208 protein-coding genes, 1 tRNA gene, 1 other RNA gene and 4 pseudogenes are annotated in these 227211 nt (G+C 67.5%); 111 read left to right on the forward strand and 103 right to left on the reverse strand.

Annotated elements, in window-relative coordinates; translation table 11 throughout:
* Positions 1-292 (forward strand): transposase (locus tag D106_RS14230; RefSeq protein WP_038045665.1); only part of this gene is annotated, 292 nt, incomplete at its 5' end.
* 196 nt (positions 293-488) lie between these two features.
* Here D106_RS14230 and ispG read toward each other — a convergent pair.
* The 3 genes from ispG to D106_RS0105735 form a co-directional block, all read right to left on the reverse strand.
* Positions 489-1706 carry a flavodoxin-dependent (E)-4-hydroxy-3-methylbut-2-enyl-diphosphate synthase gene (ispG, locus tag D106_RS0105725; RefSeq protein WP_018879479.1) on the reverse strand — a complete coding sequence of 406 codons (1218 nt, stop codon included), beginning with the start codon at positions 1704-1706 and terminating at the stop codon, positions 489-491.
* A gap of 165 nt (positions 1707-1871) precedes the next feature.
* Positions 1872-3023 (reverse strand): hypothetical protein, encoded by a 1152-nt coding sequence (locus D106_RS0105730; protein WP_018879480.1) that lies wholly within the window; start codon positions 3021-3023, stop codon positions 1872-1874.
* A gap of 22 nt (positions 3024-3045) precedes the next feature.
* Complete coding sequence (locus tag D106_RS0105735; protein WP_369773051.1) at positions 3046-3843, reverse strand: hypothetical protein; 798 nt, start codon at positions 3841-3843, stop codon at positions 3046-3048.
* Between the two features lie 201 nt (positions 3844-4044).
* Here D106_RS0105735 and D106_RS0105740 point away from each other — a divergent pair, with 201 nt between their 5' ends.
* Entirely contained in the window at positions 4045-4713 is a 669-nt protein-coding gene (locus D106_RS0105740; protein ID WP_018876179.1) for a TIGR02281 family clan AA aspartic protease, read from the forward strand.
* A 70-nt stretch (positions 4714-4783) separates the two neighbouring features.
* Positions 4784-6115 (forward strand): MFS transporter, encoded by a 1332-nt coding sequence (locus tag D106_RS0105745; protein WP_018879483.1) that lies wholly within the window; start codon positions 4784-4786, stop codon positions 6113-6115.
* 314 nt (positions 6116-6429) lie between these two features.
* On the opposite strand, the gene D106_RS0105750 is transcribed toward D106_RS0105745, so the two are convergent.
* Positions 6430-9618, reverse strand: coding sequence for an efflux RND transporter permease subunit (locus D106_RS0105750; RefSeq protein WP_018879484.1), 3189 nt, complete (start codon positions 9616-9618; stop codon positions 6430-6432).
* Positions 9615-10871, reverse strand: a complete 1257-nt coding sequence (locus D106_RS0105755; protein WP_018879485.1) for an efflux RND transporter periplasmic adaptor subunit — start codon at positions 10869-10871, stop codon at positions 9615-9617. The genes D106_RS0105750 and D106_RS0105755 overlap by 4 nt, the downstream gene beginning before the upstream one ends.
* A gap of 456 nt (positions 10872-11327) precedes the next feature.
* Here D106_RS0105755 and D106_RS0105760 point away from each other — a divergent pair, with 456 nt between their 5' ends.
* Positions 11328-11882, forward strand: coding sequence for a copper chaperone PCu(A)C (locus D106_RS0105760; protein ID WP_038045669.1), 555 nt, complete (start codon positions 11328-11330; stop codon positions 11880-11882).
* Between the two features lie 18 nt (positions 11883-11900).
* On the opposite strand, the gene D106_RS0105765 is transcribed toward D106_RS0105760, so the two are convergent.
* Entirely contained in the window at positions 11901-12758 is an 858-nt protein-coding gene (locus tag D106_RS0105765) for a peptidylprolyl isomerase (RefSeq protein ID WP_018879487.1), read from the reverse strand.
* The gene (locus tag D106_RS0105770; RefSeq protein WP_018879488.1) at positions 12758-13054 is read right to left on the reverse strand and encodes a YciI family protein; all 297 of its coding nucleotides are present in this window, start codon (positions 13052-13054) and stop codon (positions 12758-12760) included. Before D106_RS0105770 ends, D106_RS0105765 begins: the two co-directional genes overlap by 1 nt.
* A gap of 181 nt (positions 13055-13235) precedes the next feature.
* Between D106_RS0105770 and D106_RS0105775 the strand changes: the two genes are divergently transcribed.
* Genes D106_RS0105775 through scpB form a run of 5 tightly spaced genes read left to right on the forward strand, consistent with a single transcriptional unit; the run spans position 13236 to position 18144 of the window.
* Positions 13236-13850, forward strand: a complete 615-nt coding sequence (locus D106_RS0105775; protein ID WP_018879489.1) for an L-threonylcarbamoyladenylate synthase — start codon at positions 13236-13238, stop codon at positions 13848-13850.
* 50 nt (positions 13851-13900) lie between these two features.
* Positions 13901-15268, forward strand: a complete 1368-nt coding sequence (locus tag D106_RS0105780) for a DUF945 family protein (RefSeq protein ID WP_018877940.1) — start codon at positions 13901-13903, stop codon at positions 15266-15268.
* 54 nt (positions 15269-15322) lie between these two features.
* The gene (locus tag D106_RS0105785) at positions 15323-16543 is read left to right on the forward strand and encodes a tryptophan--tRNA ligase (RefSeq protein WP_018879490.1); all 1221 of its coding nucleotides are present in this window, start codon (positions 15323-15325) and stop codon (positions 16541-16543) included.
* Between the two features lie 9 nt (positions 16544-16552).
* Positions 16553-17422, forward strand: a complete 870-nt coding sequence (locus D106_RS0105790) for a ScpA family protein (RefSeq protein WP_018879491.1) — start codon at positions 16553-16555, stop codon at positions 17420-17422.
* Between the two features lie 8 nt (positions 17423-17430).
* Positions 17431-18144 (forward strand): SMC-Scp complex subunit ScpB, encoded by a 714-nt coding sequence (gene scpB, locus D106_RS0105795; protein WP_018879492.1) that lies wholly within the window; start codon positions 17431-17433, stop codon positions 18142-18144.
* Here the strand turns inward: scpB and D106_RS0105800 are convergent.
* Positions 18141-18878, reverse strand: a complete 738-nt coding sequence (locus D106_RS0105800) for an FKBP-type peptidyl-prolyl cis-trans isomerase (RefSeq protein ID WP_196799911.1) — start codon at positions 18876-18878, stop codon at positions 18141-18143. The two genes, scpB and D106_RS0105800, sit on opposite strands and share 4 nt — an antisense overlap.
* A 330-nt stretch (positions 18879-19208) precedes the next feature.
* Between D106_RS0105800 and D106_RS0105805 the strand changes: the two genes are divergently transcribed.
* The gene (locus tag D106_RS0105805) at positions 19209-20540 is read left to right on the forward strand and encodes a sulfite oxidase (RefSeq protein WP_018879494.1); all 1332 of its coding nucleotides are present in this window, start codon (positions 19209-19211) and stop codon (positions 20538-20540) included.
* A 9-nt stretch (positions 20541-20549) separates the two neighbouring features.
* On the forward strand, positions 20550-20876 hold the full coding sequence (locus D106_RS0105810) for a hypothetical protein (protein WP_018879495.1): 327 nt from the start codon (positions 20550-20552) through the stop codon (positions 20874-20876).
* Between the two features lie 112 nt (positions 20877-20988).
* Here the strand turns inward: D106_RS0105810 and rlmKL are convergent, their stop codons facing one another.
* The 7 genes and pseudogenes from rlmKL to D106_RS14240 all read right to left on the reverse strand — a co-directional run.
* Positions 20989-23211, reverse strand: a complete 2223-nt coding sequence (rlmKL, locus tag D106_RS0105815) for a bifunctional 23S rRNA (guanine(2069)-N(7))-methyltransferase RlmK/23S rRNA (guanine(2445)-N(2))-methyltransferase RlmL (protein ID WP_018879496.1) — start codon at positions 23209-23211, stop codon at positions 20989-20991.
* 67 nt (positions 23212-23278) lie between these two features.
* Positions 23279-24067: an ABC transporter permease gene (locus D106_RS0105820; RefSeq protein ID WP_018879497.1), complete on the reverse strand. Its 789-nt coding sequence runs from the start codon at positions 24065-24067 to the stop codon at positions 23279-23281.
* Positions 24067-24972: an ABC transporter ATP-binding protein gene (locus tag D106_RS0105825; RefSeq protein ID WP_018879498.1), complete on the reverse strand. Its 906-nt coding sequence runs from the start codon at positions 24970-24972 to the stop codon at positions 24067-24069. Before D106_RS0105825 ends, D106_RS0105820 begins: the two co-directional genes overlap by 1 nt.
* A 132-nt stretch (positions 24973-25104) precedes the next feature.
* A complete protein-coding gene (locus D106_RS0105830) occupies positions 25105-25551 on the reverse strand; it encodes a DsrE family protein (protein ID WP_026280589.1) in 447 nt (148 codons plus the stop codon).
* 282 nt (positions 25552-25833) lie between these two features.
* Positions 25834-26283, reverse strand: coding sequence for a DsrE family protein (locus D106_RS0105835; protein ID WP_018866508.1), 450 nt, complete (start codon positions 26281-26283; stop codon positions 25834-25836).
* A gap of 197 nt (positions 26284-26480) precedes the next feature.
* Positions 26481-26813 (reverse strand): annotated as a pseudogene (locus tag D106_RS14235) (EamA/RhaT family transporter); the annotation flags it as partial.
* Between the two features lie 281 nt (positions 26814-27094).
* Positions 27095-27625 (reverse strand): annotated as a pseudogene (locus D106_RS14240) (EamA family transporter); the annotation flags it as partial.
* Between the two features lie 76 nt (positions 27626-27701).
* Between D106_RS14240 and D106_RS0105845 the strand changes: the two are divergent.
* Positions 27702-28610 (forward strand): NAD(P)-dependent oxidoreductase, encoded by a 909-nt coding sequence (locus D106_RS0105845; RefSeq protein ID WP_018877946.1) that lies wholly within the window; start codon positions 27702-27704, stop codon positions 28608-28610.
* Positions 28611-28614: 4 nt separating this feature from the next.
* On the opposite strand, the gene D106_RS0105850 is transcribed toward D106_RS0105845, so the two are convergent.
* The 3 genes from D106_RS0105850 to D106_RS0105860 all read right to left on the reverse strand — a co-directional run bounded on the left by D106_RS0105850 (position 28615) and on the right by D106_RS0105860 (position 32041).
* Complete coding sequence (locus tag D106_RS0105850; RefSeq protein WP_018866510.1) at positions 28615-29916, reverse strand: NRAMP family divalent metal transporter; 1302 nt, start codon at positions 29914-29916, stop codon at positions 28615-28617.
* Positions 29913-31448 (reverse strand): GGDEF domain-containing protein, encoded by a 1536-nt coding sequence (locus tag D106_RS0105855; RefSeq protein ID WP_018879500.1) that lies wholly within the window; start codon positions 31446-31448, stop codon positions 29913-29915. The genes D106_RS0105850 and D106_RS0105855 overlap by 4 nt, the downstream gene beginning before the upstream one ends.
* Before the next feature lie 359 nt (positions 31449-31807).
* The gene (locus tag D106_RS0105860) at positions 31808-32041 is read right to left on the reverse strand and encodes a hypothetical protein (RefSeq protein ID WP_018866512.1); all 234 of its coding nucleotides are present in this window, start codon (positions 32039-32041) and stop codon (positions 31808-31810) included.
* 138 nt (positions 32042-32179) lie between these two features.
* Between D106_RS0105860 and D106_RS0105865 the strand changes: the two genes are divergently transcribed.
* The 4 genes from D106_RS0105865 (at position 32180) to D106_RS0105880 (ending at position 35575) form a co-directional block, all read left to right on the forward strand.
* Positions 32180-33499 (forward strand): rhodanese-like domain-containing protein, encoded by a 1320-nt coding sequence (locus D106_RS0105865; RefSeq protein ID WP_018879501.1) that lies wholly within the window; start codon positions 32180-32182, stop codon positions 33497-33499.
* A gap of 370 nt (positions 33500-33869) precedes the next feature.
* Complete coding sequence (locus tag D106_RS0105870; RefSeq protein ID WP_018879502.1) at positions 33870-34481, forward strand: TetR/AcrR family transcriptional regulator; 612 nt, start codon at positions 33870-33872, stop codon at positions 34479-34481.
* Positions 34482-34510: 29 nt separating this feature from the next.
* Complete coding sequence (locus D106_RS0105875) at positions 34511-35002, forward strand: DsrE family protein (protein WP_018879503.1); 492 nt, start codon at positions 34511-34513, stop codon at positions 35000-35002.
* 72 nt (positions 35003-35074) lie between these two features.
* A complete protein-coding gene (locus D106_RS0105880) occupies positions 35075-35575 on the forward strand; it encodes a DsrE family protein (RefSeq protein ID WP_026280590.1) in 501 nt (166 codons plus the stop codon).
* Between the two features lie 81 nt (positions 35576-35656).
* Here D106_RS0105880 and D106_RS0105885 read toward each other — a convergent pair whose 3' ends face one another.
* From D106_RS0105885 to D106_RS0105905, 5 genes are all read right to left on the reverse strand, one after another.
* Entirely contained in the window at positions 35657-36424 is a 768-nt protein-coding gene (locus D106_RS0105885) for an ABC transporter permease (protein WP_018879505.1), read from the reverse strand.
* Positions 36421-37389: a daunorubicin resistance protein DrrA family ABC transporter ATP-binding protein gene (locus tag D106_RS0105890; RefSeq protein ID WP_018879506.1), complete on the reverse strand. Its 969-nt coding sequence runs from the start codon at positions 37387-37389 to the stop codon at positions 36421-36423. Before D106_RS0105890 ends, D106_RS0105885 begins: the two co-directional genes overlap by 4 nt.
* Positions 37390-37441: 52 nt before the next feature.
* Entirely contained in the window at positions 37442-37852 is a 411-nt protein-coding gene (mscL, locus tag D106_RS0105895; RefSeq protein WP_018879507.1) for a large-conductance mechanosensitive channel protein MscL, read from the reverse strand.
* Positions 37853-37932: 80 nt separating this feature from the next.
* Positions 37933-38280: an antibiotic biosynthesis monooxygenase gene (locus D106_RS0105900; RefSeq protein WP_018879508.1), complete on the reverse strand. Its 348-nt coding sequence runs from the start codon at positions 38278-38280 to the stop codon at positions 37933-37935.
* Positions 38281-38399: 119 nt separating this feature from the next.
* Positions 38400-38765: a rhodanese-like domain-containing protein gene (locus tag D106_RS0105905; RefSeq protein ID WP_018879509.1), complete on the reverse strand. Its 366-nt coding sequence runs from the start codon at positions 38763-38765 to the stop codon at positions 38400-38402.
* A gap of 177 nt (positions 38766-38942) precedes the next feature.
* Between D106_RS0105905 and D106_RS0105910 the strand changes: the two genes are divergently transcribed.
* Positions 38943-40274, forward strand: coding sequence for an ethylbenzene dehydrogenase-related protein (locus tag D106_RS0105910; protein WP_018866522.1), 1332 nt, complete (start codon positions 38943-38945; stop codon positions 40272-40274).
* A gap of 287 nt (positions 40275-40561) precedes the next feature.
* Here D106_RS0105910 and D106_RS0105915 read toward each other — a convergent pair whose 3' ends face one another.
* The 4 genes from D106_RS0105915 to D106_RS0105930 form a co-directional block, all read right to left on the reverse strand.
* Positions 40562-40864, reverse strand: a complete 303-nt coding sequence (locus D106_RS0105915) for a DUF3817 domain-containing protein (RefSeq protein ID WP_018866523.1) — start codon at positions 40862-40864, stop codon at positions 40562-40564.
* 87 nt (positions 40865-40951) lie between these two features.
* A complete protein-coding gene (locus tag D106_RS0105920) occupies positions 40952-41233 on the reverse strand; it encodes a hypothetical protein (protein ID WP_018876202.1) in 282 nt (93 codons plus the stop codon).
* Positions 41234-41399: 166 nt separating this feature from the next.
* The gene (locus D106_RS0105925) at positions 41400-41834 is read right to left on the reverse strand and encodes a DsrE family protein (protein ID WP_018876203.1); all 435 of its coding nucleotides are present in this window, start codon (positions 41832-41834) and stop codon (positions 41400-41402) included.
* Between the two features lie 318 nt (positions 41835-42152).
* Positions 42153-43817 (reverse strand): methyl-accepting chemotaxis protein, encoded by a 1665-nt coding sequence (locus D106_RS0105930; RefSeq protein ID WP_051077453.1) that lies wholly within the window; start codon positions 43815-43817, stop codon positions 42153-42155.
* A 229-nt stretch (positions 43818-44046) separates the two neighbouring features.
* On the opposite strand from D106_RS0105930, the gene D106_RS0105935 reads away from it, so the two are divergent.
* Positions 44047-44469, forward strand: coding sequence for a rhodanese-like domain-containing protein (locus D106_RS0105935; protein ID WP_018879511.1), 423 nt, complete (start codon positions 44047-44049; stop codon positions 44467-44469).
* 134 nt (positions 44470-44603) lie between these two features.
* Here the strand turns inward: D106_RS0105935 and D106_RS0105940 are convergent, their stop codons facing one another.
* From D106_RS0105940 to D106_RS0105955, 4 genes are all read right to left on the reverse strand, one after another.
* Entirely contained in the window at positions 44604-45083 is a 480-nt protein-coding gene (locus tag D106_RS0105940; protein WP_018879512.1) for a cupin domain-containing protein, read from the reverse strand.
* A 406-nt stretch (positions 45084-45489) separates the two neighbouring features.
* Positions 45490-46581 (reverse strand): tetratricopeptide repeat protein, encoded by a 1092-nt coding sequence (locus tag D106_RS0105945; RefSeq protein WP_018879513.1) that lies wholly within the window; start codon positions 46579-46581, stop codon positions 45490-45492.
* 302 nt (positions 46582-46883) lie between these two features.
* The gene (locus tag D106_RS0105950) at positions 46884-47201 is read right to left on the reverse strand and encodes a HigA family addiction module antitoxin (RefSeq protein ID WP_017940334.1); all 318 of its coding nucleotides are present in this window, start codon (positions 47199-47201) and stop codon (positions 46884-46886) included.
* Entirely contained in the window at positions 47201-47479 is a 279-nt protein-coding gene (locus tag D106_RS0105955; protein ID WP_026142854.1) for a type II toxin-antitoxin system RelE/ParE family toxin, read from the reverse strand. Before D106_RS0105955 ends, D106_RS0105950 begins: the two co-directional genes overlap by 1 nt.
* Before the next feature lie 80 nt (positions 47480-47559).
* Here D106_RS0105955 and D106_RS0105960 point away from each other — a divergent pair.
* Positions 47560-47784 (forward strand): annotated as a pseudogene (locus D106_RS0105960) (FCSD flavin-binding domain-containing protein); the annotation flags it as partial.
* Positions 47785-48035: 251 nt separating this feature from the next.
* Here the strand turns inward: D106_RS0105960 and D106_RS0105965 are convergent.
* Positions 48036-50081, reverse strand: coding sequence for a hypothetical protein (locus tag D106_RS0105965; RefSeq protein WP_018879514.1), 2046 nt, complete (start codon positions 50079-50081; stop codon positions 48036-48038).
* 103 nt (positions 50082-50184) lie between these two features.
* Between D106_RS0105965 and D106_RS0105970 the strand changes: the two genes are divergently transcribed.
* A complete protein-coding gene (locus tag D106_RS0105970) occupies positions 50185-50559 on the forward strand; it encodes a group 1 truncated hemoglobin (protein WP_018879515.1) in 375 nt (124 codons plus the stop codon).
* 350 nt (positions 50560-50909) lie between these two features.
* Here the strand turns inward: D106_RS0105970 and modC are convergent, their stop codons facing one another.
* The 11 genes from modC to D106_RS14685 form a co-directional block, all read right to left on the reverse strand.
* On the reverse strand, positions 50910-52016 hold the full coding sequence (gene modC, locus D106_RS0105975; protein ID WP_018879516.1) for a molybdenum ABC transporter ATP-binding protein: 1107 nt from the start codon (positions 52014-52016) through the stop codon (positions 50910-50912).
* Positions 52013-52705 carry a molybdate ABC transporter permease subunit gene (gene modB / locus D106_RS0105980; RefSeq protein ID WP_018866536.1) on the reverse strand — a complete coding sequence of 231 codons (693 nt, stop codon included), beginning with the start codon at positions 52703-52705 and terminating at the stop codon, positions 52013-52015. The genes modC and modB overlap by 4 nt, the downstream gene beginning before the upstream one ends.
* Before the next feature lie 6 nt (positions 52706-52711).
* Entirely contained in the window at positions 52712-53491 is a 780-nt protein-coding gene (modA, locus tag D106_RS0105985) for a molybdate ABC transporter substrate-binding protein (protein WP_018866537.1), read from the reverse strand.
* 251 nt (positions 53492-53742) lie between these two features.
* Positions 53743-54123, reverse strand: a complete 381-nt coding sequence (locus D106_RS0105990) for a winged helix-turn-helix domain-containing protein (protein ID WP_018879517.1) — start codon at positions 54121-54123, stop codon at positions 53743-53745.
* A 183-nt stretch (positions 54124-54306) separates the two neighbouring features.
* Complete coding sequence (acs, locus tag D106_RS0105995; RefSeq protein ID WP_018879518.1) at positions 54307-56265, reverse strand: acetate--CoA ligase; 1959 nt, start codon at positions 56263-56265, stop codon at positions 54307-54309.
* A gap of 112 nt (positions 56266-56377) precedes the next feature.
* A complete protein-coding gene (locus D106_RS0106000) occupies positions 56378-56989 on the reverse strand; it encodes a 3'-5' exonuclease (RefSeq protein ID WP_026279221.1) in 612 nt (203 codons plus the stop codon).
* Positions 56990-57152: 163 nt separating this feature from the next.
* Positions 57153-59003 carry a putative nucleotidyltransferase substrate binding domain-containing protein gene (locus tag D106_RS0106005; RefSeq protein ID WP_018879520.1) on the reverse strand — a complete coding sequence of 617 codons (1851 nt, stop codon included), beginning with the start codon at positions 59001-59003 and terminating at the stop codon, positions 57153-57155.
* Positions 59004-59252: 249 nt separating this feature from the next.
* Positions 59253-61022, reverse strand: coding sequence for a sodium:solute symporter family protein (locus tag D106_RS0106010; RefSeq protein WP_018866542.1), 1770 nt, complete (start codon positions 61020-61022; stop codon positions 59253-59255).
* Positions 61023-61029: 7 nt separating this feature from the next.
* Positions 61030-61293 (reverse strand): DUF4212 domain-containing protein, encoded by a 264-nt coding sequence (locus D106_RS0106015; RefSeq protein WP_017940517.1) that lies wholly within the window; start codon positions 61291-61293, stop codon positions 61030-61032.
* 43 nt (positions 61294-61336) lie between these two features.
* A complete protein-coding gene (locus tag D106_RS0106020; protein ID WP_018879521.1) occupies positions 61337-63214 on the reverse strand; it encodes a DUF294 nucleotidyltransferase-like domain-containing protein in 1878 nt (625 codons plus the stop codon).
* Positions 63215-63402: 188 nt separating this feature from the next.
* On the reverse strand, positions 63403-63567 hold the full coding sequence (locus D106_RS14685) for a DUF1328 domain-containing protein (RefSeq protein ID WP_018866545.1): 165 nt from the start codon (positions 63565-63567) through the stop codon (positions 63403-63405).
* A gap of 298 nt (positions 63568-63865) precedes the next feature.
* On the opposite strand from D106_RS14685, the gene D106_RS0106030 reads away from it, so the two are divergent.
* Both D106_RS0106030 and D106_RS0106035 read left to right on the forward strand, forming a co-directional pair.
* Positions 63866-64159 carry a hypothetical protein gene (locus D106_RS0106030; protein ID WP_231372863.1) on the forward strand — a complete coding sequence of 98 codons (294 nt, stop codon included), beginning with the start codon at positions 63866-63868 and terminating at the stop codon, positions 64157-64159.
* A gap of 243 nt (positions 64160-64402) precedes the next feature.
* Positions 64403-65011: a porin family protein gene (locus tag D106_RS0106035; protein WP_026280592.1), complete on the forward strand. Its 609-nt coding sequence runs from the start codon at positions 64403-64405 to the stop codon at positions 65009-65011.
* Between the two features lie 103 nt (positions 65012-65114).
* On the opposite strand, the gene gorA is transcribed toward D106_RS0106035, so the two are convergent.
* Positions 65115-66509, reverse strand: coding sequence for a glutathione-disulfide reductase (gene gorA / locus D106_RS0106040; protein ID WP_018879524.1), 1395 nt, complete (start codon positions 66507-66509; stop codon positions 65115-65117).
* A 180-nt stretch (positions 66510-66689) separates the two neighbouring features.
* Entirely contained in the window at positions 66690-67439 is a 750-nt protein-coding gene (locus D106_RS0106045) for a glutathione peroxidase (RefSeq protein WP_018879525.1), read from the reverse strand.
* A gap of 278 nt (positions 67440-67717) precedes the next feature.
* On the opposite strand from D106_RS0106045, the gene ffs reads away from it, so the two are divergent.
* The 6 genes from ffs to D106_RS0106070 all read left to right on the forward strand — a co-directional run bounded on the left by ffs (position 67718) and on the right by D106_RS0106070 (position 71931).
* An RNA gene (gene ffs / locus D106_RS14690) (signal recognition particle sRNA small type) lies at positions 67718-67814 on the forward strand.
* 85 nt (positions 67815-67899) lie between these two features.
* Positions 67900-69729 (forward strand): DNA polymerase III subunit gamma/tau, encoded by a 1830-nt coding sequence (dnaX, locus tag D106_RS0106050; protein WP_018879526.1) that lies wholly within the window; start codon positions 67900-67902, stop codon positions 69727-69729.
* A 43-nt stretch (positions 69730-69772) separates the two neighbouring features.
* Positions 69773-70099, forward strand: a complete 327-nt coding sequence (locus tag D106_RS0106055; protein ID WP_018866552.1) for a YbaB/EbfC family nucleoid-associated protein — start codon at positions 69773-69775, stop codon at positions 70097-70099.
* A 22-nt stretch (positions 70100-70121) separates the two neighbouring features.
* Positions 70122-70712, forward strand: coding sequence for a recombination mediator RecR (gene recR / locus D106_RS0106060; RefSeq protein ID WP_018876232.1), 591 nt, complete (start codon positions 70122-70124; stop codon positions 70710-70712).
* Positions 70713-70749: 37 nt separating this feature from the next.
* Complete coding sequence (locus D106_RS0106065; RefSeq protein ID WP_018866554.1) at positions 70750-71094, forward strand: histidine triad nucleotide-binding protein; 345 nt, start codon at positions 70750-70752, stop codon at positions 71092-71094.
* Between the two features lie 30 nt (positions 71095-71124).
* The gene (locus tag D106_RS0106070; protein WP_369772231.1) at positions 71125-71931 is read left to right on the forward strand and encodes a hypothetical protein; all 807 of its coding nucleotides are present in this window, start codon (positions 71125-71127) and stop codon (positions 71929-71931) included.
* Between the two features lie 375 nt (positions 71932-72306).
* Here the strand turns inward: D106_RS0106070 and rsgA are convergent, their stop codons facing one another.
* From rsgA to D106_RS0106085, 3 genes are read right to left on the reverse strand one after another with little or no spacing between them, the layout of a single operon-like run.
* Entirely contained in the window at positions 72307-73203 is an 897-nt protein-coding gene (gene rsgA / locus D106_RS0106075; RefSeq protein ID WP_018879527.1) for a ribosome small subunit-dependent GTPase A, read from the reverse strand.
* Between the two features lie 21 nt (positions 73204-73224).
* Positions 73225-73560 carry a 4a-hydroxytetrahydrobiopterin dehydratase gene (locus tag D106_RS0106080; RefSeq protein WP_018866557.1) on the reverse strand — a complete coding sequence of 112 codons (336 nt, stop codon included), beginning with the start codon at positions 73558-73560 and terminating at the stop codon, positions 73225-73227.
* The gene (locus tag D106_RS0106085) at positions 73553-73873 is read right to left on the reverse strand and encodes a cytochrome c (RefSeq protein ID WP_018879528.1); all 321 of its coding nucleotides are present in this window, start codon (positions 73871-73873) and stop codon (positions 73553-73555) included. The genes D106_RS0106080 and D106_RS0106085 overlap by 8 nt, the downstream gene beginning before the upstream one ends.
* Positions 73874-74000: 127 nt before the next feature.
* On the opposite strand from D106_RS0106085, the gene orn reads away from it, so the two are divergent.
* Positions 74001-74564 carry an oligoribonuclease gene (gene orn, locus D106_RS0106090; RefSeq protein WP_018879529.1) on the forward strand — a complete coding sequence of 188 codons (564 nt, stop codon included), beginning with the start codon at positions 74001-74003 and terminating at the stop codon, positions 74562-74564.
* Between the two features lie 245 nt (positions 74565-74809).
* Here the strand turns inward: orn and D106_RS15265 are convergent.
* The 3 genes and pseudogenes from D106_RS15265 to D106_RS0106105 all read right to left on the reverse strand — a co-directional run bounded on the left by D106_RS15265 (position 74810) and on the right by D106_RS0106105 (position 76842).
* Positions 74810-75018: pseudogene (locus D106_RS15265) on the reverse strand (hypothetical protein).
* Between the two features lie 412 nt (positions 75019-75430).
* On the reverse strand, positions 75431-75694 hold the full coding sequence (locus D106_RS0106100) for a hypothetical protein (RefSeq protein WP_018879530.1): 264 nt from the start codon (positions 75692-75694) through the stop codon (positions 75431-75433).
* Between the two features lie 59 nt (positions 75695-75753).
* Complete coding sequence (locus D106_RS0106105; protein ID WP_018879531.1) at positions 75754-76842, reverse strand: metal-dependent hydrolase; 1089 nt, start codon at positions 76840-76842, stop codon at positions 75754-75756.
* A 95-nt stretch (positions 76843-76937) separates the two neighbouring features.
* Between D106_RS0106105 and D106_RS0106110 the strand changes: the two genes are divergently transcribed.
* Positions 76938-80606 carry a hydantoinase B/oxoprolinase family protein gene (locus D106_RS0106110; protein ID WP_026280593.1) on the forward strand — a complete coding sequence of 1223 codons (3669 nt, stop codon included), beginning with the start codon at positions 76938-76940 and terminating at the stop codon, positions 80604-80606.
* A gap of 158 nt (positions 80607-80764) precedes the next feature.
* On the opposite strand, the gene D106_RS0106115 is transcribed toward D106_RS0106110, so the two are convergent.
* Together D106_RS0106115 and D106_RS0106120 are read right to left on the reverse strand one after the other, a co-directional pair.
* On the reverse strand, positions 80765-81295 hold the full coding sequence (locus D106_RS0106115; protein ID WP_018866564.1) for a lipocalin family protein: 531 nt from the start codon (positions 81293-81295) through the stop codon (positions 80765-80767).
* Positions 81296-81383: 88 nt separating this feature from the next.
* A complete protein-coding gene (locus D106_RS0106120; RefSeq protein WP_018879533.1) occupies positions 81384-83540 on the reverse strand; it encodes a DUF1631 family protein in 2157 nt (718 codons plus the stop codon).
* Between the two features lie 145 nt (positions 83541-83685).
* Between D106_RS0106120 and D106_RS0106125 the strand changes: the two genes are divergently transcribed.
* The 31 genes from D106_RS0106125 to D106_RS0106285 all read left to right on the forward strand — a co-directional run bounded on the left by D106_RS0106125 (position 83686) and on the right by D106_RS0106285 (position 116167).
* Complete coding sequence (locus tag D106_RS0106125) at positions 83686-84723, forward strand: cyclopropane-fatty-acyl-phospholipid synthase family protein (protein WP_018879534.1); 1038 nt, start codon at positions 83686-83688, stop codon at positions 84721-84723.
* A gap of 15 nt (positions 84724-84738) precedes the next feature.
* The gene (locus D106_RS0106130; RefSeq protein ID WP_018879535.1) at positions 84739-85500 is read left to right on the forward strand and encodes a DUF1295 domain-containing protein; all 762 of its coding nucleotides are present in this window, start codon (positions 84739-84741) and stop codon (positions 85498-85500) included.
* 138 nt (positions 85501-85638) lie between these two features.
* Positions 85639-86409 (forward strand): septum site-determining protein MinC, encoded by a 771-nt coding sequence (gene minC, locus D106_RS0106135; protein ID WP_018866568.1) that lies wholly within the window; start codon positions 85639-85641, stop codon positions 86407-86409.
* A 101-nt stretch (positions 86410-86510) separates the two neighbouring features.
* On the forward strand, positions 86511-87320 hold the full coding sequence (gene minD, locus D106_RS0106140; RefSeq protein WP_018876243.1) for a septum site-determining protein MinD: 810 nt from the start codon (positions 86511-86513) through the stop codon (positions 87318-87320).
* 2 nt (positions 87321-87322) lie between these two features.
* Complete coding sequence (minE, locus tag D106_RS0106145; RefSeq protein WP_026142882.1) at positions 87323-87580, forward strand: cell division topological specificity factor MinE; 258 nt, start codon at positions 87323-87325, stop codon at positions 87578-87580.
* Between the two features lie 4 nt (positions 87581-87584).
* Positions 87585-88592 (forward strand): NAD-dependent epimerase, encoded by a 1008-nt coding sequence (locus D106_RS0106150; protein WP_018876244.1) that lies wholly within the window; start codon positions 87585-87587, stop codon positions 88590-88592.
* 156 nt (positions 88593-88748) lie between these two features.
* Positions 88749-89423, forward strand: a complete 675-nt coding sequence (locus D106_RS0106155) for a type 1 glutamine amidotransferase domain-containing protein (RefSeq protein WP_026279176.1) — start codon at positions 88749-88751, stop codon at positions 89421-89423.
* 86 nt (positions 89424-89509) lie between these two features.
* Positions 89510-90283, forward strand: a complete 774-nt coding sequence (locus D106_RS0106160; RefSeq protein WP_018879536.1) for a TetR/AcrR family transcriptional regulator — start codon at positions 89510-89512, stop codon at positions 90281-90283.
* Between the two features lie 59 nt (positions 90284-90342).
* Positions 90343-91452: an efflux RND transporter periplasmic adaptor subunit gene (locus D106_RS0106165; protein WP_018879537.1), complete on the forward strand. Its 1110-nt coding sequence runs from the start codon at positions 90343-90345 to the stop codon at positions 91450-91452.
* Between the two features lie 13 nt (positions 91453-91465).
* Entirely contained in the window at positions 91466-94564 is a 3099-nt protein-coding gene (locus D106_RS0106170) for an efflux RND transporter permease subunit (RefSeq protein ID WP_018879538.1), read from the forward strand.
* A gap of 314 nt (positions 94565-94878) precedes the next feature.
* On the forward strand, positions 94879-96300 hold the full coding sequence (locus D106_RS0106175; protein WP_018865975.1) for a form I ribulose bisphosphate carboxylase large subunit: 1422 nt from the start codon (positions 94879-94881) through the stop codon (positions 96298-96300).
* A gap of 68 nt (positions 96301-96368) precedes the next feature.
* Entirely contained in the window at positions 96369-96701 is a 333-nt protein-coding gene (locus tag D106_RS0106180) for a ribulose bisphosphate carboxylase small subunit (protein ID WP_018865976.1), read from the forward strand.
* Positions 96702-96863: 162 nt separating this feature from the next.
* On the forward strand, positions 96864-99809 hold the full coding sequence (locus D106_RS0106185; RefSeq protein WP_018879539.1) for a CsoS2 family carboxysome shell protein: 2946 nt from the start codon (positions 96864-96866) through the stop codon (positions 99807-99809).
* Positions 99810-99833: 24 nt separating this feature from the next.
* Entirely contained in the window at positions 99834-101390 is a 1557-nt protein-coding gene (locus D106_RS0106190) for a carboxysome shell carbonic anhydrase (protein ID WP_051074737.1), read from the forward strand.
* A gap of 17 nt (positions 101391-101407) precedes the next feature.
* A complete protein-coding gene (locus tag D106_RS0106195; RefSeq protein WP_017940626.1) occupies positions 101408-101659 on the forward strand; it encodes a carboxysome peptide A in 252 nt (83 codons plus the stop codon).
* Positions 101660-101663: 4 nt separating this feature from the next.
* The gene (locus tag D106_RS0106200; protein WP_017940627.1) at positions 101664-101996 is read left to right on the forward strand and encodes a carboxysome peptide B; all 333 of its coding nucleotides are present in this window, start codon (positions 101664-101666) and stop codon (positions 101994-101996) included.
* Between the two features lie 41 nt (positions 101997-102037).
* Positions 102038-102337: a BMC domain-containing protein gene (locus tag D106_RS0106205; RefSeq protein ID WP_012982275.1), complete on the forward strand. Its 300-nt coding sequence runs from the start codon at positions 102038-102040 to the stop codon at positions 102335-102337.
* A 31-nt stretch (positions 102338-102368) separates the two neighbouring features.
* Positions 102369-102662, forward strand: a complete 294-nt coding sequence (locus D106_RS0106210; RefSeq protein ID WP_012982276.1) for a BMC domain-containing protein — start codon at positions 102369-102371, stop codon at positions 102660-102662.
* Positions 102663-102729: 67 nt separating this feature from the next.
* On the forward strand, positions 102730-103044 hold the full coding sequence (locus tag D106_RS0106215; RefSeq protein ID WP_026181393.1) for a BMC domain-containing protein: 315 nt from the start codon (positions 102730-102732) through the stop codon (positions 103042-103044).
* Positions 103045-103054: 10 nt separating this feature from the next.
* Entirely contained in the window at positions 103055-103477 is a 423-nt protein-coding gene (locus D106_RS0106220; RefSeq protein WP_018865979.1) for a bacterioferritin, read from the forward strand.
* Between the two features lie 35 nt (positions 103478-103512).
* Positions 103513-103794 (forward strand): 4a-hydroxytetrahydrobiopterin dehydratase, encoded by a 282-nt coding sequence (locus tag D106_RS0106225; protein ID WP_018865980.1) that lies wholly within the window; start codon positions 103513-103515, stop codon positions 103792-103794.
* Between the two features lie 59 nt (positions 103795-103853).
* Positions 103854-104489, forward strand: coding sequence for a ParA family partition ATPase (gene parA / locus D106_RS0106230; protein ID WP_018877705.1), 636 nt, complete (start codon positions 103854-103856; stop codon positions 104487-104489).
* Positions 104486-104875, forward strand: coding sequence for a hypothetical protein (locus tag D106_RS0106235; protein WP_018879541.1), 390 nt, complete (start codon positions 104486-104488; stop codon positions 104873-104875). The genes parA and D106_RS0106235 overlap by 4 nt, the downstream gene beginning before the upstream one ends.
* Before the next feature lie 58 nt (positions 104876-104933).
* Complete coding sequence (locus tag D106_RS0106240) at positions 104934-105737, forward strand: CbbQ/NirQ/NorQ/GpvN family protein (protein ID WP_018879542.1); 804 nt, start codon at positions 104934-104936, stop codon at positions 105735-105737.
* Between the two features lie 18 nt (positions 105738-105755).
* The gene (locus D106_RS0106245) at positions 105756-108077 is read left to right on the forward strand and encodes a nitric oxide reductase activation protein NorD (RefSeq protein WP_018877702.1); all 2322 of its coding nucleotides are present in this window, start codon (positions 105756-105758) and stop codon (positions 108075-108077) included.
* Positions 108078-108434: 357 nt separating this feature from the next.
* Positions 108435-109412 carry a LysR family transcriptional regulator gene (locus D106_RS0106250; protein ID WP_018865985.1) on the forward strand — a complete coding sequence of 326 codons (978 nt, stop codon included), beginning with the start codon at positions 108435-108437 and terminating at the stop codon, positions 109410-109412.
* Positions 109413-109509: 97 nt separating this feature from the next.
* The gene (locus tag D106_RS0106255; protein WP_018876253.1) at positions 109510-110076 is read left to right on the forward strand and encodes an SgcJ/EcaC family oxidoreductase; all 567 of its coding nucleotides are present in this window, start codon (positions 109510-109512) and stop codon (positions 110074-110076) included.
* Between the two features lie 227 nt (positions 110077-110303).
* Positions 110304-111728: a diguanylate cyclase domain-containing protein gene (locus D106_RS15185; RefSeq protein WP_051074661.1), complete on the forward strand. Its 1425-nt coding sequence runs from the start codon at positions 110304-110306 to the stop codon at positions 111726-111728.
* A 5-nt stretch (positions 111729-111733) separates the two neighbouring features.
* Entirely contained in the window at positions 111734-113062 is a 1329-nt protein-coding gene (locus D106_RS0106275) for a glycosyltransferase (protein ID WP_018876257.1), read from the forward strand.
* Positions 113062-115137, forward strand: coding sequence for a TolC family protein (locus tag D106_RS0106280; protein WP_018879543.1), 2076 nt, complete (start codon positions 113062-113064; stop codon positions 115135-115137). Before D106_RS0106275 ends, D106_RS0106280 begins: the two co-directional genes overlap by 1 nt.
* Positions 115121-116167 carry an HlyD family secretion protein gene (locus D106_RS0106285; RefSeq protein WP_026280595.1) on the forward strand — a complete coding sequence of 349 codons (1047 nt, stop codon included), beginning with the start codon at positions 115121-115123 and terminating at the stop codon, positions 116165-116167. The genes D106_RS0106280 and D106_RS0106285 overlap by 17 nt, the downstream gene beginning before the upstream one ends.
* Before the next feature lie 94 nt (positions 116168-116261).
* On the opposite strand, the gene D106_RS0106290 is transcribed toward D106_RS0106285, so the two are convergent.
* Genes D106_RS0106290 through treY form a run of 3 tightly spaced genes read right to left on the reverse strand, consistent with a single transcriptional unit; the run spans position 116262 to position 122585 of the window.
* Positions 116262-118076 (reverse strand): glycoside hydrolase family 15 protein, encoded by a 1815-nt coding sequence (locus D106_RS0106290; RefSeq protein ID WP_018879545.1) that lies wholly within the window; start codon positions 118074-118076, stop codon positions 116262-116264.
* Positions 118077-118080: 4 nt separating this feature from the next.
* Entirely contained in the window at positions 118081-119865 is a 1785-nt protein-coding gene (gene treZ / locus D106_RS0106295; protein WP_018879546.1) for a malto-oligosyltrehalose trehalohydrolase, read from the reverse strand.
* Positions 119862-122585, reverse strand: coding sequence for a malto-oligosyltrehalose synthase (gene treY, locus D106_RS0106300; protein WP_018879547.1), 2724 nt, complete (start codon positions 122583-122585; stop codon positions 119862-119864). Before treY ends, treZ begins: the two co-directional genes overlap by 4 nt.
* A 527-nt stretch (positions 122586-123112) precedes the next feature.
* Between treY and D106_RS0106305 the strand changes: the two genes are divergently transcribed.
* Positions 123113-123589 carry a hypothetical protein gene (locus D106_RS0106305; RefSeq protein ID WP_018879548.1) on the forward strand — a complete coding sequence of 159 codons (477 nt, stop codon included), beginning with the start codon at positions 123113-123115 and terminating at the stop codon, positions 123587-123589.
* A 97-nt stretch (positions 123590-123686) separates the two neighbouring features.
* Positions 123687-124001: a hypothetical protein gene (locus D106_RS0106310; protein ID WP_018865991.1), complete on the forward strand. Its 315-nt coding sequence runs from the start codon at positions 123687-123689 to the stop codon at positions 123999-124001.
* A 110-nt stretch (positions 124002-124111) separates the two neighbouring features.
* On the opposite strand, the gene ettA is transcribed toward D106_RS0106310, so the two are convergent.
* The 3 genes from ettA to D106_RS0106325 all read right to left on the reverse strand — a co-directional run bounded on the left by ettA (position 124112) and on the right by D106_RS0106325 (position 127577).
* The gene (gene ettA / locus D106_RS0106315; protein WP_018865992.1) at positions 124112-125779 is read right to left on the reverse strand and encodes an energy-dependent translational throttle protein EttA; all 1668 of its coding nucleotides are present in this window, start codon (positions 125777-125779) and stop codon (positions 124112-124114) included.
* A 228-nt stretch (positions 125780-126007) separates the two neighbouring features.
* Positions 126008-126634, reverse strand: coding sequence for an isochorismate family cysteine hydrolase YcaC (gene ycaC / locus D106_RS0106320; RefSeq protein WP_018879549.1), 627 nt, complete (start codon positions 126632-126634; stop codon positions 126008-126010).
* A gap of 70 nt (positions 126635-126704) precedes the next feature.
* Positions 126705-127577 (reverse strand): pirin family protein, encoded by an 873-nt coding sequence (locus D106_RS0106325; protein ID WP_018879550.1) that lies wholly within the window; start codon positions 127575-127577, stop codon positions 126705-126707.
* A gap of 109 nt (positions 127578-127686) precedes the next feature.
* Here D106_RS0106325 and D106_RS0106330 point away from each other — a divergent pair, with 109 nt between their 5' ends.
* The 3 genes from D106_RS0106330 (at position 127687) to D106_RS0106340 (ending at position 129633) form a co-directional block, all read left to right on the forward strand.
* The gene (locus tag D106_RS0106330; protein WP_026280596.1) at positions 127687-128598 is read left to right on the forward strand and encodes a LysR family transcriptional regulator; all 912 of its coding nucleotides are present in this window, start codon (positions 127687-127689) and stop codon (positions 128596-128598) included.
* Between the two features lie 223 nt (positions 128599-128821).
* The gene (crcB, locus tag D106_RS0106335; RefSeq protein WP_026280597.1) at positions 128822-129220 is read left to right on the forward strand and encodes a fluoride efflux transporter CrcB; all 399 of its coding nucleotides are present in this window, start codon (positions 128822-128824) and stop codon (positions 129218-129220) included.
* Positions 129217-129633 carry a CrcB family protein gene (locus D106_RS0106340; protein WP_018879553.1) on the forward strand — a complete coding sequence of 139 codons (417 nt, stop codon included), beginning with the start codon at positions 129217-129219 and terminating at the stop codon, positions 129631-129633. The genes crcB and D106_RS0106340 overlap by 4 nt, the downstream gene beginning before the upstream one ends.
* A gap of 77 nt (positions 129634-129710) precedes the next feature.
* Here D106_RS0106340 and D106_RS0106345 read toward each other — a convergent pair whose 3' ends face one another.
* The 3 genes from D106_RS0106345 to D106_RS0106355 are packed head-to-tail and all read right to left on the reverse strand — an operon-like array spanning position 129711 to position 134794.
* Positions 129711-130643: an isoaspartyl peptidase/L-asparaginase family protein gene (locus tag D106_RS0106345; protein WP_018879554.1), complete on the reverse strand. Its 933-nt coding sequence runs from the start codon at positions 130641-130643 to the stop codon at positions 129711-129713.
* Positions 130619-132064, reverse strand: coding sequence for a sialidase family protein (locus D106_RS0106350; protein WP_018879555.1), 1446 nt, complete (start codon positions 132062-132064; stop codon positions 130619-130621). Before D106_RS0106350 ends, D106_RS0106345 begins: the two co-directional genes overlap by 25 nt.
* A gap of 21 nt (positions 132065-132085) precedes the next feature.
* Positions 132086-134794 carry a cation-transporting P-type ATPase gene (locus D106_RS0106355; RefSeq protein WP_018879556.1) on the reverse strand — a complete coding sequence of 903 codons (2709 nt, stop codon included), beginning with the start codon at positions 134792-134794 and terminating at the stop codon, positions 132086-132088.
* 152 nt (positions 134795-134946) lie between these two features.
* Here D106_RS0106355 and D106_RS0106360 point away from each other — a divergent pair, with 152 nt between their 5' ends.
* On the forward strand, positions 134947-135852 hold the full coding sequence (locus tag D106_RS0106360; protein WP_018879557.1) for an alpha/beta hydrolase: 906 nt from the start codon (positions 134947-134949) through the stop codon (positions 135850-135852).
* A gap of 87 nt (positions 135853-135939) precedes the next feature.
* On the opposite strand, the gene D106_RS0106365 is transcribed toward D106_RS0106360, so the two are convergent.
* The 9 genes from D106_RS0106365 to D106_RS0106405 are packed head-to-tail and all read right to left on the reverse strand — an operon-like array spanning position 135940 to position 143844.
* A complete protein-coding gene (locus tag D106_RS0106365; protein WP_018879558.1) occupies positions 135940-137658 on the reverse strand; it encodes a complex I subunit 5 family protein in 1719 nt (572 codons plus the stop codon).
* A complete protein-coding gene (locus tag D106_RS0106370; protein ID WP_018879559.1) occupies positions 137655-139175 on the reverse strand; it encodes a complex I subunit 5 family protein in 1521 nt (506 codons plus the stop codon). Before D106_RS0106370 ends, D106_RS0106365 begins: the two co-directional genes overlap by 4 nt.
* The gene (locus tag D106_RS0106375; protein WP_018879560.1) at positions 139175-140659 is read right to left on the reverse strand and encodes a complex I subunit 5 family protein; all 1485 of its coding nucleotides are present in this window, start codon (positions 140657-140659) and stop codon (positions 139175-139177) included. Before D106_RS0106375 ends, D106_RS0106370 begins: the two co-directional genes overlap by 1 nt.
* The gene (locus D106_RS0106380; RefSeq protein WP_018866002.1) at positions 140656-141084 is read right to left on the reverse strand and encodes an NADH-quinone oxidoreductase subunit K; all 429 of its coding nucleotides are present in this window, start codon (positions 141082-141084) and stop codon (positions 140656-140658) included. Before D106_RS0106380 ends, D106_RS0106375 begins: the two co-directional genes overlap by 4 nt.
* The gene (locus tag D106_RS0106385) at positions 141081-142076 is read right to left on the reverse strand and encodes a hydrogenase subunit MbhD domain-containing protein (RefSeq protein WP_018866003.1); all 996 of its coding nucleotides are present in this window, start codon (positions 142074-142076) and stop codon (positions 141081-141083) included. Before D106_RS0106385 ends, D106_RS0106380 begins: the two co-directional genes overlap by 4 nt.
* On the reverse strand, positions 142073-142369 hold the full coding sequence (locus D106_RS0106390) for a monovalent cation/H(+) antiporter subunit G (protein ID WP_018866004.1): 297 nt from the start codon (positions 142367-142369) through the stop codon (positions 142073-142075). The genes D106_RS0106385 and D106_RS0106390 overlap by 4 nt, the downstream gene beginning before the upstream one ends.
* Positions 142359-142685 (reverse strand): monovalent cation/H+ antiporter complex subunit F, encoded by a 327-nt coding sequence (locus D106_RS0106395; protein WP_018879561.1) that lies wholly within the window; start codon positions 142683-142685, stop codon positions 142359-142361. Before D106_RS0106395 ends, D106_RS0106390 begins: the two co-directional genes overlap by 11 nt.
* Complete coding sequence (locus tag D106_RS0106400; protein ID WP_018879562.1) at positions 142682-143245, reverse strand: Na+/H+ antiporter subunit E; 564 nt, start codon at positions 143243-143245, stop codon at positions 142682-142684. Before D106_RS0106400 ends, D106_RS0106395 begins: the two co-directional genes overlap by 4 nt.
* A gap of 41 nt (positions 143246-143286) precedes the next feature.
* Positions 143287-143844, reverse strand: a complete 558-nt coding sequence (locus D106_RS0106405) for an invasion associated locus B family protein (RefSeq protein WP_026280598.1) — start codon at positions 143842-143844, stop codon at positions 143287-143289.
* Positions 143845-144112: 268 nt separating this feature from the next.
* Between D106_RS0106405 and D106_RS0106410 the strand changes: the two genes are divergently transcribed.
* From D106_RS0106410 to D106_RS0106425, 4 genes are all read left to right on the forward strand, one after another.
* Positions 144113-144832, forward strand: coding sequence for a methylamine utilization protein (locus D106_RS0106410; protein WP_231372864.1), 720 nt, complete (start codon positions 144113-144115; stop codon positions 144830-144832).
* Between the two features lie 9 nt (positions 144833-144841).
* Positions 144842-147208: a bifunctional diguanylate cyclase/phosphodiesterase gene (locus D106_RS0106415; protein ID WP_018879565.1), complete on the forward strand. Its 2367-nt coding sequence runs from the start codon at positions 144842-144844 to the stop codon at positions 147206-147208.
* Between the two features lie 88 nt (positions 147209-147296).
* Entirely contained in the window at positions 147297-148112 is an 816-nt protein-coding gene (locus tag D106_RS0106420) for a DUF3034 family protein (protein ID WP_018879566.1), read from the forward strand.
* 10 nt (positions 148113-148122) lie between these two features.
* A complete protein-coding gene (locus tag D106_RS0106425; RefSeq protein ID WP_018879567.1) occupies positions 148123-148569 on the forward strand; it encodes a group 1 truncated hemoglobin in 447 nt (148 codons plus the stop codon).
* Here the strand turns inward: D106_RS0106425 and D106_RS0106430 are convergent.
* The 4 genes from D106_RS0106430 to D106_RS0106445 all read right to left on the reverse strand — a co-directional run bounded on the left by D106_RS0106430 (position 148556) and on the right by D106_RS0106445 (position 153145).
* Positions 148556-150790, reverse strand: coding sequence for a bifunctional diguanylate cyclase/phosphodiesterase (locus tag D106_RS0106430; protein WP_231372865.1), 2235 nt, complete (start codon positions 150788-150790; stop codon positions 148556-148558). The two genes, D106_RS0106425 and D106_RS0106430, sit on opposite strands and share 14 nt — an antisense overlap.
* A 30-nt stretch (positions 150791-150820) precedes the next feature.
* Positions 150821-151372, reverse strand: coding sequence for a methanogen output domain 1-containing protein (locus tag D106_RS0106435; RefSeq protein WP_018879569.1), 552 nt, complete (start codon positions 151370-151372; stop codon positions 150821-150823).
* 149 nt (positions 151373-151521) lie between these two features.
* Entirely contained in the window at positions 151522-152817 is a 1296-nt protein-coding gene (locus D106_RS0106440) for an FCSD flavin-binding domain-containing protein (RefSeq protein WP_026280602.1), read from the reverse strand.
* A 13-nt stretch (positions 152818-152830) separates the two neighbouring features.
* Positions 152831-153145, reverse strand: coding sequence for a c-type cytochrome (locus D106_RS0106445; RefSeq protein ID WP_018879571.1), 315 nt, complete (start codon positions 153143-153145; stop codon positions 152831-152833).
* Positions 153146-153872: 727 nt separating this feature from the next.
* Here D106_RS0106445 and D106_RS0106450 point away from each other — a divergent pair.
* Positions 153873-155240 carry a sigma-54-dependent Fis family transcriptional regulator gene (locus tag D106_RS0106450; protein ID WP_018879572.1) on the forward strand — a complete coding sequence of 456 codons (1368 nt, stop codon included), beginning with the start codon at positions 153873-153875 and terminating at the stop codon, positions 155238-155240.
* A 27-nt stretch (positions 155241-155267) separates the two neighbouring features.
* Here D106_RS0106450 and D106_RS0106455 read toward each other — a convergent pair whose 3' ends face one another.
* The 6 genes from D106_RS0106455 to D106_RS0106480 all read right to left on the reverse strand — a co-directional run bounded on the left by D106_RS0106455 (position 155268) and on the right by D106_RS0106480 (position 161574).
* Positions 155268-156782, reverse strand: coding sequence for a glycosyltransferase family 39 protein (locus D106_RS0106455; protein ID WP_026280603.1), 1515 nt, complete (start codon positions 156780-156782; stop codon positions 155268-155270).
* Positions 156779-157447: an HAD-IB family hydrolase gene (locus D106_RS0106460; RefSeq protein WP_018879574.1), complete on the reverse strand. Its 669-nt coding sequence runs from the start codon at positions 157445-157447 to the stop codon at positions 156779-156781. The genes D106_RS0106455 and D106_RS0106460 overlap by 4 nt, the downstream gene beginning before the upstream one ends.
* Positions 157448-157463: 16 nt before the next feature.
* On the reverse strand, positions 157464-158216 hold the full coding sequence (locus D106_RS0106465) for an SDR family oxidoreductase (RefSeq protein WP_018879575.1): 753 nt from the start codon (positions 158214-158216) through the stop codon (positions 157464-157466).
* 5 nt (positions 158217-158221) lie between these two features.
* The gene (locus tag D106_RS0106470; RefSeq protein ID WP_018879576.1) at positions 158222-159523 is read right to left on the reverse strand and encodes an FAD-binding oxidoreductase; all 1302 of its coding nucleotides are present in this window, start codon (positions 159521-159523) and stop codon (positions 158222-158224) included.
* Between the two features lie 201 nt (positions 159524-159724).
* Positions 159725-160699, reverse strand: coding sequence for a lysylphosphatidylglycerol synthase transmembrane domain-containing protein (locus D106_RS0106475; protein ID WP_018879577.1), 975 nt, complete (start codon positions 160697-160699; stop codon positions 159725-159727).
* Positions 160696-161574 carry a decaprenyl-phosphate phosphoribosyltransferase gene (locus D106_RS0106480; protein WP_018866015.1) on the reverse strand — a complete coding sequence of 293 codons (879 nt, stop codon included), beginning with the start codon at positions 161572-161574 and terminating at the stop codon, positions 160696-160698. Before D106_RS0106480 ends, D106_RS0106475 begins: the two co-directional genes overlap by 4 nt.
* Positions 161575-161698: 124 nt before the next feature.
* On the opposite strand from D106_RS0106480, the gene D106_RS0106485 reads away from it, so the two are divergent.
* From D106_RS0106485 to D106_RS0106510, 6 genes are all read left to right on the forward strand, one after another.
* On the forward strand, positions 161699-162205 hold the full coding sequence (locus tag D106_RS0106485; RefSeq protein WP_018877676.1) for a hypothetical protein: 507 nt from the start codon (positions 161699-161701) through the stop codon (positions 162203-162205).
* 40 nt (positions 162206-162245) lie between these two features.
* The gene (locus D106_RS0106490) at positions 162246-163136 is read left to right on the forward strand and encodes an EamA family transporter (protein WP_018866017.1); all 891 of its coding nucleotides are present in this window, start codon (positions 162246-162248) and stop codon (positions 163134-163136) included.
* A gap of 55 nt (positions 163137-163191) precedes the next feature.
* On the forward strand, positions 163192-163581 hold the full coding sequence (locus D106_RS0106495) for a hypothetical protein (RefSeq protein WP_018866018.1): 390 nt from the start codon (positions 163192-163194) through the stop codon (positions 163579-163581).
* Between the two features lie 33 nt (positions 163582-163614).
* Entirely contained in the window at positions 163615-164583 is a 969-nt protein-coding gene (locus D106_RS0106500) for an arsenic resistance protein (RefSeq protein WP_018879578.1), read from the forward strand.
* Between the two features lie 368 nt (positions 164584-164951).
* Entirely contained in the window at positions 164952-166298 is a 1347-nt protein-coding gene (locus tag D106_RS0106505) for a sigma 54-interacting transcriptional regulator (RefSeq protein WP_018876286.1), read from the forward strand.
* Positions 166299-166418: 120 nt separating this feature from the next.
* Positions 166419-167465 carry a transporter gene (locus D106_RS0106510; RefSeq protein ID WP_018876287.1) on the forward strand — a complete coding sequence of 349 codons (1047 nt, stop codon included), beginning with the start codon at positions 166419-166421 and terminating at the stop codon, positions 167463-167465.
* A 29-nt stretch (positions 167466-167494) separates the two neighbouring features.
* On the opposite strand, the gene D106_RS0106515 is transcribed toward D106_RS0106510, so the two are convergent.
* From D106_RS0106515 to mutS, 6 genes are all read right to left on the reverse strand, one after another.
* A complete protein-coding gene (locus tag D106_RS0106515) occupies positions 167495-167974 on the reverse strand; it encodes a hypothetical protein (protein ID WP_028484600.1) in 480 nt (159 codons plus the stop codon).
* A gap of 80 nt (positions 167975-168054) precedes the next feature.
* The gene (locus D106_RS0106520) at positions 168055-168771 is read right to left on the reverse strand and encodes a C39 family peptidase (RefSeq protein ID WP_018877672.1); all 717 of its coding nucleotides are present in this window, start codon (positions 168769-168771) and stop codon (positions 168055-168057) included.
* Positions 168768-169121: a hypothetical protein gene (locus D106_RS0106525; RefSeq protein ID WP_018866024.1), complete on the reverse strand. Its 354-nt coding sequence runs from the start codon at positions 169119-169121 to the stop codon at positions 168768-168770. Before D106_RS0106525 ends, D106_RS0106520 begins: the two co-directional genes overlap by 4 nt.
* Before the next feature lie 119 nt (positions 169122-169240).
* Entirely contained in the window at positions 169241-170212 is a 972-nt protein-coding gene (locus D106_RS0106530) for a hypothetical protein (RefSeq protein WP_018879579.1), read from the reverse strand.
* Between the two features lie 582 nt (positions 170213-170794).
* On the reverse strand, positions 170795-171118 hold the full coding sequence (fdxA, locus tag D106_RS0106535; protein ID WP_018866026.1) for a ferredoxin FdxA: 324 nt from the start codon (positions 171116-171118) through the stop codon (positions 170795-170797).
* A gap of 408 nt (positions 171119-171526) precedes the next feature.
* On the reverse strand, positions 171527-174160 hold the full coding sequence (mutS, locus tag D106_RS0106540) for a DNA mismatch repair protein MutS (protein WP_018879580.1): 2634 nt from the start codon (positions 174158-174160) through the stop codon (positions 171527-171529).
* 134 nt (positions 174161-174294) lie between these two features.
* Here mutS and D106_RS0106545 point away from each other — a divergent pair, with 134 nt between their 5' ends.
* The 9 genes from D106_RS0106545 (at position 174295) to D106_RS0106585 (ending at position 182420) form a co-directional block, all read left to right on the forward strand.
* On the forward strand, positions 174295-174597 hold the full coding sequence (locus D106_RS0106545; RefSeq protein ID WP_018877671.1) for a PilZ domain-containing protein: 303 nt from the start codon (positions 174295-174297) through the stop codon (positions 174595-174597).
* A gap of 7 nt (positions 174598-174604) precedes the next feature.
* Positions 174605-175138, forward strand: coding sequence for a CinA family protein (locus D106_RS0106550; protein WP_018879581.1), 534 nt, complete (start codon positions 174605-174607; stop codon positions 175136-175138).
* 144 nt (positions 175139-175282) lie between these two features.
* Complete coding sequence (gene recA, locus D106_RS0106555; protein ID WP_018876294.1) at positions 175283-176329, forward strand: recombinase RecA; 1047 nt, start codon at positions 175283-175285, stop codon at positions 176327-176329.
* On the forward strand, positions 176304-176792 hold the full coding sequence (locus D106_RS0106560) for a regulatory protein RecX (protein ID WP_026280605.1): 489 nt from the start codon (positions 176304-176306) through the stop codon (positions 176790-176792). Before recA ends, D106_RS0106560 begins: the two co-directional genes overlap by 26 nt.
* 254 nt (positions 176793-177046) lie before the next feature.
* Positions 177047-177337 carry a GIY-YIG nuclease family protein gene (locus D106_RS0106565; RefSeq protein ID WP_018879583.1) on the forward strand — a complete coding sequence of 97 codons (291 nt, stop codon included), beginning with the start codon at positions 177047-177049 and terminating at the stop codon, positions 177335-177337.
* Between the two features lie 390 nt (positions 177338-177727).
* A complete protein-coding gene (alaS, locus tag D106_RS0106570; RefSeq protein ID WP_018879584.1) occupies positions 177728-180337 on the forward strand; it encodes an alanine--tRNA ligase in 2610 nt (869 codons plus the stop codon).
* 328 nt (positions 180338-180665) lie between these two features.
* Positions 180666-181910, forward strand: coding sequence for an aspartate kinase (locus D106_RS0106575; protein ID WP_018866033.1), 1245 nt, complete (start codon positions 180666-180668; stop codon positions 181908-181910).
* A 68-nt stretch (positions 181911-181978) separates the two neighbouring features.
* The gene (gene csrA / locus D106_RS0106580; RefSeq protein ID WP_026279180.1) at positions 181979-182236 is read left to right on the forward strand and encodes a carbon storage regulator CsrA; all 258 of its coding nucleotides are present in this window, start codon (positions 181979-181981) and stop codon (positions 182234-182236) included.
* A gap of 93 nt (positions 182237-182329) precedes the next feature.
* Positions 182330-182420, forward strand: a tRNA-Ser gene (locus tag D106_RS0106585).
* Positions 182421-182838: 418 nt separating this feature from the next.
* On the opposite strand, the gene cydC is transcribed toward D106_RS0106585, so the two are convergent.
* The 3 genes from cydC to D106_RS0106600 all read right to left on the reverse strand — a co-directional run bounded on the left by cydC (position 182839) and on the right by D106_RS0106600 (position 187612).
* Entirely contained in the window at positions 182839-184512 is a 1674-nt protein-coding gene (gene cydC, locus D106_RS0106590; protein ID WP_018879585.1) for a thiol reductant ABC exporter subunit CydC, read from the reverse strand.
* Complete coding sequence (gene cydD / locus D106_RS0106595; protein WP_026280606.1) at positions 184505-186124, reverse strand: thiol reductant ABC exporter subunit CydD; 1620 nt, start codon at positions 186122-186124, stop codon at positions 184505-184507. The genes cydC and cydD overlap by 8 nt, the downstream gene beginning before the upstream one ends.
* A gap of 102 nt (positions 186125-186226) precedes the next feature.
* Positions 186227-187612, reverse strand: coding sequence for an NAD(P)/FAD-dependent oxidoreductase (locus D106_RS0106600; protein WP_018877664.1), 1386 nt, complete (start codon positions 187610-187612; stop codon positions 186227-186229).
* A gap of 368 nt (positions 187613-187980) precedes the next feature.
* On the opposite strand from D106_RS0106600, the gene D106_RS0106605 reads away from it, so the two are divergent.
* From D106_RS0106605 to D106_RS0106625, 5 genes are all read left to right on the forward strand, one after another.
* Positions 187981-189387, forward strand: a complete 1407-nt coding sequence (locus tag D106_RS0106605) for a cytochrome ubiquinol oxidase subunit I (protein WP_018879587.1) — start codon at positions 187981-187983, stop codon at positions 189385-189387.
* 3 nt (positions 189388-189390) lie between these two features.
* Positions 189391-190395 (forward strand): cytochrome d ubiquinol oxidase subunit II, encoded by a 1005-nt coding sequence (gene cydB / locus D106_RS0106610; RefSeq protein ID WP_018144296.1) that lies wholly within the window; start codon positions 189391-189393, stop codon positions 190393-190395.
* 151 nt (positions 190396-190546) lie between these two features.
* Positions 190547-192052 carry a sigma-54-dependent Fis family transcriptional regulator gene (locus tag D106_RS0106615; protein WP_018879588.1) on the forward strand — a complete coding sequence of 502 codons (1506 nt, stop codon included), beginning with the start codon at positions 190547-190549 and terminating at the stop codon, positions 192050-192052.
* 173 nt (positions 192053-192225) lie between these two features.
* The gene (locus D106_RS0106620) at positions 192226-192882 is read left to right on the forward strand and encodes a hypothetical protein (RefSeq protein ID WP_018879589.1); all 657 of its coding nucleotides are present in this window, start codon (positions 192226-192228) and stop codon (positions 192880-192882) included.
* A 178-nt stretch (positions 192883-193060) separates the two neighbouring features.
* The gene (locus tag D106_RS0106625; RefSeq protein ID WP_018879590.1) at positions 193061-193687 is read left to right on the forward strand and encodes a peroxiredoxin; all 627 of its coding nucleotides are present in this window, start codon (positions 193061-193063) and stop codon (positions 193685-193687) included.
* Between the two features lie 237 nt (positions 193688-193924).
* Here the strand turns inward: D106_RS0106625 and gloA are convergent, their stop codons facing one another.
* The 3 genes from gloA to aat all read right to left on the reverse strand — a co-directional run bounded on the left by gloA (position 193925) and on the right by aat (position 196779).
* Positions 193925-194425, reverse strand: a complete 501-nt coding sequence (gloA, locus tag D106_RS0106630) for a lactoylglutathione lyase (RefSeq protein WP_018866043.1) — start codon at positions 194423-194425, stop codon at positions 193925-193927.
* 502 nt (positions 194426-194927) lie between these two features.
* Entirely contained in the window at positions 194928-195602 is a 675-nt protein-coding gene (locus D106_RS0106635; protein WP_018879591.1) for a hypothetical protein, read from the reverse strand.
* Positions 195603-196023: 421 nt separating this feature from the next.
* Complete coding sequence (gene aat / locus D106_RS0106640; protein ID WP_018879592.1) at positions 196024-196779, reverse strand: leucyl/phenylalanyl-tRNA--protein transferase; 756 nt, start codon at positions 196777-196779, stop codon at positions 196024-196026.
* A gap of 449 nt (positions 196780-197228) precedes the next feature.
* Between aat and D106_RS0106645 the strand changes: the two genes are divergently transcribed.
* Positions 197229-198170 (forward strand): IS110 family transposase, encoded by a 942-nt coding sequence (locus D106_RS0106645; protein WP_018879593.1) that lies wholly within the window; start codon positions 197229-197231, stop codon positions 198168-198170.
* 25 nt (positions 198171-198195) lie between these two features.
* Here D106_RS0106645 and D106_RS0106650 read toward each other — a convergent pair whose 3' ends face one another.
* From D106_RS0106650 to D106_RS0106680, 6 genes are all read right to left on the reverse strand, one after another.
* The gene (locus D106_RS0106650; RefSeq protein ID WP_018877899.1) at positions 198196-198693 is read right to left on the reverse strand and encodes a GNAT family N-acetyltransferase; all 498 of its coding nucleotides are present in this window, start codon (positions 198691-198693) and stop codon (positions 198196-198198) included.
* 368 nt (positions 198694-199061) lie between these two features.
* Positions 199062-199655 (reverse strand): chalcone isomerase family protein, encoded by a 594-nt coding sequence (locus D106_RS0106660; protein ID WP_018879595.1) that lies wholly within the window; start codon positions 199653-199655, stop codon positions 199062-199064.
* Complete coding sequence (locus D106_RS0106665) at positions 199652-201016, reverse strand: MFS transporter (RefSeq protein WP_018879596.1); 1365 nt, start codon at positions 201014-201016, stop codon at positions 199652-199654. Before D106_RS0106665 ends, D106_RS0106660 begins: the two co-directional genes overlap by 4 nt.
* Positions 200997-202256, reverse strand: coding sequence for a cyclopropane-fatty-acyl-phospholipid synthase family protein (locus D106_RS0106670; RefSeq protein WP_018879597.1), 1260 nt, complete (start codon positions 202254-202256; stop codon positions 200997-200999). Before D106_RS0106670 ends, D106_RS0106665 begins: the two co-directional genes overlap by 20 nt.
* The gene (locus tag D106_RS0106675; protein WP_018879598.1) at positions 202256-203026 is read right to left on the reverse strand and encodes a DUF1365 domain-containing protein; all 771 of its coding nucleotides are present in this window, start codon (positions 203024-203026) and stop codon (positions 202256-202258) included. Before D106_RS0106675 ends, D106_RS0106670 begins: the two co-directional genes overlap by 1 nt.
* Complete coding sequence (locus D106_RS0106680) at positions 203027-204409, reverse strand: NAD(P)/FAD-dependent oxidoreductase (protein WP_018879599.1); 1383 nt, start codon at positions 204407-204409, stop codon at positions 203027-203029.
* Between the two features lie 146 nt (positions 204410-204555).
* Here D106_RS0106680 and D106_RS0106685 point away from each other — a divergent pair, with 146 nt between their 5' ends.
* From D106_RS0106685 to D106_RS0106695, 3 genes are all read left to right on the forward strand, one after another.
* Positions 204556-205341, forward strand: a complete 786-nt coding sequence (locus D106_RS0106685; protein WP_018879600.1) for a DUF3429 domain-containing protein — start codon at positions 204556-204558, stop codon at positions 205339-205341.
* Between the two features lie 24 nt (positions 205342-205365).
* Positions 205366-206019 carry a GTP cyclohydrolase I FolE gene (gene folE, locus D106_RS0106690; RefSeq protein ID WP_018866448.1) on the forward strand — a complete coding sequence of 218 codons (654 nt, stop codon included), beginning with the start codon at positions 205366-205368 and terminating at the stop codon, positions 206017-206019.
* 248 nt (positions 206020-206267) lie between these two features.
* Positions 206268-206897, forward strand: a complete 630-nt coding sequence (locus D106_RS0106695) for a class I SAM-dependent methyltransferase (RefSeq protein WP_018866449.1) — start codon at positions 206268-206270, stop codon at positions 206895-206897.
* Positions 206898-207089: 192 nt separating this feature from the next.
* Here the strand turns inward: D106_RS0106695 and D106_RS0106700 are convergent, their stop codons facing one another.
* The 3 genes from D106_RS0106700 to D106_RS0106710 form a co-directional block, all read right to left on the reverse strand.
* Positions 207090-207302 carry a YjfB family protein gene (locus D106_RS0106700; RefSeq protein ID WP_018879601.1) on the reverse strand — a complete coding sequence of 71 codons (213 nt, stop codon included), beginning with the start codon at positions 207300-207302 and terminating at the stop codon, positions 207090-207092.
* 558 nt (positions 207303-207860) lie between these two features.
* Entirely contained in the window at positions 207861-208499 is a 639-nt protein-coding gene (locus D106_RS0106705; protein ID WP_018877906.1) for a YceI family protein, read from the reverse strand.
* Positions 208492-209268: a CDP-alcohol phosphatidyltransferase family protein gene (locus D106_RS0106710; protein ID WP_026280607.1), complete on the reverse strand. Its 777-nt coding sequence runs from the start codon at positions 209266-209268 to the stop codon at positions 208492-208494. Before D106_RS0106710 ends, D106_RS0106705 begins: the two co-directional genes overlap by 8 nt.
* Before the next feature lie 164 nt (positions 209269-209432).
* Between D106_RS0106710 and D106_RS0106715 the strand changes: the two genes are divergently transcribed.
* The 5 genes from D106_RS0106715 to D106_RS0106735 all read left to right on the forward strand — a co-directional run bounded on the left by D106_RS0106715 (position 209433) and on the right by D106_RS0106735 (position 213503).
* Positions 209433-210434, forward strand: a complete 1002-nt coding sequence (locus D106_RS0106715) for a zinc-binding alcohol dehydrogenase (protein WP_018879603.1) — start codon at positions 209433-209435, stop codon at positions 210432-210434.
* A gap of 29 nt (positions 210435-210463) precedes the next feature.
* Positions 210464-210862, forward strand: coding sequence for a 6-carboxytetrahydropterin synthase (locus tag D106_RS0106720; protein WP_018879604.1), 399 nt, complete (start codon positions 210464-210466; stop codon positions 210860-210862).
* Between the two features lie 5 nt (positions 210863-210867).
* Positions 210868-211920, forward strand: a complete 1053-nt coding sequence (locus D106_RS0106725; protein ID WP_018879605.1) for a glycosyltransferase family 4 protein — start codon at positions 210868-210870, stop codon at positions 211918-211920.
* Positions 211917-212738 (forward strand): hypothetical protein, encoded by an 822-nt coding sequence (locus D106_RS0106730; RefSeq protein WP_018866456.1) that lies wholly within the window; start codon positions 211917-211919, stop codon positions 212736-212738. The genes D106_RS0106725 and D106_RS0106730 overlap by 4 nt, the downstream gene beginning before the upstream one ends.
* Before the next feature lie 96 nt (positions 212739-212834).
* On the forward strand, positions 212835-213503 hold the full coding sequence (locus D106_RS0106735; RefSeq protein ID WP_018879606.1) for a hypothetical protein: 669 nt from the start codon (positions 212835-212837) through the stop codon (positions 213501-213503).
* Between the two features lie 98 nt (positions 213504-213601).
* On the opposite strand, the gene D106_RS0106740 is transcribed toward D106_RS0106735, so the two are convergent.
* A complete protein-coding gene (locus D106_RS0106740; protein ID WP_018879607.1) occupies positions 213602-214981 on the reverse strand; it encodes a sigma-54-dependent Fis family transcriptional regulator in 1380 nt (459 codons plus the stop codon).
* A 430-nt stretch (positions 214982-215411) separates the two neighbouring features.
* On the opposite strand from D106_RS0106740, the gene D106_RS0106745 reads away from it, so the two are divergent.
* The 10 genes from D106_RS0106745 (at position 215412) to D106_RS0106790 (ending at position 227162) form a co-directional block, all read left to right on the forward strand.
* Complete coding sequence (locus D106_RS0106745; RefSeq protein ID WP_018879608.1) at positions 215412-216620, forward strand: efflux RND transporter periplasmic adaptor subunit; 1209 nt, start codon at positions 215412-215414, stop codon at positions 216618-216620.
* A 128-nt stretch (positions 216621-216748) separates the two neighbouring features.
* Positions 216749-221023: an efflux RND transporter permease subunit gene (locus D106_RS0106750; protein ID WP_018866460.1), complete on the forward strand. Its 4275-nt coding sequence runs from the start codon at positions 216749-216751 to the stop codon at positions 221021-221023.
* Between the two features lie 31 nt (positions 221024-221054).
* Positions 221055-221762, forward strand: a complete 708-nt coding sequence (locus tag D106_RS0106755) for a sulfur globule family protein (protein WP_018866461.1) — start codon at positions 221055-221057, stop codon at positions 221760-221762.
* A 596-nt stretch (positions 221763-222358) separates the two neighbouring features.
* Positions 222359-222790 carry a sulfur globule family protein gene (locus D106_RS0106760; protein ID WP_018866462.1) on the forward strand — a complete coding sequence of 144 codons (432 nt, stop codon included), beginning with the start codon at positions 222359-222361 and terminating at the stop codon, positions 222788-222790.
* Between the two features lie 110 nt (positions 222791-222900).
* The gene (locus D106_RS0106765) at positions 222901-223545 is read left to right on the forward strand and encodes an AAA family ATPase (protein ID WP_018879609.1); all 645 of its coding nucleotides are present in this window, start codon (positions 222901-222903) and stop codon (positions 223543-223545) included.
* Between the two features lie 54 nt (positions 223546-223599).
* Positions 223600-224187, forward strand: a complete 588-nt coding sequence (locus D106_RS0106770) for a DUF302 domain-containing protein (RefSeq protein ID WP_018866464.1) — start codon at positions 223600-223602, stop codon at positions 224185-224187.
* Positions 224188-224229: 42 nt separating this feature from the next.
* Positions 224230-224751 carry a hypothetical protein gene (locus D106_RS0106775; protein WP_018866465.1) on the forward strand — a complete coding sequence of 174 codons (522 nt, stop codon included), beginning with the start codon at positions 224230-224232 and terminating at the stop codon, positions 224749-224751.
* 27 nt (positions 224752-224778) lie between these two features.
* A complete protein-coding gene (locus tag D106_RS0106780; protein ID WP_018879610.1) occupies positions 224779-226350 on the forward strand; it encodes a dynamin family protein in 1572 nt (523 codons plus the stop codon).
* 99 nt (positions 226351-226449) lie between these two features.
* On the forward strand, positions 226450-226596 hold the full coding sequence (locus D106_RS15190) for a hypothetical protein (protein ID WP_018866467.1): 147 nt from the start codon (positions 226450-226452) through the stop codon (positions 226594-226596).
* Positions 226597-226691: 95 nt separating this feature from the next.
* The gene (locus D106_RS0106790) at positions 226692-227162 is read left to right on the forward strand and encodes a DsrE/DsrF/DrsH-like family protein (protein WP_017941517.1); all 471 of its coding nucleotides are present in this window, start codon (positions 226692-226694) and stop codon (positions 227160-227162) included.
* The last annotated feature ends 49 nt before the right edge of the window (positions 227163-227211 follow it).

Here is a 227211-nt window from a genome sequence, read left to right on the forward strand (position 1 = left end):
CGCAAGGGCCGACTGCCGGCACCAGCCGACGGTCGTGGCCGGGCGCAAACCCCAGGATCTTCCCGAATTCCAATGGATCAACACCGTGCTCGGCAACCTCAAGACCAGCCTGAGCGGGAGCTACCATGCATTTGCGTTCGCCAAGTACGCGGCCCGTTACCTCGCGGCATTCGCCTACCGCTTCAACCGACGCTTTGATCTGGCGACGTTGCCGGCGCGACTGCTGGTCGCCGCCGCGCACTGCCGGCCCGTGCCCGAGCGGCTCCTGCGACTAGCTGACTCTCGTTGCTAATCAGGAGGGCTTTTGCACCACAGAGTGCACAGAGCGCACGGAGAAAGGTCGATAGGGGGTTGAACCGTTTCGCTGTGCTCGGCGGGTTTGAGCTCCATCGAAACCTTCTTTGAATTTCTCTGTGTTCTCTGTGCCCTCTGTGGTGCGATCGCTTTTCTTCGTGCCTTCGTGTGCTTCGTGGTGATTATGGATTTTTCTAGCCGTAGCGGCGTTCGATGTAGGCCTCGACGCGGGCCTGGAATTCTTCGGCAATATGCTCGCCCTTGAGCGTCACGGTCTTCTCGCCGTCCTCGTACACCGGGGCCACCGGCTGTTCGCCGGTGCCGGGCAGGGAGATGCCGATATTGGCGTGCTTGCTCTCGCCGGGGCCGTTGACGACACAGCCCATCACCGCGACGGTCATCTCTTCCACACCCGGGTACTGCTGCTTCCAGGTGGGCATCTGGTGGCGGATGTAGGTCTGGATGTCCTGCGCCAGGTGCTGGAAGTACTCGCTGGAGGTGCGACCGCAGCCGGGGCAGGCGACCACTGACGGCAGGAAGCTGCGCAGCCCCATGCTCTGCAGGATCTCCTGGGCGACCAGGACCTCCTGGGTGCGGTCGCCGCCGGGCTCCGGGGTCAGCGAGATGCGGATGGTGTCGCCGATGCCCTGCTGCAGCAGCACGGCCAGCGCGGCGGTGGAGGCGACGATGCCCTTCGCGCCCATGCCGGCCTCGGTCAGCCCGAGGTGCAGCGGGTAGTCGCAGCGCGCGGCCAGGTCCTGGTAGACGCTGATCAGCGGCTGCACACCACTGACCTTGGCCGAGAGGATGATGCGGTCATGCGGCAGGCCGATGCGTTCGGCCTCGGCGGCGCTCTCCAGCGCCGAGGCGATCAGCGCCTCCTGCATCACCGCCTCGGGCGCGGCCGGCTCGGCGCGCTGGCTGTTCTCGTCCATCATCCGCGCGAGCAGGGCCTGGTCCAGGCTGCCCCAGTTCACGCCAATGCGCACCGGCTTCTCAAAGCGGATCGCGGTCTCGATCATCGCGGCGTACTGGGCGTCGCGCTTCGAGCCGCGGCCGACATTCCCGGGATTGATGCGCAGCTTGGCCAGCGCCTCGGCACACTCGGGGTATTTGGTCAGCAGCTTGTGGCCGTTGAAGTGGAAGTCCCCGACCAGCGGCACCTCCAGTCCCATCGCATCCAGGCGTTCGCGGATCTCCGGCACGGCCCTGGCTGCGTCCTCCGAATTGACGGTGATGCGCACGACCTCGGAGCCGGCGCGCGCCAGCTCCGCCACCTGCACGGCGGTGCGCAGGGCATCGGCGGTGTCGGTGTTGGTCATCGACTGCACCATCACCGGGGAATTGCCACCGACGGTGACGTTGCCGACGCGGACAGGGACGGTCTTGTGGCGGGTGGGGATCGTGTTCATGTTGACCTACGCGGGCGCGTGGAAACGGTGCGTGGAGTGTAACGCAGGCGTGCGCGACTGCCGAGAAGCTGCAGGCCCCGTAATGTCCCCGCTGGACGGCGTCGGGGTGTCCACGGAGGTCGCCACGCGCCTGCGGCGCTCGCGATGACGGTGCTCACTTTCCTGTCATGGCGAGGCCCCGGAGGGGGCGTGGCCATTTCCGGACGCAACCCCCGACGTTGGTCCTGGTCCGCGCCAGGGCTGGAAGGTGTTCTCCACCGCGCTGCGACTGGCCGCGTGGCGGGCCTCCACGCGCTCGGCGATTGCCTGCTGCAGCGCCTGGCGGGTCTCGGTCTCCAGTACGTCCAGGGCCTCGTGCAGGGCCTTTTCCAGATCCTCGCGATGGCGGGCCTCGTCGAGTCGCAGCAACAGCCAGTCGACACCGATGATGGTGGCCCCGGCCGCCGTGATGCCGCAGCCCAGCGAGAACGGTCCGCTCCAGGCGCAGACCCCGGCGCCCAGGGCCCCGGCGCGTCCGGCGCGCCCCAGGCTGCGGGCCAGCCCCGCCTGGGTGGCGCGGGCGGCCAGCCGGGCCTGCACGGCGCGGGCGATCAGGGGCGTGGCCAGGCCGCTGCCGGCGGCGGCCGTCGCGGCCAGTCCGGTGCGCTGATCGAAGCGCTCCAGGTCGATGTCCAGGGCCGTATGCAGGGCGTGGCCGCGTTCGATCTCGGCGGCCGAGGTGGCCGTGGTGCGGGGTGGCAGGTTGGGGATACGGGCATCCGCCAGGCGGCTGGTCAGCTCCAGGCGCCAGGCATCGCGGACCTGGCGCTGCTGTTCGTCCAGCCCCCATTCGACGCGAGTCGCGAGTTCCCGCAGGGGTTCGTCCCAGAGGGCGTCCGGTAGCAGCTGTTCGCGCAGCATGCGGGCCCCGGCATCCGGTTCGGCGTCGCCCAGCCACTGTACGCCGCGCTGCCACAGCCGGGTGTATTCCGCGCCGAGGGAGTAGTACCCGTCCACGACCTCGGGGACACGGTCATGGAGGGCGGCGAAGCGGGCCTCGAGTTCCGCGTCCACGCGGGTCTGCCAGTGCTCGCGGGCGGCGGTGTCGCCGGCCTCCAGCCACTCCAGCGTGTAGCGCTCGAGCGCGGTGAGGCGCTGGTGGTCGAGCTGGTAGCGCTGCTCGCCGAGTTGCAGGGTCAGCGCGCCGTCCGCGTCCCAGTCGCGCGGCTCGTGCTGACTGGCGAGCCAGAGCAGGGCGAGACTCGCCAGCAGGGTCATGCAGAGCCACAGGCCGGCGCGGGCTGAGCTGGAGGTGGTGTGCGCTGCCGGCGTGGTCATGGGTCGGTGGCTCCGGACCCGACTACTCGATCACGGGCGCGTTGCGCGGATCGCCCAGGGTGTCGGTGGCCGGTCGCAGCGGCAGCAGGCCGTTGGCCAGCAGCAGGAACCCGGCCGCGAGGAAGGCCTGTTCCGCAAGCACCAGCAGCCAGCCGAGCAGGGCCGGCAGGGACTCCACTCCCTGCGGGAACCACTGCTGTCCCAGCCACAGGCGCAGGCCGTCCTGCGCCGCGGCGAGCTGCAGCCCGGCCTCCAGCAGGTGACTGCGCGCGGCCTCGTGATGCACCAGGAACCACACCGCCTGTTCCAGTGTGGCGCCGGTCAGGTCGGGATAGCGCGCCTGCAGGGCCAGGATCAGCAGGGCGACGATCAGCAGGAGCCCGGTGAGGCGCAGGGCCCCGCGGCGGGCCAGCTCCGGGGCGAACCGGGGGTGGGCATGTCCCCGCAGCAGTCGGGCGAACAGGGCCTCGCCGAGCACCAGCACGAAACCGGCGACGAGGAGCACGGCCCAGACCTCCTGTGTCGGGATGCGCGCGAGGGTGATCAGCAGCAGGCCGCCCAGCAGGGCACCGATGACCAGGTGGCGCAGGGCCATCAGCGGGCCGCCGCGCAACCGTCGGGGCCACTGGCTGGTGGGCTCCAGGTAGCCGCGCAGGAACGCCGCGCGCTGTACCCGATGACGGCGGAAGCCGCCATGGGCGATCAGCAGGGTCACGGCGATCCACAGCACCACCACGCCGGCCTCCGGCAGGACCCGCAGGTTCATGTGCATCAGCCACAGCCCGATCACCAGTACGGTTACGGTAAAGGCATGCCGCAGCGCGACATGGGTGGTCGGGCCGGGGCGGGCGGAATCGTCAGACGGTTGGTGGGACACGGCAGCTCCACGCGAAGGGGAATACCCCGATGGTAGCAGGCGCGCGGGCCCGGGCCGTGGTGTGTCCGTGGTGCCATTGCGGACGTTCGGGCTTCGTTCAGCCGAACCCGGTATAACCGGCCCATGGATCGTACAGCGCATGCAATGGTTTCGGCCTGGGCTTTGACGGGGCGCCGGTTCTGGCTCGTCGGGCTCCTGGCCCTCTGGCTGCCTCTGGGGGTTGCCGCGGAGGAGCTTCGGCTGCACGCGGTGTTCGGCGAACGTGCCGTGGTGTCCGTGGGCGACGAGCGAGCGGTGGTGTCGACCGGGGATACGGGGCCCGGTGGCATGCGGGTCCTGCGCACCGGCCCCGGGATGGCCCTGGTGGAGTATCGCGGCGAGCAGCGCGAGCTGCGGGTGCAGCCGCGGCCCGCGCCGGCACGCCCGGATCCCTCGGCGGGGGAGGCTGGAGCGGTTCGGGTGCACCGCGATTCGCGGGGGGATCACGCCGTTACTGCTGGCCTGAACGGCACGGCGGTGACCCTGGTGGTCGACCCGCAGGCCGACTCCGTGCTGCTGCGCGCTTCGGATGCCGGGCGCGTCGGGATTGATCCCGACCAGGGGCGCTCGGTGCGCTTTCGTGACGAGCTCGGCACACGGCATGGCCAGCGGGTGCGCATCGACCAGCTCCAGGTGGGGGGGCTGCGGCGTGCGGGGGTCAGCGCGATCGTGCTGCCGGACGGCGACCTGCCGCGCTCGCGTCTGGGGCGCAGCTTCCTCGAACACTTCGCGGTCGAGCGCGATGGCGACGCGCTGGTGATCCGGGATCGCTGAGGGCAGCATGGATCAGTGTTTCCCCGAGCTGCGTTAGCATGGCGGCCGTCACGCCCACCAGGATGCCTGCATGCCGCTGATTCGGCGCCACCCCGAGGACGCCCCCGCCCCGCGCCGCGAGATCTTCGGCTGGGCGATGTTCGACTTCGCCAACCAGGCCTACACGCTGCTGATCATCACGGTGATCTTCGGCGATCTGTTTACCCGCATCATCGTCGGGGATGCCCCGGACTACCGCCTGGGCAACCTGCTGTGGAGCCTGGCGCTGGCGATCAGCTACGCCATGGTGGTGATCGCGGCCCCGTTCGCCGGGGCGGTGATGGATGCAACGGCCTCGCGCAAGCGCTTCCTGATGGCCTCGTGGATCCTGACGGTGGTGACGACGGGGCTTTTGTATTTCGTCGAGCCGGGGCTGGTGCTGTTCGGCATGGCGCTGATCATCGCCTCCAACTTCGGCTATGCGATCGGCGAATCCTTCATCGCCAGCTTCCTGCCGAGCCTCGGGCCGCCGGAGAAGCTCGGCTGGATCTCGGGGCTGGGCTGGGGCATGGGCTATATCGGCGGGCTGATCGCCACCGCCTTTGCCCTGGGCCTGCTGGGCGAGGTCAGCGCCGAGAACTTCGAGCGTATTCGCTGGGTGGGGCCGTTTGCCGCGGTGTTTTTCCTGATCTCGGCGATCCCGACCTTCCTGTTCCTGAAGGAGCGCGGCACGCGTCGGCGGATGCGCCGGCGGATGCAGCTGGGGCTCGGCTGGCGGCGGGTGCGCGAGGCGCTGGTCACGCTGGGGCAGCGCCGTGAGCTGCGCGCGCTGTATGTGTCCATCTTCTTCATGATGGCCGGGATCTACATCATCATCTCCTTCACCTTTATCTACGGCTCGCAGGTGATCCAGTGGGACGAGCCGGTGCGCATCGCGATGTTCGTGATCACCCAGGTCACCGCGATCATCGGGGCGATCGGTTTCGGCTTCCTGCAGGACCGTGCCGGGCCGGTGCGGATCTATCGGCTGACCCTGGCGCTATGGGCGCTGGCGGTGCTGGCGATCTTCGGCACCACGACCATCGCGCAGTGGCTGAGCGCACTGCTGGGCCGGCCGGTGGAGGCGCAGATGGTGTTCCTCGGCGTGGGGATAGTCGCCGGGCTGTGCCTGGGGTCGGCGCAGTCGGCCGGGCGCGCGCTGGTCGGGATGATGGTGCCGGTGCGCGAGGCCGGGCGCTGGTTCGGGTTCTGGGCCCTGTCGGCGCGCGCGGCCGCGATCTTCGGACTGGCCGGGATCGGGCTGCTGCAGGCCTGGCTGGGGCTGGCCAATGCAATCCTGTTCTGCCTGTTCCTGTTCCTCGCCGCGCTGCTCGCCTCCATCCCCGTCCACCTCGCCGACCGCCGCCGCGCCAGGCCCGTTTGATTCACCACGAAGCACACGAAGGCACGAAGAAGGGCGATTGGACCACGGAGGACACTGAGAGCACAGAGAAGATCAAAGAAGGCTTCGGCCCGGCAGGAAACCGTTGACAAGAGAAACGCACGAATGCCCTGCCACTGGCCAGACTGGATCACTCACCGTCCTTCTCGCACCAGCGTTTGGCAGCCTCTCTTGACCGCCATCGCATTTCTCCGTGTCCTCCGTGTCCTCTGTGGTGCAACCCGCCTTTGACCTTGACCTGGCCCTTCTTCGTGCCTTCGTGTGCTTCGTGGTGAAAATATTGTGTCGGAAGCGCGTTAGTCGGTGGCGTGGTGGGTAAGGGTGGCGCCGCGGTCGAAGCGGCCTTCGTAGAGGCGCAGCAGGGCGGGGATCACGAACAGTACCAGCACGGTGGCGATGGCCAGGCCGAACACGATGGAGATGGCCATCGGGATCAGGAACTGGGCCTGGACCGAGCGCTCGAACAGCAGCGGGGTCAGGCCGGCGATGGTGGTGACCGAGGTCAGGATCACCGCGCGCAGGCGCTGGCAGGCGGCCTCGACGATCGCCTCCTGCAGGGCCAGGCCGGCCTCGCGCAGGCCCTGGTAGAAGCTCACCAGGATGATCGAGTTGTTGACCACGATCCCGGTCAGGCCGAACAGGCCGAACAGCGACAGGATGGTCAGCTCCACGTTAAGGATCCAGTGGCCCAGCAGGGCGCCGAGGATGCCGAACGGGATGATCGCCATCACGATCAACGGCCAGCCCCAGGACCCGAACACCCAGGCCAGGGTGATATACATTAGACCCAGCGCCAGGACCAGACCCGTGCGCATGTCGGCGAAGGTCTCGGCCTGGTCGGCCGCGCGCCCCTCGAACGAGTATTCGATGCCGTAGCGCGTCGCGAGGTCGTCCAGTGGGCCGTCTTCCAGCGCCGCACGGATGCGTGCGGCGTTGTTCACGCTGCGGTCGACCTCGGTGGAGACCTGGATCGCCAGACGGGTGTCGGCATGGCGCAGGGTCTCGAAGCCCTGACGCGAGCGCAGGTCCACCACGCTGCCCAACGGCACGAACTCGCCGCTGGGCAGGCGCAGATTCAGGCGCTCCAGGCTCTCGCTGGAATGGCGCTCGGCATCCGGCAGGCGCACGCGCACCTCCACCTCTTCCAGCCCGTCCTGGTAGAGCTGGGCGAGGTGGCCATCATAGGCATCGCGCAGCTGGGCGCCGACCGATTCGGTGGTCAGGCCCAGGGCGCGACCCTCCGGCTTGACCTGGAACACCAGTTGTTCGCGACCGAATGGCGTGTCGTCGTTGGTGGCGAAGGTGCCCGCAAAGTCATCGAAAATCTCCGCCAGATCCAGGGCGGCGTTCTTCAGGACGTGCGGGTCATCGCCGGTCAGGCGCACCTCCAGGTCGCGTCCGGGCGGCCCGGTCTGGCGTTCGTCGATGCTGAAGTTCTCGATCCCGGGGGCCTGGCGCACGCGGTCCTCCCAGGCCTGGATGAACTCGCGGTTACGCACTTCGCGCTGTTCGGGAGAGACCAGCTCCACCTGGATGTTGCCGAACTGGTCGCCGCGCGGGGCGTTGCCGTCTCCGGGATCGATGCCGCGGCCGAGCCGGGTGACGGAGGCGCGCACCAGGTCGCCGCCCAGGGCCTCCTCGGTCTCGGCCAGGGCCTCCTCGACGTGGATCAGGAAGGCCTCGACCCGCTCCGGCGGTGTGCCGGCGACAAAGTTGACCCCGGCGTTGACGATGGTGCCCTCGGGCGACGGGAAGAAGGTGAAGCCGATGCGTCCGCTGGCGGCCAGGCCGATGGCGAGGATCAGCGCGCCGACCGCCAGCGCCAGGGTGGTGCCCGAGTGGTTGACCGACACGGTCACCGCGCGGCGGAAGGCGCCGTTGCGGAAGGTCTCGAAGCCGTTGTCGAAGCGTTCGCGCAGGCTGCCGGCGCGCGGCGGCTTGAGCCGGTGCATCACGCCTTTCAGGTGCGCGGGCAGGATCAGGAAGGCGATCAGGAGCGTGGCGACGATCACGCAGATCACCACCAGCGGGATGTCGAACAGGATGTTGCCGATGATCCCGCCGATCAGCATCAGCGGCAGGAAGGCCGCCACCGTGGTCAGCGAGGCGGCGATCACCGGGCCGACCATGCGGCGGGCGCCGTCGCGCGCGGCACGGCTGGCCGAGAGCCCGCGCTGGTGCAGGCTGTAGGCGTGCTCGGAGACCACGATCGCGTTGTCGACGATGATCCCCAGCGACATGATGAAGCCGAACAGCGAGATCATGTTGATGGAGCCGCCGACCACCCACAGCACCACGAACGCGGCGGTAAAGGCGATCGGGATGCCCAGCGCCACGCGCAGGGCGATATGCCGATTGAGGAACAGGAAAAGGATCCCCAGCACCAGCAGCAGGCCGCCCAGGCCGTTCTTCAGCAGCAGGGTGATGCGCTCGGAGAGCAGCTCCCAGAAGGCGTCGGTCACCTGCAGATCGACACCCGGAGGCAGGGCGGGGCGTGTTTCTTCCAGCCAGTCCTCCAGCACCTGCGCGGCCTCCAGTGAGTCGCCCGTCTCCGAGCGCAGCAGCTGCATCTCGATCGCGCGCTGGCCGTTGGCGCGGGCGCGCACCTGGCCGTCGCGGTGGCGCAGGTCGAGGGTGGCAATGTCGCCCAGGGTCAGGCGTCCCAGTTCGCCGTCGCCGCGCAGGACCAGCCGCTCGAAGCTGACGATGTCGCGGGCCTGTTCCAGGCTGCGGATCTGGCGCGCGGTGTCGTCGCGGCCCACCGAGCCGGCCGGCAGGTCCTGAGCCATCGCGCGGATCTGCTCGGCGATGTCCGCCAGCGTCATGTCCAGGCGATAGAGTGTCGCCGAGGGCACCTGGACGGCCATCTCGTCTTCGGTCAGGCCGGTGAACTCGATGCGCGCGATGCCGGCATCCAGCAGCTCGCGCTCGAACTGACGCGCGAGGATGCGTAGCTGCTGGGGGTCTTCGGGGCCGGTCAGCAGCAGCCGTGCCACCGGCTCGTAGCGGATCACACGGGTGACCACCGGGGTCTCGGCCGCTTCCGGCAGGTTGCGCTGCTGGTTCACGCGGTCGTTGACCTGCTCCAGCGCCAGGGTCATGTCGGTTCCGGCCTCGAACTCCATGGTCACCACGCCGATGCCCAGTGCCGAGGTGGAGGTCATGTTGCGCAGGCCGTCCACCGTGCGCAGGTCCTGCTCCAGCGGGTCGACGATGGCGCGCTCGACATCCTCCGCGCTGGCCCCGGTCCAGGGCACCTCCACGGTGATGAAGTCGAGCTCGAAGTTGGGGAAGAACTGGGTGTTGAGCTTGGTCAGGGCAAAGGCCCCGGCCAGCAGCATCAGCGCGATCAGCAGATTGGCCGCGAGGCGGTGTTCCAGGAACAGCTGGATCGGCCCGCGCGGGGGCCGGTCAGGGTCCTGCGCGCCGCCCCCGGGCATCGGCTGCCCGGATGCCGGCGAGTTGCCGGGTTCCGCTTCGCTCATCGACCGGAATCCTGCTGTTCCACCTCGACCCGCAGGCCATCCACGGCATTCGGCAGGCGTGTGGCGATCAGGGTGTCGCCGGCGGCGATGGCGTCACTGCGGATCAGCGCGAGGGTATTGCCGTCCGCATCGATGAAATCGCCCAGGCGCTCGACCTGCAGCGACTCCAGGCGCCCGTCCACCACTCGGAACACGCGGTCACGCCCGAACAGGGACTCGAATGGCACCGCGAGGCTGTCGGGTTCCTCCGGCAGTTGCAGGCGCAGTTCGACAAAACGATTCAGCGGGAGTTGTTCGCCGCCGGAGCGCACCTCGAACACCCCGCGCATCCCGGCGTCGCCGGCACGGGTCTCGCCCTCCAGGCGAACCAGTTCGGTCTCGACCGTGTGGCCGGCGACCTGTGCGCGGGCGGGCAGGGGCGTGTCTCCCTGCAGCAGGCGTTCGACCCGGGCGATCAGGTGTTCCGGGAGGCTGGCGCGGATCTCCAGGTCATCCACCGCGAACAGTCGCAGTAACGGGTCTCCCGGTCGGGCGCGCTCGCCCGCGGCGGCGTCGACCTCCACGATACGTGCGTCGAAGGGCGCGCGAATGGTCGTGCGTTCCAGGTCGATCTCGGCCTGGGACTCGGCGGCGCGGGCACGTGCCAGGCGGGCCTCGGCCTGGGCCCTGCGCATCGGGGCGTCGGCCACGGCCTGCTCGCGGTTGTCCACGGTGATGCTGGCCTGCTGCAGCCGCTCGCGGGCGGCATCGAGATCCGATTCCGAGCCGAGGTTGCGCTCGCGCAGGTCGCGGGCGCGCTCCAGCCCGCGTTCGGCGATCGCCAGGAGTTCGCGCTCGCGTTGCAGGGCCTCGCGGTCGAAGCGGGCGCGCAGCTCCTCGCTTTCGACCGCGCCCTCCAGCTCGCGCCGCTCGGCCTCGCGCTGGTCCAGCAGCAGCCGGGCCTCGCGCGGGTCGATCTGCACCAGCGTGTCGCCGGCGGCCACGCGCTGGCCGGCGCGCGCCGGCACGGCTTCGATCTCGCCCTCCACCGCGGCGCGCAGCTGGGCATCGCGGGCGGAGCGGCTGCGCCCGTTGAGGATCACCCCCGGCCGGTGCGTCCCGGGCTCGGCGGTCACGCCCTGTACCGGCCAGGTGCGCTCGCTGGCCTCCGGCGGCGGCGCCTCGGGCCCGGTCGCGCGCAGGACCATGAAGCCCACCACGGCGACGGCGAGGATCAGGACGGGAAGAAGGGCTCGGCGGAGGGCGCGCGGCATGGGCGTCTCGTTTGTGGCTTGGCAGTTCGGTGGGGCGGGTGCGGCCCGTCGCTTGGAGGCACCTGCGGGCCGGAGGTTCCCTTCGCGGGCGTCATCGTACCACCGCGGTTTGTGGGGGAACCCCCGCGGTTGCGGTCGGTCCCCAGGGAAACGCTGATGAATGCACACGCTCGCGCTCGAGTCGCTTTTGCGTGCGAACAAGGCGCGGTGACTGCCGTGCAGTCATTCTGCACAAGGGAGCCGCAACGCCGTTCCCACGCAAAAGAGGCCGAGCCCCTCCGGGGTTGGCGCCCCAGGTTCCCCGATCCTGCGTTGCGCCGCTAGCAGGTAGAACCACTACCCGCTGCACGACGCGCCTGGTCTCGGAAAACCTGGGGTGCCAACGCGAGCGTGCACATTCATCAGTGTTTCCCTTGTGTGTCAATATTACGTTTTGCTTAAATGAGGTGAAAGGTCATGAAAGGATCCAGGCTGATTCCGGCAGTGTTGCTGACGACCACCCTTCTGGCGGGCGGCGCGGTCGCACCGGCGCTGGCCGGCGAACCCGAGGTCTGCGAGTGTCGGGCGGGCCTCGAGATGGAGGGGACGCCCTGGATTCGTCTGATGCCGGGCGACATGACCGGCGGATACTTCGTGCTGCGCAACCATGGCGAGCAGGACCTCCGGATCGTCGCCGCGCAGGCGCGGATCTCCGAGGTGGTGGAACTGCACGAACACGCCCACGTGGACGGGGTGATGCGCATGCGTCAGGTCGACGGGCTGGACCTCCCGGCGGGCGAGACCCTGGTGCTGGAGCCCGGTGGCCTGCACCTGATGTTCATCGGGCTGCACGAGCCGCTGACGGCGGGCGACTGGATCCCGGTGATCCTGGAGTTCGCGGATGGCGAGACCATGGAGATCCATGCCCGCGTCCAGCGTGGCGAGGGTGCCCCTGACGGCCATTCGGGTGGCCACATGATGGAGGGTGATGCCCCCGGCATGGGTGCCGAAGGCGGACACCACGGGCACTGAGGCCCGGGGCTTGCCCGACTACTGATTGGCGGGCCGGGCGGGGATCTGGATGTCGGCATCCGCGCGCAGCGTCTCCAGGAATTCCTGGATGGCGCGGCTTTCGAGGATCTCGACCAGTTCGGCGCGCACATCCTCGAATTCGGGGACCGGTGTGTCGCGGGTCTCCTCCAGACGGATGAGGTGCCAGCCAAAGCGGCTCTCCACCGGCTCCTCGGTGGTGGTGCCGGGTTCCAGGGCCACGGTGGCGTCGCTGAACGCGGGGACCATCTGCTCCGGGGAAAACCAGCCCAGCTCGCCGCCGCGGGCGGCCGAGCCGGGGTCGATGGAATGGGCCTCGGCCAGGTCGCCGAAGTCCGCGCCGTCGTCCAGCTCCGCGAGGAGTTCGCGGGCCCGCTGTTCCTCTTCGACCAGGATGTGGCGGGCGCGGTACTCGGTGCCGCGCATCTGCTCAACCTGGCGTTCGTACTCCGCCTCGAGGTCGTCGCGGGTGATCTCCAGCTCTGCGGTGATGCGTTCCATCAAAAGCGAGGCCAGCAGGTTGGTCTCCACCATGCGCAGGATACGCCGGGTCTCGGCATCGGTATCCAGGCCGCGGTTGACCGCCTCCTGGCGCAACAGCTCCAGGCTGATCAGCTCTTCCAGCGTGCCATCCCCCTCGGCCAGGCCCGGGTCCTCGTCCATGCCGGAGTAGGTAAACAGGTCGGCCCGGGTGATGGGCTTGCCGTTGACGAGGGCGACGGTGTCGACGTCGTCGGTATCGGTGGTGATCGCGTCCGTTTCGGCATCCGGTGCGGGCGCCTCCTGTGCGTCGCAGGCGACCAGCGCACCGGCGAAGGCCAGGGTGGCGAGCGTGGTGGCAAGGGGACGAAGTCGCATCAGAACACCTGCTTGAACGGGCGTACGTCGACCGCGGTATACACGCCGGCAGCCACATAAGGGTCGGCGTCGGCCCACGTACGGGCGGCTTCCAGGGACGGGAATTCCGCGACGATCAGGCTGCCGGTGAAGCCGGCCGGGCCCGGGTCGTTGCTGTCGATGGCGGGGCAGGGGCCGGCCAGGACCAGCCGGCCATCGTCGCGCAGGGCCTGCAGCCGGGCGACGTGTTCGGGCCGCGCGGCGAGACGGGCATCCAGCGAGTCGGGGGCGTCCTGGCCCTGGATCATGTACAGCATGGGGTGTTCTCCTTGATTTTGGGTGCATCGTAACCGATCACTGGCCGCGCCTCGCGCTCCGGGTTCGCAGTTTTCCCCTTTCCGCGCGGGCGGGCCGCGGGTGGCCGGCCCGTGCGCGTTCTTATGGGTGTGGCGGCGGATGCGCTACACTGCGCAGCCGATCCCCGCGTCGAATCGATCCATGATCTCGATCCACCCCGAAAACCCCCAGCCCAGGCTGATCCGGCAGGTCCTGGACCGGCTCCAGGACGGGGCCGTGATCGCCCTGCCGACGGATGCCTGCTATGCCCTGGCCTGCCTGCCGGGGGACAAGACCGGGGCGGACCGGATCCGCCGTATCCGCCAGGTGGACGAGACCCATCATCTGACCCTGCTGTGCCGCGATCTCTCCGAGCTGGGCGTGTACGCGAAGGTGGACAACAGCGCGTTTCGCCTGATGAAGGTACTTACGCCGGGGCCCTACACCTTTATCCTGCCTGCCACCCGCGAGGTGCCGCGGCGCCTGCAACACCCCAAGCGGCGCACCATCGGGCTGCGTGTGCCGGCTAGTCCGATCCTGTCGGCGTTGCTGGCGGAGCTCGGATCACCGCTGATGTCGGCGACCCTGCAGCTCCCCGGGGACGAGAACCCGCTGAGCGAACCCTGGGAGATCGAGGATCGGCTGGGCAAGGTGGTGGACCTGGTGGTCGATGGCGGGGCCGGGACCCTGGAGGCGACCAGTGTGCTGGACCTGACCGGCGATGTGCCCGAGGTGATCCGTCACGGGATGGGCGATGTGGGATTTCTGGGTGAATAGCCCCGGCCGCATACCGAGGCTACGGCGCGGCACGGCCGCAGGGAGGCGCAATGCGTAAGTGGGTGGTTCTGGCCGTGGTCGTGCTGGCGGTGGCCGCTGTGTGGCCGGTCGTGGTCGGCAAGCAGGTGGAGGGTACCGTTGCCGGAACGCACGAGGCCCAGCTGGGCGAGGTGCAGTTGCGCCACGAGATGCTTGAATACGAACGCGGCTACCTGGGCGCCAGCGGCCGCAGCCAGCTGATCCTGGAAGACCCCGACGGGCGCTTCGAGATCCCGCTGGTGCACGATATCCGTCACGGTCTGCTCGGGGCGCGCGGCGATTCGTTCGTGGATCTCGACACCCTGGCGGCGCCGGACGATTCCCTGCTCGGCCATCTGCTGCGCTCGCTGGATCTGCAGGTGCATTCGCGCTCGGGGATCGGCGGTGGCGTGACTACGCGCGTTGCGTTCGACGACCTGCGCATGGACCTGATGAGCGTGCCCGAGGTGGCCGAGCATGCCGCCACGGTGGGTGGCCCGCTGTGGCTGGATCTGGCGGCCGGCCAGGGTCGGTTCGCCTGGTCGGCCGAGCAGATCCTGGTGAGCCTGGATCTGCCGGAGCTGAGGCTGTCGGACGACACCTTCGTCTGGGAGGCGCAGGACGCCCGCTACGCCACGGTGTTCGAGGCCGACGCCGACGGGGTCTTCGGGCGCCTGCCGGACTACGAGGGCGGCCTGGCGGCGTCCGTGGTGGAGCTGCGCGAGGGCGAGGCGAGTCGGCTGCGGATCGAGCGCCCGCGTCTGGATGCCTTCCAGCAGACCAGCAACGACCGCATGGACTCGCGCCTGCGCCTGCAGGTCGAGCAGGCGCGCATGGACGACGGCGCCGGGGATGCGCTGACGCTGAGCGCCCTGGACCTGCAGGCGGGCATCCTGCGCTGGGACCGTCCCAGCCTGCTGCAGTTGCTCGGCGAACTGGAATCGATCGAGGCGCGTGGCATCGAGGGCGAGCAGCGCACTGCCCTGATCGGCGCGGCGATGATCGACGCCGTCGGCGGGATGATCGAGCACCGCCCGGTGGTCGAGCTCAAGGCCTCCCTGAACGAGGAGCCGGCGCGTCAGGTCGCGCTGGACACCGAACTGGGGCTGTACGGCACGCAACAGACCTTCGCTACCCGTCCGCTGGAGACGCTGCGGCTGGACAGCGAACTGCGTCTCGGGCTGGAATGGGTGGCCGAATTCGACGCCGCCTATCCCGATATCGACCTGGATGCACAGCTGCACGCCCTGGCGGCCGACGGCTGGCTCCGCCGCGATGCCGAGGCCGGGTACTGGCACAGCACGCTGGCCATGGCGGACGGCCGGGTGCATATCAACGACGTGGATCGCACGGCCATGCTGCTGGCGATGCTGTTCGCCTTTTCCGGCGGCATGTTCTGAGACGACTGACCGGGCGTGGATGCGCCCGTTTCCTGACAGGAAGGGATTGATTCCGTGAGCAGCAATCAGGGTAGCAACCAGCGTGTGCTCTCCGGCATGCGCCCCACCGGGCGCCTGCATCTGGGCCATTATCACGGTGTGCTGAAGAACTGGATCGAGTTGCAGCACAACTACGAGTGCTTCTTCTTCGTCGCCGACTGGCATGCGCTGACCACCCACTACGAGGACCCCGGTGACCTGCAGCAGCATGTGACCGAGATGGTCATCGACTGGCTGGCGGCAGGGGTCAGCCCCGGGTCCGCGACACTGTTCGTGCAGTCGCGCGTGCCCGAGCATGCCGAGCTGCATCTGCTGCTGTCGATGATCACGCCGCTGGGCTGGCTGGAGCGGGTACCGACCTGGAAAGACCAGCAGGAGCAGCTGCGCGAGAAGGATCTGGCGACCTACGGCTTCCTCGGCTACCCGGTGCTGCAAAGCGCGGACGTGCTGGCCTACCGCGCCGGCATGGTCCCGGTGGGCGAGGACCAGGTGTCGCACCTGGAGGTCACGCGCGAGATCGCGCGGCGCTTCAACCACCTCTACGGCCGCGAGCCGGGCTTCGCCGAGAAGGCGGAGGCCGCTGCCGATAAGATGGGCAAGAAGGCCGCCAAGCGTTACCGCGACCTGCGCAAGCGCTACCAGGAGCAGGGCGAGGACGAGGCCCTGGAGGTGGCGCGGGCGATGCTCGAGTCGCAGCAGAACATCTCGCTGGGCGACCGCGAGCGCCTGTTCGGCTACCTCGAGGGGGGCGGCAAGATCATCCTGCCGGAGCCGCAGGCGCGCCTGACTCCGGCCTCGAAGATGCCGGGGCTGGACGGGCGCAAGATGTCCAAGAGCTACGGCAATACCATCAGCCTGCGCACCGAGCCGGCCGAGGTGGAGAGCCTGATTCGCACCATGCCCACCGACCCTGCGCGGGTGCGGCGCACGGACCCCGGCGATCCGGCCAAGTGCCCGGTGTGGGACCTGCATAAGGTCTACACCAGCGAAAGCCAGCGCGAGGAACTCTACGCCGGATGCACCACGGCCGGCATCGGCTGTCTGGACTGCAAGCGGCCCCTGATCGAGGCGGTGCAGGCGGAGCTGGAGCCGATCCAGCAGCGCGCGAAGGAATACGCCGAGGACCCCGCGCTGGTCCGGTCCATCATCGTCGAGGGCTCCGAGGCGGCCCGCGAGGAGGCGCGCGAGACCCTGGAAGAGGTGCGCCGGGCCATGGGGCTGGACTACCTGCGATGAGCCCGGGGCATGGATCCGCACGCTGACGCGAACGACGGCCTCGAGCGCCCCGCGACGGTCGAGACCGGCGCGGACGGCGAGGTGCTTTATCGCGTGCATGGCGAGCCGGTGGCCGAGCTGCCGGCCGATCTCTACATCCCGCCCGATGCCCTGGAGGTCTTTCTTGACTCCTTCGAGGGGCCGCTGGATCTGCTGCTGTATCTGATCCGGCGGCAGAACCTCGACATCCTGGCGATCCCCATCGCCGAGATCACCCGCCAGTACATGGCCTACATCGAGGTGATGCGGGCGCTGCGTCTGGAGCTGGCCGGCGAATACCTGGTGATGGCCGCGCTGCTGGCCGAGATCAAGTCGCGCATGCTGCTGCCGCGGCCGACGGAGGCCGAGGCGGACGAGGACGCCGACCCGCGCATGGCCCTGATCCGTCAGTTGCAGGAGTACGAACAGTTCAAGACCGCGGCCGAGCGCCTGGATGCCCTGCCGCGCATGGACCGTGACGTGTTCGCCGCGGGCGCCAGCGTCGAGGCACTGGAGGGCCCGCCGCCCCCGGCCCCGAGCATGGACGAGCTGATGGAGGCCCTGGCCGCGGTGATGCACCGCGCCAGTCTGATGGCGCACCACCATGTCTCCACCGAACAGTTGTCGGTGCGCGAGCGTATGTCCAGCATCCTCGACAGCCTGCACCCCGAGCGCTTCACCGATTTCGTGGCCCTGCTGCTGGCTGCCGAGGGGCGCCAGGGCGTGGTGGTATCGTTTCTGGCGGTGCTGGAGCTGACCAAGGCGGGCCTGGTCGAATGGGGCCAGAGCGAGCCCTACAGCCCCATCCGGCTGCGCCGGCGCGGGGCGGCCGTAGACGATGAGGGGGGAGTGCCGGCGTGAGCGACACGATGGATTCAACGATCCACGCACCCGTGGCGGCCGCAGATGACGATCAGCTGCGGGCCGTCGAACTGGCGGTGGAGGCGGTGCTGTTCGCGGCCGCCGAGCCCGTCGCCCCCCGCGACCTGAAGGCGGCCTGCGAGGACCTCGGCGAGATCGATCAGGCGTTACTCGAACAGGCGCTGGGCCGTCTTGAGGAGCGCTACCGGGACCGCGCCATTGAACTGGTTCGGTCCGCCGGGGGCTATCGCTTCCGCGTGCGCTCGCGTTTCTCCGCCACCGTACAGGCGGCTCAGCCCGAACGCCCGGCGCGCCTGTCGCGGGCACTGCTGGAGACGCTGGCGATCATCGCCTACCGCCAGCCGGTCACGCGCGCGGAGATCGAGGCCGTGCGCGGGGTGGCGGTCAGCTCGGGCATCATGCGCACGCTGCAGGAGCGCGAATGGGTGCGCGTGGTGGGTCACAAGGAGGTCCCCGGACGCCCGGCGCTGTATGCGACCACGCGCGGCTTTCTGGACGACCTGGGGCTCAAGCGCCTGGAGGAGCTGCCGCCGCTGGACCAGATCCGCGATCTGGCCGACGTGGCGTCGGACGCGGGGCTGAGCCTGGCACCGCCAGAAGCGGAAGAAGACGCTGGCCCGGGCACGAACCAGCGGCTGGATTTCGACGTCGCAGACGCCGAGCCGGAACCGGACTCCCGGTCCGGCTCAGCCCATAGTTAGCACTGGGCCGTTTCGGCCGCCTCGGGGCAGTCGTGCTGCACCAGACGGTTCTCGGCCAACCACTCCATGATGCCGTCGGTCACGTTGTAGAGGTTGTCGTAGCCGAGACCGTCCGCTAGCGCGCGGGCGAGGGCGCTGGTCCGGTTGCCCACGCGGCAGATCAGCACGACCTCTTCGTCTGGGTCCACCAGGTCGGTGAAGCGTTGCCCGAACTCCGGATGCAGGTCGCCGTTCTCGTCGAAAGCGGTAATGCGATGGCTGCCCTCGATCACGCCGGTCTCCGCCCACTCGTCCGGCCGGCGGATGTCGACGATTGTCGCGCCTTCCTCGATCTTCTCCGCCAGTCCCTCGTTGTCCAGGCCACTGAAGGGCGCCCGCTCGACCTCCAGCACCTCGACCTCGAAGCGCAGCGTGGCGTTGGACGGGATGATGTTGCCCGCGCCGCGTTCGCCGTAGCCAAGCTCCGGCGGGATCACGATCTCGCGCTTGCCACCCTCGCGCATGCCCATCACCCCCTGTTCGAAGCCGGGGATGACCTGGCCCCGGCCGAGGGTCAGCGCGAACGGTCTATCGGTCTCGCGACTGGAGTCGAACACGCTGCCGTCGTCTTCGAGGGTGCCGGTGTAATGCAGGATCGCCGTGTCGTGGCGAACGATCTCTGGACCCTCCCCGCGTTCCACCTCGTGGATTTCGATGGAAGGCTCGTATTCCGCACTGGCGGTTCCCGTGACCATCAGGGCCGCAACCAGCGCAGCCGAAAACATAACAATAGGGGCATATACGAACTGATGAATTCGGTTCTTCATTATGTAGATTCCGCTAATATTAAAAATTTGTGATAAGTATTTATTGTCAGTGACTTGCGGTTTCTTTGTGGTCGGCATTCTATACCGTATTCCGGGCACCGAATACAGGTGTTAGAGGAGGCATTCTGGAATCCGTAAAAAATCCCGATATTTTATTGCAGGTTTTTAGAACATGTACTAAAAATTCACTCGGCTGTCTCAGGGAGAGAGGGGCAGCACATGCGATTTCGATCCGAAGTACAAGCCGGAGGCTGGCAAATGACAGACCACAAGAACGATCATACCGAGCTGGAAAACAAATCCGAAGAAGCGATCAAGGAAACCGGGGAGCTGACCGAGACGGGCGCGGCCCGTCGTAGCTTCCTGGGCAAACTGGGCAAGGGCGGCGCCGCCCTGGCCGTGTTCGGCATGGGGGCGGAGACCGCCATGCAGACCATGTTCAACCGCAGCACCCTGTCGAGCGCCGTCGCCGCCGGCATCGAGGGCTTCCACGTGGAAGGCAAGGTGGACGGGTTCATCTGGCTGAATGATCGCCCGATCAACGGCGAGCTGCCGCCGCACCTGCTGCACGACGAGGTCACCCCGTTCCCCAACATGTTCATCCGTAACAACGGCGTCCCGCCGGAAAAGGCCGGCATCGATGCCGCGGCCTGGACCCTCACCGTGCACGGTGAGGCGGCAAATCAGGAGAAGTCCTATACGATCGCCGATCTCAAGGAGAAGTTCGAGCACCATACCCTGCAGATCTGGATCGAGTGTGGCGGCAACGGCCGTGCCGCATTCGAGCCGTCCCCGCGTGGCAACCAGTGGGATCTGGGCGCGGTCGGCTGCCCGACCTGGACCGGTGTGCGCCTGCGCGACGTGCTGGAAGACGTCGGCTACGACGCGGACAAGGCCGTGTACATTGGCTACAAGGCGGGCGATGCCCACCTCAGCGGTCGCGACGACCTGGACGCGCTCTCCCGTGGCTGCCCGATGCGCAAGGCCCTGGAGGACGAGACCATCATTGCCTGGGCGATGAATGGCGAGGACATCCCGGAACAGCACGGCTACCCGCTGCGCCTGATTACGCCCGGCTTCCCGGGTTCCGCCAGCGGCAAGTGGCTGACCGAGATCCTGGTGCGCGACCGCGAGCATGACGGTCAGGGTATGACCGGCCACAGCTACCGCATGCCGCGTCATCCGGTGGAACCGGGCGCCGACGTGCCGAACGAGGACATGGTCGTCCTCGAGGAAATGCCGGTGAAGTCGCTGATCACGTATCCGCAGACCGGCGTCGAGACCACGGCTGGCAGCACGCTGAAGGTCGCGGGCAAGGCGTGGGATGGCTACGGCGATGTCGAGGAGCTCCACGTGTCGACCGACTACGGGGTGACCTGGCAGAAGGCCGACTTGAAGCGGCCGGTCAACAAGTTTGCCTGGCAAACCTGGGAGGCAGACATCGAGTTCCCCGAGCAGGGTTTCTATCAGGTGTGGGCCGTGGCCACCAACAGCAAGGGCGACCGTCAGCCGATGGTGCTGCCGGGCTGGAACCCGCGCGGTTACGGCAACAACAAGGCCCACCACATCGATGTCCGAGTCAAAGCGTAAGGAGCACGAATGAAGTCGAAGATGGTCCTGTTGTTGCCGGCCATCCTCGGCCTCCTCTGGGTGGCGCCCGCGATCGCGGGCGACCACGTCGAGGCCGCCGAGGAGTACGAGACCGATCCGGAAACCGGCCTGCTCAAGGCCCCGGGATTCGATACCGTCAAGAATAATTGCACGGTCTGCCACTCGGCCCGGTTGTTCACGAGCCGCGGGTACACCCGCAAGATCTGGCTGGAACAGATCCGCTGGATGCAGGACACCCAAGGGCTCTGGGAGTTTTCTCCCGAAGTGGAGGAAGAGATCCTGGACTACCTGGAAACCTACTACCCACCGCGTTGATCCTGACACGGTGATGACGAAACGCCCCGGCTGGTCCGGGGCGTTTTTTTGGGGGCTCACTGCATGTTGGCAGGGCGTCGCGCGGGTCGGCGTAAGCGCCTCGGCGATCCGGCTATTCGGCGTTGGCGGGTGTGATTGCCCAGCAGCGATGGGGAGGCGGCGGACGGCGGAAATCCTCGTCCAGGGTCTCGCGGGTGATGTCGCGGGCCTGGAGCCCGGTCAGCGCCGCGTGGTCCAGCTCGAAGCGGCGGCGGTTGGTGGAGAAGTACAGCACGCCATCCGGGGTGAGCAGGCGCGCCGCCGCAAGGATCAGCGGCACATGATCGCGCTGGACCTCGAAGTCATCCTCGGTGCGCTTGGAATTGGAGAAAGTCGGCGGGTCGAGGAAGATCCGCTCGAAGACCATGCCCGGGGTGTCCGCGGTCCCCTCCAGCCAGCGGACCACGTCCTCGCGCAGCAGGGCGTGGGTGCCAGGTTGGCGGCGGCTGCGGCCATCGCGGATCTCGGCCTCCAGGCCGTTGGCGCGGAAGTTCGCCTCGGCCCATTCCAGGTAGGTGTTGGACAGGTCCACGGACACGGTCTGGCGTGCCCCGCCGATCGCCGCGTGCACGCTGACCGCGGCGGTGTAGCAGAACAGGTTCAGCAGGCGCAGGCCGCGGCATTCCTCTTGCAGCCGGCGCCGCATCGGGCGGTGGTCGAGGAACAGCCCGGAATCCAGATAGGCATCCAGGTCCACCCGCAGGCGGCAGCCGTGTTCCATGACCGTGAACGGCGCAGCTTCGGCGGTTTCGGCGCGCTGGTACTGTGAACGCCCCTTCTGTGCCCGGCGCTGCTTGTAGTGCAGGTGCGCGGGTTCGACGCCGGTGACCTCCAGGGTGGCGGCCAGTGCGCCGCGCAGGCGGGCCTCGGCTCGGGCGGGCTCGACGCTGGCGGGGGCGGCGAACTCCTGCACATGCAGATGCAATGTCCCGTCTTCCGCCTCGTAGCGGTCAATCTGCAGGGGATATTCGGCCAGGTCGGAATCGTAGATGCGGTAGCAGGTGATGCCCTGGCGCCGCGCCCAGCGGGTCAGGTGACGCAGGTTCTTCTGCAGCCGGTTGGCGAAGTCCGGCGCCGGGTCAGCCGGCGGTTCCTCGCGCCGATGGATCTCGAACTGGAGCAGGTGGCAGGCGAGGGTGCCGTTGTAGAAGCGGTGCTTGTGGCTGGCGCGCAGACCCAGGCGCTGCGAGTCGGTGGTGTCCGCGACCAGCAGGGCGACATGCCAGCCGCCAAACGCGCTGCGCAGGCGCTCGCCCAGCAGGCTGTAGAGCTTGATCAGCTCCGGTGTGTTGCCGATGCGTTCGCCGTAAGGCGGGTTGCTGACCAGCACGCCGTGATCGGCCGGGGGCTCCAGGGTCAGGGCATCGGCCTGATCGAAGCGCGTGCAGTCGTCCACACCTGCGGCCCGGGCCGCCTTGCGGGCGGCGGCCACAGCGCCCCGGTCGCGGTCGCTGCCCAGCAGGGGCGGGCCCTGCCAGGGGCGCACGGTATCGCGGGCCTCGGCCAGGCAGCGGTCCCAGAGCTCCGCATCATGGCCGGACCAGCCCCGGGCCCGGAATCCCGCGCGCAGCAGCCCCGGTGCGGTACGGGTCGCCATCAGCGCCGCTTCGATCACCAGCGTCCCGCTGCCGCAGAACGGGTCGAGGAACGGCGCGTCCGGATGGGCCTCCAGGTGCTCCGGCCAGCCGGCGCGAATCAGCAGCGCGGCGGCCAGGTTCTCGCGCAGCGGGGCCTGGCCGCCCGCGCCGCGATAGCCGCGCCGGTGCAGGCCCCCGTTACCGATGTCCAGGCTCAGCTGAGCCTGCCGACCCTGCAGTTGCAGCAGCACGCGTACGTCCGGGTCGGCGGCGTCCACGTCGGGGCGTTCGCCGGTGGCGGCGCGGAAGGCGTCGGCGATGCCGTCCTTCACCCGCACCCCGGCGAAATGGGTATGCCGGATGTGCGAGCTCTTGCCCGTCACGTCCACCGCGAAGGTGGCGCCGAGGCCGAACACGGCGGGCCAGTCCAGGGCCCGGCTGGCGGCGTGGCAGGCATCGCCGTCGGGTTCGTCGAAACGGGCCAGGGGCAGCAGGATGCGGCTGGCCACCCGGCTGCCGAGCAGGCAGCGGTACAGCGTGGCAAGGTCCGCCCGGAAGTGGATGCCGGCGCGGTCCTCGCGCAGGTCCGTCGCGCCGAAGCCCTCCAGCTCGCGCGTGACCAGCGGGGCCAGCCCGCCGGCGGCGGTCGCGAGATACGTGCGGGTTGTGGCCGCCGGGTCGTAGGGCAGGATCGTGTCGTCGGCAGGGGTGTCGGTCATTGCGGGCTCGAACAGGCAGGGCGGGAAGGCCGCTTATTCTGGCACACCCGGCGGCGCGTTCGGCCCCTCAGCGCAGCAGGCGGCGGCGGATCAGGAAGGTCGCGAGGACGATGGCGCCGCCGCCGTAGGCGGCGATCACCGTCAGATGCGGCAGCCAGGCGTCCGGCCAGGCGCCGGTCATCAGCGGGCGGACGATCTCGAGCACATGCGCCAGCGGCAGGGCCAGCGCCAGGCCCTGCACCCAGCCGGGCAGCTCGGTGAGCGGGAAGAACACACCGGAGAGCAGGAGCATGGGGGTGACCGCCAGAGTGAAGTAGTAGAGGAAGAAGTCGTAGCTGCGCGCCAGCGCGGTGATCACCAGTGCCAGCGCGCCGAAGGTGAACGCAGCGAGGAAGATCACCGGCAGCGCCAGCAGCGCGCGGGCATCGCTGACCAGCCCCAGCAGGCTGGCGACGACCAGGATGGTGATGGCGCTGACCAGGCCCTTGGTCGCCGCCCAGACGGCCTCGGCGAAGACGATGTCGTCGAGCGTGAGCGGCGTGGCGAGCATGCCCAGCCAGGTGTTCTGCTCCGCCATGCGGGTGTAGGCGGAGTACATGCCCTCGAAGCTGGCGGTGAACATCGCGGAGGAGCAGATGATGCCGGAGGCGATGAACACCATGTAACTCATGCCGTCGAGGTCGCCGACCAGGCGGCCGAAACCGTAGCCAAACGCCAGCAGGTACAGGATCGGCTCGCCGAAGTTGCCGAGCATCGACGGCACGATCAGCTTGCGCCAGACCAGCGCATTGCGCCGCCAGACGGCGACGAAGCGCAGGCTGGGACGGGGCAGCAGGGGCATCGCGGGATGGGCCATCAGTCGCGCAGCTCGTGTCCGGTGAGTTTCAGAAAGACGTCTTCCAGGTCGGCCTCGCGCAGGGTGGGCTCGTGGCCGAGCGCGCGCAGGCGTTCGCGCAGGCGGTCCGGCTCGGTCGTGTAGACCAGCCAGGTATCGGCCACCTGATGGGCACGGTCCTTCGCCCCCAGCTCGCGCTGCAGCACATCGCCGGCCCCGGCCCCGCCCACGGTCAGCACCCAGGGCTCGATGTGCTCGGCGATCAGACGGCTGGGGGCGTCACAGGCGATGATGCGGCCGTGGTCGATGATCGCGATGCGATCGCACAGCTCCTGGGCCTCCTCCATGTAGTGCGTGGTCAGCACCAACGTGACCCCGGAGGCGCGCAGCGCCCGCAGCTGGCGCCACAGGTGATGGCGGGCCTGCGGGTCCAGCCCGGTGGTGGGTTCGTCCAGTACCACGACCTCGGGCTCGTTGATCAGGGCGCGTGCCAGGGTCAGGCGTCGCTTCATGCCGCCGGACAGGGCATCGATGCGGGCGCCGCGCTTGTCGTTCAGGTTGACCTGTTCCAGCAGCCGGTCGATGCGTGCCTCGATGCTCGGCCCGGACAGCCCGAAGTAGGCCGCATAGGTGCGCATGTTCTCGATCACCGTGAAGTCGGGGTCGAGAGTGTCGAACTGCGGGACGATGCCCAGCCGTTCGCGCACGGCGCGTTCGCCCTCGGGCATTGGCAGGCCCAGGACCTTGACCCGGCCACCGTCGATCGGGGTCATGCCGAGCAGCATGCGCAGGGTGGTGGTCTTGCCGGCCCCGTTGGGACCCAGCAGCCCGAAGAATTCGCCCGGAGCGATCTCGAGGTCCACGCCGTCGACCACGTGGATGCCGTCGTAGGTCTTGCGGAGCTGGTCGATACGGATCGCGGACACGGCGGGACTCGCGGCGAAGGGGTGCGCATACCATACCGGTTCGGGGGCCTGCCCCCAATGTCCCGGTGCCGCGCCATGAAAAAGGCCCGGATCGTTCGATCCGGGCCGGTCGTTCTGATACCGCTGCCGGCGTTACGGACGGCTGTAGGTGTAACCCTGGTGCTGCAGCCAGGAAATATGGGCCACGCCGCTGGGGATCACATCGTCCTCGGAGGCATCGAACAGCTCCTCCAGGGCGATATTGCGCCCGCGCAGGGTGTTGGCGCAGACCTGGAACTCCACGTCCTGCATCTTCAGGTTCTCGATGCGCCCGCGCAGGTTCTCGTTGGTCATCGCGGTCTGGAGCAGGCCGAGGCCATCGCCATGCATGACGACCTTGATGTCCATGTTCTCGGCGCCGACCGCGTTGATGTGGTTCTGGATGTTGCCCATCGCCGCCATGTAGCGCCGTTCGTCATCGTAGTTCACGTGGTAGACGACCTTGTGATAGCCATAGTCGAAGTCGCCCGCGGCGGCCAGGCCGGGGAGGCTCAGCACCATCGCGAGCAGGGCGGGAAGGATCAGTTTCATTGCGTTCATTGCACAGGTTCCTCTCCTGAAACAATCACGAACCCGGGCGGGTCTTGGGTACGCCACGGGGCCTTGCGCCGGGGTTGGCGCGCCGCGACCGGGGGCTTCACTGGGAAGGCGGTCGGCGGCTGTTTATAAGACGCACCGGGCATGCGCCTATTCCCGTCCGGGCGGGCTTGAAGGGGTGTTCTTCGGTTCGGATGGGAGCAAAGAAAAGGGCCCGGGAAGGCCCGGGCCCGAAGCGACGACCGGGAGATGGCGGCCGCCGCGGGGGGAACTTGCCTGAAACGCCTACGGGCGCACGTAGGTGTAGCCCTGCTGCTGCAGATGCGACAGGTGGGCCACGCCGCTCGGGATGATGTCGTCCGCGGAGGCGTCGTAGAGATCATTGGCGATATCGATGTTCCGGCCGACCACGGTGTTGTTGCACACCTGGAAGTCCACGTCCTGCATCTTCAGCTGGTCGACGAAGGCCTTCAGGTCTTCGTTCGACTTGGCGTGCTGCAGCAGGCTGAGCCCGTTTCCATGCATCACTACCTTGATGCTCATGCGGTCGGCGCCAACGGCGTTGATGTGGTTCTGGATGTTGCGCATCGCGCCGATCTGACGCTGTTCGTTGTCGTGGTTTACGTGGTAGACCACTTTCTGTTCGGAGTAGCCGTTGTCGTTGGCCAGGGCGGTGCCCGGCAGGACGAATGCGGCAGCGGCCAGGGCCAGCGGAAGGATGTAGCGTTTTTTCATGATCGGGCTCCTGCTTGTGTTCCCGTGTGTTCGTTGTCGATACGCCCGGGGCGTATGTCGCGCTGCAAGCAGCTGACCGGATCCGGTGGCGGGCTTCCATGCCTTTCGTTTCCGGTTACAGGTAGGACGGGAACTATCCGCGATTATTCCGATCAGAATCTAGATAACTGCCTGATCATATGTAGAAAAGTAGAACATTAGGGGATGTTGTTTCGCATGCCCCGGGCGGCGTGCAGGGCCAGGGTCAGGAGTACCAGGCCACCGGCCAGCAGCGTGAAGCGGCCCGGGGCCTCGGCCAGGAACAGCCAGACCCAGAGCGTTCCGAACACCGCCTCCAGGACCAGGAACAGCGCGACCTCGCCGGCCGGCAGGAAACGGGTCGACAGGGCGATCAGCGCGAGTGCCAGAGGGAGCTGGACCAGCCCCATCACGGCGAGTACCGCGAAGCTGTCGAGGCCGATCGCGAGGGGTGCCGCCAGCGGCCACGCGATGACGGCCGCCAGCAACCCGCCCGCCGCGATCACGGCTAGGGAAACACTGATCAATGTTCACGCTCGCGTTGGCACCCCAGGTTTTCCGAGACAAGGCGCGGTGCGCAGCGGGTAGTGGTTCTACCCGCAAGTGGCGCAACGCAGGATCCGGGAACCTGGGGTGCCAACCCCACAAATCATTCAATGCAGGGGCTCGGCCGCTTTTGTGCGCGCACAGCGTTGCGGCTCCCTTGTGCAGAATGACTGCACGGCAGTCACCGCGCCTTGTTCGCACGCAAAAGCGACTCGAGCGCGAGCGTGCACATTGATCAGTGTTTCCCTAGGCGATCCACCCGCGGCGACCGCCGCAGCAACGTCAGGTTAATGCCGACCACGAGCGCGGCCAGCAGCGCAAGCCCGTCCCCCAGCCAGCCCCCGGCCTCCAGCGACCCGGCAAATACGCCGATGATCCCGCCGAGGCAGACCAGCATCGCGACCCACGTCCGCGGGGGCACCCACTCGCGCAGCAGTACCCCGGAAAACACGGCGGCGAAGAGCGGCGAGGCGGCCAGGATCACGACCACGTTGGCCACCGTGGTGTGCAGGATGGCCAGCACGAAGAGGATGGTGGTGGCGGCAAAGCCCGCCGAGACCCAGCCGGCATCCGCGCCGCCCAGGCGCAGGTGGGTCCAGGCCCAGCGCCCGTCGAGGACACGCAGCAACAGGGTCAGGGCAAGCGCCATCAGCAGCCCGCGCCAGAAGACGATGTTCATGCCCTGAGTGTCGGCCAGGCGCACCAGCAGCCCGTCGAAGCTGAGCGCCATCACACCGGTGAAGGCGAGCAGCGAGCCGTGCAGGTGTTCACGTCGCATGATTCGGGTCACCCTCCATGTGCCGCTTTTCCAGCGGGGTTGTTACAGTGCGTGGGTACCGTTTTCGGAGTGCCCTATGTCCGCATCCCCCATCCCGCCCGAACTGCAGCCGATCGGGGCCATTGGCCTCGGCATCATGGGCGCGCCCATGAACCGCAACCTCCTGGCCGCCGGGGCCGAAGTTCGTGTCTGGGCACGCCGGCCGGAGACGGCGGAGGCACTCGCGCAGGAGGGGGCGCAGTCGTGCGCGAGCCTCCCGGAGCTAGTTCGCGGCGTGCGGGTTCTGGTGCTGAATGTGTCCGATACGCCGGATGTCGAGGCGCTGATGCTGGGCCCGGACGGCATCCTGGAGCACGCCCGCCCCGGCCTGATCGTGATCGACCACAGCACCATCGACCCGATGCGGACGCGCGCCATCGCCCGCGCGGCCGCCGAACGCGAAGTGACCTTCGTGGATGCCCCGGTCTCGGGGGGCGAGCCGGGGGCCCGCGCCGGTTCCCTGAGCCTGATGGTAGGCGGCCCCGCCGCGGTGGTCGAGTCGCTGCGCCCGATCTTCGAGGTCGTGGGGTCCACCCTGACGCACGTCGGTGAAAGCGGGGCGGGACAGATCGCCAAGGCCTGCAACCAGCTGGTGGTGGGCGAGACGCTGGTCGCGGTGGGCGAGGCCTTCGCGCTGGCGGAGCAGTCGGGTGTGGATCCGGCCCGGGTCCGCGAGGCGCTGATGGGCGGCTTTGCCAGCTCGCGCATCCTGGAGGTGCATGGCCAGCGCCTGCTGGACGGGGACTTCGAGCCGGGGTTCCAGGTCGGGCTGTATCACAAGGACCTGGGCATCATCGCCGATCTGAGCCGGGACCTTGGGCTCGCGACCGATGGGCTCAAGCCGGTGCGCGAGGCCGTGGATGCAGCGCTTGAGGCCGGGCAGGCCCGGCATGATGTGTCGATCCTCGCCCGCTTCTGCGTGCGCGCCAGCGAACCGGCTTCCTGAGGGGTCAGAGCACGAAGCGCCAGACCAGCCAGGCCAGCGAAAACCCGGCCAGGAAGATGATGCCGGCCCAGGCCAGGGCACGCAGGCCGGGCCCGGGTCGGGCATCCGCCGGCATATCTGGTGACATCACCGCTCGGAAAGTGATCCAGGCGAGGATCGGGGCCGAGAGGAATGACAGGGTGGTCGCGATATCGACGAAGCGTGTGAACTGCTCGCCGGCGAGCCAGATCAGGGTCAACGCCCCGGTGGCGACGATCAGCAGGGCGATGCGATAGCCCCACCATTCCAGCCGGCCCTCGGCGCCCGTGTCCGGGTCGCTGCCCCGGGGCTGGTGGCTGTTCTCGCGCAGCGCGCGCAGGGTGGCCATGATCACTCGCGGGTAGGCGTCGGTCACGGCCAGGGTGGTGGAGAACATCGTGGTCAGCGCCGCGATCGCGATCAGGGAGCGACTCCACTCGCCCAGGCTCTGGGCGTAGAGATCCACCAGCTGCGCCGAGAAGGCGGCCGCCCCCGGGGCGAAGCCGACACCGCTGCCGTACATCAGCAGGGCCCCCAGGAGCATGAACACGAGTGCCAGCGCGGTGGCACCGAAGAAGCCCAGCCGGAAGTCGAACACGGCCTCGCGCACACTGGGGTGATGCCCGGTCATGCGTGCGCGCTCCTGGGTCCAGACCGAATGCCAGGCGGCCACGTCCAGCGGGATCGGCATCCATCCCAGCAACGCCAGCACGAAGGCGAGCCCGGCCAGGGTCCACAGGTTCGACCATTCCCGGGCGCCGGAGAGCGCATGCCAGTCGGGGGCCTCCTGGAACGCCAGGGCGACCGCGACCACGGTGGAGACACTCAGCGCGGCCATGATGATCTTCATGCCCAGGTCGAGCCCCTTGTAGGCCTCGACCATCAGGAAGGCGATGCAGGCGGCCAGGATCAGTGCGGAGAGTACGACCATCGACAGGTCCAGCCCGAAGACCAGGGCGAACAGCCCCGCGGTGGTCAGTGTCACCACGGCCTGGATGATGAACAGCGTGCCCAGCGTCACCGCGATGTACAGGCCCAGGGCCCAGTTGCCGAGCCGGTGATAGCCGGTCAGCAGGTTGTGCCCGGTGGCGGCCGCGTAGCGTGGCCCGAATTCCAGAAAGGGGTACTTGAACAGGCAGGCCAGGAGCACGATCGGGATCAGCAGCAGCCCGTATTCGGCGCCGCCGCGGGTGGCCTGGACCAGATGCGAGACGCCCACCGCCGCGCCGGCCATCAGCAGGCCGGGTCCGATGGCGGCGCGCAGCGTGGCGCGGGTGGATGCGGTCATGAATCGATGTTTCCTTGATCGGTTGCTGCCGTGTCCGACTGGGGCAGGGCGTCGGTGCTGGCGATGATAATGCGGTCGCGTCCGCTGTTCTTGGCGGCGTACAGGGCCTGGTCGGCGCGGCCCAGCAGCGAATCGGCCGTATCCCCGGGGCGGAAGCTGGCAATGCCGCCGGAGCAGGTCTGGCCGCTGGGCATCGCCGCGCGCAGGCGCTCCAGGATATGGCGCGTCTGCCGGGCATCCGTATGCGGAAACACGATCACGAACTCCTCCCCGCCGAAGCGCGCCAGCAGGTCCGTGGGGCGCAGGCTCGGGCGCCAGGCGCGGACCATGTCGCGGAGCAGGGCGTCGCCGGCGGCATGGCCGTGGGTGTCGTTGTAGCGCTTGAAGTGATCGATATCCAGGAAGGCCAGGGTCAGTGGTCCGGCATTACGCTCGGCCCGCGCGATTTCGCGGTCCAGTTGCTCCTCCAGGTGGCGACGGTTGCCGACCCCGGTCAGTGCGTCGCTGCGGGAGAGGTGTTCCAGTCGCTGCGCCAGTACGTGGGTTTCGCGGAGCAGGCCTGCCATGCGGTACATCACCAGCAGGAACAGCAGGATGGACGCGATCGCGGCCACGCGGATGGTCTCCGTCTCGCCGCCGGCGGTGGCCAGGATCACCATGGGGACCAGCACCGAGGCCGCCCCCAGGATCAGCAGGCGCCGCCCGGAGAGCTCGGCAGGCGAGGTATGGGTTCGCGGTTCCACCCTCGCGGACGGGTGCCATGCGGCCGCCGCGATCAGCGCATAGGCCACGAGCCAGAGGGCGTCGGTCAGCCCGCCTGCCCGGTACCAGCCCGCAGAGTTGCCGTGGGCATACAGCAGGTCGGCGGCCAGATAGGCCAGCATCCCCAGCAGCAGGAAGCTGTGGGCAGTGATGCCCGTACGCTGCAGGAACACCAGGCGCAGCACCAGCACCAGCAGGATGAGATCGGCAACGGGGTAGCCCGTGGAGACCAGCAGTTGCAGCCAGCCGAGTCCGGGGTCGTAGGTGTAGGGGGCGATCAGCAGGGCCCAGCCGAGGACCGCGGCCGAGATCCCCACGATCAGCGCATCCACGAAGGCGCCATCGTTCCGCGCGGCCTGGGCCCCCAAGCGCCACAACGCCACGGCGAACAGCGGGTACACGGCGAGGTAGAAGACATCCGCGGCCGAAGGGAAGGGCTCCAGGCCCTGCAGGTCCAGCCAGTACCAGATGCCGTGCCCCGTGGCGGCCAGTGCCAGCGCGGCGGCGATCAGGGCCCAGGACGAGGCGGCGAACGGGCGTTGAGGGCGCAGGGTGGCGAGGGCAACTGCCACCGCGGCGCCGGCGGTCGTGATGACGTAGAGGGCGCTGGCCAGCGGGCCATGGGGCAGGGCGACATAGGCCATGGCCAGCACCAGGCCGATGCCCAGCAGTACGCTCCAGCCCTCCGGGCGCGGCCGTCGCGCGGTGCGGCGGGCGTCCCTGCTTGCGGCATGCGTGCTGCCACGCTGGATGTCGGCCGATTCCCCCATCGGCCGTATGGTGACAGACCGATGCAGGATTGTCCCGCCTCCGCGGCGGCGCGCGGCTCCCTCCGCAGGGGGGCCTTAAGGAGACGCTGATTGAATCGCACGTCCGCGCTCGAGTCGCTTTTGCGCGCGAACAAGGCGCGGTGACTGCCGTGCAGTCATTCTGCACAAGGGAACCGCAACGCTGTGCGCGCGCAAAAGCGGCCGAGCCCCTGCTTTCACTGGCTTGTGGGGTTGGTGCCCCCTGTTCCCCGATCCTGCGTTGCGCCGCTTGCGGGTAGAACCACTACCCGCTGCACGACGTGCCTTGTCTCGGAAAACAGGGGGCGCCAACGCGGACGTGCGATTCAATCAGCGTCTCCTTAAAGGCCGATCAGTTCGGCATGCACACCGGAGGCTGTGACCGTGTCCAGCAGCTTGCGGCTGTTGATGCGTTGCGGGTCGTACTCCACCACCATCAGGTGCGGGCGTTCATCGTGGCTGGACGCGGCCATCACGCCCGGGAGTTCGCGCAGGGCATCCTGGATGCGTTCGCGGGCCGCGTGGTCGGTGTCCTCGTCGATGTGGATGGTGACATCCGCCATATGGGTGCTCATTGCGGGCTCCTTCGGCCGCGGGGCCGTGTGCCTACAACATGAATATAGACGCTGCCGGAGGCGGCTCAAGCAACGGGCCTGGCTGCCGCCGCCGCGGAGGGCTATGGTGAAGGGATGGATACGAACCGGAGAATCACCATGCGAGCGATCTGGCTGGGGCTGGCCCTTGTCGCGGTGGGCAGCAGTGCCGCGCAGGCCGATGTGCTGACGGGCGACACGCTGCTGGAGGCGGCGAACGCGGAGATCACCAACATCGACCAGGAGGGCCTGCAGGACCTGATCGCCAGCGAGCCCGACCACGTGGTGATTGATGTGCGCACACGTACCGAGATTGATCACACCGGCGGGCAGATCCGCTCCAGCGAGACGCTGAATATCCCGCGCGGCTGGATCGAGTTCGAGGTGCCGGGCGAGATCCCGGACAAGGACACGCCGATCGTCGTCTACTGCGGCCAGAACCTGCGCAGTGTGGCCGCCGCGCAGACCCTGCAGCAGATGGGCTACACCAATGTGTACAACTACCCCGGCGGTTTCTTCGAGTGGAAAGACGCCGGGCTGCCGCTGTATGTGCTGGACAAGGCCCGCGACTCGTTCCTCTACGACCGCCCGCAGGAGGTGACCGACGGCGTTTGGTCCGCGATCGGCGCGACCCAGCCCTCCACCTACGAGAACTCCGGCCACAACAACAACCTGTCGTTCATCATCACCGACGACGGCGTGGTGGTGATGAACGCCGGCGACAACTACCTGCTGGCCAAGTCGCTGCATCAGGAGATCAAGAAGCTTACCGATCAACCGGTGAAATACGTGGTGCTGGAGAATGCCCAGGGCCACGCGATGCTCGGCATGACCTACTGGCAGGAGCAGGGCGCCACGGTCATCGCGCACAACGATGCCTGGCGCGAGATCGAGGCCAATGGTCAGGCGAGCCTGGAAGCGGCCGCCACCCGCACCCGCGACAAGGCGTTCATGACCGAGCTGGGCACGCCGGACGTCATCTTCGCCACCCGCCTGGACCTGGAGATGGGTGGTGAAACCATTCAGATCCGCTACCTCGGGCCGGGCCACGCGCCGGGCGATATCGCCCTCTGGGCGCCGGAGCGCAAGGCGCTTATTACCGGGGACCTGGCGTTCCATCAGCGCATGCTGCCGATCTTCGAATACACCGATACCGCCGGCTGGATCGAGACCTGGCACGAACTGGAGGCCCTGGAGGCCGAGTACATCATCCCCGGCCACGGCGACCCGGTGAACGATTTCGAGGTGCTCCGCCGCTACACCTACGATTATCTCGTGTACCTGCGCGAGGAGGTCCAGCGCATCCTCGACGAGGGCGGCACGCTGAACGATGCCTACAACATCGACCAGACCGCCTACCGCCACCTGGACACCTACGGCGAGCTGCATCGCCAGAACGCCGGCCGCGTGTTCCGCGCCATGGAGTTCGAGGACTTCTGAATCCCAATGCGGAGCGTCCGGGTCCCTCGCCTGTGGGAAGCCAGCCCCTGCCGGCAGGGCGTGGGCAAGGCCTCAATCGCCGAGAGGGCTCGGCTCCTACTGGTCTGGAGCCAGCGTTTGCAGGAGGCCAGCCCCCTGGCCGATGGGGCGCTTGCAAAACCGCAATCGGCCGGAAACCCGGGCTCTTGTAAGGGCGAGGGTGTACGTGGATCAGCATTTCCCTGGGAAGTACAGCGCGGGAAGTACACCGCGTACGTGAAGGTCGGTTGTGCGGAGAATGGGTCCTGGCGAGAAGGCAGTGCCGGGTCGCATGTGGCATTTCCCATATCTTCGCGCTAAATTAGAACGAACGTTCGGTTCGGTATGGGCGATGACAGAGAATCCGAAGCAATCCGTGCGCGGCGCCGCGCTGCGCAAACTGGTACTGGATACCGCGCTCGAGCGGTTCAGTCAGGATGGCTATTTCAATACCTCCATCCATGACATCCGGCGTCAGGCCGGTGTCTCCATCGGCTCGATCTATCACCACTTCGGCAACAAGGAGGCGCTGGCCAAGGCGCTGTACGACGCGCTGCTGCAACGCATGGACGCGGGCCTGGCCGAGGTGATGGAGCGCGAGAGCGGTTGCCGCGCACGCTGCGACGGGATCATCGCGTTCCTGTTCCGGGCCGCCACCGAGGCCCCGCAGACGATGCGTTTCGTGCTCGAGGCGCGGCACCGCGAGTTTCTTCCGGACGAGCCGCCGGTGTGCTCCTCGCAGCCGTTCCAGCGCATGCGCGAGTGCATCGAACAGGGCATGGCCGCCGGCGAGGTCCGGCCCATGGAGATCCCGGTGGCGGCCACCGCCGCGTTCGGTGGCGCCATCCGCCTGTTGCACCTGTACCTCGACGGCGTGCTCGAGAAACCCCTGGCGCACTACCTGCCCGAGACCCAGGAGGCCGCCTGGCGCGCCATCGCGATGCCCTCGGCTAACTGCCCGTAACCCGTTTTTCTACCGAAGGAGAATCCCCGATGAAGATCATTGCATCCCTGTTCCTGCTGCTGACCCTGTCGCTGGCCACCCTGACCGTCCAGGCCGAAGCCCCCACCGACGCCCGCGCCCTGGACGGCGTCGAGCAGGGCCGCGTCGTGTTCGACCTGAACAACAACGACCCGGAGATGCTCGCGCTGTATCTGATGGTGATCCGCGAGACCTTTGAAGACCTGACCGATCAGGGCGTGGACCCGGACATGATCCTCGCCTTTCGCGGGCGGGCCGTGACCATGGTCTCCGAGGATCGCGAGCGCTTCGAGCTGACCGACTTCGACCATCTGGACGCGATCGAGGAGCACGTGGCGGCACTGAAGGAGAAGGGCGTGCGCATGGAGTCCTGCGCCGTGGCGACCCGCCTGTTCGGCGTCGAGCACGGCGAGCTGCTGTCCGGCATCGAGCCGGTGCGCAACACCTTCGTGTCCCTGACCGGTTACCAGGCCCAGGGCTACGCGGTCATCCCGATCTATTGAGCCTGAAGGGTTCGGGTATCGAGCCCGGGGACGCAACACCCGGGCCTTCACCATAAAAGGAGGAGAACCACCATGCGAAATCGAATGCTGATCCTGTTGCTGGCCGTCCTGTTGCCGTTTGGCCTGGCCTCCACGGCGAGCGCCGAGGGCCTGGACAATCGCGAGGCCACCCAGGGCATCGAGACGATGCGCGCGGTCTACGACATGCGCCAGTCCGACCCCAACGTGATGCTGGCCTACCTGCGCGGCATCGCCACCAACCACGAGAACCTGCTCAAGGAGGGCGTGGAGCCCGATCTGCGCATGGTCTTCATCGCCGAGGCCGTCAAGTTCATCAACACCGACCCCGAGCCCGAGGTCGCGATCGATCACGCCGACACCCTGGAGGAGATCGCGAAGGCGGTGGACCGGCTCGACGAGCTGGGCGTGAAAATGGAAGTCTGTGCGGCCGCGACCCGCGCCTACGGGGTCGATAACGACACGGTACTGGACCCGATCCAGCCGGTACGCAGCGGTTTCATCGCGGTGATGGGCTACCAGAACCAGGGCTACGCGCTGGTACCGGTCTACTGACCGCGGAATCCCCTCGCACGGGGCCGACCGGGCCGTCGCGCAAAGCGGCGGCCTTTTTTGTGTTCGGGCCCCGGCAAAGGCTCAGCCGCGCGCCAGCCGGCGGTTGAGTGCGTAGACGGACAGTGGCGCGAAGACCAGGGCGATGCCGAGCGCCCAGGCCAGCGACCACAGGGCCGGCTCCAGGGCCGGTCCGTCGGCATTCATCAGGGCGCGGGCGGCATCTGCCAGCAGCGAGACCGGGTTGGCCTGCACGAAGCCCTGCAACCAGGTCGGCATCGTGTCCACCGGCACGAAGGCGGAGCTGACGAAGGTGACCGGGAACAGCGCGGTGAAGCCGAAAAGCTGCACATGCTCCGGGTCGCGCGCGATCACGCCCACCAGCACCATCACCCAGGAAAAGGCCACCGCGAACGTCAGCACCAGCGCCACCATTGCCAGCAGATGGACCCAGGATGTCTCCAGACGAAAGCCCAGCAGAAAGCCGACGAACAGCAGCAGGGCGATGCACAGGAGCTGCTTCACCACGTCCGCCAGGATGCGTCCGGCCAGCGGGGCCCAGCGCGGGATGGGCAGGGCGCGAAATCGGTCGAACACGCCGCGGGTCAGGTCGGTGTTCAGGCCGTGGCCGACGTACACCGTGACGAACAGCATGTTCATCACGATCACGCCCGGCAGCACGAACGCCAGGTAGTTCTCCGGCGAGCCGGCAATGGCCCCGCCGAACACGAACAGGAACAGCACCAGGAACAGGATCGGCTGGATGCTGTAATCGCCCAGTTCCCACGGGTTGCGGCGCACCTGTACCAGGCTGCGCCAGGCCAGCGCCAGCGTCTGGTCGATGGCATTCATGCGGCATCCTCCTGATCGCCCGGTTCTGCCCGACTGACACCGCTGCGCCCGGTCAGGGACAGGAAGACATCGTCCAGGCTGGCACCGCGCAGTCCCAGCTCCGCCACCTCGATGCCGGCGGCGTCCAGCGCGCGCAGCACGGCCGGGAGAATGGACGGATCCCGGACCGGTGTGCTGATGGCCTCGCCCTCGACCTGGGGCGGCTGGTCGGTGATCGCGGCGACGTGTTCGGCCGCGGCCGGGGCCTGCTCGACGTGGCTCACCCTGACGAACAGCGAGCGCCCGCCGACCCGGGCCTTCAGCTCCGCCGCCGTGCCCTCGGCGATCACGCGGCCCTGATCCAGCACCACGATGGCATCGGCCAGGGCATCGGCCTCCTCCAGGTACTGGGTCGTCAGCAGTACAGTGGTGCCGTCGGCCTGGAGCTGGCGTACGCGTTCCCACAGATCGCGGCGTGCCCGCGGATCGAGGCCGGTGGAGGGTTCGTCCAGAAACAGGATGCGCGGGCGCCCGACCAGGCTGGCGGCCAGATCCAGCCGGCGCCGCATCCCGCCGGAGTAGGTCTGCGCGGGGCGTGATCCGGCGTCGAGCAGGTCGAAGTCCTCCAGCAAGGCATCCGCGCGCGCCCGGGCGTCCCGGCGCTTCAGGCCCAGCAGGCGGCCGATCAGAATCAGGTTTTCGCGCCCCGTCAGTTTCTCGTCCACCGACGCGTACTGACCGGTCAGGCCGATGATCTCGCGCACCCTCGCGGCCTCGCGGGCCACGTCGAAGCCGCCCACGCGGGCGGTGCCGGCGGTCGGGGCCAGCAGCGTGGCCAGCATGCGGACCACGGTGGTCTTGCCCGCGCCGTTCGGGCCGAGCAGGCCCAGGACCTGATGCGAGGGTACCTGCAGGTCCACCCCGTCCACCGCTCGGGTGCCGCCGAAGTCGCGTACCAGCCCTTCCACTTCAATGGTGTTGTCCAAACTCGTCTCCGGTTGGCTTGTCCTCGTCGTGGCCGCCCGGTTTGCGGCCCCTTCAGCCGTCCTGTCGCGCTTTCAGCAGATCGCGGATCTCGGCCAGCAGCTTTTCCTCGTTACTGGGAGCTGGCGGTTCCGCGGGTTTTGCCTCCTCCTTGTGCTGGAGGCGCGCGATCATCTTGATGGCGGCGAATACCACGGCCGCAATGATCAGAAAGTCCACCACGCGCTTGATGAACACTCCGTAATTGATGGTGACCGCCGCCACGCCATTCTCGGCCTCGCGCAGCACGATCACCAGATCGGAAAAGTCGACCCCGCCAATCAGCAGGCCGATCGGCGGCATCACCACATCCGATACCAGCGACGACACGATCTGGCCGAACGCCAGCCCGATGATCACGCCCACGGCCATATCCACCACGTTGCCGCGCGCCACAAACTGCCTGAATTCGCTCACGATGCCCATGCCCTATCTCCCTTCAGTGGGTAACCCTGAAGCTATAGTCCAGCACGGGGGTAGTTGCGCGACGGGCAGGGCGGCGAGCGTCAGTTTCCGTGTGCGCGGCGCGAGTCGTCCGGGGCCTGGTCGCGCTCGTGCATGCCGTAGTCGCGCACGACTTCGGCCACGCGCAGGCGATAGTCGGCGAAGATGCCGCCGCGCCCGGCCGCCTGCACCTGACGGTGTTCCTCGAGGTTGCGCCATTCCCGCACCGCGGCCTCGTCCCGCCAGAAGGACAGCGACAGCACCTTGCCCGGCTGGCTCAGGCTTTCGAAACGTTCGATGGAGATGAATCCGTCGACGTCCTTCAGGTGTTCGCGCAGGCTCGCTGCCGCATCCAGGTAATCCTGCTTGCGTTCGGAATGGGGCTCGACTTCAAAGATCACGGCAATCATGGCGGCTTCGCTTTCAGAAAGACGAGGGCCGATTTAACCATGCGCGCAGGCGCAAGGTGGAAGCTGCGCCCACCCGCGGAGGCTCGGGCGCACGGCCTGTCATCGATCAGGGGGATTACTCATTTTTCCGGGGTGTCATCCGGGTCCTGATAGGCGCGCAGTCCGCCCGCGATGGACTGGACATTGGTGTAGCCCATATCCACCAGCTGGGCCGCCGCCAGTGCCCCGCGGTTGCCACCATTGCAGAAGCAGACCAGGGGAGCGCCCTTGTCAGGCACCACCCCCTCGATCTGGCGGGTGATGGAATCCAGCGCCACGTTGCGGGCGTTCGGAAGGCTACCCTTCTGGTACTCCTCCGGTTCGCGTACATCAATGGCAATGGCACCGGATGCCAGGTGGCCGTCTACCTGTTTCGGCTCAATTTCCTCGATGCGCTCGCGCGCGGCCTGTGCGCGTTGGAGAAACGCTTCGTCGTGGTGATCCATCCAGGTCTCCTTCGTTGAGGGTTTGTTGAGGGTGTGCGGCTCCTGCCGGGTGCGGGTGCCAGCGTTGCACGGCCTCTGGCCGTGATCTCTGTCGGGACACCCGGCAGGAACTGGCTAATTCCCTTGTGGTCGTAGGGAGTTCAAAATATCTTCAAAGCCATATATAGGGAGAGCCACATGAAGAAAACGCTGATGGCCCTTGCGGTCGCCGCCGCCTGCCCGGCTCTGGCGCTGGCCGAACCCCGTGTCGTGGACACCGATCGTAATGTCTTTATTCCCGCCGAAGAGGATGCCCGCGCGGTTCTGCGGGTCGCCGCGGTCTATAACGACGAAGACTTCCGCATCCATTACGAGTACGAGACCGATACGCCCAGCTGGTATCACCAGGTCTGGCGCTACGAGGATGGCGAGTGGGTGCGCTACGGATCCGGCGGCCCGGGGCCGGACGAGCACGGCCTGTACGAGGACCGGATCTCCATGATGCTGGACGACGGCAAGGTGGAGGGTTTCGACCGCATGGGCGGATGGATGACCGCGCACGACGGTATGCGCAGCCTGACCTCCGAGGTGGACGCGGATGCCGTTCGCGAGCATCCCAAGCTGGGCGGCGACCTCGGGCGCAGCGACGTGCGCAAGTACCTCCCGCAGACCCGCGTCACGGAGGATCCGGAAGAGGTCTCCTGGGATCAGGTCATCGATGACGAGGCCCTGGAACAGTTGCAGTCCGACGGTGTGTTCCTCGACCTGTGGCAGTGGCGCTCCCACCGCAGCCACCCGATGGGCTACGCGGACAACAACTACGTGCTGCACTACCGCCTGTCGTCCGAGGGCACCAGCATGTTCACGACCAACTGGGATGACGACGCCGATCAGCCTGCCTGGATGTTCGATCCGGAGCAGGTCGGAGCCCCCGCTCTGGAGTGGGAGGCCCTGATCGCCCGCGAGTACGGCCAGGACGATGCTTATTACATCCACGAGGGCAACGCAATCGCCTTCGATCCGGACCACGACTGGCAGGAAGGCGATGTGATCCCGCAGCGGTTCCTGCGGGAGCCGAGCGGCAGCCGCGGCGCGATCCGTGCCGATGGTGGCTACGAAGACGGCGCCTGGCGGATTGCACTCACCCGCACGCTGGAGGCCCCCAACGCCCGGGACAGCAAGACCCTGGAACATGGCGCGTCCTACAACGTCGCCTTCGCGGTTCACAGTGCCGCGGGCGCGCGCTGGCACCTGGTCTCGCTGCCGATGACCCTGGGGCTGGAAGACGGGGAGGCCGACATCGTCGCTCGCCGTGTCGATGGGGACCTGGACGAAGCCGACCTGGAATGGACCGAGGTGGAGGTGTTCTACCCGGGTCAGATCACCTATCAGTTCCTGCACAGCGACGACCACCCGGGCGGCACGCTGGTGCGCGAGGGCGAGAAGGGCGTGCGTGATCAGCACGATCTAGACACCCTGCCGGGCTTCATAGTCGACATGGAGCAGCAGCTCCTGCGCGACGCAGACTGAGCCGGCGCGGGTCGGCACCACGCGCGCTCAGACCCGGACTCGTCTGGTGTCGACACTCTCGGCCGTGGAAGGGGTGCGCCCGACGCCCTTGCGCCACCAGACGTGCAGGGCAAGGCACAAAGCCTGACGTCGGGTCTCCTGCGCTCCGTCGTCCCGGACGCCGCGCAGCGGTGATCCGGGGTCTCCGCCGGTGGGGCGGGCGCGGTCGGTGGCAAGGCCGGCGTGGGCGCTCCCGGCTCTGCGCTTCGCTGAGGCCGGGATGACGCCGTGTGGGGCTGTGCCGCGCGTCAGGCCGTCTCGGCGTTGCCGGTGGGGGTGGTTTCGCGGCGGATCAGGTAGTCCACGTAGAGGAAGCCGAAGGGCACCACGCCGAGGAACAGCACCAGCAGCCATTTCCAAACCGGCCAGCCGCTCAGGTGGCTGGCCATCACCGACGCCGCGCCGTAGACGATGAACAGGATGCCGTGGACCCAGCCGACATAGGTGACGGCCAGGGGCATGTCCGCGTAGGTGCGCAGCGGCATCGCGATAAACAGCAGGGTAATGAGCGACAAACCCTCGAGGACGCTGATCAGGCGGAAGAATTTCATGGGCGGGACCGGTGGATCGGGAAACGCGGCGGAGGGTAGCACGAAGCGCGACGGGCGCCACGAAATGGACCTGGCAGTGTGGTCGGGTTAATTCTTGCGCTGGTTGCGCGCGGATTGTGCGTAGTCCCTGGCCCGGGCGCGGATCTCCTCGAAGAACAGCGCCTCCCAGCGGGTGTTGCGCTCGTCCCGTGACAGAGGTCCTGTGTCCTGTTGCTCGCGAGCCAGGCGCGTGTCGGCCTCGGCCTCGGCGTCATCCAGGATCTGCTTGAAGCTATCCCGTGCCGCGGCTGCCTTCGGGTCGATTCCCTGGCGCTGCAGGACGTTGGCCAGCAGCGCCCCGCCTTTTTTCCACTTCGACCAGAGTCTCACAGCGACGCTCCTCCCAGTAGTCGTCGGCGTGCATCCGGGGTATACCCGAGGACCGAAGAGGTCCGGACAATCGACATCTTACCGGGCCAAGCGGCCTGTTGGGATTCTGGTCTACCAACAAAAAAGGCCCTCCGAAGAGGGCCTCGTCATCACTACCAGCGAGTGATCAGTTCGAGAAGAAACGCACGTTCGGATCAGCCATGTAGGCACCGACTTCTTCCGGATCGGCCGGCGTAATGCCGTCAAGCAGGTCGGCCTCGGTGTAGTCCGTGTTCGGCAGGAAGATGGCGCAGGTCTCGACGGTCGCGCCGTTGTTGAGCAGGTTCATCATCAGTTGCTGCGCATTCCGGTCTGCCGGCTGCATGGTGGCGCCGTCGAAGTCTTCGGTCGCCATCTTCGCGGCAGGACCGCACAGCAGCACACGGATTTCCTGACCCTGACGCATGCTTTGGTTGGCCAGAACCATGGACATGAACTGGGTGTGATCATCGGCCGAGGTGACACTGACGAACAGCTTGGAGGGCTCGTCCGCCTGTGCGGTCGCGCCTGCACCGGCAAGGGCGATAAGGGCGGAAGCGGCTAGTGTCTTGATGGCTCGCATGGAGTCTCCTGATCGTTTCGAAAGTGGAAGAGTAGAAAATAAGCAGATTCTAAAACATATTGCAACAAGAATGCGTCTAGAATGCGATTACAGTGAGAGCGGTCATGAAAACGTCATCGAATGACGACGTGACCCGGGCGGCTGGAGAATGCGATCCTCGAGGAACGTGGGAGTTCCCCGTGCGCCGAACACAAATTCTGTTGTCGGCGAAGGCCTGGTCTCGTCGCGGGACCAGATAGTCCGGACGATATCTGAACGCCTGCAGGGGCAGGCCCGCGGGCCCTGGAGCGGGCCTCGCGGGTGACCAGAATGCGAGGGTTACGCGATGCGGTAGGCGGAGGCCAGGTCGCGCACGCGCGAGGCGATGTCCGCGACTTCCTGGCTGGCGGTCGCGGTCTGGCGCGAGCCATTGGCGGTGTCGCCGGTGATGTCGTTGATCGCGTAGATGTTGCGGTTGATCTCCTCGGCCACGGCGTTCTGTTCTTCCGCGGCGCTGGCGATCTGCGTGGTCATGTCACTGATCCGGCCGACGGCCTGGACGATGGATTCCAGCGCCTGGCCGGCGCGTTCGGCGTCGTTGCTGGTGGCCTCGGCCATTTCGCGCCCGCGGCCCATCGCGGTGACGGCGTCGCGGGTGCCGGCCTGCAGCGCCTCGATCATCGACTGGATATCGGCGGTGGAGTCCTGGGTGCGCGAGGCGAGGGTGCGGACCTCGTCCGCCACCACGGCAAAGCCACGGCCCTGCTCGCCGGCGCGGGCGGCCTCGATCGCCGCGTTCAGGGCCAGCAGGTTGGTCTGCTCGGCGATCCCGCGGATCACGTCCAGCACGGTGCCGATCTGCTGGCCCTTCTCGTCCAGTTTGCGCACGGTCTCCTCGATGGTGGCGACCTCGCCCGACAGACGCCCGATGTCGCTGACGACGGTGCGCACGACTTCGCCGCCCGCGCGGGATTCCTGGTCGGCTTCCTGGCTGGAGGAGGCGGCATCGGAGGCGTTGCGCGCGACCTCCTGAACCGTCGCCGCCATCTCGTTCATCGCGGTCGAGACCTGCTCGGTCTGCGAACGCTGCTGGTCAATGTTGCCGTCGGTCTGCGCGCTGACCGCGGACAACTGCTCGGCGGCCGAGGCCATCTGGTCGGTCAGGGTGCGCAGCTCGCGGATGGAGTCCTGGAACTGGTCGAGCATGCTGTTCAGGGCGGTCGCGGTCGCGCCGATCTCGTCGTCCGCACCGACATTCACCCGGCGCGACAGGTCATGGTTGCCGGCGATCCCCTCCAGCGTCTCGCGCATGTGCGCGATGGGGAGCGCTACCGAGCGATAGGTCCACACCCCGGTAATCACGACCCCGATCAGGACCAGCAGCATCAGGGCGCCGCTGCGCACCAGCACCTGGGTGTAGAACTCCGATACCCGTTCGGCTTCCGCGCCGGCGACCTCGATCTGCAGGTCGACCAGCTCGGTGATCTGGTCGCTGATCGGGTCGATGCTGTCGTACAGCGGGCCGTTGAAGGCATCGAGCTCGCCCTGCACATTGCCCGACATCCCGCCCAGCGCCGCCTCCAGGCGATCCAGGTCCGCGTTCGCCGCGCGGAACAGGGAGCGGGCGCCATCGGCGAGTTCCTGTTCCCGGGGCGTCAGCGTCGTGGCCAGGTAGACCTCCCAGATCGTGGCGATCTCCGTGCGCGCTTCGCGCACGTCGGCCAGGGCCTCTTCCGCGGTCATGCGCCCGGCATCGGCCTTGTTCACGGCATCGATGACCAGCACCGCGTAGTTGTCCGCGATGGTCTTCAACTGCTGCAGGGGCACGACCCGGTCGTGGTAGATGTTCTGCACGCCTTCTTCGATATTGGCCGTGCCGCGGGCGGCCAGGGCCGCCAGCAGCAGGAGCGCGGCCACGGGTACCACGATGGTGATGACCAGCTTGGATCGAACGGAAAGCGAGCGGAGGTTCGTGGGCGGGTCCTTGTGGTACCTGGTGTGCAGAAGCCCGACGCATCGGACAGGGAATACTGTAAACGGCCTGGCGGGAAAATCCTTGAGGCACATCAACCGTGGCGGGGCCGATCGGCAGGGTGCGGCCGGCGCCGGATCCTCGTGTCGGGCACGCGTTCAATTGTCCGGAGCGCGGGCGGTCGCTACCGTGGGAGTGACCGGCATGGAACCCGGTGTCGAGGTGATGGCCACAGGAAAGATGGAACGCAAAGGAGCGCCCATGGCAGATGAAGCAACGACCCCGCAGCTGGAGATCAGCGTCAACGCGGCCCGCGAGCTGGTGGATATTGGTCTGGCGGTGCTGCTGGATATCCGTCAGCCCTTCGAGCTGGAACTGGAGGGCGAGGTGGAAGGGGCGGTCCCGGTGCCCCTGTTCCGCCTGAAGCAGCTACTGGGTCGGGGCCTGTCGGAGGAAGAGCAGGAGCTGCTGGACGCGGACGAGCCGGATGATCGCGACTTCCAGCACTTCATCTCCCTGATTAACCGGCATCACGTCACCCAGGACCAGATCCTGCTGTGTCTTTGTAACAGCGGTCGCCGCAGCCTGCGCGCCGCCGAGCTGCTGCGGGACCTGGGGTATACCCGCTGCCTTTCGGTTCGCGAAGGCTTTCGCGAGTGGCCCCGCGACGCCGCTACCGAATAAGGCGCGTACTCGCCTCCCTGCCTCGTTGCTGGCAATGCGCCGGCTCTCGGCGCATTGCGCAAAGGCTTGTCTTTCTGCCCGCTCGTTGGAACGAGCCCGGGGCGTCAAGCCCGGATGGCAGGGATCGGCTGGCCTCAGTGACCGTGTGTCTCGTGCGCGTCCACCGGTTCTTCGAATGCGATGAACAGGATGCAGTCCTCGTCCGAGATGCAGTGGGTGGTGTGTGCCAGGCGCGGCGGGCCATAGGCGTAGGTCCCGGGCTGAAGCACCACCGGTTCCTGGCCGTCATAGTCCACCTGCATCTCGCCCTGAACCAGCACCATGCGTTCGGCGCTGGTGTGCCAGTGATGGGGCGCAGTGCTGTTGCCGGGCAGCAGGAAGAACACATCGGCGTTGGGCTCGGCCGGGTCGCCCTGGAGGACGGCCAGGCGGCAGTCGTCGGGCATGAAGGCCGGGCAGGGGTTCCATTCGAGATCGGGGGCGTCCGGCGCCCAGATAAAGGCCTGGCCTTCGTCGGCCGCCAGGCTCGCCAAGGGGGCGGCCAGTGCGAGCGCGGCGGCAGCCGTGGCCAGGTGGCGAAGCGCTCCCGTGGGGCGGATCGAGTGGTCGTACATGAGGCACCTCCTGGGGTCCATGGCTTGGCCGGCCGCGGGCCGTGCGTAGCCTTTTCTCTGTCATGGGCCCCGCCACAGGGATGCGTGCGCGCGGCCTTTATCCAGGATTCTGGCTTGGCCCGGTCGGGGTGGCTTCCACAATCTTGCGGCGGGGGAGCGGATGTTGCGGTTACCGGGTCGCGCTGCGTCGGCCGAGGGTGACGGTCGCCTTCGCGGGCCGGCTCCGTCATCGCGAGGCGTGCAACGCCGTGGCGATCGCTGACGGGATGGCCGGGCGCTGATCGAGGCGGACGTCCGGGGCGGCGTTTGGAGATGGCCACGGCCCCTGTGGGGCCTCGCCATGACGGGGCAGGGGGCGAGCTGGTTGGCCTCTGCTTGCTGCGCTTCGGCTGCCCGCGCTGGTGGTCTAGCGCGAGGTCTCGGCCTTGCGCGCCTCGGCCTCGCTGCGTTGCTCCGGGGTGAGCTGTTGGTGGACGTAGTCGCGGGCCTCCGCGGCCGGCTTGTGGCCCTGATCGGCGGCGCGCGCGAACCAGACCCAGGCGCCGGGCAGGTCGGCCTCCACGCCACGGCCCTCGGCGAGCACGATGCCCATATTGTACTGGGCCGGGGCCAGCCCCTGCCGCGCCGAGGCCAGGTACCAGGCGGCCGCGGCCGACTCGTCCTGAGTCACCCCAAGCCCTCGTTCCAGGAGGACGCCCAGGTTCGCCTGGGCCTGGGGATGGCCGGCTTCGGCCGCGGCGCGATACCAGTGGGCCGCAGCCGTCAGGTCTTCCTGCGTGCCGTTGCCGTCGCGGCAGAGGTTCCCCAGGCGGGCAGCGGCGTCCGGGTCCCCGGCCTCGGCGGCTTGCCGATACCAGTGGGCGGCCCCGGTCATGTCCGTCGCGACGCCGTCGCCCTGTTCCAGGGCCAGGGCGAGGTTGAAGGCCGCGTCGCGGTGTCCCGCCTCGGCGGCCCGGGCGTAGTACTCGGCTGCCGCAGCCCGGTCGCGCGCGCACCCGCTGCCTTGCTGGTGCGCGACGCCGAGACTGTTCAGGGCGTCGGGGTCGCCGTGCTCCGCGGCGCGTTTCCACCACTGGATCGCCTCTTTGGCGGCCGCTTCACCGCCCCGGTTCAGCAGCAGCACTGCCAGATTGTTCTGCGCCACCACGTGCCCGGCCTCGGCCGCGCGGCCATACCAGTGTCGCGCCGTATCCGTATCCGCCGGGTCCGCCTTCTCGGCCATCACGCCCATGTTGAAGCTGGCATCGATCAGCCCCTGCTCCGCGGCCTGTGACCAGTACTCGCGCGCACGCCCCGCGTCCGCCTCCACCCCCAGTCCCTCGGCATAGAGGATGCCCATACCCAGCTGCGCCCAGGCCCATCCGGCCTCCGCGCGGGCCTCCCAGATCTCCCGGGCCGCCTGGTAGTCGCCCCGTTCGAAAGCGGCAAAACCGTCCTGGTCGGCGCCGCTCGGGCCTTTTGGGTTCGCGGGGTTGTCGGGCTGGGTAGACGCGTTCATGAAAGCAGCACTCGGTGGGGGACACCGCCCGAGGATACAACCCCGGAAGCCCATCGCAAGGCTTACGCAGGACCATCCGTCAGGTTGGCCGTAAAAGTCCTTGGCGGCCCATTTTTAGCCCAAAAATGGCTGTTTAAGGCCGTATGAGGCGCTTGGTGTGGCTCTTACCGCACTATGTTCAGTGGTTTACCGAGGTCCGACCCCGTAACGCCCGTAACGCCCGCACGAATCAGTGTATTCCTCACAGCCCAGGGTAGCCGTCGAAATCGAGACGGAAGATGGGTGTCCCCTTAGCTTGCCCGCTACGCGGCTGGCTGCCCGTTTTCTCTGTGCCCATCGAACCGCATCTTTTGCACGGCGTCCAGCTTCACGCTCTTCCGTGCGCACCAGAGGTCGTGCTGGTCCTGCATGGCCAGCCAGCTTTCCGGCGAACGGCCGAGCGTTTTGGAAAGACGCAGTGCCATCTCGGGGCTGACTCCGCTTCGTCCGTGCAGGACGCGCCCCAGGGTGGAAGGCGACACATCGAGCTTGCTGGCAAGCTGGCGGGCACTCAGTCCAAACGGCTCCAGGTAGACCTCGCGAATGAACTCGCCCGGGTGCGGAGGGTTGTGCATGGTCATCAGTGGTAATCCTCGTAGTCCAGGATATGGACATTCCCGTCATGGAATTCGAAGGTCAGGCGCCAGTTGCCGCTGACCCGGATGCTCCAGCGATCCTGTGCGGTGCCCTTGAGTCGGTGCAGGTGGAACCCGGGGATATCCATGTCTTCGATCGTGGACGCGGTATCCAGGGCGGCCAGTTGCATCCTCAGACGTCCTGCATGTCGAGGTTGGATGCCACTAACGCTGCCCGACTCGTAGAAGCGGCGCAGTCCCTTGTGCCGAAACGACTTGATCATGTCTTGAGTGTAGCGGATTGCGCAATACGCAACACCTGGCGCACGAACCCAGCATCGAAGAAAGTGGGTGTCCACTACTCGAGGAGCCCCTGGAGCCATCTTCGGCCAGCACCTGCTACGGTCTGATCACGCCGGACTACGGCGTCAGCATCGCCGCCGTGTACCAGTACCAAGACGGCGCCCAGGCGGCCGTCGAAGGCTCCGGTGACGTCAGTCCGCTGGGCCAGTCCTCGACCTTCCGCCGCCAGGAGGCCGAACACACCCGCGCCTGGTACGCCGGCATCACTCAGGACATTTGGGGCTAGGCCCCGGCCTTCTCCCTGCCACTTCGATCGGCGCCTCCGGGCGCCGAGTTCGTTTCCGGGCAGGTCCGAAGAAAGTGGGTGTCCCGTACTAATGCAGTGGTACGGAGGCAAAAGGCAAGGTTTGACCCCCGGAGGCAAATGCAGTGGTACGGAGGCAAAAGGCAAGGTTTGACCCCCGGAGGCAGGTTTGACCCCCGTGACCTGTCTCCGTGACCTGTGCGAGTGCTTCGTGCAATACGGATGCAGTGGGATCAGATCTGCCACTTGACCGGCGCCCGAGGATCGGGCTCGTAAGCGAAATAGGTGCCGGTACGTACCGTCCGCTCGAGGTGCTCGCCGAGCGTTGCATGGTGCTGGGCGATTCGATCGAGGGCATAACGCAGCGACCGGGTTGCACTGGTTCGTGCGCGCTCTACGCCATCGCCCACCGTTCGGGCGCGGTCGTTCAGGCCCACGCCGCGGCGCAGTTCGTCGATCAGAAATTCGCGGTCGGCGCGTGCCAATTCTGCCCGGTGAAGGTCGTTGTTGGCCTCGGCCTCTTCGATATCCGCTTCCGTCTCGGCGAGTCGTTGCCGATAAGCTTCGCGCGCTTTCGAGTCGAAGACCTCCAGCCCCGCCTGGGCATCGATGTGCAGATCTTCCGCAGGGGGCTCGACTGGTAGCGCCCCGCGTTCGGCAGAGACCAGGTCGAGGACGTGGAATTCGCGACCGGGTTCTGCCAGCAGGCGCTCCAGATAGCGCATGCCCTTGAGGTCCTTAAGGCGCACGGTGGTGCCGGCGTACGTCACCGTTCGCATGTCCGCCTCCCGGCTGAAGATGCAGCGTTCGGGCTCGGGTTTTATACCCGCAGGCTCCTCTGGCACCCGTTCGCGTGCGAGTTCGGCCCAGGGAGTGGCGTTGAGGTCCCGGAATGCGCTACAGGCGGCCTCGAACTCCTGCTCTGCTGCCCCGCGGTCGCCTGCTGCGCGATAGGCTTCGGCAAGTTCGATGCGCAGGGTTGCTGCATCAAAGGGCATTCGCAGCGAGACCCATTCGGTAACGGCGCTACTCAAAAGCTGGATCGCTTCTGCGGTTTGCCCTTCGTGGAGCGCCAGACGCCCCCGGGCCGCGACGGCCGCGTTGCGCAGTGTGTGGCTTTGATAGGCCTCCGCGGTGGTCTCCAGATCGGCTGCGGCGGCGCGCGCCACATCCACACGCCCGGCGGCCAGTGCGATCACCACCTCGGCATCGCGCAAGGGGGCCCGCCGCAGGGCGCCGGTAGGCGGGCGCTCTTTCGAGGGTATGTCGAAAGGATGTTCGAGTGCGTTCTCGATCATCGAGAAGGCTTCCTCGATACGCCCCTGGGCCAGCCGCAGCCACGCAAGCCCCGGCTGGGGAAGCCAGGCGTTCTGGTAGGCAGCCATGAACGCCTCTTCGGCACCGGCGAAATCGCCCTTGCGCAGGCGCGCGTTGCCCAGTTCAGTGAGAGGCCAGCCGTACTCGCGGCGCATCCAGGGCCGCAGCTCCTCGCACGCCAGCAAAGCCTCCTGCTCGGCTGCATCGCAGGGTCCCCGCAGGCGCATGATCTCCGCCTGGTGGACTCGGCAACGCCCGCCAAGCCCCCCGAACGCCGCGCCCTGACGCCAGCGTTCCATGGCTTCGGTCCACTGTTCGGCACGGTCGTGTTGCCCGATCCATTGCATCGCACAGATGACCTCGCACCACATCTGTCCGGAGGTCAGGGGATCGAGATTGCCGGCGCTCAGCTCAACGGCCACATCGTCCAGCGCACTCAGCCCTTCGTCGACCGCGCCATCATGAATGCGGACCCTGGCGTGGGCTACCTGTCCGATGATTGCCGGTGCCTTCAGGCCGTGCCTGTGCCCTCCTTCCATCGCCTTTCGCGCCCAGTGCCCGGTCCCCGGCATGTCGCCACACATCAGACGTTCGTAGGTTCTTACTGCTGCGATCCACGCCCGGACCGGGTTGTCCGGTGCCTCCGCCACCAGGCGTTCGGCCCGAGACAGCCAGGCGCGCACGGGCGCCATCAGGCCCGAATCCATCATCAGATACATGCCCACGTTTACGGCGGCCTGGGCCGCCTCGCAGGGCTCATCGTTCTCGAGATGAAGGCGGTACATGTCGCCATACGCGGCCAGAGTCCCTTCCAGGTCTCCGTCTCCATATGCCGCCATGGCCTGGAGTTCCAGCAGCTCCGCCGAAGGTGGCATGTTGAGTTTGTCAATCAGCCCGCGCGCCCGACCAAAGTCCCCGGCGTCGAGGGCCGTGCGTACCTGTATCAGATCTGGATCCGCCATCTCTCACTTCTCCTTGTCCGTACCGTCACAAGAAATGTCACGCCTTCCATGTGGATGCTCGATGCATCTGTTCCGCTTAACCAAAGCATAGGGAGTGGTTGTCATGTCCGAAACCGAAACGCTTTACGACCGGCTTGGTGGCCAGGCCGGAATCGACAAGCTCGTAAACCGCATTGTCGAGCTTCACCTCCAGAATCAGACCGTGGGCCCTCGATACTGGGCGCTCGACGATGATCAGGTCGCCCACGCCCGGGAAAAGGTCAAGGAGTTCCTCGCGGCCGGCTCGGGCGGCCCGGTGGAATACACCGGGCGGTCCATGCTGGAGACGCATACCGGCATGAACGTCAGCGTGGACGAATTCGTGGCGGTACTTGACGACATCGTGCAGGCCATGCACGAGATGGATTATCCGCGTTCGGTCTGCGACGAAGTCCTCGGTATTTCCTACTCCTTGAAGGAGGAGATCGTCCACCAGTAGGCCAACCCCGGGCGTCCCTTCTCGCCCGACGCAAAAATGGAAACGGGGCCGGGTCTCTCGTTGTTTCCGGCCCCTTTCTCCTCCACCGCCCTCATGCACCGATACCGCTACCCCTTCGTATCGGTTGGCACAATCCGTCTCCAGCCGGGGATCCGTGATCCCGTATCTGACCGTAGATTACGGACCTAGTCGAGGAAACCGCCGGACAGCGCGAGTGCCGGGCCAGAGCCCGACGTATCAACCGCGGAGCCGCGTTAGCTCCGGCATCACTGTTTGCCCCGAGGTTCCGCGACCGAGGCCGTTGACTCCGGCCGGTGTGGCCCGGGACGAAGCGCGCCCGGCTTCATTCATCAGTCGAGGAGAGCGACGGATTTGACGAGGGCGTGGGTGCGGGTACCAGGCTGGAGGCGGAGGCGTTCGGTGGAGAGGCGGGTGAGTTCGGCCATCAGGGTCTGCCCATCGTCCTGCCGGCACACTGCGAGTACGCGGGCGGGCCCGTGGTGCCCGGGCGCCTCTTCCAGCGACTCGATGGTGACGGGGATGATGTTGAGGATGGAGACGTCCTGGGGTGGAGTCAGGGCGATGGAGACGTCGCGGGCGTCGATGCGCAGGCGGGCCGGGCGGCCGGCGCCGTTGGTGGCACCCGGGGTGGACGGTACGCGGTAGCGCGCTTCGGGTGGGCCGAAGGGGTGCAGGCCGTGGGCGTCGGCCGGGTCCAGTTCGCCTTGCAGGACGGAGACGGCGCCTTCGTCGCGGAAGAGGGGGGAGTCGGCGCGGGCGAGGGCTTCGCGCAGGGGTTCCAGGCGTTCGAGCTGGCCGTCGTGCATGAAGGCGACGCGGGTGGCGAGGCGTTCGACCTCGTCCGGGGCGTGGGTGACGAGCAGGCTGGGGATGCCGGTCTCTTCGGCCAGGCGGGCGAGGAAGGGCATGATCTCGCGCTTGGTCTGGGTGTCGAGGGCGTTCAGGGGTTCGTCGAGCAGCAGCAGGTCGGGGCTGGTGAGCAGGGCGCGGCCGAGGGCGACGCGCTGGCGCTGGCCGCCGGAGAGCTGGTCGGCGCGGCGCCCCAGCAGCTCGGTGATGCCGAGTAGGTCTGCTACTTCTTCCAGGTGCAGGCGGCGCAGGGGCTCCGGGGTGCGTTTGTAACCATAGAGCAGGTTGCCGCGTACGGAGAGGTGCGGGAGCAGGGTGGATTCCTGGAACACCAGGCCGACGCGGCGGCGGTGCAGCGGGACGAAGGTCTTGCCGGACTGCCAGGCGGTGTCGCCGAAGTGCACCTCGGCGCCGGGCGGATGTTCCAGGCCGGCGATGATGCGCAGCAGCGTGGTCTTGCCGCAGCCGGAGCGGCCGAACAGGGCGGTTACGCCCTCCAGCGGGAAGGCCGTGTCCACGTCCAGCGCGAAGCCGGAGCGTTCCAGACGCGCCTTGATGCGCAGGGATTCGCTCGTGGGTCGGGTCACAGGCGCACCGTGTCGAAGCGGCGGTTGATGGCATAGACCACGAACAGCACCACGAAGGCGAAGATCAGCAGGCCCAGCGACAATCGGTGGGCGGAGGCGAAGTCCATCGCCTCGGCGTGGTCGTAGATCAGGATGGACAGCACCTGGGTCTCGCCGGGGATGGCGCCGCCGAGCATCAGGATCACGCCGAACTCGCCGAGGGTGTGGGCGAAGGCGAGCGTGGCGGCGACGATGAAACCGCCGCGGGTCATCGGCAGGATCACGGTCACGAAGCGGTCGATGCGCCCGGCGCCGAGCGAGCCGGCGATCTCGGTTGGCCGGCGGCCGAGGTTGGCGAAGGCCTGTTGCAGTGGCTGCACGGCGAAAGGCAGGGAGTAGATCACCGAGGCGATCAGGATGCCCTGGAAGGTGAAGGCCAGGTGGTTGAGGCCCCAGCTCTCCAGTGTGCTGCCGACTGGGCCGGCGGGGCCCAGCAGGACCAGTAGATAGAAGCCGAGCACGGTGGGGGGCAGCACCAGCGGCAGGGCGACCAGTGCCTGCACCGCGGTGCGTACGCCGCCGGGGGCACGGCCATTGGCCAGCCACCAGGCAATGGGCGTGGCGATCACCAGCAGGATCAGCGTGGTGTACAGCGCGAGCTTGAGGGTAACCTCGATCGCCATCCAGTCCGTGGGGCTCAGTTCGAACATGTGGGGTTACTGGGCGGCGTCGTCGGGCAGCTCTTCGCCGGGCATCACGAAGCCGTAGCGGCGCATGATGTCGCGGGCGGTGTCGCCGTTCATGTATTCGGCGAAGCGGTGGGCCATCTCGTTGTGTTCGCCGCGCCGGGTGATCACGAAGCCCTGGGTGAGGGGTTCGTGCAGGGCGTCGTCGATCAGGTAGTGCGGGTGTTCGGCGAGGTCCGGAAACTCGGCCAGCGACAGGGCGATGATGCCGATCTCCGCACCGCCGGCCTGGATCATGCGCGCGGTCTGGGCGATGTTGTCGCCGTTGACGATCTTCGGCTGCAGGTCGTCCCAGACGCCCACGGACTGGAGCGCCTCCATCGCGCGCACGCCGTAGGGCGCGTGGGTGGGCGAGGCGATGGCGACGCGGCGGATGTCGTCGCGCAGCAGGTCTTCCAGCGTCATCGTGGAGGCATCCATGCGGTTGCTCCACAGCACGATGCGGCCGATGGCGTAGACCTCCGGTTCGGTGGCCGCGTGGCCCTCGGCACGCAGCTTCTGCGGGTAGGCGATGTCGGCGGAGAAGAACACGTCGTAGGGGGCGCCGTTCATGATCTGCGTGGTCATGCGGCCGGAGGAGCCGTAGGTGACGCGCACCGCGTCCTCCGGGTGCGCTTCGCGGTAGGCGTCCAGGATCTCGTCCAGGGCGAAGCGCAGGTCCGAGGCGGCGGCGATGGTCAGCGGGCCGTTGGCGGCGGCCAGGCTGGGCAGCAGGAGGAGCAGGGTCAGGAGGAGGGCGCGCAGGTGCATGTTGGGGGTGGTTCCCTGTGGGTGCGGGTTGCGGTTGGGTCGTGTGGTTCCGTTGGGCGATTACTCGCTACGCTCGCCCTTCGGGCGGGCCTTCGGCCGTTCAACGCAGCTTCGCTGCTTTTGTACTTCGTCGCGGTGCTCCTCGCAGTGACGGTGAGGCTGGGGATATGCGGTTCGTTATATTTCAGTTTGCATATCGACTGGCGCAATGATGCGGGGCCGGGGGAGGGCCGTCAAGGCTCGGGCGGTGGTTACTGGCCGTCGGCGAGGAAGTCGGCGAAGGCGTGCAGCTCGTCGCGCAGGGCCTCGCAGGCCTTGCGCTCCATGTCGCGGTAGCGTGCCAGCACGGTCCCGCCGAATTCGGTCACCTGTGCGCCCCCGCCGCCGGAGCCGCCCTTGGCGGTGGTGATCACGGGTTCGCGGAAGCTCTGGTTCATGGTCTCGACCAGATCCCAGGCGCGGCGATACGACATCCCCACACTGCGGGCAGCCGCCGAGATCGAACCCTTGTCGCGGATCGCCTCCAGCAGCATGGCCTTCCCCGGCCCCATGGCCGTGACCTCGCCCAGCAGCACACGCAGGCGCGGGGCTTGGGGTTGGTCCTTGTGGTCGTCGGAATGGTGGGAGCTCATGCGTCAGCTGGCCTGGGTTTGCGTGCAGGGGTGCGGGGAAGGGGTGTGGTTACGAAATGATACCCCCGAATCGTAGGAGGCCAGCCCCCTGGCCGATGAGGGCCGATCCGGCGCCCTATCGGCCAGGGGGCTGGCCTCCTACGGGGACATTGAGGGCCGGGGTGCGATACCCCGGCCTCCGGCTCAGGCCTTGCCCTGGAGCTGCGGGATGACGGCCTCGTTCTCCAGTGTGGAGGTGTCGGAGGTGATCTCCTCGCCCTTGGCGATGGAGCGCAGCAGGCGGCGCATGATCTTGCCGGAGCGGGTCTTGGGCAGGCCGTCGGCAAAGCGGATGTCGTCCGGCTTGGCGATCGGACCGATCTGGTCGGCGACCCAGTTGCGCAGCTCCTTGATCATCTCGTCGGCGTCGTCGCCGGTCAGGCGATCGCCCTGCAGGATCACGAAGGCCACGATGGCCTCGCCCTTCACGTCGTGCGGGCGGCCGACCACGGCGGCCTCGGCCACCGCCTTGTGCGCGACCAGGGCGGATTCGACCTCCATGGTGCCCATGCGGTGGCCGGAGACGTTCAGCACGTCGTCGATGCGGCCCATGATCCAGAAGTTGCCTTCGGCGTCACGCCGGGCGGAGTCGCCGGCCAGGTAGTACTTGCCGCCGAACTTGGGCCAGTAGGTGTCCTTGTAGCGCTGGTCATCGCCCCAGACGGTGCGCAGCATGTGTGGCCACGGCTTCTTGATGACCAGGTAGCCGCCCTGGTCGGCGCCGAGGCTCTTGCCGTCCTCGTCCACCACGTCGGCAGCGATGCCGGGCAGGGCCTGGGTGCAGGAGCCGGGGACCAGCGTGGTCGCGCCCGGGATCGGCGCGATCATGTGCCCCCCGGTCTCGGTCTGCCACCAGGTGTCGACGATGGGGCAGCGTTCCTGGCCGACGCTGGTGTAGTACCACATCCAGGCCTCGGGGTTGATCGGCTCGCCGACCGTGCCCAGCAGGCGCAGTTTGGACAGGTCGTACTGTTTCGGCAGGTCCGGACCGGCCTTCATCAGCGCGCGGATCGCGGTGGGGGCGGTGTAGAACACGGTCACGCCGTGCTCCTGGCACATCTTCCACCAGCGCCCCGCGTCGGGGATGGTCGGCGTGCCTTCGTAGACGACCTGGGTGGCACCCACGGCGAGCGGGCCGTAGGCGACGTAGGTGTGGCCGGTGATCCAGCCGACATCCGCGGTGCACCAGTAGACATCGTCGCCCTGCAGGTCGAACACCCACTGGTTGGTGACGATCGCGCCCAGCAGGTAGCCGGCGCTGGAGTGCTGGATGCCCTTGGGCTTGCCGGTGGAGCCGGAGGTGTAGAGCAGGAACAGCGGATGCTCGGATTCCACCCACTCGGGCTCGCAGTCGACGGATTCGCCGTCCACCGCGTCCTCCCACCAGATGTCGCGGCCTTCGTGCATGGTCACGTCGTTGCCGGCGCGCTTGCACACCACGACCTTCTCGACGTCGCCGCCGTTGGAATCGAGCGCCTTGTCGACATTGGCCTTGAGCCCGACGACCTTGCCGCCGCGCTCGCCGCCATCGGCGGTGATGACCACCTTGGCGCCGGAATCCACCACGCGGTCACGCAGCGCGTCCGCGGAGAAGCCGCCGAACACCACCGAATGGATCGCGCCGATGCGGGCGCAGGCCTGCATGGCGATCACGGCCTCGGCGTTCATCGGCATGTAGATGATGACGCGGTCGCCCTTCTCCACGCCCATGCCCTTGAGGGCATTGGCCAGCTTGCCGACCTCGTTGTAGAGATCGCGGTAGGTCAGGTGGCGGGTGTCGCCGTTCTCCGCCTCGAAGATCAGGGCGGTCTTGTTGCCGCGCACCTCGAGATGGCGGTCGATGCAGTTGTAGGAGACGTTCATGCGCCCGTCGGCGAACCACTGGTAGTGCGGCGCGTTGGACTCGTCCAGGCCCTGGGTGAACTCGGTCTGCCAGTCGATCTGTTCGCGCGCGAGATCGCACCAGAAGCCCTCGTAGTCGGCCTCGGCCTTCTGGTGCAGGGCCTCCAGGTCGGCCGGCTTCAGGCGGGCGTTTGCGGTGAACTCCGCCGGCGGCGCGAAGTGGCGCGTCTCGGTGAGGGTGGACTCGATGTTGTCACTCATCAGGGCCTCCAGATCGATTTCTTGTTTGGGGGCGGGAGTGGCCTGGGGCCAGCCCCGTCAGGGTTTCCATGGTGGGTGCGAGGATAGCATGCGAACCGGGTGCTGGCCGCGCCTACCAGAGCCATGCGGGGCGGAACAGCACGCGCCCGAGCGGCAGCTTGCCGTCCGGCGATTGCCGGCTCAGCAGGGCGGCGAACAGTTCGCCCGCGGCGATGGCGTCGAACAGCGCGTCGTGCGCGCGGTAGGCCGGCAGGTTGTAGCGCGCGCGCAGGGTGTGCAGGCGCAGCCCGTGCGCGGGGATCGGCTGGCCCGCGCGGCGCAGGGCCGTCTCCGCCAGGCGCAGGGTGTCCACGATCGCCAGTGGCGGGCGCACGCCGTACAGCCGCTGGCAGGCCTGTTCCAGGAAACCGATCTCCAGCGCCGCATGGTGCGCCACCATGACGCGTCCGGCGAGGGCCTCGAACAGGGCATCCAGCGCCGCGTCCAGCGGGACGCCTTCGGCGGCGCGCTGATCGGTGATGCGGTGGATCACCGCGCTGGCCTCCGGCACCGGGCCCTCGGCGCGCACCAGGCGCTGGTCCGCGGTTGCCAGGTCGATGCGGGCGCCGTCCATCGCCACCCAGCCGATGCTGAGGATGCGGTCGTGCTCCGGATCCAGCCCGGTGGTCTCCAGGTCGACCGCGAGGAAGCGGCTGGCCGCGACGGCCTGGCCGGCGCGCGGCAGGGGGGTCTCCAGGGACGTACGCAGCGGGCCCGGCCGGGCCCGGCGCGCGGCGCGCCGGCGGGCCCGGCAGAAACGCCAGTGCCCGGGCGGTCGGCGCCAGTCGGGATGGTTGAGCGGGCAGACCATCAGCGGACGGGGGCCGGGCCGGGCATAGTCGAGCGGCTCATCCGTGGACGCGCTCGGCGTTCGCGAGCGCCGCCTTGCGGGCGTCGCTGACCAGGCGGAAGGCCGTCTTCAGGTGGCTGCGCTCCAGCGTGGACAGCTCGGCCGGGTCCAGCGCGTTGTCCGGGGGCTGGCCGTTGCGGATCTGGTTCGCCTGGTGGCGGGCGCGCAGCTCGGCGATGTAGCGCCAGGCATCGATCAGGTTGTCGGCCGTAGTGTCGCTGATCACACCGGCGCGGGCGGCGGCGCGCAGGCGCTCCACGGTGCTGCGCGCCTCGCTGCCGGCATGCAGGGCGAAGACCCGTGCCATGGCCACGATCGGGAGCAGGCCGCGCCTCTTCAGGTCCAGGGTGTCCGCGTGCTCGCCGCTGTCCTCCAGCACGAACTGCCGGAAGAACCCCAGCGGCGTGGGAAGATCACGGGCCTGATCGGCCAGGGCGCTCAGCAGGGCCTCGTGGCGCGCCCCGGTTTCCAGGGCCTGCTGGCGCAGGGGCTCGAACAGCGTGGCGTCCCCGTGGATCACGCGCATGTCGAGGTAGTGGGTGGCCAGCATCGCATCGCGCGCGGCGGGGTGATGCAGCACGCGTTCCATCTCGCGGGCCCAGTCGGCGGCGGGGCGGCGCCAGTCCGGGTGGGTGGGGTCGACATCGCCGGGGCAGGCGCGGATGCCGCAGGCATCAAGGCCGGCGGTGACCTGGCGGGCCAGCGCCTCGAACCAGGCGCCAGCGCCCTCCGGCGCGTCGTCGGCCAGGATGAGCGCGGTGTCCTGGTCGGTGAACACGGTCTGTTCGTGGCGGCCCTGGCTGCCGCTGGCCAGCCAGGCATACGCGCAGGGGGGCGATCCCCGGTCACGCTCGCAGAGCTCGATCAGGCGCTGGGTCAGGGTGTCGATCACAGTGGTGATGGTCTGCGTGAGCTGCACCGCATCCGCGCCGGAGTCCACCAGCTGGGCCTGCAGCCGGGGCAGGGCCTGCATCACGGCCTTCAGGCCTTCGAGATCGTCGGCGCGGCGCAGGTCGCGCACCAGGTAGACGGCGCTGGTGCCCTGATGGCGGATCAGGTCGGTGCTGGAGAGCATGCCGGCCAGGGCCCCGTCCGCCTCGTGGACGACGGGAAGATGGTGGATGTCGTGGCGGGCCATGCGCAGCAGGGCCTCGAAGGCGGGCGTGTCGCGCTGGACGGTGGTCAGCGGGCCGACCATCGACTCGGCCACGGGTTGCCCGGGGTCGATGCCCTTGGCGATGGCGCGACGCAGGTCGGTGTCGGTCAGGATGCCTTCGGGGGCGCCCGGCCGGTCCGGGGCGTGCAGCAGCAGGGCGGAGACGTCGGCGTGGTCCATCAGGCGCGCGGCCTCGCGCAGGCTCAGGGTGCTCGGTGCCAGCACCGGGTTCGGCGTCATCAGCGCGCGGACTGGTGTGGTCAGCAGCCGGTTGTCGTCCCCGTGGCCGTGGGGCGCCCCCCCGGCGGCCAGGGGGCGCGGCGCGTCGTCGGCGAGGAACTGGGCGATGGCGCCGTCGCGGGCGGCCAGTTGCCGGGCGCGCTCCAGAGGCAGGTGGTAGATCAGGGCATCCTCGGTCACGGGGCCGAGCGGGGTCTGCGGTGACGCGGCGATATGCACCAGATCGCCTTCGCCCAGGCGGTCCAGCAGGGTGTCCCGGGCGTCGCGGATCTCCAGGGTGCCGGTGCGCACGATCCACAGGCCGGGCTCGGCGTCCGGTGGGAAGCGGCTGCCCTCGCGCAGGTAGCGCAGGGTGAGCTGACGCACGATCGCATCCCGGCTGGCCGCCGGCAGGGGGGCCAGGTCCGGGCAGCGATCGAGAAACTCGCGGATCTCTTCGAGTTCGCCGTTCATGCGCGGGTCCGTGTGGAGACAACCCCGGGGAGATGCCGGGGCATGGATGCGTTGGGGTTCAGGACGTGGGGCAACCGGCAAGCGACCGGGTTCGGGTCGATTGCCGCTTGTCCCGCGGGACATGTGCCAGATAAAAGGGGCCGACCCGGTGCACCCGAGCCGACCCCGTCGTTACTTCTGAAACTCCATCCAGTCATGGTGACGGGAGCCCCGCCATGCCGATGCTGCCAGGCATGACGGGGCCGACCATCAGCTTTCGGTACGCGGTACGCGCACGCTTTCGACCAGGTCCTGGATGTCCTTCGGCGGTTCCTTGGTCATCTTCATCACAATGTAGGCGGTGATGAAGTTGAAGGCCGCGCCGATGGCGCCGAAGCCGGTCGGGTTCACACCCAGCAGCCAGCCGTCCGGATTGTCCGGGAGCATGGCGGTGCCGGAGAAGAAGAACCAGCCCTTGTACGTGAAGATGTACAGCAGGGTGGTCCCGAGACCGACCAGCATGCCGGCGATCGCGCCTTCCTTGTTCATCTTCTTCATGAAGATGCCCATCATCAGGGTCGGGAACAGCGAGGCCGCGGCCAGACCGAAGGCCAGTGCCACCACCTCGGCCGCGAAGCCGGGTGGATTAAGCCCCAGATACCCCGCGAACAGGATGGCAACCGCCATGGCGATACGTCCTGCCATCAGCTCGTTCTTCTCGCTGATCCTGGGCATGAATACGCCTTTCAGCAAGTCGTGCGAGATTGCCGACGATATGGCGAGCAGGAGCCCCGCCGCGGTCGACAGTGCGGCAGCGATACCGCCCGCTGCGACCAGTGCGATCACCCAGCCCGGAAGCCCGGCGATCTCGGGGTTGGCCAGCACCATGATGTCGCGGTCGAGGGTCACGATCTCGGAGCCTTCCCAGCCGTATTCCTCTTCCGCCATCGCGGCGAACTCTTCGTTGGCGTCGTTGTAGTACTGGATCACGCCGTCGTCGTTCTTGTCCTCGAACGCCAGCAGACCGGTCTGCTCCCAGCGCTCCATCCAGGCCGGTTTGTCCGCGTGGGCCAGGTGGCCTTCCTCGGTGCCGATCTCGCCCGGATGCACGGTGTTGACCAGGTTCCAGATGGCCATCGCACCGACCGCCGGGGCGGTGGTGTAGAGGATGCCGATGAACACCAGCGCCCAGCCGGCGGACTTGCGGGCATCCCGCACACGCGGCACGGTGAAGAAGCGGATGATCACGTGCGGCAGACCCGCGGTACCGATCATCAGCGCCAGGGTCAGCAGGAACATGTTCATCAGGCTCATGCCGCCCACTTCGGTGTAGGCGTGGAAGCCCAGATCCACCATCGTCTGGTCCAGCGCATCCAGCAGGTAGGTATCGGAACCCTGCAGGGTGGAGCCGAGGCCCAGCTGCGGCAGCGGGTTGCCGGTCAGGGTGATGGCGATGAAGATCGCCGGCACCGTGTAGGCAAAGATCATGATCACGTACTGCGCGATCTGGGTGTAGGTGATGCCCTTCATCCCGCCGAGCACGGCGTAGATGAACACCACCGCCATCCCGGCGAACAGCCCGGTGGCCAGCGGCACCTCCAGGATGTTGGAGAAGGCGATCCCGACCCCGCGCATCTGCCCGATCACGTAGGTGACGGACATCACGATCAGGGAGATCACCGCGATGATGCGCGCGGCCTTCGAGTAGAAGCGGTCACCGATGAATTCCGGCACCGTGAACTTCCCGAACTTGCGCAGGTACGGGGCCAGCAGCAGCGCCATCAGCACGTAGCCACCGGTCCAGCCCATCAGGTAGGCGCCCCCGGTGAAGCCGAGGAATGCGATCAGGCCGGCCATGGAGATGAACGATGCGGCGGACATCCAGTCCGCGGCCGTGGCCATGCCGTTGGCGATCGGGTTGATGCCGCGCCCGGCGACGTAGAACTCGCTGGTCGAACCGGCACGCGCCCAGATGGCGATGCCGATGTACAGGGCGAAGGTCGCCCCGACCACGAGCAGGCTTAGAGTCTGTTGATCCATGACAGGCTTACTCCTCGTGGACGTTGAACTTGCGATCCAGCACGTTCATGCGCCAGGCATAAACGAAGATCAGGATGATGAAGGTGTAGATCGACCCCTGTTGTGCGAACCAGAAGCCCAGCGGATAGCCCCCCAGCTGGATCGCGTTCAGGGGCTGGGCCACCAGGATGCCCAGCACGAACGACACCAGGAACCAGATGGCCAGGCAGATGCCCAGCAGGCGCAGGTGCGCCCGCCAGTACGCCTGCCGGCTCAGGTCTTCTTGTGACATGACGATGCTCCTCTCGTAAGGTTTTGTTGTTTGCCGTGATCCTTCACAGCTGGTACTGCACCTCAAGCTGTCCCTGCAGCTTGCGGGCCTGCCGGAAACTCTCCTTGAGCACCCGTCCCTCCAGGGCGCCCAGTTCTTCCGGCCGGATTCGGTTGTCGTCTTCGCGCCCCTCGCGCAGGGCCTTCTGCTGTGCGCGCAGGCGCAGCATCTGCAGGTAGCGCAGCGCCGCGTGGTAGTCGCGGGCATCGGTTTCGCGCATCACGTCCGCGGTGACCGCCTGGTCCAGTCGGTCGTGGGTGCGCGTCGCCGGCAGCTCGGCGGCCAGCGCGATGACGCGCGCGGCGTCGACGAAGGGTGTGAGCCCCTGCTTCTTGATGTCGATGCCCTCGGCCCCGCTCTTGATCTCGCCGAACAGGCCCAGCGGCGGCCGGAACATCTGCTGGTTGGCCGCCATCTGACGGCGGAACCGGCTGTTGAACGCGGTCTTCTGCAGCAGCCGGGTGCGCAGGGCCTCGACCGGGCCGGCATCGCCGTCCACCGCGCGCAGGTCGAAGAAGATCGTGCTCTTGAGCAGGTGCTCCGGGGTGCCCTGCTCGATCCAGCGGGTAAAGCGTTGATCCCACTCCGGGCCGCTCAGGCAGCACTCCGGATTGCCGGCCATGATGTTGCCGGGGCACAGGGTGAAGCCGCATTCCGCCAGGGCCTGGTTCACGGCCTTCGCGTAGGGCAGCAGGCGCTCGCGGATGGCGTCCGCATCACCGGCCTCGGCATCGAACAGGATGCCGTTGTCCTGGTCGGTGACCAGGGCCTGTTCCTCGCGGGCCTGGGAGCCAAACGCCAGCCAGGTGAAGTCGATGCCCTCGATGCTCGGGTGTTCGCCGCGCAGCAACGCCAGCACGCGGCGGGTGGCGTGCTCGTTGAGGCGGGTGATCAGACGCAGGACCTGATCCGCCTCCGCGCCCTGGCCGACTACCGCCTCGATCAGGCGCGGAACCTGACGCAGGCGCTCGGCAATGGTCGCCACCGAGTCCGCGCGGCGGATCTCGCGGACCAGGCCATCCAGGGTCAGCGGCTGGCTGGTCAGCAGGTCGCGCTCGCCCAGCACCCCGACCAGGCGTCCGTCACGCACCACGCACAGGTGGGTCATGCCGTACTCCGTCATTGCCTCGATGCCCTCGAACCCGGGGGCGTCTTCGGCCAGGGCAACCGGGTCCGGCGTCATCACGGCGGCGATCGGCGTATCCAGGTCCACATCCGCGAGCGCCACGCGCGCCAGCAGGTCGTGCAGGGTGAAGATCCCCACTGGTCGCTGTTCCGCGTCGACCGCGACGATGGAGCCCACGCGTTCGTCGCGCATCGAGGCGAGGACGTCGCGCAGGCGCGATTCCGGGCGGCAGGTGACGGGCTCGCGCGCAATGCGCAGCGCCAGGGGCGTGTTGAGCTGACCGGCGGACCCGCCGTCGCGGGCGGACAGGGTGTCCAGGCCCTGCTGCAGGCGGTCCAGGAGATTGGCCAGGCGGCGGGTGCAGAAGTCGTTGAAGACCTTCGAGCGTGCCCGCAGGCGGTCGAAGTCCTCCAGGTTCAGTTCCAGGCAGACGGTGTCCTCGGCCGCGCGGTGCACGGTGTGCACGGCGCGTCGCCCCAGCAGGGCACCAATCGGGAAGCATTCGCCGGGGATCAGCTCCCAGGCCTTGCCGGAGAGCTGTTCGTCTTCGCTGGGGGTCTCGCCCCGGATGCGGCCCTGGCGAATGATGTGGAAACGCTGTGCGGGGCCGGCCTCGGGGTCGGTGATGCGGGCTCCCCGGGCATAGAAGCGGCTCTCCAGCCGTGGAAGCAGGAATTCCAGCGCGTCCGCCTCGAGCTGGTCGAACGGGGCGTGGGCGCCGAGGAACTCCCGGGTGCTGTCGAGCGCGTCAGACATGGCGTGGGCGGCATCCCCAAGGTGATCGTGTTCACGTTTCGGGGATTCACTGCAAATAGCGCGCCAATCTTGCTGCCGGGGCGGAACAGTGACTTGCGCCCGGCTGGTTCTTCAGTGTGTTACGTCGCGTAACACCGGTGTTTCTTACCGTTACACCCGCCTCCGGGGTGATGGAGACGGGCGTTTCGCTAAAGCGGGGGCCGGCGCCCGGTGATGAAGAAGACCACGGCCAGGATCAGCCCCACGACAAACAGGATCCAGGCGATCTGCGTGGCGGCTCCGGCGATGCCGCTGAGGCCGAGCGCGCCCGCCACGATCGCGACAATCAGAAACAACAGGGCCCATCCCAGCATCGGTTTTCTCCTTTTCGGTCATCTGAAAATATCAGTGTAGGGCAGAAATTTTGATTCAGTGTGGGGTTTGTATCCGGCTTGGCGCACCCGTTCTCATTTCGGTTTTTCGAATCGCGACGCGGCGCGCATGTTGAGGACGCATTTTGCAAACTGGTACGCGGTGCAATAAGAGCGAGTCCTCGAATGTGAATCCGTTCCCGCGGCGCGCGCTGCGTTTCCATGAGAATGGTTCGGTGAACGACAGGACCCGGGTTGGCCGGACAACACCTTGAGTATTTAATTCACGGGCAGGTGCGAGATGAACAATGACGTGCGAGTAAAAAACCAGGGCGTGGACCCGGGTGCGTGGTGGGCCCGGTGTCCGGTATATGCAGTGGGTCTGGCCCTGGGCCTTGCCGGCCTGCTGGCGGGGTGTTCCGACCCCGGCCCGGCACAGGAGGCCGGCGAGACCGTGGACGAAACGGTCGAGGAGGTGGAAGAGGACCTGCGTGGCTGGGTCGAGGATCTGCGCGAGGAAGAACGCCAGCAGGACGAAGCCGGTGGCGAGCAGGCGCCTTCCGCGAACGAGGACCCGCTGCGCGAACTGGACTGACACCGGGTGTCCTTAACCCGGCACGGGTCCTGCGGGATCCGGGGGCGCGTGTCGGTGGATCAGCGTCGTCCCCGCGCATTTTTGCGGTGCTGATTGTGGTCGGGTTCGCGTTGTGAGTGGGGCGCTTTTGGGGTTTTTGCGGTTATCCGGAGGACATCACAGGTTCGGCCTTTTTGGTTATATGACGGTTCGGGAGAATCGGCGCGCCTTTGGTGATCAACAATGTTTCAAGGAGACGCGCAAATGAAAAAATTCCTGCTTGCAACCGTTGCAGTGGCAGCCTCGGGTCTTCTGGTACCGCAGGGAGTGATGGCGGATCCATCCGACCGGAGCGAGGGGCTGTACATGGGCCTGGGAACGGGTTTTAGCTCGCTGAAGAATGATCGGGACGAGGTCGCTGATTTTATTGGTTCTGGTGCCTCCGACTACCGCCTGGATGATGACGACAACGTCTGGCGCGGGTTCGTTGGATACAATTTCAATCCTTACGTGGGGGTCGAGGGGTTCTACTCCGACCTCGGGAAGGTGAAGCTGCGCGGTGACGAGCAGGGTGCGCACACCGACATCAAGTCGAGTGCCTACGGGGCGAGCGTGCTCGGCAAGCTGCCGATCGGGCAGCATTTCGAGTTCTTTGCCAAGGCGGGTCTCGCCAAGTGGGATGCGGATGTGCGCGGGAACCTGGGGGATGAGAGCCTTACCCTGCGTAACAACGATGGCGTGGACCCGCTCTACGGAGTGGGTGCGCAGGTGAAGCTGGATCGCTTCCTGATTCGCGCCGAGTTTGAGCGCTACGACTTCGACAGCGACTACAAGATCGACGCCTTCACCGCGTCGTTGGGCTGGCGATTCTGACAACCGACCGCGCGGGCTTCGGCAGACCGCACGCGCAAGAAAAGACGCCGCCCCGGGATGTGTTTCGGGACGGCGTTTTGCGTGAGGGAGGGCGGGGCGGGTGTCAGGCGGCCTGGGCCAGGCCTTCCTGGCGCCCGGGGCGGCCTTCCTTCAGGGTGACCAGCTCCTCGGCACTGGTGGGGTGCAGCGGGATGGTCAGGTCCAGGTCGCGCTTGGTCGCGCCCATGCGCACCGCCACGGCGAAGCCCTGAAGCATCTCGTCGACATTCGCGCCGATCATGTGGATGCCGACGACCTTTTCATCCTCCCCGGCGCAGACCAGCTTCATGGCCACCGGCGGCACCTCGCCCTCGGCGAACGCGCGGTTCAGGCCGCCGAATTGGGTCTCGTAGACGCGTACCGAGTCGCCGTGCTTCTCCACCGCCTGCGGCTCGGTCAGACCCACCATGCCCGCGGTTGGGTGGGTGAAGGTGACCGTGGGGATCTGGTCGTAGTCCACCGGTACCGGCTTCGTCTCGGGGGCATACCAGTGGGCGGCCAGGCGCCGGCCGGCGGCGATCGCCACCGGCGTCAGCGGCCCTTTGCCGATGATGTCGCCCAGGGCGTAGATTCCGTCGACATTGGTGGCCTGCCATTCGTCCACCGGGATGATGCCGCCGCGGGCGATCTCGACTCCGGCCTCTTCCAGGCCCATGTCGCTGGTGGCCGGCTTGCGGCCGACAGCCCACAGGACCTTCTCATAGGGGCCCAGCTCCTGGCCGCCCTCGAGCTGGACGGTCACGGCGCCGGGCTTGCCGCCCAGGCCGGCGACCTTCACGCCCAGGTGGCGGTCGATGCTCTGGTGCTCCATGTGCTGGTCCAGCGCCTGCGAGACCATCGGGTCGAACATCTCCAGCACGCGGTCCTCCATCGCGACCACGTCGGTCTTCACGCCCATGGAGCGCAGCATCCCGGCCATCTCCAGGCCGATGTAGCCGGCGCCGATCACGGCGATGGATTCCGGCAGCTCGGTCCATTCGAAGAAGTCGTCGGAGGTCGCGCCCAGCTCGGCACCCTCCAGCGGCGGCACGATCGGGGCGCCGCCCATCGCCAGTACGATGCGCTCGGCGGTGTATTCGGTGCCGCTGTCGCTGACCACCTGGTTTTTGCCGGTCAGGCGGGCGCGTTCCGGAATGTGGGTCACGCCTAGCTTTTCCAGATGTCCGGACCAGAACTGGTTCAGGTCCTTCAGCATGGCCTGGCGCTTGTTGGCCAGGTCGGCGTAGCGGATGCTCTTGATCTCGACGTCCACGCCGAACTCGCCGGCTTCGCGGGCGTGCGACATATGCTCCGCGGCGTACCAGGTGAGCTTCTTGGGCACACAGCCCTCGTTCACGCAGGTGCCGCCCAGCGGCTTGGGATCGAACACGGCGACGCGCGCGCCGTGCGGGGCGGCGCGTTCCGCCACGGCCAGACCGCCGCTGCCGCCGCCAATCACGATGATGTCGTAGTGTTCCATGTCGATTCCTCGAAGGGTTCGGTGAAAGTGTTACATAACGACCGCGCTATGCGCGGGCGCCAGGATCTGCCATCCGTGTCCGGACGTCCGCCCGTGCGGGCATCCGGACACGGATGGCCACCCATGTTCCGGGTGACCACCCGGGGCGGGACAGCACCCGCCCCGAGGGGCAGAGACGACTTACGCCGCCTTCTTCTCGCGGGAGATCCATTCCTGCAGATCTTCCGAGCCGCCGATGCGGTGGCCGCCCACGAACACCTGCGGGACGGTCATCGCGCCGGTGGCGGCGCGCAGGCTGCGCAGGCTGGCGTCGCGGCCCAGGATGATCTCTTCGTACTCGAGACCGGCGTTCTCCAGCATCTCCTTGGCGCTGGCGCAGTACGGGCAGCCCGGCTTGGTGAAGACGACCACGTCTTCGGGGCAGGCCGCATCCGGGGCGACGTGGGCGAGCATGGTGTCGGCGTCGGAGACGACGAAGGGGTCGCCCGGCTCGTCCGGCTCGATGAACTGCTTCTCGATCACGCCGTCGCGCACCAGCATGGAGTAGCGCCAGGAGCGGTGGCCGAAGCCGAGATCGCTCTTGTCGACCAGCATGCCCATCTGCTCGGTGAACTCGCCGTTGCCGTCGGCGATGAAGGTCACGCGGTCGGCCTGCTGGTCAGCCTGCCAGGCCTCCATCACGAAGCCGTCGTTGACCGAGATGCAGACGATCTCGTCGATGCCGTGTTTCTTGAACACCGGCGCCAGCTCGTTGTAACGCGGCACGTGGGCCGAGGAGCAGGTCGGGGTGAAGGCCCCCGGCAGGGCGAACACGACCACGTTGCGGCCATTGAACAGGTCGGCCGAGCGCACGTCGTGCCAGTCGTTGTCCTTGCGGCAGCGGAAGGTGACTTCCGGTACGCGCTGACCTTCGCGATTTTCGAGTTCCATGAGTTGTACTCCTTCAGTTGAGTGTTGATTGCCAGAGAGAAGATTTTGTTTTCGGCCGGGCCGATGCCCGACTACGGGACTCAAGATAAGGCCTGGTTAATGATTGATCCAGTGTTTCTTTTCTATTTGATCGTTAGTTTTAGGCTATCGGTGTGCCGGTCGCGGTGGTTACACCGATTCCATAGCATGGCCCCAAGGTTGACGCGTTCGCCGGAAATGCGGAAGCTTGCCGCCCCGATTCGGAAACGCCGAATCGCGGACCGCGTTATGGTGGTCCGTATCAGTCCCCTCGCGACGACAGGCTGTGAACCCCGCCAGGCCCGGAAGGGAGCAACGGTAGCAGCTGCGTCGGGCGCCGGGGTGTGGCGGGTGCGGGCCACCACCCTATTTCCCTGCGGCCCGGACCCCTGCGGTGATGCCCGCACCCGGGCGTGCACATGACTCGATCGACGGGGGAGGCATGAGTCACCAGGTTCTGGCCCGCAAGTGGCGTCCCTCGCGCTTCGAGGACCTGGTCGGGCAGCCGCATGTGGTGCGCGCCCTGGCCAATGCCCTCAGCGGCGATCGGCTGCATCATGCCTACCTGTTTGCCGGGACCCGCGGGGTGGGCAAGACCACCATCGCCCGCATCCTCGCGCGCTGCCTGAATTGCGAGACCGGCGTGACCGCCACGCCCTGCGGCGAGTGCCGCTCCTGCGTCGAGATTGCCGAGGGTCGCCATCTGGACCTGATCGAGGTGGATGCCGCCTCGCGCACCCGGGTGGACGACACCCGCGAGCTGCTGGACAACGTCTCCTATGCGCCGACCACCGGGCGTTTCAAGGTGTATCTGATCGACGAGGTACACATGCTCTCCGAAAAGAGCTTCAACGCCCTGTTGAAGACGCTGGAAGAGCCGCCGGACCATGTGAAGTTCCTGCTGGCGACGACCGATCCGCAGAAGCTTCCGGTCACCGTGCTGTCGCGCTGCCTGCAGTTCAATCTGAAGCCGATGCCGCCGGCGATGATCGCCGAGCACCTGACGCGCATCCTCGCCGCCGAGGGCGTGGAGGCGGAGCCGGGCGCGCTGCTGCGCCTGGGCGAGGCGGCCGAGGGCTCGATGCGCGATGCCCTGAGCCTGACCGACCAGGCGATTGCCTATGGCGGTGAACGCCTGAGCGAATCCGATGCCTGCGACATGCTCGGGCTGCTCCCGCGCACGCGCCTGGCCGGCTTGCTGGATGCCGTGTTTGCCGGGGACGGCCCCGGCCTGCTGGCGGGACTGGCGGAGCTGGATGCCCTGGGCCCCGACTGGTCGCGGCTGCTGGATGAACTGGCCGCGCTGGTGCATCAGGTGGCCGTCCAGCAGGTGGCCGGCACGGCTCCCGGGGCGGGCGAGGAGGCGCTCGTCTGGGCCCGGGAGGCCGCCGACCGGGTCGACCCGGAGACGATCCAGCTGGCCTATCAGATCCTGGTGCACGGTGTACGCGATCTGCCCTATGCCCCGGACGCGCGCATGGGCGTGGAGATGACCCTGTTGCGGCTGCTGGCCTTCCGGCCGGAGCCGGTTCCGGGGCCTGGGGGCGCGTCCGGTGATACCCCGCCGCGTCGGCCGGCCAGTACCGACGGGACCGCGTCGGCGCCGTCCACGCGCACCGCATCCCGGGCATCGGCGGCTTCCGCCAGTCCCCCGGCAACTGCCGCCGGCCCGACCGGGGGTGCCGGCGCCGCCAGCGCGCCGCCGTCACGCCCCCGTGAACAGGTGAACGAGCCGGCACCGCCGGTACCGCAGGCCGAAGCACCGGCCGGTCACACCGCGCCGCGTCAGGCGCGCGAGGCGTCGCCTTCCACGGCCGGCCCTTACGCGCCGGAGGCGGCTGCGCCGCCCGTCGCGGCGGATGGCGCTTTCGACTGGTACCGCTTCGCCGAGGGGCTGCCCATGGGCACGGTGCGCGAACTCGCCCGGCACGCCGAGCTGCGCGAGCATGACGCGGAACGCGTGGTGATCGCGGTGGCCCCGGGCACACTGTGTACCGATCGTGCCAAGGGCCGGCTGAAGGATGCGCTGGAGAACGCCCTGGGCCACAGCCTGCGCCTGGAGATCGTCAACCAGTCCGAGCCTTCCGGGGAGACCCCCGCGGCCCGGCTTGCGGCGGCCTCGGCGGAGCGTCAGGCTAGCGCCGAGACGGCCATGCGCGAGGACCCGGTGGTCCAGGCGCTGGGCGAGGAATTTGGCGCCGAACTGGGGGCCGTGCGGATTCGCGAACCCGGCGAGACCCCCTCGACCGGCGGTGCCACGCCAGACAAGTAACTGAACCAGAAACCGCCGCGTTGCGGGGCAGGAGATCGAACCGATGATGAAAGGTGGCATGGGCGGCCTGATGAAGCAGGCCCAGAAGATGCAGGAAGATATGCAGAAGGTGCAGGCCGAGCTGGCCGAGATGGAGATCGAGGGCCAGGCCGGTGGCGGGCTGGTCAGCGTGGTCCTGACCGGCAAGTACGCGGCGCGCCGGGTCAAGATCGACCCCAGCCTGTTCGAGGATGACCGCGACATGATCGAGGATCTGGTGGCCGCGGCCATCAACGACGCGGTGCAGAAGGTCGAGTCGACCACGCAGGAGCGCATGGGCAGCCTGACCGAGGGCATGGGCCTGCCGGCGGGCATGAAGCTGCCGTTCTGACCGGCCGGGTCGGACGCGTCTGATGGATGCGGAACTGGACGAGCTGGTCCAGGCGCTGCGCTGTCTCCCCGGGGTCGGGGCGAAATCGGCACGGCGCATGGCCCTGCACCTGCTGGAGCGCGACCGCGAGGGCGCGCGGCGCCTGTCGCGGGCGGTCGACGAGGCGGTCCAGCGTATCGGGCACTGTTCCGTCTGCCGCACGCTCACCGCGGCCGAAACCTGCAGCCGGTGTGCCGATCCGGAACGCGATTCGCGGGTGATCTGCGTGGTGGAAAGCCCCGGGGACGTGCTGGCGATCGAGTCGGCGACCGACTTCGGCGGGCGCTTTCATGTGCTCCTCGGGCGACTGTCCCCGCTGGACGGCATCGGCCCGGAAGAGCTGGGGCTGAACCGGCTGGAGGCGCGCCTGCAGGCCGAGGGCGTGGAAGAACTGATCCTGGCGACAAACACGTCGGTAGAGGGCGAGGTGACCGCCCATTACCTCGCGGAGATGGCGGCGCGCCACGGGGTGCGCACCACCCGGATTGCCCAGGGTATTCCCAGTGGTGGCGAACTGGAGTACATCGATGCCGGGACCCTGGCGCATGCGCTGTCGGGTCGGCGTGAATATTGATACGTGGTAATATTTTGACCGATACGGGAGTGGCGGCATGACCGATTGTGTGTTCTGCAGGATCGTGGCGGGGGAGATCCCGGCGAAGGTGGTCTTCGAGGACGACGCGGTGCTGGCCTTCGAAGACCTGAATCCGCAGGCCCCCGAACATGTGCTGGTGATCCCGAAAAAGCACATCGCCACGCTCAATGATCTGGACGCGGCCGACGCCCCGATCATCGGGCAGATGACCCGGGTGGCCGCGCAGATTGCACGCGATCGCGGATTTGCGGAAAACGGTTATCGAACCGTGATGAATTGCAACGAACACGGGGGCCAGACGGTCTACCATATACACATGCATGTCCTGGCCGGGCGTGCGCTGAGCTGGCCCCCGGGCTAGGCAAGAAGAACAACAATACGGATCACTGGTGTGACGCGACACGGACTGAACGGTGCAGCCCCGACGAACCCGCCTCAGGTGCAAGGCCTGGGGCGGGTTCGTCTGCGTGGGCCCCGTTCTTCGCTGGTCGCTGGAGTGCTGCTGGTCGGCGGGTTCGCGGTCGCAGCGGCGCCGGCCAGCGCGGACGACCGCTATTCGCTGCTCGCGTCGCCTCAGACGCAGGGGTTCGCGGGTCCGGATGCGGCGATCACCACGCTGCGCGGCGAACCGGAGACCGGTCGCGACAGCGATTCGCGCTACCGGCTGTCGGTCCGCAGTACCGGGGATGCCTCGATCCTCGACGATACCGACAATGCCTTCGCCAGCACGCGCCAGTTCGAGGCGGTGGGCGGTTACCACCAGGAGCTGGGCGGTGGTTTTGGCTACGGCCTGAATCTGGGGCTGGGCATGGAGACCCGGCCGGACTGGAACGACCTCGGCCCCGCCAGCGAGTCCACCGCGTATTTCACCGACTTCAGCTTCGGTCCGACCTTTGCCTCCGGTCGCTTCGACAGCCAGTTCCGGGTGGGGGTGCGCCAGCCCCTGTCCAGCGAGGCCCGTGACCTGGGCTTTGGCTATGGCACGCGCTATCGCGAGACGGGCCGTACTGCCGGCTACCTGAGCCTGGACGGCCGCCTGCGCCTGCAGAACCAGTCCGAGCTCTCCCTGAGCCTGTACTACGACGACTATTCGCTGAACTCGGCGGACAACTGGCTGGCCGATCGCCTCGAGTTCGAGGGTGCAAGCCGCGAGCCGACCTCCTCCGTCATCGGCGTCGAGATGGGCCTGACCTTCTGATCCCGGCCCCGCCGCGACACCTCCTGCCACACGTTTCACCGCGCCTCTCACTGCACGCTATCCACGGTGCGGCCTCCCTGCGTTCCTCTGATTGTCACCACGAAGCGCACGAAGGCACGAAGAAGGGCAAAACCGTGTAACCACAGAGATCACAAAGGACACGGAGTATGGCAAGACGATTGCCGGAATCCTCGAAGGCCGGGTGAAACGCCCCAGAAACCTGGACATTTGGTTTTCGCTGTTACCGTCCCCAAGGTCCACTCCGCGCCCTCTGTGTTCTCCGTGGTAAAACGCCCTTGCCCTTGCCCTTGCCCTTGCCCTTGCCCTTGCCCTTCTTCGTGCCTTCGTGCGCTTCGTGGTGAAAACAAACGGGCTCTAGCCGCGGGCGCGGGTCTGGGCGGGGATTTCGGCGGCGAGTTCGTGCCAGGCCTGCAGGCGCTCCGCGGGGAGTTCGCCGGCGTCGATGGCGGCGCGAACCGCACAGCCCGGTTCGGTCTGGTGGCGACAGTCGCGAAAGCGGCAGGCCACCGCCCGTTCCGCGATGTCCGGGAAGCCGCGCTCCAGGGTATCCAGTGACGGGATCTCGGGCGTGAAGTCGCGCACGCCGGGCGAGTCGATCCAGGCACCCCCGTTGGCGAGCGGGTACCACTGCGCGGTGACCGTGGTATGGCGGCCCTCGCCGGAGGCGGCGAGATCGCCGGTGGCCGGCGCCATGGCGTCGGCGATCCCGTATTGATCGAGCAGGGCGGCCACCAGCGAGGACTTTCCGACGCCGGACTGACCAACCAGGATGTTGGTGTGCCCGGCGGCGGCCGCCGCCAGTTCGTCCAGCCCATACCCCGTCCTGGCGGAGACGTACAGCGGATCGAGATCCAGTTCGCGATAGGCGGCCAGCCACTCGGGGGGCTCGGCGGGGCCGGTGTCCTGCTTGTTCACCAGCAGGCGCGGGCGCGCGGGGAGGTTCAGGATCGCGACCAGAAAGCGGTCAATCAGGTTACGCGACGGGGCGGGTTCCGGCGCGATCACGATCCATACGCAGTCGATGTTGGCGGCAATCACCTTGCGTCGCCCGAACCCGTCCCGCCGGACCAGGACGTTGTCGCGATCGAGCTGGCGCGCAACCTGTTCTCCCGCGGCGTCCAGCTCCACGCGGTCGCCACAGGCGAGGTCGCGGAAGCGCCGGTGCAGCCGCAGGCGTCGCGGCGGCTCGTGGTCCACCGCGATGTCGGCCATCTGGTTGTGGCGGGCGAAGACCCGGGCGACCCGGCTCAAGCCGGGACTCCCGGGCGGGGGTTACTCGAACAGGGCATCGATACGCGCGGCACAGATGAAGTCGTTCTCGCTCAGGCCGCCGATGGCATGGGTCGAGAATTCCACCGCGCAGCGGTTGAAGCCGACGGCCATGTCGGGATGGTGATCCTCGACATGGGCAATCCAGGCCACGGCGTTCACGAAGGCCATGGTCTCGTGGAAGTTCTTGAACTTGAAACTGCGCTGGATGCTCTTGCCGGCCTCGTCGATGCCCCAGCCGTCATGCAGTTGCTTAAGGGCGCGCTCCGCGTCCTCCCGCGGCATCGGGTCAGTGAAGCCCTCGCAGGACTGGCAGTGCTTGCTCTTGAGATCACTCATCGAACTGGTAGTACTCCGCGTTGAGATAGGCGACCACGGCGTTGACTTCGTCGTCGAACCAGTTGGTGCCAAGGTTGACGTTGCAGTTGTTGACCTGGGCGACCAGTTCGTCGTGCGAGCCGACCATGCGGTTGTCGCGGGTGTACAGCCCGGAGCCGTCGCCCCCGACCATGTCGGCATGGCAACTGATGCAGTTGTCGCTGTGCAGGTCCTGTCCCACGCGGATGTCGTCGGCCAGGGCCGTGCTCGCGCCGCCCAGGCTCAGCGCGATCACGGTCGCGGCGGTGGCAATGCTGGTATGGGTATGTCGCATGCTTCCCTCCTTGTGGCGGGGGTTTGGGCCCGTGGTCACGAGCCCTGCAACCATGATGATAGACTCCTGCGACAGATGAAAGGGCAGCCAGCATGCAGGCGTGGGCTGTCCGCCAAGGAGGCACAAGATGGCCGTGAATGCCGAGAACCTGGTCTGGATCGACCTCGAAATGACGGGGCTGGAGCCGCAGACCGACCGCATCCTGGAGGTGGCCACCATTGTCACCGACAAGGAACTGAACATCCTTGCCGAGGGGCCGGTCATCGCGATCTACCAGCCGGCGGAGGTCCTGGAGGCGATGGACGAGTGGAACCAGCGCACCCACGGGACCTCGGGGCTGATCGAGCGTGTGCGCAACAGTTCGTCGGAGACCCGGGATGCGGAACAGGAGACCCTGGAATTTCTGGCGCAGTACGTGCCGAGGGGGGCCTCGCCGATGTGTGGCAATTCGATTTGCCAGGATCGGCGCTTCATGGCGCGGTTGATGCCGGAGCTGGAGCAATACTTCCACTACCGCAACCTGGATGTCTCGACGCTGAAGGAGCTCGCGCGGCGCTGGGCGCCGGATGTGATCGCGCAGTTGCGCAAGAACGCTTCGCATCAGGCGCTGCAGGATATCCGCGACTCGATCGACGAACTCCGCCTGTATCGCGAGCGCTTTATCCAGCTGCCGCCGGCCTCGCAGCACTGATCTGCGACGTTTGCGGGGGCTTCGTTTGGCCGCCTGCCTTGTTGTGGCTGGCCCTGGTTCGTCGCTCGGTGTTTACGGTGGCTCCGGTCCGCATACTGCCCGGCGCTGACTCGCCAGCGCGCCGCGAGGTCCTTTCTTGCTTGCCCAAGAAAGGACCCAAAGAAGGGCACCCGGATTTCGCCCGGGAACCTCGCTCCGGGCGTGCTGGGCCGGCGGCGCTGAACTCGCTGCGCCTTCGGCTCCGCTCAGACATCCAGCGCCTTCTCCCGGCCCATCACGCCCTCCGCGAGGGGCTCCATACGGGGGAGTAAGGTCAAAACAGGAGACATCCCAACATCCCTGCCTAACCTTGCGCATCGCCGTCCGAAAGCCCCAGGCGCCCGCTCGCGGGCGCGGCACGCAACGGCCAACGGCCGAGCGTGCCCAGGTGTCGGAAGACCCAGCCTTCGACCAATAGCGCGACCGTCGGGACGGCCGTTGTCTTGACCTTGATCCCCCCCGTTGTCGTCGCGCCGAGTGGAGAGGGTTTTCGCGGGAGAAAAGGTGCTGGATGTCTGAGCGAAGCGCAGCGTAGCGAGTTCAGCGCCGCCCGCGAAAACCCTCGGAGCGAGGGCAGCCCCGGCCCGCACAGCGGGCCGGGGTCGCGGCAGTCGGGCGTGTTTCTTGGGTACTTCTTTGCACGAGCAAAGAAGTACCTCGCGGCGCGCTGGCGAGTCAGCGCCGGGCAGGCGGCGGACCGAAGCCACCGTAAACACCCGATGCCGAACCAGGCCCAGCCACTACAAGGCAGGCGGCCGAACGAAGCCCCCGTTACCAGCGAACGACGAACCAGGCCCGGATCGTCGTAGGCCCCCGCGCTTGGCGGATTAGCCGCGCGGCTTGAAGCCGGGCGGATGGCGCGCGATCCAGGCGACAAAGTCGCGGATCACCGGCTCGCTCAGCAGCGCGTCGCGCGTGTTCAGGCGCTCGGCCAGGACCTGCTCGTCGAAGTGCTTGTGAATGTGATCGTGGCAGGGACGACAGACCCAGAGAATGCGACCCTCGCGCTCCGCGCGGCTGAAGCGCCGCCGGATGCGCTTGCGCCGGTGCTGCTTGCGCGGAATCAGATGGTGGCGTGTCAGCGTATCCATCCGGCGCCCGCACAGCTCGCATCCGTGCGGTGGGCTGCCGTCGGGAGGGCCGGATCCGTTCACGGCGTCTGCTGGCGGAGGCGACAGCGCGGCGGCGGCCGGGCGATAGCATAGTCGGGCTCGGCCAGGTCCATCAGACAGGGCGCGCCCTCCGGGTCGACAATGCGCGTGGCGATGGCGCGGATCGCATCGCCACGCAAGCCGGCCTCGCGGACCTGGCGGCTGGCGACGGGCTGCCATTCGCCGTCGCGTTCCTCGGCGATCTCGAAGCCGAAGGGGAAGTAGCCGGGGGCGCCCAGGCGCAGGTCGGTGACGACCAGCCGGTCGGGTTCGTCGTCACGCTCCGCACGATGGAAACGCAGGAAGTCGCCGGCGAACCACTGCAGGCGTTGCCCGTCCTCCAGGGCCAGCGCGGCATCCTCCAAATGGGCGCCGCGCTCGAAGACCTCGAAGTCCGGCCGGATGGGCTGATCGAGGATGCCGACCCAGGCCTCCAGGAAATGGCCGTCGTCGATTACGGTGACGCGCCACAGGAGCAGGTTGAACGGGGTGGGCTGGATCATGCGCGGCTGGTCCTGCAGGTCCATTGCGATCAGCGTGGGCTGGATGCGATGGTCGAGCCAGGCCTTCAGCGCGAGACCGGAACCGGCGTAGGCGGTGGACAGCACCAGGCCGGCGACCAGCAGACGCGGCGCGAATCGGTAGAACAGGGCACCGATGGCCGCGACCAGCAGCGGCAGGGTGTATAGCGGGTCGATCACGAAGATCGAGCCCGTGGACAGGGGGCCGACCGGCAGCGGCCAGAACACCTGGGTGCCGTAGGTGGTCAGCAGGTCATTCAGCGAGTGTGTGGCCCAGATCAGGAAGAAGAACAGCCACCAGCGGCCAAAGCCGATCTCCCGCGTCGCCGGGACCTTCGCCAGCAGCCCCGCGACACCGGTGGCCACCAGCAGCTGCACCAGCCAGGAATGGGTAAAGCCCCGGTGATGGATGAACTCGGATACCGCGTCCCCGTAAGCTATGAACGCATCCAGGTCGGGCAGCAGCGCAACGCCGGCCCCCAGCACTACGGCCTTGCGCCCCAGGCGGGAGCCGAGGACGAGGCCGCCGATCACGGCGCCGAGACTGGCGTGGGTAACGGGATCCATGCGTGATCATTCCTTCATTCAGAGGCTCGACGAGTACCGAGCCTGCGACCGGGCCGCGGGGCGCGAGTTCGGGCGATCAAACCAGAGCGGTGGACATGACTCAAGCCACAGGGGCGAAAGACTGGCATTTCTGGGTGGACCGGGGCGGGACGTTCACCGACCTGGTCGCGCGTGATCCGACGGGGCGTCTGCATACCCGCAAGTTGCTGTCCGATAACCCGCAGGCGTATGCCGATGCGGCAGTACAGGGGATGCGCGACCTGCTCGGCGTCGATCCTGGCGCGCCGATCCCCGAGGGGGTGATCCACGAGGTGCGCATGGGGACCACGGTGGCCACCAACGCTTTGCTCGAGCGCAAGGGGGAGCGCACTCTGCTGGTGATCACCGAGGGTCTGGAGGACGCGCTGGCGATCGGGCACCAGGCGCGGCCGGAGCTGTTCGCGCGCGCCATTCGGCTGCCGTCGCCGGTGTACGCCCGCTTGGAACCGGTGCGCGAGCGGGTGAACGCGGCCGGGGAGATCCTCCAGCCGGTGGACCTGGAGGCCCTGCGCCCGCGCCTACAGGCGGCCCTGGACGACGGGATTCGCGCGCTGGCGATTGTGTGCATGCACGGCTATCGCTATCCGGCGCATGAACAGGCTATCGCGGCACTCGCCCGCGAGATGGGGTTCGCCGAGGTGGCTGCCAGCCACGCGACCAGCCCGCTGATCAAGCTGGTACCCCGTGGCGAGACCACGGTGGTGGATGCCTATCTGTCGCCGGTGCTGGGCCGCTACGTGGAACAGGTCAGCACGGAACTGGGCGATGTGCCCCTGCGCTTCATGCAGTCGCACGGCGGGCTGGTGGATGCGGCGCGGTTTCGCGGGCGTGACGCGATCCTTTCGGGGCCGGCCGGCGGGATCGTCGGGGCCCTGAAGACCGCCGCGCCGCTTGGCTTCGAGCGCCTGATCACCTTCGACATGGGCGGGACTTCCACGGACGTCGCGCATCTGGCCGGCGAGCTCGAACGCCGCCAGGAGAGCGAGGTGGCCGGTGCCCGCCTGCGCGTGCCGATGCTGGACATCCACACCGTCGCGGCGGGCGGCGGCTCGGTTTGTCGCTTCGACGGCATCCGCCTGCGGGTCGGGCCGGAGTCGGCCGGGGCGCAGCCGGGGCCGGCCTGCTATGGCCAGGACGGGCCGCTGACGGTGACCGACTGCAACGTTCTGCTGGGGCGCCTGCGTCCCGAGTATTTTCCGGCGGTGTTCGGCCCCGGGCGCGACCGGCCGCTGGATCCGGAACCGGTCCGCCGACAGTTCGATGCGCTGGTGGAGGCCGTCCGTTCCGCGACCGGGGAGGCGGCGACGCCGGAAGGGCTGGCCGAGGGGCTGTTGCAGATTGCGGTGGAGCACATGGCCCAGACCATCAAGACCATCTCGGTGCAGCGCGGCCACGATGTGTCGCGCTACGCCCTGGTGTGTTTCGGCGGCGCGGGCGGGCAGCATGCCTGCCGGGTGGCGGAGCAGCTGGGCATGGAACACATCCTGTTCCATCCGCTGGGCGGGGTGCTGTCGGCCTACGGCATGGGGCTGGGCGAGCTGCGCGCCCTGCGCGAGCGCAGCCTGGAATGGCCGCTGGACGAGGCGCATGCCGAGGCGATTGGTGCGGCGCTGGAGGATCAGGCCGGCGCGGCGATCGCGGCTCTGACGGAGCAGGGCGTGGCGGCGGACGCCATGCGCATCGAGCGGCGTCTGCATCTGCGGCTGGCGGGGTCGGATACCGCGCTGGAGGTGCCGGCCGGTTCGCCCGCGGCACTGATGGAGGCCTTCGCCACGGCCTGGCGCGGGCGGTACGGGTTCGCGCCGCCGGATCGTCCGCTGGTCGTGGCGGTTGCGGCGGCCGAGGCGATCGCGACCGGGGGTGAGGCGGCGGATACGTCGATCCCGCTACAGGGGGCGCGCGAGGCGCCCGCTCCGGAGACGGATACGATCACGATGGTGGTGGCGGGCGAGCGGCGCGACGTACCGCTGTACCGGCGCGAGGACTTGAGCCCCGGGATGACCCTGGCGGGTCCCGCGCTGGTGATCGAGACCACCGCGACTCTGGTGCTGGAGCCGGGCTGGCACGGCCGGGTCGAGCACGAAGGGACGCTGCGGCTCGTGCGCGAGGGCGGTGCCGAGCGGCGCGGGCAACCGGCCGTCGAGGATCCGGATGCGATCCCGCGCGATCCCGTCCTGCTGGAGGTCTTCAACCACCGCTTCATGGCGATCGCCGATCAGATGGGCTTTACGCTGCGCAACACCGCGCACTCGGTGAACATCAAGGAGCGCCTGGATTTCTCCTGCGCGCTGTTCGACGCCCACGGCCAGCTGGTGGCCAATGCCCCGCACATGCCGGTGCATCTGGGGTCGATGGGGGCCAGCGTGCGCGCGGTGGTCGCGGCCGCGGGCGACGACCTCCGCCCCGGGGATGCCTGGGTGCTGAACGACCCCTACAACGGCGGGACCCATCTTCCGGACATCACGGTGGTCACGCCGGTGTTTGTCGGGCCGGGCGGCGCGGTGACCGAGGATTCGAAGGCCGAGGTGGCGGCCCCGGCATTTTTCGTGGCCTCGCGCGGGCACCATGCGGATGTCGGCGGCATCACCCCGGGGTCGATGCCGGCGTTCTCGCACCGGCTGGAGGAGGAGGGCGTGCTGATTGCCCCGACCCGCCTGGTCCGTGACGGGCGTTTTGCCACATCGCGTATCCGGACACTGCTGGGGTCGGGTGACTGGCCGGCCCGCAACCCGGATCAGAACCTGGCGGATCTGGAGGCCCAGGTGGCGGCCAATCGCAAGGGACTGGAGGAGCTGGGCCGGCTGCTGGACGAGTATGGCGTGCCGACCGTCACGGCCTACATGCAGCACGTGCAGGACAATGCCACCGAGGCGGTCGAGCGGCTGATCCCGAGTCTGGAGGGCGGTACGTTCCAATATGCGCTGGACAACGGCGCCGAGATTCGGGTGGCCGTCACGTGTGATCCGGGGGCGCGCCGCCTGCGGATCGACTTCGCGGGGACCTCGCCGGCCCGCGAGGACAATTTCAATGCCCCGGGCTCCATCGTGCGGGCGGCGGTGCTGTACGTGCTGCGCACGTTGCTGGAAGACGAGATCCCGCTGAATGATGGCTGCCTGGCGCCGGTAGACCTGGCGATCCCGGAGGGCTGCCTGCTGAATCCGGTGCCGCCCGCCGCCGTGGTCGCCGGGAACGTCGAGACCTCGCAGGTGGTGACCGATGCGCTTTTCGGGGCCCTGGGCGTGCAGGCCGCGGCTCAGGGCACGATGAACAACCTGACCTTTGGCGATGCCGGGCGGCAGTACTACGAGACGATCGCCGGCGGTGCCGGGGCCGGTCCCGGGTACGAAGGGGCCAGCGCCGTACAGACGCACATGACCAACTCCCGCCTGACCGACCCCGAGGTGCTGGAGAGTCGTTTCCCGGTGCGGGTGGAGCGATTCGGCTATCGCCGGGGCTCCGGTGGCGCCGGGCAGTACCGCGGTGGCGATGGCGTGATCCGCCGACTGGGCTTCGATGCGCCGATGGAGGTGGTGCTGCTGGCCAACCGGCGCCGCGTGCCACCGTTCGGACTGGCCGGGGGCGAGCCGGGGGCGCCGGGCGAGGATGTGATCCTGCGCGCCGATGGCAGCCGCGAGCTGCTGGCGGGCTGCGACCGTCGCGAGGTGGGCCCGGGGGATGCAGTGGAGATCCATACGCCCGGCGGGGGCGGCTACGGTCGCGGGTAGGGTCCGGCCACCGCCCTTGGCGTCCGGTGCTCGGCCTTCGGGCCCTTGGAGATCGCCGCGGCGGGCCGTGCGATGACAGGGAACCGTCCGGTCGGTCATTGCGAGGCGCCGCAGGCACCGTGGCAATCTCCCGTTTCTCGCCCGGCGTCAGGGCACGTTCAATCCCAGCGCTGAGGTACGCGCTGGATCTCGTCGGTGTCGTAGCCCAGTTCGTCGAGGCGGGCGAGGATGGCCTGGTAGTCCTCCTCGGCCATCTCCGGTTCGCGTGCCATGATCCAGACGTAGTCGCGCTTGCTGCGGCCGATCACGGTCTGGCTGTAATCCTCGTCGAGGTAGACGATCAGGAACTCGGCCTTGAATGGCCACAGAAAGCGCATGCCCCATTCGGCGTTGTCCTCGCTCTTCACGAAGCCGGTGGGGTTGTATTCGCGGCGCGGGCCGTCGAAGCCGCCCTTGTTGAACGAGAAGGTGGTGGCAATGGTGCCGTCCTCGTTGAGGGCGTACTGCTCCAGGGCGTTATAGGCGTCGCGCTCGAGGAAGGTCGGGATGTTGGCGATCACGTACCAGTCGCCCATGTAGCGGTCGAGATCCACGTGATCCACGGTGGGCATCTTCTGCGGGGTGCTGCATCCGGTCATCAGGATCCCCAGTACCAGGCCCGCGCAAAGGGCCGCCAGTGAGCGTGTCATCGTCGTCTTCCCGGGTGGCGTCGGGAAATGGACCACGGGGGCGTGAAAAAGGTCCGGCCCGGCGACGGATTCCCCGGAGGGGCGGGCCTCAGGCGGTCTGACCGAGGCGCTGGTCCATCAGGTGGTCGAACAGGGATTCCTCGGGGATGATCTGGGCGCGTCCGCTGCGGAATTCATGGGCCAGTCCCTGAATGCTGTGCTGGCGCTTGGCGCGGCCGGCGGCATCGGTGAACAGCAGCCGTCCGGCGTGACTGCCGCGCCAGACCAGCTTCATCCGGGTGACCTTGGTGCCCGCAGGCGAGGTGAACTGGATCCAGGTGCCGGAAACCAGGTTGTCGGCGTATTCGACGTGCTCGTCGTCGTGATCGCGCATCAGGGACGGGTCGTCGTCGGCATGACGCGGCGAGGTGCCGAACACCGAGCTCGACCGGCTGCCGGCCCGTTTCCGGGCCTGTTCCATGCGCTCGTCTGCGGCCGCCGTTTCGTCGGACGACCCGGTCGCTGGACTGGTGTCGGGCTTGGTCGGCTCGGCGGGCGTGGAGCGGCGTTTTCCGGCGGCCACCAGGTGGGCACTGACCAGGTCCTGCTTGATGCGGGCCCGTTCCTCCTTGGACAGGGGGGCCTTGTCGAGAAAGGCGCGGATGCGGGCCAGGAGGGGGGCCGAGGCCTGAAAATCCGGCTCGGCCTGCATCAGGGCCAGGAGTTCGTGCAGCAGGGCCATGCCGTCGTTGTCGGCCTCCGTGTCGCCTGCGGCTTCGGCTCCGGTGCTTTCGCTCCCATCCCCGGCATCTGTCTCCGCCGTCTTTTGCGCGGTCATCAGCGGGACCCAGGCATCCATCAGCTGCTCGCGGGCCTCGTCCGGGATGTCCTGCCCCATGGAGATCACGGTGCGCTCGACCGTGGATTCCACGTTGTAGGTGATCTCCAGCGTGCGTTCTTCCTGTTGCGCCTCGGCCTGTTCACTGGCTGCCTGATGGGCGATCTGTTCCTCGACTTCTGCGAGGTCGTCCCGCAGTCGCGCGAGCGCCTGGTCGTAGGCGTCGCTGTCGCCAAGGCCCTCGTTGCGCACGCGTTCCACGTTCTCGAAGACCAGACGGCTAAGCGGCAGCTGGCGAGCCTCGTCCAGCGGCAGGTCGGGGTCGATGCGCAGGGCGATGTTCAGCAGCAGCCCGGTCATTTGCCGCGCGGGGTGGCCGCGGTCACGGAAAAAGTGCGTCTCGCGCATGGCGATCCGTACCAGCGGGAGCTGGAGATCCGACAGCGGTTCGCGCAACGCGGGATTGAGGTCGTCGCGCTTCAGGATCATGTCGAACAGGCCCTGAAGCAGGTCCATCACGAAGGGTTCCAGGGTGCTGGGCGAGGCACTGTTCAGCACGGTGGTGACCGCATCCGCCGGCGAGCCGTAACCGGCCCCGGCCGCTGGTACCCCTCCGGCGGCCGCGACGACCTGGCCGGCGACCGGGACCTGGTAGCCGAACTGCGCCCAGTTGCCCGCGGCGCCGGCGGCGGGCGCAGTCGCACCCGCACCCGCACCCGCACCCGCAGGTGGCGGTCCGCCACCGCCGGGAGCACCCTGCGGCACGGGACCCGTCGCCGTGGCCGCGCCCGGATGGGGGCGGGTGCCGGCCCGTGCCTCGGGCACCGTGAAACCCGCATCGCGGAAGGCCTGCAGCAGCGCCTGCATTTCCGGCTGCAGTTCCCGGACCACGTCGCGGTCGAACCAGTGCAGCAGGAGCAGGCAGTCTTCCGGCGGCAGGGGCACGGCCTCGAGCGCTTCCAGGAAGGCCTCGCCCAGGGCATGCGGGTGCCACGGGGCGTCCTCGGGCGCGGGCGCCAGGTGGTAATCCCGAGTGACGGTCTCCAGGGCATCGATCTCCGCCGCCATCACCGAGCGCGCGCCGGTGACCAGCTTGCGCAGGGCCACCTCGCGCTCGGTATCGGCGGCGTCCATCAGGCTCAGTTCGTGCTCGCCCGCCGCCTCGGTGTTGTCGGCATCCTCGGGTGTGACTGCATTGTGAAGTCGGTCACGAAAATGCTGGAGGATGGCGGCGCTGGCCATGCGGATCTGGCGCGACAGGGCGAGGTTCTGGGCCGCGCGCTGGGAGTCGATCGCGCGCTCGGAGGCCTCCATCAGGCGGTCGTCGAGTTCGCCCAGAAAGGTCTCGAGGCGCGTCTGGACGCCCTTGGAGAAGGGGCCCCAGACGCGATGCAGGGTTCGGGCCGGAATCCGGTGACGTTGCGCCATGATCGCTGTGTATCTGGTCCAGGCCCCAATCTAGCACCCCTGCGGCTTCGGGTGTGACCGCCCTTGGTGTCTCGATGTGTGTCGGTCGTGGAACCGCCCGCGGATACCCGGGTCAACCTTGCATCGACGCGGGGGACCTTCATTCATGCAGCAGATGATCGAGTGGGCGGAGCAGGGACGACTGCCGGATACGTTTGTGCGCGCGGGCATTCGTCGCCTGCTGGCCGAACGCTTGCGCGAAAGCGGTGCGCCGGCCGAGGAGGCGATGGAACGGCGCTATGCGCTGATCGAGGCGATGCGCAAGGCGCCCGTGGCGTTGTCGACCGAGGTGGCGAACGAGCAGCACTACGAGGTGCCCACCGAGTATTTCGAGCGCTGTCTGGGGCCGTGGCTGAAATACTCCTGTGCCTGGTGGCCCGACGGTGTGAATGACCTGCGTGCGGCCGAGGCGGGCATGCTGCAACTGACCTGCGAGCGGGCCGGTCTGGAGAACGGTCAGCAGGTGCTGGAGCTTGGTTGTGGCTGGGGGTCGCTGTCCCTGTGGATGGCGGAGCAGTATCCGCAGTCCCGCATTGTGTCGGTGTCCAATTCCGCGACCCAGCGGGCCTCCATCGAGGCGCGCCGGGATGCACGCGGACTGGACAACCTGACGATCGTGACCGCCGACATGAATGACTTTGCCCCGGAGCAGACGGGGTTCGACCGGGTGGTCTCGGTGGAGATGTTCGAGCACATGCGCAACTGGCCGGAGCTGCTGCGGCGCATTTCGACCTGGCTGCGACCGGGCGGACAGTTCTTCATGCATGTCTTCGCCCATCGCGAGTTCGCCTACTTCTTCGAGAGCGAGGGCGCCCACGACTGGATGGGTCAGTACTTCTTCCGCGACGGGCTGATGCCGGCGGACGACCTGGCGCGGCACTTCCAGGACGACCTGCGGGTGGTCCGCCAGTGGCGGGTGAACGGCCAGCACTACGCGCGCACCCTGAACGCCTGGCTGAGCCGCCAGGACGCCGCGCGGGACGAGCTGATGCCGCTGTTCGAGCAGACCTACGGGAAGCAGGACGCGGCGCTGTGGTTCCAGCGCTGGCGCATGTTCTACATGGCCTGCGCCGAATTGTTCGATTATCGCGGTGGCAACGAGTGGTTCGTGTCGCACGTCCTCTTCCGGCGGCCCGAGGCCTGACCCGTGGGGGGCTGGATGCTGTTCGTCGCCGGGCTGGCCGCGGCGCTGCTCCTGATGACGGGGGTCTGGGCGGCCAGTGTTGCCCGCCGCGATGCCAGCCTGGTGGATCGCTACTGGGGGCTGGGCTTCGTGCTGGTCACACTGGTGTGGTGGGGGCTGTCCGGCTGGCCGCCGCAGGGGCTGTGGATCGTGATCCCGGTGCTGCTGTGGGGTGTGCGTCTGTCCGCCTTCATCACCTGGCGCAACTGGGGTCATGGCGAGGACGGGCGCTACACCGACATGCGCGCCGGTCGCAGCGACACGGCCTTCGCCGCCCGCAGCATGGTGACGATCTTCTGGCTGCAGGGGGCCCTGGTGGCCGTGATCGGCCTGCCGATGCTGGCGGTGATACAGGCCGATGGCCTGTGGTGGCCGCTGGCTGTCGCCGGGCTTCTGGCCTGGGCCGTCGGGTTGTGGTTCGAGGCGGTGGCCGATGCCCAGATGGCGCGCTTTCGCCGCGATCCGGGTAACCGTGGGCAGGTGATGGATCGCGGGCTTTGGCGCTACAGCCGCCATCCCAACTACTTCGGCGAGATCGTGGTCTGGGTCGGGTTCGGCCTGCTGGCCCTGGCCGCCGGGGGCTGGTGGGCCGTCCCGTCGGCGGTGGTGATGATCCTGCTGATCCTGCGTGTGTCCGGCGTCACGTTGCTGGAACGACGCCTGCACGAATCGCGTCCCGGGTACGCGGACTATGTGCGGCGCACCAACACGCTGATCCCGGGTCCGCCACGCCCCTGAACCGCGGGTGGCAACGGGCCCGGATCCCTTGCCGTGCTTTCCCCCTCCGCGCTATAAAGCGCACGTCCCGCCGGGCGGTTTCGCCGCCGGGCGCAGCCTTCATTGATGCAGCCAACCGCGAGCGAGTCGATCGATCCAATGAGTGCGACCCCGAGTTCCGTCCAGGCCATTGAGCTGAAAGGGCGCATGATGCTGGTCTCCGTGCTGCGCGTGTACCAGACCGATCCGCAGGTCCTGGGCGAGGTGCTGGCGGCGCGGCGCGAGCAGGCCCCGGAGTTGATGCGCGACATGCCGATCGTGCTCGATCTGGAGGCGGTGGCCGAGAGCCCGGAGTCGGATCTGCAGGCGACCATCGAGCGCGTGCGCGCCGAGGGCTTCAAGCTGATCGGGCTGCAGGCCGGCGAGGTCGCCGAGCGGCTGCAGAGCTATGCGGAACTGTTCGATGTCCTGCCGGTGCTGCAACTGGGCGGGCGCGGCGGTGCGCCCACCGGCGAGGTGTCGCTGGAGGACGAGACCCCGGCGCCCGAGCGGGCCGACGAGGCGCAGGAGAAGAGCGCGCCGGCCGAGGTCGCGGCCGTCCACAGCGCGACCCGTATCGTCGATCAGCCGGTGCGCTCCGGGCAGCAGATCTATGCCCGTGGCGGCGACCTGATTGTTACCGGCGCGGTCTCGCCGGGGGCCGAGTTGCTGGCCGACGGGCACATCCATGTGCTGGGGCCGCTAAGAGGGCGTGCGCTGGCCGGGGTGCGTGGCCTGGTGACGGCGCGTATCTTCTGCCGGCGTCTGGATGCCGAGCTGCTGTCCATCGCCGGGCATTACCGGATCGCCGAGGACATCACGGAAGCCGAGCGTGGCGAGAATCGGCTGGTGACACTGGACGGCGAAAGCCTCAAGATCGCGGAGATCTGAACGGCGGCCCGAAGGGCGGCCGGCCACGACATGACAGGAACCCGTCCGTCTGTCCCCGGCACCGCCGGGTACCGGCAAGACGACAAGGAGCTGCAGCCAACATGGCACGTATCGTAGTGATTACCTCGGGCAAGGGCGGGGTGGGCAAGACCACCACCTCGGCCGCGATTGCCACCGGCCTGGCCCTGCGCGGCCACAAGACCGCCGTGATCGACTTTGACGTGGGTCTGCGCAACCTCGACCTGATCATGGGGTGCGAGCGGCGCGTGGTGTACGACTTCGTCAACGTGATCAACGGCGACGCCAACCTGAAGCAGGCCCTCATTCGCGACAAGCGGGTGGACAACCTGTACATCCTCCCGGCCTCCCAGACCCGCGACAAGGACGCCCTGACCCAGGACGGCGTGGAGCGGGTGCTGAACGAATTGTCCGAGGATTTCGAGTACATCGTCTGTGACAGCCCGGCTGGCATCGAGCGTGGCGCCCTGATGGCTGCGTACTTCGCCGACGAGGCGATCGTGGTGACCAACCCCGAGGTCTCCTCGGTGCGCGACTCCGACCGCATCCTGGGGATCCTGGCGAGCAAGACGCGGCGGGTGGAGCAGGGCGGCGAACCGATCGAGGGCAAGCTGCTGCTGACGCGCTATTCGGCCGAGCGCGCCGAACGCGGCGAGATGCTGAGCATCGAGGACGTCGGCGAGATCCTCGCGATCGAACTGCTCGGCGTGATCCCGGAATCCCAGGCGGTGCTGAATGCCTCCAACGCCGGGCAGCCGGTGGTGCTGGACGAGGAATCCGATGCCGGGCAGGCCTACCAGGACGCCGTGGATCGGTTCCTGGGCGAGGAACGTCCGCTGCGCTTTGTCGACGTACCGAAGAAGGGCTTCTTCGGGCGCCTGTTCAAGGGGTGATCATGGGGATCTTCGATTACTTCCGCCAGCCGCGGCAGAAGAGCGCGAGTGTCGCCAAGGAACGCCTGCAGATCATCGTGGCGCGCGAGCGCGCGGCGCGTTCCGGGCCCGATTACCTCCCGGCGATGCAGCAGGAACTGCTCCAGGTGATCCGCAAGTATGTGCAGGTCGACGACGACGCGGTGCAGATGAACGTGGATCGCGAGGGGGACTGCGAGGTCCTCGAGCTGAACATCACCCTGCCGGACGACAAGGAATAGCACGATGAAAGTGCTCATCACCGGCTCGGCCGGATTCATCGGCAGCGCGCTGAGCCTGCGCCTGCTGGAGCGCGGCGACGAGGTGATCGGCGTCGACAACCTGAACGACTACTACGACGTCTCGCTCAAGGAGGCGCGCCTGGCGCGCACCCAGGACCACCCGAACTATACCGAGGTGCGCGAGGACATCGCCGACCGTGCCGCGATGGAGCGGGTATTCCGCGAGCACCGTCCGCAGCGGGTGGTGAACCTGGCGGCCCAGGCCGGGGTGCGCTACTCGCTGGAGAACCCGGCGGCCTATGTCGACACCAACCTGGTCGGCTTCGGCAACATCCTGGAGGGCTGCCGCCACAACGGCGTGGAGCACCTGGTCTACGCCAGCTCCAGCTCGGTCTACGGCGCCAACACCACCATGCCGTTCTCGGTGCACGACAACGTCGACCACCCGCTGTCGCTCTACGCCGCGAGCAAGAAGGCCAACGAGCTGATGGCGCACACCTACAGCCACCTCTACGACCTGCCGGTCACGGGCCTGCGCTTCTTCACCGTCTACGGTCCCTGGGGCCGCCCGGACATGGCGCTGTTCCTGTTCACGAAGAAGATCCTGGCGGGCGAGCCGATCGACGTCTTCAACTATGGGCACCACCGGCGCGACTTCACCTATATCGACGACATCGTCGAGGGCGTGATCCGCACCCTGGATCACGTGGCGCCGCGCAACCCCGAGTGGAGCGGGGCCGAGCCGGATTCCGCCACCAGTGCCGCGCCCTATCGGCTCTACAACATCGGCAACCACGAGCCGGTGGAGCTGATGCGCTACATCGAGGTGCTGGAGGACTGTCTGGGCCGGAAGGCCGAAAAGAACCTCCTGCCGCTGCAGCCGGGGGATGTGCCGGACACCTATGCCGATGTCGAGGCCCTGCGCGAGGATGTGGGCTATGCCCCGGCCACCCGCGTGGAAGACGGCATCGCCCGGTTCGTGGACTGGTATCGCGAGTACTACCGGGTCTGATTCCCGGGCGGGGCCTGCCGGATGGCGAGCCCCGCCAGGGCCTTCCTGCGCCGGACCTTTCCTAAGCCTTCGCGCACCCATGCAGCGGGTGGGTGCCAGGAACCTGTGACCTTCCGGTGAGTCCACCACAGACATGGACGCAAAGGAGGTATCGGGATGAGCCAGACAATACTGATGGTCGTCACCAGCCACGGCGAGATCGGCCCGGGCCAGGCGACCGGCGTGTGGTTCGACGAGTTCGCCGAGCCCTATGATCGCTTTCGCAAGGCCGGTTTCGAGGTCAAGGTGGCGAGCCCGAAGGGCGGGCCGGTGCCGCTGGATCCGAAGAGCCTGGAGGCCAGCCATCCGGGGGCGGCCGCCGTGGCCGCCCAGGAGGCCCTGGACGATACGATCGCACTCGATGCGGATATGCATCACGGGGCCTATGCCGCGATCTTCTTCCCCGGCGGGCACGGGACCATGTTCGATCTGCCGGACAACCCGCATGTGCAGCGCCTGGTCGCGGAGTTCCTGGAGAACGACAAGGTCGTGGGTGCGGTCTGCCACGGCCCGGCCTGCCTGGTCGGCGCGATGCTGGCCGACGGGAGTTCGGCGGTGAAGGGGCGCAAGGTGGCTGCCTTTACCAACAGCGAGGAGAAGGCGGTGCAGCTGGACAGCGCGATGCCGTTCCTGCTGCAGGACAAGCTCCAGGAGCTGGGTGGCGAGGTCGAGACCGCCGATGACTGGGCGGATCACGTGGTGGTTGACGGGAAGCTGGTGACGGGCCAGAACCCGCAGTCCAGCAAGAGTGTGGCCGACGCGATCGTACGCCTGCTGCGCGAGGCGGGCTGACCCTCCGCCAATGGGGCCGGGGCCAGGTCCCCGGCCTTTATTGGGCCGATTTGTGAATCCAGTTCAAAAATCGGCTTGGGTTCGATATGCTGCCCGCCATGAGCACCGAGGATCGCAGAAGGCGCGAGCGCGAGGCGCGCGAGGCGCTGTTTATCGAACGGGCCCATGAACGGATCCGCGAGGACGGGCTGCTGGGCCTGCAGATGTCGAAGCTGGCGGCGTATTGCGAGTACGCCACCGGGACCCTGTACCAGCACTTCGAGTCCCGCGAGGACCTGCTGGCGGCGGTGGCGGCGCGCACGACCCGCGAGCGGGCGGGGCGTTTTCGGGCCATCCCGGGGCTGGCCCTGGGCACGCGTTCACGGATGCTGGCGATCGTTCTGACCGATATCGATTTCGCCGCGAACAATCCGGACTACTACCGGCTCACCCAGTACCTGGTGACCGAGGTGGTGTGGGCGAATGTCTCGACGCCCCGGCGCGAGGCGTTGCTGGAGGCGGGGCGTCCGATCAGCGAGGCGGTCCACGCGGTAGTGGCCGAGGCCCGCGAGCGCGGCGACCTGCCGCCGGCGCGGGAGATCTCCGAGGAGGAGATGGGGCTGGGGCCCTGGGCGCTGAACGTGGGGATGCAAAGCCTGGCCAATGCCCGGGGCCTGCTGGATGCCTATGACATCCATCGGCCTTATGACCACCTGATCCGCCATTTCCACGCCCTGATGACCGGCTGGCGCTGGGAGCCGCGAACGGATCCGGACGAGCCCGCGGTGGTGCGCGCCGAGACCGACCGTGTGCGGGCGTCGCTGCGCGCGGCCGGGATCGGCGAGCAGATCGCCGATGACGGCTCGAACGCGGCGGACTGACCCGACCGCGCATATTCATGACGCCGGTGGGGATTGACCCGCCGGCCCGGGAGACTTCGATGAAGCGTTTCATCTTGATGCTGGTGGCGGTCGCCATCGTGCTGGGCGGTATCTTCGGCTTCAAGGTCTTCGTGGATCAGCAGATCGCGGAGTACTTCGAGGATATGCCGGAGCCGGTGGTCACCATCAATGCCGCCGAGGTCGCGACCGATACCTGGACCCCGCGGGTGCGCGCGATCGGCAGTCTGGAGGCGGTCCAGGGCGCGACCCTGAGCTTCGAGGCGCAGGGCATCGTGCAGGCCATCCATTTCGAGAACGGTGCCCGCGTCGAGGCTGGCGATCCCCTGGTGGATCTCGACACCACCCTGGACGAGGCCGAGCTGGAGAATCTGCGCGCGGCCGAGCGCCTGGCGCAGCGCGAGCTGCAGCGAGCGCGCGGATTGATCGAGCGCAACGACATCTCGGACTCCGAGTTCCAGCGGCGCGTGGCGGAGGCCGAGCAGGCCGCCGCCTCGGTGAAGGCCCAGGAGGCCCGCATTCGGCAGAAGAGCCTGCGCGCGCCCTTTGCCGGGGAGCTGGGCATACGCGAGGTGAACGTCGGCCAGTTCGTGGGTCCCGGCGAACCGATCGTGGTCCTCGAGGCCCTGCAGCCGCTGTACGTGAATTTCACCCTGCCCGAGCGGCGTCTGGGCGAGGTCGCCCTGGGGCAGCAGGTCGAGGTGGAGGTGGATGCCTTCGGTGATGCCTTCACCGGCGAGGTGACGGCCATCGAGCCGCGGGTTCGCGCGGCCTCGCGCATGTTCCGCGTGCAGGCCGTACTCGCGAACGAGGAGGGGCGTCTGCGTTCCGGCCAGTTCGCCCGCGTCACGCTGGATCGCGGCGAGGCGGAGGAGGCCGTGGTGGCGCCGCAGACCGCGATCCGCTTCGCCCCCTGGGGACAGTCGGTGTTCGTGATCGAGGAGGATGACGAGGGCCAGCTGCGGGTGGAGCAGCGTCTGATCGAGACCGGCGAGCGCCGGGGTGACCTGGTGCGCGTGCTGGACGGACTGGAGCCGGGCGAGCGCATTGCCGCCAGCGGGCTGCTGAAGCTGCAGAACGACACGCCGGTGGAGATCACCGAGGACGCCCAGCCCGACGCCGAGCGCGATCCGCGCCCGGCGAATCGCTGAGCGGGGCCCGGCCATGCGCTTTACCGACATCTTTATCCAGAAGCCGGTGCTGGCCACGGTGGTCAGCCTGTTCATCCTGCTGTTCGGGGTGCGTGCGGTATTCGATCTGAACGTGCGCCAGTTCCCCGAGGTGCAGAACGCGGTGGTGACCATCAGCACCGCGTACATCGGCGCCGATGCCGATCTGGTGCAGGGGTTCATCACCACGCCGATGGAGCGCGAGGTGGCCGAGGCCGAGGGGATCGACTATCTGGTCTCCACCAGCCGTGCCGGCATCAGTATCGTCGAGGCCCACCTGGAGCTGGACTACGACCCCAACGAGGCGCTCACCCAGATCTCGGCGCAGGTCGACAAGATCCGCAGCGATTTGCCGGCCGAGGCCGAGGACCCTGTCGTGGATCTCTCGGTCGGGCAGGACGTGGCGGCGATGTACATGTCGTTCTACTCCGAACGACTATCGAACAACCAGACCACGGACTACCTGATCCGCGAGGTGCAGCCGGAGCTGGCCACGGTCAACGGGGTGCAGCGCGCCGAGATCCTGGGCGCCCAGAGCTTCGCCATGCGTGCCTGGCTGGATGCCGACCGTATGGCCTCGTTCGGCGTAACCGGGCGCGACGTGCGCGAGGCCCTGGAGCGCAACAACGTACTCTCCGCCGTGGGGCAGACCCGCGGCTCGATGGTCGGGCTGGACCTGACCGCGGACACCGACCTGCAGCGCCCGGAGGAGTTCGAGCAGCTGATCCTGTTCGAGACCGACGGCGACCTGGTCCGTCTGGGCGATGTCGCCGAGGTCGAGCTGGGCTCGGAGAGCTACGACACCTCGGTGCGTTTCAATGGCCAGGCGGCGACCTTCGTGGGCATCGAGCTGGCGCCGGACGCGAACGCGCTGGACGTGATCGCCGAGGTGCGTGACGTCTTCGACGAGCGCATCCTGCCGCGGCTGCCGTCGGGGCTGGAAGGCGAGATCGTCTATGACTCCACCGACTATATCCAGAGCGCAATCGACGAGGTGCTGCTCACCATCGGGCTCGCCCTGGCCATCGTCCTGGTGGTGATTTACCTGTTCCTCGGCTCGCTGCGCAGTGTGCTGATCCCCGCGGTCGCGGTGCCGCTGTCCCTGGTGGGGACCTTCATGCTGATGCTGCTGATGGGGTTCTCGCTGAACCTGCTGACGCTGCTGGCGATGGTGCTGGCGATCGGCATCGTAGTGGATGACGCGATCATCATGCTGGAGAACATCTCGCGGCATATCGAGGACGGGATGTCGCGCATGGATGCGGCGATCCAGGGGGCGCGCGAGCTGGCCTGGCCGATCGTGGCGATGTCGACCACGCTGGTCGCGGTGTTCCTGCCCCTGGGCTTCATCGGCGGGCTGACCGGGACCCTGTTCATCGAGTTCGCCTTCACCCTGGCGGCGACCGTAGTCATCTCCGGGATCGTCGCGATCACGCTGTCGCCGATGATGTGCTCCAAGATCCTGCGCGATGGGGCCGTGGAGAAGCGCGGGCGCATCGAAAGCTGGCTGGATGCGCGCTTCGAGTCCCTGCAGGGCCGCTATCGCCGGCGCCTGCACGGGGCGCTGAACGACCGCTTCACCATTGCGGTGTTCGGGGCCATCGTGCTGGTGTCCTGCTACTTCCTGTTCGTGACCTCGCAGAGCGAGCTGGAGCCGCCGGAGGACCAGGGCTTCGCGTTCTCCATCATGGAGGGCGACGCCTACATGGGCCTGGACTGGCTGGAGCGCAACACCGCGCTGACCGATCGCTTCTTCGACGAGATCCCCGAACTCGAGAACATCTTCATCGTGAACGGCTTCGGTGGGGGCCCGGGCATCGCCGGTGCCAGCAACCAGGCCCTGGGCGGCTTCGTGCTCGCGCCCTGGGATCAGCGCGAGCGGGATACCGAGACCATCCTCGAGGAAGAGCTGCAGCCGCGTCTGGACCGGATCCCGGCGCTGGAGGTGTTCGCCATCCAGCCGCCGCAGCTGCCCACCCCGGGCGATGGCGCGCCGGTGAGCGTGGTCCTCGGGTCCACCGGTTCGTTCGAGGAGCTGGAGCAGTTTGCCGACGAGATCGTGGGTCGAGCGATGGAGACCGGGCGCTTCATCTTCATGGATACCGATCTCGACTTCGACCAGCCCCAGGTGGACCTGAAGATCGACCGCGAGCGCGCCGCCCAGCTGGGCATCGACATGGCCACGCTGAATGCCGATCTCGCAACCATGCTGTCCGGTGGCTTTGCCGGGCGTTTCGCGATGGAGAACCGCAGTTACCGCGTGATCCCGCAGGTGCAGCGCAGCGAGCGCCTGAATCCGGAGCAGCTGGAGGAATTGTTCACCCGGACCCGCGATGGCGAGCCGATCCCGCTGTCCAGCATCGTGACGCTGGAGGAGACGGTGACCCCGCGCTCGCTGAAGCGCTTCCAGCAGCTCAACGCCGTGACGCTTTCCGGCGTCCCGCGCCCGGGCGTAACCCTGGGCGAGGCGCTGGACATCATCGACGAGATCGCCGCGGAGGTCCTGCCGCCGGACGTCAGTGTCGACTACGCCGGCCAGTCGCGCCAGCTGAAGGCCGAGGGCGGGGACCTCGTGGTCACCTTCTTCTTTGCCCTGCTGGTCATCTTCCTGGTCCTGGCGGCGCAGTTCGAGTCGTTCCGCGACCCGCTGATCATCCTGACCACGGTGCCGATGTCGATCGCCGGGGCATTGATCTTCATCAGCCTCGGCGTGACCTCGCTGAACATCTACACCCAGGTCGGCCTGCTGACGCTGATCGGACTGATCGCCAAGCACGGCATCCTGATCGTGGAGTTCGCCAACCAGCTGCAGCGTCAGGGGCGCAGCCTGCGCGAGGCCATCGAGGAGGCCGCGTCCCTGCGTCTGCGCCCGATCCTGATGACCACCACGGCGACGGTGGTTGCTATGGTGCCGCTGCTGATGGCCGCCGGGGCTGGCGCCGGCTCGCGTTTCGCCATGGGGCTGGTGATCGCCAGCGGCATGGCGATTGGCACGCTGTTCACCCTGTTTGTGGTGCCGGCCATCTACCTCTACCTGGCCCGTGATCACCAGGCGGCCAGCGGCGCCGAGCCCGCTGCGGACCCCGCCTCCTGAAGCCGTCCGCGCCGACCCGGGCGTCGGGCTCCGGGCGGTCGGTGAAGCCGTCTGTGCAATCCGTCGCGACAAAGGCATGCACGGACTACGGTCTTGGACTACAATCGCAATCCGCATTGCGGCGCGAGCGACGGATTCCGGTCTGGCCGCGCCGCTGCGAACCGAACCCCTGCCGGTCAGCGGCCCTCCCGCTGCCCGGCTTTTATATAAACGATAGTCTATTGGTCGTATCTAGATTATTTATTTGTTATTAGTGATTGCCCTCCCTAATCTAGTCGACCGTCACGATTAACCAACGCGTAGGAGAAAGCCACATGGCCGCCAAGAAGTACTCCGCGGGTGTCAAGGATTACCGCGAAACATACTGGATGCCGGAATACATGCCGCTGGATACCGATCTGCTGGCATGTTTCAAGATCACCCCGCAGCCGGGCATCGACCGCGAAGAAGCGGCAGCCGCTGTGGCGGCCGAGTCGTCCACCGGTACCTGGACCACGGTGTGGACCGACCTCCTGACCGACATGGATTACTACAAGGGTCGGGCGTACATGATCGAGGACGTCCCGGGTGACGACGAGTCCTTCTACGCGTTCATCGCCTACCCGATCGACCTCTTCGAAGAAGGCTCGATGGTGAACGTGTTCACCTCGCTGGTCGGCAACGTGTTCGGCTTCAAGGCCATTCGTGCCCTGCGCCTGGAAGACGTGCGCTTCCCGATGGCCTACGTGAAGACCTGTGGTGGTCCGCCTTCCGGTATCCAGGTCGAGCGCGACAAGATGAACAAGTACGGTCGTCCGCTGCTGGGCTGCACCATCAAGCCGAAGCTGGGTCTGTCCGCGAAGAACTACGGCCGTGCCGTGTACGAGTGCCTGCGTGGCGGCCTCGACTTCACCAAGGACGACGAGAACATCAACTCGCAGCCGTTCATGCGCTGGCGTGATCGTTTCGAGTTCGTGCAGGAAGCGACCGAAAAGGCCGAAGCCGAAACCGGCGAGCGCAAGGGTCACTACCTGAACGTCACCGCGCCGACCCCGGAAGAGATGTACAAGCGTGCCGAGTTCGCCAAGGAGATTGGCGCGCCGATCATCATGCACGACTACATCACCGGCGGCTTCTGCGCCAACACCGGCCTGGCCAACTGGTGCCGCGACAACGGCATGCTGCTGCACATCCACCGTGCCATGCACGCGGTGCTCGACCGCCATCCCAAGCACGGTATCCACTTCCGTGTGCTGGCCAAGATCCTGCGTCTGTCCGGTGGTGACCACCTGCACACCGGTACCGTGGTCGGCAAGTTGGAAGGTGACCGCGCCGCGACTCTGGGCTGGATCGACCTGCTGCGCGAATCCTTCGTGCCGGAAGACCGCTCGCGCGGCATCTTCTTCGATCAGGACTGGGGCTCCATGCCGGGCGTGTTCGCCGTGGCCTCCGGTGGTATCCACGTCTGGCACATGCCGGCCCTGGTCTCCATCTTCGGCGACGACTCCGTGCTGCAGTTCGGTGGCGGTACGCTGGGTCACCCGTGGGGCAACGCCCCGGGTGCGACGGCCAACCGCGTTGCGCTGGAAGCCTGTGTGCAGGCGCGTAACGAAGGTCGCGAGATCGAAAAGGAAGGCAAGGAGATCCTCACCCAGGCCGCCCAGCACAGCCCCGAGCTGAAGGTGGCGATGGAGACCTGGAAGGAGATCAAGTTCGAGTTCGATACCGTCGACAAGCTGGATACCCAGCACAAGTGATCGCCCGAGTGCGGGCGGCCTGACGGGTCGCCCGCACCCTGACAGAACAAGAGCATAGGATTACCGACATGTCCGATATTCAGAACTTCAAGCCGGTACAGAAGTACGAGACCTTCTCCTACCTGCCCGAGATGAACGCCGATCAGGTGCGCAAGCAGATTGAATACTGCCTCGCCCAGGGCTGGAACCCGGCGGTGGAATATTCCGAGAAGGAAAACGCCATGTCCCATTACTGGTACATGTGGAAACTGCCGTTTTTCGGCGAACAGTCCGTGGAAGCGGTCCTTCAGGAAATCGAAGAATGCCGCCGCTCCAACCCGGGCATGATGGTTCGCTTCATCGCCTATGATAACTACGCCCAGAGTCAGGGCATGGCCTTCGTGGTCGACCGCGGTCGTTAAGAGAGGCCCCGGTGCCTGCCGGGCCCGGTTGCGGGCCCGGCAGTTCAGTTCAGCGTTATTTACCGTTGCTGCCGCCAACTGTAAGGAAGTGCCATGAGTAATCCGACATCTGCGTCTGAAGGTCTCTCGGGGCGCGAACGTGCCCTGGAACGGCGCAAGGCCATGTCTCGTAATGGCAAGGCTGCCGTGAAGTCGACCGGCCAAAACAAGGGGAACAGCCGTTCCGCCGCGGCTGCGCAACAGGCGCGCCAGGCGAAAGCGGAACCCGCCCCGGCACCCCAGGCGCGGGAGCCGGAGACGCACTCCAGCGAATCGTCGTCGCCGGTCTCCTTCGAGACCCGCGACACCACCCCCGAGCGCCGCCCCGAGCCGGGCGCGCACGCGGGTGCCTCCAACGGCCGCCAGGCCGCCCTCGAGCGTCGCCAGAAGATGGCGCGCCAGGGCAAGAAGGCCGTAGGCCGCACCAACACGCGAGCGCAGGTATCCGGCGGCATGGCCCGCGCCGGCGCCGAGCGTTCGCGCCAGCTCGAAGCACTGGCCCAGTCGCAGAACGTCGAGGTCGACTGCTCGAACATGAGCGGTCGCGAGATTTGCCGCCTGCGCCGCCAGGCCCTGTCGACCGACGGCAAGAAGGCCGTGGCGCCGGAGCCCCGGCGGGAAGACCGCATCAAGGGCACCGAGCCGACCGCGTCCGAGCGCAGCGATGCGAAGAAAGACTGCGGCTGCGGTTGCAAGGGCGAGAAGTCCGGGCGTGAAGAGGCCCGCGACACGGCCCCGTCCCAGGAGAACGCCGTGGTCGAGAGCGGTCTCGATCAGCTGTGCGACAAGGTCGAGTCCGGAGGCGAGGCCGCCGGTCCGCACCCGATGATCTCCGAGGTCCGTGCGATCTGCATGGCCCGCCGCGATGCCATGGCGCAGAACGGCAAACAGGCCCTGCGCCGCCGCTTCAAGAGTGGCCAGGCCCGTGGCGCGCTGCCGCAGGAAGGTGCCTGGAAGGCCGCCAAGCGCAAGGGCATGTCCACGCGCGAAGTGGCGCGCCAGCGGCGCGAGGAACTCTGCAAGCTGGGGCGTGGCTCCTCCGAGCCGGGCCGCCCCTGCGGACGTCCGCGTCCGGCGGAGGACGACGCGCCCCCGAAGGTCGAGGAAGGCACCACGCTGGCCGGCAGCCACGTGAGCGGCACCCAGGTGGAGCGTACCTCCCACGTGACCGGCACCGAGGCGGGCAGCTGCTCGTCGATCACCGGTACCGAGTACCTGGGCCTGGAGCACTACGAGCGCTACTGCGGCGTGCGCCCGGCGGGCAATCCGCCCAAGGTCGGCACCTCGCATACCTCCCATGGCCAGTCCGTGAGTGGGACCGAGGTCGGGCGTTCGACCCGCGTAACGGGTGACGAGCGGGGTTCCTGCGAGACGATCACCGGTACCGAATACCTCAGTACCGAGCAGTACGAAGGCTTCTGCGGCACCCGTCCGCAGGCGGGTCCGGCGCGCACCAGTGTGATGGTGACGCGGCATGGTGAAGGCGTGTCGGGGACGTCGGTCGGGCGCAGCCCCAAGGTGACGGGCGACGAGTCCGGGTCCTGCCGCGATGTCACCGGTACCGAGTACCTGAACACCGCCGCCAGCGAGGTCCCTTGCAACACGGGAAAGCCGAACGGAGCGCCGATGAAGGTCGGCGTCATGCATACCCTTCGCGGTCGTGAACTGACCGGTACCGAAGTCGGGCGCTCCGTCAAGGTCACGGGTGACGAATACGGCAGCTGCAAGCCGGTTACCGGAACGGAATATCTCGGCACCGAACAGTTCCAGGGGTTTTGTGGTACCCGCCCGGAACCGGCGCCGGCCAAGGTCCAGGAGTCGCACACCATGGAAGACCAGAGCGTGACCGGGGTGGCCGTGGGCCGCAGCCCCAAGGTCACCGGCGACGAGAGCGGCTCCTGTGCCTCGCTGACCGGTACGCCGTACTACAACAAGTCCGACTTCGGGGATCTTTGTGATCGTCCGGCAGCCGGAGGCGTGCCCAAGGTCGGCGTGATGCATACCCTGCGCGGTCGCGAGGTGTCCGGTACCCAGGTGGATCATTCCATCCACGTGACGGGTGACGAGTACGGCGGCTGCAAGCCGATCACCGGCACCGAGTACGCCGGCTCCGAGCATTATGACGCCTTCTGTGGCGGCCAGCGTCCGGATGCGGCGCCGGAAAAGGTGACGGTCGGCCGCACCTGGAATCAGCAGGCGGTGTCCGGCACTGCGGTGGGTCGTTCCGCTCGCGTGACGGGTGACGAATACGGCGCCTGCAAGCCGGTCAGCGGCACGGCGTACATCGGGCCCGACCAGTACGACCAGTTCTGCGAGACGCAGGATGCACGGGTCGCCGAGACCCGCGTGGCGGAGCGTCATTCGACGCCGGCCCATCCGGTCTCCGGCAGCCAGCCGGGATACGACGAACGCGTGACCGGAACCGAGCGCGGTGCCTGTCAGGACGTCTCCGGTGCCCCGTATGTGGGTGCCAACGAGTTCGCCCAGACCTGCGCCAGCGTGGCCGGCAGTCTGCACCCGCGTCTTCGCCCGGAAGGGATGCAGGCTGCGGCTCCGGCGCAATCGGCACCGCAGGTTGCCGAGCGTCCGATGCCGAATGCCGGGTTCAGCGTGGCGACGCCGGCACGGTCGGCAGCGGAACGCCGCGAGCGTGTGACCGGCACTGCCTATGGCACGAGCGGACGCCTGACCGGCTCGATCAACAAGGCCATGGGGCTGGTGTCCGGTACCGAGGAGTTCCGCTACAACGGGGGCCAGCAGGCCGTCGCGGCGGCCCCGGTCGAGGAAGGCCAGAAGGTCGGTGCCGACCGAGTGACCGTGAACGGCAGCAGCAATGGAGTCTCCATTACCGGCGATGACTGGCAGCGCGGCGACCGGGTGACCGGCACCGAGGGCTTTTCCACGCGCCGTAACGCGACCCAGAAGGGCAATCCGCGCGGCGAAGGCCGCAGTGCCTACGTGAATCGCGAACTCGAACGCAAGGACGTGCCGCCGAGCAAGATCACGGGTTCCTCCGGGAACAGCGACGCCGGTTCCCTGGTGACGCTGTCCGGCGGGGCGCGCGGCTAAGGCCGGGCGAGGGCACAGGACGCCATGGTGCGAGGTCGTCGCAAGAACAGCACCCCGGGCTCGCGGTTCGCGAAGTCCCGGGCGGTGGCTGCGCGCGCGGCGGCCCCGGCCCCGGCGGCACCGGTTTCCGCGGTGCCACCGGCGGCCCCTACCGGCTCGTCCGGTATGGAGGCGACCCGGGAGCTGCGGCCGGGCCATCCGCTGGCGGATGTGGCGATGAACGAGCGCCTGCATGCCTTCGAGCGGGGGTTCCGCGAGCGCTTCGCGCAGCTGGTGCCGGTCCTGAAGGAAGTGCACGCGCTGCAACACGAGCGCGACTTCGAGGAACGGGCCCAGGCGATTGTGCAGGAGCAACTGGGTTACCGCTTGCCGGAGAAGGCGCTGGAGGATGCCTGGATCAACGATCTGGACACGCGGGAGCTGTACCTGCACGGGACGTTCGAGCTGTTTGACCAGGTGGTGAACGAGTACTGGGCGGGTCGGGATGACCTGGTCGCGGAGGCGGAAAGCGCGATCGCGTATTTCCTCGACTGCGACTTTCACGAGGTGGACATCTCGCCCTGTTCCGATGGCCGTCTGCTGGGCCTGCGGCGCTTCATCCTGCGCCTTCCGGATCTGGCGGTACGGGTGAAGAGCTATGCCGGCGCGCAGTTCGACATCGAAGAGGATGTGCGCCACTGGACTAAGCGCGAGTTGCTGCGCTTCCGCGAGGGGCGGCCGACGACGGCCGATGTCCCCAGCCGCTATCTGAAGATCGCGGCCTACCACTACAGTGGCGCGGATCCGCTGCATCAGGGTTGCGCGGCGCACGGAAACAGCGAACGCGACGCGGCCGATGGCGCGCTGCACCAGCTGCGCGCGTTTCGCCAGGCGATCGAGAACACCTACTGCTGTGGGGCCTCGGTGGACACGCTGCTGATCGGCGTCGATACGGACACGGATGCGGTGAAGATCCACATCCCGGACGCCGACACGCGGATGAGCCTGTACCGCTTCGTGGACAGCGCGCAGCTGTACCGCGAGACGCAGGGACTGGACGAACAGGCGGCGTCGCTGCGGGTGTACCAGGCGATCCAGGATGCGATCCACCAGCAGGGCTGGGGACGCGGGAACGGCGCCCCGCACGAGGGCATGCTGCGGCTGATCTCGCGGCTGCTGCTGAACAATATTTCGCAGCTCGACTATGTGGCGCGGTACCACGGCGGGCACTACGCCGACGTGGGCCACCGGGAACGGGTGATCATCGTCGGCCAGGAGATCGAGGAGATGCAGGTGCGCAACTTCGCATACTTCGCGCACCTGGAGACGATGGAAGAGGGCTCCGAAGGTACGGACGTCGGGGTGAACAAGATTTTTCGGAAGTTGAATGTCGAGCGCGGCCTGCCGGTGCCGGTGGTGATTCATTACCGCTACGACCGCAAGGTGCCGGGATCGCGGGAACGGGTGGAGGCACGCTGCCGTCGCATCCGCGACCAGATCATGGATCGCTATCGCGACCTGGCAGAGAAGGGCCTGATTGGCTGCCACATGGTGATCCGCGACAAGCGTAGCGGAAGCCGTCTGGAACCGCTGGCCGCCTGACGCACACGGGAACGGGAATGAAGATCTGCAAGGTTGAGAAGACGCTGGTTTCGACCAACCGCATCCGCGATCTGGGGCACCGGCCGTTGCTGGTGGTCCAGGAGAAGGCCGGTGGTCCGCGCACCGTCGCGGTGGACGCGGTCGGCTGCGTACCGGGTGACTGGGTGATCGTAGTCGGTAGCTCGGCGGCACGTGAGGCGGCCGGTGACAAGTCCTATCCCAGTGACGCGACGATCGTCGGGATCATCGATTACTGGGAGGAGCAGTAGCTCCATGGAAATCATGCAGGTGCAGGACGAACTGGTGGTGACCCGTCGCGTGGACGGGCTGAAGACCATGTCGCTGCGCGTGCTTGTGGACCAGAAAGGGGCCCTGAACGTGGCGGTGGACACGGTCGGGGCGCATCCGGGCAACTGGGTGTTCACCATCAGTGGCTCGGCCGCGCGCTACGCGCTGGACGACAACAGTATTCAGACCGATCTGACGATCGGCGGCATCATCGACCACTGGGACGATGGTGGAAAGAAGACGGAAGGGTCGAAGGACGAGGCAGGACGAGACCAGACCGATGCACAGCGCTCTGCTGGTTCCCGCAAGGCGGCGTGAGCGTCATTTTTTGAAAAACTGTAACTCCAGGAGAGAAGACAATGGCAACTGAACGTTTTGGTGTGGCGCTGGGCATGATCGAGACCCGTGGTCTGGTGCCGGCGATTGAAGCCGCGGATGCGATGACCAAGGCCTCCGAAGTGCGCCTGATCGGTCGTCAGTTCGTGGGCGGTGGCTACGTGACCGTGCTGGTCCGTGGCGAAACCGGTGCCGTGAACGCTGCCGTGCGCGCCGGTGCGGATTCCTGCGAGCGTGTGGGTGACGGCCTGGTGGCCGCGCACATCATCGCCCGCGTGCATTCCGAAGTGGAAAGCATCCTGCCCGAGCAGGTTGAAAAGTAATTCATCTGTAACGCTTGATAGGAGTTGAGTAATGGCTAGCGAAAACTTTGGTGTGGCCCTCGGCATGATCGAGACCCGTGGTCTGGTGCCGGCGATCGAAGCCGCCGACGCGATGACCAAGGCCTCCGAGGTGCGCCTGATTGGTCGTCAGTTCGTGGGTGGCGGCTACGTGACCGTGCTGGTCCGTGGCGAAACCGGTGCCGTGAACGCCGCCGTGCGTGCCGGTGCGGATTCCTGCGAACGGGTGGGTGACGGCCTGGTGGCCGCGCACATCATTGCTCGCGTCCATTCCGAGGTGGAAAACATCCTCCCGGAAAAGCCGTAACTCGCGGTAGTCGAACGCCGTCGGGCCCCGGTGGGTCCCGGCGGCTTTTTTCAAGAAGAGGTAGATGATGGCTAGCGAAATTTCTGGTGTGGCCCTTGGCATGATCGAGACCCGCGGTCTGGTCCCGGCGATCGAGGCCGCGGATGCGATGACCAAGGCCTCCGAAGTGCGCCTGATCGGTCGTCAGTTCGTCGGTGGTGGCTACGTGACCGTGCTGGTCCGTGGCGAAACCGGTGCCGTGAACGCCGCCGTGCGTGCCGGTGCGGATTCCTGCGAACGCGTGGGTGACGGCCTGGTGGCCGCGCACATCATTGCGCGTGTGCATTCCGAAGTGGAAGGCATCCTGCCGACGGCCCCGACCGCCAGCGGTTCGGCCAGCTGAGGCGACATCCATGTCCGATCCACGGATCGTGGGATACCTGAACCGCGCGGTCGCGCACGAGCTGTCGGCGGTTCAGCAGTACCTGGCCCAGGCGCGGCTGACCGCGATGTGGGGTATGAATGACGTGAGCGACTGCCTGCGTCGGGATGCCCAGGAAGAGCTGGATCATGCGGATCGCTTCATGACCCGCATGTTTCACTACGGGGTCGCCCCGAACGGCAGCCAGCTGGCGCCGGTCCGGCTTGGCCGCTCCATGGCCGAGCTGATGGCCCGCAACCGCGAGCTGGAGATGGAGGCAGTCCGTCTGTATGACGAGGCGGCTGTCTACTGCCGGCGCGTAGGCGCGGTGGACGATGCCGCGTTGTTCGAGAGCATCCTTGAGGATGAGCTGGAACACGTGCGCGAGATCGACGCCCAGGGCAGTCCCGCGTGATGCACGCGGACGCGGCAAGACGAGCGGAGTAGGCAATGGCGGATACCGATCTGGTGGTTCCGGCCGGGTGGGAGCCCGGCAAGGGGACCTCGGCGTCCATGAGCAAGCAGTTCACGTTCGAGCGCTACGGCATCACCCGGGAGTTTCTCGACCGCGTGGCCGAGCTGTCCGAACAGGACGGGTATCATCCGAACATCAGCTTCGGAACCACGTACGTGAACATCACGATTGACGCCCGAGACGGCGAACAACTGGGAGAGGGCGACAAGGCCTTTGCCCTGGAGGTCGATCGCCTGGCCGCTGCCACCACCGGCTGAGCCGGGGGCATACTTGACGGGCCGGGTCCGTCCCGGCCCCTTCCGCAGGAGGCTGTTGCGTGGGTTCGAGGGTAATCGCGGTAGTCAATCAGAAGGGCGGTACCGGCAAGACCACCCTGACCATGAATCTGGCCGCCGGGCTGGCGCGCCGGGGTCGAACCCTGGTGGTCGATGCCGACCCGCAGGGCTCGGCCGCCCAGTGGGCCCGCATGGCCTCGGATGAGCGGCCGTTCCCCGCATCGGTCTTCGCGGTAGCGGGTCCCCTGGATCGGGAGCTGAAAGCGCTGCGCAAGGATTACGAGCACATCGTGGTGGACTGCCCGCCGACCCTGGAGGGCGGTGCGGTCAACGGCGCGCTTGCGGCCTCCGACGAGGTGCTGATCCCCGTGCTGCCGTCTCCGGTCGATCTGTGGGGCAGTGTCCGAATGGGCCGGGGGCTGGAAGAGGCGCGCCTCAAGAACCCTAGCCTGCGCCCGTTTATCGTGGTCAATCAGCTCGAGGTCCGCAGTGCGCTGTCGCGCGCGATGAAGCATGCACTGATGGAGATTGACATCCCCGCCCTGGAGCAGACGCTGCGCCGGCGGGCCATCTATCGGCGCTCGGCGCTCGAGGGCTGTTCCGTCTTTGATCTGGGCAAGCCCGGCGAGGCCGCGGCGTCGGAGATCGAAGCCATCATCGAGGAGGTGTCGCAATGAGCAATCTGCAAGACAAGCTGGCAGCCGGCGTGCGCAGTGCACGCGAGGATCAGGACAAGGACAAGAGCCAGGACGCGGGCGCCAAGCCCGAAGCCTCGGGCCAGAAGGACACCAGTCAGGAGCCGGCGAGCAGCCAGCCGCGGGCCGCCGCCAGCACCAAGGCCGCCGCCACCAAGAAGGCGGCCACCAAGACCGGCAAGGCACCGGCACGCAAGCGCACGACCACGCGGAAGAAGCCGGCCGCGACGCGCAAGTCCGGCGCATCGGCGCAGTCCACATCCGCCAGCCGGAAGTCGACCCCCGCGAAAAAGCCGGCGGCAAAGAAGACGCCCAAGGCGGACAACACCGGAACCGAACTGCATCCCGAGCGGATCTGGCCCGACTGAGGGCTGCGTTCCGGCGGCCGGGGCTTGCCCCGGCCTTTCTGATTGAGGAGTCGAAAAGATGCAGGACGAACTACGCGATCACCTGATCACCGAAGAGCCGTACTACCAGCCGACCGCGGACGAGGTGGAGCTGTACGAGGCGGCCTATTCGGTGCGCATGCCCATGATGCTCAAGGGACCGACCGGCTGCGGCAAGACGCGCTTTGTCGAGCACATGGCGTGGAAGCTGGGCAAGCCCCTGATCACCGTGGCCTGCAACGAGGACATGACCGCGTCGGATCTGGTGGGGCGCTACCTGCTGGACGCCGACGGAACGCGCTGGCAGGACGGGCCGCTGACCCGGGCGGCACGGCATGGTGCGATCTGCTATCTCGACGAGATCGTCGAGGCGCGTCAGGACACAACCGTGGTCATCCATCCCCTGACGGACAACCGCCGCGTCCTGCCCCTGGAGAAGAAGGGCGAGATGGTGGAGGCGCACCCGGACTTTCAGGTGGTGATCTCCTACAACCCCGGGTACCAGAGCCTGATGAAGGATCTGAAGGAGTCCACCAAGCAGCGCTTCGGCGCGCTGGACTTCAACTACCCCGATCACGAGACCGAGGCACGGATCGTGGCGCACGAGGGCGGGATCAACGAGGACATGGCCGGGAAACTGGTCAGCGTGGCGGAGCGTGCCCGCAACCTGAAGGGGCACGGTCTGGACGAGGGCATCTCGACCCGCATGCTGGTGTACGCGGCATCGCTGATTGCCAACGGGGTGGCCCCGCTGGCCGCCTGCCGTATGGCGCTGGTGCGCCCGATCACGGATGACCCGGACATGCGCGACGCCCTCGACTCCGCCGTCACGACGTTCTTCTAGACGCCCGCGCGGGATACGATGAGCATCCATCTGGAGGACTACCAGGACCTCCTCGAAGACCTCGGGGGACAGGCGGCCGAGGTGCTCGAGGCCTCGTGGCAGGAGGCCTCGCGTGCGTTCAGTGCCGCGGGCCTCAAGCGCTACTACCTGGAAGGGGCTCGCAGCCTGCATTCTCTCGGGCGTGGCTCGGAGATGGTGATCGCCTTCGTCCAGGAGACGCCGGATGTGGCGCAGGAACTGGGCGAGGACGCGGTCGGCGAGCTGGTCAGCTCGGCGATCAAGATGTACTCCAAGACCAGTGCCGCGGTAATCACCCTGCTGATCTCCACCAGCCCCATCGCCGCGCGGCGACTGGGGGACCAGGGTCTGTTCTCGGGCTATCTGCGCCTGGTGGACAACCTGCTGGGGCAGGCGCCGCGCGGCGTACGCCCGATGCTGGAACACCTCGACGAGCTCCTCACCCACCTCACGCTGGGGGGGCTGCGTCGCTGGGCGAGCTGGGGGGCGCAGGCCCACCGCACGGACCTGGAGGCTCAGATCGCCTATTTCGGCCTGGAGTCGCCGGAGTCCCGTTCGGTGTTCCAGAAGGAACGCCGCGGGACACTGTTCGTGGATGTCCAGCGCCGCATCAACCTCTATCTGCGCTCGCTGTGGGCGCGCGACTTCTTCATGCGCCCCACCAGTGGCGACTTCGAGTCGCGCGAGGGCTACAAGCCCTACATCGAGGGCTTCACGATCTTCCTGCCGGACGCCTTCGACGACTGGGAAGGCCTGACCGGTCTGGATCTCTATCGTGCTGCGGCGGCGCATGCGGCGGCGCACGTGGTCTTTACCCGCGAGATGCAGCCGGAGGAGGCCCCGCGCGGCGTCATCGGGGTGCTGACGGAGCTGTTCGAGGATGCACGCGTCGAGGGCCTGGCGACGCGCGGCTTCCCCGGCCTGCGCAACTTGTGGATCCCCCTGCACACCGCGACGCCCGACGATGGTGACGCCCCGCAGGCGCTGCTGGCCCGCACCGCGCGGGCCCTGCTGGATCCCGACTACCGCGACGACCACCCGTTTGTAGGCAAGGCGCGCGCGGCGCTGGCGGAGCGGGCGGAGGGCCTCGAGGCTGCGGGTCTGGCGCGCGAGCTGGCCGAAGCCCTGGCGTCGGAGTTCCCGGAAAAGGGTTACATGAATCCGCGGCAGGTGGCCCCGGATGTCCTCTACCGCGATGACAACCGCTATATCTGGGCCTTCGGCCGCGAGGAAGACGACTTCGAGACGCTGATGGCCAGTGGCTCGAACCAGGAGCGCGTCTACGTCACACCCATGGAGATGATCAACACCCTGGATGTCCCCGGGGCCGGGGATGATGCCCAGATGATCATGGTGCTGGCGACCGAGTGGTTCCGCGACGGTGAAGACGAAAGCATCAACCAGCAGGAGGGCAAGGAGCCGATCTCGCTGCCCTACCACTACCACGAGTGGGACTACCAGATGCAGCTGGAACGGCCGCACTGGGTCACTCTGCTGGAGCGGCGTCCGAAGAAGGGCGACGTGGAAGAGATCGATGCCATCAACGAAAAGCACAAGCCGCTGATCTCGCGTCTGAAGTTCCTGATCGAGGCGATGCAGCCGCAGGGTGTGCAGCGCATGCGCAAGCAGGCCGAGGGCGACGAACTGGACGTGAACGCCCTGGTCGAGGCGCAGATCGATCTGCGCATGCGCCGCCAGCCGGACGAGCGGATCTACGTCCGCAATATCCGTCAGGTGCGCGACCTGTCCGTGCTGGTGCTACTGGATCTGTCCGAGTCCACCAACGAGCCCCTTGCCGATGGCGAGACGACCGTGGTCCAGCTGGCGCGCGAGGCCACCGCGCTGCTGGGCGGGGCCATCTCCAAGATCGGCGACCCCTTCGCGATCCACGGCTTCGCCTCCGATGGCCGCCACGATGTCGAGTATTACCGCTTCAAGGATTTCGATGCCCCCTACGATGATCACGCCCGGGCGCGGCTGGCCGGGATGAAGGGGCAGTTGTCCACGCGCATGGGCGCGGCGATCCGGCACGCCGGCCACCTGCTGCACCAGCAGGGCACGCAGAAAAAGCTGCTGCTGATCGTCACCGACGGCGAGCCGGCGGATACCGATGTGCGCGATCCGCAGTACCTGCGCCAGGATGCCAAGCGTGCGGTGGAAGAGGTGGGCAAGAACGGCGTCTACAGCTTCTGCATCAGCCTGGATCCGCAGGCCGACGAGTACGTGGAACGCATCTTCGGTGCGCAGCACTTCATGGTGCTGGACCACATCGAGCGGCTCCCGGAAAAGCTGCCGATGCTGTACGCCGGCCTGACCCGTTAGGGAAACACTGATTAATGTACACACTCGCGTTGGCACCCCAGGTTTTCCGAGACAAGGCGCGTCGTGCAGCGGGTAGTGGTTCTACCCGCAAGCGGCGCAACGCAGGATCGGGGAACCTGGGGTGCCAACCCCACAACCTATTGAGAGCAGGGGCTCGGCCGCTTTTGCGCGCGCACGGCGTTGCGGTTCCCTTGTGCAGAGTGACTGCACGGCAGTCACCGCGCCTTGTTCGCACGCAAAAGCGACTCGAGCGCGAGCGTGTACACTAATCAGCGTTTCCCTGGGGATCACGGTACTCGCATGGCCAAGACGGGGGGCAGCTCGACACCGCCGAAGGAGTCCAGCCTTCCGCAGGTGATGTTGAAGTCCGAGCTGCCCGCGCATCTGATCCGGCATGCGACCCTGCGCCAGTTGCAGGTGTTCGAGGCGATCGTGCGCCTGGGCAGTTTCACCCGGGCGGCGGAAGAGCTCTATCTGACCCAGCCGACCGTCTCCATCCAGATCAAGAAGCTCTCCGGTGCGCTCGGCCTGCCGCTGTTCGAATACGTCGGACGCAAGGCCTTCCCGACCGAGGTCGGGCTGCTGCTGTACGACACCTGCCGCGAGATGCTGGGGGCGCTGACCAATCTCGAGATGAAGCTCGCGGAGATGCACGGGCTGAAGCGCGGGCGCCTGCGTCTGGCGGTGATCACCACGGCGCAGTATTTCGCGCCCACGATCCTCGGGCAGTTCGCCAAGCGCTATCCGGATATCGAGCTGTCGCTGGAGGTCAGCAACTTCGACCGGGTGCTGGATCGCCTGGCCAGCAACGACGATGACCTGTACATCATCGGGCACGTACCCGAGCGGCTGACCGATATCGCCGTCTACCCGTTCGCGCCGAACCCGCTGGTGGTGATGGCCAGCCGCGACCACCCGCTGGCGGGGCAGCGCAACATCCCGATCGAACGCCTGGAGCAGGAGACCTTCCTGATGCGCGAGCCGGGTTCCGGCATCCGCGAGGCGACCCTGAAGCTGTTCCAGGAGCACGGCATCAACCCCACCGTGCGCATGGAGCTCGGCTCCAACGAGGCAATCAAGCAGGCGGTCATCGGGGGCCTAGGGATCGCCGTGCTGTCGCTGCATACCCTCAGCGCGGAAGGGGCCGGGGGGCCGGTCGCGCTGCTGGATGTGGAGCATTTCCCGATCCATCGCCAGTGGCACATCGTCCACCCCAGACAGAAGGTCCTGTCGGTGGTCGCCCAGACCTTCCTGGATTTTGCCATCCAGGACGAGGCGCGGGTGCGCGGTCAGGTCGAGGACCTGCTGGCCGCGTTCAAGGCGCAGGCGAGCTGACCAGGCGGCCCGCGACCGGCGCCCTGACAGCCCCTCCAGGGTCCCTTATAATTCACGTTTTATCCGGCCGGCAATGGCCGTATGCGGAGATCAGTCAGTGACCACGAGCAGCCGGCCGCGTATCAGCGGCACCCAGTTCATCAATGCCGACGAGTCGCCCCGTGCGCGCCTGAGCCTCAGCGCCTCGCATCGCGACCAGCACCACCCGGTGACCGGGACGGGTGGCGATCCGGCGTTCGGCGCCATCGACACCCCGCCGAACGAGAGCTGCGTGGTCTGCGCCCCCGCGACCCGCCGCCTGGCCGAGGAACTGTTCGAGGGCTGGAACGACGCCCTGCAGACCGGGGATGCGCGCAAGGTCACCGAACGCTATGCCGAGGATGCGGTCCTGCTGCCGACGGTCTCCAACGTCCCGCGAACCACGCACGCCGAGATCCAGGACTACTTCGAGCACTTCCTCGAGAAGAAGCCCTTCGGGACGATCAACACCCGCAACGTGAAGCTCGGCTGCAACAAGCTGACCGACGCCGGCACCTATACCTTCCGCGTCACCGACGGCGGCGAGACCAAGGATGTCCCCGCGCGCTACACCTTCGTCTACGAGAACCGCGACGGAGAGTGGAAGATCGTCCACCACCACTCCTCGATGATGCCGACTGACTAGTCTTCACGGGGCGACCGTGCCCGGCCTTTTGGGGCTCGCAAGAGTAGGCGGTCTCCCTCTCGATTAGTGGCTTTCTGTGAGGGTTGGCTGTATTCCGGCATGACCAGTGTGTGATACTCGTCACGTTTCTGCGCAAACACCGCGCGGTCGGGTGGCCCCGTTTCCGGCGTGGCGCTTGAACGTACGGCAGAGGACGGCGCCCAATCGGGCCATGACTGGCGGGACGGATGACAAACGGGTCGGCACAACGGGAAAGCACTTCACCCCATTTGGTGGTTTTTACTCGGCAGTCGGGGCTGGCGGAGCGACTGGCAACGGGGCTTGCATGTACCGCCTTCGAAACCGTAGCCGATTACGAGGCCAGCCGGATCGATGGAGCCGGCATGATGGCCTTCGTGATCGATGCGGATGCGCTGCCCGACACCGCAGCTGTGGCGCGGGCCTTACGGTGTCATCCACAGGACCGAATGCGGTTGCTCTGGCTGCATGGCGACGCCGATGCCGAGACGCGGGCCCTGTCCGACGGTCCCTTTCACTCCGTCGATGAGCCCTCCCAGCGTATCGTGGATTGTGCAGCACGCCTGGAAACCGCCAATGGCGGGCGGCCCCCCCGTAGTCAGGATGAAGTGCTTCTGGCTTTGCTGTGGAGTCACCCGGGCCTGCATCTGGTGCCGGTGCGGGACTGGCATGCCCAGCAGTTGTATCGCTATCCGCTCCTAGATGCTTTGCTCGAAGAAGATACGCCCGAGTTCTGGTTGCGGGGGGTGCGCCAACGCCGTCTTCTCGAAGGTGTGGAGCTGGTCGACCGCGTACGCCTTTGCCCGGGATGCCGGCAAGGGCATCTGAGTTTTGTTGATGTGTGCCCGGAATGCGACTCGCTCGACATACGCACCGAGCCCGGACTGCATTGCTTCGCCTGTGGGCATGTGGGGCCGCAGCGTCTATTCCAGGATGGCGGCATGCTGCGGTGCCCGAACTGTTCGGCGGTCCTGCGTCATATTGGCGAGGACTATGACCGACCACTGGAGAATCACGTCTGCGGCAGTTGCCAGCATATGTTCATGGAGGGCCGCGTACTGGCGCGCTGCATGGGGTGTGGCCAGGCCCATGACCCCGATGAACTTGAGCCCATGGGAATTTACCGCTACCGGTTATCGGAGGCTGGGCGGTTACTGGCCCGGACAGGGGAGCTGCGGGATCTCTACGGAGCCTTCGACGAGATCAACCATGTGGCGCCGGAACACTTCGAGTTCTTCGTGGACTGGTCGCTGAAGCTGCGGCAGCGTCATGACGAGATCGGATTTGGCCTGATCCTGCTGCATTTGAACGGCATGGCCCGGGTCATCGATGCGCTGGGTCATGGGCGCGGTGTGGCACTGGTGGACACCTTCGCCGAACGCGTCAAGGCCCTGGTTCGGTCCACGGATTTGATGACCCGTACCGGTGACGACCGCATCTGGCTGTTTCTGCCACAAACGACCGCGAGCGGCGTCGACGTGCTGGCCAAAAGGCTCGGAGAGCTGCTGGAAGATGTCGTGTCCCAGGTGGATGTGGGGCGTCTCGGAAACGTGTATCACGAATCTTCTATGGGCATGGCGGAAGCCGAGGATGCGGCTGCGGTCATGGCGCGACTGGTCTCGCGGTCGCAATGAACGAAATGCTTTCGCTTCCGACCGAGGCCGGGGCCTTGCTGGCTACGTTGTTCCTGGAGTCGGACGCCCTCACGCTGGCGTACATGTTCATCCCGTTCGTGGTGTTTCTGGAATTGCCGCTGAACCTGATGATTTGGCTGGGTGTGCTGCGCCACTACACTCGACGTATCTATGCGATTCCTACCCAGTACCCGTACACACCGCGGATCACCTGCATTGTGACGTGCTATGCCGAAGGCCGGTCGGTACAGGGGACGATTCGCACGCTGCTGGAGCAGGTGTACCCGGGGCAGATCGAGATCATCGCGGTGGTGGATGGCGCTGATCAGAATCTGGCCACCATGCAGGCGCTTCGCGACATCCAGCCCGAGGCAGAGCATTACGCCAGTCGCCGGCTGATCATCCTGCCAAAGGTACCCCGGGGTGGTCGGGTCTCGTCGCTGAACGCCGGGCTTCAGTTGGCGCGCGGGGAAATCGTGATGGCAGTGGATGGCGATACCTCGTTCGACAACAGCATGGCCCTGCATGCAGCGGGCCATTTCCGCGATCCTAATGTGATCGCCATGGCCGGCTCGTTGCGCGTTCGCAACTGGAATCAAAACCTGATGACCCGCCTTCAGGCGCTGGAGTATATGATCACCATTCACCTGGCCAAGGTTGGCCTGGGTGAGTTCCGCGGCATCAACAATATTTCGGGTGCCTTCGGGGTCTTCCGGACCGAGTTTGTCCGTAAAGTGGGCGGGTGGACAACGGGGTCGGCGGAGGATCTCGACCTGACCTTGCGGCTGAAGCAGTATTTTGGCCGTCACCCGGGGTTCTACATCCCTTTCGAACCCCAGGCGATGGGGCACACAGATGTCCCGGATACCCTGGTGGGATTCCTGAAGCAGCGTCTGCGCTGGGACGGGGACCTGTTCTTCATGTATGTGCGAAAGCATCGCAACGCCTTTTCGCCGCGCCAGATGGGCTGGTGGAATGTAATCATAGGCGTCTGGTACGGGATGCTGTTCCAGATGGTGATGCCGGTGCTGATCGTGCTGTACACCCTGTGGCTGGTGGTGATGGCCGATCCGGGTGTCGTGCTGGCCACGTTCATACTGATCATGGGGCTCTACGCGATCCTGACGGCCCTGATGTACATCACCGCGCTGGTGTTCATTTCGGAACGCCGCGGGCGTGATCTTCGCCTGGCCTGGCTGATTCCCGTGTTTCCCTTTTTCGCATTGGGCATGCGGGTGTGGTCGTTGGTCGCCATCATTAACGAGTGGTGGCGTCATTCGAGCCAGGAGTCGTCCATGGCCCCCTGGTGGGTACTACGCAAGAGCAAGCGGTAATGGCGATGCGAGGTGGGATACTGCTCGGGTGCATGCTGATGGCGGGGCTGCCGGTCATGGCCAGCGCGGAGAGCCTGCCCCGGCTGCTGGATGCGGTCGAAGAGGCACCCTCGTTGCTGGCCGAGCAAGCCGCGTTCGAGCAGGCGGACGCCTTGCGGGAGCGCCGGCATCAGGAGGGTGGCTGGGAGCTCTTCGGAAGCGCTGGCGCTGGGGTTTACCGCGAACCGGTGGTCGAAGGGCTCAATCGGCGATATCGCGGCACCAGCGGTTCGATCGGGATACAGCGTCCGCTGCTGGGCACCGACGAACAGCAGCGAAGGGCGGAATGGCAGGCCCGTGGGGAGGCCGGTGCCGCCTGGTACCGGTATCAGGAAGCATTGCAGACCGTGAGCCGTGACGTGGCTGAGTCCTACGCGCGGGTCTGGCATGCTCGCCAGCTCCAGTCCCTGGGCCAGGCGCTGCTGAGCGTCGAGCCGGATCTCGAACGGACCCTTGCGGAACGCGGGGACGAACGGCTGACTCGCGCGGATGAGGCGGCGAGTTTGCGGCGCAGCCTGGATGCCGCGCGCCTGGACGTGGACGAGGCTCGGGTGGACGAGCACGAGGCCCGGGTGGAGCTGGAAAATCTCCTGGGCCGGCCGGTTACTCTGGAATCAACCTCAGCATGGTTTGATCCACACCAGGCGACTTGCGGTACTCCCGGGATGGACCCCGCACCGGAAGTCCTGGCGGTGGAGGAAGAGTTGCGCGCAGTCGAGGAGCGTGAGTCCCTGACCCGGTTCCACGCGGTGCGGTCGAACCTCCAACTGCGTTACAGCTCGAGTTACGAAGACGATGTTAGTCGCCTGGGGAGTGGGTTGGAGGTTGTCTGGTCCGTCTCCGTGCCCTTGCGCGCGCTGGGTGGAGACAACGCCCTGCAGAGAGAACTGAGGGCTGAACAGCGGCAGCTCCGGCACCAGCGTACATCGGCCACCCAGGCCGTAGAACAGCGCAGGGATCTGGCGCGGCAGCGCCTGGAGGTCCATTCGCGCCGACTGGATTCCCGTTTGCAGGAGATGGAAGCGGCGGCTCATGCGCTGGCGGTGGTGGAGGAACGGGCGGAGAGCCGTGTGAGCGTCCCCTGGGAAGAGGTGATGCCCGCTCGGCAGGCATATTATCAGGCCGCGCGAGGCTGGCTCGACAGCGCGCTGGAGGTCTGGCGCGCGCAGATCGGTTGCGACCTCCTGGCCAGCGATCGTCCCCGGCCAATGGAACCCATCCGGCAGGCGCGAGCCACGCTGGGCGGCGATCCGGTAACGGACGCCCGCTTGCCCTACGCGGGGCGAATCTATCTGTGGGATAGCGAACCCGTCATTCGGGGCGAGGATCCCGAGTTCTGGGGCTTGCTGCGCCGCGCCGGCGTGGAGCATGTATGGCTGTCGCTGGATGGCGAACAGATCGATCGATACAGCGAGCATCCCGGTGTGCTGGCGGATTTCCTGCATCAGGCGCGGCAGCGGCAGGTGGATGTGGGGTTGTTGCTCGGCGAGCCCACCTGGGTGTTGCCCGAAGCGCGGGATGACCTGGTCCGTATCATCCAGCGTCTGAAGGGGGTCGACTTCGCCGATCTGCACCTGGACATCGAGATCGACCAGCTGGACAGCCATGGCTACGAGCGTGACGAACTCATTGAGGAGTGGCTGGAGACGGTCGCTGCCGCAGTCGAAGCCTCCCCGTGGCCGGTGGGGCTGAGTGCCCATCCGCGCGACTTTGGTGGCCCGGATCGTTGCCTGGCTTGCGACTTCGCCGAGGTGGGGGCAACGGAGCTTGCCCTGATGACCTACGTGACGCATGCCGATGGGATGGTCCACCGCCTGGAACCCGTGCTCGCGCGGAAGCCGGGGCTCACGATCACCCTGGCTCAGAGTGTGGAGTCGATCCTCTCGCCGCAAAACAGCTGGTTCCATCACGGCTGGGACGCGATGCTGAGCACTCTCGACACTGCGACCGAACGGCTGGACCACCTCCGTCTTCCGGTGGCGATCCAGAGCTACTCGTACCTGAGGGAAATGTGGGCCCATGAAGATTCGCTTTGATGCCACCGGCCGCCGGCGGTCAGATCAGGATGGCGGTATGAAGGTGCGCTACGGGCCCGCCCGTCGGGTCGCGTTCCGGCTGCGCTGGTATCTGATCCTTTTGCTGGTGGCCAGCCCGGTGCTGTACTTCCTTTACACGCTGGTCAACGACGCCATATCGACCGAGGTCCCGGCTCTGGTCTGGTACCCCCAGCATCAATTGCTGGCCGAGGTTCCGGGTTTTGTGGAATCGATCGCCGTCGAGCCCTGGGACCGCGTGAGCCGGGGGGAAGTGGTCGTGCGACAGCACAGTCCGCAGTTGGAACGCCGCGGTCGGCAGATCGAACAGGACCTCGAGCGCCTGCGCGAGCGGGTGGGGCTTTCCGGGCAGGAACAGGGCGCGGACCTCGAGCGCCGGATCGAACTGCTCCAGCAAAGCCTGGACGAATTCCGTGCGCAGGAACGCCGTCTGGAGCGCCTGATCGACAGGGGGGCGGCGGGTCGTGGTGAACTCCTTCCGGTCCGCGCGGAGCGGGCACGCGTGGAGGAGCGTCTCGCCGAGCTGGAAGGCAATCTGGCGCGTGTCCCGCGGGGTGATGCGGTGGAATCCTGGCCGGACAGTCTCCAGTTACGACATGACGACCTCCTCGGAGAGCGAGCGGAGGTGCGGCAGGAAAGCCGCCAACTGGTCAAGACGGCCGATCTGGATGGCGTGGTGACGGAGATCCTGGTAGAGCCAGGGCAATTCGTGGCCGTCGGCACGCCCCTGCTGCGGTATAGCGGGACGCGGCTTCGTGTGGTGGCGTATGTGGAGCCCCGCCACCTGGAGCGGCGGCTGGAACCGGGGCGCGAGGTCAGCCTGATCCTTCCGGATGGTGAGCGGCGAAGGGCTGCTGTGACAGCTACCGTTGGGGCGGCCGATCGGCTTCCGGCGGCCTTCCGGTCGGGGCTGGGTGGAGGCGAGAGCGCGGTCCCGGTGATTGTTGAGCCGGTCTCCGAATTGCCGGAGATATGGCGCGTGGATCGCCTGCCTCTGCGGGTCAAATTCTAGGGAAACATCGATTTTTTCGGGCATTCGCGCCGTCAAGGTTGTCGAATGCAACGCCGCCCTGATGGGACTTGGACCCATGCGGGTGCACCCGGGGTCAGTTCTTTCTCTGGACCCTGCCCAGCCGGATGCCGGTCGCGATCAGGCCGACGTGGCTGAACGCCTGCGGGAAGTTGCCGAGGAATGCCCCGCTGGCCGGATCGATCTGTTCAGGCAGCAGGCCGAGGGGGTTGGTGCGTGCGCACAGGGACTCATACAGGGCCTCGGCCTCGTCCAGGCGGCCCTGCCCGACCAGATTGTCGACCAGCCAGAAGCTGCACAGTACAAACGCACCCTCGTGCCCGGGCAGTCCGTCCGGGGATTCTTCTGGAAGATAGCGGTAGAGCAGGCCGTTGCCGGCACCCAGGCGGCGGACGACGGCCTCGGTGGTGGCGACCATCTTCGGGTGATCCGCGGGGATGACGCCGCGTCCGGGCAGGGCCAGCAGGCTCGCGTCGATGCCGCCGCCGCCCAGGTGTTCGGTCAGGCTCTGGAGCTCGGGGTCCCAGGCCTGTTCCAGGATCGCCTCGTGGATCTGCCGCGCCTCGGCGCGCCAGAGGGCACTGTCCCCTTCCATGCCATTGTGCTCGGCCAGCGCGGCACCGCGCTCCAGCGCCACCGCGCAGAGCGCGGCGGAGTAGGTAAAGGGCCGCCCGGCGGTGCGCACTTCCCAGATCCCGTGGTCGGGGTTTTTCCACTCGGTCTTGGCGGACTCGACCAGGCGCCGCAGGCGCCCCCACAGGTGATGGTCCAGCGTGCCGCCCCAGCGAACCCAGCGCCAGGCGCAGTCGAGGATCTCCCCGAACACGTCGTGCTGACGCTGCTCGACCGCGCCGTTGCCCCAGCGCACGGGACCCGAGCCGCGGTAGCCCTCCAGGTCCGGGTCGCTGCGTTCCGGTTGCGGCAGGTGGCCGTCCACGTCGTACAGCACCCGGGGCCAGCCCGCGCGGTCGACGGCGTCCAGGGCCCAGCCAATGAATCCGGCGGCCTCGTGGGTCATCCCGATATCGCTCATCGCGTACACGGAAAAGGCCGCATCGCGGATCCAGGCGTAGCGATAATCCCAGTTGCGCGGGCCACCGATCGCCTCGGGCAGGGAGGATGTCGGCGCGGCGATCATCGCCCCGGTCGCGGTGTAGTCCATCAGCTTGAGGGTGACGGCCGAGCGGCGGACGAGGTCTTCCTGCGGCCCGGCATAGTCGAAATGCCGCATCCACCGTCTCCAGACCAAAAGCGTGGCCTCGAGCAGTTCGTCGGGGGTGCGGGCCTGGAACCGGTGCGTATGCGGGCCCCAGCCGAGGACGAGGTGATGCTGTGCACCCGCCTCGAGCTCGTGCAGGCTGTCCGCCGCCTCCAGTGGCAGGGACGAGCTCAGGGCGAGTTCCAGTTCCGGCTGGCGGTGCAGTGCCAGTCCCAGTCCCGCCCCGTGCGGATATACGTTCGCGCCACCCCGGGGGTCGACGCGGACCCGCAGGTGGACCCGGCCCTCCAGCACCTCGATCCGGCGCAGCAATTCGTTGCGTCCGGCGGGCGCGTCCTCGGAGAGGTCTGCTCCTGCACGCAGGGGCAGACAATCGGTGATGCGGACGCGTCCTTCCGGGCCGGTCATCTCGGTAATCAGCACGGCGGTATCCGGGATGTAGCGCTGGTGCGAGGCGACCAGGGGCTCCGGGGCCACGGTGAAGGCCCCGCCGCGCTGGTGATCCAGAAGGGCGCAGAACAAGGGCTCGGAGTCGAAGCGGGGAACGCACATCCAGGGGATGGCGCCGTCGCGACCGACCAGGGCGGCGGTTGTGCAATTCCCGATCAGGCCGTGCTCCTCGATCGGCAGGTAGCCCTCGATACGGTGTACGGGGCGGTCGGATACGGTCACTGGATCACTCCCTCGACATGGACGGTTGGCCGGGCAGGCAGGAGAGGGCAGGCGCGTCCAGGATCACGACGGACTCGCCGGGCATCTCCAGGCTGTCCGGACCCACCACGATACCTGCATCGGACTGGAGCAGGAGGCGACCGGCCGCAGCACCCGGGCACGCCAGCCGTTGCGGGGCAGGGTGCAGGTTGCATGCCACCCGCAGTCCCGGCCGGTGCACGATCAACCAGCGAGCCGCCTCGTCGAAACGCGCCTCGATCCCCTCCAGACGGTCATCGGCGAACGCCGGGTGGGCGTGCCTCAGGGCGATCAGGGCCCGGTACCACTCCAGGATTCCGGCATGCGGTTCGTGTGCGAGTTCGTCCCAGTCCAGCCGGGATCGTTCAAAGGTCTCGCGGGATTGCGGGTTCGGGATGCTGCCGGCATCGGTGTCCCGCCGGAAGGCGGCGAACTCGCGCTGGCGGCCTTCGGTTACCGCATGCCCCAGGTCGGCGTCGCTGTGATCGGTAAAATACAAAAACGGCGTCGCGGCCGCCCATTCCTCCCCCTGGAACAGCATGGGCACGAAGGGACTGGTCATCACCAGGGCTGCGCCAATCTTCAGCAGGCCCGGCGAGACGCCCTCGCTGATTCGATCGCCCAGGGCCCGATTGCCAACCTGGTCGTGGTTCTGCAGGCAGCCGATGAAACGCCGGCCGGGCAGGTCGGAGGCCGGTCGCCCGTGGGTACGCCGACGGTAACGCGAGTAGCGGCCGTCGTAGGCGAGGCCCCGGGTCAGCACCCGGGCGAGATCCGCGAGCTGTCCGAAGTCCGCGTAGTAGCCGTCGGACTCGCCGGTCAGCAGGGCATGCAGGGCGTGGTGGAAGTCCTCGTTCCACTGCGCGTCCAGGCCGTAGCCGCCGACCTCGACCGGCCGGGTCACGCGCGGGTCGTTGCGGTCGTTCTCCGCGATGACCACCAGATGCCGCCCGAGCGCGCGCCCCAGGCGCTGCACCTCGGCGGCGAGCTGCTCGAGGAAATGGGTGGCCGAGGTATCGACGATCGCGTGCACCGCGTCGAGGCGCAGGCCGTCGAGGTGATAGTCACGCAGCCACATCCGGGCGTTGTCGATGAAGAAGCGGCGCACGGCATCGCTGTCGGGCCCGTCGAGATTGACCGCCTCGCCCCAGGGGGTCTGGTAGCGGTCGGTGAAATACGGGCCGAACTGTGCCAGGTAGTTGCCGTCCGGGCCGAGGTGGTTGTAGACCACGTCCAGCAGCACCGCGAGGCCCCGCTGGTGGCAGGCATCGACCAGGCGTTTCAGACCCTCGGGGCCCCCGTAGGCGTGATGCGGGGCATACAGGTTCACCCCGTCGTAGCCCCAGCCGCGCGCGCCCGGGAACTCCGCCACCGGCATCAGTTCCAGATGGGTCACGCCGAGCTCGGCCAGATGGTCCAGGCGCTCGGTCACGCCGTCGAAACTGCCCGTCGGGGTGAAGGTGCCGACGTGGATCTCCTGGATCACCGCCGCGGCCAGCGGCGGCGCCTGCCAGCCGGCGTCGTGCCAGTCGAAGCGGGCATGGTCCAGCCAGCGCGACGGGCCGTGCACGCCCTGCGGCTGCCAGGCGGAGCGCGGATCGGGGAACGGGCCGTTGCCGTCGACGTGGAAGGCGTAGTCGCTGCCGTGCACCACTTGCTCTGTCTCCAGCGACCACCAGCCGTCTGCCTGGTGGTCCATCGGCATGCGATTGTCCCCGCACTCCAGTTCGACCCGATTCGCCTCCGGGACCCACACGCGCACGGTCGTCATGGCGCGGCCTGCTCGCGTTCGAGGAGGGCCACCGGAAACGCCGCCTGGATCTCCGCGACCGGATGCTCGCCGCCTTGCAGCGTCGCGCCGCACAGGCGGTTGTGCCAGGTGCCGGGCGGCAGCATCAGCCGGGTATCGCGCCAGTCGCCCGCGAGTCCGAGCACCAGACGCGGCACTAGCACCAGCGCTCCTTCGCCGCGCAGGTAGGCGACCACGTGACTGGCGCGTTCGCCGCTGGCGCGCAGCGGGGTGTACGCGGCATCCGGGTCGAACCATTCCGGGTGACGGCGGCGCAGGGCCAGGGCCTGCTGCACCACCCACTGCTTGGGCAGGCCCTCGTCGGCACGCGCCTGGATCTGTGTCGGGCTCAGGTGCTGAAGCTCCTCCAGTAGCCGGGCACGCGTGGCAAAGTCCACCGGGCGGCGGTTGTCCGGATCGACCAGGCTGAGGTCCCACAGTTCGCTGCCCTGATAGAGGTCCGGGATCCCGGGCGCGGTCAGCTTGATCAGCGTCTGCGCCAGGCTGTTGGTGCGGCCGGGGGCGACCAGTGGCCGCAGGAATGACTCCAGCGCCTCGCGAAACCCGGGGTCGCCGAGGGTCCCTGCCACGAACGCGCGCAGGGCCTGTTCGTAGTCCTCCTGGGGCTGGGTCCAGCTGGTTTCCCGCTTGGCCTCGCGTGCGGCTTTTTCCATGTAGGCGGTCATGCGTTCGACGTCGATCGGCCAGGCGCCCACCAGAGTCTGGTAATAGAGATACTCGATCGCCGGGTCCGGCCATTCACCGGTGCGGTGGCGAGCGTTCTGGCGCATCCATCCGTGCACGCCTGTGGCCCATGCCTCCGGGATCTCCGAGAGCAGTAGCAGCCGGGCGCGCACGTCCTCGCTGCGCTTGGTGTCATGGGTCGAGGTGGTCAGCATGGCCTCGGGGTGTCGGGCCCGGGCGCGGGCGCTGGCCGCGTGGAATTCGTCCACCGATATCCCGAAGCGACCGGGGTCACCGCCGACCTCGTTGAGGGCCGTCAGGCGGTGGAAGCGGTACAGAGCGGTATCCTCCACACCCTTGGCCATCGCCGGGCCGGTCAGCTGCTGGAAGCGCAGGGCCAGTTCGGTCGCGTGCTCGCCGGGGATTCGCAGCAAGAGCAGGTCACGCAGGAACTGCAGCAATTTGCTGTCCAGTTCCGGGCGGCGCGCGGCGGCCTGCTCGATCGCGGTCTCGACGCGGGCGATGTCCGCCGCCGTCACGCCACCTTCGCGCGGGGCGAGGTAGGTGCGGTAGACCGGGAAGCAGGCGGCCGCCTCCAGCAGGGCGAGGTACAGCTCGTGGCGGGTGTAGTCGCGGTGGCGCCGGTGTTGCTCGCAGATCGCCACGAACAGCGAGCTCAGGCGGTTCAGCTCGCTGCCGAGCAGGTCCTTCAGCACTAGGCGCTTGCATTCGTAGACCCGCCCCGGGTAGTCGGCGTCTTCGCCCGTGAGTTCCTCGAACAGCCGCGTCAGCGGGGCCTCGCCGGCCGGGTCCACGAACAGCCCCTGCACGCGGTTGAGGAAGTCGTAGCCCGTGGTGCCGGCGATTGGCCAGTCGCGCGGCAACGACTCGTCGGGCTCGAGGATCTTCTCGGCGACGATCCAGGTGCCCGGACAGGCGCGGCGCAACTGGTTGAAGTACTGCCCGGGATCGCGCAGGCCATCCGGATGGTCGACTCGCAGGCCGTGCACCGCGCCTTCCGCCACCCAGCGCACCGGCAGTGCATGCACGGCCCGGAACACGTCCTCGCGCTCCTGGCGCAGCCCGGCCAGGTCGTTGATGTCGAAGAACCGCCGGTAGCCGAGGTCGCGTCCGGCCGTGCGCCACCAGGCGAGGCGGTAGTTCTGCTTCTCGATCAGCGCGTCCAGCGCATCGGGATCGGCGTTGATCCGGGCCACCTCGGCCGCGATGGCCTCGGCGGCCGCCGGGTCGTCGCGGGTGATTTCGTCCAGCAACTGGCGAATGACGCCCTGGTCGCGGTGCCGGCGTGCTACCGAGTCGCGCCCGGTGAGCTGGGGCTGCGGGAGGCGTGCGCAGGATTCCGCGAGAAAGCCCAGAAACTCGATGCCCGTGGCGCGACCGGCGCGGTCGAGCAGGTCATTGAGCGAGGATGGATCCAGCGGGAAGCGGTGCTCGTAATAGGCAAGATCGAACAGTCCACCATCGTATTGCAGACGGATCTCGCCGGCCTCGAGGACGCGGCCGTAATGATCACCCAGCACCGGGAGCAGGACCTTGTTGGGCCAGCGCTCCTCCGAAGACTCCCAGTCCACGTCGAAATGCATCGCGAACCGGCTGGACGGGCCGTTCTCCAGCACATCCCACCACCACGGGTTCTGGTCTCCGGCCACCGCCATGTGGTTGGGTACGATGTCCAGCACCAGCCCCATCCCGGCGGCCTCCAGCGCCGCGCACAGGCGCTGGCGCGCCGCCTCGCCGCCGAGTTCGTCGTTGACCCGGGAGGGGTCGACGACATCGTAGCCATGGGCGCTGCCGCGCACCGCCTGCAGGATCGGCGAGAGATAAACGTGCGAGATGCCCAGCCGCGCCAGATAGGGGACGACCTCGGCGGCGTCGTCCAGCGTGAAGCCCGGGTGCAGCTGCAGGCGGCAGGTCGCGATGCGTTCGGGCGGCAGGCGCTGCCCTTCGCGGCACTCGGCGGCGTCCGCGCTTGCTGTGCTGCCGAAGGATTCCTGCATCGCCCTCCGCCCCGACGCCCGACCGGCCCGCGAACGGGGCCCTTCTCACCGACTGCGTCATGTGAATATGGACCAGATTCCGGGGGAAGGGAATGCACGTCCGGCCGCAAGAACCGATCGGCGCAGGGTCAGGGGGTGGAATCGGTCCCATGCCGGGCCTCGCGTGGTGCCTAGGCAAACACTGATCAATGTACACACTCGCGTTGGCACCCCAGGCTTTCCGAGACAAGGCGCGGTGCGCAGCCGGTAGTGGTTCTACCGGCAAGTGCCGCAACGCAGGATCGGGGAACCTGGGGTGCCAACCCCCACAAGCTAGTGAAAGTCGGGGCTCGGCCGCCCGTTGTTGATCAAAAACGGGCGCGCGCACGGCGTTTCGGTTCCCTTGTGCAGAATGACTGCACGGCAGTCACCGCGCCTTGTTCGCACGCAAAAGCGACTCGAGCGCGAGCGCGTGCATTAATCAGTGTTTCCCTAGGGGAATGGGGTAAGCTTCCCTTCCGTACCCATCTCTGCAAAGGAGTTGCCGCATGCGTCTTGCGCTGGTAGTGCCTGGAGGTTTGCTGTCGTTGCTGGCCGTTTCGCTGGTTTCCGTGAATGCGCAAGCGGCCGAGGTCGCGAACCTGGTCCTGGATGGCGAGGAATACGCGCTGGAGATGGAGGTCTGCGATTTCTCCGGTGACGCGGATGATCGCTACCAGACGCTGGTGGCGCGTGCCGATACCGATCGCGGTCCGCTGCGGGTGTTTGCGTCGCGCAACGAGGTCGCCGGGATGCTGACGCATTCGATTTCGGCCCAGTTTGGCGATGTCCGTGCGGGGGGCGAGGTGCTGGAGGCCAATCGGGCGCGCATGGGCGAGCAGTGGATCAGCGTCGCCGGCGGTGCGTCGGAGCCGCTGATCCGGATTGATGGCGGTGAACTGCATGCCGAAGGCCGGTTCGTCGATACCGGGATGACCACCGAGCCAGTGGACGGGCGCCTGACCGCGAGCTGCGATCGCCGATAAGGTTGGCGGAGCGGCTGCGGCCGCTGCATCATTTCCCAGCTGTTGGGCGTGCATCCGCCTGACTCCCTGGCGTGTCGAATTTCAGGAGGCCTCCGGGATGATCAAGGAATCGGACTGGAAACGGTTCAGCCAGTTGAAGAAAACCGCGCTGGATCGCTACTGCGAGCGCGCCCTGGCCGATTGCCGGGCGGCAATGGAACAGGAAGACCGCTCGAATCACGAACGCTTTCTGGATCTCTATCAGCAGTTGAACGAAGCGAACGAGCGGCTTGCATTCATCTTCGATGGCCATGCCCGCTCGAAGGCGCTGGATCAGTTCCTGTGCATGCGGCGCGAAGGGCTGATCGAAGATGCAGAGCTGGAAGGCTTTACGGAGGCATTCCTGGAGCAGACCCGGCCGATTCGCCCGTAGCCTCGGCGCAGGCCGGCCCGATGCAGCAGGCATTGGCGATGACCATATGGCCAATGTTCCGGGGGCGGAAAGACGAAGGCCCGGCGGGTGCCGGGCCTTCGGGGGGTAGGTCAGGAGGCGAGACGCTTGTACTTGACCCGGTGTGGCTGATCGGCCTCGGCGCCCAGGCGCTTGTGGCGGTCTTCCTCGTATTCCTGGTAGTTGCCGTCGAAGAACACCACGTTGCCGTCCTCCTCGAACGCGAGGATGTGGGTGGCGATGCGGTCCAGGAACCAGCGGTCATGCGAGATCACGATCGCGGAGCCGGGGAAGTCCAGCAGGGCCTCTTCCAGCGCGCGCAGGGTCTCCACGTCCAGATCGTTGGTCGGTTCGTCGAGCAGCAGGAAGTTGCCGCCGCTTTGCAGCAGCTTGGCGAGATGCACGCGGTTGCGTTCCCCCCCGGACAGTTCCTTCATGCGTTTCTGCTGGTCGGTGCCCTTGAAGTTGAAGCGGCCGACGTAGGCGCGTGAGGGCATCTGGAAGTTGCCGACCTGGATGATGTCCTGGCCGTTGGAGATCTCCTCCCAGACGGTCTTCTCGTCCTGTAGCGCGTCGCGGCTTTGGTCCACATAGGCCAGCTGCACGGTCTCGCCCAGCTCGATCGAGCCGTCGTCCGGCTGGTCCTGCCCGGCAATCATGCGGAACAGGGTGGTCTTGCCGACGCCGTTCGGGCCGATTACACCGATCAGCGCGCCGCGTGGCACGGAGAACGACAGGCCCTGGTAGAGCACACGGTCGCCAAAGTGCTTGGACAGGTTCTCCACCTCGAGCACCTTGTCGCCCAGGCGTGGGCCCGGCGGGATGTAGATCTCCTTGGTCTCGGAGCGCTTCTGGTAGTCGGTGGAGGCGATCTCCTCGAAGCGCTTCAGGCGCGCCTTGCTCTTGGCGCCGCGGCCCTTCGGGTTGGAGCGCACCCACTCGAGCTCGGATTCCATCGCCTTCACGCGGGCGGCCTCGGCCTTTTCTTCCTGCTTCAGGCGCTTTTCCTTCTGTTCCAGCCACTGCGAGTAGTTGCCCTGGAACGGGATGCCCTGGCCGCGGTCCAGCTCGAGGATCCAGCCGGCCACATTGTCGAGGAAGTAGCGGTCATGGGTAACGGCGACCACGGTGCCCTGGAACTCCTGCAGGAAGCGCTCCAGCCAGGCCACGGATTCGGCGTCCAGGTGGTTGGTCGGCTCGTCGAGGATCAGCATGTCCGGGCTGGACAGCAGCAGGCGGCACAGGGCCACGCGGCGGCGTTCACCCCCGGACAGGGTCTTCACGTCGGCATCCCACGGCGGCAGGCGCAGGGCGTCCGCGGCGACCTCCAGCTTGCGCTCGAGGTTGTGGCCATCGGCGGCCTCGATCTTTGCCTCCAGCTCGCCCTGCTTGGCGGCCAGGGCATCGAAGTCCGCATCCGCCTCGGCATAGGCCGCATACACCTGATCCAGCTCGGCCAGCGCCTCCTTGATCGGGGCCACGGCCTCTTCGACATTGCCGCGCACGTCCTTGCTCTCGTCGAGCTGCGGCTCCTGTGGCAGGTAGCCGATGTTGATGCCCGGCTGCGGCCGCGCCTCGCCGACGATCTCGGTGTCCACGCCGGCCATGATGCGCAGCAGGGTGGATTTCCCCGCACCGTTGTAGCCCAGCACGCCGATCTTGGCGCCCGGGAAGAAGTTCAGGTTGATGTCCTTGAGGATGTATTTCTTCGGCGGGACGATCTTGCCCACGCCGTTCATCGTAAAGATGTACTGCGCCATGATGCTCCTGCGACCAATGCGGTTTGAATGAGGAACAGGCCCTTTACGGCCCTTTCTGGGCCCGCACTTTACCATCCCGGCAATCCGGAGGCGCATGTCCCCGGTGATCTGGGACCTTGGGAAGGCCTCCAGCGCGTCAGGTCGGCGGGGCCGCATCGATGAACACGGAAAAGGGCGGGCGCCGCGATGGCCGCCCGCCCCGATGGCTCATGGCTCGTGGCTAATGGCTCAGGCGTTGCGCGCGAAGTAGCTGGTCATCAGGTTGCGGTAGTTGGGGATGTGCTCGGAGAACAGCGCTCCCAGGCCTTCGACATCATTGCGCCAGTCGCGGTGCAGTTCGCAGGCCATCGCAAACCAGCCCATCAGCTGCACGCCGGCGGCCTCCATACGGGACCAGGCGGAATCGCGGGTGGTCTTGTTGAAGGTGCCCGAGGCGTCGGTCACCACGAACACGTCGTAGCCCTCCTCGATGGCGGACAGCGCCGGGAAGGCCACGCAGACCTCCGTGACGACCCCGGCGATGATCAGCTGCTTCTTGCCGGTGGCCTTTACGGCAGCCAGGAATTCCTCGTTGTCCCAGGCGTTGATGTTGCCCGGACGCGCGATATAGGGGGCGTCGGGGAACATCTCCTGCAGTTCCGGCACCAGGGGTCCATTGGGGCCGGCCTCGAAGCTGGTGGTCAGGATGGTGGGCAACCCGAAGTACCGGCCGCAGGCAGCCGTGGCCAGCACGTTGTTCTTGAATTCGCTGGGTTCGAAGTCCTGGACCAGCGAGATCAGACCGGACTGGTGATCGACCAGCAGCAGCGCGGCATCGTCCTTGTCGAGGCGGCGGTAGGTGTAGTCTTGATTCATGTCGTTCTCCTTGTGTAAGCCTGCCGGGCAGGCATGAAATGCCGCGACGCAGGTGCGCCGCGGGGTTGGGTCAAGTGGATGGGGCGGAATGCTGCAGGCGGCCCTCGCGATAGTCGCGGATGGCCTGGCGGATCTCCTCCGGCGTGTTCATGACGAAGGGCCCCTGGCCGACGACGGGCTCGTCGATGGGTTCGCCGGACAGGACCAGCACGGTGGCCTCGTTATTGGATTCGACGATCACGCCCTCGTGCTCCGCACTCAGCATCACCAGCTGTCCGCCGCGCGCGATCTCGCTGCCGTTCACCTGAACGGTGCCATGCAGTACCACCAGCATGGAGTTCCAGCCGTGCGGCAGGTCCAGGCGGACCTCGCCATCGCGCTCCAGGCGCAGGTCCCACACCTGCATCGGGCTGAAGGTGCGGGCCGGCCCCGACTGCCCGGCATACTCGCCGGCAATGACTCTTAGCCGCCCGGCGGCGTCCGGCAGTGCGATCTCCGGGATGTCGGCGACGCCCAGGTGCTGATAGCCCGGTGCGGTCATCTTGTATCGGGACGGCAGGTTGACCCAGAGCTGCACCATCTCCAGCCGCCCGCCGGTGCGGGTGAAGCGCCGGGAATGGAACTCCTCGTGCAGGATGCCGGCACCGGCGGTCATCCACTGCACATCGCCCGGTCCGATAACGCCGCCGGCCCCGGTGGAGTCGGCATGCTCCACCTCGCCATCCAGCACGATGGTGACGGTCTCGAACCCCCGGTGCGGATGTTCTCCGACACCGCGCGGTCGGGCCGCGGGTTCGAAATCCATGGGTCCGGCATGGTCGAGCAGCAGGAACGGGCTCACGTGGCGGCCGTGACTCTGGTAGGAAAACAGCGAACGCACGGGAAAGCCGTTGCCGACCCAGTGGCGGGGTGGGGCGCTGTATGTACCCAGGATGGTCTTCATGTTGTCCTCCTCGAAAGGCCGTGGTTGGTGACCTGACGAGAATCCTGGCAGCAGGACGGTGGCGCTTGTAGTACGCAAAAATTACACTCACCGTTCCATAATCGGAACGATGAAGATGCAGGACCTCAACGATCTCTACTATTTCGCCCGCGTGGTCGAACACGGCGGGTTTGCCCCGGCTGCGCGGGCACTGGGCGAGCCCAAGTCCAAGCTCAGCCGCCGGATCGCCGCGCTGGAAGAACGACTGGGGGTGCGCCTGTTGCAGCGCTCCACCCGGCATGTCGGCGTCACCGAGATCGGGCGCATCTACCATGGCTTCTGCAAGGCCATGCTGGTGCAGGCGGAGGCCGCGCAGGATGCCATCGACGGCCTGCGCGACGAGCCCTGTGGCACGGTCAATCTGAGCTGTCCGGTCGCGCTGCTGGATGCCCGGGTGGCGACCATGCTGGCGGAATATCAGCGCCGTTACCCGCGGGTGCAGCTGCATCTGGACGCGACCAACCGCCGCGTGGATGTCATCGAGGAAGGCTTCGATATCGCCATCCGCGTGGAGCCGCCGCCGCTGGAGGACAGCGAGCTTGTCCTGCGCGTCCTGGCCGACCGGGCCCAGCGGCTGGTGGCGAGCCCGGACCTGCTTCAGCGTGAGGGCTCGCCGCAGGTGCCGGCGGATCTTGCAGACCTCCCCAGCCTCGCACTGAGCCGGCCGCAGGCACGCTATCAGTGGCACCTTGTCGGGCCCGAGGGTGGCGAGGCTTGGATTGCCCACCAGCCGCGCCTGGTCACGCGCAGCATGACGGCCCTGCGGATTGCCGCCTGCCACGGGGTCGGTATCGTGCAGTTGCCGACCATGATGATGACCACGGAGCTGGCGGAGGGCCGCCTGCTGCCGGTGCTGGACGGCTGGGCCCCGCCGCGCGAGATCGTGCATGCGGTGTTCCCGTCGCGGCGCGGTCAGCTGCCGGCCGTGCGTGGCCTGATCGATCATCTGGCCGAAGGCTTTGCCGCTCTCGACGAGGATTGAGATCCGCGGCGCGGCTGTCTGGACGTGTGGTCAGTCGCCATCGCGCCTCTGTCGACGGGTTGTCGCTTCGGCTGGCGGTTCCGGACCCGCGGCGACCGCGACGGGTGGCCCCCAGGCGTCTGTGCTGGAACGGGGTCGCGCGAATGGTAGGCGGGGGCCATGAGTCAGCGTTTCCCTGACCCCGGTGCTCGACAGCTTGGCCGGTGCCGCTGACAATGGCGCCATGATGGCGTGGTGGGAGGGCCTGTTGCTGGTGGGAGCCGGGGGTGCGCTGGGGGGACTGGCGCGCTTCTGGCTGTCGCAGTGGATCGACAACCGCACCGGGGGCGGCCGTTTCCCGTGGGGGACGCTGGCGGTGAATGCCTCCGGTGCGCTGCTGATCGGGCTGGCGCTGGGCTGGGCCTCGGGGCCGGCGTGGACCTCCTGGCTCTGGCTGTTGCTGGTGGTGGGTGTGCTCGGCAGCTTTACCACGGTCTCCTCGTTCAGCCTGCAGGTGGTCGGGATCGCGGAGCAGGACGGGCTGCGCCCGGCGCTGGTCTACGTCGTGCTGACCCTGGGCGGGGGGCTGGCGCTGGTGGCCATCGGGCACGCGCTGGGCCGTCTGGCAGGGGGTGCGGCGTGACCGGGTATTCGCTGCGGCTCTCGCTGTTCGTGGCGCTGGGGGCCGCGCTCGGCAGCATGGCGCGCTACGGCGTCTCCTGGACCGGGCTGCACCTGGCCGGCACTGGCTTTCCCTGGGACACGCTGGCCGTGAACGTGGCCGGATCGTGGCTGATCGGGCTGTATGCGGTGATCAGCGCGCCGGGCGGCTGCCGCCCGGCCGACCCGGTGTTTCGTCATTTCATGCTGGCGGGGGTTTGCGGCGGCTTTACGACCTTCTCGGTGTTCAGCCTCGAGAGCCTGTGGCTGATGCAGTCGGGTGCTGCAGGCCGCGCCGGGCTTTATGTGGGCGTGTCCCTGGTGCTGTGGATTGTCGGGGTGTGGCTGGGCAGCCGCATGGGGCGGCGCTGGAACGCCACTGCGGCGCAGGGCTGAACCCCTCGGGGCGTGAGACTGAGCGCCGTTTCACGACCCGCGCGTCGGGTGATTCCGCGGTCGCTGGCGTGGCCCGGTCAACGGGCCGGCGGTTCGATGCGCGTCCGGCTCGGGCCCGCGTGTTCGATCCAGCCGTGGAGCATGCGCGGGGTGGTGGTGCCGGCCGCGCAGCGCCCGTTGCGGTCGATCACGATGGCCCCGCCGTAGCCCGCGAGCCGCTCCCGCAGGCGCTGCAGGCTCGCGTTCAGGGCCTCGGCGGCGCTCAGTCCAAGATATTCGACACGGTCGGCCAGTTCCCGGGCAAACACACTGCGCAGGAAATGCTCGCCATGCCCGGTCGCGGAGATGGCGGCGCTGTGATCGTCCGCATAGACGCCGGCACCCGGGATCGGCGAGTCCCCGACACGACCGGGGCGCTGGCCGGTCATCCCGCCGGTGGAGGTTGCCGCGGCCAGATGGCCGTGGCGATCGCGCGCGACCGCGCCGATAGTCCCGGGCGCGGGTTCGTCATGATCCAGTGTGACCCGGTCCTGGCACAGGGCGCGCTCCAGCTGTTCCCGCCGCTGCGGGGTGATCAGGGTCTCCTCGTCCACCTGCGGCATCCCGATCTCGCGGGCGAAGCTGGCGGCGCCGTCCGCGACCAGCAGCACATGTTCCCCGTCGTCGAGGATCGCCCGCGCCAGGCGGATCGGGTTGGCAATACCGCGAACCGCCGCGACCGCACCCGCGGCCAGAGTGGCCCCATCCATGATCGCGGCATCCAGCTCCACGCTCCCGTCCCGGGTCAGGGCGGCACCGGTGCCGGCGTTGAACAGCGGGTTGTCCTCGAGCCGCGCCGCGCAGTACTCCACGGTATCCAGGGCGGTATCGCCCCGCGCCAGCCGCTCGCGGCCGGCCTCCAGTACCGCGTGCAGCGCGGCGTGGTAGCGTCCGGCGATCTGTGGATTGCCGGCCTCGTGGATCTGTCCGGCACCGCCGTGAATCATCAGCGAGAAGGGTTCGGATGGCATCCGTCCTCCTCGATCTGGCCACGGATCAGCAGGATGTCGCTGTGGCTTCCCGGGATGAAGCGGCTCTGAGCAATCGCGATAGCCCCGTGGCGGTTGACCGCCATGCGCCGTTTCAACTGCCCCTGCAGGCCCCCGCTGTAGGGGGTGTCGAGTGTGCCCGGGACCGCCTCGACAGGCCCGAACCGCGCGGATTTCAGCGGCGCGTGGGTGAATGCCAGGCCCCAGGGGCGATCGGTTGGGTGGGGATAGCGCTGCCAGACCAGATACAGACACCGGTCGTCCCGGGCCAGAGTCGGGAAGCCGCCCGGCCACTGATCCGCGTCGATCCGGGTAGGCGGTGCAAAGTCCAGGGTGTCGGCGTCTGCGCGACTGACATGCAGGCGGCGGAAATGGGGCTGCCGGTAATCCTCCAGATCGTTGGCCGGGATCGCCCCGAAGGCCAGGTGAACAACGCCCTCCGCGTCCACCACCAGCACCGGGGCGTCGGCATGGCCCGAGTGCTCCAGCGCGGTGGCCGGTTCGGAAAAGCCCGCGTCCAGGTTGTCCGAGCGGGCGATCCGGATGTCCGCGTACGGGCTGTCACCCTCCGACCAGGCCAGCAGCACGCGACCGGACGGCGTCTGTGCAAGGGCCGGGGCGCGGGCCGGCACAGAGTTGTCCGGGTTGACGGTCACGGGTTCGGCGAAGGACGCGCCGCGATCCGCCGAATAGGTGACGCGCAGCGGACCCTGGTACTCGGTCCAGGCCGCGACCACCTCGCCGGTGGTCGTCAGCAGCAGGTCCAGGCTGCCGTTGTCCCAGCGCTGGGCGGTGATGCGGCCCTTGCCGGCACCGTCGCGCGAACGGGACAGGTTCTGGTGTCCCTCGAACGAGCGGCCTCCGTCGCGGGATCGGGCGTACAGGATCTCGCCGCCGTGGTCGCCGCCGGTAAACAGGATCTCCTGCCACAGCAGGTGCACGTCGAAGGCGTCGGCGTCGTCCGGCGCCGGTTCGACCGCGACCCGCGGCAGCCAGGAAAAGGTGCCCGGCACGCCGCCGATCCGGGTCGGTCGCTCGAAGACCGCCCGGCCGTCGCGGTCGTAGCGCTGCAGGAACAGGGCCTGCTGCGCCTGGTCGGCCCAGACGACCAGCGCGTCGCCATGGTCATTGATCGCCACCGAGGCATCGTCGACATAGCGAAAATCCGAGGCGTTCATGCGCCAGGGGCCGCGGAAGGCCTCGCCGCGCGCGACCTCGACCGGCTCCTCCCAGGCGACCCGGGATTCGGGTGCGTCTCCCGCCAGGGCCGCTGGCCCCCACAGGGCAAGGGCGAGCGCGCACAGGGGGGCCAGCGAGGCCCCGGTCGGGTGCAGCGCAGGGGGCGTATGAACGCTGGCGTTGGGGGCGGGGTATCGAGTTACGGGCGTGTCTGTCGCGGCCATGGGCAGTCTCCCGGGCGTTCCCTACTGGTGGGGGTTGAAACCGCGTCGGCGCAGCAGCGTCTTTTCGAGTTCGACCAGGGTGAACAGGATCAGGCCGAAGGCGAGGATGCGCAGCCATTCCTCCGGCCCGATGGCGGTGGTGCCGAACAGCAGCTGCAGCGGCGGGGCGTAGGTGAACAGGCCCTGCAGCACGATCAGCACGCCGACCGCGATCAGTACGGGGCGGCTGCCGAACAGGCCCGCCCGGTTCAGTGCCGGCTCCAGGATGTAGCGGCTGTTGAACAGGAAGAACAGCTGGCCCATGACCAGAGTGTTGATGGCCACGGTGCGTGCGAATTCCTCCGCCACGCCCTGCTGCTCCAGCCACAGGAAGTGGCCGAAGGTGCCGGCCACCAGCAGCGCGGAGACGAAGCCGATGCGCCAGAGCAGGAAGCCGGACAGTAGCGGCGTGTTGGGTGGCCGCGGCGGGCGCTGCATGGTGCCGGGTTCGGTGGGCTCGAAAGCCAGGGCCAGGGCCAGGGTGACCGCGGTGACCATGTTGACCCACAGCACCTGTACCGGCGTCAGCGGCAGGGTGAGGCCGAGCAGGATCGCGGCGACGATGGTGAAGGCCTGGCCGCCGTTGGTGGGCAGCAGGAACAGGATGGCCTTCTTCAGGTTGTCGTAGACGGTGCGGCCTTCCTCCACCGCGTTGGCGATGGAGGCGAAGTTGTCGTCGGCCAGCACCATCTCCGAGGCCTCGCGCGCGGCCTCGGTGCCCTTCACGCCCATGGCCACGCCGACATCGGCGCGCTTGAGGGCGGGGGCATCGTTGACACCGTCGCCGGTCATCGCGACCACGTCGCCGTGGCTCTGGATCGCGCGCACCAGGCGCAGCTTGTGCTCCGGCGTGGCGCGGGCGAACACGTCCACATGCCGGACCTGCTCCGCGAGCTCCGCGTCGCTGGCGCCTTCCAGCTCGTGCCCGACCACCACGCCGCCCTCGGTGCTGATGCCCAGCTCGTCGGCGATCGCGCGCGCGGTCACGCCGTGATCGCCGGTGATCATCTTCACGCGGATGCCGGCCTCCTGGCAGTGGGCCACCGCCTCGATTGCCTCCTCGCGTGGCGGGTCGATGATCCCGCAGACCGCCACCAGGGTGAGGCCCCCGTCCTCGATGTCGGAAAACTCCAGTTCCTGGCGGTGATCCTCCATGCGCCGGGTGGCGAGCGCGAGCAGGCGCTGGCCGCGCGCGGCGACGCCGTCCATCCATTGCTGCCAGTGCTCGGCGTCCAGGGGCGCCTCGCCATCGGCGGTGCGCTGCTGGCTGCATACGGCCAGCACGCGTTCCGGCGCCCCCTTGAGAAAGACGAAGGCCCCGCCTTCATGGTCATGGTGCAGGGTGGCCATGAACTTGTAGGACGACTCGAACGGGATCACGTCATCCCGCACGAAGCGCTCGTTGATTGCCTTCGGCTCCAGTCCGCCCTTCATCGCCGCGACGATCAGGGCCCCCTCGGTGGGGTCGCCCTCCATGGTCCACCGGTCGTCCTTCAGATAGACCTCGGCATCGTTGCACAGCAGGAGGCCGCGCAGGACCTCGGCCAGCAGGGGATCGGCCTCCGGGTCCGCCTCCTGGCCGTCGCGGGTAATGCCGCCGTGCGGCTCGTAGCCGACCCCGCCCAGCTCGTACTCCGCCTGCGTGGTGATGATGCTCTTCAGCGTCATTTCGTTGCGGGTGAGGGTGCCGGTCTTGTCCGAGCAGATGGTGGTGACGGAGCCCAGGGTCTCGACCGCCGGCAGGCGGCGGATGATCGCGTTGCGCGTGGCCATGCGCTGCACCCCGATCGCCAGGGTGATGGTCATGATCGCCGGCAGGCCCTCGGGGATCGCCGCCACCGCCAGGCTGACCGCGGCGAGGAAGGTCTCCACCAGGTCGTAGTCGCGCACCCAGTAGCCGAAGGCGAAGGTCGCCGCCGCCAGGACGCCGATGGCCACCGACAGCCAGCGGCCGAACTGGGCGATCTGGCGCAGCAGCGGGGTGGTCAGGGTCTCCACCTCGCCGATCAGGGTGGAGATGCGGCCGATCTCGGTATCGGCCCCGGTGCCGACCACCACCCCGCGGCCCTGGCCAAAGGCCACCAGCGTGCCGGAATAGGCCATCGAGCGGCGATCGCCGAGGTCGGATGCGGCCGCCACCGGCTCGCTCTGCTTGTCGCTGGCGACCGATTCGCCGGTCAGCGCGGCCTCGTCGATGCGCATGTTGTGCGCCCCGGTCAGGCGCAGGTCCGCCGGGACGCGGTCCCCGGCCTGCAGATACACGATGTCGCCGGGGACCAGCGTCTCTGCGGGAATACTGTGGCGCTGGCCGTCACGCAGGACCTGGGCGCGGGGCGAGAGCATCCCGCGGATCGCGTCCAGCGCCTTCTCCGCCTTGCCCTCCTGGATGAAGCCGATGATGGCGTTGATCAGCACCACCCCCAGGATGACGCCGGTATCCAGCCAGTGACCAAGGAACGCGGTACCCACCGCCGCGGCGATCAGCACGTAGATCAGCACATTGTGGAACTGCAGCAGGAAGCGCCGGACGGGGCCGGTGCGCGCGGCCTCCGGCAGGCGGTTGGGGCCGACATGCTGAAGCCGCTGTTCCGCGGCGGACGAGGCGAGTCCGTGCTCGTCCGTCTCCAGACGCCGGAGCACTTCATCGGTCTTCAGGGCGTGCCAGTCGCGTGACGGGTCGCGATCGCTCATGGGTCTCCCGGAGATTTATCACCCAGTGGATCCGGACCTGCTTATCATGCGCCGGCGCGGCTCGCGCTGTCAGGCCATGGCGCGCAGCCGGGGTGGAATTTTCCCAGCGCGAACGAGTCTATTTCCGGACGACTCAATAACAGGAGGTTCCCATGTCTCGCTGGATTGCCACGGCTGCCCTGACAGTGGCCGGATTGGTCGCGGCCTCGAACGTGATGGCGGCGGAGAAGGTTACGCTGGAACACGATGACCGAACCCTGATCGGTCATATGAAGGAGGGCATGGGGGCGAGCCCCTCCGACGGGGTATTCCTGATGCTGCACGGGACCCTGGCGCACGGGCGCATGGAGGTGATGGCCGCGGTGCAGGATCTGCTGGCGGACCATGGCCTGAATACGCTGTCCGTCAATCTGAGCTACGGCATCGACGCGCGCGAGGGGATGTTCGAATGCGATGCCCCGGTGCGTCACGGCGTGGATGACCATCTGCAGGAGCTGAGCCTGTGGCATCAATGGCTGCAGGACGAGGGCTATGGTCCGGTCACCCTGTTTGGCCACTCGCGCGGTGGCAACCAGGTGGCCCGCTACCTGACCGAGCATGACCCGGACGGCATCCGCGCCCTGGTGCTGGTGGCCGCGTCCACCTATGACGAGTACGAGGCTGCGAGCGAGTACGAGGAACAAAGCGGTATGCCGTTGCAGGTACTCCTGGATCAGGCCCGTGAACTCCAGCGCATGGGTCAGGAAGAGACCCTGATGGAGGATGTGCGTTTCCTCTACTGCGAGGAGCTGGACGTGACCCCGCGCGCTTTCCTCGGCTACTACGAGCCGACCCGCCAGAACGATACCCCGACGGTGATCCGCGGGATGCAGATCCCGACGCTGGTGATCACGGGTTCCGAGGACGACGTGGTGCCGGACCTGCCGCAGAAGGTCGAGGCGGTGAAGGACAGCGGCGACATCACCCTGATGACCGTGGACGGGGCGGGGCACTTCTTCCGTGACTTCTTCGCGGACGACGTGGCCGACTTCACCGCGGACTTCATCGATCAGAACTGAGCTCCAGCCCGCAATAGGAACGGCGCCTGAAGGCCGGCCCGGGGCAGTCCCGGGCCGGCCTTTTTCGTGCCTCGCTCGAGGGCGGCCTTATCCGGCGAGCAGCGTCAGGTAGAGCCCGAGCATCGCTGCGGAAAACAGCAGCCCGATGGTCTCCCAGCGGGTCAACATGCGCTCGGCGGTTTCCAGGCGACGGCGCGCGCCCAGGCGCAGCGCACGCATGCGGGCCGGTATCCGGGGTGGCCAGGGCCCCGGCAATGCCAGGCGGCGTCGAGTGCGGCGGGCGCCGTCCCAGGCGGCCTCGGCCAGCACGGCCAGATCCCCCTCCGGCACGCGCGGGGTCTCGCGGTCGCGAACCCCGCGCCAGGCCAGAAGGGCTAGGCCCAGCCCCAGCATGACCGGCCACAGCAGGGACGAGCCGTACAGGTCATGGACGCTCAGGGGCAGGGCCGTGGGGCCGGCCAGCAAGGTTGCGAGCGGGAGCAGGAGTGCCATCAGCGAAAGGCCGCCCCAGGCCCACCAGCGCGGTCGGTCGAGGCCGTCGGCCGCGGTCTCGAGATCCGCCCGCCAGCGCCACAGGAAGCGCAGTAGCAGCACCGTGGTGCCGGCCGCCGCGAGGGTCAGCAGCCACTCGGTATGGGCCAGCCAGCCCGACAGGGCCTCCGCCGCCAGCGGCTCCTTCAACGCGTTCTTGGCCAGCGCGCCACTGGTGAAGGGAAGGCCCGCCAGAGCCAGCGCCGGCAACAGCGTGAACAGTGCAAAGGCAGTCCGCGCCGGGCGGGTGACCGGCCACTGCCGCTGCATGCCGGCGGTCAGGAACAACGCCCCCTTGGCCAGACCATGATGCACGGCGTACAGCGTGACCGCTGCCAGCAGCCAGCCGCGCGCCTCGGGCAGGAGCAGGGCCAGGCCGATACCCGTGGTCATCAGCCCCATCTGCGAGATGCTGGAGTAGGCGAGCAGGGTCTTCGGCCGTACCTGCAGCACCCCGACCAGTACGCCGAGGAAGGCCGCCGCCAGGCCCAGCAGGACCAGCGCCTCGCCCAGCACGGCGTGGCCGGCGGCGTCGATTGGCAGCAGGCGCATCCAGCCCAGCAGGCCGGCCTTGATCATCGCCCCGGACAGCACGGCGCTCGCGGGTACCGGCGCGGCCGGGTGGGCCAGCGGCAGCCAGAAATGCAGCGGCAGCATGCCGGCCTTGATGCCGAGCCCCAGGACCAGTAGGACCAATGCCCAGCCCTCGGGGCGCGCCACGGCCACGGCCGCCAGGCTGGACTGCCCCGCCGCATGGACAGCCAGTACCAGACCCGCGAACAGCAACACCTCGCCCAGTACCGCGAGGATCAGATACACCCGTCCGGCCCGCCAGGCCTCCGGCTTGCCGGAATGGATCACCAGTCCGTAGGCCGACAGGCTCATCAGGGAAAAGAACAGATAGAAGGCGATCGCGTCCTGCGCCAGGATCAGGCCCAGGTTGCCGGCCAGGGCCAGCAACCAGAACACATAGAAGCGATGCCGCCGGGGATCGTCGCGCCGATCGGAGAGCGCGAACAGCCCGGCGGCCAGCCACAGGCCCGCGGTCAGGCCCAGGAAGGCCCGGCCGGTCGGGTCGACCGCCAGGTGGGTGCCCATCAGCAGGCCGGAGAGGGTCGCCTCCAGCCCGGGCGGGGCCAGGGCGGCCAGCGCCAGGCCGGGGAGCGCCGCCCAGGGCACCAGGCGGTTCAGCCGCGCCCGCCCCGGACGCAGGCCAATGAACACCGCCAGCAGCAGCGGCACGAGCGGGACGGCCAGCAGCGCGGCCCCGCTCACAGCCCGAACTCCGGCAGCGCATAGTCACGCTGGACGATCAGGCTGACCCAGCCGAGCGGGCTCAGCCCAAGCCCGGCAAACAGCCCGACCAGGAGCCCCAGCGCGGCGGTAAAGACCACCGGGAACAGCAGCATCCAGTGGGTCTCGAAGCGGGTCGGGCCGGCATGGGCCTGCAGGGGTTCATGCCACGGCTCGCGGCGCTCGCCCAGCCAGCCCCGGATCACCGGGGGCAGGAAATAGGCCGCGTTCAGCAGGCTCGACAGGACCAGCACTCCGAGGATCCAGGGCATGCCGGCCTCCAGCGCCCCCAGCCCCAGGTGCCACTTGGTCACGAAACCGGCCAGGGGCGGCAGGCCGATCATGCCCAGCGCGCCCGCGGTAAACGCCAGCATGGTCAGCGGCATACGCCGGCCCACGCCGTCGAGCTCGCTGATGCGATGGATGCCCAGGGTCTCGGCGAAATTGCCGGCGCAGAAGAACAGTGTGATCTTGGTAATGCCCTGGTGCACCAGGTGTACCAGCCCGCCGATGACCCCCAGGGGCCCGGCCAGCGCGACGCCCAGGATGATGTAGGAGACCTGACTCACGGTGGAGAATGCCAGGCGCTGCTTCAGGTCGTCGGTGCGCAGGGCCTGAATGGAGCCATAGATGATCGTGACCGCCGCGATCACCAGCAGCCCGGCCGTCAGGCCCAGCTCGATCGCCAGTTCCGCCCCGTAGACATCGTTGACCACGCGGATGATGCCGAAGGCCCCGGCCTTGACCACCGCCACCGCGTGCAGCAGCGCGCTGACCGGCGCCGGCGCGACCATGGCGATGGGCAGCCAGGAGTGCAGCGGCACCAGCGCGGCCTTGACCCCGAAGCCGACCATCAGCAGCACGAACAGGACCTGCAGCGTCACCGAGTGAGTCTCCGCGAGGCCTTCGAGGTAGCCGCCCGGGGTAAAGCCCTCGGCCCCGGCCAGCAGCGTGAGCCAGACGATGGCCGTGAACAGCACCAGCCCGCTGGTCAGGGTGTAGCCGAGATAGAGGCGTCCGGCCCGCAGGGCCGCCGGCGTGCCGCGGTGAACCACCAGGGGCCAGGTCGCGAGGGTCAGGATCTCGTAGAAGATCAGGAAGGTGATCAGGTTGCCGGACAGCGCAATCCCCACCGTCGCGCTGACGCACAGGGAGAAGAAGCCGAAGAAGCGGCTGCGTCGCGGTGAGCCCTCGAGGTAGCCGATGGCGTAGACCGTGGTTACGAACCACAGCACGGCCGAAAGGCTGGCAAACAGGAGCGACAGCGCATCGGCCGCGAGCACCAGGTCGATGCCGGGCATCAGCGGCAGACTGAAGCGGTATTCGTCACCGCGCAGGACGCCCGCCAGCAGCACCCCGACCAGCGCCAGCTTGGTGCCGGCGCCGCCCAGGTTCAGCGCCGTGCGCAGGCCCTGTCGGTGCTCCGGCAGGAAGAAGATCGCGATGCCGGGTCCCAGCGAGCTGAACAGGATCGCGAGCAGCAGCCAGCCACCGTCCATCACGGGGCCCCCGGGGTCAGGGCAAGGGTGTTCAGCGTCAGCACGCCGGCCAGCCCGGCCAGCGCCGCGACCGTGGCCAGAGCCAGCGGGACCCAGTCCATCCACGGCGACACTGCCTCGCCGGCGTCGCGGCGGCCGCGATGAAACGCCGGGGCCACCATGCGCAGCACGTAGGCCGCCGCCAGCAGCCCGCCGCCGGCGATCGCCAGCACCCACAGCACGCCGATCAGGCTGCCGGCGAGGACTGTGCCCAGGCCGGCCTCCAGCAGCAGGTACTTGGCGATGAAGCCACCGGTGAACGGCAGCCCCATCAGGCTGACCCCGGCCAGTCCCAGGGCGAACACCGTGCGCGGCCGGGCCCGGAGTACCGCGCCCAGCTCGGCCAGGCGGTCATGCCCGGCGGCGTGTTGCAGGGTGCCCGCGGCCAGGAACACCGAGGCCTTGGCCAGGGCATGGACCACCGCGAAGAACACCACCACCCGCCAGGCGCCCGGGTCCACCAGCATCAAGGGGAAGGCGACCAGCAGATAGCCGAACTGGGCGACCGTGGAATAGGCCACGATGGATTTGAGCCGCCCCGCGCGCAGCGCCTGCAGCGAGCCCCAGATCAGCGCCCCCACCCCGAGCAGGCCGACCAGGATGCCGAAGGCCGGGGTCGCCAGCGGGGCAAACACCCCCATCCACAGCCGCAGGATCAGGTAGAACGATCCCGTGACCACCAGCCCGGAGAGGACCGCACTGACCGGTGCCGGGGCTGACCCATGGGCCGGCGCCAGCCAGACATGCAGCGGGAACAGGGCGGCCTTGAGCATCAGGCCCGCGGTCATCAGCACCGCCGCCATGAGTTCCGTCGGGCCCGCTTCGGTACGGGCCTCCAGCAGCACCAGATCGAGTACCCCGTGTTCCCCGAACAGCAGAACCACGCCCATCAGGAAGCTGAGCGAGCCGAGGATGTTGACCAGCAGGTAGCGCACCGCGCCGGAGACCGCGGCGGCCGTGCCGGTGAAGGCCACCAGGGCGACGGCCGCGAGCGACACCACCTCCAGGGTGATGTACAGGTTGAAGGCATCGCCGGAGAGAAACAGCATGTTGAGCCCGGCCCATAGCCACAGCCACAGGGGCCAGAACTGGCGACGCTCGATGCGGTCGTGCACGTAGCCGAGGCTGTAGAGGCTGGTAGCCAGGGCCACCACCGCGGTGAGCACCAGCAGGGTCATGGACAGCCCGTCCAGCTGCAGCATGAGCCCCAGCGGGGCCTCCCAGCCGCCCAGGGCCACCCGCGTCGCGGCGGTCTCCGGGTCCGGCCCGGCGTGCAGGAAGGTCGCGCTCAGACCCAGCACCCAGGCCGTCACCGCGAGCGCGCCCAGCAGGCCGATCCGGTGGGCCTGGCGCGGCCATGCCGTTGCCAGCACGGCCACTCCCAGTGACAGCGCGACCAGTCCGGCGCTCCCCGCCGGGAGCCATTCGGGGTTTGCCGGGATCACGCCGACCGGTCCTCGCCGGCGGACGATTCGGCCGGACCCCCATCCGCGTGGTGCTCCTCGCGCGAGATGTCCTCCACCGGGGCGTCGTCATCGGGCGGCCCGGGCAGCATCACTGCGTGGCCGGTCAGCCGCGTCAGGTGCACCACCAGGGCCAGGGCGAAGGCGGTTGCGCTGACCGCCACCACGATGCCCGTTAGCGTCAGGGCCTGCGCCACCGGATCCGGCGGGCCCTCGCCGCGGGCGGCGACACCCAGCAGCACCATGAATACGCCCGAGCCCATGATGTTCAGGGCCAGGATGCGCAGTACCAGGTGGTGGCGGCGGATCAGCCCGTACAGGCCTAGGGCGAACAGGATCGCACCCCCGGTTGGATACAGCAGGCCCGGGGCCAGGGTGTGCGCGACGGTCTCCGCCAGCCCGTTCATGTGTCGTCTCCGGCCGGGCGGCCGGCCACGAACAGGGCCACCAGGGTCAGGGCAATGGACAGCGTCGCCGCCACCTCGATCAGGATGATGAGCGGATAGGCCCACGCGTCGGCGTAGCCGAGAAAGCCGTGCCCGGCGACGAGCCCATAGGTCCCCACCAGCAGGAACAGCGCGACACCCGCGGTGATCCCCAGGCGCAGCGGCGCCCCGGGGGCCATCGGCAGTTGTCGTGGTCGGGCCAGCACCAGCAGTATGCCGGCTGCCCCGAGGATCGCCCCGGCCTGGAAGGCCCCGCCGGGGGCGTGGCTCCCGGCCCACAGCACGTACACCCCGGTGACGATCGCGACCGGTACCAGCAGCCGCAGGGTGCCGGGCAGGATCGGGCCCGGGGCCGGGCGGGCCGGGATCAGGTCGTGCCGCCCCAGGGACCACGCGCCCAGCAGCGCGATCAGCACGATCGCCAGTTCCAGGAAGGTGTCGTACGCGCGGAAGTTCAGCAGCACCGCCGTGATCGGATGATCGACCCCGGAGACGTCCATGTGCGCATCCACCACCGGCTCCAGACCGACGGACTGCGGCTGGTGCCACAGCGCGGTCACCAGCAGGCCGCCGACCACCAGGGCGAAGGTCAGCGCGGGGAGGAAGGTCCGGCGTTCGGGCGGCGGGTCATGCAGGGCGCGCAGCAGGGCATGGGGCCCGGTGGGGTCGGGCGGTGGCGTATGCGGCCGCCCGCTGCGGCGCTCGGCCATGATGCTGCGCAGGCGCTCCAGCGTCACCAGCAGCAGGGCGCCGGTGATGCCCGCGCCGATGGCCGCCTCGGCCAGCGCGATGTCCGGCGCCTCCAGCCGCACCCAGGCCAGCGCGAGCAGCAGCCCGAAGGTGATGAACAGGACGACGGCCCGGAACAGGTCGGTGCTCGCCAGGCAGCGCCAGGCCACCCCGACGATGCCGGCCAGCAGGACCAGATCGAAGAGGACCAGCAGGGCGTTCATCGGTCCGACTCGAACTCCCCGTGGGTCCAGGTGCGTTGCGCGACCATGTGCGCGGCCGTGGTCCCCGCCGCCAGTACCAGCACCCAGATCAGCAGCAGCTTCAGGATGTCCGCCGGTCCGCCGGCCTGGAACATCAGTCCGAGTATCACCAGCCCGAGCCCGACGTTGTCGGCCTTGGTCAGGGCGTGCAGGCGCGAATAGACATCGGGAAAACGCAGCAGCCCGGCGGTGCCGGCCGCGAAGAACACCAGTCCGGCGAGGATCAGGATCACGGTCAGTGCGTTAGCGATCATCGTGGCGCCTCTCGGGGCCGGGGGTGTCCGGCGGCTGGCGGTGGATCGGGGTATCCGGTGGTTCCGGCAGACCGTGCTGGCGGACGAAGGCCACCGCGGCCACGACAGCCAGCAGGGCGAAGACCAGTGCCACGTCCACCAGGGCGGATGCCTCCAGTGCCAGCGACAGGAGCAGCAGGATCGTGACCCCGGTGGTGCCGAACAGTTGTGCGGCCAGCATGCGGTCGCCGGAACCCGGGCCGCGCAGCACGCGGACCAGTCCGAGCAGTATGGTGCCGAGCAGGAACAGGGCGGCGGCCAAATAGAAGAGGCTCATGGAGCGGCTCCGTCGTCACTGGCGCGGCGGTCACGCGGGTCGTGGAATGCCGCACGGATCCGTTGTTCCAGGGCGATCAGTGCCGCCCGCGTATCGGCGTCCCGGTCCAGCACATGCAGGGTCAGCAGGCGCCCCTCCAGGCGTACGCTGAGCGTGCCGGGCAGCAGACTGACGACCGCCATGAACAGGGTCAGGGGCGGGCCGTGGGCCAGCTCCGTGCGGTAGCTCAGGAAGGCCGGGCGGATCGGCAGGCGCGGGTGCAGGGCGCGGCGGGCGACGTCCAGCCCGCCGAGGAACGAGCTGCGCAGGAAGAACCCCAGCAGGCCCGGAAGCGCGCCGGGTCGCAACGGCAGCGGCCGTCCGGCCGGCAGCAGCAGGCTCGCGACCGCGGCCAGGATGATTGCGAGCAGGGCCAGGGGTTCCAGCAGGGCGGCGCTGCCGGCCAGGACCCACCAGAGCAGTGCGGCGGCCGCGGCGGTGGCCAGTGCCCGCCGTGCCCGCGACCGGCCGCGACCGGCAAATCTGCGGCCGGCATGGGACGGGACCGAGGCGCGCGCCATCGTGTGATCGCTGGGTGGGGTCGCTGGTGCGCCGCCGGTTATTACAGCTGGTTGCTGGCGTCAGTGAAGCCCATCAGGGATACGTCGAACACGAACGGCTGTTCCTGGTGCAGGGCACGGAAGGCGACGGTCAGGGCGCGCCCGCCGCGCAGCGCGCTCATCTGTTCGCTGTTCAGTTCGCGCCCGGCGACGCAACCCTGCTGCACGCAGGTCACGTAGCCCGCATCCATCTCTTCGCCCGCATCGTCCACCTGCATGCGGATGCCGGGGCGCAGGTCGACGCCCAGCGGTACCAGGATCTCGATGATGTGCTGCTCGCCCTCGCGGCGCACGGTCGCCTGCAGGAACAGCCCCTGCGCCTGCTCGTCCTGGATCTCCAGCGTCTGCTGCATCCGGCAACGCTCGCCTTGTGGCGTGTCGATGCACGCCACCTCCCAGTCCTGGTAGACCGTGGTCTCCGGCTCCTGCTGCTGCATCTGCTGCGGCTGCCCGGGTTGTCCCATCTGTTGTGCCGCCCCTGGCACAGCGGAGCCCACGAGGAGAAGGGCGAGAAGAGCGATGAAGGGTCCGCGGTGAACGCACTGGATGGCCTTATGCATGAGTCGAGGTGTCTCCGATATTTGAATAAAGCTCCACTCTATCGCGCCGAGCAAGGTATTGCCTCGAACTGGCTTTGAGTGAGGGACCTATCGGAGTATTGCAGTTGCCTGCGCTCTTGTCCGGCGATGCCGATCATGAGCGCAGGCAGGGATCGCCCGCTTGAATAATCCGACCAAGTCTGCGAGCGTGCCTTGCGGGTTAGGGGCAGAAGCGCGGCATGCTGGGATTCTATGCGCCGACACCACGGCTACTAGGACGAGGTAACGCGTGTTGGACAAGCGATGTAAGCGATTTTCCTGGTTCGCGGCCTTCTGCCGAAAAAGGTTTTTTCTTGTTGGATGTGTCCTTGCAGGCAGTCCTGTCTTCGCGGATACCCGCGATGGGATTGCGTTCGCGGTATCCGACCAACATGGCGAGCCGTTGGCGGATGTTGTCGTGTACGTCTTGCCCGATGAGGACATGGGTCCCGCAGCACCTGCCATTATGGACCAGGTTGATCATGCGTTCGTGCCACACGTGCTTCCTGTTCAGCGCGGCGCCGAGGTCGACTTTCCGAATAGCGACGACGTTCGGCATCACGTGTACTCGTTTTCGGAGGCCAAGTCCTTCGAGTTGCCCCTCTACTCGGGTGTACCTGCAGAGCCGGTCTATTTCGAAAAAGCCGGTGAAGTCGTCCTGGGTTGCAACATCCATGACCGCATGCTGGGCTATATCTACGTTGTCGATACCTCGGTGTTTGCGCATACAGGACCCGATGGCCGCGCGCGGCTTGACCGATTGCCTACCGCTGCAACGACCGTGTATTTCTGGCACCCACGTGCCGAGGGATCCACAAAAACGCTTGACCTTTCGCGCCTGGAAGGCCGCGATGAATCCATTGTCGAACTGGAAATAAGTGTTACGCCGACCCCTGCCGCCCGTCACGATCACGAAAGTAGTGAGCCTGACGGCCTGCAGCAGCGGTTTCGCCGTTTTCGGTCGCCCTAGCGAATCCCTGTGCTGAACAGTTTCGCAACCCGGATTTTCCTGTCGATCGCGGTCGTCCTCCTGGTGGTGGTTGCAGGGGGTACGCTGGCCGTTTTGACGGCTGCCCAGAATACGGCGATCAACCAGGGACAACGCGCACTGGAGGTGGCCGCAAGCGTTTTCGAGGAACTCTTGCTTGCGGATCTCTCGACGGCGCTGCAAAACGCGGAGATCACCGCGAACGACTTTGGGTTCCGCCAAACGGTCGCAAGCCGTGACGCCGCGACCATGCGGTCGGCGCTGGATAATTTTGGTCAACGGATTCAGGCCGACTTCGGTTTCGTTCTGAATCCGGAGGGTCAGGTCGTGGCAACGACGGACGATGACGCCGTCCCCGCAGATGCGGATTTCCTGGCACCCACCCTGATCGAGCAGGCACGCCGCTTTAATGGTTCGGCGGGTATTTACGAATTGGCCGGTCAAGCCTACGAGACGGTGCTGGTACCCGTGCGGGCACCGCAGCAAATTGGCTGGGCGGGTTTTGCGTTCCATATCGATGATGCCTATGCCCGGCGCATCCACAGCCTGACAGGGCAACACGTCAGTATCTGGTCTGCGAACGAGGAACGTTCTGAACCCCTGGCGGATTCCCGGCGGTTGCTCGGCGGAGAAATTCCGCGCACTCGGCCGGATGCGCTGGATGGCGCCCGTGAGGCTGAAGAACCCAGGCCGAATTTTTCCGATGTCTCGGACGACGGGCTGGTTCACGTGGTGAGCCTGGATCCCACCTATGCCGGTGCGCCATTGGCGATGCTCGAGAACGACTTGTCCGAAGCCATGAGCGCGTACTTCACCCTGCGTGACCAGATGCTGCTGATCGGTGGACTGGCGCTGTTACTGGCTATCCTGTCCGCCTTGTGGATGGGAAAGCTCATCTCGCGCCCGGTCTCCGATCTAGCCGGGCGGGCACGCGAGATTGCCGCCGGCTCGTACCACATACCGGTCCCCACGCGTCGCCGTGACGAGATCGGACAGCTTGGACGGGCCTTTAATGCGATGAGCGAGGCAGTCCGGGATCGCGAGGACAAGCTGCTCTATCGTCTTTATCACGATCCCCTGACTCAACTCCCCAATCGCACGCGCCTGACGATCGATCTCGCCGACGAGCTGGCAGCACTCGGCGCGGATCGGAGGCTGACGGTCGCGCTGATCGACCTGCGTGACTTTGGCGAGATCAACAACCTGTTGGGACCGGCTGTGGGCGACCGTCTACTGCAGGCCGTCGCCCAGCGAATGCGCGAGCTCGAACCAATGCTGGTGGCACGCATGGGAGGTGATGTCTTTGTCTGGATATCCGAACGCGCGGTGGTGGATTGCGGCACGGAGGGCGAGAGGCTTCTTGCACAGATCAACGGTACCTATGTGTTCGACGATGCCAGCATTGAACTCGAAGTCGTCGCCGGTCTAGTGGGTGCGCCGGAAGATGGCGACTCGGTCGAAGTCATCCTGCGTCGGGCCGACATCGCCCTGAACCGGGCGAAGCGTGATCGACAGCCCTTTGGTATCTATGTCACGGGCGAAGAGGACCGGTATATGCGATCGCTGGAGATCGTTGCGGCCCTGCGCCAATTGGCGGATGCGGTGCGATCTCAGGCAGCCCTCAGCCAAGCGGCGACAGGGCTGGAATTGGCGTTCCAGCCCAAGCTGGACCTGCGTCAAGGCCTGGCTAACCAGGCTGAAGCACTGCTGCGGTGGACGCATCCCCAGCTGGGAAACATTTCGCCGGCCGAGTTCATTCCCCTGGCGGAGCAGTCGGGCACCATCACCGATCTAACCGACTGGGTACTGGAGCGCGCTGTCGGTCAGATTGCCGATTGGCAGGGTTCCGGGCTGGACGTACGACTATCGGTCAATCTCTCCGGACGGGATCTCCAGGATGAGCGTCTGGCCACCCGGATTGGCGATATTCTGCACGCCCACGGCGTTTCCGCGGGTCGATTGGTGGTCGAGGTGACCGAAACCTACCTGATGGAGGATTTGGACCAGGCCCTGGCCACGGTTGCGGAGCTCAAATCCCTGGGTCTGGCGATCTCGATCGACGACTTTGGCACCGGGTATTCGTCCCTGGCACAACTACAGCGTGTCCAGGCAGACGAGTTGAAGATCGACCGGGAATTCCTGCTGCGCCTCGACGATAGTGAGGATGCTTGGAGAGTCATTCAGGCCATGATTCGTATTGGTCACGATTTCGGCATGACCGTGGTCGCCGAGGGTGTCGAGACGGACGCTGTTCGCGAGCAGCTTGCAAGCTTTGGCTGCGACTATGCCCAGGGCTTTGGTATTGCGAAGCCGTTGTCCGCAATGGCCTACCAGGAATGGCTTGCCGCTCGGTCATAGGCGCAAGGCCAGAATCACAAGAACACAAGCTACGGGAGACGCAGCGATGATGCACTGGTGCAGGATCACAGCGGGATGGATCGCCGGAATGACCCTGATTGGGGTATCCGTTCCGGCATCATCGGATACCGGAGGTCGGCTGCTGGCCACTGGCGGTGGGACTCAGATCGAGGGTGCCGCTGGCGGAGGGATCGTCCCCTGGGCCGTGATTGCCGGCTATGGGGCCGAGGACGAGTTTGGCGCGGATGCCACTGTCTCTTACGCCACGACGCGCGATCTCGACCTGTCGGTCCTGGCGCTCAGCGCGGGATTCAACAACCGCTTCGAGGTCAGCTTCGGGCATCAACGACTGGACGTGGGTCCGCTGGATGCCCAGGTGCGGCAGAACGTATTCGGGGCCAAGATGCGCCTGGCTGGCGATCTGATCTATACGGATATGCCACAGATTTCCCTGGGGGTGCAGCACAAGCGTCAGCAGGATTTCGTGATCCCTTCTGCGCTGGGGGCGCGTTCGAGTTCTGGTACCGATGTCTACCTGTCGGCTAGCAAACTCTTCCTGGCGGGACCGGGTGGCCGCAGTCTGTTGTTGAACGGTACCGTGCGGGCGACGAATGCGAATGAGACGGGGCTCCTGGGATTCGGGGGTGCAGAGAACGATAGCCACCGGCTGGTCGGGGAGGCCTCTGCGGCCCTGTTTCTGAGTCGTAACACTGCCGTTGGCGTTGAGTATCGGCAGAAGCGAGCGAATCTCTCGGGGGTCGACGAGGATGACTGGTGGGACGTGTTTATTGGGTATTTCCCGAACAAGAACTTCTCGGTCATCGGTGCATTCGTGGATCTCGGTTCGGTAGCGGGTCTGGAACGTCAGTCCGGGGCTTACGTGTCCCTCCAGGCAAGCTTTTAGGGGAATACCGATGAATCGATGGGTAGCCAGCGTCGCGGCGAGCATGGTCGCACTGTCCTTGATCGCTCCGGCGCAGATCTTGGCGGACGAATCTGAACGTGATGACCGTCTGTTTCAGCAACTTGGAGGACTGGGTGGCATTGACCTCATCGTTGAGGAGCTGTTGGTCGAAATCTCGCGCGATTTGCGCATTGTGGAACAGTTCGCCGAAACGAACGTCGAGCGCTTCAGGCGTCTTCTGGTTGAGCAGATCTGCGATATTTCGGGCGGGCCCTGTGAATACTCCGGAGAAAGCATGGAGCTTGTGCATGGCGGCATGGAGATTACCGAGGCCGAGTTCAACGCCCTAGTGGAAAATCTCATCACCGCGATGGACACGGCGCGTGTCCCGCTTGCCGCTCAAAACCGTCTTCTACGGAAGCTGGCAGAAATGCGTTCTGACATTATTCATCAGTAATTTGCGACGTTCTGCCTTGCTTAGGGGGGGCTCGTTCGATGTCACCGGAGCGCGATTGTGGAGAAATCTCGTCACCGCTAACTTTAAGGGGCGGTGAACTGACCGCTTCTTCGAACGTGGTTGGATGACCGAGAAGAAACCCCTGCCCGTAGTCGACCCCCATCGATCTCAGCGTCACAAGGGTCTCCTCGTCCTCGACATACTCGGCGATCGACAAGCGCTCGACGGAGTGAGCGATCTCGTTGATGGCTCGAATCATGGCGCTACTCATGCGGTCGTTCCGCATGTCACGGACGAACTCGCCATCGATCTTGACGAAGCTGACGGGCAGGGCTTTGAGGTAGCTGAAACTGCTGTAGCCCGACCCGAAATCATCGATCGCGAAATGAACGTCAAGTACGCTCAGTTGCCCGATGATCTCGGACGTCCGATCAAGACTTTCCAGGGCGGCGGTCTCTGTAATCTCGACGACCAGGTGATGTGCACACTCGGGCAAGCGTTTCAAGGTCTCCGTGATCGCCTTGAGGAATGCCTTGTTGTTCAATGACCGCCCCGATACGTTGACGGAGACCATTCCTCCGGCCGCCCGAAAATCGTTCTCCTGTCCGAGGCGTTCGAGAACCTGATGCACAACCCAAGCATCGACGTCCGGCATTAAATCGTACGTTTCCGCCAGTGGAATGAATTGTCCGGGCATGAGCAGGCCTTTTGCATCATGGATTCGGAGCAACGCCTCGACCATCGGGGGGCGTGATTGTCCGAGGGCCTGGATCGTCTGGAATTCGAGAAAGAAGGTGCCTTGCTCCAGCGCGCTGCGCACTCTGGCAAGGATCTCGAGCTCGCTGGACCCGGCGACCTCGTTTAGCTCGTCGGAATTCGTGAAAATATGGAACTGGTTACGCCCCTGGTTCTTCGCCACATAACAGGCCATATCGGCCTTTTGCAGCGCACGGTCAAGGGGCTCGGTGGCCGGGGTGAACATCGTCGCACCCACTGACACTGAAGACGAAATCACGCCGTCGCCCCAGGGGATGCGGATGGAGGCGATATTTTGAATGAGCCGGGTAATGATGGCTGGCAGTTCCCTCCGGCCTACACCAGGCATGAACATGGCGAATTCGTCACCGCCCAGCCGTACGACCACATCGCTGCTACGTTGGTGGCGGCGCAGCGCTTCACTCACCATTCGCAGCAGCTGATCGCCCGCGGCGTGGCCGGCACTGTCATTAACCAGCTTGAAGCGATCCAGGTCGAGCGCAATCAGTGCCGCCGTCTTCGGCCCGGCCGGATCACGGCGGGCGATACGCTCTTTCACAGCGATTTCGAAGTGGTGACGATTCGTCAGACCCGTCAGGTGGTCATGCGTCGCTTGATACTCGAGCTGGCGCTCATTAATTCGGTCGGCCGTGACGTCACGGAGCACAAAAACGCTGCCGATTCGAACGTGTTCGTCAAAGTCCTTTTTTTCGATTTCGACGCTACGAATCCCTCCGTCGGCGCTCGCGAGAAGAAAGGATCCCGTGCTGATGCTGCTGGATGCGATGCGTTCCTTGAGGTCTTCCTGCGTTTGGATAAGAGAGATGTCTCGAACGTCCGCGTACAACGCCATGCAGTCATCCACTGGGCAGTCCACGAGCGCCGCGCGGGTCAACCCGAGCATCTTGCACCCGGCGTCATTAATGAAGGTTATTTTCCCGGAAGGTGCAGCTGTGAGGACGCCTTCGCTGAGCGCTTCCAGCGTTATGCGATGGGTCTCCCTCCGTTGTTCAGCCAGATCCCGCTCGGCGCGGATCTGCTGATGTAGTGCGCGGGTCTTTTCCAATTCCTCGTTCAGCAGGGCGAACTTGCGATCCCAGCCGGATTCGCTCGATACCCAGACGATCACGACACCGGAACCTGCATGGTCAACGAATGCCGTTGGGGCGCGGAAGGCTTTGCTTCGATGCCCACCTAATCGCGTGGCGTGATTCGCGAGGCGCACGGGGATAGGTACGGGTTCTGGCGTTCGCTGGGCCCGTGCCAGCAGGTTCGTCACATCGTCCGGGCCGAGATCCGAGCCATCTTCGAGCCAGGATGTGAGCGGTGTAGAAGTGAGTTCCGCCGGTGACCGTTCGAGCCGCCTGGCGAGTGACCGAGAGCAAGCTAAAATTGTTCCGCATGACGAAACCAGTAATGCGCATTCGTCGAGAGGGTCGTAGGCTTTCCGAAACAGGTCACTCATGTTCCGGTTACCTCGTTCGCACGGCCTGGTTCACGAGCCATAGTATTCGCGACCTTGAACACCCACCGCGGCGCCCTCTGTGAGAAAGAGTGTGACCTTGCAACCGGCGTGCCCTTGAGCGATCGATTCATCGATTCGGACCTTGCTGTACCCAAGGTTCTCCGCCGCGATGGTTCCGAAGACGTTGGAAGTCATCATGCAGAGTGAAGGACGACCCTTTACAGCGTTGCCGAAGGGACATGCGCGATTCCCTAAGATGATTTTTTCCGCGTCAATCGAGATCACGAAGAAATCGCCCTGAATGCGTCGTTTCAGATCGACGCATACGGCCGCGAGCTGGACGGGATCCAATCGGGGTTGGCCGTAGGCATCGCGGTACTCTTGGTTGATCCATTCACCGATTGCCTGCCCCACGAGGCTGATAAAACCGGATGCCTCCTCCACGCCGACGGTCTTTTCCAGGGCGAAGGCCAGTTCCGATATCAATTTGCGCAGGAAGAGATCGCGCTCGAGCGGTAAATCCAGCGCCTCGAGGTGTGACAGCGCCTCTGATTCCGCTTTGCGTGGAAGTTCGTCCGACATGGTGGCTCCGTCGACTTGTGTCTGTCGTTTGTAAGGAGAGTGCAAAGGAGTTGTACAGGTGTTGGTAGATCTTACACAAAAAAAGGGGACAAGCGTCGCTTGTCCCCGGCTGAAGCTGAAACGCCGCCAGCACAATGCTTTGCGGTTTGCTAGCCCCAGATGTCCGCAGTGATGCCGTTGTACCAGCCTTGCGTGTATCCGGCTTCGCGGGCACGGAACTCTTCGCTGGCTCCGGAGGGACTCACGCCGCCGGCACCTTCAACGCCGGACTGCGCTCCGTCCTTGTACTGGTATACCGCAGCCACGCTGATCCCGTGGTCCGGGGTCACCAAGCTATAGCAAGTATTGGCCGAGGAAGGATTCAACGGCTCCTGATCCGCCAATTCGCGGACAACCGCCGCCGCAACGATCTTGCCCTGGTTGTTGGCTGAATGGCCGGACTTCGGCATGGCGCCGGCCACGCTGGCGTCGCCCAGGACGTAGATATTGGCATCGGCCTCGGTCTTGAAGGTCTGCTGATTGACCGGTACCCAGCCTTCGTCGTTGACCAGCCCCGCGTCACGGACGATTTTTCCGGCCCGCTGGCGAGGAATGAAATTCATGACGTCAGCCTTGACGCGCTCGAACCCGCTGTCGGCGCGGGCCGTTTTCTCGGCCACATCCACGGCTTCGACCAGACCGCCTTCGGATGCCGCGCGCCATTCGATCATGTCACCGTAGTGCTCTGCCCAGCCCTCTTCGAACAGGCCTTGTTTGGAGAAGCCGTCCTTGGCGTCAAGCACGATGATCTTCGACCGCGGCTTGTGTTGCTTGAAGTAGTGTGCGATCAGCGAGACCCTTTCGTAGGGTCCCGGGGGGCAGCGGAAAGGATTGGGTGGCGCGACCATTACGAACACGCCGCCGTTCGGCATTTCCTCTAGCTGATCGCGCAGCAGGCGGGTCTGGTCGCCAGCCTTCCAGGCATGGGGAATCGCTTCCGCATCGGATTCGCTGATTCCCTCTACCGAATCGTAGTTGAAGTCGATGCCGGGCGACATGATCAGGCGGTCGTAGCTGACCCGGTCGCCGCCTTGCAAGTGAACGCGACGGTTCTCGGCGTCGACGGCCGTCACGCGGTCCGCCACCACCTCGATGCCATGATTGTCGCGCAGGCTGTCGTAGGTCTGAGCGATGTCGTCCATCGAGGCAAAACCACTGAGGACCCAATTGCTCCCGTAACAGGTGTAGTACGTGGCGTTGGGCTCGATCAGCGTGACTCGAAGGGTCGGCGAAAACTGTTTCAGATATTTCGCGGCGGTCGCTCCCCCAGAGCCGCCCCCGACCACTACCACATGGGCGCCGTTGGATGCTTGTGAATCGCTGGGCGCACAGCCAATGCCAGTGAATGTCGCGGCCCCGGTGATTCCGGCCACCTTAAGAAAACTGCGTCGCGTGAAATGACTCATGATGTATCCCCTGTTATTGATGGCCGAAGTGCGCTGCCATGGCGTCGATTTCTTCATCGGTGTATCCCTTGGCGTGACGATTCATGATCGTCCCATCGCGCTGGTCATCCCGGAACGCGCGCATCTGGCTGGCGATCAGGTTTTCCGAAAGGGTGGACAAATTAGTGACGCCGTCGTTGGCACCTGCCGCGTTATGGCAGGCCTTACAGGAAGCGGCCATCAACTGGCCCCGGGTGATCTCGTCGCTGGTATCGGCGGACACGGCTGGAGCCGCGCTGGTCAGGACGAGCGCGGAAAAAAACCCCGCGATGTAGGTTCGCGTCTTCATGAACAGACTCCTCTGTATCGAATGGCTGATTCATTGGGCGACAGCTTTCGATAACTGCCTTCATCCTCGGATCCGGCTGCATGGTCCGGACCGTTATCGCGCCGGCGGGATCAAGCCCGCTCGTTGCGCATCCCGGGAACGTGGCCCGAGCTTCCGGTGTGGGCCCCCTGGCCCCCGGGAACGCGGGCGAAGCGCCCTGTATTTCGGCTTGGCAGCCATCCTGCTCTCCAAAAGAGGCCCGCTCCCACGGAGCAGGCCGAAAGGAGAACAAACATGGCAAACAGCCCTCCGTTCGACCGGAGGGAGCGGGCTTCCGGCCCGCACCGCCTTGGGCCCGGTCATCGATTCATCCGCGAAGAACGGCTACGACGGCACTTCCAGGCCCTCTCCATAGTTCGGACGATTCACTGGAAGACGCGTAGCCTGGAGAGAGGGGGCACACACGGCGGCCAGCGGACGAATCATCCTTCCGGGGAAGTCAGCAATTGGTGTGCCATTGACCGAGAGGCGTGCGTGGCCGCGGGTCTCCGTTGATAAGGTATTTTTTTTACGTGGACTTTCGTTGCAACGCTTTCGCAACATGGATCCGCAACAGTGCAACGCATCGGGCCTTGATCCGGCAGCCGGCAAAGTCCCTCACAGATGTCTGCAAATAGTTGCGGTGAAATAAAATCTGCATGTAACGTCCCGCCGGTCCCCACCAACGTCTTGTGGGGCGGGAGGCGACATGACCGGAACGGAATTGGCGAAGATCTGCATTCGACACAGTCGAGACCCGCACATCATCGTCGATGATCAAGACAACGTGGTCTTCGGTAACCCTGCCTTCCATACCCTCTTCAACCTTCCGGAAAACGTCCCTCTCACCTTGGCCCGCCTGGGGCCGCTCGATCTGCGCCAAGCGCTGGATGATGCGAGTACGAACGCTCATGCCGGACCCATGGCGAACGTGGATTTCACGCTGTCCGTCGACCTTGACGGGGAGTCCTTGCCGCTGCGCGTGATCGAGCAGTCGGTGCGCATGCAGGGCGACGAGCGGCTACGCTTGATCACCCTGCAACCCCTGCGACGGCGTAGCGAAGAGTCGGAGACGCTGACCACGGCCCGGGCCTGGCCGACGGATACCCTGCGCTCGCTGGACGGGGAATGCCGCAAGGCACTCGCGTTTGCCCGCAAGGTGGCCGGCAGTGACGTGCGTGTGGTCATACTGGGCGAGTCCGGCACCGGCAAGACGCGCGTCGCACGCGCCCTGCATCGGCTCAGCCCGCGGGCGGGAAAACCCTTCGTCGAGGTGAATTGCGCCGCCATCCCGGAAGAACTCCTGGAGTCGGAACTGTTCGGCCACGTTCGCGGGGCCTTCTCCGGAGCCGTGAACGACCGCGAGGGGCGGTTCGAGGCGGCCCATGGGGGTACGCTGTTCCTGGACGAGATCGGAGAGATGAGCCCGAAACTGCAGGCCAAGCTGCTGCGAGCAGTTCAGGACGGCACCTTCGAGCGGGTCGGCGAGAATCAGTCCCGGATCGTTGACGTACGCGTCGTGGCCGCTTCCAACAAGGATCTGCGTTCCCTTGTTGCTTCTGGCGAGTTTCGCAGCGACCTCTTCTACCGCCTTGCCGTAGCGACGGTTTTCCTTCCGCCGCTGCGCGAGCGCCCTCTCGACCTGCAGCAGGCGCTCGATGAGTTCGAGTCGGCCAATGAAGTCCGTCTCGCGTCCGATCTGCGGAGCAAGCTGATGGCGTACTCGTGGCCCGGAAACTTTCGCGAGCTCGAGAATGCCTTCCAGTGCATGTGCCTGCGCTCACGCAACGGCGAGATTCGTGACTTCGAACTGTCCGATCCACTGGTGCAAGCAACCTCCGGCATCCAGTCGGCGGCCGCCAACCTGCCGTCGAATGATGGCGAAGGTGCCGACACGACGAGCCCGCCCGATGCGGTTGCCGAAGACAGCTTGGCTCGTGCCTCGGAAGATGCGGAAGCCCGCCGCCTGCGCGAGGCCCTGATCGCGAACGCTGGTAACCGAACCCGGACGGCTCGGGAACTGGGGATGGACCGCACGACCCTCTGGCGCAAGATGCATCGCTACAACCTGGCGTGAGCCCTGCAGGAGCGGTTTTCCGGGGGCTTAGTCCGTCTCGCGAGTGTAGCGGTCGGTGAAGGCGCAGCGGCCCTCCGGCAGCCAGGCCGGGAAGTCGTAGTAGCGCTCGAGTATCGGTTGGAGGACCTGGTCGTGGTAGGCGGCGTAGTCGAAGCCGCGGCCTTCGGCGAGGGTCCATTCGACGCCGCGGATGGTGACTTCGCGTACGCGCACCTCGTCGAAGAAGGGCTCCACGTGCGCCGGGTCCAGCTCGCCCCGGGTGGGCACGTAGAGCAGGTTGGCGCCATCGAGGGCGCGGAAGTCGGTCAGCAGGTCGTCCTGGCGGCCATAGTGGGACCCGGGGCCGAACACGCCGACCTCGCGCCCGGCGTAGTAGGCGAGCACCGCCGAGCGCGAGTAGCTGCGGGTGAAGATGTGCCACTCCGCTTCGTATTCGTTGACCACCTCGGCCACCGACTCTGGGGTGAGGTAGAACACCGCATCGGCGTAGCGGTCCTGGCCCTTCAGCCATTCCACGGGCATCAGCGCGAGGGTCAGGATCGCGATCGCATGCAGCACGGCGAGGGCCCCGGAGAGCCAGACGCTGATGGTCAGTGCGCGCACACTCAGGAACAGCGCCGGCAGCAGCAGGAACGGGGCGAAGGCGGCCAGCCAGTGCAGCCCGATGCTCTTGAACGGGGCGAGCAGGGCAAACAGGATCAGCGGGATCAGTCCGGCGGACAGGAACACGCCCAGTTGGTGCGTGCGGATGCCGGCAGCCAGGGCCCGCCACTGACGCGCGTAGAACCACAGCAGCCAGGGCGTAAACAGGTAGACCAGCAGGATTGCGTAGGTCAGCCAGTTGCCGGGGTCGAAGCCGCCGTCGCCGTGCCGGTTCACGATGTTGAACATCACGTTGTACCAGCAGTTGCCCCAGTTCCAGTACAGATTGAGCGCCACCGCCGGCACCACGCCGAGGATGATCAGCAGGAGGCCGCGCCAGTGCTGCCGCGCGAACAGCAGGATATGCAGCCCCAGTGCAATCCCCAGCAGGACCGCGAAGTACTTGGACAGGAACGCCAGCCCCAGGGCCAGGCCGGCGAGCAGGAACCAGTGCGCGGCGCCGGTGCGCAGGGCCTGCCAGGCAAGGCCGGTAGCCAGCAGGCTGAACAGGATCAGCGGGGTGTCCGTCGCGGTGATCACCGCGATGAAGAACAGCGGCATGAACAGCGCCAGCAGCGACACAAGGCGCGCGCGGACTGGATCGGTATGCCGCCACCAGAGGAAGATCGCGAGCGCCGGTGCCATGGAGACGAAAATACCCAGGGCACGGATGGCCAGCGGGTGCTCCGACAGGGGCAGGATGGCGCCCAGCCACCAGCCGATCATCGGCGGGTGGTCGTAGTAGCCGAGATCCGGGTTCTGTCCCCAGATCAGGAAATAGGCCTCGTCCCCGGTGATCGGCAGGGCCCAGGCCATGCCGATCTTGACCAGCAGCACGGCCAGCATAATCGCGCCGTAGTGACGGGCGAGCCAGGGCCAGGTTGTGGTTGTCGGGTTCACTCGGGGGCCCCCTCTACCGACGGCCCGTGGACACGCCGGAAGCGGCCCCGGCGCAGGCGGTAACCGCTGCCGGCCATCGCCAGCAGCGGCTGGTCAGCTGCGCTGTCGCCGTAGGCCGCGACCAGATCGACCGGTTCGTCCGGGGGCAGGGTGGCCAGCCAGGCGGCGACCGCCGCCGGCTTGGCGGCGCCCCGGCAGTTGGTGCCGTCCAGGCGCCCGGTGACGCGACCGGCGTCATCCACCGCGAGGCGCGAGCTGACCACGCCGGTGAGCCCGTAGCGCTCGGCCCACGGTTGCAGCCAGACATCCAGCGAGGCGGAGACCAGTACGCAGTCATGGCCTGCATCTCGATGGGCCCGCAGGGCGCGCATCCCGGCCGGGCGCAGCAGGCGGTCCAGGCCGCGATCGGCGAATTCACGGCCCCTGGCCTGCAGGTGGGCGAGGGTCTCGCCGGCCAGCATACGGGTCAGCACCGCCTCCTTCGCGTCCTGATGGGACAGCCGCTTCAGTGCCAGGCCAATCAGCGCCGGGAGGCAGTCCGGCAGCCGGCGCAGGAAGGCCGCTGTCCCCAGTGCGTGGCGCAGGAAGGGGAACAGGCTGTCGCGCCGGGTCAGGGTGCCGTCGAAGTCGAACAGCACGATCGGCCGCGTGTCATTCCGGTTCATCGTTATGGCTTCAGGGTTACAGCTTCAGGCGCTTGAACAGGTATTCGGGGATCAGGCGGATGATGGTCATGATCACCCACCACTTGCCGGGCAGGTAGGCGACGTCGCGGCCGCGGCGCATGGCACGGACGATGCCGCGGGCCACCGTTTCCGGTTCGGCCCACAGGGCGCCGGCGCGGTTGAGGCCCTCGGTCATCGGGGTGCGCACGAAGCCGGGCTTGAGCGTGACCACGTCCACGCCGCTGAAGAACAGGCGGTTGCGCAGCCCCTGGAGGTAGATCGCGAGCATGCCCTTGGCGGTGCCGTAGGCGTAGTTGCTCTGGCGCCCGCGATCCCCGGCGACCGAGCCGATGGCGGCGATAACGCCGCGGCCCCGGGCCTCGAAGTCCGGGGCAATCAGCGCGAGCAGGGCGATGGCACTGGTGCCGTTGACGTGGATCGCCTGCAGGGTCGCGTCCACCGAGGCGTTGCAGGCCGCCTGGTCCGGCAGGGTGCCCCAGGCCAGCAGTACGCTGTCCACCTCGCCCAGGGCCTCCTGCGCCTGCTGCCACAGCGCCGCGTGCCCGTCGATATCGGCCAGATCGGCGCGGGCCCCGAGGATGCGGGTGCCCTCCGGGTCGTCGGCGCGCACCCGCAGGTCGGCCAGCAGGGCCTCCAGGGCGTCGCCGTCGCGGGCCACGCAGAACAGCCGGGCGCCGGTGTCTACCAGCTCCCGCGCCACCGCGGAGGCAATGGCCGAGGTGGCACCAAAGAGGACAACGTTGTTCATCGGGTTCATGCGGTCACCCTGCGCCAGAAGCCGGAGGAGAATTCGGGGTCCACATACTCGGCGAAGGCCTCCCAGCCGGGGAACCCCTGGCGGAAGACTTCGGCCGGCATGCGCGCGTCCTTCGCAGGGTACAGGGCACCGCCGGCCTCCTGCACGATGGCGTCCAGGCGCGCGAACAGGCGCGCGGTGTCGCGACCCTTTTCCGGGAAGTCCAGCGCGAGGGTGGCACCCGGGCGGGGAAAGGACAGCATGCCCGGCGCGGGCCGGTCGCCGAAGGTCTTGAGCACCGCGAGAAACGACCCCTGGCCGCTGGCGGCGATGGCATCCAGCAGGGCCTGCACGCCGTCCCGTGCGGCATGCGGGGGCAGGACGCACTGGTACTGGTAGAAGCCCTGGTGCCCGTAGATGCGGTTCCAGTGGCGGATCGCATCCAGCGGGAACAGCCAGGGCTGGTGGTGCACGGCACGGGGTGTCGCGTGCACCGGCTGGCGGTAATAGAGGTGGTTGAAGGCGCGCAGCGACAGGCGGTTGACCAGCGAGACGGGCGGGTCCAGCGGGATGCTGCGCCGGCGTTCGCGGTAGTCCCCGCGCACAGGCGCGGTGGCCGCGTGGCGTGCCGCGCCGTAGATGCCACGCCCGACGCGGCCGTTCGGGCCCGGGTTCAGGCAGTCGATCCAGGCGACGGTGTAGGGCCACTCGCGCTCGGCCTGCGCATTCAGCTCCCAGAACGCATCCAGCGAGTCGAAGCGCTGCGACCAGGCGCGCATCCAGCCGGAGCGCACCGGCATCAACTGCAGGGTCACGGTCTCGATCAGTCCGGTCAGGCCCAGCCCCCCCACGGTTGCGGCGAACCAGTCGGGGCTGGCCTCGCGGGTGACCTCCAGGACCTGGCCGTTGGAACGGCGCAGGGTCAGCCCGAGTACGTGGTCGCCGAAGGTGCCAGCCTGGTGATGGTTCTTGCCGTGCACGTCGTTGGCCACCGCGCCGCCGAGGGTGACAAAACGGGTACCCGGCACCACCGGCGGGAACCAGCCGCGCGGCACCGCAAAGCGCAGCAGGGCATCCAGCGACAGTCCGGCCTCCGCGGTGATCCGTCCCGTGGTGGCGTCGAAGGCCACGAAGCGATCCAGCCCCGGCGTATGCAGCAGGGTGGCCCCCGGGTTCAGGCAGACGTCGCCATAGCTGCGCCCGAGGCCGTGGGCGAGCAGGGGGCGAGGCGTGCCCGGGGGAAGCGGCCGGCCGCGGTGAGCAAGCTCGACTTCGGCGGCATGTTCGACCCGCGGGATGCGGTTCCAGCTGGCAGTCATCACCCGCCCACCTCGTCGTTGCGATCCCCTGCAGGAGGCCAGCCCCCTGGCCGATTGGGCGCAGCTAATATCCTCTGCGCGTGAATGCGCGGGCGTCCACGCATCCGCAGGCCCCCGGTTGCCGGGGGTGCGACATTCCCTCGGGTACAGCTCGACCGCACGCCCAATCGGCCAGGGGGCTGGCCTCCTACAAAGGAACCGTTACGCATGGGGTTGCACCGGGTGTTCGTGGCCGCGCGCCTCGGGGTTGGTGGCCAGCGCGATCAGGCCCAGGATCACCGCGAACCAGAGGGTGGTGAAGCGGATCAGCATGGTCGCCGCGATGGCGTCGGCCGGCGGCATGTCGGCCCACAGCAGCAGGGCGACCATCACCGCCTCGGTACCGCCCAGTCCCCCGGGCAGGAAGCTCAGCGCGCCGGCCAGCATGGCCAGGGCGAAGACGAAAGCGGCAAAGGCGAAGCCGGCCTCGAAGCCCATGGCGTTGAGGATCCACCAGAAGGCGAGGGCCTCGGCGCTCCACGCGATGACGCTGAGGGCAGTGGCCGCGGCCAGCAGGGCCGGGCGGTGGCAGCGCCGTGCCTGCAGCAGGATCGTGGCGACATGGTGCAGGCTGCGCCACAGACGCTGGCCCGGGCGGTCGCTGATGCGCTGCAGCCAGGCCAGCGGCCGCCGCCAGGACAGCACGATCAGTGCCGCCAGGATGAGGGCCGCGCCGGCTGCGATCAGCCAGGTGCCCTGGGCCACCAGGGTCAGGCCTAACAGGGACAGCAGCACGACCGCGATCAGGTCGGACAGGCGCTCGGAGACGAAGGCGGCGAAGCTGTCCGGGTAGGGCACCCGGCGGCGCTTCAGCAGCACCCCGCGCAGGGCCTCGCCGGCCTTGCCGGGCGTGGTGGTCAGGGCGAAGCCGGCCACATAGATATGCAGGCTGGCGCGCGTCGGGATGGCATGGCCCAGGGTGCGCAGGTAGAGTTGCCAGCGGGTGAAGCGCAGGCTGTAGTTCACCAGCGACAGCCCCAGGGCCAGCAGGACGCCGCCGACGCCCACCAGCTTCAGGGCACGCCAGACCTCGTCTGCCCCCGCCCACAGCATGACCCCGAGGTACAGCGCGACGGCAACGATGATCGAGAGCATCACCGCGCGCAGGCGCCAGCCGGAGAGCAGGACCGCATTCATGCGAGTACGGCGAGGGTCACACCCATCCATACCGCGACCGTGGCCAGCAGGTGCGGGTCGGTGACCAGGTCGCGCGAGGTGTCGTTGCCGGCGCCGCGCGCGTGCAGCAGGAACAGGTAGCGGAAGATGCCGTAGATCACGAACGGCAGGGTGTAGATCAGCCCATCCGTGCCATGCAGCGCGATGGTCTCGGCGCTGACCGTGTAGAGCCCGTAGGCGAGCACGGTGCAGGCGGCGCTGATGGCGATGAACTGATCCAGGAGACTGACGCTGTAGTCGTGCAGCACGCGCCGCGTCCCGTCCTGATCCGGGGTGTGTTCGATGGCGCCATCGGCGAGCTCCGCGCGCCGCTTGGCGAAGCCCAGGAACAGCGTCAGCATCAGCCCGCACAGCAGCAGCCATTGCGAGGGCTCGATGCCCAGGCCAAGGGTGCCGGCCAGGATGCGCAGCATGAACCCGGCGGCGATGCTGAACACGTCGAGGATCACGATGTGCTTGAGCGACCAGGAATAGGCCACGTTCAGCACCAGGTAGGTCAGGATCAGCGCGATCACCCAGGTGCTGACCAGCGCCGCGAGGACCAGCGCGACAATGACCGCGGTGGCGAAGATCGCCCAGGCGGTGGAGATCGCGATCGCGCCGCTGGCGATCGGGCGTTCGCGCTTGGTCGGGTGGCGGCGGTCGGCCTCGACGTCGACGATGTCGTTCAGCACGTAGACCGCGCTGGCGATCGCGCAGAATGCGAGGAACGTGACGCTGGCGGCGAGCACCGTCCCGGGTTCGCCCCACTCGTGCGCGAACACCACGCCGAGGAACACGAAACCGTTCTTGATGTACTGGTGCGGGCGCAGCAGCTTGATCAGCGAATGCAGCATGCGGGCGGTCGTCCGTGAAGGTGGTTGCAGTCTACTGACGCGCTCGATGCGTTACCATCGGCGCCGCTGCCGCGCGTACCCGCGTGTGTTTCGATCCCATGTCTCGATCCGCAGGAGAACTGCCATGTCGCTTGTTGCCCGATCCCTTCTGCCCGCCGCCCTGCTGCTCGCCGCCGGGCTGGTGGCCGGCTGCATGTCCGGGGGCGGTCCGGAGCCCGAGTTCGCCGAGGGCCAGCCGTTTCCCGAGCGCAGCCTGAATGACCAGCACGGGAACCCGGTCGAGCTGCCGGGCAATGCCCGCGTGATCCTGAAGACCGTCGAGGCGGCCCCGGCCGGCGTCGCCAACGCGGTCCTGAGCGAGATGAGCCCCGCCGAGCGCGAGGGGATCGTCTACATCGCCGACATCCACGAGATGCCGCCGCAGCCGATGCAGAACGTGGTCCTGCCGCGCATGCAGGCGCGGGACTACTCCATCGTGGTGACCTCCAGCGAGGCCGATGCCGGCTTCCTGCCGCACGAGCGCGAACAGGTGACCGTGGTCCTGCTGGATGGCGAGGGCGTGGTGACCGGTGTTGGCCATGCCGGGAGCGAAGAGGCCCTGAAGGACCTGCTCGACGAGGCCGGCGAGTAAGCCACGCGCATGAGGCTTCCGAGCCCGGGCCGGGGCTGACATGGCCTTTTTCCTCGGCCTGCTGACGGCCCTGGGCTTCGGCGCTGGCGACTTCTTTGGCGGCCTGGCCTCCCGGCGCATCCCGGCGCTGGTGGTCGCCTGCTATTCGCAGATCCTGGCCACCGTCGTCCTGCTGGTGATCGCTCTCCCGCTGGCGGGCCTGCCCGGGACCCAGGCCCTGATCTGGGGCGGGGCCTCGGGGCTCGCCCTGGCCCTCGGGCTGCTGGCCTACTACCACGGCCTGGCTGAGGGCTCGATGGGCCTGGTCGCCGCCGTGACCGGCGTGATCTCGGCCCTGGTGCCGCTGCTGGTCGGGCTGGTGATGGGCGAGCAGCCGGGCCCGCTGGCGCTGGCCGGGATCGCGGCTATCGTGATCGCGATCGGGATGATCTCCGGCGGTTCGCGCAAGGCGAGTCCACGCCGCCTGGACGAGCCCGTGCGTGGCCTGATGGCGCTGGCCCGGGGGGCGCACCCGGTGCGCGGGCTGGTGGACGCGACCATCGCCGGCGTCTGCTTCGGGCTGGTCTTCGTGTTCCTGAACGAGGCCGAGGCGGGCTCGCCGCTGTGGCCGGTGGTGGCGACCTCGGCGGTGGGCGCGCTGGCGCTGCTGGCGGTGATGCTGGTGCGCCGGCCGCAGACCGGGATGAGCCGCTCCACGCTGGTGCTGCTGTCGCTGGCCGGTCTGTTCCAGGCCGCGGCGACGCTCGCCTTTGTCGTGGCCGTGCGCATGGGCCTGCTGTCGATCATCGCGGTGGCCGGGGCGCTGTCGCCGGCCCCGACCGCGCTGATGGCGCGTTTTTTCCAGGCCGAGCGCATGTCGCGGGTGCAACTGACCGGTTTCGTCTTCGCCCTGGCGGGCATCGTCCTCATCGTGCTCGGCGGGCCCGGGTAGGGAACCGGCAAGTCTGTTAAGTTGGCGGCGTGACCCAACCCACAGGAGGTGCCAGGTGTCCGAAGATCCCAAGCCGGAAGTCGTGCGCAGCGACGTCAGCGAGCCCGCAGCCGGGCCGCGCAAGGACGTTACGATGGTCACCGTGGTGTACGTGCTGTACCTGGTGAGCTTCCTGACCGCGCTCACCGCGATCGCCGGCCTGATCATCGCTTATATGAAGCGTGGCGAGGCCGATAGCGTCAGCGTCTCCCACTTCACCTATCAGATCCGCACCTTCTGGATCGGGTTGCTGTTTGCCGTGATCGGAGCCATCACCACGCCCATCGGCATCGGCTTCCTGATCTTCCTGGCCCTGATCATCTGGCTGCTGGTGCGCTGCATCAAGGGCCTGCTGGCCAACAACGATAACCGCGCCATCGAGCAGCCCGAGACCTGGCTCTGGTAGTTCCTGTACGCCGCCCTTGAGCGGCGTTGGCGAATGCGCGCGCGCCTGGAGCAATACCAGGTACTGATCTATCTGGTGGCCATTGCCCTGGGGCTCGGTCTGGGCCTGTCCGAGCCGGAGTTCGGGGCGATGCTGGATGCCGTGCTCTGGCCGGTGCTGGGGCTGTTGCTGTACGCCACGTTCACGCAGACGCCGCTAAACCATCTGGGCGCGGCGTTTCGCGAGCCGCGCCTGCTCGCGGCGGCGGTGATCGGTAATTTTGTGGTGATCCCGCTGCTGGTCTGGGCGATCCTTCAGGTCGCGCCGGGCGGTCCGGCGGTCCTGCTGGGTATCGCGCTGGTGCTGCTGGTGCCGTGCACCGACTGGTTCATTACTTTCACCCATCTGGGTGGGGGTGACACGCGCCGGGCGATCGCCTTTTCTCCCCTTTCGCTGTTGCTGCAGCTCGCCCTGTTGCCGCTCTACCTGTGGTGGCTCTTCGGTGGCGAGTTCACCCTGGTGCTGGCCGGCGGAGACGTGCTGAAGGCCTTTGCCGGCCTGATCCTGGTCCCGCTGGTTCTGGCGTATCTGACCGAACGCTGGGCCGGGGAAGATCCCGGTCGCGGGCGCGTGATCGCCGGCCTGGGGTGGTTGCCGGTGCCGCTGCTGGCCCTGGTGGTGCTGATCGTCGCCGCATCCCAGGTCCAGACGGTGCTCGACGGGGTCGGTGTCCTGCTGCCGTTGTTGCTGATCTTTTCCGGTTTCCTGGTGGTTGCGGCGCTGCTGGCGCGGGCGCTGGCGCGAGCGTTCGGCCTGCCGGTCGCACAGGGGCGGGTGCTCGCCTTCAGCCTGGGATCGCGCAACTCCTTCGTTGTGCTCCCGATCGCACTGGCATTGCCGCAGGGACTGGAGTTGGCGGTGGTCGTGGTGGTGTTCCAGTCGCTGGTGGAGTTGGTCGGCATGGCCCTGTACCTGTGGTGGGTCCCTCGGCACCTGTTTCCCGCCCGGGCGCCGGCGCCTTGATCGGGCGGGTGTGCCCGCCCGCAAGCCATCGTCATGCGGTCCATGCCGGTTGTGTCTGGATGATCGTCGCGGCCCGAGGGAAGGCGTTGAGCCGGCCGTGGCGAGGGCGCGGGTGTCGTGAATTCGACAGGTTTCTGCGGCGGCGGCCTGCTGTTTTCTGTTTGTCACGGTTTTTTGACGATGCCGGCCTATACTCCGAAACGTGACGGGCGTCTCTCCGGGACCGGGGAGCCAGGGATTTTTTCGGACACGCGGGGAAGACCATGTCCGGATCAGGAAAGATCAACGGGGCCTTGTGGCCCGTAAGGCGCAGCGGGATCCTCGTCGCTGAAGGAGACGCGCGGGACTTTGGTGCGGAGATCTACCGGATGTGTTCCTCGGACACACCCCGTGAAGTCGCCTGGCTGGACATGGGCGGGCATCCCGGGACTCCCGTGCCGCAGCTTTCGAGTGCCTGGCATCTGCGCCGCCTGACGTTCCCGATGCCCCGGCCCTGGCCCGATCTGGGCGGGGTTCGGGTCGGCCTTCTGGATCTGGGACGCTCCCTGCCATCGCAGCTCGTCGACTTCGTCCACGCACACCAGCACGTGAAGTGGATCGCCCTGGTCGATCCGGTGCTGTTGCCGAGCCCGGAATTGCGCGACCTGATCCGGGACAGCTGCTACGACTTCCATACCCGGCCGCTGGATCAGGCCCGCCTGGAAGTGACCCTGGGCCGCGCCTGCGGGATGGCCGTTCTGGAGACACCCGCGGAGCCCGCCGCCGGCCTGCCATCGGGGGATGAAGGCCGACCCATTATCGGCCACAGCGCTCCGATGCAGGCCCTTGCGCGGCAATTGAGCCGGGTCGCGGGATCGGACGCGCCGGTCCTCTTCCAGGGCGAAAGTGGAACCGGAAAAGAGCTTGCGGCTCGCACGGTGCACCGTCAGTCGCGGCGCAGCGAGGGTCCGTTTGTCGCGGTCAACTGCGGGGCGTTACCGGCGCAGTTGATCCAGTCCGAACTGTTCGGTCACGAGGCCGGCGCATTCACCGGAGCGACCCGCCGCAAGATCGGTCAGCTCGAGCTGGCCCATGGCGGGACCCTGCTGCTGGACGAGATCGGGGATCTGGGGCTCGACCTGCAGGTGAATCTGCTGCGTTTCCTGCAAGAGGGGACGCTGCTGCGTCTGGGTGGCCTGCAGCCGATCCAGGTGGATGTGCGTGTCCTGGCCGCGACCCATGTCGATCTGTTCAAGGCCGTAGAGGCCGGGCGATTCCGGGAAGACCTCTACTACCGCCTGAATGTGATTCAGCTGGACGTGCCCCCGTTGCGGGAGCGTGGGGCCGACCTGGTGGAGCTGGCCCATTTCTACTTCGACCGGTTTCGTGGCCAGAACCCGCGTCTGCGCGGATTTACCCGCGCGGCCATCCAGGCGCTCTACAGCCATCGCTGGCCGGGCAATGTCCGGGAGCTGGTCAACCGTATTCAGCGGGCCGTGACCATGGCGGACGGGCGCCTGATCCGGCCGGAGGATCTGGGGCTTGCGGCGCCGCTCGAGGGCAGCGGCCGGGAGACGCTGGCGCAGGCCCGTGCCCGCGCGGAACGCGAGACGGTGATGCGGGCGCTGGGGCAGTGCGACAACAACCTGTCGCGCGCCGCACGCGAGCTGGGAGTAGGGCGGGTGACGCTTTATCGCTTGCTCGACAAGTACGGGATGCGTCCGTCCAAGCACTGAACCCCGGGTTCAGGCGCGATGGAGCGGTCCCGGTTCTGGGGGGCACGCCGCGGTGCGCCGTCTGGCGCGCGGCCGGTGTGTTCCCGTTTGCACGGCCCCGAGGGGGCATGGAGAACGCACGTGAACAAGATCCGGGTCGGGAGGTGGGGGGCGGGGCTGGTCCCGCTGTTTCTGGGGTTGTCGGCCACGGTCGCCGCGCAGGAGCCCCGCGAGGCGGTCGGGGACGCGCCACGGGACCAGGGCCCGCAGGTTACGGTCTTCGAGGAGCGCGGCATGCTTACGCCGCAGGGGCAATGGGTGATCGAGCCTTCGCTCGCCTATGTGCACAGCAGCGCGCTGGATGTCTCGATCGAGGGCTTCACCATCATCCCGGCCCTGGCGATCGGGCTGATCGATGTCAGCGAGACGGAACGGGACACGCTGACGGCCGCGGTGGCATTGCGGTACGGGCTCACCGACCGGCTCGAGGTCGGGCTCAAGATTCCCTGGGTCTACCGCGAACAGCAGGTGCGCCGGCGCGACATCCTGGAAGGAACGGAACTGGAGCGGGTGACCGGGTCCACCGGCAGCGGCCTGGGGGATGTCGAGTTCGGGCTGTCCTACCAGTTCAACACCGCCGATCGCGGGCGCCCTTTCTTTATCGGCAATCTGAAGGCAAAGAGCCGCACCGGGACGGACCCGTTCTCGGTGGATCGACGCCGGATCGTGGACGAGGACGGGAACCGGCTCGGCGAGATCTTCCTGGAACAGCCCACCGGATCCGGCTTCTGGGCCGTGCAGCCCAGCGTGACCATGATCTACCCGACCGATCCCGCCGTATTGTTCGCGAACGTCAGCTATCTGTGGAATATCGAGCGGGATGTGGGTCCGGACTACGGCACGGTGGATCCGGGGGACGCCTTCGGCGCCAGCCTCGGCATGGCCATCAGCCTGAATGACCGTACCTCGATGAGCCTGGGTTATGACCACAGCGTGGTGTTTCGGACCCGCGTGGAGAACGATCCCGGGCTGGAGCCCGTGTTTGGTCGGCGCCAGGTGGGGACGCTGCTTTGGGGGGTGTCGCATCGCCTGACTGAACGCACCAGCCTGAACTTCTCGCTGGGGGTGGGGGTGACCGAGTCCGCGCCCGATGTGCAGATGACCGTGCGGGTGCCGATGCGTTTCTGAGATCGCTGCCGCGAACGACGGCGGCGGGGCTACCAGCCGCGACCGCCGTCGGTTAGCTGCTGCTCCAGGGCCCGGCCAAGGTCGCTGCGCGGCATCTGCAGGTTGCGCAGCTCCAGTTGCAGGATTGTCTGGTGCTGGATGGCCTGACCGTCCAGCTGGTTCTGGATGGTCGTGACCCAGCCCTGGCCGCTGGCCGTTTCCGAGACGAACGTCTGTGCCGGGAGGCCCGCCGTCGCGTTGAGAATCGTGATGCGACCGGCGGAGGGGTGGCTCGTCGCGGCGCCAAGGGTTCCCAGTGGATGCAGCGTGCTCTGGTGCAGGATCTCGCCATTCAGGGCCGTGATCTGTTCCAGGCCGATCGCGATCTGCAGCCCGTCGCGGCCGAAGAAGCCACCGCGCTGCTCGGCCAGCACCGCATCGGCGACCACCCGCGGGTCACCCGCGCCGGGAAGCGTTTCCAGTGCCTGGGCCGCGACGGGCAGGCCGACGGCGAGGATGCAAAGCGCCAGGCGGGCAAGCGTCGAACCGGTCCGCGGCCCTCGGGGGGGCGAGGCATCGCATCGCTGCGGGGATATGGGGGCCATGGACGTTACCATTCCCGGGCCCGTGGCAGATTCAGGGTGAAACTGGCCAGGTCGCGGCGCACCACGCCGTCCTCGACGGGTGCGCGGGTGATGGCGGCCCACGTCTGGGGGGCGTTGAAGTTCGCGCGGGCGCGCTCGACCTCTTCGCGGATGATGAACAGGATGTCGTTTACCCAGGCCGCCTCGAACTCGGGTCGGCGGTAGCTCTTCAATCCCAGGGCCGGGTCCCCGACCAGGACCTCGCCCTCGCGCAGGCCCTTGATGACCACAAAGTGCCGATAGCCGCGCGTCTCGATCATCGCGATGGCGGGCACGCCCAGCCCCTCCAGGTCGTCCAGGCCGATCCGGAAGCCGTCCGCCGCCAGGCCGGCCTCCGCCCCGAGGTAGTTCTTCATGTCCAGCAGCGAAAAGCCCTGGGCCCGGATCAGGTCCTGGTCACCGCGGCGGAACATGCCGTCAAAGGTGGTGGTTTCCACCGTGGGCCGGTCGTAGTGGTAACTGAGCAGGGTGGCCAGTGCGGCGGAGCCGCAGCTGAAGTCGTATTGCTGCGGGACCACCGAGCGAAAGCGCAGGGCCTTCATGCTCTCGACCGGGACGTTCATGCTGCCAATCATCCCGGGAACCTGCGCCCCGCCCGCCTGGGCCTGCAGCGCCTGGGGTGCCAGCAGGGCAAGCACCAGGATCCCCGGCGCAAGCAGAAGGTGGTGGTGCCGCATGTTCACGGATGGATCGTGACGTTCACGATCATGGATTCCTGGATGGCCACGTTATGGCCGGTGTTCTGGATGACGGTGGAAAACCCGCGGGCATTGTCGAAGGCGCCCGGCGCGATCAGGTTGGTGCCGCCATGGCCGCCCATAACGACGTTGTCATGCAGGGCGATCTGGGAGTGGACCTGGCCCAGCTGGATGTTGCTGACCCCCTGGCGCGCCCGTTGCTGGTTGAGGGTGTCGGCATCCACCGACGTCAGGCCCTGAAGGTCCAGCGTGCCGGATGCGGCGAGGTTTGTTTGACTGTCGCGAGGGTCGGCCGCGCTGGCGGAACCGGCCGCCAGGAGCAGCGTGCCCAGCATCGCAGCGAACAAGGATCGGGTGAACAAGGATTGCGAATATCTCGGATGGAGGCGCATGACCGGATTCTCCAGTGCAGGGCCGTGACGCGACGGGTCTCGGACCCGCCGCGTGGCACGGACTAGTTGCCCAGATTGAGGTGTGCCTGCACCGATACCTGCTGTTGCGTCAGGCTGTTGGCCCCGCTGTTCTGCGAGACCTGGGTGATGCCGGCGGGGGCCACGAAGGAATCGGAACCGATCGTGTTGTACGCGGTGCTGCGCGCCCCTTCGGCGATATCCACGTAGTTCCCGGTGACCGTACCGGACAGGTCGTTCTGGCTGACCACGGCGTTGACCTGCAGCATGGTGTTGAAGCTGTCGGTTGCCGTGCTGTTGCCGGAATCCATGACCGCGAGGCTGTTGTCGGAGTTGTCGCTCTGATCGCGGGTCACGCTGGCGGTGGAGCCATTGTTGGCGGCGGCACTGTTGTCGTCGGCGCTGGCCGAGCTGTTGTCCGAGCTGTCGTTGCCCGAATCCGACACATTGAGGCTGTTGTCGGAGTTATCGTTGCCCGAGTCCGAAACGTTCAGGCTGTTGTCGGAGTTGTCGTTACCGGAATCGGCGATGTTCAGGCTGTTATCGGAGCTGTCATTCCCCGAGTCCGAGACCGTGGTGTTCCCCGAATCCGCGATGCTGGTGCTGTTGTCGGAACTGTCGTTACCGGAGTCGGCGACGTTCAGGCTATTGTCCGAGTTGTCGTTGCCCGAATCGGCGATGTTCAGACTGTTGTCCGAGCTGTCATTGCCCGAGTCGGCCACATTCAGACTGTTGTCGGAACTGTCGTTGCCCGAATCCGAGACCGTCGTGTTCCCCGAGTCCGCCACGCTGGTGCTGTTGTCGGAGCTATTGGACAGGTCGGAGTCATTGACCGTTACCGCCAGCGAATTTTCGTTGGCGGAGGAGCCGCCATTGTCGGCGGTCGAGGAGGCCGTGGCATTCTGATCGCCCACCTCGCCTTCCGCCGTATTGGTCGGATTGGCCAGCGCGAGTCCGGAGCTCAGGCCGAAAGCGAGTGCGATCGCGGAAGCGATAAGTGTCTTTTTGAAGCTCATGATGAATCTCCTTTGGGTTGTGTCAACACGCCTCTAGGCGTCGTGGCCGGCATGACGCAACCGCCCTGGCGGCCACGACAAATCCGTTAGCAGGAGTCGGGCCAAATGGAGGATTCTTCGATTAATCAGGGTCTTGCGGATTCCCCTCGGATGTCCGTCGCAGGCGATTTGTACCGCTGGCGAAACAGGAAATGATGAGTCTGCTGCCGATCCGCCTGTAAGTGACGGAAATCCGTAAAGAATCACGCGGGGTGCAAGCTGTCTTCCCGGGAGACAGCCATCGCCCAGCATCCACGCGAGATGGGCAAACGGGGTCCAACTGGTTCTGGGCAGAGGCGTATTGGGGCCGCAAGGCTTCGAGTGCCCAGGACGTGCGGTATCGCAGATCGGCGTATGGCTACGTGCTCGTTCATGGCGCCCGGGCTAGCCGATGAGACGATTACCCCGGCGGCAGGTGTGGCGGTTGGTGGAGGCGGAGGATCGCACCACAGCCGCCGGGCGGCCCTGCGGGCCGGCCCGGTGTACTGCGGTTACGCGGACGGCCCGGGGTTCGGGATCCGCAGGGTATGTTGGGGTGGAGTCTCAGCGTTCCAGGTACTGCAGCTTGTTCTCGACGCCGTCCCATTCTTCGGCATCTTCCGGAGGGTCCTTGCGCGCGGTGATCACCGGCCAGGTGCGGGCCAGCTCGGCGTTCAGCTCTATGAAGTGCATCTGATCCTCTGGCACGTCGTCCTCTGGCAGTATGGCTTCGGCCGGGCATTCCGGTTCGCACAGGGTGCAGTCGATGCACTCGTCCGGATCGATGGCTAGGAAGTTCGGGCCTTCATGGAAGCAGTCGACGGGGCAGACCTCGACGCAGTCGGTGTACTTGCACTTGATGCAGTTATCGATAACGACGAACGTCATGGTGTTTCTCCCTTTTCATTCAGTCTTGTGACCGGTCGTTTCCGCTGACCGGTCGGGCTGTGGCACCGCCAGCCGGCAGGATTTCGCCGCATTGTAACGCCTCCCCTGCGGCTGTCGGGAATCCCGGGCGAACCCTGGCCACATTCGGGGGGCTCGCGCCAGCGGCGGGCCGATTACCACGGCCCCTGCGGGGCCTCGCAATGACAGGGGAACCATCTCGACACCGCGAGGCATGGCCACCCCTCAACGCCTCATCGCAAGGCGCAACCATCCCCTTGACCCGTCATCGCGAGGAGCGAAGCGACGTGGCGATCTCCCGGGGCACCCCCGGCGCTGAGTCACTCCGGTGAATCCCGATGGTTCCGAACGTGATGGCCACGGCCCCTTCGGGACCGCGCAACGAGCGCGTCAATCCGGGTTGCGCAGGGCCTCCTTCATCCGGTACAGCGCGTCCAGCGCTTCGCGCGGGGACATATCGTCGGGGTCCAGGGTGTCGAACAGCGCCTTCAGGGCGCGTTCTTCCGGAGCCGTTTGCGGTTCCGGGTCGCTCGTCACCTCGGGTGGCGCGGGGGTGAACAGGCCGAGCTGGGGCGAGTCGGCGGCGGCCGCACGATCCTCCAGCTCGCGCAGGTGGGTGCGCGCAAGCTTCAGCACGTCGGCTGGAACACCGGCGAGCTGGGCGACCTGCAGGCCGTAGCTCTGGTTGGCGGGCCCCTCGCGGACCTGGTGCAGGAACACGATGCTGTGCTCGTGTTCCATGGCATCCGTATGTACGTTGGCGACGGCCGACTCGCGTTCGGCCAGTGCGGTCAGCTCGAAGTAATGCGTGGCGAACAGGGTCAGCGCGCGGTTGTGGCGCGCCAGGCGTTCGGCGCAGGCCAGCGCGAGCGCCAGCCCGTCGAAGGTGCTGGTGCCGCGCCCGATCTCGTCCATCAGCACCAGGCTTTCGGGACCGGCGTTGTGCAGGATATTCGCGGCTTCGGTCATCTCCACCATGAAGGTGGAGCGCCCGGAGGTCAGGTCGTCGGAGGCCCCGATGCGGGTGAAGATGCGGTCCACCGGCCCGATCTGCGCCCGCGCGGCCGGCACGAAGCTGCCCATGCAGGCCAGCAGCACGATCAGGGCCGTCTGGCGCATGTAGGTGGACTTGCCGCCCATGTTGGGCCCGGTGATCACCAGCAGGCGGCGCTCTTCGGGGTCCAGTTCGGTGTCGTTGGCGACAAACGGCGCGTCCAGACCGGCCTCCACCACCGGGTGGCGCCCCTGCTCGATGCGGATGCCGGGATTCTCCACCAGTTCCGGGCAGTGCCAGTCCAGGCGCTGGGCGCGCTCGGCCAGGCAGGCGAGGGCGTCCAGTTCGGCGAGGGCGTCGGCGATGGCGCGCAGGCGCGGGGCGCGGCCCTGAAGCTCGGTGATCAGGCCCTCGAACAGGGCGCGCTCGCGGGCCATCGCCTGCTCGCGGGCGGAGAGGATCTCGTCCTCGAAGCGCTTGAGTTCCTCGGTGGTGTAGCGCTCGGCGTTCTTCAGGGTCTGGCGGCGCATGAAGCGTCCGGGCAGCTCCGCCGAGCGCGTGCGCGAGACCTCGATGTAGTAACCGTGCACGCGGTTGTACGCGACCTTCAGGGTGGGGATGCCGGTGGCCTCGCGCTCGCGTGCCTCGATCTCGCGCAGGAACGAGTCGGCGTCGTGCTCCAGTGCGCGCAGGCGGTCCAGCTCGGCATCGAAGCCTGGCCGGATCATGCCCCCGTCGGTGACGCGCAGCGGGGGCTCCTCGACCAGCGCGGCGGCCAGAGTGGTGCTCAGGTCGGCCTCCGGGGCCAGGGCCTGATGCAGGGCCTGCAGGGCGTCGCTGTTCCCGGCCACGGGCGTCAGGGCCTGGTGCAGCGGCGGCAGGCGTTCGAGGCTCGCGAGCAGGGCGGTCAGGTCGCGTGGGCGCGCGCTGCCGAGGACGATGCGCGACAGGATGCGTTCGACATCCGCACTACCGGCCAGGGCCTCGCGCAGGGGCGTGGTGGCGCCGGCCTCCAGCAGCGCGGTGATGGCGGTCTGGCGCTCGCGGATGACGGCACGGTCGCGCAGCGGCTGGTGCAGCCACTGCAGCAGCCGGCGCGAACCCATCGCCGAGCGGGTGGTGTCCAGCAGGGCCAGCAGCGATCCCTGGCGTTCGCCGCCGAGCGTCCGGGTCAGTTCCAGGTTGCGGCGGGTGGCCGGGTCGAGCACCAGCATCTGGCTGCGCAGTTCGTGCGCCAGACCGGTGATGTGGGCGAGATCGCCGCGATAGCGGTTCTGCACGTAGGCGAGCAGGGCGCCGGCGGCGGCGATGCCGAGGTCGAGGCCGTCGCAGCCGAAGCCGGAGAGGTCGCGGGTGCCGAAGTGCGTGGTGAGCACGCGCCGCGCGGAGACGCCGTCGAAGTGCCAGTCCGCGTGGCGTTGTGGCGCGAATCCGTCGATCCCGGGGATCGGCGCGGCCTGATCGGGGATCAGGCATTCCACCGGGTCCAGACGCGCCAGCTCGGCGGCCAGTTCGGTCGCGTCGCGCACCTCCAGCAGGCGGAACTGGCCGCTGGCGAACTCCAGACTGGCGATCCCGTAGCCCTCCTTGCGGCCCTTGATCGCGGCCGAGCCGGCGGGGCAGACGGCAACCAGCCGGTTGATGCTGCGGGCCTCCAGCAGGGCCTCTTCGGTAACCGTGCCGGGGGTGACGATGCGCACCACCTCGCGCTTGACCGGGCCCTTCTGCGCGCCTACCGCGCCGGTCTGCTCGCAGATGGCCACGCTCTCGCCCAGCTTCAGCAGGCGCGAGAGATAGCTCTCCAGGGTGTGCACCGGGATCCCGGCCATGGGGATCGGCTGCCCGGCGGACTCGCCGCGCCGGGTCAGGGTGATGTCGAGCAGCGAGGCCGCGCGCTCGGCATCGTCGTAGAACAGCTCGTAGAAATCGCCCATGCGATAGAGCAGCAGCGTGTCCGGGTACTCGGCCTTGATGCCGAGGTACTGCTGCATCATCGGGGTATGGGCGGAAAGGGGTTCGGCGGTGCTCATCGGTTCGGCTGCGCTCGATCCGGGCAAACGCGCAGTATACGGATGCAGCGCGCCACATGGCAGGTGGGTCTGGCCTGGCATGTTGTGCCACACTCGAGGCCGTGCGGCGGACGCCACGTCAGGGAGGGGCGAACATGATCGGGGAAGAGGATCGGCGCAATCACCGGCGGATGCAGGTGCAGGGCGAGGCGCGCATGACCTGGCGCTCCAGCGGCGAGTCGGTCGCGGTGCGGCTGGAGGACCTGTCGGCGACGGGCTGTGCGTTCGTGGTCCAGCGCGAGACCGACCCGGGGGTCGATGTCAGCGTGGTGGTGCCAAGTCCCGATGGCCGCCTGGCGGGGCTGGAACGCCACGGCCGCGTGGTGCGCTGCGACGCCGTCGATCCAGCCGATGGCGGCGGCTGGCGGGTTGCGGTCGCCTTCGATACGGAGGGATGATCGCGCCATGACCGCCGCATCCAGCAGCACGATCCTGACTTTGGGGGAAACCGACGCCCCCGGCCTCTCCGCGCTGGTGTACGACCTGGGCGAGCGCCTGATGGCACGGGGCGAGCGTCTATGCACCGTGGAATCCTGCACCGGTGGCGGCATCGCCCAGGCGATGACCGATGTTCCGGGCAGCTCGCAATGGTTCGAATGCGGCTGGGTGGCGTACTCCAACGCGGCCAAGACGGCGATGGTCGGGGTCCCGGCCGAACTGATCGCGGAACACGGCGCCGTCAGCGAGGCGGTGGCCCGCGCGATGGTCGAAGGCGCGCTGGCCCGCTGCGACGCGGATCATGCGCTCTCGGTCACCGGGATCGCCGGGCCCGGTGGCGGGACCGCGGACAAGCCGGTCGGTACGGTCTGCTTCGGCTGGCAGACGCGCGGCCAGGAGGTGCGCGTCGCGACCCGCCATTTCCCCGGCGAACGCCACGCCGTTCGTCTGCAGTCAATGCTCCACGCCCTGAGCGAACTGCTCGCCCACGAGGCGGCCTGACGCCGCTCGGGGCGGGTTTCGTGCCCGGCATTGATCCGCGCAGGATCCCGGGTTGGGTCGTTCCCCGCCCTGTGGGATACTGCGGCCCCGTATCCGCCCCGCAACGGATCGGAAATCATCGCTGCAAGTATCGGGAGGCAAACCGTGGACGAGAATCGCAAGAAGGCCCTGACCGCCGCACTGGGGCAGATCGAACGCCAATTCGGCAAGGGCGCGGTGATGCGCATGGGCGATCAGCAGGCGGTCGACGTCCCCGCGATCTCCACGGGCTCCCTGGCGCTGGACATCGCGCTGGGCATCGGCGGCGTGCCGCGCGGGCGCGTGGTCGAGATCTACGGGCCGGAGTCCTCGGGCAAGACGACCCTGACCCTGCAGGTGGTGGCCGAGGCGCAGAAGGTGGGCGGTACCGCCGCGTTCGTGGATGCCGAGCATGCGCTGGACCCGACCTACGCCGAGAAGCTGGGCGTGAACGTCGATGACCTGCTGGTCTCGCAGCCGGATACCGGTGAGCAGGCGCTGGAGATCGCCGACATGCTGGTGCGCTCCGGCGCGGTGGACGTGGTGATCGTCGACTCGGTGGCCGCGCTGACGCCCAAGGCGGAGATCGAGGGCGAGATGGGCGACTCCCACGTCGGCCTGCAGGCACGCCTGATGTCGCAGGCCCTGCGCAAGCTGACCGCCAACATCAAGCGCTCCAACACGCTGGTCATCTTCATCAACCAGATCCGCATGAAGATCGGCGTGATGTTCGGCAGCCCCGAGACCACCACCGGCGGCAACGCGCTCAAGTTCTACTCCTCCGTGCGCATGGACATCCGCCGTATCGGCGCGATCAAGAAGGGCGACGAGGTGATCGGCAACGAGACCCGCGTAAAGGTCGTGAAGAACAAGATGGCGCCCCCGTTCAAGGAGGCCTACTTCGAGATCCTCTATGGCGAGGGTATCTCGCGGGTCGGCGAGATCATCGAGATGGGTGTGAAGGAAGGCCTGATCGACAAGGCGGGTGCCTGGTACAGCTACAACGGCGAGCGTATCGGCCAGGGCAAGGAGAACGCCCGCCAGTACCTGAAGGACAACCCGCACATCGCCGAGGAAGTCGAAAAGACCCTGCGCGACCGCCTGCTGCCGAAGCGCAACAAGGCCGCGGCGGAGGACGCGCCGGTCGATGCCCCGGTCGAGGAGCAAGGCTGACCCGGCCGACCCGGAGGCCGCGCTGGAGGCGGGCCTCCGGTTGCTGGTCCGGCGCGAACACTCCGCGCTGGAGCTGAGCCGCAAGCTCGCCGAACGCGGCTTCGAGCGGGAAGCGGTCGATACCGCGCTCGAGCGCGCGCGCGAGCTCGACTACCTGAGCGACACCCGCTACGCGGACTTTATCGCCCGCCACCGCACGGAGCAGGGCTACGGCGAACAGCGCATCCGCGCCGAACTCGCCCACAACGGTATCGGCAGCGATACCGTCAATGCCGCCCTCGATGCCCTGGAGGTCGACTGGACCGATCAGGCCCGCGGCCAGCTCGAACGCCACTTCCGCCACCCCCCCGAGACCCGTGAGGACGAGGCCCGCATGCTCCGCCACCTGGCCGGCCGCGGCTTCCCCGGCGGCGTCGCCCACCAGGCCCTCGCCGCCTGGAAAGACGACGCTGGTATCTCCTGACCGATTGCTTCGTCGCTTCGCTCCTCGCAATGACGGGTTTGGAGGAACGTCATTGCGAGGAGCGAAGCGACGAAGCAATCCCCGAGAGAACCACCAGATCCGGGGTCTGGCCGGACCCAGCCGATTGCCACGGACCCTTTGGGGGCCTCGCAATGACTTCCTTGTGTTGGGGGCACGCTAGTGTCTCGGTGGTGAATGGCCGAAAGGATTCTCGGCCGCTGAGTACCAATGTGCAGTCGCCCAGGGAGGGAGCGATGAAACAACCCTGTGTCTACATCATGAGCAACCGTCGTGACGGGACCCTCTACGTGGGTGTGACCAGCAACCTGGTGCAGCGGGTCTGGCAGCATCGCTCGGGAGAGGTATCCGGGTTCACCAGCCGCTACGGTCTGCATCGGCTCGTCTGGTTCGAGCAATGCGTGGAGATGGAATCCGCGATTGAGCGCGAAAAGCAGCTGAAGGCGGGCCCGCGGCGCAGGAAGGTTGCGCTGATCGAGCAGGTGAACCCCGGGTGGCGGGATCTGTTCGACGACATCGTGGGTTGAACCCGACTGGGGAGGTCCTTGCCGATCGCTTCGTGGCCGCGCGCCTCGCAATGACGGCGATCATGGTGCGTCATTGCGAGGCTGCGAAGAGGGCGTGGCACTCGACCAGGCCAGGCCAGAATCGGGATCGGGGGGTTCCGTAAAGCGATTGCTTCGCTACGCTCGCAATGACGGGACAAAGACGACGTCATTGCGAGGCGCAACGCGACGAAGCAATCTGCATCCACGGCCACCTGATCCAGGCGTCGAGTGACCCACCGACGATTGCCACGGTCCCTTCGGGGCCTCGCAATGAGGGGCAACATGGCCCGAAGGCGGGCCCGGCAATACGCGGCTGGGGCGCTTGCGTGATAGCATTCCGGGTTTGACCCCAACGCTCACCGGAACCGCATGAAAAGCGCCGACATTCGCCGGAGTTTCCTCGAATTCTTTGAAGGGCATGGCCATACGATCGTGCCGTCCAGCCCGCTGGTACCGGGCAATGATCCCACGTTGCTGTTTACCAACGCGGGCATGGTGCAGTTCAAGGATGTGTTCCTCGGGCGCGAGAAGCGTCCGTATACCCGGGCAGTGTCCACGCAGCGCTGCGTGCGCGCGGGCGGCAAGCACAACGACCTCGAGAACGTCGGCTATACCGCGCGTCACCACACGTTCTTCGAGATGCTGGGCAACTTCAGCTTCGGCGACTACTTCAAGCGCGACGCGATCCACTACGCCTGGCAGTTCCTGACCGAGACCATCGGTCTGCCACCGGAAAAGCTGTGGGTCACGGTCTACGAGACCGACGACGACGCCTACAGCGTCTGGGCGAACGAGATCCAGGTGCCGGCCGAGCGCATTATCCGCATCGGCGACGACCCCGATGGCGGTTCCGACAACTTCTGGCAGATGGGCGACACCGGCCCCTGCGGCCCCTGCACCGAGGTGTTCTATGACCACGGCCCCGAGGTCGAGGGCGGCCCGCCCGGCTCCCCGGACGAGGACGGCGACCGCTATATCGAGATCTGGAATCTGGTGTTCATGCAGTACGACCGCGACGCGGACGGCACGCTGAACCCGCTGCCGCGCCCGTCGGTGGATACCGGCATGGGCCTGGAGCGCCTGGCCGCAGTACTGCAGGGCGTGCACTCCAACTACGAGATCGACCTGTTCCAGGACCTCATCGCGGCCGCCGCACGTGTGACCGGGGCGAAAGAAAGCGATTCCGCCTCGCTGCGCGTGATCGCCGACCACATCCGTTCCATCGCCTTCCTGATTACCGACGGTGTGCTGCCGTCGAACGAGGGCCGCGGCTACGTGCTGCGCCGCATCATCCGGCGCGCCGCGCGCCATGGCTTCAAGATGGGTGCGCAGGATGCCTTCCTCTACCAGATCGTCGGCGACCTGGTGCGCGCGATGGGCGAGGCCTTCCCGGAGCTGGCCGAGGCGCAGGCCCAGGTCGAGAAGGTGCTGGAGAAGGAGGAGCGCAAGTTCCTGGAGACCCTCGACAAGGGCATGAAGATCCTCGAGGACGACCTGTGCGACCTGAAAGGCACGGTGATCCCCGGCGAGACCATCTTCCTGCTCTACGACACTTACGGCTTCCCGGTGGACCTGACCGGCGATATCGCCCGCGAGCGGGGCCTGGAACTGGACATGGACGGCTTCGAGTCCGCGATGGCGGACCAGCGTGCCCGTGCCCGCGCCGCCAGTCACTTCTCCATGGACGACGGCGGCCTGCCGCAGGTTGATGCCGAGACCACATTCTCCGGCTACGAGACGGTCGACGACGAGGGTCGCGTGGTCGCGCTGTACCAGGATGGCGAGCCGGTCGAGCGACTCGAGGTCGGCGCCGAGGGCCTGGTGGTGCTGGACCGCACGCCGTTCTACGGCGAGTCCGGCGGCCAGGTGGGCGATGTCGGCACGCTCAGTGGCTCCGGCGTGCGCTTCCAGGTCGCTGATACCCGCAAGCAGGGCGCGGCGCACATCCACGTCGGCCAGGTCCGCGCCGGTACGCTGGAGGTCGGCCAGACGCTGCAGGCTGCGGTGGAAGGTCCGCGCCGCGAGAACATCCGACGCCATCACTCGGCGACCCACCTGCTGCACAAGGCCCTGCGCGATCAGCTCGGCGATCACGTGCAGCAGAAGGGTTCGCTGGTGGATCCGGAGCGCCTGCGCTTCGACTTCACCCACATGGAGCCGTTGACCGACGAGCAGCTGCGCGCCATCGAGGCCCAGGTGAACGCGGAGATCCTGGCCAACGAGGCCACCGACACCCGCGTGATGGACATCGAATCGGCGATGGAGTCCGGCGCGGTGGCGCTGTTCGGCGAGAAGTACGGCGATCAGGTCCGGGTGCTGAAGATCGGCACCTCCGTGGAGCTGTGCGGTGGTACGCATGTGGACCGCACCGGCGATATCGGGTTGTTCCGTATCACTTCCGAGGGCGGGGTGGCCGCCGGTATCCGCCGTATCGAGGCGGTGGCCGGCGAGGTGGCGCTGCGTTGGGTCGACCAGCAGCTCGGGCATCTGGATGCGATTGCCGAGCGCCTGCGTGCCGGGCGTGGCGAGGCGGCCGACAAGGTCGCCCAGCTGCAGGAGCGCTCGCGCGAACTGGAAAAGCAGATCGAACAGCTCAAGGGCAAGCTGGCCAGCCAGGCCGGCAGCGATCTGGCCTCGCAGGCGCAGGAGGTCGGCGGCGTGCAGGTGCTGGCCGCGAAGGTCGAGGGCGTGGAGCCCAAGGCCCTGCGCGACATGGTCGACCAGCTCAAGCAGAAACTCGGCAAGGCGGTTGTGGTACTGGGAACCGCGACCGGTGAGGGCAAGGTCAGCCTGGTGGCCGGCGTCACCAAGGCCGAGACCGGCCAGTTCAAGGCCGGCGACCTGGTCGGTCATGTCGCCGCGCAGGTGGACGGCAAAGGCGGCGGCCGCCCGGACATGGCGATGGCTGGTGGTCAGAGCCCGGACAAGCTGGAGGCCGCGCTGGCCTCGGTCGCCGACTGGGTACGCGAACGGGCCTGACGGTTTCCGTCACTAGCACGCCCGCCATCGCGAGGTGCGCAGCGCGGTGGCGATCTGCAGGGGTTGCCCGGCGCTGGAAGGCGGGCGGGTGCGGTGGCTTCGGATGGCGGTTGCCGCCGCCCCTGACGGGGCCTCGCAATGACGATGGGTCTTGTCATCGCGGGGCGCGTAGCGCCGCGGCGATCTCCGGGGGATAGCGCCGCCGCTGACGGGCCTCGCAACGACGGATATTTTGTTGTCTAATGGTGGCCTTTTAAGTAAACGCTAATGGATGGGGTGCGCCCTGTCCGGACGGCCGCAAGGGCCGGGCACGGAACGGAATCTTCAAATGGCGTTGCTGGTACTCAAATTTGGCGGCACCTCGGTGGGCTCGCCCGAACGCATCCAGGCGGTCGCGGAACGCGCCCTGAAACTGCGCGAGGAAGGGCACCAGCTGGTGATCGTGGTCTCCGCGATGAGCGGCGAGACCGATCGTCTGCTGGGGCTCGCCCACGCGCTGAACCCGCGGGCGGATGGCCGCGAGCTGGACGTGCTGCTGTCCACCGGCGAGCAGGTCACCATCGCGCTGCTGGCGATGGCGCTGGAGGCGCGCGGCTGCGACGCGCGCTCCTACACCGGCGCGCAGGTGACCATCCGCACCGACAGCGCGCACAACAAGGCCCGCATCCGCAGCATTGACGATGCCCGCGTGCGGGGCGACCTGGACGCCGGGCGCGTGGTGGTCGTGGCCGGTTTCCAGGGCGTGGACGAACACGGTGCGATCACCACCCTGGGCCGGGGTGGCTCGGATACAACCGCGGTCGCGCTGGCCGCGGCGCTCAAGGCCGACGAGTGCCGCATCTACACGGATGTCGACGGCGTCTACACCACCGATCCGCGCCTGGTCCCGAATGCCCGCCGGTTGCACAGCATCACCTTCGAGGAGATGCTGGAGATGGCAAGCCTCGGTTCCAAGGTGTTGCAGATCCGGGCGGTGGAATTCGCCGGCAAGTACAACGTCCCGTTACGAGTGCTGTCCTCGTTCGAGGAAGGACCGGGGACCCTGATTACCACGGAGGAGGATGCGCAGGTGGAACAGGCGCTGGTTGCGGGTATCGCGTTCAATCAGAACGAGGCCCAGCTGACGATTCAGGGCGTCCCCGATCAGCCGGGGGTCGCGCATCGCATCCTCGGTCCGATCGCGGAGGCCAATATCGAGGTGGACATGATCGTGCAGAACGTGGGCGCGGATCAGACCACCGACTTCACCTTTACGGTTCATCGCAACGACTACGACAAGGCCCTGGAGATCCTGCAGGCGGCGGCCAGGGACCTCAACGCTCGGGAGGTCGCCGGCGACACCCACATCGTGAAGATCTCGGTGGTGGGCGTCGGTATGCGCTCGCACGCCGGCATTGCCAGCAAGATGTTCGAGGCCTTGTCGCGCGAAACCATCAACATCCGGATGATCTCCACCTCGGAAATCAAGATCTCCGTGGTGGTGGATGAGAAGTACCTCGAACTTGCGGTACGTGCATTGCACGATGCATTTGAACTCGAACACGACCCTGCCGGTCAACAGGAGGACGGTTAAGGATGACAGACCGTAAAACGGTTACCGGACGACCGACTCCGTCCGACACAGGCACTGCGGAGAAGAGCATGCTCATTTTGACTCGACGTGTGGGCGAGACCCTCATGATCGGCGAGGATGTGTCCGTCACCGTCCTGGGGGTCAAGGGCAATCAAGTCCGCATCGGCATCAACGCACCTCAGGACGTCGCGGTTCATCGCGAGGAGATCTTTCAGCGCATCCAGCGCGAATCGAACGTCGCCGGCGGTGACGGCGGCGGGGAGAACTCCGGTGGCGGTGGTAGTACCGGGGCCGGGGGTGTGGCCGCAGGCGCACGCGACGACTGAACCCTCGGCAGGCAATGTCAGGGCCCGGAGGCGGATCACCGCCTGCGGGCCTTTCATTTGGCCGCCCAAGAACGTATCCTGTGCCGCGTTTCCGGAGAGTTGGCCGAGCGGTCGAAGGCGCTCCCCTGCTAAGGGAGTATGGGTCAAAAGCCCATCGAGGGTTCGAATCCCTCACTCTCCGCCAAATCCTGTGAAGGGGCCCAAGTGGCTCCTTTCGCACGTCTGGCCCCAGCATTTCCGGGATTCGAACCCGAGATATGAGAACGATGGTTCGACCGGTGGCGCGTAGCGACACCGGAACGCCGCAGCGCAGCGAAGGCGGCCCGAAGGGCGACCGGCGCAGCCGGGCGTAATCCTCACTCTCCGCCAAATCCTGTGAAGGGGCCCAAGTGGCTCCTTTCGCACGTCTGGCCCCAACATTTCCGGGATTCGAACCCGAGATATAGAACGATGGTTCGACCATTGGCGCCCTGCGGCGCCAGCATGCCGGAGGGCGGGCGGCGGAGCCGGCCGTCACCCCCTTACTCTCTATATTCCCCGGCGACGAGGTCCGCGCGGCGCTGTTCGCATTTCGACTGCGGGGGTATCCCTTCGGTCCGGGTTCAGGAGGGGGCGGGGCGGCCGAGATCGAGGCGGGGCCAGTCGCGCGGCAGGGATTCCGGGGCGTGGGTCACGAGCAGGCACTGGCGCTGGTTCAGCCACGGGCCGATGCGGGACAGTACGCGCTCGAGGGTCCTCGGGTCGAGGCCGGCGAAGGGTTCATCGAGCAGGACGACGGGACGGTCCTGAAGGAGGATCGCCGCCAGGGCGAGCCGGCGCCGCTGGCCGCCGGAGAGGTACGAGCCAGCTTCGCCGATGCGGTAGTCCAGACCTTCTTCCGTGCCACGCACGGCGTTCGCCAGATCCACCTGCTCCAGAGCCTCCCACAGGGCCGCATCGCTGAGATATGTGTGACGCGGCTCCAGGATGTCGCGGAGGGTGGTGTCCGGCAGTTGCAGCCCCTGAGGCAGGTAGCTGAGATGGCGGTACCGGGTGTCGGCCGAGATTCGATCGAGATCGTCGCCGCCAAGCGCGATGCGCCCGGTCAGGGGCGGCAGTTCACCGGCGAGGGTGTCCAGCAGCGTGCTCTTGCCGCGCCCGCTGGCCCCGCTGATCACCAGTGGACGGCCACGCGCGGGGGCGAGGTCCAGGGGGCCGAGCAGCGGGCGTTCGCGGTGAAAGCCGATGGTCAGGCCGTGGGCCTGCAGCACGGGGGCGTGGTCGGCAGGGGCCGGGCGTGCGGCCCCTGCCGGGGCCTGCCCGGCTGCTTCGAGATGCTGCACGCGCCCGGCGGCCTTCAGGCTCTCGCCGGCACGCCACCACGCCCCGGGCAGGCTGCCGAGGACCTCGCCCAATCCCAGGGTCATCAGCGGCAGCAGTACCGCCACAGGCGCGCTCAGGGTCCCGTCGCGGTACCAGCCCAGGGCGAGAACCAGCATCAGCAGCGCGGATGCGCCGACCACGGCCTGCACGGCCTGTTCGGACCCGACGCCGAACGCCTCCTGGGCGCGTTGCTGGCGCGCGTAGGTCGCGTTCTCGCGGCGCAGCGAGGCCTCGTGTCCGCGCGCGCGGTCGTAGGCCAGAAGCTCGGCCAGGCCGCCAATGTAGTCGAACAGCCCGATGCGTTCGCGCGCCCGGGCCTGCACCAGCGCGTGGCTGCGGCGCTGCCCGGCCAGTGCAAGCAGCGCGGAGACGGCAAGTGTTGCAAGACCGGAGACGGCGAGCACGGCCGCGGCGGGCCAGGGCGCCAGCCAGATGGCGATGACCAGCGTGACCACGAGGCTGATGGCCGCGGCGACCATCGGTCCGACCACCCGCAGGGGCATCCCATCGAGGGTGTCGATGTCGCTGGTCAGGCGGGTCTGCAGGTCGCCACTGCGGTAGGCGCGAACGCGTGCCATGGGCAGTGCGGCGAGCCCGCGGAAGCTGTGGCCGCGCAGATCGGCCAGGCTGCGCAGCACCGCCTCGTGACTGACCAGACGCTCGAAATAGCGTGCCAGGGTGCGGCTGATCGCGGCGGTACGGATGCCACCGGACGGTACGTAGAGGTCCAGGGTGGCCAGAAGTCCGGCGCCGGCCAGCGCGGTCGCGGTGATAAACCAGCCGGACAGCGCCAGCAGGGCGATCCCGGCGATCCAGGTCAATGCCAGCAGGCCCCAGGCGCCCCAGTACCAGACGCGGCGCCGGCGGAAGACGCGGTGCAGAAAGGCGAGGTTGGCGCGGGTTTCGTCACGCATGGGGTGTCTCCGGCGTGACCGGCGCCAGCTCCAGCTGTTGCGGGCAGCGCCGGTGGATGGCGGCATGATGGCTCGCGATCACCAGCGTCAGGCCACGGGTGTCGGCCAGCCGGAACAGCGTGTCCAGGAGTGCCTCTTCGGTCTCCACGTCGAGCGCGCTGGTGGGTTCGTCGAGCAGCCAGAGGCGGTGCCCGGAGAGCAGTGCGCGCGCGACGGCGACCCGCTGGGCCTGGCCGCCGGAGAGGCCGTGCCGGGCCTCGCCGATGGCGGTGTCCAGGCCGTCGGGGAGCTCGGGCGCGTCGAGGGGTAACCCGGCCTGTTCCAGTGCCGTGGCCATCTCTGCATCGGGGATCATTGCGTGGCGGGCCAGCTGCAGGTTTTCGCGCAGGCTGCCGTGGAACAGATGGGCATCCTGGTCGATCCAGGCGAAATGGCGGGCCCGGGTATGGCGTTGAATGCGGCCCTCGGTGGGGGGCAGAAAGCCGGCACATACCGCCAGAAGGGTGGATTTTCCGCTGCCACTGGGGCCGGTCAGTGCGAGATGCGCCCCCGCTTGAATCTCGAGGTCGAGATGCTTGAGGACCGGTGTGCGCTGACCCGGGTAGTGCACCATCACATCCTCGAGTTTCAGCAAGGGGTCGGTCTCGTCCCCGCCGGTGACCTCGGTGACCGCGGCTGAAGCCTCGGCCCCGTTGGGCGAAGCAAGCGCGGGAGCGAGGCTCTCGGCGGCGGCCAGCGCACCGGCGCGGTCATGGTAGCTCTGGGCGAACTGGCGCAGGGGCAGGAAATACTCCGGCGCCAGCAGCAGGATGAACAACCCGGTGAACAGGGTGATGTCCCCGGCCGGGCCATAGTCGATGGCGCCGAACAGGGCGAAGCCGATGTAGATCGCGACCATGCCGATCGCGACCGCGCTGAAGAACTCCATGATCGCCGAGGACAGGAATGCGACCCGGAGGGTGCGCATGGTCAGGCGGCGTTGCTGGTGGCTGCGCTCGACGACCTCGATCTCGGTGGCCGTGATGGCGCGGGCCCGGCGCAGCCAGTCCAGGCTGCGGATGCGGTCGAGGAAGTGCCCCGCCAGACGGTTGGCCTCCTCTTGCTGACGCCGGTGGATCTGTTCCGCACCCATGCCGACGATCGCCATGAACGCCGGAATCAGCGGGGCGGCGAGCAGCAACAGCAGGGCGGCGAGCCAGTCCAGCCAGAAGGCCGCGGCCAGAATGGCCAGTGGCGTCAGGATGACCGCCTGGCGGGCCGGCAGGTAACGCGCATAGTAGCCGGTCAGGTCATCCACCCGCGTCTGGAACTGCTCCGCCCAGGCGCCCGCGGTCGTCTGTCCGGCCAGGCGCGCGGGCCCGGCATGCCGGACCTGTTGCAGGAGATCGGTGCGCAGCTGCTGCTTGACCGCAAAGGCGAGGCGGTGTCCCGCCAGGTCGCGCAGGGCCTGGGCGGCATAGCGCAGACCGAGCAAGGCGAGGCCGCCCAGCAGGATGCCCGGCAGGTACGGGGGGGCGGCGGCGAACAGCGTGCCGTGCACCGCCCAGGCCACGAGCCCCGCCAGCGCAATGGTCGCCAGCGTGGCCACCAGCGTGCTGGCGGCACTGAGCACCAGCCAGTGGCGGTGTGGCCGTTGCCGTGCGCGCAGCCATGGCCCCGGCGCGGCACGGTGGTCCGGCGGCGGGGCGCCTGTTTCGCCCGGTTGCGGCATTGACTAGCGCAGGTAGCGCCCGCGCAGCATGTTGAAGTACAGCGGCTTGATCATATGCACCTTCAGGCGCCACCACATCCAGCTGGGTTCCCCCTGGTCGAGGAAGCTGAAGGTCGGCACCTCCTGCAGGGTGTAATCGAATTCCACCAGTGCGGCCTTGCCCACTTCGGTGATCAGCGGGCAGGAGGTGTAGCCGTCGAACTGCCGCGACGGTTCGCGATCCTGGATCACGTCCACCAGGTTGTCCGGCATCACCGCGCCATGCGAGCGCACGGTGGAGGCGGTCTTGCCGATCGCGGTCGCGACGACGTCGCCGGCGCCGAAGATGTTCGGGTAATCCGTATGCTGCAGCGTGCGGTCATCCACCGCCAGCCAGCCTCCGGCCGCCAGAGGACCGTCCTCCACCGCCAGCCCGGCGTCACGCACAAAGTCGTGCGCGCGCATCGGCGGAGTCACGTGGAGATAGTCGTAGTCCACCGTCTCGCGCCCGCCGTCGCGGGTCTCGAACTGGGCCTGGCGGGCGTCGACATCCACCGCCACCAGGGCACCTCCGTCGTTCACGCTCACGCCGCGTTCCGCATACAGGTCGCGCACCATGCGGTCAAAGCGCTGCACGCTGAACAGGGTGTCCGACCCCGTGTGGTAGTGGAAATCGGCCCCGGCGCGCTGACCGGCCGAGCGCAGCAGGTCATCGGCGATGAAGGTCGCCTTGATCGGCGCCCCGGCACACTTGATCGGCGTATTGGGGATGGTAAACCGCGCCACCCCGCCGTTCTCGCCGAACGCATGGATCTGTTCGTAGGCATCGCGCGCGGCCTCGGCGCTGGCATACAGGCTGGTCAGGCCGGGACGCCCGATATCCCCGCGGCGCAACCCTTCGATGGCTTCAAAGTCCAGGTGCAGCCCGGTGGCGACCACCAGGAAGTCGTAGTCGAGCCGGTCGCCGTCGGTGGTCTCGACCCGTTGCGATGCGGGATCGATGGCCGCCACCGCGGAGCGCACCCAGTCGACGCCGCGCGGGATATAGCGTTCATTGCGGCGCTGGACCTCGCCCACGGAATAAACGCCCGCGGCCACCAGAGTCCAGCCGGGCTGGTAATGATGGATCTCGCTGGGCTCGACGATGGTGATGCGTGCGCCGTCAAGCAGGTCGCGCAGGCGGGCGGCCATGGTCATGCCGGCGGCCCCGCCACCGAGCACCACGATGCGCGCCTGGCTGGAGACCGCCGCGCGGGCCGGGGCGGCCTGCACGCCAGTCGCCGACATCAGGCCGGCGGCACCGGCGATCTTCAGGAAATCGCGCCGGGACAGTCCTCGCAAGGTCTCCCGGGCCTGCCGGGCCAGGGCCTGGTCAATCTCGGGGTGCTTCGGGTCTTCGGGCTGATGCATGGCTCTCTCCGCGTATCCGTCTGCCGCTCCGGGGACCGGGCGGGCCAGTTCTGAGGGTCGCGCCGTCTGCCGGGCGCTTCGTGTGACGGAATGCTTACAAGTTGCATGCCAACACCGGCAGACCGCCCCGTCGGGGCCTGGGCGCCCGTGCTGGTGGTGACGGCCTGCCATAAATGGCAGTCATCTGCGGTCTGGCTGCCAAAACTGGCAAACCCGGGGCGGCATTGGCGGGCGTTGGCCAGGCGCCAAGACACGGACCAGTCGCCTGCAGCGCGCCGCCGGGGTCCGGACCGGAAGTCTGGCACGGTACTTGTTAGGGGTTCATCGATACGTCATCCCGGCGTGCCCCTGATAACGGAGGAAAGGCCATGGAGCTCGACCCCATACTACTCTCGCGAATCCAGTTCGCGTTCGTGGTTTCGTTTCACGCGATCTTCCCGGTGTTCACGATCGGGCTCGCTTCGTTTATCGCGTTTCTGGAATTCCGCGCCTGGAAGACCGGCGACACGATCTATACCCAGATCTCGAAGTTCTGGATCAAGATCTTCGCGGTGGTCTTCGGTATGGGCGTGGTCTCCGGCCTGGTGATGTCGTTCCAGTTCGGGACCAACTGGAGTGCGTTCTCCTATGCCACGGCCAATTTCCTCGGGCCGGTGCTGTCCTACGAGGTGCTCACCGCATTCTTCCTGGAGGCGGCGTTCCTGGGCGTGCTGCTGTTCGGGCGTGACCGGGTGCCGCAGGGCGTGCACCTGTTCTCGGCCCTGATGGTCGCGCTGGGCACCTTCATCTCGTCGTTCTGGATCCTGGTGGCCAACAGCTGGATGCAGACACCGGTCGGCTTCGAGCTGCAGGACGGGGTGTTCCATGTCACGTCCTGGATCACGGCGATCTTCAACCCGAGTTTCTGGCCGCGCTTCTTCCACATGGGGCTGGCCTCGCTGCTCACCGCCGGCTTCGTGGTCGCCGGGGTCTCCGCCTGGTACCTGCTGCGCCAGCGCGACGTGGTGATGAACCGCAAGGCCCTTGGCACCACCATGTGGGTGCTGCTGTTCGCGGCACCGGCGCAGCTGGTGGTCGGTGATATCCACGGCCTCAACACCTTCGAGCATCAGCCGACCAAGGTGGCGGCGATGGAAGGCGTGTGGGAGACCGAGCGCGGGGCGCCGCTGCTCTTGTTCGCGATCCCGGACTCGGCCAACGAGACCAATCACTTCGAGATCGGTATCCCGAAGATGGCGAGCTTCATCCTCACCCACGACCTCGACGGTGAAGTGCCCGGTCTGCTGGAGGTTCCGGCCGAGGAACGTCCGCCGGTGGGCATCACCTTCTGGTCGTTCCGCATCATGGTCACGATTGGCATGGTGATGATCCTGTTCGCGCTGGCGGGCGCCTGGCTGCGCTTCCGCCGCCGGATGTACGCCTCCCCGATGTTCCTCAGGGGACTGTCCTGGATGATCCCGGCGCCGTTCCTCGCGGTGGTCGCGGGCTGGTTCGTGACCGAGACCGGCCGCGCGCCCTGGCTGGTCTACGGCGTGATGAATCATGCCGAGGGCATTACCCCGGCCCTGACCGGTGGCATGGCCCTGTTCACCCTGATCGGCTATGTGGCGGTCTACGCCGCGGTGTTCACCGGGGGCGTCTACTACCTGGTGCGCATCGTGCGCCAGGGCCCGGAACAGGCCGATGCCACGCATGCGCCGGCGCACGCCAAGCGCCCGCTGTCGGCCGCCGATACCTGGATCGATGACGCCGCGGTCAGCGGTGAAAGGAGCTAAGTCATGGAAACCACACTTGATATCACACTGATCTGGGTCGTCATCATCGCCGTGGGCGTGATCGCCTACGTGCTGATGGACGGGTTCGACCTCGGGGTGGGGATCCTCTTCCCCTTTGCCCCGGGGGAGACCTCGCGCGACGTGATGATGAACTCGGTCGCCCCGGTTTGGGACGGCAACGAGACCTGGCTGATCCTCGGCGGGGCCGGGCTGCTGGCCGCCTTCCCGCTGGTCTACTCGGTGTTCCTGCCGGCGCTTTATATCGGGGTATTCCTGATGCTGGCCGGACTGATTTTCCGCGGTGTCGCGTTCGAGTTCCGCTTCAAGGCGCATCGCTCCAAGGGGCTGTGGAATGCGGCGTTCGCGATCGGCTCGGCGGTGGCGGCCTTCGCCCAGGGCGCGGTCGTGGGTGCCTACATCCAGGGCTTCGAGATGGACGGGTTCAGTTTCGCCGGCGGACCGCTGGACTGGCTGACGCCGTTCACCGTGCTCACCGGGATCGGACTGCTGGCGGGCTATGCCCTGCTGGGCGCCACCTGGCTGATCGTCAAGACCGAGGGTGATACTCAGGCCTTTGCCTATCGGGTGGCGCCGTGGATGCTGGCGGTCGTGCTGCTGGTGTTCGGCGCGGTGAGTCTCATCACGCCGTTTATCGATCCGAAGGTCATGGAACGCTGGATGGGGACCTGGCAGTACCTCTGGGTGCTCCCGGCGCTGGCGCTGTTCTCCGCCTGGGTGCTGATTCGTGCGGTGCGCCGCCGTGACGAGGGGATCCCGTTCGTCGCCACGATTGCCCTGTTCATCACCACCTATCTCGGGTTGCTGGTGAGCAAGTGGCCGTACGTGGTGCCGCCGGACTACACCTTCTGGGATGCGGCCTCCTCGCCGGATGCGCAGCTGTTCATCCTGGTGGGGGCGCTGTTCGTGATCCCGATCATCCTGGGTTACACCGCGTGGACCTACTGGGTCTTCCGCGGGAAGGTGACCCCGGAGACCGGCTATCACTAGGCGGGATCGCCCATCGGTTGTCACAGGGCCTTTCCGGAATGTCCGAGTCCGCCATTCAGGGCATCGAGCCACGCGTCTGCAGGAAGTCGGCGCCGTGGCACGACCCGAATGGCGGACCTTCCTCTCACGAGCTGCATACGGGGGTGATGGCATGCCGTTGAACATCGCTCGTCTGAACGTGTCTATCGGGCAGCGTGACGGCGTCGGTTCCGGTGTCGGATACGCCTTCCAGGACCCCTTTGTGCGAGGCGACGTGACGAGCATCCCGAAGAAGGAAACGACGAGCATCCCGGAGAAGGAAACGGCCTCCCTGGATCCCGATGCCGGGACCCTGCGTCAGGTGCTGGATGTATTCCGTGAACCGGCCATCCTGCTGTCCCCGGACTACCGCATCCTGGCGGCCAATGGCGCCTACCAGCGCATCTACGGGACCGACCGCGATGGCTCCGGCCGCACCTGCTTCGAGGCCTCGCACGGGTTCCGGCGCCCCTGTGACGAGGCGGGGGAGTCCTGTCCCCTGCGGGCGGCCCTGGGCAGTGGTCACAGGGAGCGCGTGCTGCACGTGCATCACACCGAGGCCGGGCGCGAGCACGTGGACGTCGAGTTGCTGCCGATCCGGGGCGAGGGCGGGGAGATCCGCTACCTGATCGAACGGCTGCACCACCTGCCGGTATCGGCACCGCAGGCGGGCAGTGGCGGGCTGGTCGGTCGCTCGAAGGCCTTCAATGCCATGCTGGGGATGATCAGCCGGGTGGCGCCGAGCAATGCCTCGGCCCTTCTGCTCGGCGAGTCCGGCACGGGCAAGGAACTGATTGCACGCGCCATTCACGAAGCGAGCCCGCGGCAGAAATTGCCGTTCGTGCCCGTGGAATGCTCCGGCCTCACCGAAACCCTGTTCGAAAGCGAGCTTTTCGGCCATGAACGGGGGGCGTTTACCGGGGCGACCTCGGCCAAGGCCGGGCTGGTGGAGGCGGCGGCCGGCGGCACCCTGTTTCTCGACGAGGTGGGGGATATACCGCTAAGCCAGCAGGTCAAGCTGCTGCGGCTGCTGGAGACCCACGCCTATCGCCGGGTCGGGGGTGTCGAGTCGCGGCGGGCGGATTTTCGCCTGGTCTGCGCGACCCACCGCGATCTCGAATCCATGGTCCGGGCCGGCGAGTTTCGCGAGGACCTCTACTACCGTATCAACACCTTCCCGATCGAGGTGCCCCCGCTGCGCGCGCGGGCCGAGGATCTCCCGTTGCTGGTAGAAGCGCTCGGCGAGCGCCTGGATCTGCCCGTGCCGCCGCGCCTCGAAGAGGAGGCCCTGAGAATCCTCAAGCAGTATTCCTTCCCCGGCAACGTGCGCGAGCTGCGCAACATCCTCGAGCGTGCGGCATTGCTGGCGGACGGCGAGGCGATCCGGCCGGAACATCTTCCGGATCGCGTGCGGGAAGGAGGGCAGTCCCCGAGCGGGGCGGAGACCGGCGGACTGGACGGGTTGCTGCATCCGCAGTCACTGCGCCCGCTGGACGAGATCGAGCGCGAATACCTGCGGCACGCGGCCGCGGTGTACCCCGGGGACCGCCGGGCGCTGGCGAAGACCCTGGGGATCAGCGAGCGCAGCTTGTACCGGCGCCTGAGCCAGCTCGAGGACGACGCCAACGAGCGGGACTGAAATCGCCCGTCCGGGCGGGCCTGGTAACGCGCCCCGCCCGGCTTGAAGCGGCGTCCGCCGCAGCGGTCGGACGCCCGGCACGGGCCCGTCACCAAGGATGGGGCTGCATGCATACCGCCAGACGAATCAGTAAATAGCGATAAACCGATACACCCGAAAGACTGGAGTCTCAGATGAAAAAGACCGCAATGACCCTCTCCCTGTCCGCCGCGCTGCTGGCCAGTCCGATGCTGGCCTCGGCCGAGCCGCTGTCGTTCGGCGAGCACCAGACCATCCGCTCGATGGCCAGTGCCGGCATCGGCCAGGCCATCGTGAACGAGATGGGGGCCGGTTCGATGGCCGTGATCAACAACCCGTCCGCGGTCTGCGGCGCCCTGGCCGGTGGGCTGGGTGCGTCGATGCTGTCGGCCGATCCGCAGGCCGGCTTCCGCATCGCCACCCTGCGCTCCGCTGACGACGCCGCGGCCGCGGTGCGCGTGACCGCGGACAAGGACGTGGCCTATCTCGCACTCGGGGGAAATCTCGCGCGTGACGAAAACGTGGCCCTGGCCCACGCCTATCTGCAGGAACTCGCGGCCTCCGAATGGGACGGCACGCTGGTGCTGCATATCTCCTCCTGGATGCAGAAGCAGGTCCAGGCCGTCGCGGAGGCAGACACGGCCGTGGCCGACTATATTCAGGGGATCAACATGGTGGCGCTCCAGCCCGACCTGGATGCGGGGCAGGCGGTGATGCTGGGTGTGAACTTCGACGGCGAGCGCTTCACGACCGAGGAGATGGGTCGCCAGGACATGCGTGAAGACCTGGTGGACTTGTTCCGTCGCATGTAGGCCCGTGGTCAGCGGGCTGGGGCAGGGGCCGTCTTGCCTGGCCCGCTTTAGTGAAAAACTATCGTTGCGTTAAGAAATAAGTAATTCACTATATTCGGGTCGACAGATAAAGTAAGACGTACATGGAGGCACGACCCCATGAACGACCCGATCAAACTTTCAAAGCAAGGAGTACATCATGGCACTGCGTTTGGGCGATACCGCACCGAATTTCCAGATTGATACCACCAAGGGCAAGATCGATTTCCACGAATGGATCGGCGACTCCTGGTGCTTCTTCTTCAGCCACCCGGCCGACTTCACCCCGGTGTGCACCACCGAGATGGGCCGCACCGCGCAACTGGCCAAGCAGTTCGCGGACCGCAACACCAAGCCGCTGGGTCTGTCGACGGATACCGTCGAGGAGCACAACAAGTGGATTGAAGACGTCAACGACACCCAGGACACCACGCTGGAGTTCCCGATCGTCGCGGATGCCGACAAGAAGATCTCGGAGCTCTACGAGATGATCCACCCGGGCGAGAGCGAGACCGCCGCCGTGCGTTCGGTCTACATCATCGACCCGAACAAGAAGATCCGTCTGATGATGACCTACCCGATGTCGGTGGGCCGCAACTTCGACGAGATCCTGCGCGTGATCGATGCGCTGCAGACCGGTGACAAGCACGGCATCGCTACCCCGGCCGACTGGACCCCGGGTGCCCGGGTGATCATCCCGCCGACGGTCAGCAACGAGGACGCGCAGAAGAAGTTCCCGCAGGGCTTCGAGGAGATCCGCTCCTACCTGCGCTACACCCAGGTCTAAGCGATCGGGCGACGATCGCACCGGCCGCTAACGCCGGAACGCTCTGGAGAGTGGAGGGCCCCGCAAAGGGGCCCTTTTTATGTTCGGGTACAGCGCCCGCTGAGGTGAATCGCTGGCCTTTTCCGGTGAGCCGGGGCTAGCCCCAACCCTGCAGGAGCGCGCTCGCGCGCGAAGCCCCCGCCAGCGCCGGTGGCGGGCAACACCTGGCGGCGCCACCCGCTCGGTTGGCGGTGGGGCCTACCGCCCCAGCCCCGTCAGACGGCTGGGTTCGAGGATCTCGATCCAGTAGCCGTCGAGGTCCTTCACGAAGGCGATGTCCTTCAGGCCGCCCTCGTCCGGGCGCTTCACGAATTCAACATTGTTCTGGTCGAACCAGCGCACGGCCGCGTCCAGATCCGGGACCGAAAAGCAGATGTGGCCGAAGCCCTGCGGCTCTTCGTTGCCGTCGTGGTAGTGGAAGCCGGCGTCCTTCTCGGTGCCGTAGTTGTAGGTCAGCTCCAGGATGCCGCGCTGGCTGAACATCCAGCGGGTTGCCTCGCCGGCGTCCTTGGGCGGCTGCGGTTCGTCCTCGCCGATCTGCGCCAGGAAGTAGAGCGTGAACTCGAACTCCGGGAAATCCAGCGTCTTCACCAGCTGCATGCCGAACACGCGCTGGTAGAAGTCCAGCGCCTTCTGCGGATCCTTCACGCGCAGCATGGTGTGGTTGAAGCGAAAGCCGGCCGTGGGATTGTCGCTCATGGTGCGTCCTTGTAGTCCGTAAGAGGGTACTCCGGAGACTGGAACACGGCGGTGCGGGTTCCCTCAAGTGCCGCCGTCACGTGTTGAGATCGAGCGGTCGGGAACGCGACTCCCCCGTCACTGCGAGGAGGCGCCGCCGACGCGGCAGTCTGTCGGGGCTATCCCGACGCCGGGGGCTGCGTCGGGCGATTGCTTCGCGGCGCTCGCAATGACCGGGTGTTGGAGCGCTCGGGCATACCCCTCTCGGTCACTGCGAGGAGGCAAAGCCGACGTGGCAGTCTGCTGGGGCTATCCCGACGCCGGGGGCTGCATTGGGAGATTGCTTCGCGGTGCTCGCAATGACGGGATGGTGAATTGGCCGGGGAACCAAATGCCCGTCACTGCGAGGAGGCGCAGCCGACGTGGCAGTCGGTCGGGGTTGCCTCGACGATGGAAGTCCCCGGGAGATCGCTTCGCGGTGCGCGCGATGACGATCTGTTGGGAGGCTCCGGATCGGTTTCGCCTACTGTCGGCAGAAGGGCCAGACTTGGTAGAAGCGGCGGCAGCGGAACTCGGATTCGCAGCTCGCCAGCTGGGACTCGTAGCGGTCGGCCCGCTGGGCAACCTGGCGCGCCGCGGCCCGCACCTGCGGCTTGTTCTGATAACTGCCGCGGCTGTAGCCGCCCTGGCCCTCGTGGTAGGCAAGGTAGAGGTGCTCCGCGTTGTACAGCGGTACGCCGGTCATGCGCCGGGTGCGGTCGTTGTACCAGCCGATGAAGTCGGTGGCGTGTTTCATGTGCGTGCGCCGCGCGAAGCGGCTGCCGGCATCCTCGCGGTATTCGCCCCAGACCGGATCCTGCGCCTGCGCGTAGCCCCGCGCGGAGGACGGGCGGCTCCACGGGATGAAGACCAGCAGCCGCTCGCGGTCCGGACGGACGTGGCTGCGGAACGAGGACTCCTGCTGGATGAACGACATCTGCGTGGCGATCGGCGTGCCCCATTCGCGTTCGGAATCACGCGCGTAGTCGTACCAGCGTGGCTGCTCGCGGAAGATCTCGCAGATATTGCTCTGGTCCTGGGGTGGCGATGGCGCCAGCGTCGCACAGCCCGCCGTGATCACGGCCAGCGCCAGCAGCAGGCCCGCGCGCAGCCCGTTGAGCGCCATGGCCCGCCATTCCCCCTGATCTGCCTTGCCCACCCGAATCTCCCGCTCGGTTCCCCAGTGGCCGGGAGTATAAAGCACCCGCAACGGGGCCCAAGGGTGCGCCGGCTGACGTGCCCGGTTTCGGAGGCTGCCCCGGCCCCTGCGGGCGCCTCGCAGTGTCGGGCATACGGGTTCCCGGTTGCTCCACCATCCCGTCATTGCGAGCGCCGCGAAGCAATCTCCCAATGCAGCCCCCGGCGCCGGAATACCCCCAGCAGACTGCCACGTCGGCTGCGCCTCCTCGCAGTGACGGGGGCGGGGGCGAGCGGGGAGGGAGCTCTGTGGAGGGAGCGGGGGGGTGTGGCAGTGGCGTGTGGGAGCGGGCTTGCCCGCGAAGCCCCTGCCCCCGTCGGAACTTGGTAAAAGCCATTCGCGGGCAAGCCCGCTCCCACACAGAGCATGGGCGACGCTGCTGTTATGCGGTGGTGTTCCAGCCGATATCCAGGGGGCTCAGGGTCGGGTCGGTGCGCCACGGGCCGGGTTCGACGGGTTCGTTCGCGATGTCACGGATGCGGGCGATGAACTCGCGGCGGGGCAGGGTCACGGCCCCCAGGTTGAGAAGATGGGCGGTCTCCATCTGCACATCCACCAGCGGCCAGCCCCAGGCGACTAGGTGGCGGCTGAGCCAGGCGAGCGCGATCTTGGAGGCGTCGCGCTCGCGCGAGAACATGGACTCGCCGCAGAACAGCCGCCCCACGGCCACGCCATAGAGCCCGCCGATCAGGCGCGGACCGTCCCAGACCTCCACCGAGTGTGCGTGCCCCGTGCGGTGCAGGGCGATGTAGGCCTGCTGCATGCTGGCGGTGATCCAGGTTCCGTCGGCGTAGTCGCGCGGCGCGGCGCAGGCCTCGATCACGGCCTCGAAGGCGCGATCGAAGCTGACCGTGTAGCCACGGTTGCGGATCGCCTTCTTCAGGCTGCGGTGCAGGCGGAAGTGACCCGGCTCCAGCACCGCGCGCGGGTCCGGGCTCCACCACAGGATCGGCTGCCCGGCCTCGAACCAGGGGAAGATCCCGGATCGGTAGGCATTCAGCAGACGTGGCACGGACAGATCGCCCCCGGCCGCGAGCAGGCCGTTCGGCTCGGCCAGGGCATGCGCCGGGTCCGGGAACGGGGCCTCCGGGTGCTCCGGGTCCAGCCAGGGCAGGGTGATCTGCGGGCTGGAGTTCATGGGGCGCTTCCGTGCATGCCCCGAGATTGGAGGCCCGGGTTTTGTAGGAGCCTGCTTGCAGGCGAAGGGCCTGTGGCGGCGCCCCGCGCGGGCAGGGGCTTCGCGGGCGAGCCCGCTCCCACGAAGATCGTCTCTGCGGGGCGACCCGGGCCCCGGTGGTATGCCAAGCCTTGTAGGAGCCGAGCCCTCTCGGCGATTGCGGCATTGGCTACGCCCCATCGGCCAGAGGGCTGGCCTTGTATGTTTACCCGTGGCAGGCCTAGAAAGGGTCTGTCGGGGTGGAGGGACGAAGCTGGCATCTGGCCTGTGGCACAGACGGTAGGAGAGTTCGTCCCACCCCTCACCTTAAACGCCGATAAGGAATCGATCGGCTCGGGGCCGACGATAGATGGCAAGCCAGCGTTCGGTGAGGCCCCGACAGACCACTCCAAGCTAGCTCGGGAGGTGTGATGATGGCAACGCATCGGATCGGGGTCGATGTCGGCAAGGCCGAGTTGTGGATCAGTATTGACGGTGAAACCGCACAGCCGTGTCCCAACGAGCTCCCGGCGATCCGTCGCTGGGTCCGTAGCCTGGAGGGTCCGGCCGACTTCGCCCTGGAAGCCACCAACGACTATCACCTGGCCCTGGCGCTGGAGGCTCATCATCAGGGCCACCGGGTGTATCTGGTCAATGGCTATCGCCTCAATCGCTACCGCGAGAGCATCGGTGGCCGGGCCAAGACCGATGCCGGGGATGCCCGGCTGCTGGTGCGTTATCTGCAACGCGAGCAGGACGAACTGCGCCCCTGGACACCGCCGCCCGAGGGCTACCGGACCCTGCAGAAGCTGCTGCGCCGGCGTGCCACGCTGGTACGGGCACGGGTCATGCTGGAACAGAGTCTGCGAGGTGTACCCGAACTGCAGTCCAACCTGAAGGATCTGCTCCGGGAGATCGGCCGGCTGGATGCCGTGCTCCAGCGTGTGCTGCGCGAGACGGTCGGTCGCGCCGGCTGGTCGGATCACGCCCGGCGCTGCCAGCAGATCGAGGGCGTCGGTCCGCTCACCGCGGCAGGCCTGACCATGGCGTTCCAGCGGGGGGCCTTCCGCAACAGTGATGCGTTCGTCGCCTTCCTGGGGCTGGATGTCCGCATCCGCGACTCCGGCACAAAACGGGGGCAGCGCAAACTCACCAAACAGGGCGATCCAGAGTTGCGACGGCTGCTCTATCTGGCCGCGATGCAGGCCAAGTCCAAACCCGCCTGGAGCGACTACTACCAGCGCTGCCTGGACCGTGGCCTGGCGACGACCCAGGCGCTGAATGCCTTGGCTCGCAAGCTGGCGCGCCTCGCCTTCGCCCTGATGAACAATCAGACCGATTACCAACCTAAGACCCCTTGTGGAGAGACATAGAATCTCCTACGGGGCGCGAGCGGGGCTACACTGACTGGGTCGCGTGGGTGTGGGTGGCATGGGAATAGGGTGCCGCCGGGCGCGGGATCGGGGTGTGGATGCGGTGGAGCATGCGGCGGTGGGGGATGCCGGCGTCCTCGAAGGTGTCGCTGATGACGAAGAAGTCGTGGCGGGCGTAGAAGCCGATACGGCTGTTCTGGGCGTTCAGCCAGACCTCGCGCCAGCCGTGGCGGGCGGCGGCCTGGATGGCGCAGTCCAGCAGGCGCGAGCCGATGCCGTGCCCGCGCCAGGGTTCGCGCACGGCCATGCGGCCGATCTGGCCGGAGGGCAGCAGGCGCAGGGTGCCGACCGGTTCGTTGTTCGCCCCGATGGCCAGCCAGTGCAGGGCGGCGGGGTCCAGGCCATCGAATTCCAGGGCCTCGGGTACGCCCTGCTCCTCGACGAAGACCTCGCGGCGGATCAGGGACAGTGCGTCGGCGTCGGCAGGCCAGGTGGCCTCCCGCAAGGTGATGCGATGTTGCATGGGTATCCTCCTCCGGCATGCCGTAAAGGAGAGCCGCGCCCGCGTGTGCGAGCAATCCGATTGCGTGGCTGGCTCCCCGGCCGTCCTGACCCTGGCCCCGGACGGAAGAGTCTAGTTCAGGTTGGGGGAATCTTCCTGTGAAGGGTTTCTCGGAACGGTGGGTGTTCGATGCCGGGCTTGGCCGGCAGGAGGGCGGGGTACTGCGGGCCCTGCGTGGTGACCGGTATTTTGTCGTGAGGCACCGCGAGGCGATCGCCACGGCGCATGGTGCCTCGCGTTGACGGGCACGGCATGGGCGCGGTGCCAGAGGCTGGGCGATTGCCGCGGCGCTTCGCGCCTCGCAATGACTGGTCGTTGCTGTTCGGCGATCAGCGTGCGCCGATCAGGGTGTCGCGGAAGCGGCGCGACAGGGGTTCTTCCGGGTGCAGCCAGATGCCGAAATAGGCCTCGGCGAAGTCGCGGCCGGGGACCTCGACCAGCGGGGTACCGTTTTGCAGCAGGCGGGTGCCGTGGCCCGGGCGGTATTCCAGTGCGTAGCGTTCGCCGGCCTCCATGTCGCGGTAGGCGGCGTTGAAGGTGTCGAGCCGGTCGGCCAGGGCCGCCAGCGTCTCGGCGTCCTGCTGGTCCTCGAGCAGGCGGTTACCACTGCGGCGGAAGTCGTCGGCGCTGATCGCACGGAGATACTCCAGCTCCAGGCGCTTGGGCACGTCGGCCGTCAGTACATCCTCCGGAGCGACTTCTTCGGGTACATAGAGCGCGCCGACGTAGACGCGGAACACCGTGTAGCGATAGAGCCGGCCCGCACGCAGGGGCACTGTGGTGTTGTCGATGGTGACCGATTCGGCGAAGCGCACGCCGTCGATCTCGGTGGCGGCCGCGGCCGGGGCGGCGAGCGATAGGGTCAGCAACAGGCTGGCCAGAAGCGAGGCCACGAAACGGGCGGGTCGGATACGGTGGATCATGGGTGGGTGCCTCCGGGCTGGGCGGGGATGGTGGCTTGTTCGCGCGCGTGGATGCGTTCGCGCAGGGTGTGCTGGGTGTCGGCGTCGATGGGGAAGCGCCAGATCAGGGCCATTGCCGCGAGCTTGAACAGGACCGGCAGGCCGGCGTAGGCCAGGGCCAGGACGAGCAGGGCGGTGGGGCTGTTGTCGCCACCGGCCGAGAACCCGGCTGCGCCCAGTAGCGGGAAGCTGAGGCCGACGGCCAGCGCGAGGGCCAGCTTGGTCGCCATGCCCCACAGGCCGAAGAACAGCCCGGCGCGTTCGCCGCCGCCATCGGCGGTGTCCTGGTCGATCACATCGGCCTGCATCGCGGCCGGAAGGGCGAGGTCGACCCCGAGGCTGAGCCCGGTCAGCACGGTGATGGCGTAGAACGCCAGCACGTCACCGGTGCCGAGGAACGGCACCCAGATGAAGAAGCTGGAGGCCAGCAGCATCGAGAGTGTCCAGACCCGGTGTTTGGGCAGGCGCCGCGCCAGGCGCAGCCACAGTGGCAGGGCGAGGATGCCGGTCGCGAAATAGACCAGCAGCAGCGGCCCGGCATGGCCTGGCGCCTCCAGCACGTGGGTGATGAACAGCAGGAAGAGCGTGGCGGGGATCGCGTTGGCGGTGCCGTTCAGGATCCACGCCAGGATCAGTCGGCGGAAGGGGCGGTTACCCAGCAGCAGGCCCCAGCCAGCGCGCCACGGCACGGGCGCGAGCCTTCCGGGGCGTTCCGGCACGCGCCACAGCAGGATCAGGAAGGCGAGCGGCATCAGTACCCACAGCAGCACCGCGAGGGCTGCGAGCGCGGCCCCGGCATCGTCCTGCAGGCCGAGGACCGCCGGCAGTGCGGCGGCCGTGACCGTTCCCAGTACGACGAAGCCCTCGCGCGCGGCGGTGATGCGCGAGCGCTCGTGGTAGTCGCCGGAGAGCTCTGCACCCCAGGCCGCATAGGGCAGGGCGACCAGCGTCCAGCCCAGATAGACCAGAGTGCTGAACAGCAGCAGGTATCCCGCGCCGGCCTCGGCCGGCGGGCGGAACAGGAACGGCGCGGCGAGCAACAGCAGCGGCACGCCGGCCAGCATCACCGCGCGCCGGCGCCAGGCCCCGGGGATGCGATCGGACAGATGGCCGACCAGCGGGTCGGTCACCACATCCAGCAGCCGGGCCAGCAGCAGGAGAAGACCGACCAGGGTGACGCCCAGACCGGTGTGCTCGGCGTAATGCGCGGGGAGGAAGACGTACAGCGGCAGGCCGAGGACGGCAAGGGGCATGCCCAGACCGCCGTAGGCGAACAACCGCGGCCAGCGCAGGGTGTTCACTTCATCGAGTCGCGGGGGCATTGCTGCCCGAAGCGGTGGCATCGGCGGGGTTTTGCAGGACGGCCTGAATCAGGTTCACGCGGGCGGTGTCGAAGCCGACCTCGCAGTACGCCAGGTAGTAGCGCCACATGCGCAGGAAGGATTGTGAATAGCCGAGCGCCTCGATCACCGGCTCCGCCTGGCGCACCTCCTGGTGCCAGTGGCGCAGGGTGCGCGCGTAGTCCGCGCCGAAGAAGGCCTGGTCCGTTACCGCGAGCCCGGCCCGTTCGGCCTCCGCGTTGAAGCGCGGGACCGAGGGCAGCATGCCGCCGGGGAAGATGTAGAGCTGGATGAAGTCGGCATTGCGGCGGTAGTACTCGAAGGCGTGCTCGGCAATGGTGATCACCTGCAGGGCCGCGCGGCCGCCGGGGCGCAGGCAGGCGCGCACCTTGTCGAAGTAGGTCGCCCACCACTGCTCGCCCACCGCCTCGAACATCTCGATGGAGACCACGTGGTCGAAGGTCCCGTCGAGGTCGCGGTAGTCCTGCAGGCGCAGTTCCACGCGATCGCTCAGGCCGGCGCGTTCGATCCGCTCGCGGGCGTAGTCGAGCTGCTCCTGCGACAGGGTGACGCCGGTCACGCGATAACCGCGCCGGGCCGCCATCTCGGCGAAGCCACCCCAGCCGCAGCCGATCTCCAGGATATGCGCGCCCGGTTCGGCGTCCAGTTGATCCAGCAGGCGGGCGTACTTCTGCGTCTGGGCCTGTTCCAGGGCCTCGTCGCCGCGGGTGAACAGGGCCGACGAGTAGCTCATCGTGCGGTCCAGCCACAGGTCGTAGAAGTCGTTGCCGAGATCGTAGTGGAAGCGGATGTTGGCGCGGCTGCCGCGCCGGCTGTTGCGGTGCCGCCAGTGACGCAGGCGGTCGAGGCCGCGCTGCCAGGCCGGACGATCCGCCAGGGCCGCGAGGGCGGGCTCGTTGTCGGTGGCGAAGCGCAGCAGGCTTGGCAGGTCCGGGGTGATCCAGTCGCCGCTGATGAAGCCCTCGGCAAAGCCGATGTCGCCGTGGCGCAGCAGGCGCAGGATCGCGCGCCACGGTCGGCGGAAGTGCCAGACGGCTTCGGCTCCGGCCTTGCGCCCGCGCAGGGTGATGCGGTCGCCCGACGGGCCGATCAGGGTGATCTGCCCGGTGTCGATGTCCTTCAGTGCGCGCGAGATCAGGCGCAGGGCCCAGTCCGGCCGGGTGGTTTCGTCCTGCGGGGTGTCGAGGTGGTTGAGGGCCATTAGTCGATCTCCTGTGCGGGGGGTGCCGGCCGTGGGTGGTAGCGCCCGCCACGCCACCAGATCTTCAGCGCCTGCCAGTGGATCAGCGGCAGGACCTTGAGGGTCATCCAGGGTTGTTTCAGGAAGGCGCCCAGCAGGCTGCGGTCGCTGAACGGGCGCAGGCGGCCGTGCTGTGTGGCCGTCAGCATCAGGTCCTGATCCTGGTATTCGTTGATCGCGATCCGCAGCGATGCCCCGGCCTGCGCACGCGGCGGTGTCAGGGTGAAGGCGTAGCGCGCGTGCATGTCGATGAAGGGCGATACGTGAAAGGCCTTCTGCTTATCCTGGCGCACGGGGCAGGCCATGGGCGCGCCGTGCTCGTGCAGCAGGTAGTGGTGGTGCTCGCCAAAGGTGTTGCGCACCTCCAGCAGGATTGCGCGCAGTTCGCCGTCGGCGTGCCAGGCGTACCAGATGCTCAGCGGATTGAAGGCATGCCCGAGGACGCGCGGCATGGCCAGCAGATAGATCGGACCGCCGGCCAGGTCGATGCCGTAATCGGCCAGGTGCGCCTCGATCCAGGGCCGCCAGGGGCGGCCGTCGCGCGGCCCGTGGTCGCGGGTGCGCAGGCTGAACAGGTTGAATCCGTCCAGCGAGAACAGGCGGCAGCGCCGGGCGGTTTCGGCCAGGCGGTCGATGTCGAACAGCGCACTGATGACCGGGTAGCGAAAGCGGTACTGCTGCGGGAAGAACCGCTGATGCATCACCGTGCCGTGTACGAGGGCGGCGTCCATTCAGGTGTTCCGCGATTGCGCCGCCGGCGCCCCGAGCCGGGCCGGGCCGCCGCCGTGAACGGTGGCCTCCGGGACATGACCGGGATGGACGGGTGCATCGGGTGCCTGCGCCGGTTGCGACCAGGGCGGTTCGATACCCATGGCCTGACCGACACGGACGGCCGAGCGCAGGCCGTCTTCGTGGAAGCCGTAGCCCATCCAGGCCCCGGCGAAATACAGGCCGTCCTCGCCCTGGGTCGCCGCCAGGCGCTGGCGGGCCGCCTCCGCCGCTGTATCCATGACCGGGTGTTCCCAGTGCTGCTCGCCGAGGACCAGGCTGGGGTGCGGGTCTCGCCAGGGGTTCAGGCTGATGATGTAGTCCTGGCGGCGTTCCAGGCGATGCAGACGGTTCATCCAGTAGGACACCGAGACGCGGTCGCGGGCCTGTGTAGTCCGCCCGGACAGGTAGTTCCAGGAGGACCAGACCCGGCGCGAGCGGGGCATCAGGGCCGGGTCCGTATGCAGGATGGCGTGGTTGGCTTGGAAGCTGCAGGCGGAAAGGAGCCGGTCGCGCGCGGGGACAGCGCCGTTCAGCAGCCAGCGCGCGGTGTCGGCGTGGCAGGCGAACACCACCGCGTCGAACCCGATGCCCTGGGCATCGGTCAGGACGCGCCACTGACCGGACTCCGGCATCACCGCGCGCACCGGCTGGTGGACGATGCAACCGGGTTCCAGGCGTTGCGCCAGGCGCTGTACGTACTCGCGGCTGCCGCCGACCACGGTGCGCCATTGCGGGCGGTCGCGCAGGTCCAGCAGGCCGTGATTGTGGAAGAACTGCAGGAAGCTGGCGGCCGGGAACTCGCGGATCTCCTCCGGCGGGCAGGACCAGATCGCGGCGGCCATCGGCAGCAGGTAGTCCTCGGTGAAACCGCGGCCCAGGCGATGTCGGTCGAGGAAGGCTCCGAGCGTGCCTTCCGGGCTCTCGTGACGTTCGAACAGGCCCTTGCCCAGGCGGTTGAACCGCAGGATGTCGCCCGCCATGCGCAGGAAGCTCGGGCGCACCAGGTTGCGGCGCTGGGCGAACAGGGTGTTCAGATCGGAGCCGGCATATTCGACCCCGTCGGGCTGGCGCGAGTAGCCGAAGGACATGTCGGTGTCCTGCGTGGCAACGCCCAGGTCCGTGAACAGCCGGGTCAGCAGCGGGTAGTTGCGTTCGTTGTAGACGACGAACCCCGTGTCGATGGGCGTGCGACCCTGCGGGTCGGGCACGTCCACGGTGTGGGCGTGACCACCGAGTTCCGGTTCCGACTCGAACAGGTGCACTTGGTGACGGGTCTGCAGGATCCAGGCAGCGGACAGGCCGGCGATGCCTCCACCGATGACGGCGATGCGCGAGCGTTTCATGGTGGTGGTTCTCCGGGCCTGAAAGGTGATGGACAACTTATACAATAGCTGTACAATCTTTGTAAATGGTGGCCGAGCGAAAGTTCCCGGCTTTCCTGTGCCGGGGGCGCTTCGCGAGGCCCCGCGTACCAACGGAGACATGGACCGTGACGACAGACGAGAAGACGCAGGCAGGTGCCCCCGAATGGCCGCAGGAAGTGCGCGAGGCCCTGGCCACGCACGAGATCGTGGGCATTACGTCCGGCCTGTCAGACTTTCGCGATGCCGAGGCGCTGCTGGAAGCAACGGCTCCGGGCCGCTGGCAGCGGCTGGAGTGGGGCATGGGGTCGGCGCACAACCGCGAGCAGTTCCACTCGCTGCAGCAGGCCACCGGCGCGGCCGTGCTGCCGCTGTTCATCGCGCGCGAGGGCATGATCGGCGGGCTGCCCGAGTTGCGCGAGTATCTGGGGCAGCGGGCGCTGCAGGCGCGCGGTGACGGGCCGCGCCCGGACGCGCCAGCGCCGGCCCTGCAGGTCCTCGGAGTGGGCGGCCTGCTACCCTTCGCATTCTTCGGGCTGGGCGCATGGATGGCCCAGCCCGAATGGCAGGCTTTCGCGCTGGAGGCCCTGGCGCTCTATGGTGCGGTGATCCTGTCGTTCCTGGGGGCGATCCACTGGGGGATCTTCCTGGTGGATCGGCAGCACCGGGTGGGCCCGATCGCGGCCCCGGTGTGGGCGGTGGTGCCGTCCATCCTGGCCTGGCTGGCGGTCCTGCAGCCGCTGCCGGAGGCACTGATGACCCTGACGGTGCTGTTTCTCGGGGTGTTGTGGGTGGATCGGCTGAGCCTGTATCGCCGCGCATTGCCACGGGGCTACCTGGGCCTGCGCCTGGTGCTGACCGCCGGGGCGATGCTGGCGCTGGCCTCCGGCTTCGCGGTCACGCTGACGGCCTGAGCCGGGACAGAGGAAAACGCAAGAATGAGCGAACACAAGGACTCGATGATGGATGCAGACGCCCGGACGGCCGACGAGCCGACGGCCACCAATGCCTCGGGCCAGCCGCTGGCGGCCCCGGAACAGCTCGCCGAGCGCTACCGCGACATCCTCGCCGGCCTGGGCGAGAACCCGCAGCGCGAGGGCCTGCTGGATACCCCGATGCGCGCCGCGAAGGCGATGCAGTATCTCACCCGTGGCTATCACCAGGACCTGGACAGTATCGTCAACGGGGCCCTGTTCTCGTCGGACAACGACGAGATGGTGCTGCTGCGCGATATCGAACTGTACTCCCTGTGCGAGCATCACCTGCTGCCGATTATCGGCAAGGTGCATGTGGCCTACCTGCCGAATGGCAAGGTGATCGGTTTGTCCAAGATCGCCCGGATTGTCGACATGTTCGCGGCGCGCCTGCAGATCCAGGAGAGCCTGACGCGCCAGATCGCCGAGGCCCTGATGCAGGTGACGAACGCCAAGGGGGTCGGTGTGGTGGTGGATGCCAAGCACATGTGCATGACCATGCGCGGGGTGGAGAAGCAGCATTCGTCGATGGCGACCTCGGTGATGCTGGGCGCCTTCCGCGAGGACGGCCGGACCCGGCGCGAGTTCCTCAACCTGATCGGTCGCACGGGCAGCTGACCGTTCCCGGGGCTGCCGGGCGGGGTCACCCCACAAAAAAATGGCCCGACGCGAAGGTCGGGCCAAAGATCGTCCGGACACCCGTGTGATGGAGGGTTCTGGTCCGAACGGCGGAAAACCGGCTGCCGTTGCCACGAGCCGATCATTTCCGCAACTTGTATAAGTGGACAGGGACTGTGGAAACAGGTTCCTGACAGTCGCCGAAAGAATGTGTTGGGCATCACATTTTCCTGTCCCCGGGAGTCTCGATGCGCGGTCTGGAACAGATCCCCTGGTTGTACGACGGCCTGATGGCCGGTGCCGAGCTGCTGGGCCTGCGGCGCTGGCGCCGGCGTCTGGTGGCCGGTGCGCACGGCCGCGTACTGGAGATCGGCTGCGGGACCGGGCGCGACCTGCCGCTGTACGCCGATCCGGAACGGGTCATCGGCATCGACCCGGACCTGGCGGCCCTGCGCCGGGCCCGGCGGCGGGCGCCTTCCGTGCCGCTGGTGGTGGCGCGGGCCGAGGCCCTGCCATTTGCCGACGGCGCCTTCGATACCGTGGTCTCCGGCCTGGTGTTCTGCAGCGTGCAGGATCCGCCACGGGCCCTCGGCGAGGTGCGCCGGGTGCTGGCGGAGGCGGGCGAGCTACGCATGCTTGAGCATGTACGCCACACGCGGCCGCTGCTGGCCCGCGCCCAGGACCGGGTGCAGCCGGCCTGGACCTGTATCACCGGCGGCTGTCACCCGAACCGCGATACCGAGGCCGCGGTGGAACAGGCCGGCTTTTGCATCGACCCGGAAGACCGTCTGGCGCGGGGCGTGATGCGGCGCTTCGCCGCGCGGGTCTGTCGTGCGCCCGCGGATGCGTCCGGGCGTAATGCCGGGGATGGGGGCTGAAGGGCAAGGGCCTTTGTTCACCACGAAGGGCACGAAGATACGAAGGAAGGGCAAGGGCGTGTAACCACAGAGGTCACGGAGGACACGGAGAAGTTTGATCGTTGCCGGAACGGGCCGGGTGATGGCCCAGTAAAGAGAAGGCCCCGGGCAAAAGTGCGCCGGGGCCTTTCTGGACGGACAGTTGGTAACGTCTCAGGCGGTCGTGTTGATGTTGGTGCCGACGTTGTCCGGCAGACTCTGAGTGGCGGCCTGCATCTCGCCGATGTCGGGCATGGCCTGCAGCATCGACTGAGCCGCCATCTCCTGCGACTCCATCGCCTTCTTCTGCACGGCCACGTCTTTCTGCATGGCCACCTGCTGCTGGCTGTTCTGCGTGGCCATCGCGGCAATCGCGCTTGCGTCCATCTCGTACTCCCGGTTCTGAATGTGCAGGCCCGTTGCACTCGATAGGGGGAACGGGCCTGCCCCCGGTGACGGCTGCATCCCCGCAGACTTGAGCCCCCGAACCCGATTTTTTTCAGAAGGTTCCTGTTCTACGGCACCACCGCCGTGCGACCGGGCTCCCCGCCCTTCTCCATACCCTGGCAGGTTCGATCTGCTCTGGCCCTTCCTTCGTATCTTCGTGCCCTTCGTGGTGAACAGCGCCCTTGACCTTCAATGGGCGTTTCGCTCGCTTCGTCCGCGTCCTGTCTATTTCGGGGCGATCGCGACCCGCGCCTTCGGGGTGCGCCGTGACATGGGTGCCAGGGTCCGGAGATCCCGGCTCTTCGCTTCGCTGCGGCCGGGATGACGGGGGAGCGTTGCCCCGTGCCCCGCGATCGCCCGGCGGCAACGTAGACTCCAGCGCGCAGCCCTGCGGTCAGCGCTTCTCCGTGTCCTCTGTGCCCTCCGTGGTGCAATCCGCCCTGGCCCTTCTTCGTGCCTTCGTGTGCTTCGTGGTGAATACATTCAGTCGGCCGGGCGTTACTGGCGCTGGGCCTCGAACTCGATGATCAGTTCGACTTCGTCGCCGACGATGTCGCGGGTCAGGCCGTAGGTCATGCCGAAGTCGGAGCGGTTGAAGCTGCCGCGCATCGACGCACCGAGCACGTACGGCCGGCCGAACAGGCCGCCGAGCGGGAACGGGTAGCGCCCAACCTTGTTGATCGTCACGTCGAGGTGGATGGTGCGGGTCTCGCCCAGCAGCTCGAGCCCGCCGCTGAGGCGCCCGGTGTTCTCGCCGGTCGGCTCGTAGCGCGTGGCGGTAAAGCGCATCTCCGGGTATTCCTCGACGTTCAGGAAGTCCTCGTTGCGCAGGTGGTCGTCGCGCTCGGCGTGGTTGGTGAACACGCTGTCGGTCTGGATGACGAAATGGCCGTCGCCCAGCTCGCCCGTGTCGGGGTCGAAGACGAACTCGCCCTCGGCCTCCAGGAACATGCCCAAGACCTTGGCATAGCCGGCATGATCGACCAGGAAGCCGACCGCGAAGTGGTCGGGGTCGATGACCCAGCGGTCGGCATCGGCCAGGGCCTGTGCGGGCAGCGCGAGGGCCGTGGCCAGCAGGCCACCCAGCAGCAGGCGGCGCAGGCGGGCGGGGCGGCGGTTGTTGCGGGCGTCAGTCATGACACACCTCCGGTCGGTGGCGGTACAGCCAGTGGATATCCACGGCAAAGGACAGGCCCAGAGCCAGCAGGCCGGCCAGGGCGATGGTGATGGCGGCGGGTGCGGGCAGGCCGGGGATCAGGACCAGTAGCAGGACCACGGTCTGCAACACGCAGACGGCCTGGCGGCGCCGGCTGGGCGGCAGCGGCGCGGCCAGCCAGGGCAGGGGGCGGGCGGCCAGCACGAAGGCGTAGCGCATCAGGCCGATCAGGATTACCCAAGGGCCGACCGCCGTCATCTGCCAGGCGAGGATCGACAGGGCGAGGATCATGGCGGCGTCCAGCTCCATGTCGAAGCGGGCGCCGAACGCGGTGGCGCTGTCCGTGCGGCGCGCGACGGCCCCGTCCACCCCGTCCAGCACCAGTGCCAGGCCCGCGAGGGCGATCACCCACAGCGCCAGCACCGGTTCGTCCGGGGTGGGGGCGGCCAGGACCAGGCCGCCGAGCGGGGCGGTCAGCGCGGCGCGCAGGAGCGTGACCCGGTTGGCCGGGCCGGGGCCGCGCCCGGAAGACGCCACTCCGGCCGCCGGGGTGCGGCTGACGAGGATGGCACCCAGCACCAGCCAGAGCGTGACGAAACCGGCGACGGCTGGCAGGCCCGCGTGCGCGCGCCAAACCAGCGCACCGGTTACGGCGAGGCCGGCCAGGCCCGCGAGCAGCCAGTCGGTCGCCCAGACCCGCAGGCCGGCCTGCAGGCGCAACGGGGAAGGCTTGGCAGGGGAAGACTCCATGCGGGGATTGTAGCGCTCCGTTGGCGATCGTCCTGGGGGCGCGCGGGTGGCACTCCCTGGTCTTGCGACCATGCGGGGCACCGGGAGTTGCCGGTCGCTGCGCCCTTCGCCCACACTGCGCGGATGATCACGTGGCAGCGCACCCCGTTTCCGGGACCCTCCCGGTGAGCACGGCCGGCTCCGAACAGGCCTTCTGGGTCACCGGCCCGGGCACGGGCGCGTTGCGTCCGGAGGCACTGGCGGAGCCGGGCCCGGACGCGGTGCGGGTGCGCACGCAGTTCTCGGCGATCAGCCGCGGGACCGAGTCGCTGGTGTTCCACGGTCGGGTGCCGGAGAGCCAGTATCAGGCGATGCGCGCGCCGTTCCAGGCCGGCGAATTCCCGTGGCCTGTGAAGTACGGCTACATCAGCGTCGGCACCGTTGAGGCGGGTGACGCGGCGCACGGGCTGGACGGGCAGCGAGTGTTCTGCCTGTATCCGCATCAAAGCGCCTACACGGTGCCGGCCGCCGCGGTGGTGCCGATACCGGATGCCGTGCCTTCGGGGCGCGCGGTGCTGGCGGCCAACATGGAGACGGCCATCAACGCGGTCTGGGACTTGCAGCCCGGTCCGGGGGATCGCCTCGCGGTGATCGGCGCCGGCGTGGTGGGCCTGCTGGTGGCCGGGTTGCTGCGGGCGATGCCGGGCGCCGAGGTCACGCTGATCGACCCCAATCCCGCCCGCGAACCCGTGGCGGCGGCGCTGGGATTGTCGCTCTGTACGCCGGAGGCGGCGCGGGGGAACCCGGAGCTGCAGGGGCTGGACGGGGTGGTGCATGCCAGCGGCAACCCGGCCGGGCTGGCGCAGGCCCTGGACCTGGCCGGGGTCGAGGCGCGGGTGGTGGAGATGAGCTGGTACGGCGACCAGCCGGTGCCGGCACCGCTGGGCGAGGCGTTCCATTCGCGGCGGCTTACGCTGCGCAGTTCACAGGTGGGCCGCATCCCGCCGGAGCGCGCGGCGCGCTGGGATTACCGCCGCCGCCTGGCGCTTGCATTGTCCCTGCTGGCCGATCCGGCACTCGATGCGCTGATCACCGGCGAGGATGCCTTCGCCGATCTGCCCGCGGCGATGGCCCGCGTCACGGGGTCCGAGGCCGCCCGCACCCTTTGCCACCGCATCCGCTACTGATCCTTTACTTCCAGACGGGGAACCACCCGATGTACAGCCTGAACGTGCGTGACCACTTCATGATTGCTCACAGCTTCGCCGGCGAGACCTTTGGCCCGGCGCAGAAGCTGCACGGCGCGACCTATGTGGTCGATGTCACCTTCCGCCGCCGGGCGCTGGACGCGGACGGACTGGTGGTGGATATCGGCCGCGCCAGCGAGGTCGTGAAGGCCCTTCTGGCGGATCTCAATTACCAGAACCTGGACGAGCGCGAGGAGTTTCGCGGCCAGAACACGACCACCGAGTTTCTGGCCCACGCGCTGCACCAGCGCGTCGCGCGCGCCATCCATGCCGGGGAGCTGGGCGAGTCCGCGCGCGAGCTGGATGCGGTGTGCGTGACGCTGAACGAGTCGCACGTGGCCTGGGCCAGCTACGAGGCCGCGCCCTGAGCGGAATGCGCGCGCTGGGTATCGTGGTCCCGGGTTCGCTGGACCAGCGTACCGGGGGGTATCGCTACGATGCGCGCATGGTCGCGGGTCTGCGGGCGCGCGGCTGGCGGGTGGCGGTCCATGAACTGGACGGTGGCTTCCCGGGGCCGGATGCCGAGGCCGCGGCGGCACTGGATGCCGCGCTTGCGGGCATTCCCGATGCCGGGGGTGTACTGCTGGACGGACTGGCGGCGGGGGCCTTCCCCGAGGTGCTGGCCCGACATGCCGCGCGCTTGCGCCTGATCTACCTGCTGCATCACCCGCTGGGGCTGGAGACCGGCCTGGCGCCGGCGCGGTCGGAGGACCTGCTCGCGCGGGAGCGCGCCGCGCTCGGGCATGTGCAGGGTGTGGTCGCGACCAGCGCCTTTACCGCCGCGCAGGTGGCCGCCTGGGGCATGCCCCGGGAGCGGCTGCAGGCGATCCCGCCCGGCGTCGAGGCGCGCCCGCCCGCCACCGGTCCGGCGCCCGGCGCGCCGGCGCTGCTGCTCTGCGTGGGGACAGTGGTCCCGCGAAAGGGGCAGCTGGAGCTGGTGCAGGCCCTGGCCCGGCTTGAGGCCGAGAACTGGCGGGCAGTGCTGGTGGGCGCGCGCGACCGGGATGCGGCGTATGCCCGGCGGGTGGCGACGGCGATCGCGGCGGCCGGGCTGCAGGGCCGCATCGAATGGGCCGGCGAGTGTGACGATACGACGCTGGAGGGCTGGTACGCGCAGGCGTCGGTGTTCGTCCTGCCCAGTGTCTACGAGGGTTTCGGCATGGCCTACACCGAGGCCATGGCGCGCGGACTGCCGGTGATCGGGACCACGGGCGGTGCGATCCCGGGGACCGTCCCCGCGGCGGCCGGGCGTCTGGTGCCGCCGGGCGATCACGAGGCGCTGGCGGGGGCCATCGAGGGATTGTTGCGCGACCCGCGGGGGCGCGAACGGATGGGCCGGGCGGCCCGCGCGGCCATGACGGAACGACCGGACTGGGACGGTGCGGTGGCCGCGCTGGAGCGAACGCTGGAGGACTGGCTGCGATGACCGAGACCTTCGACGCCGACTGGCTCGCCCTGCGCGAACCCGCGGATCACGCGGCGCGCTCGGACGCGCTGGTTGCGATGCTGGGCGCGGCGCTGGCCGGCCGGGTGACGGGGGATGCCCTGAGGGTCACCGATCTTGGCAGCGGGACCGGCTCCAACCTGCGCTATCTCGCGCCCCGGCTGCCGACCCCACAACACTGGCGGCTGGTGGATCACGATAAGGGGTTGCTGCAGCGCGCGGCGGCCCCGGGCCCCGGGGTCGCGCTCGAGCGGCGGGTGACCGATCTGGCGGCAGACCCGGCGGCGGCGCTCGCGGGGGACGAGCCGCTGGTGACGGCGGCGGCGTTGCTGGATCTGGTGTCCGAAGCCTGGCTTGCCCGGCTGCTGGAGGGCTGTGCCCGCCAGGAGACGGCGGTCCTGTTCGCGCTGAGCTATGACGGGCGGATCCGCTGGTCGGATCCGCAGCCCCTGGATGCCGAGCTGGAGGATGCGGTGAATCGGCATCAGCGTTCGGACAAGGGCCTGGGGCCGGCGCTGGGCCCGATCGCCGCGTCGGTCTGCGCGGCCCGGCTCGAGGCGCACGGGTATCGCGTGGAAACGCGCGCGAGCGACTGGCGCCTGGATGCCGGGCAGGCGAAGCTGGGGGCGGCCCTGATCGACGGCTGGGTGCGTGCGGCCTGCGAGATCGTGCCGCATCGTGCGGCCGCGTTGCAGGCCTGGGGCGAATCGCGGGCGCGCGCCCTTGCCCGGGGCGAGGTCGAGCTGGTGGTCGGTCACCAGGACGTGCTGGGATTGCCGCCGGCTTGGGCGCGCGGGTGAATCGCGGGGTTCGGCAGGAAATCCCGGTACCCGTTTCGCTGGACGTTGAACCCGTGCAGGATAGAATCGGACGGGGATAACCGGAAAAGGTGAGGCATGGAACAGGCAGATAAAAAGCAGAGAAGTTTCCTGAGTCGCTGGTGGATCCTGATCGTGATCGTACTGTGGCTGATCGCCTGGTCGGCGCGGGATGTGCTGGCGCCCAGCGCGGAGGTGGTGCCGGAGGACGAAGACGTCGAGGCGGTGGCCGTGGCGGAGGATGACCCGGCGGCGGAGGCGCGCACCCCCGCGAGTCCGCCGCGCGAGGGCCGTCTGTCGGAGGGCGACATGGATCCGATGACCGGCGAGGCCTACGAGCGTGACAACGACACCGGCATGCACCGGCCCATTCCGGAGCCGCAGGAGCAGCCGCGCACCACGGCCGCCGGCGAGCCGGTGAGCGAGGAACAGGTCGCGCGCCAGGTGCAGGAGGCCCTGGAGGCTGGTCGCGCCGCCTACTGGGGCGAAGGGCCGGAGGCCGCGGCCGCTGTCCTGCAGACCGCGCTGGCGGACATCCCGGCGACCGCGGCCCAGCGTGCCGACCTCTATGGCGAGCTGGGCAACACCCTGTTTGCCGCGGGTGATGCCCGCGGGGCCATGCGGGCCTGGGACAGCGCCCTGGACTTGCTGCCCGCCAGCGAGCGACGCGTGATGGTCGAGCGCCTGGCGCCGGTGTATGACCGTCACCACCGGGACGGGGCGCGCCACCTGCGTCAGTTCCGCTAGTCGGTCCCGGGCCGCCGTGCCCGGGCGATCGAAAAGGCCCCGGAGGTGTATATCTCCGGGGCCTTTTGTTGTGTGGATGCGCCGTGTGCGGTTGGCGCTCAGACCAACTGGTAGCGGTGCAGCTTGCGCCACAGGGTGCTGCGATCCATGCCGAGGGCGCGGGCGGTCTGCGAGCGGTTGCCGGCATGGGCCACCAGCGCCTCGCGCAGGCGCCGCGCCTCGGGATGTTCGCTGGCCTGGGTGTCGTGGGCCCCATTGGAGCCAAAACCATTCGGCTCGGCATACCCATTGGTACGCGGCGCATGGATCGTGTCGCTCGTGTCTGCCTCCACCCGCACCGGCTCGGGGAGCGGGAAGTCATCCACCTGGCCATCGCGGGCGTGCAGGGTCAGGCACTCGAAGACATTCTCCAGTTCGCGGAAGTTGCCCGGCCAGGGGTGGTCCTGCAGCTTCTCCTTCAGCCGGGGGGTGATGCGGATGCCGTGATGCACCTCGTAGGCCTGGAGCGTGGCCGCGAGATCACGGGGCCGATCGCGCAGCGGCGGGATCTCCACCGTCGCGACCGCCAGTCGGTAGAAAAGGTCGGTGCGGAATTCGCCGGCCTCCACTCGGCTGCGCAGATCCTGGTTCGACGCGGCGAGGATGCGCACATCCACCTGGCGGGTGGTGTTCTCCCCCACGCGTTCGAAGGCGCCGTCCTGCACCGCGCGCAGCAGCTTGGCCTGCAACCGCTGGCTCATCTCCCCGATCTCGTCGAGAAACAGCGTGCCGCCATCGGCGGACTCGAAGCGCCCGACACGGTCACTGACCGCGCCAGAGAAGGCGCCCCGGGTATGGCCGAAGAGCTCGGATTCCAGCAGTTCCTCGGGGATCGCGGCGCAGTTGATCTCGACAAACGGCGCCTCGGCGCGGCGGCTGGCCTGGTGGATCGCACGCGCCAGGCGGGTCTTGCCGGTGCCGGATTCGCCCAGCAGCATCACGCGCACATCGCTGGCGGCGACGCGCCGCGCGAACTGGAGGGTGGGGCGGCAATGGGCGTCATGGGAATGGAAGTGGCTGTCATCGAGTCCGTCCCGACCATCCTCGCTAACGGTCTCCACCGAGGTGGTGCGCCGGCGCTGCGGCTGCAGGGTGATCAGGCGCAGCGCGCGGGCGTCGTCGTTCAGGCGCAGGGGCTGGCTGATGACCTCCAGTGGCAGGGTCTCGTCCTCCAGTTCGGCCATCAGCGAGAAGTGCAGGGCGTGCGGGGTGCGGTTGGCGTCGGCGTCGTCGTCGCCGGCGGCGACGGCGGCCTCTTTCAGATGTGCCTCGAGATTCAGCGACCCGAGCTGGTCCAGGGTCAGGGGGGTATCCGGGGGGATTTGCAGGGTCTGGTGAAAGGCCGGGTTGGCGAACAGGACCCGGCCCCGGGTATCGCTGATGAGGTGTGGATCCCGACTGTGTCGGATGCAGATCTCGGCCAGTTCGGTTGTGGTCATCCCGCCTCCTTTTTCTTGTTGGAGGGGCCGGCGGCAGCGGGACGGTGTTGCAACACCCGGGGCCTCCTGCAACACCCGGGAATCCCCCGTTTCGCCAATCCCTGTCTCGGTTATAGCGCGAAACGGGGGTGTTGCAACAGGTGTGCCCTGAATATCAGCAAATCAGAATCAAGTGATTGATTTATAAGAATGTCACAATACTGGCATATACGTTGCTTGTAGTTCGGCATGAGTTCTTCTACATACTGGGATATGGATACCCGCTTCGGTGGTCATCCGGCTGACACCGGTCGCCGGACCAGGCTCGTTGCCGTTTCCCCCGGCAGTCGGTCGGCTGCGGCCCATCGTTTGCCCGGGCCCCGGCGCGTGCAGGCGCGCAGGCCCGGCACCCCCTCTCTCATCGCGGCATTCGGCGCGAGGTAGGACGATCATGATTGCTCGAGTCTCCCGACGCCTTCTGGCCCGGACCCTGCTGGGTGCGGCACTGGCACTGCCTCTGTGGGGCTTGTCGCTGGTGCATGCCTCCGGCCCCGTCCTCACGGTGGAGCCGGATCAGGCGGCCACCCAGACGGTCAGTGGCACGGTGATTCCCTTCCGCGAGGTCACGCTGACGGCGCAGTCCTCGGGGCGCGTGGTCGACGTAGCCGGTGCCGAGGGCGACCGTTTCGAACAGGGGACCGTGCTGGTAGCGATCAGCGATGACCGGCTGCGCGCCCAGCGCCAGGCGGCCGAGGCCGAGATGCGTACCGCCGAGGCTGCGATCCGCGAGGCCCAGATGCAGTACGGCCGCGAGATGATTTCGCCGCAGTCGCGCAACATCGGGCAGATGCCCGGCATGGGCGTGCCATCGATGTTCGACCAGATGTTTACCCAGCCGATGGGCCAGTTCATGGGCATGGGCGACCCCGCGCTGGACCGACGCACCGATCTCTACTCCCGCTACATCGGCGTGGATCAGGCCCAGGCGCGCTGGGAACAGGCCCGGGCCCGCGTGGCCGAGCTGGACGCCGCCATTCGCGACACCCGCTCCGAGGCCCCCTTTGACGGCCTGGTGATGCACAAGCACGTCGAAGAAGGCGACACCGTGCAGCCCGGGCAGCCGCTCGTCAGCTTCGGCCATGTCGAGTTCCTGCGCATCGAGGCCCAGGTGCCGGTGCGGCTGGTAAGCAGCCTGCAGGAAGACGACTACGTGCAGGTGCGGCTGGATACCGGCGACGAGGTGGAGGCCCGGGTCGCCCGGATCTTCCCCCTGGCCGATCCCCAGCGCCATACCGTGACCGTCAAGTTCGATCTGCCCCAGGGCGTGCGCGGCGGGCCGGGCATGCATGCGGCGGTGCATCTGCCGCAGGCCGGTACGCCGGGCAACCGCGTGGTGATCCCGCGTTCCGCCCTGATCCCGGGGGGCGCCTTGCCGCGGGTGGCCGTGCTGGACGGCGAGGGCCATGTGCGGGTGCGCATGGTGCGTCTTGGGGGTTCGCGCGGGGACCAGGTGGTGGTGACCTCCGGGCTGGAGCCGGGCATGCAGATCCTCGCGCGGCCGGGTGCCGGCGTGCGTTCCGGCCAGCCGGTCGGTGGACGCTCTCCGGATGCGGGCGCCGGGCGCCGCGGGGGTGACGCCGATCCCTGGAGCCGCATGTAGGGACGCCTCTCCGGCCCAAAACCGGATTCACAGCACCGGCAGGCGCCCCTGGCAGGCGCACCGGTGGCAAGGCGCCGCCCCTGGCGGTGCCCGGGACGCCAGACCGACAACAGGACCGTTCAAGCTCGATGGCCGAAGACGACAGACAATCCGAGACCGGTTTCCGGCAGAAGCACGGCGACCCCGGCATTGCCGGGCGCATGGCGGCGGCGTTTATCCATTCGCCGCTGTCGCCGCTGCTGCTGCTGGCCAGTATCGCGATCGGCATCCTCGGCTTGATGGTGACGCCGCGCCAGGAGGATCCGCAGATCTCCGTGCCGATGGTGGACATCATGGTGTCCTACCCGGGTGTGCCTTCGGAGCAGGTGGCGAGCCTGGCGGCACGGCCTCTGGAGCGGCTGATGAGCGAGCTCTCCGGTGTCGACAACGTCTACTCCGTATCGCATCGCGGCGAGGCGATGGTGACCGTGCAGTTCGATGTAGGCGAGGACATGGAGTCCTCGATCGTCAAGGTGCACGACAAGCTGTTTGCCAATCGTGACCTGATGCCGCCGGGTGTGAGCGAGCCGATGGTCAAGGCCAAGGGCGCGGATGATGTGCCGGTGGTGAACCTGACTTTCTGGTCGCACGAGGTGGATGATGCCCTGCTGCGCCAAATCGCGCTGGATGCGCAGCAACAGCTGAACGAGGTCCCCGATACCAGTCAGAGCTTCGTGGTCAGCGGGCGCGAGGAGCGCCTGCGCATCGAGGTGCAGCCGGAGCGCCTGGCCGGGTTCGATGTCAGTCTGGACCAGATCGCACAGGCCGTGCAGTCCGCGAACGTCGAGGGCGCCGCCGGACGCATCGAGAGCGATGGCCTGAGCACCGCGGTGTACACCGGGCGGTTCTTTACCGGGGCGGCGGATCTGGAGCAGCTGCTGGTGGCGGTCAGTGACGGTCAGCCGGTGTATCTGCGTGACGTGGCGGAGGTGACCTACGGACCGGGCGAGGTGGACCGCTTCGTGCGGCACTACTCCGGGCCGGCCGCCGTGGATCCGGACGCGGCGCCGGAGGGCGCGGCGGCGGTGACCCTGGCGATCGCCAAGAAGCCCGGCAGCAACGGCGTGACCGTGGCCAACAATGTCCTCGAACGTCTCGAACGCCTGAAGGGCAGTGTGATCCCGGACAACGTCGAGGTCGCGGTCTCGCGCGACTACGGCAAGACCGCCAACGAGAAGGTCAACGAACTGATCTTCAAGCTGTTCATCGCGACCTTCGCGGTGACCATCCTGGTCGGGCTGTTCCTCGGGATCCGCGCCGCGCTGGTGGTGCTGATCGTGATTCCGGTGGTGATCCTGTTCACCGTGTTCAGCGCCTGGGTCCTGGGCTATACCATCGATCGCGTCAGCCTGTTCGCGCTGATCTTCTCCATCGGCATCCTGGTGGACGATGCCATCGTGGTGGTGGAGAACATCTACCGACGCTGGCTGATGAAGCGCGGCATCGATACCGAGACCTCGGTAGATGCGGTGCGCGAGGTCGGCAATCCGACCATCCTCGCGACCTTCACCGTGATCGCGGCGCTGCTGCCGATGGGCTTCGTCTCCGGGATGATGGGCCCGTACATGCAGCCGATCCCGGTGCTGGGTTCGGTCGCCATGCTGTTCTCGCTGGTCGCGGCCTTTGTCTTTACCCCGTGGCTGACCCAGCGCCTGCGCCCCAGCATGGCCTACCTCGAAAAGGCCACCGACAAGGAACACCGCCAGGCCGAGAAGCTGGGTCGGTTCTATCGCACGGCGATCCCGGGACTGGCGGATAACCCCGTGCGCGGCTATGCCTTCCTGATCGGCGTGATCGTGATCTTCTTCCTGATGGTCAGCCTGTTCATGACCACCGATGTGCGCGTGAAGATGCTGCCGCTGGACAACAAGCCCGAGTTCCAGGTGGTGGTGAACTTCCCCGAGGGCACCGCCCTGACCGAGACCGCCACCCTGAGCCACGACATGGCACAGGTGCTGCGCGAGATGGACGAGGTGGTGGGCCTGCAGTCGTATGTTGGCACCGCGTCGCCGTTCAATTTCAACGGCCTGGTGCGCCACTACTACCTGCGCGACGAACCCTGGCAGGGGGATATCCAGGTGCAGCTGGTGGACAAGGGCGACCGCGGCCGCACCTCGCACGAGATCGCCACCGAGGCCCGCGAACGCCTGACCCCGCTGGCTCGCGCCGCCGGTGCGCGTATCCAGGTGGTCGAGATGCCGCCGGGCCCGCCGGTGCTGCAGTCGGTGGTGGCCGAGGTCTACGGCCCCGACGCGGCAACCCGCCGTGCGGTCGCCCGTGATCTGGAAGGCATGTTCGCCAATGCCGAGCACGTAGCGGACGTGGACAGCTTCCTGCAGGCGCCGCACGACGTCTGGCACTTTGATGTGGATCGTGACAAGGCCCTGCGCCGCGGCGTGACCGTCGAGACCATCAACCGCACCCTGGAGACCGCGATCGGCGGACAGATCCTGGGCGACGTGAAGGCGCAGTCGCTGGTTGAGCCGCACCTGATCGAGATGCGCCTGCCGATGGCCACGCGCAACGACATCCGGCAGCTGGAAATGCTGCCCGTGTTTACCCGGCAGGGCGGGTCCATCCCGCTGGCCGAGCTCGGCGAGTTTGTCCAGCGCCCGCAGGACGAGCCGATCTACCACAAGAACCTGCGTCCGGTGGAGTACGTGACCGGCGAGGTGGTCGGCCGCCTGGCCGCGCCGGTGTACGGGATGCTGGAGGTCCAGGAGCAGCTGGAGGACTACCGGCTTCCGGATGGCAGCCAGGTGCAGCCGCACTGGCTGGGACCGCCGCCGAATGACGATTCCACCGCGTTCGAGTGGGCCGGCGAGTGGACGGTGACCTACGAGACCTTCCGCGACATGGGCATCGCCTTCGCGATCGCGCTGATCCTGATCTACATGCTGGTGGTCTGGGAGTTCGGCAACTTCGTGCTGCCGGGCATCATCATGGCCCCGATCCCGCTGACCCTGATCGGGATCATCCCCGGCCACTGGCTGATGAACGCCGAGTTCACCGCGACCTCGATGATCGGCTTCATCGCACTCGCGGGCATCATCGTCCGAAACTCGATACTGCTGGTGGACTTCGGCCGCCAGGCGGTGGACGAGGGCCACGACGTGCGCGACGCGATGATCCTGGCCTGTCAGGCGCGTACCCGCCCGATCATTATCACCGCGCTGGCCCTGCTGGCCGGTTCCAGCGTGATCCTGTTCGATCCGATCTTCCAGGGCATGGCGATCTCGCTGATGTTCGGCACCGTGGTGGCCACCCTGCTGACCCTGCTGGTAATCCCGCTGGGCTGCATCTCCGGGCGCCGCGCCTTCTGCCCGACCAGCCTGGACGAAAACGGCGAGGCGGCTGCGGTGTGCGCGAACGGTAATGGCCACGGCAACGGCCATGGCGGCGGGGCGGCCCCGGCTCCGGGCGCGACCGCCGGCGCCGCGGGCAACGACCTCTTCGGCCCGCGCGAGGGCGGGCCGGTGACCCAGGCGGTGCAGTATGCCGGCCTGTACCTCAAGTGCCTGGCCCTGGCCTTCCTCGAGGGCCTGCGCGATCTCGCGTTCGCCCTGTGGCGCCTGATCCGGTCCTTGCTGGAGCGCCGTCGCGACGGTGGCGGCGGGCCGGGCGGCCCGTCGGGCGGCGGCTCCACCCCGGGCTTCGGTAGCGGTCCGGCGAGTGGCGGGCCGTCGGACACGGGCTCCGGCCCGGCTGCGGGCAAGGCGCAGGACCGCCAATCGGCCGGTCCCGCGGATTCGGAGCCGGTCGCGCAGGCACCCCAACCGGCGGGTCGCCCGGAAGAGCCGGAGCCCGCCGCCGAGCCTTGGGGCACGGCGACCCCGCCGGCGGCCACCGACAACGCGGATGTGAAGGCCGAGGACGCGGCGCCTCCAAAGAAAGCGAAGTCCCGCGCCGGCGGGGCATCCCGCGCGGCGTCGGCGAAGGCGACGTCCGCGTCCGGCGCCACGGAATCGCGGTCTGCGAAGGGCGGCTCCAGCCGCGCGGCCGGCGCGGCCGGGAGCGGTGCCGCGGGTACGAAGACCGCGAAGAAGGCGTCCAGTGGCACGACGAAGACAAAGACAAAGGCCAAGACGCAGTCCCAGGCCAGGACGACTAGCGGCGGCGCGGGTAGCCAGAGCAAAGGGCGTGCGAGCACGTCCGGCCAGGCCGCCAGCGGACCCAAATCAAGTGGTGGCGCGGCGAACAAGCGCACGGCGCCGGCGTCCAACAAGAAGACCGGCGGAACCGCCAAATCCGCCTCGACCAGTAGCAAGACCGGCCGCAAGGAGAGCGGCACCACTCCCAAGGGGGGTGGCAAGTCGGGTACGCCCGGCAAGGGCCGCGCCCGGCGCGGGATTCGACTCAAATGATCACGCAAGCAAGACCTCAAGGAGGTTCCCGATGAAGAAGCGATTCAACACCCGAACGATCGGTACCACGCTGGCCAGCGCCGCTGTGGCATCCGTGCTGGCCCTGGGTGTGGCCCAGGCCGACGAGCAGCAGGGCTACGGCCAGGGTCCGGCGATGGGCCAGCAGGGTCCGGTGCCCGGTCCCTACGGTCACGCCCCCTATGGCCAGGGCATGGGCATGCATCCCGGCGGCGGGATGATGCAGCAACGCGAAGGCTCCGGTGACTTCAGCTTCGGCATGTCCGGGCGAGGCCATGGCCAGGGCTATGGCCGTGGCCATGGCGACGGGTACGGGCAGGGTTATGGTCGTGGCCATCAGGGTTACGGCCCCGGGTATGGCTACGGCCCCGGGTACGGCCAGGGCTACGGTCCCGGCCCGCAGCAGGGCGGCTTCGGCCATCCCGGGATGATGCAGCCGGGCTACGGCATGCAGCAGCGCCCGGGCTACGGCCAGATGCCGGAATTCGATCCGGACAACCTGCCGGAAGACATGCCGGAAGAGATGCGCGAGCGCATCCAGGCGCAGCATGCCGAGCGCCAGGAACGCATGGAAGAGATGCAGGCCATGCGCGAGGCACGCCAGAAGGCGATGGAGGCCGGCCGTGCCGCGTATGAAGAAGAGATGGAGCGCCAGCGCGAGCAACGCATGGAGATGATGCGCGAGCGTCGTGAAGCCATGGAAGAAGGTGGCGGCTACTGATCCGCGGATCAGTCATCGCAGATCGACGGGCACGCAGGCCCGTCGTAGTGGAAGCCAGACGGAGGCGGTTCGCCATGCAGGGCAGGCAGTCCGGTCAATCGAAACGCACGCGAGTCAGCACGATCCCGATGCTCGGGGTCGTGCTGGCTGCGGGGTTCCTTTTGCCGGTCGCCGACCTGGCGGCGAGTGATCGCCACAACCCCTGGGCCTCCGGTTCGCCGGAGGTACAGCGCTCGGCCCCGGAACGCCCGCGCGGGCGCTTCCCGGACCGCGACTACGACCCGTCCCGACGGGCCGAATCGCGGGAGGCGCCGGGCCCGCCGCCGCATGCTCCGGGGTACCGGGGCTACGGGCCGCAAGGTCCTTACTGGGCGCCGGGTTCTCCGTCGTTCCACCCCCCTGGCGGGATGCCAGGAGGGTATCCATACGGATATCCGGGTTCGCCCGGGTATCCGGGAATGGGCGGGCCGTTTTCGGCCTTCCCCTGGGGGATGGGCGGTTTTCCGTTCCCCTGACCGGTAAGGCGCGTATTCGGGAAGCCCTCCCCGCGTGCGCGCATTCAAATTGAGGGCATGACTCCTTCAGGAGGTAGCACCATGAACAAGTTCGTCAAGGCAGCAGTTCTCGCCGTTTCCCTGGGTGGCCTGGCCGCCCCGATGATGGCCTCCGCCCAGTGGGGCGGCCCGGGTTACGGGTACGGTCCCGGCCATTACGGCCCCGGCTACGGCTATGGCCCCAGCATGCCCTTCTTCGGTGGCCCGGGCTATGGCCGCGGCCACGGTATGGGCGACATGATGAGCGACATGATGGGCGGGGGTGATTTCGACTTCTCCGCTCGCGGTCGCGGCCATGGCCACGGGTATGGTCACGGTTACGGCGACGGCTACGGCCGCGGTTATGGCCATGGATACGGCCATCCGGGTTACGGCTACGGTCCTGGCTATGGCTATGGTCCGGGCTACGGTCCGCAGGGCTGGGGTCCGCAGGGTCAGATGCCCCAGCAACAGCAGCAGGGTCAGGGCAACTAAGTCCATCCCGCTGTTCGGGCCTGCCCGTTTCGGGCAGGCCCTTTTTCCGGAGTGTTGCGGATTGACGGGCTGCACGCAGCCGTCAATCCGCAATGTTCCAAGGAGACGCCATGCAGACCGTCGTCGCCAATCTCAAGGGCGGTACCGGCAAGAGTACCGTGGCCTTCAATCTGGCCCTGTGGCTGCTGGAGGGGCGCCGCCGGGCCCTGACCGTGGACCTGGATCCCCAGCGCACCCTCAGCGACGTGCTGGAGGTGCGGCGGGAGGAGGGCTATGAACCGGCGCTGGATGCGGTGGAGGGCCTAGACGCGGCGCGTGTCCGCGCCGGTGAGTACGACGAGGTGCTGATCGATGTCGGCGCGTCGGACATGGCCTCGCTGATGGCGGCGGTGCAAGGCGCGGACCGCGTGCTGATCCCGGTGCCCCCCAGTCAGGCGGATGTCTGGTCAACGCATCGCTTTGTGCAAAGGATTCAGGAGCAGCGTGGATCCGGCGAACGCCCGGAGATCCTGGCGTTCATCAACCGCGCGGACACGCATCAGGCCGTGCGCGAGACCGACGAGACCTTTGATGCGCTGCGGCAGATCGACGGCGTGCGCCTGCTGAAGCCGCGGTTGAAGCAGCGCATGGCATTCCGGCGCTCGTTCAGTGAGGGGCTGTCGGTGCGCGAGCTGGAGCCCCGCGGCAAGGCCGCCGCCGAGCTGGATGCCCTGGCGGTGGCGCTGTTCGGGCGGCGGCGCCGCAAAAAACAATAACGATTCGCGCCCGGGGCTGCCGGGCTGCGGACGCGATGGAAGGAGGAGAGCTTCATGCGTTTCATCCGCAATGCACTGGTCGTGATCGGGCTCCTGGCGCTGATCGGCGTGGGGTATGCCATCTTCGCCTTCGAGCCCTACCTGAGCCAGGCGCGGTCCCTGGACGCCCAGGCGCCCAAGGTCTATTCGCAGATGGCCCGGACGGTACTGGAGACGGGCGATGCCGCGGAGGCCATGGTCTACAAGCGCCAGGTGGACGAGGGGCTTGAAGTCGAGGACGTGGAGGATGTGCTGCGCCTGGTGGCCAACGAGCTGAATATTCGGAACGTCGGCGAGTTGCCGATGGGCGAGGAGGTCCGCAGCGTGACCGGCGAGGACTTCCCGTTCCTGAAGATCTACATGTTCTGCGATGTGGCCATCGCCGCGCAGATGGTCCGACACAGCCCGGCGATGGCGGCCTATATGCCCTGCCGGATCGTGCTGCAGGAGGATGCCGAGGGCAATCTGTGGCTGATGACCCTGGACCTGAACCCGATGATCCACGGGGGGCGGCCGTTGCCCGAGGATCTGCACGAGCAGGCGGTGTTTGTGAAGGAATCCCTGGAGGAAATTATCGATCGCGCTGCCGTTGGCGCCTTCTGACGGGGATGGCTCCCGTTTCCATGAAACAGCAAAGGGCGTTCAATGAGTGAAGAAAGTAGCAGCGAGTTTGCAGAGGTTCGGGACGAGGCCGACAAGGCGGATGCCCGTTCCCGGCGTCTGGAACTGATCGTCTACACCGCACTGGTGGCCTTCATCGTGCTGGCCATCTACGGTTTCTGGCTGATCACCAGCCTGACCCGGGATGTGGGCCAGCTTACCCAGGAGATCACCCAGATGACTCAGGTGATGGACCGCGACATGTCCACCATCGCGGGGCATATGGCGTCGATGGACCGGCAGATGACCGACATCAACAACACCATGCGGGTGATGAACGACGAGGTCGCGGTGATCGCCGGTAATACGCAGTCGATGGACGCCAACATCGGCTCGATGACGCGCGATACCCGCGTGATGGCGGGCTCGATCACGGGCATGCAGCAGGATATGTGGAGCCTGAATCGCAATGTGGGCGGCCCCATGGGTATGATGAACATGTTCAACCCATTCACCGATCAGGGCGGTCCGGTCCGGGGTTCCCCGGGGCCGTATTACCCGCGCTGATCGCGCGTTTTGACTGACGGAGTCCGCATGTTCAATCGTCCTGGCCCTCGCGTGCGCAAGCAGCTCAAGCTGCTGAGCGACCGCCTTGCCGAAGAGAATCCGGTCCTGAAAGGCGTGGTCGATCCGTTCCGGGATCTGGACCGGGTCGGCTATGCGGCCGGCCTCCTGGATCCCACGGAGGATTCCTACGCCTTTGGCATCTCCTGGTGGCCGATGATCGCAACGCTGGGCACCTTCTCCGCCGGCAAGTCCACGTTCATCAACGAGTACGTGGGCACGACCGTACAGCGCAGCGGTTCGCAGGCAGTCGACGACAAGTTCACCGTGATCAGCTACGGCGGTAGCGAGCATGTGCAGGAACTCCCGGGGCTGGCTCTGGACGGCGATCCGCGCTTCCCGTTCTATCGGGTGTCTGACGAGATCGAGCGGATTACCGACGGCGGCGGGCGCACGGTAGACCACTTCCTGGCGATGAAGACCGCGCGCTCGGAGCGTCTGCGCGGGCGCATCATCATCGACTCCCCCGGCTTCGATGCCGACGAGCAGCGCGCGACCATCCTGCAGCTGACCGATCACATCATCGACCTGTCCGACCTGGTGCTGGTGTTCTTCGACGCCCGCCACCCGGAGCCGGGTGCGATGCGCGACACCCTGGAGCATCTGGTCAACCGTGTCGCCGAGCGCAACGATTTCACCAAGCTGGTGTTCATCCTCAACCAGATCGACACCACCTGGCGCGAGGACAACCTGGAAGAGGTCGTCTCCGCCTGGCAGCGGGCCGTGGTGCGCCAGGGCAACGCGACCGGGCGCTTCTACTGCCTGTACAACGAGAGCGCGGCGGTGGAGATCGGCGATCCGCAGGTGCGCGAGCGCTACGAGGAGAAGTCCCGCCGCGATCGCGAGGAGATCCACGCCAAGATCCAGGAGATCAGCTCCTCGCGCTCCTACCGCATCCTGGGCTCGCTGCAGGCCATCGCCGAATCCATCGAGATGGACGCCCTGCCGGCCCTGAAGAAGGCGCTGGAGCGGTGGCGCCGCCGGGTGGTGCAGTTCGATGCCGGGATGTTCGCCGTGGTCGCGGTGCTTTTGGGCCTGGTCGGGTACCAGTCGGCAGGGGGCATCGCGCCCTGGACCGACGGGAGCGTCTGGCAGGCCATGGGCGAGCGTCCGCTGATGACGGGCTTCGGGCTCGTCGTGCTGGCGATCGTGCTGGGCGGCATCCACTTCTTCAACCGCCGCTGGCTGGCACGGCGCATCGCGCGGACCCTGCCGACCGAGACCGCCGCCGGGAACTGGCGCGCGGCGTTCGAGAAGAACACGCGCCCCTGGCAGCCGATGATGGGACGGGCGCCACTGGGCCTGGGGCGCCGCATGATCAGCCGCCTGCATCAGCTGCGCGATCGCGCCGAGGCCTATATCCAGCGCCTGAACAATCAGTTCGTGGATGCCAGCCCGGTCTCGCGGCAGGGCGGGCGTGCCTCGGCCACCGATGTTTACCATCCCAGGGAGCCGGAAGCCCCGGCCCCGGAACCGACGCCGGGCACGGATGCGCCCCGCGATTACGCCGAGCCGGAGGTGCCGGAGAAGCGCCAGGGGTAGGAGGTCGAGTGCCTCCTCCTCGCGTGATGGCTCGCAACCACAAGCAAGGCGACCAACCGATGCGGCTTCTGGCTGCAAACGTTGTGCAGGAGGAGAACGATGACCATACTGGCGTGGCTCATGTTTGCGCTGGCCATGATTCTGGTGCCCATCTCGGTATGGGCCAGCATGGCGGCGCTGGGGGTTTGTGCCGGATGTGCACTGATTCGCGACTGGCGCAGGGGGCGTCAGGCGTCGGGGCAGTGAGCCGGATAGACCAAGGGCTTTAACCAACTGGGGACGGATCGCGCAGGGGGCTGTGGCGGGTCCGGTTCCTGTTACCAATGGAGGAGAGAGTAAAGATGAGTGATCAGAAGAAAATGGCCATTATTGCCACCAAGGGCAGCCTGGACTGGGGCTATCCCCCGTTCATCCTGGCCTCCACCGCGGCTGCACTGGGCTATGACTGCGAGGTGTTTTTCACCTTCTATGGTCTGCAACTGCTGCGCAAGAAGCTGGATCTGCAGGTGACCTCGCTGGGCAACCCGGGCATGCCGATGCCCATGCCCATGCCGGTGATGCTGCAGGCCCTGCCGGGCATGCAGAAGATGATGACCGTGATGATGAAGAAGAAGATGGCGGCCAAGGGGGTCTCCGATCTGGGCGACCTGCGCGAGCTGTGCCTGGAGGCCGAGGTGCGCATGATTGCCTGCCAGATGACGGTGGACCTGTTCGACATGGACACCAGCGAATTCATCGACGGCGTGGAATACGCCGGGGCCGCGGCGTTCTTCGAGTTCGCCGGCGAGTCCGACATCTGCCTGTTCATCTGAACCGGCGGCGCGCCTGACGCGCCCTCAAGGCCCCGCAGCCCCGGCTGCG

Origin of the sequence: Thioalkalivibrio sp. ALE9 (assembly GCF_000377445.1) — a bacterium.
In the GTDB taxonomy this organism is placed as follows: domain Bacteria; phylum Pseudomonadota; class Gammaproteobacteria; order Ectothiorhodospirales; family Ectothiorhodospiraceae; genus Thioalkalivibrio.

Bases quoted from the DNA above. Each gene is read 5' to 3' on its own strand.
- D106_RS0105800 (WP_196799911.1), bottom strand. From the start codon at position 18,878: ATGGTCACGGGAACCGCCAGTGCGGAATACGAGCCTTCCATCGAAATC.
- D106_RS0106605 (WP_018879587.1), top strand. From the start codon at position 187,981: ATGGAGCTCGACCCCATACTACTCTCGCGAATCCAGTTCGCGTTCGTG.
- D106_RS0105760 (WP_038045669.1), top strand. From the start codon at position 11,328: ATGAAAGGATCCAGGCTGATTCCGGCAGTGTTGCTGACGACCACCCTT.
- cydC (WP_018879585.1), bottom strand. From the start codon at position 184,512: ATGCGTGACGAAACCCGCGCCAACCTCGCCTTTCTGCACCGCGTCTTC.
- D106_RS0106235 (WP_018879541.1), top strand. From the start codon at position 104,486: ATGAGCAATCTGCAAGACAAGCTGGCAGCCGGCGTGCGCAGTGCACGC.
- D106_RS0106490 (WP_018866017.1), top strand. From the start codon at position 162,246: ATGGCCTTTTTCCTCGGCCTGCTGACGGCCCTGGGCTTCGGCGCTGGC.
- D106_RS0106170 (WP_018879538.1), top strand. From the start codon at position 91,466: ATGCGCTTTACCGACATCTTTATCCAGAAGCCGGTGCTGGCCACGGTG.
- D106_RS0105745 (WP_018879483.1), top strand. From the start codon at position 4,784: ATGCCGCTGATTCGGCGCCACCCCGAGGACGCCCCCGCCCCGCGCCGC.
- D106_RS0106190 (WP_051074737.1), top strand. From the start codon at position 99,834: ATGGTGCGAGGTCGTCGCAAGAACAGCACCCCGGGCTCGCGGTTCGCG.
- D106_RS0106005 (WP_018879520.1), bottom strand. From the start codon at position 59,003: ATGAACGGCGAACTCGAAGAGATCCGCGAGTTTCTCGATCGCTGCCCG.
- dnaX (WP_018879526.1), top strand. From the start codon at position 67,900: ATGAGTCACCAGGTTCTGGCCCGCAAGTGGCGTCCCTCGCGCTTCGAG.
- ispG (WP_018879479.1), bottom strand. From the start codon at position 1,706: ATGAACACGATCCCCACCCGCCACAAGACCGTCCCTGTCCGCGTCGGC.
- D106_RS0106120 (WP_018879533.1), bottom strand. From the start codon at position 83,540: ATGGCGCAACGTCACCGGATTCCGGCCCGAACCCTGCATCGCGTCTGG.
- D106_RS0106750 (WP_018866460.1), top strand. From the start codon at position 216,749: ATGGCCGAAGACGACAGACAATCCGAGACCGGTTTCCGGCAGAAGCAC.
- D106_RS0106130 (WP_018879535.1), top strand. From the start codon at position 84,739: ATGCTGTTCGTCGCCGGGCTGGCCGCGGCGCTGCTCCTGATGACGGGG.
- D106_RS0105750 (WP_018879484.1), bottom strand. From the start codon at position 9,618: ATGAGCGAAGCGGAACCCGGCAACTCGCCGGCATCCGGGCAGCCGATG.
- D106_RS0106100 (WP_018879530.1), bottom strand. From the start codon at position 75,694: ATGGATACGCTGACACGCCACCATCTGATTCCGCGCAAGCAGCACCGG.
- D106_RS0106150 (WP_018876244.1), top strand. From the start codon at position 87,585: ATGAAAGTGCTCATCACCGGCTCGGCCGGATTCATCGGCAGCGCGCTG.
- D106_RS0106360 (WP_018879557.1), top strand. From the start codon at position 134,947: ATGTCTCGCTGGATTGCCACGGCTGCCCTGACAGTGGCCGGATTGGTC.
- D106_RS0106400 (WP_018879562.1), bottom strand. From the start codon at position 143,245: ATGGCGCGCGCCTCGGTCCCGTCCCATGCCGGCCGCAGATTTGCCGGT.
- D106_RS0106645 (WP_018879593.1), top strand. From the start codon at position 197,229: ATGATGGCAACGCATCGGATCGGGGTCGATGTCGGCAAGGCCGAGTTG.
- D106_RS0105885 (WP_018879505.1), bottom strand. From the start codon at position 36,424: ATGAATGCCATCGACCAGACGCTGGCGCTGGCCTGGCGCAGCCTGGTA.
- D106_RS0106460 (WP_018879574.1), bottom strand. From the start codon at position 157,447: ATGAACCGGAATGACACGCGGCCGATCGTGCTGTTCGACTTCGACGGC.
- D106_RS0106305 (WP_018879548.1), top strand. From the start codon at position 123,113: ATGCGTCTTGCGCTGGTAGTGCCTGGAGGTTTGCTGTCGTTGCTGGCC.
- D106_RS0106045 (WP_018879525.1), bottom strand. From the start codon at position 67,439: ATGGAACTCGAAAATCGCGAAGGTCAGCGCGTACCGGAAGTCACCTTC.
- D106_RS0106330 (WP_026280596.1), top strand. From the start codon at position 127,687: ATGAAGATGCAGGACCTCAACGATCTCTACTATTTCGCCCGCGTGGTC.
- D106_RS0106105 (WP_018879531.1), bottom strand. From the start codon at position 76,842: ATGGATCCCGTTACCCACGCCAGTCTCGGCGCCGTGATCGGCGGCCTC.
- scpB (WP_018879492.1), top strand. From the start codon at position 17,431: ATGGATTCAACGATCCACGCACCCGTGGCGGCCGCAGATGACGATCAG.
- D106_RS0106425 (WP_018879567.1), top strand. From the start codon at position 148,123: ATGAATCGATGGGTAGCCAGCGTCGCGGCGAGCATGGTCGCACTGTCC.
- acs (WP_018879518.1), bottom strand. From the start codon at position 56,265: ATGAGTGACAACATCGAGTCCACCCTCACCGAGACGCGCCACTTCGCG.
- treY (WP_018879547.1), bottom strand. From the start codon at position 122,585: ATGCAGGAATCCTTCGGCAGCACAGCAAGCGCGGACGCCGCCGAGTGC.
- D106_RS0105965 (WP_018879514.1), bottom strand. From the start codon at position 50,081: ATGGCGGATCCAGATCTGATACAGGTACGCACGGCCCTCGACGCCGGG.
- D106_RS0106480 (WP_018866015.1), bottom strand. From the start codon at position 161,574: ATGCTGCATTCGCTGATCAAGCTGCTGCGCCCGCACCAGTACATCAAG.
- D106_RS0106575 (WP_018866033.1), top strand. From the start codon at position 180,666: ATGGCGTTGCTGGTACTCAAATTTGGCGGCACCTCGGTGGGCTCGCCC.
- D106_RS15190 (WP_018866467.1), top strand. From the start codon at position 226,450: ATGACCATACTGGCGTGGCTCATGTTTGCGCTGGCCATGATTCTGGTG.
- D106_RS0105865 (WP_018879501.1), top strand. From the start codon at position 32,180: ATGCGAGCGATCTGGCTGGGGCTGGCCCTTGTCGCGGTGGGCAGCAGT.
- D106_RS0106015 (WP_017940517.1), bottom strand. From the start codon at position 61,293: ATGTCACAAGAAGACCTGAGCCGGCAGGCGTACTGGCGGGCGCACCTG.
- D106_RS0106710 (WP_026280607.1), bottom strand. From the start codon at position 209,268: ATGGAGTCTTCCCCTGCCAAGCCTTCCCCGTTGCGCCTGCAGGCCGGC.
- D106_RS0105855 (WP_018879500.1), bottom strand. From the start codon at position 31,448: ATGGGGGAATCGGCCGACATCCAGCGTGGCAGCACGCATGCCGCAAGC.
- D106_RS0106735 (WP_018879606.1), top strand. From the start codon at position 212,835: ATGGAACAGGCAGATAAAAAGCAGAGAAGTTTCCTGAGTCGCTGGTGG.
- D106_RS0105870 (WP_018879502.1), top strand. From the start codon at position 33,870: ATGACAGAGAATCCGAAGCAATCCGTGCGCGGCGCCGCGCTGCGCAAA.
- D106_RS0105875 (WP_018879503.1), top strand. From the start codon at position 34,511: ATGAAGATCATTGCATCCCTGTTCCTGCTGCTGACCCTGTCGCTGGCC.
- folE (WP_018866448.1), top strand. From the start codon at position 205,366: ATGAGCGAACACAAGGACTCGATGATGGATGCAGACGCCCGGACGGCC.
- D106_RS0106465 (WP_018879575.1), bottom strand. From the start codon at position 158,216: ATGAACAACGTTGTCCTCTTTGGTGCCACCTCGGCCATTGCCTCCGCG.
- modA (WP_018866537.1), bottom strand. From the start codon at position 53,491: ATGCACCTGCGCGCCCTCCTCCTGACCCTGCTCCTCCTGCTGCCCAGC.
- D106_RS0105955 (WP_026142854.1), bottom strand. From the start codon at position 47,479: ATGATCAAGTCGTTTCGGCACAAGGGACTGCGCCGCTTCTACGAGTCG.
- mutS (WP_018879580.1), bottom strand. From the start codon at position 174,160: ATGAGCACCGCCGAACCCCTTTCCGCCCATACCCCGATGATGCAGCAG.
- D106_RS0106395 (WP_018879561.1), bottom strand. From the start codon at position 142,685: ATGAGCCTCTTCTATTTGGCCGCCGCCCTGTTCCTGCTCGGCACCATA.
- D106_RS0106110 (WP_026280593.1), top strand. From the start codon at position 76,938: ATGACTCAAGCCACAGGGGCGAAAGACTGGCATTTCTGGGTGGACCGG.
- D106_RS0105915 (WP_018866523.1), bottom strand. From the start codon at position 40,864: ATGAAATTCTTCCGCCTGATCAGCGTCCTCGAGGGTTTGTCGCTCATT.
- D106_RS0106670 (WP_018879597.1), bottom strand. From the start codon at position 202,256: ATGGCCCTCAACCACCTCGACACCCCGCAGGACGAAACCACCCGGCCG.
- D106_RS0106225 (WP_018865980.1), top strand. From the start codon at position 103,513: ATGGCGGATACCGATCTGGTGGTTCCGGCCGGGTGGGAGCCCGGCAAG.
- D106_RS0106560 (WP_026280605.1), top strand. From the start codon at position 176,304: ATGCCCCGGTCGAGGAGCAAGGCTGACCCGGCCGACCCGGAGGCCGCG.
- D106_RS0106345 (WP_018879554.1), bottom strand. From the start codon at position 130,643: ATGCCATCCGAACCCTTCTCGCTGATGATTCACGGCGGTGCCGGACAG.
- D106_RS0106030 (WP_231372863.1), top strand. From the start codon at position 63,866: ATGAACAATGACGTGCGAGTAAAAAACCAGGGCGTGGACCCGGGTGCG.
- D106_RS0106325 (WP_018879550.1), bottom strand. From the start codon at position 127,577: ATGAAGACCATCCTGGGTACATACAGCGCCCCACCCCGCCACTGGGTC.
- D106_RS0106550 (WP_018879581.1), top strand. From the start codon at position 174,605: ATGACCGCCGCATCCAGCAGCACGATCCTGACTTTGGGGGAAACCGAC.
- D106_RS0105765 (WP_018879487.1), bottom strand. From the start codon at position 12,758: ATGCGACTTCGTCCCCTTGCCACCACGCTCGCCACCCTGGCCTTCGCC.
- D106_RS0105950 (WP_017940334.1), bottom strand. From the start codon at position 47,201: ATGACCATGCACAACCCTCCGCACCCGGGCGAGTTCATTCGCGAGGTC.
- D106_RS0106065 (WP_018866554.1), top strand. From the start codon at position 70,750: ATGACCGATTGTGTGTTCTGCAGGATCGTGGCGGGGGAGATCCCGGCG.
- D106_RS0106780 (WP_018879610.1), top strand. From the start codon at position 224,779: ATGTTCAATCGTCCTGGCCCTCGCGTGCGCAAGCAGCTCAAGCTGCTG.
- D106_RS0106470 (WP_018879576.1), bottom strand. From the start codon at position 159,523: ATGACTGCCAGCTGGAACCGCATCCCGCGGGTCGAACATGCCGCCGAA.
- D106_RS0106475 (WP_018879577.1), bottom strand. From the start codon at position 160,699: ATGAATGCGGTCCTGCTCTCCGGCTGGCGCCTGCGCGCGGTGATGCTC.
- D106_RS0106055 (WP_018866552.1), top strand. From the start codon at position 69,773: ATGATGAAAGGTGGCATGGGCGGCCTGATGAAGCAGGCCCAGAAGATG.
- D106_RS0106720 (WP_018879604.1), top strand. From the start codon at position 210,464: ATGTACAGCCTGAACGTGCGTGACCACTTCATGATTGCTCACAGCTTC.
- D106_RS0106725 (WP_018879605.1), top strand. From the start codon at position 210,868: ATGCGCGCGCTGGGTATCGTGGTCCCGGGTTCGCTGGACCAGCGTACC.
- D106_RS0105820 (WP_018879497.1), bottom strand. From the start codon at position 24,067: ATGGCCCATCCCGCGATGCCCCTGCTGCCCCGTCCCAGCCTGCGCTTC.
- D106_RS0106245 (WP_018877702.1), top strand. From the start codon at position 105,756: ATGAGCATCCATCTGGAGGACTACCAGGACCTCCTCGAAGACCTCGGG.
- D106_RS0106185 (WP_018879539.1), top strand. From the start codon at position 96,864: ATGTCTCGTAATGGCAAGGCTGCCGTGAAGTCGACCGGCCAAAACAAG.
- D106_RS0106650 (WP_018877899.1), bottom strand. From the start codon at position 198,693: ATGCAACATCGCATCACCTTGCGGGAGGCCACCTGGCCTGCCGACGCC.
- D106_RS0106695 (WP_018866449.1), top strand. From the start codon at position 206,268: ATGCGCGGTCTGGAACAGATCCCCTGGTTGTACGACGGCCTGATGGCC.
- D106_RS0106035 (WP_026280592.1), top strand. From the start codon at position 64,403: ATGAAAAAATTCCTGCTTGCAACCGTTGCAGTGGCAGCCTCGGGTCTT.
- D106_RS0106165 (WP_018879537.1), top strand. From the start codon at position 90,343: ATGAAGCGTTTCATCTTGATGCTGGTGGCGGTCGCCATCGTGCTGGGC.
- D106_RS0105945 (WP_018879513.1), bottom strand. From the start codon at position 46,581: ATGAACGCGTCTACCCAGCCCGACAACCCCGCGAACCCAAAAGGCCCG.
- D106_RS0106020 (WP_018879521.1), bottom strand. From the start codon at position 63,214: ATGTCTGACGCGCTCGACAGCACCCGGGAGTTCCTCGGCGCCCACGCC.
- D106_RS0106615 (WP_018879588.1), top strand. From the start codon at position 190,547: ATGCCGTTGAACATCGCTCGTCTGAACGTGTCTATCGGGCAGCGTGAC.
- D106_RS0105780 (WP_018877940.1), top strand. From the start codon at position 13,901: ATGCGTAAGTGGGTGGTTCTGGCCGTGGTCGTGCTGGCGGTGGCCGCT.
- D106_RS0105990 (WP_018879517.1), bottom strand. From the start codon at position 54,123: ATGAGCTCCCACCATTCCGACGACCACAAGGACCAACCCCAAGCCCCG.
- D106_RS0106435 (WP_018879569.1), bottom strand. From the start codon at position 151,372: ATGTCGGACGAACTTCCACGCAAAGCGGAATCAGAGGCGCTGTCACAC.
- alaS (WP_018879584.1), top strand. From the start codon at position 177,728: ATGAAAAGCGCCGACATTCGCCGGAGTTTCCTCGAATTCTTTGAAGGG.
- ettA (WP_018865992.1), bottom strand. From the start codon at position 125,779: ATGGCGCAGTACATCTTTACGATGAACGGCGTGGGCAAGATCGTCCCG.
- D106_RS0105730 (WP_018879480.1), bottom strand. From the start codon at position 3,023: ATGACCACGCCGGCAGCGCACACCACCTCCAGCTCAGCCCGCGCCGGC.
- D106_RS0106125 (WP_018879534.1), top strand. From the start codon at position 83,686: ATGCAGCAGATGATCGAGTGGGCGGAGCAGGGACGACTGCCGGATACG.
- D106_RS15185 (WP_051074661.1), top strand. From the start codon at position 110,304: ATGACAAACGGGTCGGCACAACGGGAAAGCACTTCACCCCATTTGGTG.
- D106_RS0106665 (WP_018879596.1), bottom strand. From the start codon at position 201,016: ATGCCCCCGCGACTCGATGAAGTGAACACCCTGCGCTGGCCGCGGTTG.
- D106_RS0105740 (WP_018876179.1), top strand. From the start codon at position 4,045: ATGGTTTCGGCCTGGGCTTTGACGGGGCGCCGGTTCTGGCTCGTCGGG.
- D106_RS0105850 (WP_018866510.1), bottom strand. From the start codon at position 29,916: ATGACCGCATCCACCCGCGCCACGCTGCGCGCCGCCATCGGACCCGGC.
- D106_RS0106390 (WP_018866004.1), bottom strand. From the start codon at position 142,369: ATGATCGCTAACGCACTGACCGTGATCCTGATCCTCGCCGGACTGGTG.
- D106_RS0106440 (WP_026280602.1), bottom strand. From the start codon at position 152,817: ATGAGTCATTTCACGCGACGCAGTTTTCTTAAGGTGGCCGGAATCACC.
- D106_RS0105900 (WP_018879508.1), bottom strand. From the start codon at position 38,280: ATGATTGCCGTGATCTTTGAAGTCGAGCCCCATTCCGAACGCAAGCAG.
- D106_RS0106355 (WP_018879556.1), bottom strand. From the start codon at position 134,794: ATGAGCGATCGCGACCCGTCACGCGACTGGCACGCCCTGAAGACCGAT.
- D106_RS0106790 (WP_017941517.1), top strand. From the start codon at position 226,692: ATGAGTGATCAGAAGAAAATGGCCATTATTGCCACCAAGGGCAGCCTG.
- csrA (WP_026279180.1), top strand. From the start codon at position 181,979: ATGCTCATTTTGACTCGACGTGTGGGCGAGACCCTCATGATCGGCGAG.
- D106_RS0106740 (WP_018879607.1), bottom strand. From the start codon at position 214,981: ATGACCACAACCGAACTGGCCGAGATCTGCATCCGACACAGTCGGGAT.
- D106_RS0106160 (WP_018879536.1), top strand. From the start codon at position 89,510: ATGCTGCCCGCCATGAGCACCGAGGATCGCAGAAGGCGCGAGCGCGAG.
- ycaC (WP_018879549.1), bottom strand. From the start codon at position 126,634: ATGAATCAAGACTACACCTACCGCCGCCTCGACAAGGACGATGCCGCG.
- D106_RS0106430 (WP_231372865.1), bottom strand. From the start codon at position 150,790: ATGAGTGACCTGTTTCGGAAAGCCTACGACCCTCTCGACGAATGCGCA.
- D106_RS0106770 (WP_018866464.1), top strand. From the start codon at position 223,600: ATGCGTTTCATCCGCAATGCACTGGTCGTGATCGGGCTCCTGGCGCTG.
- D106_RS0106405 (WP_026280598.1), bottom strand. From the start codon at position 143,844: ATGCATAAGGCCATCCAGTGCGTTCACCGCGGACCCTTCATCGCTCTT.
- D106_RS0106420 (WP_018879566.1), top strand. From the start codon at position 147,297: ATGACCCTGATTGGGGTATCCGTTCCGGCATCATCGGATACCGGAGGT.
- D106_RS0105810 (WP_018879495.1), top strand. From the start codon at position 20,550: ATGAAGTCGAAGATGGTCCTGTTGTTGCCGGCCATCCTCGGCCTCCTC.
- D106_RS0106745 (WP_018879608.1), top strand. From the start codon at position 215,412: ATGATTGCTCGAGTCTCCCGACGCCTTCTGGCCCGGACCCTGCTGGGT.
- D106_RS0106565 (WP_018879583.1), top strand. From the start codon at position 177,047: ATGAAACAACCCTGTGTCTACATCATGAGCAACCGTCGTGACGGGACC.
- D106_RS0105790 (WP_018879491.1), top strand. From the start codon at position 16,553: ATGGATCCGCACGCTGACGCGAACGACGGCCTCGAGCGCCCCGCGACG.
- D106_RS0106525 (WP_018866024.1), bottom strand. From the start codon at position 169,121: ATGCTGGGCACGCTGCTCCTGGCGGCCGGTTCCGCCAGCGCGGCCGAC.
- orn (WP_018879529.1), top strand. From the start codon at position 74,001: ATGGCCGTGAATGCCGAGAACCTGGTCTGGATCGACCTCGAAATGACG.
- D106_RS0106765 (WP_018879609.1), top strand. From the start codon at position 222,901: ATGCAGACCGTCGTCGCCAATCTCAAGGGCGGTACCGGCAAGAGTACC.
- D106_RS0105775 (WP_018879489.1), top strand. From the start codon at position 13,236: ATGATCTCGATCCACCCCGAAAACCCCCAGCCCAGGCTGATCCGGCAG.
- D106_RS0106660 (WP_018879595.1), bottom strand. From the start codon at position 199,655: ATGATCCACCGTATCCGACCCGCCCGTTTCGTGGCCTCGCTTCTGGCC.
- D106_RS0106155 (WP_026279176.1), top strand. From the start codon at position 88,749: ATGAGCCAGACAATACTGATGGTCGTCACCAGCCACGGCGAGATCGGC.
- D106_RS0106250 (WP_018865985.1), top strand. From the start codon at position 108,435: ATGTTGAAGTCCGAGCTGCCCGCGCATCTGATCCGGCATGCGACCCTG.
- D106_RS0106680 (WP_018879599.1), bottom strand. From the start codon at position 204,409: ATGAAACGCTCGCGCATCGCCGTCATCGGTGGAGGCATCGCCGGCCTG.
- D106_RS0106625 (WP_018879590.1), top strand. From the start codon at position 193,061: ATGGCACTGCGTTTGGGCGATACCGCACCGAATTTCCAGATTGATACC.
- D106_RS0106700 (WP_018879601.1), bottom strand. From the start codon at position 207,302: ATGGACGCAAGCGCGATTGCCGCGATGGCCACGCAGAACAGCCAGCAG.
- D106_RS0106705 (WP_018877906.1), bottom strand. From the start codon at position 208,499: ATGACTGACGCCCGCAACAACCGCCGCCCCGCCCGCCTGCGCCGCCTG.
- D106_RS0105830 (WP_026280589.1), bottom strand. From the start codon at position 25,551: ATGAACGCAATGAAACTGATCCTTCCCGCCCTGCTCGCGATGGTGCTG.
- D106_RS0106080 (WP_018866557.1), bottom strand. From the start codon at position 73,560: ATGAGTGATCTCAAGAGCAAGCACTGCCAGTCCTGCGAGGGCTTCACT.
- D106_RS0106195 (WP_017940626.1), top strand. From the start codon at position 101,408: ATGAAGATCTGCAAGGTTGAGAAGACGCTGGTTTCGACCAACCGCATC.
- D106_RS0105805 (WP_018879494.1), top strand. From the start codon at position 19,209: ATGACAGACCACAAGAACGATCATACCGAGCTGGAAAACAAATCCGAA.
- D106_RS0106775 (WP_018866465.1), top strand. From the start codon at position 224,230: ATGAGTGAAGAAAGTAGCAGCGAGTTTGCAGAGGTTCGGGACGAGGCC.
- D106_RS0106180 (WP_018865976.1), top strand. From the start codon at position 96,369: ATGTCCGATATTCAGAACTTCAAGCCGGTACAGAAGTACGAGACCTTC.
- D106_RS0106370 (WP_018879559.1), bottom strand. From the start codon at position 139,175: ATGGACGGTGGCTGGCTGCTGCTCGCGATCCTGTTCAGCTCGCTGGGA.
- D106_RS0105925 (WP_018876203.1), bottom strand. From the start codon at position 41,834: ATGCGAGCCATCAAGACACTAGCCGCTTCCGCCCTTATCGCCCTTGCC.
- D106_RS0106280 (WP_018879543.1), top strand. From the start codon at position 113,062: ATGGCGATGCGAGGTGGGATACTGCTCGGGTGCATGCTGATGGCGGGG.
- D106_RS0105970 (WP_018879515.1), top strand. From the start codon at position 50,185: ATGTCCGAAACCGAAACGCTTTACGACCGGCTTGGTGGCCAGGCCGGA.
- D106_RS0106115 (WP_018866564.1), bottom strand. From the start codon at position 81,295: ATGACACGCTCACTGGCGGCCCTTTGCGCGGGCCTGGTACTGGGGATC.
- D106_RS0106085 (WP_018879528.1), bottom strand. From the start codon at position 73,873: ATGCGACATACCCATACCAGCATTGCCACCGCCGCGACCGTGATCGCG.
- D106_RS0106730 (WP_018866456.1), top strand. From the start codon at position 211,917: ATGACCGAGACCTTCGACGCCGACTGGCTCGCCCTGCGCGAACCCGCG.
- gorA (WP_018879524.1), bottom strand. From the start codon at position 66,509: ATGGAACACTACGACATCATCGTGATTGGCGGCGGCAGCGGCGGTCTG.
- D106_RS0105905 (WP_018879509.1), bottom strand. From the start codon at position 38,765: ATGGATCACCACGACGAAGCGTTTCTCCAACGCGCACAGGCCGCGCGC.
- D106_RS0106380 (WP_018866002.1), bottom strand. From the start codon at position 141,084: ATGAACGGGCTGGCGGAGACCGTCGCGCACACCCTGGCCCCGGGCCTG.
- D106_RS0106215 (WP_026181393.1), top strand. From the start codon at position 102,730: ATGGCTAGCGAAATTTCTGGTGTGGCCCTTGGCATGATCGAGACCCGC.
- D106_RS0106010 (WP_018866542.1), bottom strand. From the start codon at position 61,022: ATGGATCAACAGACTCTAAGCCTGCTCGTGGTCGGGGCGACCTTCGCC.
- D106_RS0105935 (WP_018879511.1), top strand. From the start codon at position 44,047: ATGGCAGATGAAGCAACGACCCCGCAGCTGGAGATCAGCGTCAACGCG.
- minC (WP_018866568.1), top strand. From the start codon at position 85,639: ATGAGTGCGACCCCGAGTTCCGTCCAGGCCATTGAGCTGAAAGGGCGC.
- rlmKL (WP_018879496.1), bottom strand. From the start codon at position 23,211: ATGACCGACACCCCTGCCGACGACACGATCCTGCCCTACGACCCGGCG.
- D106_RS0106500 (WP_018879578.1), top strand. From the start codon at position 163,615: ATGCGCGCGCGCCTGGAGCAATACCAGGTACTGATCTATCTGGTGGCC.
- D106_RS14685 (WP_018866545.1), bottom strand. From the start codon at position 63,567: ATGCTGGGATGGGCCCTGTTGTTTCTGATTGTCGCGATCGTGGCGGGC.
- aat (WP_018879592.1), bottom strand. From the start codon at position 196,779: ATGAACTCCAGCCCGCAGATCACCCTGCCCTGGCTGGACCCGGAGCAC.
- D106_RS0106200 (WP_017940627.1), top strand. From the start codon at position 101,664: ATGGAAATCATGCAGGTGCAGGACGAACTGGTGGTGACCCGTCGCGTG.
- D106_RS0106675 (WP_018879598.1), bottom strand. From the start codon at position 203,026: ATGGACGCCGCCCTCGTACACGGCACGGTGATGCATCAGCGGTTCTTC.
- D106_RS0106285 (WP_026280595.1), top strand. From the start codon at position 115,121: ATGAAGATTCGCTTTGATGCCACCGGCCGCCGGCGGTCAGATCAGGAT.
- D106_RS0106205 (WP_012982275.1), top strand. From the start codon at position 102,038: ATGGCAACTGAACGTTTTGGTGTGGCGCTGGGCATGATCGAGACCCGT.
- D106_RS0106620 (WP_018879589.1), top strand. From the start codon at position 192,226: ATGAAAAAGACCGCAATGACCCTCTCCCTGTCCGCCGCGCTGCTGGCC.
- recR (WP_018876232.1), top strand. From the start codon at position 70,122: ATGGATGCGGAACTGGACGAGCTGGTCCAGGCGCTGCGCTGTCTCCCC.
- D106_RS0106450 (WP_018879572.1), top strand. From the start codon at position 153,873: ATGACCGGAACGGAATTGGCGAAGATCTGCATTCGACACAGTCGAGAC.
- minE (WP_026142882.1), top strand. From the start codon at position 87,323: ATGGGGATCTTCGATTACTTCCGCCAGCCGCGGCAGAAGAGCGCGAGT.
- D106_RS0106760 (WP_018866462.1), top strand. From the start codon at position 222,359: ATGAACAAGTTCGTCAAGGCAGCAGTTCTCGCCGTTTCCCTGGGTGGC.
- D106_RS0105770 (WP_018879488.1), bottom strand. From the start codon at position 13,054: ATGCTGTACATGATCCAGGGCCAGGACGCCCCCGACTCGCTGGATGCC.
- D106_RS0106600 (WP_018877664.1), bottom strand. From the start codon at position 187,612: ATGCATCAGCCCGAAGACCCGAAGCACCCCGAGATTGACCAGGCCCTG.
- D106_RS0106210 (WP_012982276.1), top strand. From the start codon at position 102,369: ATGGCTAGCGAAAACTTTGGTGTGGCCCTCGGCATGATCGAGACCCGT.
- treZ (WP_018879546.1), bottom strand. From the start codon at position 119,865: ATGACGACCGTGCGCGTGTGGGTCCCGGAGGCGAATCGGGTCGAACTG.
- crcB (WP_026280597.1), top strand. From the start codon at position 128,822: ATGATGGCGTGGTGGGAGGGCCTGTTGCTGGTGGGAGCCGGGGGTGCG.
- D106_RS0106755 (WP_018866461.1), top strand. From the start codon at position 221,055: ATGAAGAAGCGATTCAACACCCGAACGATCGGTACCACGCTGGCCAGC.
- minD (WP_018876243.1), top strand. From the start codon at position 86,511: ATGGCACGTATCGTAGTGATTACCTCGGGCAAGGGCGGGGTGGGCAAG.
- D106_RS0105835 (WP_018866508.1), bottom strand. From the start codon at position 26,283: ATGAAAAAACGCTACATCCTTCCGCTGGCCCTGGCCGCTGCCGCATTC.
- cydB (WP_018144296.1), top strand. From the start codon at position 189,391: ATGGAAACCACACTTGATATCACACTGATCTGGGTCGTCATCATCGCC.
- D106_RS0106350 (WP_018879555.1), bottom strand. From the start codon at position 132,064: ATGGCCGCGACAGACACGCCCGTAACTCGATACCCCGCCCCCAACGCC.
- modB (WP_018866536.1), bottom strand. From the start codon at position 52,705: ATGTTCGAACTGAGCCCCACGGACTGGATGGCGATCGAGGTTACCCTC.
- D106_RS0106545 (WP_018877671.1), top strand. From the start codon at position 174,295: ATGATCGGGGAAGAGGATCGGCGCAATCACCGGCGGATGCAGGTGCAG.
- D106_RS0105910 (WP_018866522.1), top strand. From the start codon at position 38,943: ATGAAGAAAACGCTGATGGCCCTTGCGGTCGCCGCCGCCTGCCCGGCT.
- D106_RS0105880 (WP_026280590.1), top strand. From the start codon at position 35,075: ATGCGAAATCGAATGCTGATCCTGTTGCTGGCCGTCCTGTTGCCGTTT.
- D106_RS0106310 (WP_018865991.1), top strand. From the start codon at position 123,687: ATGATCAAGGAATCGGACTGGAAACGGTTCAGCCAGTTGAAGAAAACC.
- gloA (WP_018866043.1), bottom strand. From the start codon at position 194,425: ATGAGCGACAATCCCACGGCCGGCTTTCGCTTCAACCACACCATGCTG.
- mscL (WP_018879507.1), bottom strand. From the start codon at position 37,852: ATGGGCATCGTGAGCGAATTCAGGCAGTTTGTGGCGCGCGGCAACGTG.
- D106_RS0105845 (WP_018877946.1), top strand. From the start codon at position 27,702: ATGTCCGCATCCCCCATCCCGCCCGAACTGCAGCCGATCGGGGCCATT.
- D106_RS0106485 (WP_018877676.1), top strand. From the start codon at position 161,699: ATGTCGCTTGTTGCCCGATCCCTTCTGCCCGCCGCCCTGCTGCTCGCC.
- D106_RS0106530 (WP_018879579.1), bottom strand. From the start codon at position 170,212: ATGAGCTTCAAAAAGACACTTATCGCTTCCGCGATCGCACTCGCTTTC.
- D106_RS0105755 (WP_018879485.1), bottom strand. From the start codon at position 10,871: ATGCCGCGCGCCCTCCGCCGAGCCCTTCTTCCCGTCCTGATCCTCGCC.
- D106_RS0105860 (WP_018866512.1), bottom strand. From the start codon at position 32,041: ATGAGCACCCATATGGCGGATGTCACCATCCACATCGACGAGGACACC.
- D106_RS0106240 (WP_018879542.1), top strand. From the start codon at position 104,934: ATGCAGGACGAACTACGCGATCACCTGATCACCGAAGAGCCGTACTAC.
- D106_RS0106505 (WP_018876286.1), top strand. From the start codon at position 164,952: ATGTGTTCCTCGGACACACCCCGTGAAGTCGCCTGGCTGGACATGGGC.
- D106_RS0106275 (WP_018876257.1), top strand. From the start codon at position 111,734: ATGCTTTCGCTTCCGACCGAGGCCGGGGCCTTGCTGGCTACGTTGTTC.
- D106_RS0106445 (WP_018879571.1), bottom strand. From the start codon at position 153,145: ATGAAGACGCGAACCTACATCGCGGGGTTTTTTTCCGCGCTCGTCCTG.
- D106_RS0106385 (WP_018866003.1), bottom strand. From the start codon at position 142,076: ATGAACGCCCTGCTGGTCCTCTTCGATCTGGTCCTGCTGGCCGGCATC.
- D106_RS0106220 (WP_018865979.1), top strand. From the start codon at position 103,055: ATGTCCGATCCACGGATCGTGGGATACCTGAACCGCGCGGTCGCGCAC.
- D106_RS0106175 (WP_018865975.1), top strand. From the start codon at position 94,879: ATGGCCGCCAAGAAGTACTCCGCGGGTGTCAAGGATTACCGCGAAACA.
- fdxA (WP_018866026.1), bottom strand. From the start codon at position 171,118: ATGACGTTCGTCGTTATCGATAACTGCATCAAGTGCAAGTACACCGAC.
- D106_RS0105940 (WP_018879512.1), bottom strand. From the start codon at position 45,083: ATGTACGACCACTCGATCCGCCCCACGGGAGCGCTTCGCCACCTGGCC.